The sequence below is a fragment of the Albidovulum aestuarii genome (assembly GCF_029961185.1).
Lineage (GTDB): Bacteria > Pseudomonadota > Alphaproteobacteria > Rhodobacterales > Rhodobacteraceae > Albidovulum > Albidovulum aestuarii.
In genome coordinates this window covers 277,710-506,513 of sequence record NZ_JASBQQ010000003.1, presented here as the reverse complement: position 1 = coordinate 506,513, position 228,804 = coordinate 277,710, and the positions used below count along the sequence as shown (strand labels likewise).

At 62.8% G+C, this 228,804-nt stretch carries 211 protein-coding genes and 1 tRNA gene (2 of these 212 running past the window's edge); 89 read left to right on the top strand and 123 right to left on the bottom strand.

Annotated elements, in window-relative coordinates; all coding sequences use genetic code 11:
• The 4 genes from QKW60_RS10470 to QKW60_RS10455 form a co-directional block, all read right to left on the bottom strand.
• Positions 1–506: the start of an ABC transporter permease gene (locus QKW60_RS10470; RefSeq protein ID WP_282368577.1), read on the bottom strand. The gene continues 568 nt to the left of window position 1, outside the view; 506 of the gene's 1,074 nt are visible here — the first part of the coding sequence; the start codon lies at positions 504–506; its stop codon lies beyond the left edge, outside the window.
• Between the two features lie 84 nt (positions 507–590).
• Positions 591–1,532, bottom strand: coding sequence for a substrate-binding domain-containing protein (locus tag QKW60_RS10465; RefSeq protein ID WP_282368575.1), 942 nt, complete (start codon positions 1,530–1,532; stop codon positions 591–593).
• Between the two features lie 78 nt (positions 1,533–1,610).
• Positions 1,611–2,438 (bottom strand): TIM barrel protein, encoded by an 828-nt coding sequence (locus QKW60_RS10460; protein ID WP_282368574.1) that lies wholly within the window; start codon positions 2,436–2,438, stop codon positions 1,611–1,613.
• 162 nt (positions 2,439–2,600) lie between these two features.
• Complete coding sequence (locus tag QKW60_RS10455; RefSeq protein ID WP_282368573.1) at positions 2,601–3,632, bottom strand: LacI family DNA-binding transcriptional regulator; 1,032 nt, start codon at positions 3,630–3,632, stop codon at positions 2,601–2,603.
• A 138-nt stretch (positions 3,633–3,770) separates the two neighbouring features.
• Between QKW60_RS10455 and QKW60_RS10450 the strand changes: the two genes are divergently transcribed.
• Genes QKW60_RS10450 through QKW60_RS10440 form a run of 3 tightly spaced genes read left to right on the top strand, consistent with a single transcriptional unit; the run spans position 3,771 to position 5,978 of the window.
• The gene (locus tag QKW60_RS10450; RefSeq protein WP_282368572.1) at positions 3,771–4,847 is read left to right on the top strand and encodes a fatty acid desaturase family protein; all 1,077 of its coding nucleotides are present in this window, start codon (positions 3,771–3,773) and stop codon (positions 4,845–4,847) included.
• A 12-nt stretch (positions 4,848–4,859) separates the two neighbouring features.
• A complete protein-coding gene (locus QKW60_RS10445) occupies positions 4,860–5,174 on the top strand; it encodes a MocE family 2Fe-2S type ferredoxin (protein ID WP_282368571.1) in 315 nt (104 codons plus the stop codon).
• Between the two features lie 3 nt (positions 5,175–5,177).
• Positions 5,178–5,978: a 3-methyl-2-oxobutanoate hydroxymethyltransferase gene (locus tag QKW60_RS10440; RefSeq protein ID WP_282368570.1), complete on the top strand. Its 801-nt coding sequence runs from the start codon at positions 5,178–5,180 to the stop codon at positions 5,976–5,978.
• On the opposite strand, the gene tdh is transcribed toward QKW60_RS10440, so the two are convergent.
• From tdh to QKW60_RS10420, 4 genes are all read right to left on the bottom strand, one after another.
• A complete protein-coding gene (gene tdh / locus QKW60_RS10435; RefSeq protein WP_282368681.1) occupies positions 5,975–7,000 on the bottom strand; it encodes an L-threonine 3-dehydrogenase in 1,026 nt (341 codons plus the stop codon). The two genes, QKW60_RS10440 and tdh, sit on opposite strands and share 4 nt — an antisense overlap.
• Before the next feature lie 11 nt (positions 7,001–7,011).
• A complete protein-coding gene (locus QKW60_RS10430) occupies positions 7,012–8,202 on the bottom strand; it encodes a glycine C-acetyltransferase (RefSeq protein WP_282368569.1) in 1,191 nt (396 codons plus the stop codon).
• Positions 8,203–8,350: 148 nt separating this feature from the next.
• Entirely contained in the window at positions 8,351–8,911 is a 561-nt protein-coding gene (locus QKW60_RS10425; protein WP_282368568.1) for a helix-turn-helix domain-containing protein, read from the bottom strand.
• Between the two features lie 31 nt (positions 8,912–8,942).
• Complete coding sequence (locus QKW60_RS10420; protein WP_282368566.1) at positions 8,943–9,860, bottom strand: LysR family transcriptional regulator; 918 nt, start codon at positions 9,858–9,860, stop codon at positions 8,943–8,945.
• Between the two features lie 92 nt (positions 9,861–9,952).
• Between QKW60_RS10420 and QKW60_RS10415 the strand changes: the two genes are divergently transcribed.
• The 5 genes from QKW60_RS10415 to amaB all read left to right on the top strand — a co-directional run bounded on the left by QKW60_RS10415 (position 9,953) and on the right by amaB (position 17,201).
• Entirely contained in the window at positions 9,953–11,158 is a 1,206-nt protein-coding gene (locus QKW60_RS10415) for a pyridoxal phosphate-dependent aminotransferase (protein WP_282368564.1), read from the top strand.
• An 8-nt stretch (positions 11,159–11,166) separates the two neighbouring features.
• Positions 11,167–12,375 carry an acyl-CoA dehydrogenase gene (locus QKW60_RS10410; protein ID WP_282368562.1) on the top strand — a complete coding sequence of 403 codons (1,209 nt, stop codon included), beginning with the start codon at positions 11,167–11,169 and terminating at the stop codon, positions 12,373–12,375.
• A gap of 107 nt (positions 12,376–12,482) precedes the next feature.
• Positions 12,483–14,672 carry a dehydrogenase E1 component subunit alpha/beta gene (locus tag QKW60_RS10405; protein WP_282368561.1) on the top strand — a complete coding sequence of 730 codons (2,190 nt, stop codon included), beginning with the start codon at positions 12,483–12,485 and terminating at the stop codon, positions 14,670–14,672.
• Complete coding sequence (locus tag QKW60_RS10400; protein WP_282368560.1) at positions 14,669–15,700, top strand: ACP S-malonyltransferase; 1,032 nt, start codon at positions 14,669–14,671, stop codon at positions 15,698–15,700. The genes QKW60_RS10405 and QKW60_RS10400 overlap by 4 nt, the downstream gene beginning before the upstream one ends.
• A 1-nt stretch (position 15,701) precedes the next feature.
• Positions 15,702–17,201 (top strand): L-piperidine-6-carboxylate dehydrogenase, encoded by a 1,500-nt coding sequence (gene amaB, locus QKW60_RS10395; protein ID WP_282368559.1) that lies wholly within the window; start codon positions 15,702–15,704, stop codon positions 17,199–17,201.
• A gap of 382 nt (positions 17,202–17,583) precedes the next feature.
• Here the strand turns inward: amaB and QKW60_RS10390 are convergent, their stop codons facing one another.
• The 4 genes from QKW60_RS10390 to purQ form a co-directional block, all read right to left on the bottom strand.
• Positions 17,584–20,346 (bottom strand): Rne/Rng family ribonuclease, encoded by a 2,763-nt coding sequence (locus QKW60_RS10390; protein WP_282368557.1) that lies wholly within the window; start codon positions 20,344–20,346, stop codon positions 17,584–17,586.
• A gap of 444 nt (positions 20,347–20,790) precedes the next feature.
• The gene (locus tag QKW60_RS10385) at positions 20,791–22,122 is read right to left on the bottom strand and encodes a sigma-54-dependent transcriptional regulator (protein ID WP_282368556.1); all 1,332 of its coding nucleotides are present in this window, start codon (positions 22,120–22,122) and stop codon (positions 20,791–20,793) included.
• Between the two features lie 11 nt (positions 22,123–22,133).
• Positions 22,134–23,963 (bottom strand): sensor histidine kinase, encoded by a 1,830-nt coding sequence (locus QKW60_RS10380; protein WP_282368555.1) that lies wholly within the window; start codon positions 23,961–23,963, stop codon positions 22,134–22,136.
• A gap of 47 nt (positions 23,964–24,010) precedes the next feature.
• Positions 24,011–24,679: a phosphoribosylformylglycinamidine synthase subunit PurQ gene (gene purQ / locus QKW60_RS10375; protein ID WP_282368553.1), complete on the bottom strand. Its 669-nt coding sequence runs from the start codon at positions 24,677–24,679 to the stop codon at positions 24,011–24,013.
• Positions 24,680–25,502: 823 nt separating this feature from the next.
• Here purQ and QKW60_RS10370 point away from each other — a divergent pair.
• On the top strand, positions 25,503–27,098 hold the full coding sequence (locus tag QKW60_RS10370; protein WP_282368551.1) for a SulP family inorganic anion transporter: 1,596 nt from the start codon (positions 25,503–25,505) through the stop codon (positions 27,096–27,098).
• Positions 27,099–27,168: 70 nt separating this feature from the next.
• Here QKW60_RS10370 and QKW60_RS10365 read toward each other — a convergent pair whose 3' ends face one another.
• The 4 genes from QKW60_RS10365 to purC all read right to left on the bottom strand — a co-directional run bounded on the left by QKW60_RS10365 (position 27,169) and on the right by purC (position 30,288).
• Positions 27,169–28,212 (bottom strand): zinc-dependent alcohol dehydrogenase family protein, encoded by a 1,044-nt coding sequence (locus QKW60_RS10365; protein WP_282368549.1) that lies wholly within the window; start codon positions 28,210–28,212, stop codon positions 27,169–27,171.
• Between the two features lie 47 nt (positions 28,213–28,259).
• Positions 28,260–29,174, bottom strand: a complete 915-nt coding sequence (locus QKW60_RS10360; RefSeq protein ID WP_282368547.1) for a DMT family transporter — start codon at positions 29,172–29,174, stop codon at positions 28,260–28,262.
• Positions 29,175–29,272: 98 nt separating this feature from the next.
• Positions 29,273–29,512 carry a phosphoribosylformylglycinamidine synthase subunit PurS gene (purS, locus tag QKW60_RS10355; protein ID WP_263738448.1) on the bottom strand — a complete coding sequence of 80 codons (240 nt, stop codon included), beginning with the start codon at positions 29,510–29,512 and terminating at the stop codon, positions 29,273–29,275.
• Between the two features lie 14 nt (positions 29,513–29,526).
• A complete protein-coding gene (gene purC / locus QKW60_RS10350) occupies positions 29,527–30,288 on the bottom strand; it encodes a phosphoribosylaminoimidazolesuccinocarboxamide synthase (protein WP_282368545.1) in 762 nt (253 codons plus the stop codon).
• Positions 30,289–30,457: 169 nt separating this feature from the next.
• Between purC and QKW60_RS10345 the strand changes: the two genes are divergently transcribed.
• Both QKW60_RS10345 and bmt read left to right on the top strand, forming a co-directional pair.
• Complete coding sequence (locus QKW60_RS10345; protein ID WP_282368543.1) at positions 30,458–30,772, top strand: DUF1476 domain-containing protein; 315 nt, start codon at positions 30,458–30,460, stop codon at positions 30,770–30,772.
• A gap of 240 nt (positions 30,773–31,012) precedes the next feature.
• A complete protein-coding gene (bmt, locus tag QKW60_RS10340) occupies positions 31,013–32,026 on the top strand; it encodes a betaine--homocysteine S-methyltransferase (protein WP_282368541.1) in 1,014 nt (337 codons plus the stop codon).
• 115 nt (positions 32,027–32,141) lie between these two features.
• Here bmt and QKW60_RS10335 read toward each other — a convergent pair whose 3' ends face one another.
• On the bottom strand, positions 32,142–33,224 hold the full coding sequence (locus QKW60_RS10335; RefSeq protein ID WP_282368540.1) for a PA0069 family radical SAM protein: 1,083 nt from the start codon (positions 33,222–33,224) through the stop codon (positions 32,142–32,144).
• 165 nt (positions 33,225–33,389) lie between these two features.
• Between QKW60_RS10335 and QKW60_RS10330 the strand changes: the two genes are divergently transcribed.
• From QKW60_RS10330 to QKW60_RS10320, 3 genes are all read left to right on the top strand, one after another.
• Positions 33,390–34,091, top strand: a complete 702-nt coding sequence (locus QKW60_RS10330; RefSeq protein WP_282368539.1) for a corrinoid protein — start codon at positions 33,390–33,392, stop codon at positions 34,089–34,091.
• A 121-nt stretch (positions 34,092–34,212) separates the two neighbouring features.
• Positions 34,213–34,386: a hypothetical protein gene (locus QKW60_RS10325; RefSeq protein WP_282368537.1), complete on the top strand. Its 174-nt coding sequence runs from the start codon at positions 34,213–34,215 to the stop codon at positions 34,384–34,386.
• On the top strand, positions 34,386–35,009 hold the full coding sequence (locus tag QKW60_RS10320) for a DUF1638 domain-containing protein (protein ID WP_419762675.1): 624 nt from the start codon (positions 34,386–34,388) through the stop codon (positions 35,007–35,009). Before QKW60_RS10325 ends, QKW60_RS10320 begins: the two co-directional genes overlap by 1 nt.
• Before the next feature lie 21 nt (positions 35,010–35,030).
• On the opposite strand, the gene QKW60_RS10315 is transcribed toward QKW60_RS10320, so the two are convergent.
• Both QKW60_RS10315 and QKW60_RS10310 read right to left on the bottom strand, forming a co-directional pair.
• The gene (locus QKW60_RS10315; protein ID WP_282368534.1) at positions 35,031–36,104 is read right to left on the bottom strand and encodes an AbrB family transcriptional regulator; all 1,074 of its coding nucleotides are present in this window, start codon (positions 36,102–36,104) and stop codon (positions 35,031–35,033) included.
• Positions 36,105–36,174: 70 nt separating this feature from the next.
• The gene (locus QKW60_RS10310) at positions 36,175–36,378 is read right to left on the bottom strand and encodes a SlyX family protein (protein ID WP_282368532.1); all 204 of its coding nucleotides are present in this window, start codon (positions 36,376–36,378) and stop codon (positions 36,175–36,177) included.
• A gap of 158 nt (positions 36,379–36,536) precedes the next feature.
• Here QKW60_RS10310 and hisS point away from each other — a divergent pair, with 158 nt between their 5' ends.
• From hisS to hisG, 3 genes are read left to right on the top strand one after another with little or no spacing between them, the layout of a single operon-like run.
• The gene (gene hisS / locus QKW60_RS10305; RefSeq protein WP_282368530.1) at positions 36,537–38,024 is read left to right on the top strand and encodes a histidine--tRNA ligase; all 1,488 of its coding nucleotides are present in this window, start codon (positions 36,537–36,539) and stop codon (positions 38,022–38,024) included.
• Positions 38,025–39,119, top strand: coding sequence for an ATP phosphoribosyltransferase regulatory subunit (locus tag QKW60_RS10300; RefSeq protein WP_282368528.1), 1,095 nt, complete (start codon positions 38,025–38,027; stop codon positions 39,117–39,119). It begins immediately after the preceding gene.
• Positions 39,113–39,817, top strand: coding sequence for an ATP phosphoribosyltransferase (gene hisG / locus QKW60_RS10295; RefSeq protein ID WP_282368527.1), 705 nt, complete (start codon positions 39,113–39,115; stop codon positions 39,815–39,817). The genes QKW60_RS10300 and hisG overlap by 7 nt, the downstream gene beginning before the upstream one ends.
• A gap of 95 nt (positions 39,818–39,912) precedes the next feature.
• Here hisG and QKW60_RS10290 read toward each other — a convergent pair whose 3' ends face one another.
• Entirely contained in the window at positions 39,913–40,344 is a 432-nt protein-coding gene (locus tag QKW60_RS10290) for a DUF1489 family protein (protein ID WP_282368526.1), read from the bottom strand.
• A gap of 113 nt (positions 40,345–40,457) precedes the next feature.
• Between QKW60_RS10290 and QKW60_RS10285 the strand changes: the two genes are divergently transcribed.
• Entirely contained in the window at positions 40,458–42,935 is a 2,478-nt protein-coding gene (locus QKW60_RS10285) for an adenosylcobalamin-dependent ribonucleoside-diphosphate reductase (protein WP_282368525.1), read from the top strand.
• Between the two features lie 434 nt (positions 42,936–43,369).
• The gene (locus QKW60_RS10280; protein ID WP_282368524.1) at positions 43,370–44,452 is read left to right on the top strand and encodes a saccharopine dehydrogenase C-terminal domain-containing protein; all 1,083 of its coding nucleotides are present in this window, start codon (positions 43,370–43,372) and stop codon (positions 44,450–44,452) included.
• Positions 44,453–44,499: 47 nt separating this feature from the next.
• Here the strand turns inward: QKW60_RS10280 and QKW60_RS10275 are convergent, their stop codons facing one another.
• Positions 44,500–44,694 (bottom strand): hypothetical protein, encoded by a 195-nt coding sequence (locus QKW60_RS10275; RefSeq protein ID WP_282368522.1) that lies wholly within the window; start codon positions 44,692–44,694, stop codon positions 44,500–44,502.
• Between the two features lie 146 nt (positions 44,695–44,840).
• Here QKW60_RS10275 and QKW60_RS10270 point away from each other — a divergent pair, with 146 nt between their 5' ends.
• A complete protein-coding gene (locus QKW60_RS10270) occupies positions 44,841–46,844 on the top strand; it encodes an AfsR/SARP family transcriptional regulator (protein WP_282368520.1) in 2,004 nt (667 codons plus the stop codon).
• 209 nt (positions 46,845–47,053) lie between these two features.
• On the top strand, positions 47,054–48,130 hold the full coding sequence (gene cysK / locus QKW60_RS10265) for a cysteine synthase A (RefSeq protein ID WP_282368519.1): 1,077 nt from the start codon (positions 47,054–47,056) through the stop codon (positions 48,128–48,130).
• Between the two features lie 107 nt (positions 48,131–48,237).
• Here the strand turns inward: cysK and QKW60_RS10260 are convergent, their stop codons facing one another.
• A complete protein-coding gene (locus QKW60_RS10260) occupies positions 48,238–49,041 on the bottom strand; it encodes an alpha/beta fold hydrolase (protein WP_282368517.1) in 804 nt (267 codons plus the stop codon).
• Entirely contained in the window at positions 49,041–49,652 is a 612-nt protein-coding gene (locus QKW60_RS10255; RefSeq protein WP_282368516.1) for a 2-hydroxychromene-2-carboxylate isomerase, read from the bottom strand. The genes QKW60_RS10260 and QKW60_RS10255 overlap by 1 nt, the downstream gene beginning before the upstream one ends.
• A gap of 112 nt (positions 49,653–49,764) precedes the next feature.
• Here QKW60_RS10255 and QKW60_RS10250 point away from each other — a divergent pair, with 112 nt between their 5' ends.
• A complete protein-coding gene (locus QKW60_RS10250) occupies positions 49,765–50,784 on the top strand; it encodes a ribose-phosphate pyrophosphokinase (RefSeq protein ID WP_282368514.1) in 1,020 nt (339 codons plus the stop codon).
• Positions 50,785–50,820: 36 nt separating this feature from the next.
• Here QKW60_RS10250 and QKW60_RS10245 read toward each other — a convergent pair whose 3' ends face one another.
• From QKW60_RS10245 to QKW60_RS10235, 3 genes are read right to left on the bottom strand one after another with little or no spacing between them, the layout of a single operon-like run.
• Positions 50,821–51,477 (bottom strand): DUF1326 domain-containing protein, encoded by a 657-nt coding sequence (locus QKW60_RS10245; RefSeq protein ID WP_282368512.1) that lies wholly within the window; start codon positions 51,475–51,477, stop codon positions 50,821–50,823.
• Between the two features lie 26 nt (positions 51,478–51,503).
• Positions 51,504–52,319: a DUF2182 domain-containing protein gene (locus QKW60_RS10240; protein WP_282368511.1), complete on the bottom strand. Its 816-nt coding sequence runs from the start codon at positions 52,317–52,319 to the stop codon at positions 51,504–51,506.
• A 17-nt stretch (positions 52,320–52,336) separates the two neighbouring features.
• Positions 52,337–52,975, bottom strand: a complete 639-nt coding sequence (locus QKW60_RS10235) for a DUF1326 domain-containing protein (protein WP_282368509.1) — start codon at positions 52,973–52,975, stop codon at positions 52,337–52,339.
• A gap of 569 nt (positions 52,976–53,544) precedes the next feature.
• Here QKW60_RS10235 and QKW60_RS10230 point away from each other — a divergent pair.
• Entirely contained in the window at positions 53,545–55,482 is a 1,938-nt protein-coding gene (locus tag QKW60_RS10230; protein WP_282368507.1) for a DEAD/DEAH box helicase, read from the top strand.
• Positions 55,483–55,491: 9 nt separating this feature from the next.
• Here QKW60_RS10230 and QKW60_RS10225 read toward each other — a convergent pair whose 3' ends face one another.
• Complete coding sequence (locus QKW60_RS10225) at positions 55,492–55,842, bottom strand: H-type lectin domain-containing protein (RefSeq protein ID WP_282368505.1); 351 nt, start codon at positions 55,840–55,842, stop codon at positions 55,492–55,494.
• A gap of 253 nt (positions 55,843–56,095) precedes the next feature.
• Between QKW60_RS10225 and QKW60_RS10220 the strand changes: the two genes are divergently transcribed.
• Positions 56,096–57,442 carry a hypothetical protein gene (locus QKW60_RS10220; RefSeq protein ID WP_282368504.1) on the top strand — a complete coding sequence of 449 codons (1,347 nt, stop codon included), beginning with the start codon at positions 56,096–56,098 and terminating at the stop codon, positions 57,440–57,442.
• A gap of 91 nt (positions 57,443–57,533) precedes the next feature.
• Here QKW60_RS10220 and QKW60_RS10215 read toward each other — a convergent pair whose 3' ends face one another.
• From QKW60_RS10215 to QKW60_RS10190, 6 genes are all read right to left on the bottom strand, one after another.
• Positions 57,534–57,932 carry a F0F1 ATP synthase subunit epsilon gene (locus QKW60_RS10215; RefSeq protein WP_282368502.1) on the bottom strand — a complete coding sequence of 133 codons (399 nt, stop codon included), beginning with the start codon at positions 57,930–57,932 and terminating at the stop codon, positions 57,534–57,536.
• A 9-nt stretch (positions 57,933–57,941) separates the two neighbouring features.
• Positions 57,942–59,384, bottom strand: coding sequence for a F0F1 ATP synthase subunit beta (gene atpD, locus QKW60_RS10210; protein WP_282368501.1), 1,443 nt, complete (start codon positions 59,382–59,384; stop codon positions 57,942–57,944).
• 18 nt (positions 59,385–59,402) lie between these two features.
• A complete protein-coding gene (locus QKW60_RS10205; protein ID WP_282368500.1) occupies positions 59,403–60,278 on the bottom strand; it encodes a F0F1 ATP synthase subunit gamma in 876 nt (291 codons plus the stop codon).
• 21 nt (positions 60,279–60,299) lie between these two features.
• Positions 60,300–61,838, bottom strand: coding sequence for a F0F1 ATP synthase subunit alpha (gene atpA, locus QKW60_RS10200; RefSeq protein WP_282368498.1), 1,539 nt, complete (start codon positions 61,836–61,838; stop codon positions 60,300–60,302).
• Complete coding sequence (locus tag QKW60_RS10195) at positions 61,838–62,404, bottom strand: F0F1 ATP synthase subunit delta (protein WP_282368496.1); 567 nt, start codon at positions 62,402–62,404, stop codon at positions 61,838–61,840. Before QKW60_RS10195 ends, atpA begins: the two co-directional genes overlap by 1 nt.
• A 270-nt stretch (positions 62,405–62,674) precedes the next feature.
• On the bottom strand, positions 62,675–63,421 hold the full coding sequence (locus QKW60_RS10190) for a class I SAM-dependent methyltransferase (protein ID WP_282368494.1): 747 nt from the start codon (positions 63,419–63,421) through the stop codon (positions 62,675–62,677).
• A 63-nt stretch (positions 63,422–63,484) separates the two neighbouring features.
• On the opposite strand from QKW60_RS10190, the gene gloB reads away from it, so the two are divergent.
• Together gloB and clpA are read left to right on the top strand one after the other, a co-directional pair.
• Positions 63,485–64,252: a hydroxyacylglutathione hydrolase gene (gene gloB, locus QKW60_RS10185; RefSeq protein ID WP_282368493.1), complete on the top strand. Its 768-nt coding sequence runs from the start codon at positions 63,485–63,487 to the stop codon at positions 64,250–64,252.
• A 204-nt stretch (positions 64,253–64,456) separates the two neighbouring features.
• A complete protein-coding gene (gene clpA, locus QKW60_RS10180) occupies positions 64,457–66,775 on the top strand; it encodes an ATP-dependent Clp protease ATP-binding subunit ClpA (protein WP_282368492.1) in 2,319 nt (772 codons plus the stop codon).
• A 75-nt stretch (positions 66,776–66,850) separates the two neighbouring features.
• Here the strand turns inward: clpA and QKW60_RS10175 are convergent, their stop codons facing one another.
• From QKW60_RS10175 to QKW60_RS10160, 4 genes are all read right to left on the bottom strand, one after another.
• Positions 66,851–67,237: a RidA family protein gene (locus tag QKW60_RS10175; protein ID WP_282368491.1), complete on the bottom strand. Its 387-nt coding sequence runs from the start codon at positions 67,235–67,237 to the stop codon at positions 66,851–66,853.
• A gap of 116 nt (positions 67,238–67,353) precedes the next feature.
• Entirely contained in the window at positions 67,354–68,979 is a 1,626-nt protein-coding gene (locus tag QKW60_RS10170) for a peptidoglycan -binding protein (protein WP_282368490.1), read from the bottom strand.
• A 3-nt stretch (positions 68,980–68,982) separates the two neighbouring features.
• Entirely contained in the window at positions 68,983–70,182 is a 1,200-nt protein-coding gene (locus QKW60_RS10165) for a biopolymer transporter ExbB (protein WP_282368489.1), read from the bottom strand.
• Positions 70,183–70,261: 79 nt separating this feature from the next.
• Positions 70,262–70,792 (bottom strand): gamma-glutamylcyclotransferase, encoded by a 531-nt coding sequence (locus QKW60_RS10160; protein WP_282368680.1) that lies wholly within the window; start codon positions 70,790–70,792, stop codon positions 70,262–70,264.
• A gap of 77 nt (positions 70,793–70,869) precedes the next feature.
• Between QKW60_RS10160 and QKW60_RS10155 the strand changes: the two genes are divergently transcribed.
• Both QKW60_RS10155 and QKW60_RS10150 read left to right on the top strand, forming a co-directional pair.
• Complete coding sequence (locus QKW60_RS10155; protein ID WP_282368488.1) at positions 70,870–71,847, top strand: DUF2125 domain-containing protein; 978 nt, start codon at positions 70,870–70,872, stop codon at positions 71,845–71,847.
• Positions 71,848–72,062: 215 nt separating this feature from the next.
• Complete coding sequence (locus QKW60_RS10150) at positions 72,063–72,470, top strand: hypothetical protein (protein WP_282368487.1); 408 nt, start codon at positions 72,063–72,065, stop codon at positions 72,468–72,470.
• Between the two features lie 96 nt (positions 72,471–72,566).
• Here QKW60_RS10150 and QKW60_RS10145 read toward each other — a convergent pair whose 3' ends face one another.
• The 5 genes from QKW60_RS10145 to QKW60_RS10125 all read right to left on the bottom strand — a co-directional run bounded on the left by QKW60_RS10145 (position 72,567) and on the right by QKW60_RS10125 (position 77,413).
• Positions 72,567–73,367: an extensin-like domain-containing protein gene (locus QKW60_RS10145; RefSeq protein ID WP_282368485.1), complete on the bottom strand. Its 801-nt coding sequence runs from the start codon at positions 73,365–73,367 to the stop codon at positions 72,567–72,569.
• Complete coding sequence (locus QKW60_RS10140; RefSeq protein WP_282368483.1) at positions 73,364–74,284, bottom strand: prephenate/arogenate dehydrogenase family protein; 921 nt, start codon at positions 74,282–74,284, stop codon at positions 73,364–73,366. The genes QKW60_RS10145 and QKW60_RS10140 overlap by 4 nt, the downstream gene beginning before the upstream one ends.
• The gene (gene hisC, locus QKW60_RS10135; protein WP_282368481.1) at positions 74,284–75,369 is read right to left on the bottom strand and encodes a histidinol-phosphate transaminase; all 1,086 of its coding nucleotides are present in this window, start codon (positions 75,367–75,369) and stop codon (positions 74,284–74,286) included. Before hisC ends, QKW60_RS10140 begins: the two co-directional genes overlap by 1 nt.
• A gap of 128 nt (positions 75,370–75,497) precedes the next feature.
• A complete protein-coding gene (rpsD, locus tag QKW60_RS10130) occupies positions 75,498–76,118 on the bottom strand; it encodes a 30S ribosomal protein S4 (RefSeq protein ID WP_282368479.1) in 621 nt (206 codons plus the stop codon).
• Positions 76,119–76,354: 236 nt separating this feature from the next.
• The gene (locus tag QKW60_RS10125) at positions 76,355–77,413 is read right to left on the bottom strand and encodes a Hint domain-containing protein (protein ID WP_282368477.1); all 1,059 of its coding nucleotides are present in this window, start codon (positions 77,411–77,413) and stop codon (positions 76,355–76,357) included.
• A gap of 260 nt (positions 77,414–77,673) precedes the next feature.
• Here QKW60_RS10125 and QKW60_RS10120 point away from each other — a divergent pair, with 260 nt between their 5' ends.
• On the top strand, positions 77,674–78,681 hold the full coding sequence (locus tag QKW60_RS10120; RefSeq protein ID WP_282368475.1) for a LacI family DNA-binding transcriptional regulator: 1,008 nt from the start codon (positions 77,674–77,676) through the stop codon (positions 78,679–78,681).
• 88 nt (positions 78,682–78,769) lie between these two features.
• On the opposite strand, the gene QKW60_RS10115 is transcribed toward QKW60_RS10120, so the two are convergent.
• From QKW60_RS10115 to QKW60_RS10105, 3 genes are read right to left on the bottom strand one after another with little or no spacing between them, the layout of a single operon-like run.
• Positions 78,770–79,927: a Gfo/Idh/MocA family protein gene (locus QKW60_RS10115; RefSeq protein ID WP_282368472.1), complete on the bottom strand. Its 1,158-nt coding sequence runs from the start codon at positions 79,925–79,927 to the stop codon at positions 78,770–78,772.
• Positions 79,928–79,939: 12 nt separating this feature from the next.
• The gene (locus QKW60_RS10110; RefSeq protein WP_282368471.1) at positions 79,940–80,830 is read right to left on the bottom strand and encodes a sugar phosphate isomerase/epimerase family protein; all 891 of its coding nucleotides are present in this window, start codon (positions 80,828–80,830) and stop codon (positions 79,940–79,942) included.
• Between the two features lie 8 nt (positions 80,831–80,838).
• Positions 80,839–81,939, bottom strand: coding sequence for a Gfo/Idh/MocA family protein (locus tag QKW60_RS10105; RefSeq protein WP_282368470.1), 1,101 nt, complete (start codon positions 81,937–81,939; stop codon positions 80,839–80,841).
• A 98-nt stretch (positions 81,940–82,037) separates the two neighbouring features.
• On the opposite strand from QKW60_RS10105, the gene iolC reads away from it, so the two are divergent.
• From iolC to QKW60_RS10090, 3 genes are read left to right on the top strand one after another with little or no spacing between them, the layout of a single operon-like run.
• On the top strand, positions 82,038–83,012 hold the full coding sequence (gene iolC / locus QKW60_RS10100) for a 5-dehydro-2-deoxygluconokinase (protein ID WP_282368469.1): 975 nt from the start codon (positions 82,038–82,040) through the stop codon (positions 83,010–83,012).
• A 9-nt stretch (positions 83,013–83,021) separates the two neighbouring features.
• Positions 83,022–83,864: a 5-deoxy-glucuronate isomerase gene (locus tag QKW60_RS10095; RefSeq protein ID WP_282368468.1), complete on the top strand. Its 843-nt coding sequence runs from the start codon at positions 83,022–83,024 to the stop codon at positions 83,862–83,864.
• Entirely contained in the window at positions 83,861–84,733 is an 873-nt protein-coding gene (locus QKW60_RS10090; protein ID WP_282368467.1) for a class II fructose-bisphosphate aldolase, read from the top strand. The genes QKW60_RS10095 and QKW60_RS10090 overlap by 4 nt, the downstream gene beginning before the upstream one ends.
• Positions 84,734–85,776: 1,043 nt before the next feature.
• On the opposite strand, the gene QKW60_RS10085 is transcribed toward QKW60_RS10090, so the two are convergent.
• Positions 85,777–86,439, bottom strand: a complete 663-nt coding sequence (locus QKW60_RS10085) for a TetR/AcrR family transcriptional regulator (protein ID WP_282368466.1) — start codon at positions 86,437–86,439, stop codon at positions 85,777–85,779.
• Between the two features lie 202 nt (positions 86,440–86,641).
• On the opposite strand from QKW60_RS10085, the gene QKW60_RS10080 reads away from it, so the two are divergent.
• From QKW60_RS10080 to QKW60_RS10020, 13 genes are read left to right on the top strand one after another with little or no spacing between them, the layout of a single operon-like run.
• Positions 86,642–87,985 carry an aspartate aminotransferase family protein gene (locus QKW60_RS10080; protein WP_282368465.1) on the top strand — a complete coding sequence of 448 codons (1,344 nt, stop codon included), beginning with the start codon at positions 86,642–86,644 and terminating at the stop codon, positions 87,983–87,985.
• On the top strand, positions 87,982–89,595 hold the full coding sequence (locus QKW60_RS10075; protein ID WP_282368464.1) for a phytoene desaturase family protein: 1,614 nt from the start codon (positions 87,982–87,984) through the stop codon (positions 89,593–89,595). Before QKW60_RS10080 ends, QKW60_RS10075 begins: the two co-directional genes overlap by 4 nt.
• Complete coding sequence (locus QKW60_RS10070; protein ID WP_282368463.1) at positions 89,582–91,138, top strand: phytoene desaturase family protein; 1,557 nt, start codon at positions 89,582–89,584, stop codon at positions 91,136–91,138. Before QKW60_RS10075 ends, QKW60_RS10070 begins: the two co-directional genes overlap by 14 nt.
• On the top strand, positions 91,135–92,331 hold the full coding sequence (locus tag QKW60_RS10065) for an aminomethyl transferase family protein (protein WP_282368462.1): 1,197 nt from the start codon (positions 91,135–91,137) through the stop codon (positions 92,329–92,331). The genes QKW60_RS10070 and QKW60_RS10065 overlap by 4 nt, the downstream gene beginning before the upstream one ends.
• An 11-nt stretch (positions 92,332–92,342) precedes the next feature.
• Positions 92,343–93,491: an aromatic ring-hydroxylating oxygenase subunit alpha gene (locus QKW60_RS10060; protein ID WP_282368461.1), complete on the top strand. Its 1,149-nt coding sequence runs from the start codon at positions 92,343–92,345 to the stop codon at positions 93,489–93,491.
• A complete protein-coding gene (locus tag QKW60_RS10055) occupies positions 93,488–94,708 on the top strand; it encodes an aromatic ring-hydroxylating oxygenase subunit alpha (RefSeq protein WP_282368460.1) in 1,221 nt (406 codons plus the stop codon). Before QKW60_RS10060 ends, QKW60_RS10055 begins: the two co-directional genes overlap by 4 nt.
• Before the next feature lie 40 nt (positions 94,709–94,748).
• On the top strand, positions 94,749–95,852 hold the full coding sequence (locus QKW60_RS10050) for a polyamine ABC transporter substrate-binding protein (RefSeq protein WP_282368459.1): 1,104 nt from the start codon (positions 94,749–94,751) through the stop codon (positions 95,850–95,852).
• Positions 95,853–95,898: 46 nt separating this feature from the next.
• On the top strand, positions 95,899–97,062 hold the full coding sequence (locus QKW60_RS10045; RefSeq protein WP_282368458.1) for an ABC transporter ATP-binding protein: 1,164 nt from the start codon (positions 95,899–95,901) through the stop codon (positions 97,060–97,062).
• Between the two features lie 4 nt (positions 97,063–97,066).
• Entirely contained in the window at positions 97,067–98,008 is a 942-nt protein-coding gene (locus QKW60_RS10040) for an ABC transporter permease (protein ID WP_282368457.1), read from the top strand.
• The gene (locus tag QKW60_RS10035) at positions 98,005–98,844 is read left to right on the top strand and encodes an ABC transporter permease subunit (RefSeq protein ID WP_263738779.1); all 840 of its coding nucleotides are present in this window, start codon (positions 98,005–98,007) and stop codon (positions 98,842–98,844) included. Before QKW60_RS10040 ends, QKW60_RS10035 begins: the two co-directional genes overlap by 4 nt.
• Positions 98,841–99,722 carry a dimethylsulfonioproprionate lyase family protein gene (locus QKW60_RS10030; protein WP_282368456.1) on the top strand — a complete coding sequence of 294 codons (882 nt, stop codon included), beginning with the start codon at positions 98,841–98,843 and terminating at the stop codon, positions 99,720–99,722. The genes QKW60_RS10035 and QKW60_RS10030 overlap by 4 nt, the downstream gene beginning before the upstream one ends.
• Positions 99,723–99,754: 32 nt before the next feature.
• Positions 99,755–100,540: a methyltransferase domain-containing protein gene (locus QKW60_RS10025; RefSeq protein WP_282368455.1), complete on the top strand. Its 786-nt coding sequence runs from the start codon at positions 99,755–99,757 to the stop codon at positions 100,538–100,540.
• Complete coding sequence (locus tag QKW60_RS10020) at positions 100,537–102,171, top strand: amidohydrolase (RefSeq protein ID WP_282368454.1); 1,635 nt, start codon at positions 100,537–100,539, stop codon at positions 102,169–102,171. Before QKW60_RS10025 ends, QKW60_RS10020 begins: the two co-directional genes overlap by 4 nt.
• A gap of 7 nt (positions 102,172–102,178) precedes the next feature.
• Here the strand turns inward: QKW60_RS10020 and QKW60_RS10015 are convergent, their stop codons facing one another.
• The 4 genes from QKW60_RS10015 to QKW60_RS10000 form a co-directional block, all read right to left on the bottom strand.
• Positions 102,179–103,399, bottom strand: a complete 1,221-nt coding sequence (locus tag QKW60_RS10015; RefSeq protein WP_282368453.1) for a serine hydrolase domain-containing protein — start codon at positions 103,397–103,399, stop codon at positions 102,179–102,181.
• A gap of 25 nt (positions 103,400–103,424) precedes the next feature.
• Positions 103,425–104,300 carry a cation diffusion facilitator family transporter gene (locus tag QKW60_RS10010; RefSeq protein WP_282368452.1) on the bottom strand — a complete coding sequence of 292 codons (876 nt, stop codon included), beginning with the start codon at positions 104,298–104,300 and terminating at the stop codon, positions 103,425–103,427.
• A 70-nt stretch (positions 104,301–104,370) separates the two neighbouring features.
• Complete coding sequence (locus tag QKW60_RS10005) at positions 104,371–105,501, bottom strand: DNA alkylation repair protein (RefSeq protein ID WP_282368451.1); 1,131 nt, start codon at positions 105,499–105,501, stop codon at positions 104,371–104,373.
• A 109-nt stretch (positions 105,502–105,610) separates the two neighbouring features.
• On the bottom strand, positions 105,611–106,135 hold the full coding sequence (locus tag QKW60_RS10000; protein WP_282368450.1) for a peptidoglycan-binding protein: 525 nt from the start codon (positions 106,133–106,135) through the stop codon (positions 105,611–105,613).
• Between the two features lie 186 nt (positions 106,136–106,321).
• Here QKW60_RS10000 and QKW60_RS09995 point away from each other — a divergent pair, with 186 nt between their 5' ends.
• Positions 106,322–106,861 carry an RNA polymerase sigma factor gene (locus QKW60_RS09995; RefSeq protein WP_282368449.1) on the top strand — a complete coding sequence of 180 codons (540 nt, stop codon included), beginning with the start codon at positions 106,322–106,324 and terminating at the stop codon, positions 106,859–106,861.
• On the top strand, positions 106,858–108,891 hold the full coding sequence (locus QKW60_RS09990) for a vWA domain-containing protein (RefSeq protein ID WP_282368448.1): 2,034 nt from the start codon (positions 106,858–106,860) through the stop codon (positions 108,889–108,891). The genes QKW60_RS09995 and QKW60_RS09990 overlap by 4 nt, the downstream gene beginning before the upstream one ends.
• 1 nt (position 108,892) lies before the next feature.
• Here QKW60_RS09990 and QKW60_RS09985 read toward each other — a convergent pair whose 3' ends face one another.
• A complete protein-coding gene (locus tag QKW60_RS09985) occupies positions 108,893–109,834 on the bottom strand; it encodes a LysR family transcriptional regulator (RefSeq protein WP_282368447.1) in 942 nt (313 codons plus the stop codon).
• A gap of 105 nt (positions 109,835–109,939) precedes the next feature.
• Here QKW60_RS09985 and QKW60_RS09980 point away from each other — a divergent pair, with 105 nt between their 5' ends.
• Positions 109,940–110,419, top strand: a complete 480-nt coding sequence (locus QKW60_RS09980; protein WP_282368446.1) for a cupin domain-containing protein — start codon at positions 109,940–109,942, stop codon at positions 110,417–110,419.
• A gap of 68 nt (positions 110,420–110,487) precedes the next feature.
• On the opposite strand, the gene QKW60_RS09975 is transcribed toward QKW60_RS09980, so the two are convergent.
• The 7 genes from QKW60_RS09975 to QKW60_RS09945 all read right to left on the bottom strand — a co-directional run bounded on the left by QKW60_RS09975 (position 110,488) and on the right by QKW60_RS09945 (position 117,058).
• Positions 110,488–110,634, bottom strand: a complete 147-nt coding sequence (locus tag QKW60_RS09975; RefSeq protein WP_282368445.1) for a hypothetical protein — start codon at positions 110,632–110,634, stop codon at positions 110,488–110,490.
• A 185-nt stretch (positions 110,635–110,819) separates the two neighbouring features.
• On the bottom strand, positions 110,820–111,284 hold the full coding sequence (locus tag QKW60_RS09970) for an Hsp20 family protein (RefSeq protein ID WP_282368444.1): 465 nt from the start codon (positions 111,282–111,284) through the stop codon (positions 110,820–110,822).
• Between the two features lie 124 nt (positions 111,285–111,408).
• A complete protein-coding gene (locus tag QKW60_RS09965) occupies positions 111,409–112,236 on the bottom strand; it encodes a trypsin-like serine peptidase (protein ID WP_282368443.1) in 828 nt (275 codons plus the stop codon).
• Positions 112,237–112,243: 7 nt separating this feature from the next.
• Positions 112,244–113,053, bottom strand: coding sequence for a trypsin-like serine peptidase (locus QKW60_RS09960; protein WP_282368442.1), 810 nt, complete (start codon positions 113,051–113,053; stop codon positions 112,244–112,246).
• A 118-nt stretch (positions 113,054–113,171) separates the two neighbouring features.
• Positions 113,172–114,458, bottom strand: coding sequence for a glycolate oxidase subunit GlcF (gene glcF / locus QKW60_RS09955; protein WP_282368441.1), 1,287 nt, complete (start codon positions 114,456–114,458; stop codon positions 113,172–113,174).
• Positions 114,458–115,567 (bottom strand): glycolate oxidase subunit GlcE, encoded by a 1,110-nt coding sequence (gene glcE / locus QKW60_RS09950; protein ID WP_282368678.1) that lies wholly within the window; start codon positions 115,565–115,567, stop codon positions 114,458–114,460. Before glcE ends, glcF begins: the two co-directional genes overlap by 1 nt.
• Positions 115,568–115,624: 57 nt before the next feature.
• Positions 115,625–117,058: an FAD-linked oxidase C-terminal domain-containing protein gene (locus QKW60_RS09945; protein ID WP_282368440.1), complete on the bottom strand. Its 1,434-nt coding sequence runs from the start codon at positions 117,056–117,058 to the stop codon at positions 115,625–115,627.
• 145 nt (positions 117,059–117,203) lie between these two features.
• Between QKW60_RS09945 and QKW60_RS09940 the strand changes: the two genes are divergently transcribed.
• On the top strand, positions 117,204–117,560 hold the full coding sequence (locus QKW60_RS09940) for a hypothetical protein (protein WP_282368439.1): 357 nt from the start codon (positions 117,204–117,206) through the stop codon (positions 117,558–117,560).
• 140 nt (positions 117,561–117,700) lie between these two features.
• On the top strand, positions 117,701–117,904 hold the full coding sequence (locus QKW60_RS09935) for a hypothetical protein (RefSeq protein ID WP_282368438.1): 204 nt from the start codon (positions 117,701–117,703) through the stop codon (positions 117,902–117,904).
• Between the two features lie 63 nt (positions 117,905–117,967).
• On the opposite strand, the gene QKW60_RS09930 is transcribed toward QKW60_RS09935, so the two are convergent.
• Complete coding sequence (locus QKW60_RS09930) at positions 117,968–118,654, bottom strand: ArsR/SmtB family transcription factor (protein ID WP_282368437.1); 687 nt, start codon at positions 118,652–118,654, stop codon at positions 117,968–117,970.
• Positions 118,655–118,724: 70 nt separating this feature from the next.
• Between QKW60_RS09930 and QKW60_RS09925 the strand changes: the two genes are divergently transcribed.
• Positions 118,725–118,871: a hypothetical protein gene (locus QKW60_RS09925; protein WP_282368436.1), complete on the top strand. Its 147-nt coding sequence runs from the start codon at positions 118,725–118,727 to the stop codon at positions 118,869–118,871.
• On the opposite strand, the gene QKW60_RS09920 is transcribed toward QKW60_RS09925, so the two are convergent.
• From QKW60_RS09920 to QKW60_RS09905, 4 genes are read right to left on the bottom strand one after another with little or no spacing between them, the layout of a single operon-like run.
• Positions 118,872–120,956, bottom strand: coding sequence for a hypothetical protein (locus QKW60_RS09920; RefSeq protein ID WP_282368435.1), 2,085 nt, complete (start codon positions 120,954–120,956; stop codon positions 118,872–118,874).
• Positions 120,953–123,718 carry a DUF4159 domain-containing protein gene (locus QKW60_RS09915; protein WP_282368434.1) on the bottom strand — a complete coding sequence of 922 codons (2,766 nt, stop codon included), beginning with the start codon at positions 123,716–123,718 and terminating at the stop codon, positions 120,953–120,955. The genes QKW60_RS09920 and QKW60_RS09915 overlap by 4 nt, the downstream gene beginning before the upstream one ends.
• The gene (locus tag QKW60_RS09910) at positions 123,718–124,596 is read right to left on the bottom strand and encodes a DUF58 domain-containing protein (RefSeq protein WP_282368676.1); all 879 of its coding nucleotides are present in this window, start codon (positions 124,594–124,596) and stop codon (positions 123,718–123,720) included. The genes QKW60_RS09915 and QKW60_RS09910 overlap by 1 nt, the downstream gene beginning before the upstream one ends.
• A 14-nt stretch (positions 124,597–124,610) precedes the next feature.
• Positions 124,611–125,615, bottom strand: a complete 1,005-nt coding sequence (locus QKW60_RS09905) for an AAA family ATPase (protein WP_282368432.1) — start codon at positions 125,613–125,615, stop codon at positions 124,611–124,613.
• Between the two features lie 76 nt (positions 125,616–125,691).
• Between QKW60_RS09905 and QKW60_RS09900 the strand changes: the two genes are divergently transcribed.
• Together QKW60_RS09900 and QKW60_RS09895 are read left to right on the top strand one after the other, a co-directional pair.
• A complete protein-coding gene (locus QKW60_RS09900) occupies positions 125,692–126,291 on the top strand; it encodes a DUF1285 domain-containing protein (protein ID WP_282368430.1) in 600 nt (199 codons plus the stop codon).
• A gap of 51 nt (positions 126,292–126,342) precedes the next feature.
• Positions 126,343–127,041: a hydroxypyruvate isomerase family protein gene (locus tag QKW60_RS09895; protein WP_336619162.1), complete on the top strand. Its 699-nt coding sequence runs from the start codon at positions 126,343–126,345 to the stop codon at positions 127,039–127,041.
• A gap of 31 nt (positions 127,042–127,072) precedes the next feature.
• Here the strand turns inward: QKW60_RS09895 and QKW60_RS09890 are convergent, their stop codons facing one another.
• A complete protein-coding gene (locus tag QKW60_RS09890; RefSeq protein WP_282368427.1) occupies positions 127,073–127,942 on the bottom strand; it encodes a LysR substrate-binding domain-containing protein in 870 nt (289 codons plus the stop codon).
• A 95-nt stretch (positions 127,943–128,037) separates the two neighbouring features.
• Here QKW60_RS09890 and QKW60_RS09885 point away from each other — a divergent pair, with 95 nt between their 5' ends.
• Positions 128,038–129,357, top strand: coding sequence for a serine hydroxymethyltransferase (locus tag QKW60_RS09885; protein ID WP_282368425.1), 1,320 nt, complete (start codon positions 128,038–128,040; stop codon positions 129,355–129,357).
• A gap of 18 nt (positions 129,358–129,375) precedes the next feature.
• On the opposite strand, the gene QKW60_RS09880 is transcribed toward QKW60_RS09885, so the two are convergent.
• The 12 genes from QKW60_RS09880 to QKW60_RS09825 all read right to left on the bottom strand — a co-directional run bounded on the left by QKW60_RS09880 (position 129,376) and on the right by QKW60_RS09825 (position 145,056).
• Positions 129,376–130,164: a hypothetical protein gene (locus tag QKW60_RS09880; RefSeq protein ID WP_282368423.1), complete on the bottom strand. Its 789-nt coding sequence runs from the start codon at positions 130,162–130,164 to the stop codon at positions 129,376–129,378.
• A gap of 39 nt (positions 130,165–130,203) precedes the next feature.
• A complete protein-coding gene (locus tag QKW60_RS09875; RefSeq protein ID WP_282368422.1) occupies positions 130,204–130,566 on the bottom strand; it encodes a hypothetical protein in 363 nt (120 codons plus the stop codon).
• Positions 130,567–130,672: 106 nt separating this feature from the next.
• Positions 130,673–131,623 (bottom strand): dynamin family protein, encoded by a 951-nt coding sequence (locus QKW60_RS09870; protein ID WP_282368420.1) that lies wholly within the window; start codon positions 131,621–131,623, stop codon positions 130,673–130,675.
• Entirely contained in the window at positions 131,620–133,725 is a 2,106-nt protein-coding gene (locus QKW60_RS09865) for a dynamin family protein (protein ID WP_282368418.1), read from the bottom strand. Before QKW60_RS09865 ends, QKW60_RS09870 begins: the two co-directional genes overlap by 4 nt.
• A gap of 235 nt (positions 133,726–133,960) precedes the next feature.
• Positions 133,961–135,436 carry a P-loop NTPase family protein gene (locus QKW60_RS09860; protein ID WP_282368416.1) on the bottom strand — a complete coding sequence of 492 codons (1,476 nt, stop codon included), beginning with the start codon at positions 135,434–135,436 and terminating at the stop codon, positions 133,961–133,963.
• A gap of 2 nt (positions 135,437–135,438) precedes the next feature.
• Positions 135,439–136,413 (bottom strand): PP2C family protein-serine/threonine phosphatase, encoded by a 975-nt coding sequence (locus tag QKW60_RS09855; RefSeq protein WP_282368414.1) that lies wholly within the window; start codon positions 136,411–136,413, stop codon positions 135,439–135,441.
• Complete coding sequence (locus tag QKW60_RS09850; RefSeq protein WP_282368412.1) at positions 136,397–137,080, bottom strand: FHA domain-containing protein; 684 nt, start codon at positions 137,078–137,080, stop codon at positions 136,397–136,399. The genes QKW60_RS09855 and QKW60_RS09850 overlap by 17 nt, the downstream gene beginning before the upstream one ends.
• 451 nt (positions 137,081–137,531) lie before the next feature.
• The gene (locus tag QKW60_RS09845) at positions 137,532–138,626 is read right to left on the bottom strand and encodes a transporter substrate-binding domain-containing protein (RefSeq protein WP_282368409.1); all 1,095 of its coding nucleotides are present in this window, start codon (positions 138,624–138,626) and stop codon (positions 137,532–137,534) included.
• A 165-nt stretch (positions 138,627–138,791) separates the two neighbouring features.
• Positions 138,792–139,886 carry a LysM peptidoglycan-binding domain-containing protein gene (locus tag QKW60_RS09840; protein ID WP_282368407.1) on the bottom strand — a complete coding sequence of 365 codons (1,095 nt, stop codon included), beginning with the start codon at positions 139,884–139,886 and terminating at the stop codon, positions 138,792–138,794.
• Between the two features lie 93 nt (positions 139,887–139,979).
• Entirely contained in the window at positions 139,980–141,056 is a 1,077-nt protein-coding gene (locus tag QKW60_RS09835) for a transporter substrate-binding domain-containing protein (RefSeq protein WP_282368405.1), read from the bottom strand.
• Positions 141,057–141,410: 354 nt separating this feature from the next.
• Complete coding sequence (locus tag QKW60_RS09830) at positions 141,411–143,780, bottom strand: serine/threonine-protein kinase (RefSeq protein WP_282368404.1); 2,370 nt, start codon at positions 143,778–143,780, stop codon at positions 141,411–141,413.
• Positions 143,781–144,189: 409 nt separating this feature from the next.
• Positions 144,190–145,056 (bottom strand): urea carboxylase-associated family protein, encoded by an 867-nt coding sequence (locus QKW60_RS09825; RefSeq protein WP_282368402.1) that lies wholly within the window; start codon positions 145,054–145,056, stop codon positions 144,190–144,192.
• 345 nt (positions 145,057–145,401) lie between these two features.
• Between QKW60_RS09825 and QKW60_RS09820 the strand changes: the two genes are divergently transcribed.
• From QKW60_RS09820 to QKW60_RS09800, 5 genes are read left to right on the top strand one after another with little or no spacing between them, the layout of a single operon-like run.
• Positions 145,402–147,012 (top strand): peptide ABC transporter substrate-binding protein, encoded by a 1,611-nt coding sequence (locus tag QKW60_RS09820; protein WP_263741619.1) that lies wholly within the window; start codon positions 145,402–145,404, stop codon positions 147,010–147,012.
• A 60-nt stretch (positions 147,013–147,072) separates the two neighbouring features.
• Complete coding sequence (gene oppB / locus QKW60_RS09815) at positions 147,073–147,996, top strand: oligopeptide ABC transporter permease OppB (protein WP_263741618.1); 924 nt, start codon at positions 147,073–147,075, stop codon at positions 147,994–147,996.
• Between the two features lie 3 nt (positions 147,997–147,999).
• A complete protein-coding gene (locus QKW60_RS09810) occupies positions 148,000–148,926 on the top strand; it encodes an ABC transporter permease subunit (RefSeq protein ID WP_263741617.1) in 927 nt (308 codons plus the stop codon).
• Position 148,927: 1 nt separating this feature from the next.
• Positions 148,928–149,896: an oligopeptide/dipeptide ABC transporter ATP-binding protein gene (locus QKW60_RS09805; RefSeq protein WP_263741616.1), complete on the top strand. Its 969-nt coding sequence runs from the start codon at positions 148,928–148,930 to the stop codon at positions 149,894–149,896.
• On the top strand, positions 149,893–150,906 hold the full coding sequence (locus tag QKW60_RS09800) for an oligopeptide/dipeptide ABC transporter ATP-binding protein (RefSeq protein WP_282368391.1): 1,014 nt from the start codon (positions 149,893–149,895) through the stop codon (positions 150,904–150,906). Before QKW60_RS09805 ends, QKW60_RS09800 begins: the two co-directional genes overlap by 4 nt.
• A 4-nt stretch (positions 150,907–150,910) precedes the next feature.
• On the opposite strand, the gene QKW60_RS09795 is transcribed toward QKW60_RS09800, so the two are convergent.
• The 3 genes from QKW60_RS09795 to QKW60_RS09790 form a co-directional block, all read right to left on the bottom strand.
• Positions 150,911–151,720 (bottom strand): alpha/beta fold hydrolase, encoded by an 810-nt coding sequence (locus tag QKW60_RS09795; protein WP_282368389.1) that lies wholly within the window; start codon positions 151,718–151,720, stop codon positions 150,911–150,913.
• 69 nt (positions 151,721–151,789) lie between these two features.
• On the bottom strand, positions 151,790–152,086 hold the full coding sequence (locus QKW60_RS21050; protein WP_419762670.1) for an NAD(P)-binding domain-containing protein: 297 nt from the start codon (positions 152,084–152,086) through the stop codon (positions 151,790–151,792).
• 385 nt (positions 152,087–152,471) lie between these two features.
• The gene (locus tag QKW60_RS09790; protein ID WP_282368388.1) at positions 152,472–153,953 is read right to left on the bottom strand and encodes an aldehyde dehydrogenase; all 1,482 of its coding nucleotides are present in this window, start codon (positions 153,951–153,953) and stop codon (positions 152,472–152,474) included.
• Between the two features lie 148 nt (positions 153,954–154,101).
• Between QKW60_RS09790 and QKW60_RS09785 the strand changes: the two genes are divergently transcribed.
• Genes QKW60_RS09785 through QKW60_RS09775 form a run of 3 tightly spaced genes read left to right on the top strand, consistent with a single transcriptional unit; the run spans position 154,102 to position 157,607 of the window.
• Entirely contained in the window at positions 154,102–154,911 is an 810-nt protein-coding gene (locus QKW60_RS09785) for an alpha/beta fold hydrolase (RefSeq protein ID WP_282368387.1), read from the top strand.
• Positions 154,908–156,992, top strand: a complete 2,085-nt coding sequence (locus tag QKW60_RS09780; RefSeq protein ID WP_282368386.1) for a CoA transferase — start codon at positions 154,908–154,910, stop codon at positions 156,990–156,992. The genes QKW60_RS09785 and QKW60_RS09780 overlap by 4 nt, the downstream gene beginning before the upstream one ends.
• Before the next feature lie 12 nt (positions 156,993–157,004).
• The gene (locus QKW60_RS09775; protein ID WP_282368384.1) at positions 157,005–157,607 is read left to right on the top strand and encodes an amino acid synthesis family protein; all 603 of its coding nucleotides are present in this window, start codon (positions 157,005–157,007) and stop codon (positions 157,605–157,607) included.
• Between the two features lie 28 nt (positions 157,608–157,635).
• Here QKW60_RS09775 and QKW60_RS09770 read toward each other — a convergent pair whose 3' ends face one another.
• From QKW60_RS09770 to QKW60_RS09675, 20 genes are all read right to left on the bottom strand, one after another.
• Positions 157,636–158,655 (bottom strand): Ldh family oxidoreductase, encoded by a 1,020-nt coding sequence (locus QKW60_RS09770; protein ID WP_282368383.1) that lies wholly within the window; start codon positions 158,653–158,655, stop codon positions 157,636–157,638.
• 11 nt (positions 158,656–158,666) lie between these two features.
• Positions 158,667–159,305, bottom strand: a complete 639-nt coding sequence (locus QKW60_RS09765; protein ID WP_282368381.1) for a DUF3726 domain-containing protein — start codon at positions 159,303–159,305, stop codon at positions 158,667–158,669.
• Entirely contained in the window at positions 159,302–160,999 is a 1,698-nt protein-coding gene (locus QKW60_RS09760; protein ID WP_282368378.1) for a hypothetical protein, read from the bottom strand. Before QKW60_RS09760 ends, QKW60_RS09765 begins: the two co-directional genes overlap by 4 nt.
• A gap of 82 nt (positions 161,000–161,081) precedes the next feature.
• Positions 161,082–162,635 (bottom strand): BCCT family transporter, encoded by a 1,554-nt coding sequence (locus tag QKW60_RS09755; protein ID WP_282368376.1) that lies wholly within the window; start codon positions 162,633–162,635, stop codon positions 161,082–161,084.
• 38 nt (positions 162,636–162,673) lie between these two features.
• Positions 162,674–163,687, bottom strand: a complete 1,014-nt coding sequence (locus tag QKW60_RS09750) for a membrane dipeptidase (RefSeq protein ID WP_282368374.1) — start codon at positions 163,685–163,687, stop codon at positions 162,674–162,676.
• A gap of 5 nt (positions 163,688–163,692) precedes the next feature.
• Complete coding sequence (locus QKW60_RS09745) at positions 163,693–165,135, bottom strand: aldehyde dehydrogenase family protein (protein WP_282368372.1); 1,443 nt, start codon at positions 165,133–165,135, stop codon at positions 163,693–163,695.
• Between the two features lie 124 nt (positions 165,136–165,259).
• Positions 165,260–166,153 (bottom strand): LysR family transcriptional regulator, encoded by an 894-nt coding sequence (locus tag QKW60_RS09740; RefSeq protein ID WP_282368371.1) that lies wholly within the window; start codon positions 166,151–166,153, stop codon positions 165,260–165,262.
• Positions 166,154–166,239: 86 nt separating this feature from the next.
• Entirely contained in the window at positions 166,240–166,482 is a 243-nt protein-coding gene (locus QKW60_RS09735; protein WP_282368370.1) for a hypothetical protein, read from the bottom strand.
• A gap of 151 nt (positions 166,483–166,633) precedes the next feature.
• Entirely contained in the window at positions 166,634–167,785 is a 1,152-nt protein-coding gene (locus QKW60_RS09730) for a WD40/YVTN/BNR-like repeat-containing protein (protein WP_282368369.1), read from the bottom strand.
• Between the two features lie 138 nt (positions 167,786–167,923).
• Positions 167,924–168,700 (bottom strand): succinate dehydrogenase iron-sulfur subunit, encoded by a 777-nt coding sequence (locus tag QKW60_RS09725; protein WP_282368368.1) that lies wholly within the window; start codon positions 168,698–168,700, stop codon positions 167,924–167,926.
• Between the two features lie 3 nt (positions 168,701–168,703).
• Positions 168,704–169,018, bottom strand: a complete 315-nt coding sequence (locus QKW60_RS09720; RefSeq protein ID WP_282368367.1) for a hypothetical protein — start codon at positions 169,016–169,018, stop codon at positions 168,704–168,706.
• Positions 169,015–169,341 carry a hypothetical protein gene (locus QKW60_RS09715; protein ID WP_282368366.1) on the bottom strand — a complete coding sequence of 109 codons (327 nt, stop codon included), beginning with the start codon at positions 169,339–169,341 and terminating at the stop codon, positions 169,015–169,017. The genes QKW60_RS09720 and QKW60_RS09715 overlap by 4 nt, the downstream gene beginning before the upstream one ends.
• A complete protein-coding gene (locus tag QKW60_RS09710; protein WP_282368364.1) occupies positions 169,341–169,715 on the bottom strand; it encodes a hypothetical protein in 375 nt (124 codons plus the stop codon). Before QKW60_RS09710 ends, QKW60_RS09715 begins: the two co-directional genes overlap by 1 nt.
• Positions 169,715–171,517, bottom strand: a complete 1,803-nt coding sequence (gene sdhA / locus QKW60_RS09705; protein ID WP_282368362.1) for a succinate dehydrogenase flavoprotein subunit — start codon at positions 171,515–171,517, stop codon at positions 169,715–169,717. Before sdhA ends, QKW60_RS09710 begins: the two co-directional genes overlap by 1 nt.
• A 10-nt stretch (positions 171,518–171,527) precedes the next feature.
• Entirely contained in the window at positions 171,528–171,899 is a 372-nt protein-coding gene (gene sdhD / locus QKW60_RS09700; RefSeq protein ID WP_282368360.1) for a succinate dehydrogenase, hydrophobic membrane anchor protein, read from the bottom strand.
• Between the two features lie 12 nt (positions 171,900–171,911).
• Complete coding sequence (sdhC, locus tag QKW60_RS09695; RefSeq protein ID WP_263738730.1) at positions 171,912–172,295, bottom strand: succinate dehydrogenase, cytochrome b556 subunit; 384 nt, start codon at positions 172,293–172,295, stop codon at positions 171,912–171,914.
• A 205-nt stretch (positions 172,296–172,500) separates the two neighbouring features.
• Entirely contained in the window at positions 172,501–173,202 is a 702-nt protein-coding gene (locus tag QKW60_RS09690; protein ID WP_282368356.1) for a DUF1194 domain-containing protein, read from the bottom strand.
• Between the two features lie 69 nt (positions 173,203–173,271).
• Positions 173,272–174,303 carry a MaoC family dehydratase gene (locus QKW60_RS09685; RefSeq protein ID WP_282368354.1) on the bottom strand — a complete coding sequence of 344 codons (1,032 nt, stop codon included), beginning with the start codon at positions 174,301–174,303 and terminating at the stop codon, positions 173,272–173,274.
• Between the two features lie 70 nt (positions 174,304–174,373).
• On the bottom strand, positions 174,374–174,931 hold the full coding sequence (locus QKW60_RS09680) for an NnrU family protein (RefSeq protein ID WP_282368352.1): 558 nt from the start codon (positions 174,929–174,931) through the stop codon (positions 174,374–174,376).
• Between the two features lie 40 nt (positions 174,932–174,971).
• Positions 174,972–175,814, bottom strand: a complete 843-nt coding sequence (locus QKW60_RS09675; protein WP_282368674.1) for an HpcH/HpaI aldolase/citrate lyase family protein — start codon at positions 175,812–175,814, stop codon at positions 174,972–174,974.
• A 285-nt stretch (positions 175,815–176,099) separates the two neighbouring features.
• Here QKW60_RS09675 and QKW60_RS09670 point away from each other — a divergent pair, with 285 nt between their 5' ends.
• On the top strand, positions 176,100–176,417 hold the full coding sequence (locus QKW60_RS09670; RefSeq protein WP_282368350.1) for a hypothetical protein: 318 nt from the start codon (positions 176,100–176,102) through the stop codon (positions 176,415–176,417).
• 38 nt (positions 176,418–176,455) lie between these two features.
• Here QKW60_RS09670 and QKW60_RS09665 read toward each other — a convergent pair whose 3' ends face one another.
• Positions 176,456–177,199 carry a sulfite exporter TauE/SafE family protein gene (locus QKW60_RS09665; RefSeq protein ID WP_282368349.1) on the bottom strand — a complete coding sequence of 248 codons (744 nt, stop codon included), beginning with the start codon at positions 177,197–177,199 and terminating at the stop codon, positions 176,456–176,458.
• Positions 177,200–177,350: 151 nt separating this feature from the next.
• Here QKW60_RS09665 and mdh point away from each other — a divergent pair, with 151 nt between their 5' ends.
• The 10 genes from mdh (at position 177,351) to lpdA (ending at position 189,539) form a co-directional block, all read left to right on the top strand.
• Entirely contained in the window at positions 177,351–178,313 is a 963-nt protein-coding gene (gene mdh / locus QKW60_RS09660; RefSeq protein WP_282368348.1) for a malate dehydrogenase, read from the top strand.
• A gap of 84 nt (positions 178,314–178,397) precedes the next feature.
• Positions 178,398–179,633, top strand: a complete 1,236-nt coding sequence (locus QKW60_RS09655; protein WP_282368346.1) for a hypothetical protein — start codon at positions 178,398–178,400, stop codon at positions 179,631–179,633.
• Between the two features lie 234 nt (positions 179,634–179,867).
• A complete protein-coding gene (gene sucC, locus QKW60_RS09650) occupies positions 179,868–181,061 on the top strand; it encodes an ADP-forming succinate--CoA ligase subunit beta (protein WP_282368344.1) in 1,194 nt (397 codons plus the stop codon).
• 4 nt (positions 181,062–181,065) lie between these two features.
• The gene (gene sucD / locus QKW60_RS09645) at positions 181,066–181,947 is read left to right on the top strand and encodes a succinate--CoA ligase subunit alpha (protein WP_282368342.1); all 882 of its coding nucleotides are present in this window, start codon (positions 181,066–181,068) and stop codon (positions 181,945–181,947) included.
• A gap of 53 nt (positions 181,948–182,000) precedes the next feature.
• Positions 182,001–182,723 (top strand): sulfotransferase family 2 domain-containing protein, encoded by a 723-nt coding sequence (locus tag QKW60_RS09640; protein WP_282368341.1) that lies wholly within the window; start codon positions 182,001–182,003, stop codon positions 182,721–182,723.
• Positions 182,724–182,775: 52 nt separating this feature from the next.
• The gene (locus tag QKW60_RS09635) at positions 182,776–185,742 is read left to right on the top strand and encodes a 2-oxoglutarate dehydrogenase E1 component (protein WP_282368340.1); all 2,967 of its coding nucleotides are present in this window, start codon (positions 182,776–182,778) and stop codon (positions 185,740–185,742) included.
• The gene (odhB, locus tag QKW60_RS09630) at positions 185,742–187,271 is read left to right on the top strand and encodes a 2-oxoglutarate dehydrogenase complex dihydrolipoyllysine-residue succinyltransferase (RefSeq protein WP_282368338.1); all 1,530 of its coding nucleotides are present in this window, start codon (positions 185,742–185,744) and stop codon (positions 187,269–187,271) included. Before QKW60_RS09635 ends, odhB begins: the two co-directional genes overlap by 1 nt.
• Positions 187,272–187,321: 50 nt before the next feature.
• Positions 187,322–187,540 (top strand): HTH-like domain-containing protein, encoded by a 219-nt coding sequence (locus QKW60_RS09625; protein WP_282368336.1) that lies wholly within the window; start codon positions 187,322–187,324, stop codon positions 187,538–187,540.
• A gap of 61 nt (positions 187,541–187,601) precedes the next feature.
• Positions 187,602–187,997 carry an MAPEG family protein gene (locus tag QKW60_RS09620; RefSeq protein ID WP_282368334.1) on the top strand — a complete coding sequence of 132 codons (396 nt, stop codon included), beginning with the start codon at positions 187,602–187,604 and terminating at the stop codon, positions 187,995–187,997.
• A gap of 153 nt (positions 187,998–188,150) precedes the next feature.
• Entirely contained in the window at positions 188,151–189,539 is a 1,389-nt protein-coding gene (gene lpdA, locus QKW60_RS09615; RefSeq protein WP_282368333.1) for a dihydrolipoyl dehydrogenase, read from the top strand.
• Here lpdA and QKW60_RS09610 read toward each other — a convergent pair.
• From QKW60_RS09610 to QKW60_RS09600, 3 genes are all read right to left on the bottom strand, one after another.
• Positions 189,536–190,822 (bottom strand): arylsulfotransferase family protein, encoded by a 1,287-nt coding sequence (locus QKW60_RS09610; protein ID WP_282368331.1) that lies wholly within the window; start codon positions 190,820–190,822, stop codon positions 189,536–189,538. The genes lpdA and QKW60_RS09610 overlap by 4 nt on opposite strands.
• 90 nt (positions 190,823–190,912) lie before the next feature.
• Positions 190,913–191,563 carry a GntR family transcriptional regulator gene (locus QKW60_RS09605; RefSeq protein WP_282368329.1) on the bottom strand — a complete coding sequence of 217 codons (651 nt, stop codon included), beginning with the start codon at positions 191,561–191,563 and terminating at the stop codon, positions 190,913–190,915.
• 51 nt (positions 191,564–191,614) lie between these two features.
• The gene (locus QKW60_RS09600; protein ID WP_282368327.1) at positions 191,615–192,307 is read right to left on the bottom strand and encodes a M48 family metallopeptidase; all 693 of its coding nucleotides are present in this window, start codon (positions 192,305–192,307) and stop codon (positions 191,615–191,617) included.
• A 156-nt stretch (positions 192,308–192,463) separates the two neighbouring features.
• Here QKW60_RS09600 and QKW60_RS09595 point away from each other — a divergent pair, with 156 nt between their 5' ends.
• The 3 genes from QKW60_RS09595 (at position 192,464) to QKW60_RS21045 (ending at position 194,430) form a co-directional block, all read left to right on the top strand.
• The gene (locus tag QKW60_RS09595; protein WP_282368325.1) at positions 192,464–192,793 is read left to right on the top strand and encodes a TIGR02300 family protein; all 330 of its coding nucleotides are present in this window, start codon (positions 192,464–192,466) and stop codon (positions 192,791–192,793) included.
• 181 nt (positions 192,794–192,974) lie between these two features.
• Positions 192,975–193,050, top strand: a tRNA-Ala gene (locus QKW60_RS09590).
• A 687-nt stretch (positions 193,051–193,737) separates the two neighbouring features.
• Positions 193,738–194,430: an SH3 domain-containing protein gene (locus QKW60_RS21045; protein ID WP_419762669.1), complete on the top strand. Its 693-nt coding sequence runs from the start codon at positions 193,738–193,740 to the stop codon at positions 194,428–194,430.
• Between the two features lie 230 nt (positions 194,431–194,660).
• Here QKW60_RS21045 and QKW60_RS09585 read toward each other — a convergent pair whose 3' ends face one another.
• Positions 194,661–195,641, bottom strand: a complete 981-nt coding sequence (locus tag QKW60_RS09585; protein ID WP_282368323.1) for a tyrosine-type recombinase/integrase — start codon at positions 195,639–195,641, stop codon at positions 194,661–194,663.
• 238 nt (positions 195,642–195,879) lie between these two features.
• Here QKW60_RS09585 and QKW60_RS09580 point away from each other — a divergent pair, with 238 nt between their 5' ends.
• On the top strand, positions 195,880–197,298 hold the full coding sequence (locus QKW60_RS09580; protein ID WP_282368321.1) for a tyrosine-type recombinase/integrase: 1,419 nt from the start codon (positions 195,880–195,882) through the stop codon (positions 197,296–197,298).
• A 57-nt stretch (positions 197,299–197,355) separates the two neighbouring features.
• On the opposite strand, the gene QKW60_RS09575 is transcribed toward QKW60_RS09580, so the two are convergent.
• The 3 genes from QKW60_RS09575 to QKW60_RS09565 form a co-directional block, all read right to left on the bottom strand.
• On the bottom strand, positions 197,356–198,825 hold the full coding sequence (locus QKW60_RS09575) for a S1 family peptidase (RefSeq protein WP_282368320.1): 1,470 nt from the start codon (positions 198,823–198,825) through the stop codon (positions 197,356–197,358).
• A 92-nt stretch (positions 198,826–198,917) separates the two neighbouring features.
• Entirely contained in the window at positions 198,918–199,418 is a 501-nt protein-coding gene (locus QKW60_RS09570; protein WP_282368318.1) for a thermonuclease family protein, read from the bottom strand.
• 360 nt (positions 199,419–199,778) lie between these two features.
• Complete coding sequence (locus QKW60_RS09565; RefSeq protein WP_282368316.1) at positions 199,779–200,132, bottom strand: M48 family metalloprotease; 354 nt, start codon at positions 200,130–200,132, stop codon at positions 199,779–199,781.
• Between the two features lie 301 nt (positions 200,133–200,433).
• Between QKW60_RS09565 and QKW60_RS09560 the strand changes: the two genes are divergently transcribed.
• Positions 200,434–200,706, top strand: coding sequence for a hypothetical protein (locus tag QKW60_RS09560; RefSeq protein WP_282368315.1), 273 nt, complete (start codon positions 200,434–200,436; stop codon positions 200,704–200,706).
• A 76-nt stretch (positions 200,707–200,782) separates the two neighbouring features.
• Here the strand turns inward: QKW60_RS09560 and QKW60_RS09555 are convergent, their stop codons facing one another.
• From QKW60_RS09555 to QKW60_RS09490, 14 genes are all read right to left on the bottom strand, one after another.
• A complete protein-coding gene (locus QKW60_RS09555; RefSeq protein WP_282368313.1) occupies positions 200,783–200,905 on the bottom strand; it encodes a hypothetical protein in 123 nt (40 codons plus the stop codon).
• Positions 200,906–202,050: 1,145 nt separating this feature from the next.
• Positions 202,051–202,722: a hypothetical protein gene (locus tag QKW60_RS09550; RefSeq protein WP_282368311.1), complete on the bottom strand. Its 672-nt coding sequence runs from the start codon at positions 202,720–202,722 to the stop codon at positions 202,051–202,053.
• Between the two features lie 2 nt (positions 202,723–202,724).
• Positions 202,725–203,612: a hypothetical protein gene (locus QKW60_RS09545; RefSeq protein WP_282368309.1), complete on the bottom strand. Its 888-nt coding sequence runs from the start codon at positions 203,610–203,612 to the stop codon at positions 202,725–202,727.
• A complete protein-coding gene (locus QKW60_RS09540; protein ID WP_282368308.1) occupies positions 203,609–203,887 on the bottom strand; it encodes a hypothetical protein in 279 nt (92 codons plus the stop codon). Before QKW60_RS09540 ends, QKW60_RS09545 begins: the two co-directional genes overlap by 4 nt.
• Positions 203,888–203,978: 91 nt before the next feature.
• Positions 203,979–204,194, bottom strand: coding sequence for a transcriptional coactivator p15/PC4 family protein (locus QKW60_RS09535; protein ID WP_282368306.1), 216 nt, complete (start codon positions 204,192–204,194; stop codon positions 203,979–203,981).
• Positions 204,194–204,508, bottom strand: coding sequence for a winged helix domain-containing protein (locus QKW60_RS09530; RefSeq protein WP_282368304.1), 315 nt, complete (start codon positions 204,506–204,508; stop codon positions 204,194–204,196). Before QKW60_RS09530 ends, QKW60_RS09535 begins: the two co-directional genes overlap by 1 nt.
• A 98-nt stretch (positions 204,509–204,606) precedes the next feature.
• On the bottom strand, positions 204,607–204,798 hold the full coding sequence (locus tag QKW60_RS09525) for a helix-turn-helix transcriptional regulator (protein ID WP_336619161.1): 192 nt from the start codon (positions 204,796–204,798) through the stop codon (positions 204,607–204,609).
• Between the two features lie 99 nt (positions 204,799–204,897).
• Entirely contained in the window at positions 204,898–205,392 is a 495-nt protein-coding gene (locus QKW60_RS09520) for a hypothetical protein (RefSeq protein ID WP_282368300.1), read from the bottom strand.
• A 56-nt stretch (positions 205,393–205,448) separates the two neighbouring features.
• Positions 205,449–206,648 carry a tyrosine-type recombinase/integrase gene (locus QKW60_RS09515; protein WP_282368298.1) on the bottom strand — a complete coding sequence of 400 codons (1,200 nt, stop codon included), beginning with the start codon at positions 206,646–206,648 and terminating at the stop codon, positions 205,449–205,451.
• Between the two features lie 1,028 nt (positions 206,649–207,676).
• Positions 207,677–208,708: a trans-3-hydroxy-L-proline dehydratase gene (locus tag QKW60_RS09510; protein ID WP_282368297.1), complete on the bottom strand. Its 1,032-nt coding sequence runs from the start codon at positions 208,706–208,708 to the stop codon at positions 207,677–207,679.
• Positions 208,709–208,718: 10 nt separating this feature from the next.
• Positions 208,719–210,395, bottom strand: coding sequence for a cis-3-hydroxy-L-proline dehydratase (gene lhpI, locus QKW60_RS09505; protein WP_282368296.1), 1,677 nt, complete (start codon positions 210,393–210,395; stop codon positions 208,719–208,721).
• Between the two features lie 17 nt (positions 210,396–210,412).
• Positions 210,413–211,414, bottom strand: a complete 1,002-nt coding sequence (locus QKW60_RS09500) for a 4-hydroxyproline epimerase (protein ID WP_282368295.1) — start codon at positions 211,412–211,414, stop codon at positions 210,413–210,415.
• Complete coding sequence (locus QKW60_RS09495) at positions 211,411–212,700, bottom strand: NAD(P)/FAD-dependent oxidoreductase (protein WP_282368293.1); 1,290 nt, start codon at positions 212,698–212,700, stop codon at positions 211,411–211,413. Before QKW60_RS09495 ends, QKW60_RS09500 begins: the two co-directional genes overlap by 4 nt.
• A gap of 30 nt (positions 212,701–212,730) precedes the next feature.
• Entirely contained in the window at positions 212,731–213,636 is a 906-nt protein-coding gene (locus QKW60_RS09490) for a dihydrodipicolinate synthase family protein (protein WP_282368290.1), read from the bottom strand.
• 135 nt (positions 213,637–213,771) lie between these two features.
• Here QKW60_RS09490 and QKW60_RS09485 point away from each other — a divergent pair, with 135 nt between their 5' ends.
• The 8 genes from QKW60_RS09485 (at position 213,772) to QKW60_RS09450 (ending at position 222,275) form a co-directional block, all read left to right on the top strand.
• Positions 213,772–214,431: a GntR family transcriptional regulator gene (locus QKW60_RS09485; RefSeq protein ID WP_282368288.1), complete on the top strand. Its 660-nt coding sequence runs from the start codon at positions 213,772–213,774 to the stop codon at positions 214,429–214,431.
• A gap of 343 nt (positions 214,432–214,774) precedes the next feature.
• Positions 214,775–214,999: a hypothetical protein gene (locus QKW60_RS09480; protein WP_282368285.1), complete on the top strand. Its 225-nt coding sequence runs from the start codon at positions 214,775–214,777 to the stop codon at positions 214,997–214,999.
• Positions 215,000–215,221: 222 nt separating this feature from the next.
• Positions 215,222–217,372 (top strand): FAD-dependent oxidoreductase, encoded by a 2,151-nt coding sequence (locus tag QKW60_RS09475; protein WP_282368283.1) that lies wholly within the window; start codon positions 215,222–215,224, stop codon positions 217,370–217,372.
• Positions 217,373–217,984 carry a CDP-alcohol phosphatidyltransferase family protein gene (locus QKW60_RS09470; RefSeq protein WP_282368281.1) on the top strand — a complete coding sequence of 204 codons (612 nt, stop codon included), beginning with the start codon at positions 217,373–217,375 and terminating at the stop codon, positions 217,982–217,984.
• A 15-nt stretch (positions 217,985–217,999) separates the two neighbouring features.
• A complete protein-coding gene (locus QKW60_RS09465) occupies positions 218,000–219,187 on the top strand; it encodes an ABC transporter substrate-binding protein (protein WP_282368279.1) in 1,188 nt (395 codons plus the stop codon).
• Entirely contained in the window at positions 219,184–220,893 is a 1,710-nt protein-coding gene (locus tag QKW60_RS09460) for an ABC transporter permease (protein WP_282368277.1), read from the top strand. Before QKW60_RS09465 ends, QKW60_RS09460 begins: the two co-directional genes overlap by 4 nt.
• Positions 220,890–221,528 (top strand): ATP-binding cassette domain-containing protein, encoded by a 639-nt coding sequence (locus tag QKW60_RS09455; RefSeq protein WP_282368276.1) that lies wholly within the window; start codon positions 220,890–220,892, stop codon positions 221,526–221,528. Before QKW60_RS09460 ends, QKW60_RS09455 begins: the two co-directional genes overlap by 4 nt.
• A 90-nt stretch (positions 221,529–221,618) precedes the next feature.
• Complete coding sequence (locus tag QKW60_RS09450; protein ID WP_282368274.1) at positions 221,619–222,275, top strand: hypothetical protein; 657 nt, start codon at positions 221,619–221,621, stop codon at positions 222,273–222,275.
• A 6-nt stretch (positions 222,276–222,281) separates the two neighbouring features.
• On the opposite strand, the gene QKW60_RS09445 is transcribed toward QKW60_RS09450, so the two are convergent.
• Together QKW60_RS09445 and QKW60_RS09440 are read right to left on the bottom strand one after the other, a co-directional pair.
• Positions 222,282–223,163: a LysR family transcriptional regulator gene (locus QKW60_RS09445; protein ID WP_282368272.1), complete on the bottom strand. Its 882-nt coding sequence runs from the start codon at positions 223,161–223,163 to the stop codon at positions 222,282–222,284.
• Positions 223,163–223,741, bottom strand: coding sequence for an isochorismatase family protein (locus QKW60_RS09440; RefSeq protein ID WP_282368270.1), 579 nt, complete (start codon positions 223,739–223,741; stop codon positions 223,163–223,165). The genes QKW60_RS09445 and QKW60_RS09440 overlap by 1 nt, the downstream gene beginning before the upstream one ends.
• A gap of 105 nt (positions 223,742–223,846) precedes the next feature.
• On the opposite strand from QKW60_RS09440, the gene QKW60_RS09435 reads away from it, so the two are divergent.
• The 3 genes in view from QKW60_RS09435 to QKW60_RS09425 are tightly spaced (at most 24 nt apart) and all read left to right on the top strand, a layout consistent with a single transcriptional unit that may run on beyond the window.
• Positions 223,847–226,291 carry a GcvT family protein gene (locus tag QKW60_RS09435; protein ID WP_282368268.1) on the top strand — a complete coding sequence of 815 codons (2,445 nt, stop codon included), beginning with the start codon at positions 223,847–223,849 and terminating at the stop codon, positions 226,289–226,291.
• Positions 226,292–226,315: 24 nt separating this feature from the next.
• Entirely contained in the window at positions 226,316–227,353 is a 1,038-nt protein-coding gene (locus QKW60_RS09430; RefSeq protein ID WP_282368267.1) for an alcohol dehydrogenase catalytic domain-containing protein, read from the top strand.
• Positions 227,354–228,804, top strand: the 5' portion of a protein-coding gene (locus tag QKW60_RS09425; protein ID WP_282368266.1) for a GcvT family protein. It continues 994 nt past the right edge of the window; only the first 1,451 of its 2,445 coding nucleotides appear in the window; it begins with the start codon at positions 227,354–227,356; the stop codon falls past the right edge of the window. It abuts the gene before it with no gap.

Here is a 228,804-nt window from a genome sequence, read left to right as displayed (position 1 = left end):
AGCGTGGCGATGAAGGGCGGTATGCGGGTATAGGCGATGAGCAGGCCGTTCACGCAGCCCGCGATGAGGCCACAGGCAAGACCGACAAGGATGGGTACCAGCACGGGAAGGTCCATGGCCCAGGCACCGAAGACCGCCTTGGGGTTCGGGTTCCCGTTAACCAGTTCCGTTTGCGCAAAGCTCATCACGATCATCGCGGTAGCACCGACAATGGAGCCTGACGACAAGTCGATGCCGCCCGAGATGATCACCTGCGTCACACCGATGGCGATGATCCCGATGATTGACACCTGCAGGATGATGATGTTGATCCGCGCCCAGTTGAAGATCGCATCGACATTGTCGCGGGTATTGAACAGGAACGAATCCCGGTAAATCAGCCAGCCAAGCACCTCGAACGTGACGATAATCAGGACGAGCGCCATAAACACGTTTAGTTCTGGTGGCTTGGTGCGCTTCTTAGGGTCGTATTTCAACCCGCCGATACCGTGTGCCGTGTTGGCCATGCAGTTTCCCCCTATGTCCCCGTTACATCGGGCGCATGAGGCGGTGCGATGCCGCACCGCCTCAGATCTTGGTCTCCCCGTCGATCAGTTCTTGGACAGGTAGTCGCCGATGTTGTCCGGCGTCACCAGTTCGAACGGGACCCAGACGGCGTTATCAACCGCTTCGCCCCTGGCCAGCTTCACGGCCGCATCGAGCGCTCCGGAACCCTGCGCTGCGGCGTTCTGGAACACCGTCACATCAAGGTCGCCCGCCTGCATGGCAGCCAGGGCATCCTGCGTTGCGTCCACACCGCCGACCTGCACCGACGCCATGTCGATGCCAGCAGCCTTCATTGCCTGGATCGCGCCAATGGCCATTTCGTCGTTATTTGCGATCACCCCGTCGAAGGCGGCGCCGGTTGACAGCCAGTTGGTCATCAGGTTCTGAGCCTGATCGCGGCTCCAGTTTGCAGTCTGCTGGTCGATCACATTGACCGTAACCTTGCATTTGCCAGCCTCGATCACGTCATAGATATCCTGCGTCCGTTGCACTGCCGCCTGGTTCGAAAGCTCACCCTGCATCACATAGACGTTGACCTCGGTCTTGCCTTCCCCCGCCCAGTTGTCGCAGAGCGCGATCGTTTCGAGCGTACCGCTATCGACTTCGTTCGAGGCCACAAACGCCTGGTTGTCGGGCAGCGTGTCGAGGTTAATCGGCTGACGGTTCACATAGACAAGCGGGACGCCTGCGGCGGCGGCAGCGTCGGTCATCGCCTGCGTCGCCGATGTATCGACCGGGTTTACGATGATTGCATCAACGCCCGAGGCGATGAAGTTGTTGATCTGGTCGAGCTGCTTGGCGACGTCGTTCTGTGCGTCTTCGATCTGGACATCGTGACCCTGCTCGTCGGCATAGGCCTGAAGCCCGTTTCTCAGAACGGTCAGGAAGTTGTCGTCAAAAAGCGCCATAGAGACACCGACGTTTTCGGCCAGCGCCGTAGTTCCCATCATCGCCGCAAGGCTGGCGGCTACCAAGGTTTTCTTCATGTCTTTCCTCCCATCGGGTGTCCGGCGCACCCTTTCCCTGAAACCATGCCGGAAGCCCGCTTCGGGCATTGGTATCGGTCAGTCATGAGCGCTTTCACATTCGCTCATCCGTGACCGCATGAAATTGAACGACCGGGACAAGGCGGCGCCCGGATCGTTCAGGTCGTGTATTTCCTTCGCAAAACTCTCCATCGACACCGGCCCCGTGTAACCCGCGTCACTGAGTGCCCTGAGTTGATCGACGTTGCCCAGCCGGTCGCGTTCATCGACCAGCACCCGGTGCCCGTCACCCATCTCGTCAATGCCGAGCCCCGGATCGGTAACACCCGAGACGTGAACCATGCCGGTATGTGCCGCAAAGATCGGGCCGCCCCCGGCGAGCGTATGGTGAAATGTGTCGTGGACCAGTTTGAACCGGCCGGTTGCCCCCAAGGCTTCGATCGCCTCCACCGCTTCGGCCTTGTAACGTAAGGCGCAGATCGCAAAGCCGAGGGGTTCGATCAAACCGATCAGCCGGTGATCCTCAAGCATCGGTTTGAGGTCTTTCAACGCGACGCGCAGATTGGCCTGCCGCTCACCGTTGCCCATGCCCAAGCCGTCATTGCGGGGAATGAGACTGACCGCCTCGGCCCCTGCGGCGGCGGCGATGTGCATCAGGTCGCGCGCCTCTTTCGCTTTCCCGGCGGACCAGTCGTTGAACCTCTTCACTTCGGCGACGGCCAGAATCCGCAGCCCCCTGTCGCGCGCCATCTGTCCTGCCTCAGCCGGGTCGCGACCATCGAACAGAGGTTGCGGCAGATCATTGCGGACTTCGACGCCTACGCAGCCAAGCTCCGCTGCAAGGTCCAGAAGACCCTCGTAATTCAGCCGGGCCACGGTCATGTGGTTCAGCGCGAGTGGCAGCATGTTGCGCGTTTCCTCCCTGCCCCGGCTGGTGTCCCCGAGGAGCCGATCTCATGTCGGTCGGAACGAAGGTGCCGCCCGATAAGACGAATCGTCAATGTAAGGGGGTGTGGTTTCCGTCATAGGTGACGAAATCCACATCACCATAATGATGTAATTACGTCATCAAATGCTCTCTGCCAGGTAAAGCTCTGGCTGAAGGAAATGCTGACCAACCACATCCGACATGCCGTTGAGGACCGCATTGGACATCAGCGCGACAACGTCGCGGCACAGCACCGCCAATGGGGTGGAAATGACCAGTGTGATATAGCGATCCTGTAGCCCGGCGCGGGTTTCAGGCGTTACCTCGTTGACGACAAGCGCAACATCCCCGGGCTGGCGCACCTCACGCAACGCGGCAATTGCGCCCTCCATCCCACCGCCCGCGCAATAGATGCCGCGCAGGTCGGGATGCCGGGCGAGAAGATCGAGCGTCGCCTCATAGGTGAGTTGCCGGGTCTCAAGATTGACCAGCGTATCGAGCACGGTGAATTGCGGCGCATATTCTCGGAAATAGGAGCGGAACCCGGTTTCACGCAATTCGTGCCCGTGCCAACGATAGCCGCCGACAAAGACCGCGATCTTGCCCGGCTTGTGTACCGCAGTGGCAATCATTGAGGCCGCGATACGCCCAACCTTAAGGTTATTAAGGCCAATATAGTTCTGCCGCACCCCTTGGGCGAAGTCGTTCAGAAGCGCGAAGCAGGGTATGCCGCCCTCCTGCAACTCCTGAACCGCCTCGGTAACGATATGGTGCGTGACGGCAGTTGCACCCATTACATCTACCCGGCCTTTCAGCCCCCGCATCAGATCGGCGAAATCGCCCGGCGACTGCGAGGCGGAATATTCGATGATCAGTTCCCCCCGCACATCCGGGGCGGCCCGCACGGCGCGTTCCATCTCGGCGGCAAAGTTTTTGTAAAAGGCCTGCTTTTCCTTGTGCATCACGAAACCGAACCGCATCAGCGGCAGTTCCGTCTTGATCCGCTGCCCGATCAGGCCCGCCGCGTGATAGCCGATCCGATGCGCCGCCTCGAAGACCTGTTTCGCCGTGGATTCGCGTACCTTCTCACGTCCGTTCAGCACCCGGTCGACCGTCGCCGTGCTGACACCCGCCTCGCGCGCGACATCCGCGATCGTCATCCGCCCCGCCATCACGCCTCCGAGTCTGATGTAATTACGTCATTTTATCTGCCGCATTTTGACGATATCTGACGGGAATCCAAGACCCGATCTATGGTGTTCGCGCAATCGCTCCTAGGCTTCGGTCCGGCACAATTCAGGACACTGGACATGACGAAACGGGATTACAGCCTGCTGGGCGAGGACGCGAGACGCGCGGTGCAAACAGGCCTCGCGGCGGCGGAATGGTATCACACCGACATCCCGCGCAAGGAGATGAAGGCGCTGATGGCGCGCGAGGACGGGCCAGCGATCCGCGATACGCTCATTCTGTTTTCAGCGATGATCGCCTTCGCGGCGGGAGGCATAGTCCTCTGGCCTACGTGGTGGTCTGCGCCCTTCTGGCTGGCCTATGGCGTTCTCTACGGCTCGGCCATGGATTCACGCTGGCACGAATGCGGGCACGGCACTGCCTTCCGCACCGGCTGGATGAACAACCTCGTCTACCAGATCGCCAGCTTCTGCATGATCCGCAACCCGGTGGCCTGGCGCTGGAGCCATGCCCGCCACCACACAGACACGATCATCGTCGGCCGCGACCCGGAGATCGTGGCGATGCGCCCGCCAGCTTTGTTCCGCATCTGCCTGAACTTTATCGGTATTCTGGATGCATGGAACGGCTGGGCAAGGATGTTCCTGAATGCCTCAGGCCGCCTCGACCCCGAGGAAGCGACCTTTATCCCGAAAAGCGAGCACCCGAAAGTCGTCCGCATCGCCCGCATCTGGGTGCTCATCTACGCCGCAACCATGGGCCTCGCGATCTGGACGGGTTCAATCCTGCCCCTCATGCTGATCGGCCTGCCCCGCCTCTATGGCGCATGGCATCACGTCCTGACCGGCGTCCTGCAACATGCGGGCCTTGCCGACAATGTCATCGACCACCGGCTGAACAGCCGCACGGTCTATATGAACCCGGTCAGCCGCTTCATCTACTGGAACATGAACTACCATGTGGAGCATCACATGTTCCCGATGGTGCCCTACCACCGGCTGCCTGCGCTGCACGAGCGGATCAAGGATGACCTGCCGCGCCCCAATCGATCGATTTGGGAGGCCTATGCCGAGGTTCTGCCAATCCTGAAGCGCCAACTCGCCTACGAGGATTACTTCCTCAAGCGCGATCTGCCGCCTACGGCGAAACCTTACAAGGAAGATTTCCACGCCGCGGCACTCGGCGCGGCCGGATAAAGGGAGAAGGGCATGAGCAACTGGATTGACGCCTGCGGGACGGAGGAAATCGAGCAAGAGGATGTGATCCGTTTCGATCACGGCGGCCGGACCTACGCTGTCTACCGGAGCCCAGACGACGAATATTTCTGTACTGACGGGCTCTGCACGCACGAACAGGTCCACCTCGCGGAGGGGCTGGTGATGGATTACGTCATCGAATGCCCCAAGCATAATGGCCAGTTCGACTATCGGACGGGCGAGGCGAAGCGCGCGCCCGTCTGCGTGAACCTTGCGACCTATCCGGTGAAGGTCGAGGGTGGCCGCGTACTCGTGCAGGTGGGTTGAGCCATGCGCCACAACCGGATGACCGTCGCCGACCTCAGGACGATGAAGGGCAAGCGGCAGATGACCATGCTCTATGTCGAAACGCTCGACGAGGCCCGCGCCGCTGCCGTCGCCGGAATCGACATCCTGTCGATCATAGACCCGTTGTGGACGCCCGAGATGCGAGAGGCGGCGGGGGATTGCTTCGTACAGGTCGGTCTTCTCTACGGCGAACTCGTGACCGCAGAGGACTATCTGCGTGCCGCCCATCGGGCGATGCGGATCGGTGGCGACGCGGTCTATTGCGCGGCCGGGCTGGGTACGATCCAGGCGCTGGCGGAGGAGGGCATTCCGGTAATCAGTCATGTCGGGCTGATTCCGTCAAAGGCCACTTGGACAGGCGGGTTCAAGGCCGTGGGCAAGACCGCCGACAGCGCGCTTTCCGTCTGGCGTCACGTCAAGGCACTGGAAGCAGCGGGCGCGATCGGCGCGGAACTGGAAGTCGTCCCCGACCGCGTGGCGGCCGAAATCTCACGCCGCACGCCGCTTATCATGCTGTCGATGGGGGCGGGCGCCGGGGGTGACGCCCAATACCTCTTTGCCGAGGACGTGCTGGGCTGCACACGTGGCCACCGTCCGCGCCATGCCAAGGTCTATCGGAACTTCCGGGTCGAATACGAACGGTTGCAGCGGGAACGCATAGCCGCCTTCCGCGAGTTTGCTGCGGATGTGGCATCGGGCGCTTATCCCGCGCCCGAGCATGTTGTGGGTATAGACGACCGGGAATTCGAGGCGTTCCTGAACGGCCTCGACGCCCCGGCCTAGCCCCAGTCCAGCACCACTTTGCCGCTTTTGCCGGACCGCATGATCTCGAATCCGTCGCGGAAGTCATCCACCTTGTAGCGGTGGGTGATCACCCGCCGAATATCGAGCCCGTTTTCCAGCATCGCGATCATCTTGTACCAGGTCTCGAAGATCTCGCGGCCATAGACACCCTTGATGGTGATCGCCTTGAAAACGATCCGGGACCAGTCGACCGGCGACTTGCCGGGCGGAATGCCCAGCATGGCGATGCGGCCCCCCATCACCATATTCTCGACCATCTGGTCGAGGGCCGCCTGATTGCCGGACATTTCCATGCCGACATCAAAGCCTTCCTTCATCTTCAGGGCGCCTTCGACATCCTTCAGGTCTTGCTTGGCCACGTTGACCGGCACCACGTCCGTTACCTGGGCAGCAAGATCCAGCCGGTCCTGATTGACATCGGTGATGACTACGTGCCGCGCGCCGACATGGCGGGCGACGGCGGCGGCCATGATGCCGATGGGGCCCGCGCCGGTGATCAGCACATCCTCGCCCACCAGATCAAAGCTGAGGGCCGTGTGGACCGCATTGCCGAGGGGGTCGAGGATCGCCCCGATCTCGTCATCAATCTCATCGGGCAGTGGAACAACGTTGAAGGCGGGCAACTTCAGGTATTCGGCAAAGGCCCCCTGCTCATTGACCCCAATGCCCCGGGTGGCAGGATCGAGATGGAACTTGCCCGCCCGACTCTGGCGGGACTTCTTACCAATCAGATGACCCTCGCCGGAGCAGCGCTGTCCAATCGACAAACCTTCGACATTCTTGCCGATCTCGACGATCTCGCCCGCGAATTCGTGACCGGTGACAAGACCTACGGGAACAGTCCGCGCCGCCCATTCATCCCAGTTCCAGATATGAATATCGGTGCCGCAAATGCCCGTCTTGCGGATGCGGATCAGCACGTCATCCGGCCCGATCTCCGGCACCGGGCGGTGCTCCATCCAGAGCCCGACCTCGGGCCTCGCCTTTGCCAGTGCCTTCATGTCATTGCGCATCAGATTGCCCCCACCGCCTTGCCCGCCGCCCGGAAGGCGTCGAGCGCAAAGTCCAGATCTTCCCGGGTGAGCTTCGCGTTCATCTGCGTGCGAATGCGCGCCTGCCCCTTCGGTACGACCGGGAAGAAGAAGCCCGAGACATAGACACCGCGCTCATATAGCGCCGCCGCCATGGCCTGTGCCAGCTTCGCCTCGCCCAGCATGACCGGGATGATCGGGTGTTCGCCGGGCAGAAGCGTAAATCCCGCATCTTCCAGCCCCGCGCGCCAGTAGCGGGCGTTCCCGAAAAGCGATGCCCGCAGATCGTCGGCCGCCTCCACCAGATCAAGCGCCGCGATTCCGGCAGCCACCACGGCAGGCGGCAGCGCGTTCGAGAAGAGATAGGGCCGTGCCCGCTGGCGCAGGAGGTCGATGGCTGGTTGCGGACCCGCGATATAGCCCCCCAAAGCGCCGCCGAGCGCCTTGCCCAAAGTGCCGGTCAGAATATCGACATCGACACCGGCATGGGCAGGCGTGCCGCGCCCCTGCGGCCCCATGAACCCGGTCGCATGGCAATCGTCGACCATGGTCAGTGCGCCGTACTTCTCCGCCAAGGCCACGATCTCGGGCAGCTTCGCCAGATAGCCGTCCATCGAAAACACACCATCGGTGGCAATCATGATAAACCGCGCGCCATCGGCCCGCGCCGCCTGCAATTGCGCCTCCAGATCACCCATGTCGGAATTGGCATAGCGGTAGCGCTTCGCCTTGCAGAGCCGGATGCCATCGATGATCGAGGCGTGGTTGAGCGCGTCCGAGATGATCGCGTCTTCCGGCCCCAAAAGCGGCTCGAACAGCCCGCCATTCGCGTCGAAACAGGCCGCGAACAGGATCGCGTCATCCTTGCCGAGGAAACTCGCGATCCGCGCCTCCAGCTCCCGGTGCAGGTCCTGCGTGCCGCAGATGAACCGGACCGAGGCCATGCCATAGCCGTGGTCGTTCATTGCCGCTTTCGCCGCCGCGATCAAAGCCGGATGATTGGCAAGGCCCAGATAGTTATTGGCACACAGGTTCAGCACGTCGCGCCCGGCCACCTTCACATGCGCGCCTTGCGCCGATGTGATCAGGCGTTCGCGCTTGAAAAGCCCATCGGCCTCGATCCCCGTCAGGGTTTCGCCCAGATGCTGCAGAAAGGCGGCTTGGTCGGACATCACAGACTCTCCTCCGGTATGGCGGAACAATATCCGCTATCACGCCAATGTCAATATGACGGATTAAAATCCTAAATCACGGATTCCAGCTTCTTCTGTTCCAAAACACCTCCGCCGGAGGCTTCCGGCTCCTCCGCCCGGCGGAGCGTCAGGAATTCTGCACGATCAGAATCGCCCGTGCCGCACCGCCCTCGGCCTCGATCCGGTGCGGTCGGTCGGCGAAGTAGCGGGCCGTGTCGCCGACGCCCAGCCGCTGGCTGTCCTCTCCCGACACGACCGCCACTGCGCCGTCCAGCACCGTCAGATGCTCGCGGCAGCCCGGCCCGTGCGGGTCGCTGACGAGCCGACCGCCGGCATCGAAAACAAGGTCGTAAACCTCATGCTCCCCCGCCGCTTCGGCGGGCGACAATATCCGTATCCGCACGCCCTGCCCCCGCCCCGCGATCACGGGTGCGGCCTCGGCCCGGATCACCTCGATCCCCGGCGCGGTGCGCCCTTCGAGAAGCCCTGCGAAATCGACCTGCAGGGCCTGTGTCAGGTTCCAGAGCGTCGAGACGGTCGGGCTACTCTCCCCCCGCTCGATCTGGCTGACCATCGACCGCGAGACGCCGGAGAGCTTCGCCACCGCGTCAAGGCTGAGGCCCTTGGACTTCCGCGCCTCCTTCAGAGAGGCGGCGAGACGGTCATGGATATCGGGGCGTGTGTTCATGGGGCAAAGGTGATCCCGGCAGGGGAAAAGGTCAACGGGGCAGCATCGCCTCGCCGTCCGGGTCGGCGGCCTCGGCGACCAGCCAGTCACGGAAGGCCTGAAGCGGTGGATACCATGCCCCGACCGATGGCCAGACGAGGTAATAGCTGCCCTCACCCTGCACGGGCCCACCGAAGACCTCGACCAGACGCCCGTCAGCCAGTTCCGGCTTGGCGAGGAATTCGGGCAAGAGCGCCACACCCAGCCCGTGAATTACCGCCTGGATCATCGGCGCGAACTGGTCGAACAGCATCCCCTGCCCCACCCTCCGTTCGACCCCATGATGAGCGAACCATGCGGCCCATGCGTTGGGCCGGGTTTCGAGTTGCAGAAGCGGCAGTCCGATCAGGTCCGAGGGCTCTTCGACCGGATGATCAGAGAGAAACTTCGGCGCACAGCAGGCGACCAACCGCTCGTCGAAAAGCTTGACCCAACCGGTGCCCGCCCAGTTCTCGGCTCCGAAATGGATCGCGGCATCGAACCCTTCTTCCTCGAAATCGAAAGGCTTCAGCCTGGTGCCGAGATTGATTGTTATCCCCGGATGATCGGCCAGGAAACGCGGTAGGCGTGGGGCAAGCCAGCGCGTGCCGAAGGTCGGCAGGATGGCGAGCGACAGCGTCCCGCCACCAGTATTCGACCGCACCCGCATCGAGCCGCGTGAAATGAGGTCGAGCGCCTTCACCACATCGCGGGCATAGGCCAGCGCATGGTCGGTGGGGATCAGCCTGCGCCGCTCGCGCAGAAAAAGCGTGACACCCAACTGCGCCTCAAGGTTCTGGACCAGACGGCTGACCGCGCCCTGCGTCAGGTCCAGATCGCGGGCGGCCGCCAGCGTCGAGCCAGTGCGCACCACCGATTCGAATGCGGTGAGCAGCGAGATTGACGGCAGGAACCGACGGGGCGTGGCCATTATATGCGCTCCATGCATATTATACGGCCAGAATAGCGGTATCCCGGCGGCATACAATGGCCCATAATGCATAAAACCCGCATGAGGCCCCCATGTCCGACCCCTTCCGCCGCTCCGCCCGCATCGACGCGGTCGAACTCTCTGAAATCCTGAAGATTTCCGAGCTTGCCGACGCGCTGAAGCGCGAGGGGCGGGACGTCATCACGCTCGGCACCGGAGAGCCTGACTTCCCGACACCAGCGCCGGTCATTGAAGCCGCCCACAAGGCCGCACTGGCGGGCGAAACGACATACACACTGACCGCCGGGACACTGGCGCTGCGCAAGGCCATTGGCGAGGCCTGCCAGCGCGAGAACGGCTACAGGCCAGAGACGGGCGAAATCATCGTCTGCACCGGTGCCAAGCAGGTGCTTTACAATGCCTTTGCGGCCACGCTCGATCCCGGCGATGAGGTGCTGATCGTTGCACCCTACTGGACGAGCTATCCCGACATCATCACCGTCTGCGACGGCAAGGCGGTGGTTCTGCCGACGTCGGCCGAAACCGGCTTTCGCATCACGCCCGACCAGTTGCGCACCGCGATCGGGCCGAAGACGCGCTGGCTTCTCCTGAATTCACCCTCGAACCCGTCGGGGGCCGCTTATAGCAAGGACGATCTGGAGGCGCTGGCCGAGGTTCTGCGTGATGCCCCTCATGTCGGCATCATGGTCGATGAGATCTACCAGCACATATCCTATGTCCCGTTCCACTCGTTCCGCGCCGTCGCCCCTGACCTCGCCGACCGCACGCTGATCGTGAATGGGGTTTCGAAAAGCTACGCAATGACCGGCTGGCGCATCGGCTGGGGGATCGGGCCGAAGCGGCTCATTTCGGCCATGGTCGCGGTGCAGAGCCAGATCACCTCGGGTGCGTCCTCGGTTTCGCAGGCGGCGGCGGTGGCCGCGCTGGAAGGCGACCAGCAACTGCTCGCCGAACGCTGCGACGATTTCCGTGAGCGCCGCGATATGCTGGCGGCTGCGCTGAACGCGACGGGCGTGCTCGATTGCCCCTCGGCGGACGGGGCCTTCTACCTCTTCCCCGGTTGCGCCCGCGCCTTCGGCAAGGTCACAGTCAAAGGCCGCCGCATCGAAACCGACGCCGATTTCTGCGAGGCTTTGCTGGAGGAGGAAGGCGTCGCCCTCGTCCCCGGCCGTGCCTTCGGTACGCCGGGCTATATCCGGCTTTCCTACGCCTATTCGAGGGCCTCGCTGACCGAGGCCGCCACCCGCATCGCGCGGTTCTGCGCAAATCTGAAGTGAGGACCCAAATGGCCCTGAAACCGAAAGACGCCCCCGACCTTTCCCGCTTTGACTGGGAAGACGCCTTCCGCATGGAAGACCAGTTGACCGAGGAAGAGCGCATGCTGCGCGACGGCGCCCGCGCCTATGCGGCCGAAAAGCTCCAGCCGCGCGTGACCGAGGCTTACCGCGAGGAAAAGACCGACCCCGAGATTTTCCGCGAGATGGGCGAGATGGGGCTTCTGGGCGTCACGGTCCCTGAGGAATATGGCGGGCTTGGCGCGGGCTATGTCTCCTACGGGCTGATCGCGCGCGAGGTCGAGCGGGTCGACAGCGGCTATCGTTCGATGATGTCGGTGCAATCCTCGCTCGTCATGTATCCGATCTATGCCTACGGGTCCGAGGAGCAGCGCAAGAAATACCTGCCAAAACTCGCCAGTGGCGAATTCATCGGTTGCTTCGGCCTGACCGAACCCGATGCGGGCTCCGATCCCGCCGGTATGAAGACCCGCGCGACGAAGACGGCGAATGGCTATGTGCTGAACGGGTCGAAGATGTGGATCTCGAACGCGCCCATCGCCGATGTTTTCGTGGTCTGGGCCAAGTCCGAGGCGCATGGCGGCAAGATCAGGGGTTTTGTGCTCGACAAGGGCATGAAGGGGCTTTCGGCGCCGAAGATCGGCGGCAAGCTCAGCTTGCGCGCCTCGATCACCGGCGAGATCGTGATGGACAATGTCGAGGTCGGCGAAGACGCGCTTTTGCCAAATGTCGAAGGGCTGAAGGGTCCCTTCGGCTGCCTCAACCGTGCGCGTTACGGCATTTCCTGGGGCGTTCTCGGCGCCGCCGAGTTCTGCTGGCATGCCGCCCGTCAATACGGGCTTGACCGCAAGCAGTTCAACCGGCCGCTGGCGCAGACCCAGCTGTACCAGCTGAAGCTCGCGAACATGATGACCGAAATCTCGCTTGGCCTTCAGGCCTCCCTGCGCGTCGGCCGACTGATGGACGAAGCCAAGGCCGCGCCCGAGATGATCTCCATCGTCAAGCGCAACAACTGCGGCAAGGCGCTGGAAATCGCACGACATGCCCGCGACATGCATGGCGGCAACGGCATTCAGGAGGACTTTCAGATCATGCGCCACATGGTCAATTTGGAGACCGTCAACACCTACGAAGGCACCCATGATGTCCACGCGCTCATCCTCGGGCGGGCGATCACCGGGTTGCAGGCGTTTTTCTGATTTCTTCTGTTCAAAAATACTCTCGCCGGAGGCTCCCGGCCTATCGGTCGGATGCCTCCGGCGGGGATATTTGGACCAAGTGGAAGCTGACGGGATAAGAGACCAAGATGGACCGCGCCGACATCGTTCATGAGAACTTTCTGAGACGGGTGGCCGCAGGCGACCTGCCTGCCGGGGCCGCGCCGTCCGGTCCGCTCTCGGCGGCCGAGGCGGTGTCGGTCTACCGCGCCGGGTGCCTTAGCCGTGCGTTAGACCGGCAGAGCCGGGCGATGCAAAAAGCGGGGCAGGGGTTTTATACCATCGGCTCTTCGGGGCATGAGGGGCTGGCGGCGGTTGCGGCCGCGCTGCGCCCGACCGATATGGCCTTTCTGCATTACCGTGATGCGGCGTTCCAGATCGCGAGGGCGGCCCAGGTGCCGGGGCAGTCAATTGCCTGGGATATGCTTCTGTCCTTCGCCGCCTCGGCCGAGGACCCGATCTCGGGCGGGCGGCACAAGGTGCTGGGCTCCAAAGCGCTGAATATCCCGCCGCAGACCTCAACCATCGCCTCGCATCTGCCGAAGGCGGTGGGCGCGGCCTATGCCATCGGTGCGGCGCGCCGCCATGCGCCCGAGCACAAGGCGCTGCCCGACGACGCCATCGTCTATTGCTCCTTCGGCGATGCCTCGGCCAACCATTCGACGGCGCAGGGTGCCTTTAACACGGCGAGCTGGACCTCCTACCAGTCGATCCCCTTGCCGCTTCTCTTCGTCTGCGAAGATAACGGCATCGGCATTTCCACGAAGACGCCCAAGGGCTGGATCGCCGCGACCTTCCGGGACCGTCCGGGGCTGAAATACTTCCACTGCAACGGGCTAGATATCTACGAAACCTTCCGTGTGGCGCAGGAAGCCGCACATTATGTCCGCGCGCGGAAGAAACCTGCCTTCCTCCATCTTGGTACGATCCGGCTTTACGGCCATGCCGGGGCAGACGTGCCGACGACCTACCTTTCCCGTGAGGAGGTTGAGGCCGAGGAGGCGAATGATCCGCTGCTGCATTCGGTGCGTCTGTTGGATCAGGCCGGGGCGCTCGACCCCGCCGGGGCGCTCGCGATCTACGAGGAGACGAACGCCCGGGTGGCGCGGATTTCGGGTGAAGCCGTCAAGCGGCCGCGCCTGAAGACGGCCAGCGATGTCATGGCCTCGATCATCCCGCCGAAACGGTCGTGCAAGCCGACCAACGGCCCTTCGGCCGAAGCCCGGGCGGCGGCCTTCGGTGGGGACATGAAGGCAATGGACGAGCCGCAGATCATGTCGCGCCTGATCAACTGGGCGCTCACCGACCTGATGCTGGAACATCCCGAGATCGTCATGATGGGCGAGGATGTCGGCCGCAAAGGCGGCGTCTATGGCGTAACGCAGAAGCTGACGCAACGCTTCGGGCAGGACCGGATGATCGACACGCTTCTCGACGAACAATCCATCCTCGGCCTCGCCATCGGCATGGCACAGAACGGCTTCGTGCCGATGCCCGAGATTCAATTCCTCGCCTATCTGCACAATGCCGAGGATCAGATCCGGGGCGAGGCGGCGACGCTTTCCTTCTTCTCGAACGGCCAATACACCAACCCGATGGTGCTGAGGATCGCGGGGCTTGGCTACCAGAAGGGTTTCGGCGGGCATTTCCACAACGACAATTCGGTCGCCGTGATCCGCGACATTCCCGGCGTGATCCTCGCCTGCCCGTCGAACGGGGCCGACGCGGCGCGGATGATGCGCGAATGCGTGCGGCTGGCGCGTGAGGAGCAACGGGTCGTCGTCTTCCTCGAACCCATCGCGCTTTACCCGATGCGCGATCTTCATGCCGAGAAGGACGGCGGCTGGATGTGCCGCTATCCGGAGCGGTCCGAGGTGATCGGGTTCGGAGAGGTGGGGGTTCATGGCAACGGTACGGACCTTGCCATCGTCACCTTCGGCAACGGCAATTACCTGTCGCGTCAGGCCGAAAGACGGCTGGCGAAGAAAGGCGTGAAAGCGCGGGTCATCGACATGCGCTGGCTTTCGCCCCTGCCCGCCGACGCGCTGGTCGAAGCCGTCAAAGGTACGAAGCGCATCCTGATCGTAGATGAAACGCGCCGCTCGGGTGGCCTTGCCGAGGCCTTGATGGCGCTCTTCTCCGAACGAACGGACGTGCCGAAGGCGCGGCTGACCGCCGAGGACAGTTTCATCGCGACCGGTCCGGCCTATGCGGCGACGATGCCATCCGCCGATAGTATCTTTGACGCCGCGATGGTTTTGATCGGGGGGACGAAATGAAGAAAGCTGTCGTCATTTGCCCCGGACGGGGCACCTATACAAAGACCGAACTTGGCTACCTCAAGCGCCATTTTCCCGACCGGACGCTCCTCGCTTGCTTCGATGAAGCGCGCTCCTCGCTGGGGCAGGAGACACTTTCAGCGCTGGACGGGGCGGCTTCATATTCCGTTGCGAAACACACCCGTGGCGACAATGCCTCGGCCCTGATCTACGCCGCCACCTTGGGCGATTTCCGCGCTATCGACGGAGTCGATGTGGTCGCCGTCACCGGCAATTCGATGGGCTGGTATTCGGCGCTCGCCTGCGGCGGCGCGCTGACGGCCGAGGCCGGGTTCGAAGTGGTGAACACCATGGGCACGCTGATGCAGGAGGCCCTGATCGGCGGCCAGCTGATCTATCCCTTCGTCGGCGAGGACTGGCGGCCCGACCCGAGGCGTAAGGTCGAACTGATGGTGCTGATCGGCGACATTGCGGCCCGCGCGGATCATGTCCTGACGCTGTCCATCGACCTCGGCGGTATGCTGGTACTGGCCGGAAACGAAGCGGGGCTGAAGGCATTCGAGGAAGCCGTGCCGCCGGTTCAGGGCCGCTTTCCGATGCGGCTCGCCAATCACGCGGCCTTCCATTCCTCGCTTCAGGCCCCCGTCGCTGAACGCGGCCGGACGCGACTTGGCCCGTCGCTTTTCAGCCAGCCGAAGCTGCCGATGATCGACGGGCGGGGCGCGATCTGGTGGCCCGGAGCGACCGACACCCACGCGCTTTGGGACTATACGCTCGGCCATCAGGTGACCGAGACCTACGACTTCACCCATGCGATAAGGATCGCGGCGCGCGAATTCGCGCCCGATCTCTTCATCGTCACCGGCCCCGGCACGACGCTCGGCGGCGCGGTCGCGCAGTCGCTGATCCTGTCGGATTGGCGTAGCATGGGGTCAAAGCAGGAATTTCAGACACGGCAACAGGAAGGGCCGGTGCTGATCTCCATGGGAATGGACGATCAGCACGGCACCGTCACCAAGGGAGACTGACATGAGCCACAATGACATCATCAAGGCCGCGGGCCTGACCGAAGCGGAAGTAACCGGCGGCACGCTGGCCGTGCATTCGCCCATCGACGGGGCCGAAGTGGCGCGGGTGCGCGAAACTGACCCGGCGGACATGGGCAAGATCATCGCGAAGTCGCAGGAAGCGTTCAAAGCCTGGCGCACCGTGCCCGCACCGCGCCGGGGGGAACTGGTGCGGCTTCTGGGTGAGGAACTGCGCGCGGCCAAGGACGAGCTTGGCGCGGTAGTGACGCTGGAGGCGGGTAAGATCACCTCCGAAGGCCTCGGCGAGGTGCAGGAGATGATCGACATCTGCGATTTCGCGGTCGGCCTCTCGCGCCAAATCTACGGGCTGACCATCGCGTCTGAACGTCCCGGCCACCGGATGATGGAGACCTGGCACCCGCTCGGCCCCTGCGCGATCATCACCGCCTTCAACTTCCCCGTCGCGGTCTGGTCGTGGAACACCGCCCTTGCCCTCGTCTGCGGCGATCCGGTGATCTGGAAACCGTCCGAAAAGACGCCGCTGACCGCCATGGCCTCGATGAAGATCATGGAACGCGCGCTCAAGCGCTTCGGCGACGCACCCGAGGGGCTTTGCCAACTCGTCATCGGCGGCCCGGCCATCGGTGAGGCGCTGGTGAACTCGCAGGACGTGCCCATCGTCTCGGCCACCGGCTCCACCCGCATGGGCGGCATCGTCGGCCCGAAGGTCGCGGGGCGCTGGGGGCGACCGATCCTGGAGCTTGGCGGCAACAATGCCATGATCGTCGCGCCCTCGGCCGATCTCGACATGGCCGTCCGCGCCATCGTCTTTTCCGCCGTCGGCACGGCGGGCCAGCGCTGCACGACGCTCCGCCGCCTCATCGCGCATAACTCGATCAAGGACGATCTGGTCGCCAAGCTGACCAAGGCCTATGGCTCGCTCCCTATCGGCGATCCGCGCAAGGGGACGACGCTGGTCGGCCCGCTGATCGACCATGCCTCGCGCGACAGGATGCAGGCGGCCTTAGAAAAGGCCAAGGCCGAGGGCGGTACAGTCCATGGCGGCAAGACCGTGACCTCGGGCGTGCCGCAGGGCGGGGCCTATGTCGAACCGGCGATTGCCGAGATGCCGAAGCAGACCGACACCGTGCGGACCGAAACCTTCGCGCCGATCCTCTATGTGATGGGCTACGAGACGCTGGAGGAGGCCATCGCCATTCAGAACGACGTGCCGCAGGGCCTCTCGTCCTGCATCTTCACGCTGAATATGCGCGAGGCCGAGGCGTTCCTGTCCGCTGCAGGCTCCGACTGCGGCATCGCCAACGTCAATATCGGCCCCTCGGGCGCCGAGATCGGTGGCGCTTTCGGCGGCGAAAAGGAGACGGGCGGTGGCCGTGAAAGCGGTTCGGACGCCTGGAAGGGCTACATGCGGCGGCAGACGAACACGATCAACTACTCGGCCCAGCTGCCGCTGGCGCAAGGCGTGAAGTTCGACTTCTGAGGCAAGGCAGTCCGGACGTGATCCGGGACCACTTGCCAAACATGAGGCCCCGGATCATCTCCGGGGCTTCGTCGCATCTGGGATATGAAAGCGACGAAAAGTTCTAAAGGCACCACTATGCCTGTGTGCGGACGACGGGACAGTGCGGATGTGCCTGACGGGTCTGGGCGGCGTCGAGCGCACAGTTTTGGCCAGAGCATTCCCTGCCGGTATGAAGGGTTTTGTTCCAAAATTCTTCACGCTTATACGCACAGCCGGAACTGGGAGGGTAATTACACTCGGTCCGCAAAGGGCGCTAACCAGACTAACGCGACTTGCTGACCCACCCAAAGAGAAAGGCCGGGCGATCTGCCCGGCCTTTTCATGTCATACGGTCATAGGCTTATCGCCCGAGCGACCACCAACCGCGCCGCTTGGGCTTCGCGGCTTCTTCCTCAGCCGTTTCCGCCATCTGCGGATCGGGTTGCAAGGCTGCTCCGGCCTCTGCGGCCACGGGTTCAGGGGCCGGTTCGTGATTGGGCTTGGTGGGCGCTTCCGCTGCCGGTGCAGCAGGTTCCGCCGCCACGGCTGCCGGCGCCTCTTCGGCGGCAGGCTTCGCCGCCGCCTTGCGGCTGCGTGAGGTCCGGGGCTTTGCCGGTTTTTTCGGCTCGGCCTCGGCTTCCACCGCCTGGGCGGGTTCTGCCTCGGCTTCGGTCTCGGTCGGCTTCTTTGCCCGGCTCCGGCCCGTCGCCGCACGCTTGCGCGGCGCGGCTTTCTTGGGCTCCGCTTCGGCCTCGCCCCCCTCGGAGGACGCGGCCTCGACCGGTGCTTCCCCGGTAGCGACAGCCTCAGCGGGTTCCGCCACGGCTTCGGTCTCCGGCTTTTTCTTGCGCGACCGGCTGCGGCGCGATTTCGGCTTCTCGGCTGCTGCCTCTTCGGCGACCGGTTCCACCGCAGTTTCCGCCGCCGTCTCGGTCACCGCATCCGCATCTTCCGCACCGGCATCGCTGTCGCCATCCTGCTCGGCGCTTTGGACCGCGTCTGCGCCATTGCCGCCACCCTTCCGCCGCCGCCGACGGCGGCGCTTCTTCTTGCGCGGGGCATCGCCCTCACCGTCGGTCGTGACCGTGGGCGCAACGGAGGAAGCGTCATCCTCCTCCTCAACGTCGACCTCGGCTTCGACGATATCGTCCTCTTCCTCCTCGGCCAGACGCAGCGCATCGACCGAAACGACCGGCGAGGCCTCGGGTACGACCCGGGTCGCGGTCTTGAACTTCTCGATGGAGAAATCGGGGCTGACCATCGCCGGATCGGCCTCGATCCGGATCGACATGCCGTAACGCGCCTCGATCTGGGCCAGATGCTCACGCTTCTGGTTGAAGAGGAAGTTCACGACGGCAACGGGCGCCTTCAGCAGCACTTCACGCGACCGTTTGCGGGTCCCTTCTTCCTCCAGTTGGCGCAGGATCTGCAGGGCAAGGTTGTCGTCCGACCGGATGATGCCGGTGCCGTGACAATGCGGGCACGGGGCGGTCGTCGATTCCAGCATCCCCGGACGCAGCCGCTGGCGGCTCATCTCCAGAAGGCCGAAGCCCGAGATGCGGCCCACCTGAATGCGGGCGCGGTCGGTTTTCAGCTTTTCCTTCAGGCGCTTCTCGACGGCGGCGTTGTTCTTGCGCTCCTCCATGTCGATGAAGTCGATGACGATCAGGCCCGCGAGGTCGCGCAGGCGCAACTGCCGCGCCACTTCCTCGGCTGCCTCAAGGTTGGTCTTGAGCGCGGTCTCCTCGATCGAGCCTTCCTTGGTCGCCCGGCCCGAGTTCACGTCGATGGCGACCAACGCCTCGGTCACGCCGATGACGATATAGCCGCCGGACTTGAGCTGCACCGTCGGGTTGAACATCGCCGCGAGGTAGGTTTCGACCTGATAACGGGCGAAGAGCGGCAGGCCCTCGTGGTAGTGTTTCACGTTCTTGGCGTGGGACGGCATGATCATCTTCATGAAGTCCTTGGCCGCGCGATAGCCCTCGGGTCCCTCGACGAGCACCTCGTCGATATCCTTGTTGTAAAGGTCGCGGATCGTGCGCTTGATCAGGTCGCCTTCCTCGTAGATCGGCGCGGGCGCGATCGACTTCATCGTCAGATCGCGGATCTGCTCCCACAGCCGCATCAGGTATTCGTAGTCGCGCTTGATCTCGGCCTTGGTGCGCTGGCTTCCGGCGGTGCGGATGATCAGGCCAGCGCCCTGTGGCACCTCGATCTCTCCGGCGATTTCCTTCAGCTTTTTGCGATCGGCGGCATTGGTGATCTTGCGGCTGATCCCGCCGCCCCGGGCGGTGTTCGGCATCAGTACGCAGTAGCGGCCTGCAAGCGACAGATAGGTTGTCAGCGCCGCACCCTTGTTGCCGCGCTCCTCCTTGACGACCTGGACCAGCATGATCTGCCGGACCTTGATCACTTCCTGGATCTTGTAGCGACGCGGGCGGGGCTTCCTCGGCTGACGGATCTCCTCGGCCACGTCCTCGTCTGCAACCGATTCGATTTCCTCGTCGGTGTCAGAGGCATGGTCGGCCGCGACATAGGGCGCGTCGGCCTCGGCCTCGCCGTTCCCGTCATCGGCGTCATTGTCCGTTGCCGCAGCTGCCGTGTCGGACGTGTGTGCGGCCTCCGCCACAGCACTGTCCTCGACGGTCTCGGTCACGTCCGTAGCGTCCGTCTGATCGGCATCCTCGTCATCGAGGTCGACCACGGTCATGCCCGGGATATCGTCGCTCGTGACCACCGCGTCGTCGGACCGGGCCTTCTCGGCCTTTGACTTGGGTTTCGGCCTGCTGCGGCGACGGCCCCGGTTGTTCTCCTCGGCCTCCTGCGCCTCGGCATAGGCACGCTCTTCTTCCAGAAGCGCCTGCCGGTCCGCGACCGGGATCTGGTAATAATCCGGATGGATTTCCGAAAAGGCGAGGAAGCCGTGACGGTTGCCGCCGTAATCGACAAAGGCAGCCTGAAGCGAGGGTTCGACCCGCGTGACCTTGGCTAGATAGATATTGCCGGCAAGCTGGCGTTTGTTGACGGTTTCAAAGTCGAATTCCTCAACCTTGTTTCCGTCGACCACCACAACGCGGGTCTCTTCCGCGTGGGTGGCATCGATGAGCATTTTCTTGGCCATGTAATCTTTCCGAACGCAGAAAGCGGCCGGGACCCTGGCGGGCCGGCACGCAAACGGCATTCAATTGCTGATGCGAAAGGCGGTGCGGAACACAGTGGGGCGGCGGCCGAAGGCCTGCCGGTGGTCCGCTGCTCTGTCCTCACGCGCTTCATCGCGGTTCTGTCCCGGATGCCTCGCGGCATCCAACTCGGGCCCCGGGGCCGGACGCGGCTGACGGGGCGAATGTGCGGCCTTGCGGCCAATCGGCCTGCCATTGCCCTGCCCGGGACCGGTGCGGTTCCGGCGCGCAGGACGGCAGCAAATCTGATGGGTCGGGGCGCAGGTAACGCGCCGGATCGACGTGGAGCGACATTAGCGGGGAACGCCGGTCGAACACAATGGCCAATTTGGCGTGCGCCGCCGCAGGCCGGAGGCAAGGTGGGTTAAACCCACCTTACATTCGCCTCAGAGGTAATCTGACCGCTGCAGCGAATACTTCGCCATCTTCTCGTTCAGCGTCCGGCGCGGCAGGCAAAGCTCTTCCATCACCGCCGCGATGGAGCCCTTGTGGCGCCGCATCGTATTGTCGATCAGCATCTTTTCGAAGCTCTCGACATAGTCTTTCAATGGCTTGCCTTCCGTCGTCATCACCGGCCCCGCCTCTTCGTTCTCGGCCATGAGAAGTGAGGCGATGGAGCCCGAGCCGCGCCGGTTCTGCAGAACGGCGCGCTCAGCGACATTGATAAGCTGGCGGACATTGCCGGGCCAGGGCGCCTGCAAGAGTTGAGCGGCCTCCTGCGCCGTCACCTGCGGCGCATCGCAGCCATATTCCTCGGCGAACTGTTCGGCGAGCCGGGTAAAGAGAGTCAGGATATCCTCGCCCCGCGACCGCAGCGGTGGCAGCATGATCTTGAGGGCGGCAAGGCGGAAATAGAGGTCGGGGCGCAGAGCGTCCTCGACTGTCCTGCCCTGTTCATGGTCGTTGCAGATGGCGATGATCCGCGTCTCGGCCGGGGTGCCCTGATCGTTAATGAAGGTCAGGAGCCGCGCCTGCAAAGGCTGGCTCAGCGCCTCGACATCCTCCAGCACCAGCGTACCGCCGCGCGCCTCCTCGACGAGCGGGATCTGCCCACCCTCCTCCATCGGTCCGAAAAGCCGCGTGCCGAGCTGGTCTTCCGAATAGGCCGCACAGGACAGGACCGAGAATTTCTTGCCCGCCCGCGGCCCCACCGCATGCAGAGCATGGGCGACCAGCGTCTTGCCGGTCCCGGTCTCGCCATCGATCAGCACATGGCCATCGGCCTGACCGAGGTCGAGGATATCCTCGCGCAACCGCTCCATCGCCGGGGAATTGCCGATCAGTTTCTTCATGATCGTGGTGCCGTCGCTCAGTTCCTTCCTGAGCGCCCGGTTGTCGAGCGTCATGCGTCGAGCCTGGCTCGCGCGTTTCGCAAGTTCGGTCATGCGGTCGGGATTGAACGGCTTTTCAAGGAAATCATAGGCCCCAACCCGCATCGCCTCCACCGCCATCGGCACATCGCCATGGCCAGTGATCATCACCACGGGCAGCCCGCTATCAACGCTCATCAGACGCTTGAGGAACGCCATCCCGTCCATGCCCGGCATCTTGATATCCGACACCACGACCCCGGGATAATCCGATCCGATCGCCTTCAGCGCATCTTCCGCGCAGGCAAAGGTCTCGGTGTCGAACCCCGACAGGGCCAGCCACTGGCTGATCGACTGCCGCATGTCCTGTTCGTCATCGACGATCGCCACTTTCATCGCGCGTGCCATGAACTACCTCTTCACTCCGCTGCCTGCGTCTTCCCGGTCAATATGGGGAGCTGTACCTCGAATACAGCCCCGCCCCCTGCTGCGTTTCGCGCCGTGAGGCGCCCGCCAAGGTCTTTCACGATCCCGGACGAAATGGCCAGCCCCAGTCCAACCCCCTCTCCGGGCTTCTTGGTGGTGTAGAAAGGCTCAAAGAGGTTTTCGAGATCGTCGATCCCGTGACCATTGTCGCGGACCGCAAGCGTCACCGTCTCGCCCGCCGTCAGGATGATCTCGATCTCGGGATCAGCGCTCTGCCGCGTCGCGTCGAGCGCATTTCTCAGAAGGTTGATGATCACCTGTTCCAGCCGCACACGGTCGGCCATCACCACCACGCTTTCGCGGGTCAGCATCCGCGTGATGCGCACCGACCTTGTCCGAAGCGTCGGCTCCATCATCGACAAAGCCGATGAAATACAAGACCTTACATCGACAGGCTCAAAGGCTTCACCACCCTTGCGGGCATAGCTTTTCAATTGCCGTGTGATCGCGCCCATGCGTTCGATCAGATCGTCGATGCGCTGAAAAGATGACAGCGCCTCTTCCGCCCGGCGGCGCTGCAACAGAAGACGCGCCCCCGCGAGATAGGTCTTCATCGCCGCGAGCGGCTGGTTCAGTTCATGGCTCACCGCAGCCGACATCTCGCCCAGAGCGGCGAGTTTCGAGGATTGCGCCAGCGTCTGTTCGGCCACTTCAAGGTCTTTGCGGACCTTCTCGCGCTCAGCGATCACCTGCTGAAGACGGGCATTTAGCTGCCTCAGATCGGCAGATTCCCGCCGTGCAACGGCGGATTGACGCCGGGCCCTGCGCGAGAGCAGGTAAAATATCAGTGAGAGCAGCACCGCGAAGACCATGATTTCCAGCGCGAGGAAAGCGTTCACTTTCTCCCGGATCGAATCGTAGGTGGTGAAGCTGATCAGCTTCCAGCCCCGGAACGGAATGCGGGCCTCGTTACGCATCACGGCCTCGCCGCGGATATAGGCATCAGGCGGGTCGTTGGCCCAGTCCGTCGTCGCCTGGAACGCCCGGGCAATGGCCGAGGGTGCCGGGCGCACCGCCAGCGCCTCGCCAATCGGCAGACCGCGCCAGCGCGGTTCCGTCGACAGGATCACCCGGTTTTCGCTGTTCACGACCGCGACGGCATCGGAAATCCCGGCCCAGACCCGCTCGAACTTGGCCAGTTCGGCGCCGACGACAATGACGCCGACCAGCCGGTTGTCCGACAGGACCGCGCGAGAATAGCTGAAGTCATAACCACCGGTCGCGCGCTCACCCACCGTAAAAACCGTATCCTTGGACCGCTGCGCGTTCACGAATTGCGGGGCCGACCCGAAATTCGTGCCGATCTGGGTCCGGTCTGTCGCGGCGACCGTGCGTCCGCTTGCATCCAGAAGCAGGATCGACGCCGCGCCAATCTCGGTCTGGGCCGAGATCAGGTTCTGCGACGTGCTGGAAAACTCCGAGGAGTTGAGCGCCGAAATCAACTGCGGATCGCGCGCCAGAAGAAGAGGCACGACCGAGGTTCGCTGCAATTCGCTGAGGATATGGCCGGTATAGAGAGCCAGCCGCACCTCGGCGCGGTTGCGCGTCGTTTCGGTAAAACGGTCGCCAAGGAACGAGTTCGTGACCCAGATCACCGCCACCGCGCCCGCAATCAGCGTCAGCACGATCAGGCGCAGCCACCAGGGATTGCGGATCGACACGAAACGGCGCCGCGACAGTTGACTATCGCCCTCCTCAGATGCGGGGGGCGTGGTGCCGGTGGCTGCGGCAGGAAAGACGATGCGGGCCTTTTCCTCTGACATTATGCCCAAGTGTAAGCCCAGCGCCCCCAGGCCTCAAGCACCGCCACTCAGCTCAGCGCCATCGCGTCCATGAGCGAGCGGAAAAGCACCGATCCGTCGGACCCGCCATGCGCGGCCTCGGCCATACGCTCGGGGTGCGGCATCATGCCAAGGACCCGGCGGTTGGCCGAGAGGACACCCGCGATGTCGGCCGTGGCCCCGTTCGGGTTCTCGACATAGGTGAAGGCGATGCGGTCCTCGCCCTTCATGCGGTTCAGCCCGTCCTCGTCGATCGTGTAGTTGCCGTCGTGATGGGCGATCGGGATGCGGATCGTCTGCCCCTTCGTCCAGCCGGCTGTATAGGCGCTGTCGGTGGTGGCAACCTTCAGGTCGAGCGCCTTGCAGACATATTTCAGCGTGGCGTTCCGCAAAAGCGCACCGGGCAGCAGACCGGTTTCGGTCAGAACCTGAAAACCGTTGCAGATGCCGATGACATACCCGCCCTTTTCGGCGAAAGCCTTGACCGAAGCCGCGACCGGCGACTGCGCCGCAATCGCGCCGCAGCGCAGGTAGTCGCCGAAGGAAAAGCCGCCCGGAATGCCGACGATATCGGTGCCCTTGGGCAGTTCGCTGTCCTTGTGCCAGACCTTCACGACCTCGGCTCCGGCGCGTTCGAAGGCGACGGCCAGATCGCGGTCGCAGTTCGATCCGGGGAAGGTGATGACGGCGGCTTTCATGGGGCAATCTCCTCGGGCCTCGTTCTGCCCCGGCCCATAACGCAAAGCCGCGCGACATTCCAGATGGGACTTACTCAACAAACCGGGTCAAACCTTGGCCATACCGCAAAACCCTGCAGGTCCGCAAAGCAGACGAAGCGGACTTTCCGGAAGTTGTAGGGATATTCGATAAGGCCTGTTAGATTGAACGTCGCCGCGGCACAGACAAAGCACGGCAGAAACTCATGGAGTCAACATGACTACGGTTGTCGTAACTCACGCGGTTGGGAACATGCACACATGGTTAGGCGGAGGAGAAGTACGTACAAAAATCTTCTCCGGCTTCTGTTCTGGCCACCGAATATTCAAGCACTCGGATCAAGATAGGGTCTCGATTGTCTTTGAAGGCGTCGATCTTGACAAGATGAAGGCCATACTTGGATCATCAGAGGCCGCAGTGAGCAAGGCCCAACACACTGTGATCGATCCGATCGAATTATACATAGAGGTTGAGGGCGGCGCCTAAGCCTCTGAACGGGGGCAAGATATTGCATGATGCTCAGCGCAACCGGTGTGTAACCGCTGAAGTGCGCAGTGATTATATGACACTAGCAGGCCTTTGAGTTGCCAACGCCCAATAAGGGCTCGATCCGGACCCACACGGTCTGGCGACATAGCCTGATCTTCGAACGTTCCACCATGAAGACAAATTTTTCGACACTCCTCCCGTGCGGCATCCCGGCTTCCGGGTGAAACGCAGCAGGATTACCCTTCGGGGTTTCGTTCCGGGCCGGATGCGGTTACACGGGCCGCCGCGAACAGACCCAATCCCCGAGGTTTCCCGATGACCCGCTCCGCGCTCGCGGCCTTTGCCGCTGCCGTGTCGCCGCACCATGCTCCGGCCTTTCCGCATTCGGCCTCAGCCCTCCGGACCGAACTGCTTTCCGGCCTTACCGTGGCGCTGGCGCTGGTGCCCGAGGCGGTGGCCTTTGCCTTCGTCGCGGGCGTCCATCCGCTTGTCGGGCTCTATGCTGCTTTCCTCGTGGGTCTCATTACCGCGCTGATCGGCGGGCGGCCGGGCATGATCTCGGGCGCGACCGGGGCGCTCGCGGTGGTCATGGTCAGCCTCGTCGCGGATCACGGGGTCGAATACCTCTTTGCCGCCGTTGTCCTGATGGGGCTCATACAGATCGCCGCCGGGCTTCTGAAGCTCGGCAAGTTCATCCGCCTTGTGCCGCATCCGGTGATGCTCGGTTTCGTCAACGGACTGGCTATCGTGATCGGTCTTGCCCAGTTGGAACAGTTCCGCCTGCCGGATGGTGCTGGCGGCCATGTCTGGATGACGGGCTGGCCCCTGGTCACCATGCTGGCGCTCGTTGCCGCCACGATGGCGATCATCTGGGTGATGCCGCGCCTGACCCGTGCCATCCCCGCGCCCTTGGCCGGGATCGGCATCGTCGCGGCACTTGTCATCGGTTTCGGCATCGAGGTGCCGCGCGTGGGCGATCTCGCCTCCATCAAGGGCGGCCTGCCCGCCTTCCACCTGCCCACCGTGCCCTTCAGCATGGAAACGCTGAAGATCATCCTGCCCTATTCGGTGATCCTTGCCGCCATCGGCCTGATCGAGAGCCTTCTGACACTGAACCTCGTGGGGGAAATCACAGGCAAACGCGGTGGCGCGAGCCAGGAATGCGTGGCGCAAGGCATCGCCAACACCGTGACCGGCTTCTTCGGCGGCATGGGCGGCTGCGCGATGATCGGCCAGTCGATGATCAACGTGACCTCGGGGGGGCGCACACGGGTCGCTGCGGTCGCCGCAGCCCTCTTCCTTCTTTCCTTCATCCTCTTCGCCTCGCCGCTCATCGAACAGATCCCGCTCGCAGCCCTTGTCGGCGTCATGTTCATGGTCGTCATCGGCACCTTCGCCTGGCAGAGCTTCCGGGTGCTCAGGAAGGTGCCGCGCGTCGATGCGGTGGTGATCGTTCTTGTGACCGCGATCACGGTCGCAACCGACCTTGCGACCGCCGTCGTCGCCGGTGTCATCGTCTCGGCGCTGGCCTATGCCTGGCAGAACGCCAAACGCATCCATGCGACGACGGCTGAGGAGGACGGCGCCAAGGTTTACCGGATCGAGGGCCCCCTGTTCTTTGGCTCCACCGACGGGTTTTCCGAGATCTTCGCGCCCGAGACCGACCCCGATCGCGTCATCGTGGATTTCGATGGCAGCCGCGTCGCCGACCAGTCCGCCCTTGCCGCGATCGAAGCCTTGGCCGCGCGTTACGAGGCGCAGGGAAAGACACTGGTCCTGCGCCATCTCAGCCGCGATTGCCACGCGCTTCTCAATCGTGCCGGTCAGTTGATGGTCGATAGCGAGGATGACCCCGATTACGGCATCGCAGTGGATTACGACGTGAAGGCCGGGGTTCTGGGGGGTCACTGACCCGGCCCAGCCTTGTCCGCCGGATTGGGGCGCTGCCCCAAACCCCGGGGTATTTCGGCAATGAAGAAGCTTACCGCGCGAAGTCGGTGATCACCGCGACACCGGGCGGGGTCGGGCCGTCGAAGGCGGCAAGCTCCGCCGAGGCATCGGAGAGCGCCACGCGGCGGGCAATGAGCGGGGTAAGGTCCACCTGCCCGGCTTCGATGAGGCTCAGCAGGCTCGGGTAGCGCCAGGCGGGCATGCCGCGCGTGCCGTAGAGGGCAAGTTGGCCGGAATAGACCGCATCCATCGGCAGGGTCATCTGTATATGCTTTCCGGCGGGCATGCCGATCTGCACCATGCGTCCGAGTTTCCGCAGGCATTTCAAGGCGCTTACGGTGGTTTCCGCAATCCCCAGCGCTTCGACCGCGACATGCGCGCCGCCGCCGGTGATCTCGCGGATGGCATCGGGGGCGTCACAGGTTGATGCGTTGACTGTGGCATCTGCACCATGGGCGCTTGCATGGGCAAGCTTGTCCTCGACCACATCGACCATGACCACACGCGCGCCGATGGCCTTGGCGAGAAGAAGCGCCGAGAGCCCCACGCCGCCGCTGCCGAAGACCGCGAGCCATTCGCCCGGCTGAAGCGCTGCGCGGCCCGTCAACCCGTGCCAGGCCGTCGTGACCCGGCAACCAAGAGCAGCCGCCAATGCGGGGTCCATCGCCTCGGGCAAAGCCGTCAGGTTGTGATCGGCGCGCGGCACCGCAATGCGTTCGGCAAACGCGCCGGGATGGGTGAAACCGGGAATGACCTGTGTCGGGCAGGTCGTCTGGTTCCCCGCCGCACAAGCCGGGCATTGACCACAGGCAAGAATGAACGGCGCGATGACGCGGTCGCCACGCCGCCAACGGGTCACGCGCGCACCCACCTCTTCAACCACGCCGCAATATTCGTGACCCGGCACATGCGGCAGCGAAACGTCCGGGTCCGAGCCGGTCCATGAATGCCAGTCCGACCGGCAGACACCGCAGGCCAGCACCTTCAGGACAACCCCGTCCTCGGGGCAATCCGGGTCGGGAACGGATGCCAGTTCAAGTGGCGCACGAAATTTGGTCAGAACGGCCGCACGCATGGGCGAATCTCTCCGGTTCCGGTGATTTTGGCGCGACCATGCACAGATCACGCCCGCTTTGGAACAAGGTCGAAGGCGATCAGGCTTCCAAAGACCAATGTCACGCCAACGGCCTGTAGCGGCGACAAGGTCTCGCCGACCAGAATGACAGCGAAGGCGATCATCATGATCGGCTCGAGGATCGACAGGACGGACGCCTTGGTCGCACCGAGGATCGTCGCGGCGATGAAAAAGAAGAGGTATCCGAGGGTGAAGCTGACGCCCGCAGCAAGAACCCATCCCCAACCCGCCGCATTGGCCGGAAAGCGCATCGGCTGCATGGCACCGGTCAGCGGGCCGAGAACCGCGAGTAGAATGAAATATGCCCCCGCCCACAGGGTCATATGAAGATTTGCCCGTACGGCACCGAGCGCGATCGAAGTATCGGTGGTGGCAAGAACCGTAACCGCGATACCAAGCGAAGAGATAAGGGCAAGGGCGATCCCGGTCAGATTCGCGTTTTCAAGGCTGACGCCAAGGGCCAGCGCAAGGCCGAGAAACGCAAGGATCATGCAGATCACCTCGGCACGACCCAGGCGCGTCAGGCCACGGATGTGGTTCACGGCCGCAACGAAGAACGGAAAGGTGAAGAACAGCACGCTCGCCAGACTGACGTCGATATAGGCGACCGCGCTCATCCCGCCCCCGGCCGAAAAGAGCATCGCAATGCCAGCGAGCGCGGTTCTCTTCACGAACGGCCTCGGAATAGACAGCATATTGCCGCGCATCCGCAGGAAGACTGCAAGACCTGTGACGGCGACAACCGCACGGATCACCAGCACCGCGATTGGGTTAGCCCCCTCGCCATAGGCAAGCTTCGCCGCATTTGGCATGAGCCCGATGAAGAGCGCCGCGACGACAATAAAGAAAAGGCCAAGCAACCGACTTCCGGCAGCGTGGGCCGAAGCATCCCCTTGCGCCATGTGCCCTTCCCCCACCAGTGCTTGGCGACGGAGAAGGCTAGCGCCGGGTCATGCGAAAGGCAATTTTATTGCACCGGGCCGAAAAACCCGGGCAACGTTCAGGCGATCTCGACCGTGTATTTCTCGATCACGGTATTGGCGAGAAGCTTCTCGCACATCGCCTTGACCTCGGCCTCGGCCGCCGCCTTGTCGGTCGCGGCCAGATCCAGCTCGATCACCTTGCCCTGACGCACGCCCTCCACGCCGGAAAAACCGAGCGTACCAAGCGCATGTTTCACCGCCTCGCCCTGCGGGTCGAGAACGCCATCCTTCAGCATGACATGGACACGGGCTTTCATCGGATCGGGGCCTTTCAGTTGATCAGCGTCGGTTTCGACATATGGGTGGCCTGCGTCGGCAGCACGCCAAGGCGGCGCGCGACCTCGCTATAGGCATCGGCCAGATCGCCGAGATCGCGGCGGAAGACGTCCTTATCCAGCTTCTGGCCGGTCTTGATGTCCCAGAGCCGGCACGAATCGGGGCTGATCTCATCGGCCACGATCAGCCGCATGAAATCGCCATCCCAGATGCGGCCAATCTCGATCTTGAAATCCACCAGCTTGATGCCGACGCCGTAAAAGACGCCCGACAGGAAGTCGTTCACCCGAAGCGCGATAGAGACGATATCGTCCATGTCCTGCTGGTTGGCCCAGCCGAAGGCGAGGATATATTCCTCACTGACCATCGGATCGCCCAGCGCATCGTTCTTGTAGCTGTATTCGACGATCGGGCGCGGCAGGGCAGTGCCCTCTTCCATGCCCAGACGCTTCGACAGCGACCCGGCCGCGAAATTGCGGACGATCACTTCCAGCGGAATGATTTCCACCTGCCGGATCAGCTGCTCTCGCATATTCAGGCGGCGGATGAAGTGGTTGGGGATGCCGATATTGGCAAGGCCCGTCATGAAATATTCCGAAAGGCGGTTGTTCAGAACGCCCTTGCCCTCGATCGTCGCCTTCTTCTGCGCATTAAAAGCGGTGGCGTCGTCCTTGAAATACTGCACGAAGGTGCCGGGCTCAGGGCCTTCATAAAGAATCTTTGCCTTGCCTTCGTAGATCTTCTTGCGACGTGCCATGGAAGCTCCGTTCGTATGGCGGAAAGACCCCGCCCCATCTTGCCGCCGCTATAGGGCAACGAGGCATTCGCCGCAAGCCATTGGCCCCGGGGTTCGCCTCGGGGCTTGCAGAGCCGGGGTGCTGCGGGCATATGAGGAATAACGGACCACTTCCAGACGGGACCCAGCCATGACCACATTCGACGACCGCGAAAACGCTTTCGAGAACAAGTTCGCTCATGACGAGGAAATGAAGTTCAAGGCCGAAGCGCGTCGCAACAAGCTTCTCGGCCTCTGGGCGGCCGGACTCATGGGCAAATCAGGCGACGATGCCGCTGCCTACGCAAAGGAAGTGGTCGCCGCCGATTTCGAGGAAGCGGGCGATGAGGACGTGTATCGCAAGGTCGCCGGTGATCTCGGCGCCTCGGCCAGCGAACAGACGATCCGCGCCAAGATGGTCGAATTGATGATCGAGGCCAAGCGCCAGCTGATGGACGAGGCCTGAGGCCCGACCGCCCCTGATCGCCGCAAGGTCCGGACTGCCGCATGGCGGTTCCATACCTGTGACCCTGTGCCCATCCATGCTGCGAACAAGGTGATGAGCGGCATCCCGGACCGGTCGCGTTTTCGGCGGATTCACGATCATCATGAGAAAGATCGGTTTGAAAACCGCCCGCCGAAATGGCACATCGGGGCAAACGGGGCGGTGACCGCCCTGGCACGGCATTGATGAAAGGCTTTCCCGATGAGCGATCCGCTTTCCCGCCTTCTGGCGACGCGCGACTGGCTGCTGGCCGACGGCGCGACCGGCACCAATCTCTTCAACATGGGGCTGACTGCGGGTGAGGCACCGGAACTGTGGAACACCGACAAGCCGGACAATATCCGTACGCTCTACAAGAGCGCGGTGGATGCCGGGTCGGACATCTTCCTGACCAACACCTTCGGCGGCAATGCCAGCCGGATGAAGCTGCACAACGCGCAAAGCCGGGTGCGCGAGTTGAACCGGATCGGCGCGGAACTGGGGCGCGAGATCGCCGATGCGGCAGGCCGCACCGTCATCGTCGCAGGCTCCATGGGCCCGACGGGCGAGATCATGGCGCCGATGGGCTCGCTGACCCATGAGATCGCGGTCGAGATGTTCCACGAACAGGCCGAGGGGCTTAAAGAGGGCGGTGCCGATGTCCTTTGGGTCGAGACGATCAGCGCGCCCGAGGAATACGCCGCCGCCGCCGAGGCCTGTGGAAAGGCTGGAATGCCCTGGTGCGGCACGATGAGCTTCGACACGGCGGGGCGCACGATGATGGGCATGACGTCGGCCGCGATGGCGGCGATGGTCGAAAAGCTGCCCAACCCGCCGATCGCTTTCGGCGCCAATTGCGGCGTGGGGGCGGCTGACCTTATGCGCACCGTGCTCGGCTTCGTCGCCGCTGGCCCGGAACGCCCGATCATCGCCAAGGGCAATGCCGGCATCCCGAAATACCATGACGGCCATATCCATTACGACGGCACGCCGGACCTGATGGCAGAATATGCAGTGCTTGCGCGGGATGCGGGCGCCACGATCATCGGCGGCTGCTGCGGCACGATGCCCGAACATCTCGCCGCGATGCGCAAGGCGCTTGAAACCCGCCCGCGCGGGCCCCGCCCGACGCTCGACGAGATCGCCGCAAAGCTCGGCGGCTTCTCCTCGGCCTCGGACGGCACCGGCGACGATGAGGCCCCCGGCCGCGAACGCCGCGGCCGCCGCCGCGGCTGAGCCAGGCGACCGGACACCTTTGTTCTTCTTCCGTTTAAAAACACTCCCGCCGGAGGTCGCCGGGCATCAGCCGGGCACGCGCCTTCGAGGGTGCAAGCACGCCCGATAAGGCGCGTCAAAAGAGTGAAAGCTGATCTCCGGGCCTCATCGGCGGGGCAAAGGCGGAACAGTCGAGGTCGGGCAGGTCATGCGCCAGACCAAGCCGTTTCGTGGCAATCGCGAAGCGATGCGCGATAAGGTCGGCATGCAGCCCCTCGCCCCGCATTCGCCGGTCAAAGTCGGGATCATAGTCCTTGCCGCCCCGCATCTCGCGCAGGCGGTTCATGACATGACCCGCCCTTCCCGGCTCGACCCGTTTCAGCCAGTCGCGGAAAAGCTCCGCCACCTCATGCGGCAGGCGCAAGAGTATCCAGCTTGCCGCCCCGGCCCCCGCTTCCTTGGCGGCGGTCAGGATGCGCTCCATCTCCGGTTCGGTCAGAACCGGGATCACGGGGGAAACCATCACCCGGACCGGCACTCCTGCCCCGGACAAGGCCCGGATCATCGCCAGCCGCCTCTCCGGCGCGGGTGCCCTCGGTTCCATCCGCCGGGCAAGGCGCGCGTCAAGTGTCGTCACCGAAACCCCGACCTGCACCAGCCGCCGCCGCGCCATGTCGCTTAAAACATCCAGATCGCGCTCGATCAGCGCCCCCCGCGTGATGATTGTCACCGGGTGATTCCACGCCGACAGAACCTCCAGCATCCGCCGCGTGATCCGGTATCGCTGTTCGATCGGCTGATAGGGGTCGGTATTGGTGCCGATGGCGATCGGCGCGACCCGATAGGACTTGCGGCCCAGTTCCCGTTCCAGCACCTCCGGCGCCGTCGGCCGCGCCACCAGCTTCGTCTCGAAATCGAGCCCCGCCGACAGTCCGAGATAGCCGTGACTTGGCCGAGCGTAGCAATAGATACAGCCGTGTTCGCAGCCCCGGTAAGCATTGACGGAACGGTCGAAATTCAGATCGGGCGAGGTCACCGGATTGATCACCGAACGCGGACGTTCCTCGCTGACCTCGGTCCGCGCCACCCGCTCCTCCTCGGCGATGTCCCAGCCGTCGTTTTCCGCCACCCGTGCATAGGGCTCGAACCGGCCCGCCGCATTGGTCACGGCGCCACGCGCCTTCAGGCGCAGAAAGGGATCTGGGGGCGGCAGGGGCATGGCGCGAGATTAGAACATTTAGAGAACATTAATCAAGCACCACCACCACCGTTACCGCCACCTTGTCGCTCTCTGTCGCCGAATGCGCGGGCTATGTCGCAAATCGCCAAGTGATGTGGCAACATTGGACGCATTACGGGCGCAAGAACCGCCAGGAGACATGCGATGGCCGACGAAGAAGACATCATCCTTTCCGAGCTCGATGACGAAGAGCTTGTGCTTCAGATGCACGACGACCTCTACGACGGTCTCAAGGAAGAGATCGAAGAGGGCGTGCGCATTCTCCTCGACCGTGGCTGGGCGCCCTATGACGTCCTGACCAAGGCTCTGGTCGCCGGGATGACCATCGTCGGCGCCGACTTCCGCGACGGTATCCTCTTCGTGCCGGAAGTTTTGCTTGCCGCCAACGCGATGAAGGCCGGCATGGCGATCCTGAAGCCGCTTCTGGCCGAAACCGGCGCACCGAAGGTCGGCAAGATGGTGATCGGCACCGTCAAAGGCGACATTCACGACATCGGCAAGAACCTCGTCGGCATGATGATGGAAGGTGCCGGTTTCGAAGTCGTCGATATCGGCATCAACAACCCGGTCGAAAACTACATCTCGGCGCTGGAGCGCGAAGATGCCGACATCCTCGGCATGTCCGCCCTGCTGACCACCACGATGCCCTACATGAAAGTCGTGATCGACACGATGAAGGAAAAGGGCATGCGCGAGGACTTCATCGTTCTCGTGGGCGGCGCGCCGCTGAACGAGGAATTCGGCAAGGCCATCGGTGCCGACGCCTATTGCCGCGACGCCGCCGTTGCCGTGCAGACCGCAAAGGACTTCATGTCGCGCAAGCACAACAAGCTCGCCGCAGGCTGAGTTCTGGGACATGCTTCCTGTCGGCCCCGCAGGCATAGTGCCTTGCGGGGCCTTTTTCTTTCCGGCCGCTTCACATCCGGCCTCGGGGGACACAGATAGAACGGGAAGGGAGATAACGGCCATGCCACGCTTCTTGGTGATCCTCGTCCTCGTTCTCGGCGCTGCCGCGCTGACGGTGGCCGCAGCCTTTGCGTTGAATGCATCCGGCGTTGTCCCGCCTGCCGTCGCGGCGATGGCCGGCGCGGCGCTGATGGCGCTCGCGCTTCTCGTACGGTTTCTGGGGGGCAAGTCGTGATCCCCTCCGATACGGTCCTGACCGAGGAAGGCATCGGTCCTGCGCATAAGGGCCGTATCCTGCTGATCGCCTGCGGCGCGCTCGCGCGCGAGATCGTCGATCTGAAAGAGGCCAACGGCTGGACCCATCTCGACCTCACCTGCCTGCCCGCTAAATACCACCTCTGGCCGGACAAGATTACCGAGGCCGTGACCGAGTCGGTGGAAAAGCACCGCGACTCCTATGACGACATCTTTGTCGTTTATGCCGATTGCGGCACGGGCGGCCTGTTGGAACAGCGTTGTCGTGAACTGGGCGTCGAAATGATCCCCGGTCCGCATTGTTATTCCTTCTTCGAGGGCAACAACACCTTCGCCGCGCGCGAAGAGTTTACCGCCTTCTATCTCACCGATTTCCTCGTCCGTCAGTTCGACGCCTTCGTCTGGAAACCGATGGGGCTCGACCGGCACCCCGAACTCAGGGACATGTATTTCGGCAATTACGAGAAACTCGTCTATCAGGCCCAGACCGAAGACCCGGCACTCGACGCCAAGGCCGAGGATTGCGCGAAACGCCTTGGTCTCGCCTATGAACGCCGCTTCACCGGTTACGGCGACCTGAAGACGGAACTGGCAAAGTTGTAACCGCCGGGGCTGGGGTATCCGTCATCCGATCCGACTGCCGAACCAGCGCGCCACGCTCACCGACAGGATGATCCTGAGAAGGTGATGCGCGGTCACGTAGAGGATCGACATCTTCAGGCTGAGCGCGATCAGCCCCATTTCCACCAGCCCGCCCGGCGCAAAGGCCAGAAAGACCGCGCGCACCGGCTCGCCCGCGACCGGCGCAAGGGCGACAGAGAAGAGGACCGCCCCGCCGATCGTCACAATGGAATTCATCACGGCGAGGCGCAGGGCCACCAGAATCCGCCCTTTCGGCATACCCGCAAAGCGTACCCCCAGCGACGTGCCGATCACTACCTGCGCCGCCGCCAGCATCCAGCCGGGCGGCACACCCTCCGTCCAGCCCGCCATATGGGCCGCTGCCGAAAGGAGGATCGGCCCCAGCACATGACCGGCAGGCAGGCGCAGACGCAGGCCGACGATGGCCCCCACAACGGCGCAGACGGTCAGGATCGCCACATCCAGTGCATGTAACGGCGCACCGGCCACAGCCGCCCCTCCGGCGGACCCCACCGCATGGCCCTCCATCAGCGAAAAGGCGACCGGCACCAGAACGATGGTCAGAATGAGCCGCAGGAATTGCAGCATCGCCAGCATTTGGATATCCGCCCCCGCCTCCTCGCCCATCTGCACGGTCTCGACGAGGCCCCCGGGCGCGGTGGCATAGAGCGCGGTCACCCGGTCTACCCTCCCCGTCGCCGTCAGCAGTTGGAAGCCGAGGTAATGCACCAGCGGGATGAAGACGCAGAGCGCAGCGAGTGAGGGCAGCCAATGCGCGGCTTCCCCGACAATCTCCGGCCGCGCGGCCCCGCCAATGGCGATGCCGATAATCGGGATGACCAGCATCCGGATTTTCTGCGGTGCCTGCGGCAGATGACCCAAGGGCTTCAATCCGGCAATCGCCGCCGCCCCCACAGCCAGAAGCGAACCGAGGAGCATCGGCAGCGGCAGATGCAGGGCCTTCGCGACAAAGCCCCCGGCAAAGCCCAGAACATAGGTCAGAACCACCGTCGGCCAATGCGGTGCGCCGAAAAACGAAGTGAGGCGGGGCGTCATGCGGAACCGGGCTTGGCTGTCGTCACGCCTCTTCTCGCCCCCGATCCTGACATGAACCTGTCCGCGCCCCTCACCAATGCGGCGGCTTCTGATCGGCGAGCGGGATGCCCCCCGACGCCTCGGCCTCCGCCTCCGCCGCGCGTTCCAGCAAGAGCGCCACGCGGCGGGTCAACAGGTCGATCTCGCGCGCCTGCCCCGCGATCACATCCGACATGTCATCAACCGCGCGGCGAAGATGCGCGATCTCTTCCTCTGCCTTCTCCAGCCTGTCCATCCGTCCTCGCTTCCCGGCATGCGCCATACGCCTGCCATACGTTTTGCCGACAGAATGCCGACGTTTCGCAGACCACCCCTTTCCGGCCCCTCGACCCGCTTGTTCCCCCGCCCCCCATCCGTTACACCCGCGCGCGGATAGATGTGAAGGGTCGGATCATGGCCAAGGACAAGGGACCGCGCAGACCTAAGGCGGAAACGCCGAAAGGGTTCCGCGATTATTTCGGCGCCGAGGTGACAGAGCGCAAGGCGATGCTGGACAAGATCGCCGCCGTCTACCATCGCTATGGCTTCGATCCCCTGGAGACCTCGGCCGTGGAAACCGTTGAGGCGCTTGGGAAATTCCTGCCCGACGTCGACCGCCCGAACGAAGGCGTCTTCGCGTGGCAAGAGGATGATTCCGACTGGCTGGCGCTGCGCTACGACCTGACGGCCCCCCTCGCCCGCGTCGCGGCACAGTACCGCAACGACCTGCCGACGCCCTATCGCCGCTACGCGATGGGTCCTGTCTGGCGGAACGAGAAACCGGGGCCGGGGCGATTCCGCCAGTTCTATCAATGCGATGCGGATACGGTTGGCTCCGGATCGGTTGCCGCCGACGCCGAGATCTGCGCCATGCTGGCCGATGCACTGGAAGAGGTCGGCATCCCCCGCGGCGACTACGTCGTTCGAGTCAATAACCGGAAGGTTCTCGACGGGGTACTCGACTTCATTGGAATAGCAGACAACCAAGAGATGCGTGCCGCAGTTATGCGGACGGTCGACAAGTACGACAAGGTCGGCGAAGACGGCGTCATGGAGCTGCTTACTACGGGTCGCAAGGATGCCTCGGGCGCGTACATTGATGGTGTCGGCCTTCATATCCAAAGCGCTCAGAGTATCGTCCAGTATTTGACCCAGAAGTCAGTCGTTTATGATAAAGGCCTAAACAATGGCCGCCTCGCGTCTATGCGGCAGTCGGTTGGGGATTCCAAGATCGGACTGGAGGGCGTAGACGAACTGGAATCTATTTCCAACCTGTTGAAAAAGCAGGGGTATGACGAAGATCGAATCGTGATTGATTCATCCGTCGTGCGCGGTCTCGGCTACTATACCGGCCCTGTATTCGAGGCCGAACTGACCTTCGAGATCCTGGACGAAAAGGGCCGTCCGCGTCAGTTCGGTTCAGTCGCGGGCGGGGGGCGCTACGATGACCTCGTCAAGCGGTTCACCGGCCAGTCGGTGCCCGCAACCGGCGTCTCCATCGGCGTTGACCGCCTGCTGGCGGCCCTTCATGCCAAGGGACGCATGCAGACAGATACGCGCGGCCCGGTGGTTGTCACCGTCATGGACCGCGACCGGATGGCCGAGTATCAGGCGATGGCGACCGAGCTTCGTCAGGCCGGTATCCGCGCGGAGGTTTATCTGGGCAACCCGAAAAATTTCGGCAACCAGTTGAAATACGCCGATAAAAGGAACTCTCCCGCCGCCATCATCCAGGGAACGGACGAGGCCCAGCGCTGCGTCGTTCAGGTCAAGGACCTGTTCCTCGGCGCGAAGATCGCCGCCGAGGTCAGCCACGAGGAATGGAAGAACCAGCCCGCCCAGACCGAGGTGCCGCGCGATGCGCTGGTGGCCGAGGTGCGCCGCATTCTCGGGTCTGCCTGAATGGCGCTGAAAGGGGCAGCCCGGGCCGAGGCGGACCGCCTCATGGCCGCCTTCCGCGCCGCGGGCGCGGTGGCGGTGGAGGCTGACATCCTTCAGCCCGCCGAGGTGCTTCTGGACCTCTACGGCGAGGATATCCGCGGCCGTGCCTATGTGACCGCCGACCCGATCCGGGGCGAAATGATGCTGCGCCCCGACTTCACCGTGCCGGTGGTGCAGATGCATATGGCGGGCGGGGCAGAGCCCGCACGCTACTGCTATCTGGGCGAGGTCTTCCGCAAGCAGGAACATCTGACCGACCGGAAAAGCGAGTATTTTCAGGTGGGTTACGAGGTCTTTGATCGCGCCAACCCGGTTCAGGCGGATGCCGAGGTCTTTGCCCTGTTCGCGCGCCTGCTCGCCCCCCTGAACCTGCGCGCCGCAACCGGTGATATCGGCATCCTGATGGAGGCCGTGCGCGGGTTGAAGACGCTTGAGACACGCAAGGCCGCGCTCTTGCGCCACATCTGGCGGCCCCGCCGGTTCACCCAGCTTCTCGACCGCTTTGGTGGCAGGTCGCCTGCACCGGAACCTCGCGCCCGGCTTCTCGCCGCTCTGGCCAGTGGCGAAACCCTGACGGATGCCCCGTTGATCGGCCTGCGCTCCGGGGCGGAAATCGATGCCCGCCTTGCCGCGCTTCAGGAAGACGCCGCCGCGCCGCCCATCGCCGCCGAAGAGGTGGCACGGCTGAACGACCTTCTGAACCTGTCGGCCAAAAGCCCCGCCGCGCTGACGCATCTGCGCGACATGACCCGCGACATGCCTGCCATCGCTGCCGCCACCGACCGGATGGAAGCGCGGCTGGAGGCGCTTTCCGCGATGGGCGTCCCCGTGGATGACCTCGATTTCGAAGCCTCCCATGGCCGCACGACGCTCGAATATTACGACGGTTTCGTCTTTTCCTTCCACGGGCCCGATCCTGACCTGCCGCCCATCGCCTCGGGCGGGCGTTATGATGCCTTGACCGAGGTTCTTGGGCAGGGCCGGTCGATCCCCGCCGTGGGTGGCGTCATACGCCCCGGCCTCGTCGCCGACCTGACGGAGGGCGCGCCATGCTGAAACTCGGCATCCCCTCCAAGGGCAGGCTCATGGAGCAGACATTCGACTGGTTCGGCGCGCGTGGCATCACGCTGCGCCGGACGGGGTCGGATCGTGAATATGCCGGCGCCGTCGAGGGGGCCGAAGGGCTTGAACTGGTCCTGCTGTCCGCAGGCGAGATTCCCCGCGAACTGGCGGCGGGGCGCGTCCATCTCGGCGTCACCGGATCGGACCTCGTGCGCGACAAACTCGCTGACTGGGACCGGCAGGTGGCTGAACTGGCGCCGATGGGGTTCGGTCATGCCGACCTGATCATCGCGGTCCCGGCCTCATGGCCCGACGTGGACACGCTCGACGACCTCGACGCCGCCGCCGCGGCATTCCGCCGGACCCACGGCCACCGCCTGCGGATCGCGACGAAATACCATCGGCTGGTGCGCAACTTCCTGACCGAGAACGGCGTCGCCGATTACCAGCTGGTCGACAGCCAGGGCGCGACGGAGGGCACGGTCAAGAACCTGACGGCCGAGGCCATCGCCGACATCACTTCGACAGGTGAAACCCTGCGCGCAAACCACCTGAAGATCCTCACCGACGGGCTGATCCATCAAAGCCAGGCCACGCTCTACGCCGCCCGCAGCGCCGACTGGCGCAACGGCGCCCGGCCGGTCCTGATGAACCTTTCCCAGCGCCTCGGCTTCGACCCGAACGCGCTCTGATCTTCTTCTGTTCAGAAATACTCCGGGGTTCGTCCATTGGTGCGCCATTGGTTCGAGAACCAATGGACGACGGGGCAGCGCCGCCGGCCTCGCCCTCACCGCAGCCCGATCTCGGCCAAGGCCAGCGCCATCTCCTCGGGCAGCGCGGTATCCGTCCCACGCCCCTTCGGCAGGTCACGCGGCGCGTCCTTGGGGTCGAGATAACGCCAGCCCTGAAACGGGCGGCGCATCGCGGCCTCGGTCCGCACAATCTCCGGGTCCATCACGATGCCGCAGCGGCGGATGCCATCGCCCCGGTCGACCTCGTCCAGCCGGACGATCCGCTGGCGGCAGAGGATCACGCCCTTGATCACCCAGTATAGCGACCCGCCCGCCAGAATCTCGGCCTCGCGCTTCGGCCACATCCTTGTGACGTGGCGGCGCTCGCCCGTGGCATAGGGCGCGGGATGGGTGCGCTGCCAGTCGAGCAGGTCATCGACGCTGTCCGCGCCGACGCAGAGCTTCAGAAGATGGACGAATCCGGTCATGTCACCCCCAAGACCTTGCCATTCTACGCCCCCGGCCCACGAGATCAAGTTGACCGGAGCGGCAGGTCCGCGTATCGTGACAAGCCTTCCCAAAGACCGAGGATTGCCGCACGATGACCCGTTTCGCCGCCCCCATTGCCGAGCAGATATGGGACATGAAATACCGCTTCAAGCAGGCGGACGGCACGCCCATCGACGGCACGGTCGAGGATTCCTGGCGGCGGATCGCCCGGGCGCTCGCCTCGGTCGAAAAGGACCCCGCCGCTTGGGAGGACCGCTTCTACGAAGCCCTTGAGGATTTCAAATACCTGCCCGCGGGCCGCATCACCGCAGGCGCTGGCACCGGCCGCACCGTCACGCTCTTCAACTGCTTCGTCATGGGCACGATCCCCGACGACATGGGCGGCATATTCGACGGTCTGAAAGAGGCCGCGCTGACGATGCAGCAGGGCGGCGGCATCGGTTATGACTTCTCCACCATCCGGCCAAGGGGCGCCGAGGTGAAGGGCGTCGCCGCCGACGCCTCCGGCCCCCTGTCGTTCATGGATGTCTGGGACGCGATGTGCCGCACGATCATGTCGGCAGGCTCGCGCCGGGGCGCGATGATGGCCACCATGCGCTGCGATCATCCCGATATCGAGGATTTCATCGCCGCCAAGCAGGACGCCGCGCGGCTGCGCATGTTCAACCTTTCCGTCCTCGTCACCGACCCGTTCATGGCGGCGGTGAAGGCCGATGGCCCGTGGGAGCTGACCTTCGGCGGCAAGGTTTACAAAACCCTTCAGGCGCGCGATCTGTGGAACCGGATCATGCGGGCGACCTATGATTACGCCGAGCCGGGCGTGATCTTCATCGACCGCATCAATGCCGCGAACAACCTGAACTATGTGGAAACCATCGCCGCCACCAATCCCTGCGGCGAACAGCCCCTGCCGCCCTATGGCGCTTGCCTTCTGGGGTCGGTCAACCTCGCCCGGCTCGTCTGGTATCCGTTCGAGGACCGCGCCCATCTCTGCGAAACCTCGCTTGACGAGATCGTCGCCACCGCCGTCCGCATGATGGACAATACCGTCGATGCCTCGCGCTTCCCGCTCGCGAGCCAAGAGGCAGAGGCGCAGGCCAAACGGCGGATCGGCCTTGGCGTCACCGGGCTGGCCGATGCGCTTCTGATGGTCGGCCTGCGCTACGGCTCGGAAGAGGCGGCGGAACAGACCGAAAAATGGATGCACCGCATTGCGCGGGCGGCTTATCTCGCCTCGGTGGAACTGGCGAAGGAAAAGGGGGCGTTTCCCCTCTTCGACGCCGAAAAATACCTCACCTCGGGCAATATGATGCAGATGGATGCGGATGTGCGGGACGCCGTTGCCAAACACGGCATCCGCAATGCGCTCCTGACCTCCATCGCGCCGACCGGCACAATCAGCCTTTACGCGGGCAATGTCTCGTCGGGGATCGAGCCGGTCTTTGCCTATGCCTATACCCGCAAGGTGCTGCAAAAGGACGGCTCGCGGACCGAGGAAGAGGTTGTCGATTACGCCTATCACCTTTGGCGCGAACGCTTTGGCGACAAGCCCCTGCCCGATCATTTCGTCAACGCCCAGACGCTCCCGCCACTCGATCATGTCCGCATGCAGGCGGCGGCGCAGAAATGGGTGGATTCGTCGATCTCGAAGACCATCAACTGCCCCGAGGAAATCAGCTTTGACGCGTTCAAGGACGTCTACATGGCGGCCTGGGATCAGGGCTGCAAGGGCTGCACCACGTACCGCCCGAACGCGGTGACGGGGAGTGTGTTGAGCGTCGAGACGTCAGATTCGGCAAGTCGGCTGAAGTCCGCGCGGAAGGCTAAAGGGTTGTCTCAAGCTGCGCTTGCGGATCTATTGGATGTAAATCAAGCAACAATATCCAAACTCGAAAACGAAGGTCTCGAAAAGTTCGGTAAGATTGAAAATTTGGCGGAGGTTTTGTCGGTTAAACCGGCTTGGCTGCGTTTTGGTGAGGGATCGGGTCCAGAAGTCCTCTCCAAGGACGGCTCAGAACCGCTCACCCCGCATGGCGATGTGATCTATCTCTCCGAACCCTTGGACCGGCCACAGACGCTCGAAGGCGCGACCTACAAGCTGAAATGGCCCGACAGCGAACACGCGATTTACATCACGATCAACGACATCGTACAGGGCGGCCACCGGCGACCCTTCGAGGTCTTCATCAACTCCAAGAACATGGAGCATTTCGCCTGGACCGTGGCGCTGACCCGCATGATCTCGGCCGTGTTCCGGCGGGGGGGCGATGTGTCCTTCGTGGTCGAGGAACTGAAGGCCGTCTTCGACCCGCGCGGGGGGGCGTGGATGCAGGGCCGCTATATCCCCTCGATCCTCGCGGCCATCGGCGGCGTGATCGAACGCCACATGATCGCCATCGGCTTCATCGAGGGCGAAGGGTTAGGCCTCAAATCCGATCCCAAGGCCGAGGTCATTGCAGTGGGCGAAACACCGCGCGGCCCCGCCTGCCCTTCCTGCGGGCAATACGGCATGCAGATGATCGAAGGCTGCATGACCTGCCCGTCCTGCGGCCATTCCAAATGCGGCTGACCGGCCGGGCGGCTGGTATTCCCACCGGCAATTAATGGCCATTGGCCGGGTTCAGTTGGGCCTTTGGATTGAGACCCGTCATCGAAAGAGAAGAGGCTGATGCGATCCGCGATCGCGTCGGCCCTTGAATGGCTGCCAAGGCTTTGGGTCAGTTTTCCTCTGTTGCCAGGGCCGCAGAGAAGTCGTGCTCTGCAACGCGGTTATCCTTTCATGCTGCCGAGAATGACCGATTCGAGCCCAAATCGCTCAAAGCGGACAACCGAGGCAACTGCGACCCCGCATCGCCCTGGCAGATTGACCGACCGCCATGGCACTTTTCTGCATTCGCCTGCCAAAACCGCCGGTATACCCGGAGAAATCGCCACCTTCTCAGGCGATTGTGGCGGCGAACCGGCGGCAGGCCGGAGGGTTCAGACAAGAAAAGGAAGCGCGTGATGTCGTTCAACAAGGTTGCCGTTCTCGGCCTCGGAAAGGTCGGCCATCTGGCCGCGGAACTCCTGGCCGAGGCAGGCTTTTCCGTCACCGGCGTCGATGCGCGTGAGGTTTCGGGCTGCCCCTTCCCGACCAAGGCTGCTGATCTGACCGACAAGGACGCCTTGGCCGCGATCCTGAAGGATCAGGAGGCGGTTCTGTCCTGCCTGCCCTATCACCTTAATATCGGCGTCTCGACCGTCGCCCATGGCCTTGGGCTCCACTATTTCGACCTGACCGAGGATGTGCCGACGACCCAGCATATCCGCGAACTGGCGAAGACCGCGAAGGGCATCATGGCCCCTCAATGCGGCCTTGCCCCCGGTTTCGTCGGCATTGTCGGCGCGCATCTCGCCGACATGTTCGGCAAGGTCCGCTCCATCCGCCTCCGCGTCGGCGCGCTGCCGCAGAACCCGACGGGGCTTCTGGGCTACGCCTTCAACTGGTCGCCCGAGGGCGTCGTGAACGAATATCTCAACGATTGCGAGGTGATCGAGGAGGGCGTGCACAAGACCGTCTCGGCGATGGAATGGCTGGAGACGATCTATATCGACGGCGTGAAGCTCGAGGCCTTCACGACATCGGGCGGCCTCGGCACGATGTGCGAGACCTATGCCGACAAGATCGAGAACCTCGACTACAAGACCATGCGCTATCCCGGCCATGTGGAACTGATGAACTTCTTCTTCCACGAACTGCTGATGCGCGAGAACCGCGAGACGGCAGGCAAGATCCTGACCCATGCCAAGCCGCCGGTGGATGAGGATGTCGTCTATGTCCATGTCGCGGCCGAGGGCTGGGTGGAAGGCCAGCTGAAGCGCAAGGAATTCGTGCGCGCCTACTACCCGCTGGAGATCGGCGGCAAGCGGCGGACGGCGATTGCCTGGACGACCTCGGCCTCGGTCGTGGCGGTCATCGAGATGGTGCGCGAAGGCAAGCTGCCGCAAAAGGGCTTCCTGAAGCAGGAAGAGATCCCGCTGACCCCGTACCTGCAAACCCGCACCGGCAATTATTACAACCTCGGCCACAAGAGCCGTCACGGCTGACCTGACTTCGCCCGGTGGCAGGAAACCGCCCCCGGGCAGCACCGCCTTCAACTTGTTGCGATGACCGGGGTCCACAACCCGCCCCGGCGCCGTACCCGATTGCCCCCCTCCAAGAGCGCCCGCAGACGTTCAGCGCGCCAGCCGGTCAGGGGGGCGGCGGCGTGGTCATATCCGCCGCGAGGGTCGCGGTTGAGGTCCTGCAGATAGAGGTTCTGGGCCAGCGGGTTCACATCAAAGCACATCGTCGTTCCTTTCTGTTCTTGGATTGTGGGTCGATGCACCTAAGATGCGGGTGGGGCGCTCGGGATCCGTAAGGCTCAGCGTGACGGGAGCGTAAAAACGGTGGGGAGCCCCGTAAAATCGACCGTGACATCCGGGGATCGGGACCGTGACCAGACGTAATCGCCTTAATATCCGGCTACTGGGTCCGCTGGCGGTTACATGCAGCGACGGGACGCCCGCATCCTTCCCGACGCAGAAATCGCAGGCTCTTCTGGCGATGATCGCACTGGCCGGGCCGGGCGGGCTGCATCGCGATACCGCGGCTGACCTTTTGTGGAGCCGCAGCGGTCAGGTGCAGGCGCGGACCAATCTCCGCCAATCGCTTGCGAGCCTGCGCAAGGCGCTTGGCGCTGATGCCGAGGTGATCGAAACACGTGGGCCGGTGCTCGGGCTGCGGTCCGATGCCGTCGCACTGGATGTCGACGCGCTTGGCAAAGAAACCCCGCCACAGGGTGCCGCGCAGCGGCGCGACGATCTCGTGGCAGCATCAACCCTGCTTGCCGGGCTGACAGTCAACGAGGCACCGTTCGAGGGCTGGCTGACCGCCGAGCGCGCAAAATACACAGCCCTCCTGTCGTCGGAGCTTGCCCGGATCGCCGAGGATCTTCTCGGCGAAAGGAACTTTTCCGCAGCACTTACGGCAGCCCGCAGGCTTCTTGACCTCGACGCGCTCAACGAAGCAGCGCATCGGCTAGTGCTGCGGGTCCTTCATGCGCAGGGCGAAACCGCAACGGCGCTCCGGCACTACGACAGGATGCGGGAGGTGTTTTTAGAAGATCTCGGCATTCAGCCGGGACCGGAAACCACCGCCTTGATCGGCCGCATCCGCAGCGCCCCCGACGAGCCCGCCACCCCAGAGGCCACCCCTGCGCCACCGGTAACCGCAGCCGCCCGACCGCGTGACAAGCCCTCGGTCGCGGTGCTGCCCTTCACCAATATGAGCGGTGATCCTGAACAGGATTACTTCAGCGACGGGATTACCGAGGACATCATCACCGGCCTGTCGCGGTTCCGGACACTGTTTGTGGTCGCCCGCCACTCCTCATTCGCAATCCGCCATGAAAACCTCGGCGTTCGCGAAATCGGCCAGCGGCTTGGCGTCGAATACGTTGTCGAGGGCAGCGTGCGTCGCGCCGGGACTAAAGTCCGTATCTCGGTGCAACTCGCCGACGCCCTGACCGGCAACCATGTCTGGGCGGAGCGCTATGACCGGGAGTTCGACGACATCTTCGCCGTGCAGGATGAGGTGACGCGCAGCATCGTCGCCGTCCTGCCCGGACGGGTGCAGGAGGATGTGGCCGACCGCGCGTTGCGTATGCCGACCGAGAACATGAAGGCCTATGAATACATGCTGCGCGGCAAGTCGCTGCGCGACGGGCTGAATGCAGAGGACACCGTCGAGGCCCGCGAGTTGTTCAGGAAGGCGCTGGAGCTCGACCCGCGCTATGCCCGTGCCTACATGTACCTTGCCGATACCTATGTGGTCGATGGATGGCTCGGCCTCGCAGAGGAAGGTGCAGCGGGCAAGTCTCTCGCCCTGTCGCGCAAGGGCGCGGGGCTCGACAACAACGACGTCTATATCCAGGACCAACTTGGCTACGCGTTCCTCTGCGAAGGGCTCTGGGACGAGGCCGAGGTTCAGTTCGAAAAAACTCTTTCGAAGATCGTGAACGAGGCGGAATCGATGGCCTGGTGTGGCTATGCGTTCCTGCTCCTCGGCCAACGGGAGAAGGCGCTTGAAGTTGTGCAGGAAGCGATCCGGCTCGACCCGCTGCATTCGCCCTCGATCGACTGGACTCTTGGCCAGATTCGCTTCTTCACGGGCGACTATGGGGCTGTCGTGCAGGTGTTGATCGGCGAGGCGCTGCTGAATTCGCTCGCCCATGCCTTTCTGGTCAGCGCCTATGCCCATCTTGGCCAGACGCACGAAGCGGACGCGGCCCTCTCGGAGTTCATCCGCATGCGGAGGCGGGAATTCGCGAGCCGGGACATTATCATTCAGAACGATACGGTCGAGAGCCTTGCGGGCGCCTACCGGCCGATGTGGCGTAATCCGGGCGATTGGGAACATCTGGCGGGCGGGCTCAGGAAGGCCGGATTGCCGGATTGATCAGCGCGCGCGACGATCTGCAAGTCACTGCGTCGCCCCGGCAGCCTGAACGCCGGTTCCGGACTGAACAGGTCCGACTGCATTCGGTTCCCCGCGCCCTTCGCTTTTGCGAAGGGTGTTCTTTTTTGCGTCACCCCCCGTCGGCACTATATAAGTTGCCAAGAGGAAGCCCCATCTTAACGGGGCAAAGTCACGAACGGGGGTATGACATGGCTGGCACGATCAGAACGACGAATGGACGCGGGCGGCTTTTTGACAGCGTGCTCGACACAATCGGCGATACGCCGGTGATCCGGGTCAACAACCTCGGGCCTGACCATGTAACAGTCTATGTAAAGGCCGAGGCCTACAATCCCGCCGCCTCGGTCAAGGACCGGCTGGCAGTGAATATCATCGAGGCCGCCGAGCGTGAAGGGCGGCTGAAGCCCGGCCAGACAGTTGTCGAGGCGACATCGGGCAATACCGGTATCGGTCTTGCGATGGTCTGCGCGCAGAAGGGCTATCCGCTGGTCGTGACCATGGCCGACAGCTTTTCCATCGAACGCCGCCGCCTGATGCGGATGCTGGGCGCCAAGGTCATCCTGACTCCGCGCGCCGAAAAAGGCTTTGGTATGTACAAAAAGGCCGTCGAGCTGGCCGAGAAACATGGCTGGTTTCTTGCCCGCCAGTTTGAGACCAAAGACAATGCTGATATCCATGAAGCCACGACAGCGCGTGAAATTCTGGGCGATTTCGACGGTAAGCGTCTCGACTACTTTGTCTCGGGCTACGGCACGGGCGGTACAGTCACCGGCGTAGGGCGTGTCCTGCGCAAGGAACGGCCCGCGACCAAGATCATCCTGACAGAACCCGCCAATGCGGCCATTGTCTCAAGCGGGATCGCGCAGGAACGCGGTGCAGGCGATGCGCCCGCCGCCAGCCATCCCGCCTTTGAACCGCACCCGATTCAAGGCTGGACGCCGGATTTCATTCCGGCGGTCCTGCAGGAAACGCTCGACAAGAAGTTCTACGACGACCTGATCCCGGTGCCCGGACCGGAGGGGATCGCATGGGCGAAGAAGCTCGCACAAAAGGAAGGCATCTTTACCGGAATTTCCGGCGGCTCCACCTTCGCGGTCGCGATGCGGGTGGCCGAAAAGGTCGCGCCGGGGTCGGTTATCCTCGTGATGCTGCCCGACACAGGCGAACGCTACCTTTCGACGCCGCTCTTCGAGGGAATTCTAGAAGATATGGACGAAGCGGAACTGGAGATTTCACGATCCACGCCCAATCACCAGATGGGCTGAGAAGGCATCGGATGTAGTGCCCGGAAGCCGACCTTGCGCCAAACACAGCGGGCCGTATGCGGACCGCTGTAGAACACAGCTACGGGCTGTTTGCCGCGAACGCACCGTTACTCCGCCCGGTCGAGATTGACCCCGATCAGCCCAGCCGTTTGGCCGGGATGGGTGATCGGCACCATATGCCCCGCACCCGGAACCGTGGCGATGCCGACATCGGGCAGGCGGGCCGCGATGTTCTCGGCGATCCGTTCAATGATCGGTGGCGAGGCCTCACCCCGGATCAGGAGAACCGGCATGTCGAGGCTTTCGAGCGCATCTGGAGCAAGGATACCACCGCTGTCCTCGAACAGCGCGGGCCGCCCTGCCCCGATCAGATGGATACGCTCGGTCACCTCTCGGCGGTTCCGATTGTCCATCGCCTGCCATTCAATGCCTGTGCCCCACATGGCGGTAAAGGCCCGGGCCGCCGCCTCGCGGTCGCCATCTTCCATCAGTTGCCCGAAAAGGGCGTCATTGCGCAGATGTTCGTCCCAAACCGGCTCTCCCTTCGTCGCAGCGAAGAGAACGGGCTCAATAAGCGTCAGTGTCCGGAATGCATCCGGCGCGGCGATGGCCAGGCGCAGGGCAACCACCGCGCCGAAGGAATGGCCGATCAGGTCCACCGGTTCGGTCACGAAGCTTGCAGCAATCTGCGTGGCGCTGGTCAGGAAATCGCCCTCTCCGATCCAGTCGGCCGAACGCCCATGGCCCGGCATGTCAAACGCGGTCAACGTAATCCGGTCGGACAGGCGTTCCGCCACACCCGCCCAGGCGTTGGAACTGGCCAGCGAGCAATGCACCGCCAGCGCAGGGCGCGGTCCGGTGCCGAATGTCTGCCAATGTGTCGGAAAGCCGGCCCGGTCTTCCTGCGGCATTAGAGTTTGCCCGCCAGATGCAGGTCGAGATCATCCAGCCGGTCCTGCCCCCAGAACCGCTGGCCGCTGTCCACAATATAAAAGGGAGACCCGAAGACACCCCGATTCACGGCCTCTTCAAGGTTGTTGGCATAGGTCTCCGCCCCCAGCAGCAGCCCCTTGTCGGCGAGGTCGGCCTCGAACCCGGCCTTGGTCAGAAGATCGCGGATCACTTCATCCGACGCGATGTCGCGTTCCTCTGCCCAGCAGGCCCGCAGGATCGAATGGACGAATGCCCCCAGGTCGCCGCCCGCCCCCTTCGCCTTCGCCGCCTGCGCCGCGATGATCGCGTAAGCGGAAGGCGCGGCATTGGTGGGCCAGAACATCGGCTGAAGGCTAATCTTCATCCCCGCCTTCGCTGCCTGCCGGGTCATTTCCTGCAACCGGTATTCCTTTCGGCCCTCCGGCCGGTCCTTGAGCGCCGTTCCCCCTGTCCGCCCGAACAGCCCGCCGATATCGACCGGCTTATAGGTCACCGTCGCCCCGTGTTTCGCCGCGATTTCTTCCAGCCGCGTACCGGCGAGGTAGGTAAACGGAGAGATTGTGGACAGGAAGTAGTCGATCTGTGGCATTTCCGGCACTCCTTCGGGTTTGCCCGGACGCTAGCCCGATGATAAGCGGGTGGCAACGTCACGAATCCGTCATCCGGCCCGGTTTTGCGGCCCCGAACGACAAGGACCCGCCATGCCCTCCATGACCGAGCCGAAGCTCATTTCCGGTAATTCGAACCGCCCGCTTGCCAATTCCATCGCCCGGCGGATGTCGATGCACCGGGGCATGTCTGTCGGGCTGGTGGATGCGCGGGTCGAACGGTTCAACGATCAGGAGATTTTCGTCGAGGTCTTCGAGAATGTCCGCGGCGAGGACATGTACATCATCCAGTCGACCTCGAATCCGGCGAACGACAACCTGATGGAGCTTCTGATCATGACCGACGCCTTGCGCCGGTCTTCCGCCGACCGGATAACCGCCGTGATCCCCTATTTCGGCTATGCCCGTCAGGACCGCCGTGCCAAAGCCCGCACGCCGATTTCGGCCAAGCTGGTGGCCAATCTCCTGACCGAGGCGGGCGTCGGCCGGGTCCTGACGATGGACCTGCATGCGGCGCAGATTCAGGGCTTTTTCGACATCCCGGTGGACAACCTCTACGCCTCGCCGATCTTCGCGCTGGACATCGAGCATCACTTCAAGGGCCGCCTGAACGAAGTGACGGTGGTTTCGCCCGACGTGGGCGGCGTGGCCCGGGCCCGCGAATTGGCGCAGCGCATCGGCTGCGGCCTTGCCATCGTCGACAAGCGCCGCGTCAAGGCGGGCGAGATCGCGGAGATGACCGTCATCGGCGATGTTTCGGGTCAGACCTGCATCATCGTCGACGACATCTGTGACACGGCAGGAACACTCTGCAAGGCAGCCGAGGTGCTGATGGAAGGTGGCGCCAAGGAAGTTCATTCCTACATCACCCATGGCGTCCTGTCCGGCCCGGCGGTGGAGCGGATCACCAAATCGGTGATGAAGAGCCTCGTGATTACCGATTCCATCGAACCAACCGCCGCTGTGAAGGCCGCGAAAAACATCCGCATCGTGCCCACGGCGCCGATGTTCGCTCAGGCGATCATGAATATCTGGTCGGGCACTTCGGTCTCGTCGCTCTTTGACGCCGAAACCCTCAGCCCGATTTACGAAGGCATGTATTCGCGCGGCTGAAGCCCTGATGGATCAAGGCTTTGCCGATGCACTGCTTCAGTGCATGACACCGCTCGGTCCATGCTTCATGAAATGCCATTGGCCATAGCTGTCTTTCAGATCGAGCTTGATGGCCGCGCTTGCGGTCGTTGATGCACTTCCGATTTCGGCTATTGAAAACTCGATGCCGTTCGGCATGTCGATCCGAACCCGGTGCGCGCCGTCGCTGTGCGGTGGTTTGATCGGTCGGCCTTCGGATGACAGGACATTGCCGATGCTGACCTTTGCCGTGCGCGCCTCAATATCTATGTCCATGCCAATGGGCGCATAGATCGTGTCATGCAGCGTAGGGCTCATGGCGCGAAACACCCACCAGTGCGTCGCCTCTTCATCGGTTTCGCCGCCTGTCAGCACCGTTTCCAATGCTTTGCGCTGATCGGCAGAGGCGCTTTCGTCGATGATCAGCTGCATCTCGCCCTCGCCCTTGTAGATTGGTCCGGGCCAGGCATAGAGAATGGCTACTTTCAAGCCGGTCAGATCCACCTTGCCGAAGTGGCCATCCGTGATTTCCATCACCTCGAACCCGCGGCAATTGCCCTGGGTCGGGTCTTCCTCGAACTGACAGGGGCAGGAGTATCCGCAGTTGCAGTTCCCATAAGCGGGCCCTTCGATGTACCAGTCTATCCTTGCCATATCGTTTCCTTTCTCGGTCATGGCAGAGCGTCCGCTCCCTTTCGATATCAAAGCGCTGAAAGAACGACCCCTGAGCCCGCAGCGATCAAGAGACCGCCGGCCACCCGCGAGAACACGCGGGGGTACGGGACGATTTTTTCAAGCAATACGTAGATCGCCAGCCCAACGATCCAGTAGAGGTTCATGATCCCCCCAACGAACAAAAGCGCCATCAGCGCCCAACAGCATCCCAGGCAATAGCTGCCGTGGTGCAGGCCCATCATGAGGGCCCCGGAGTAGCCTTTGCGATTGTACATTGTCAGGAACTGGGCGGGCGACCGACAATGCCGCAAACAGGCGACTTTCAGGTTAGAGAACTGGTATAAGCCCGCCATGAGCAGCACGACGCCCGCGACTGGCTTTGACCCAAGCGTCATCATCGGGCCGTTGGTGATTGCGAGGCTTTCCGTCAGCCATTGCAGCAGCATTGCGACCGCGCTGAAGCCCATCCATGCAAGCAGATAACCCGCCAGAAAGACCATGCTGAGTCTTGTGGCTTTGGCCTTTTGCGTGCCCTGCCGTTTCAGTGCCGCGAACAAAAGCACGACCGGGGCGGCGCTCGGGGTCATCATCGCGATCATCATGACCCACCACATCAGGAAGATCAGAAGCGCGTATCCCCAGGTCCAGTCCACGGCCCCGCCCATCGCCATCGGCTCTCCGACAGGGCGGGTCATGCGTGTCATGTCAAGCGCCGACATCGACATGCCGACGCCTAAGACTGTGTAGAGACCCGCGAGAAGAACGACCAGCGTCACCGCGCCGAACACAATCCACTTGTCGCGCGCCAGCACGCGCTCAACGGGCCCGGAAGAGACAGCCATTGCTCGATTTACCACGTTCAGGCAGCGACGCGGCCTTCGCCGGTCAGGTGCAGGCTGGCCATATGTGCGTGGGTGCCGGAATTGTTCGTGAGTTGCAGATCACCGCCGGTCGTCTTTGTGCGCCCTTTTGCCATCTCAGCGAACCCGAATTCGAACCCGTGGGGCAGAGCGATGCCGACACGATGCGGCTCACCCGTCACGATATTCGGGATCGGTTCGGCGGTGATATCAAAGACCCCCTTTGCGACGCCTTTTCCGGTCCTGTCCTCGATGTTCAGATCGAGTGAAACCGGCGCATAGATCGTCTCGTGCTTGTGCGGGCTCATCGCCCCGAAGACGAACCACATCGTTGCCATTTCGGCGGTATCTTCGCCCGTCATGATAGCTTGGAGTGCAGCGCGCTGATCAGCATCCGCCTTGGGATCAATGATCAGCTGCACATGCCCGTTTCCTTCATGAATCGCACCCGGCCATTTGTAGACGGCGGCGGCGGTCAGACCGTCCAGCGAGGTGTTTCCATAATGGCCCTTGTCGATCTTGTAGACGACTGCGGCTTCGCAGGTACCATGGGTCGGCAGCACCCCAAACTGGCACGGACATCCGAAGTTACAGTTACAATTGGCGAGTTCTTCGCCCTTGATTTCCCAAGCGGTCATGGTTGTGTCCCTCTCCAGAATTATGCGCGCCCGAAATCGGTCGCGCCTGTTTTTGCCCGGAGGTTGGAACTGGTTACATCGGCCAATTCAAATGGCGCATCTGCCCCGCGTTTCTCGAGGCGATGCTACCAGATGCTGTGCTTCTTGTCAGCAACCGCACAAAAAAACCTCCTTGGGTTGTCGGTCGGCTCTCCACATGCAATCCATGGTTTCGAACGTGCTGGCAGCCCTAACTGCCGTCAATCTTTTAGCGGAAGGAGACCATTCGGGCCGTTTGCCCAGACATCGGGCACTATGAAATCGAGCATTCCCCGCCTGCCGCTCAGCTGGAATCTCAGCAGCCGTCGCAGTTCTCTGTCCGAACCTCAGCCGGTCCGTGACGTCGAACAGATTTAAGGAAGGGCTCCTCGCGCTCGGGTCCGACACGGCCCATTCGCATTTGCCCTATACATCCGCACGGTTTCAGCATAGGTGCCGTCATTCACCGCGCGCGGGGCACGCACCCGTGGGCTTGCCCCGATACGCCGGGGCCCTTCCCGACGGGCGATCGCGCCCCTGAAAGACGACCCATGTCCGAAACCTCCCCCCTGATCCGGCCTCTTGCCGAGGCGCTTGCCCATCGCGGTTACGACCAACTGACCCCGGTGCAGGAAACCGTGACCCAGCCCGAGTACAGCGCGGCTGACCTGCTGGTGTCAGCCCAAACCGGATCGGGCAAAACCGTGGGCTTCGGCCTGGCTATCGCTCCCACCATTCTGGACGCCGCCGAAAGGTTCGGCCCCGCTGGTGCGCCACTGGCGCTGATCGTCGCGCCGACGCGGGAACTGGCTTTGCAGGTCCGGCGCGAGCTGAGCTGGCTCTATGAGATGACCGGGGCGACGCTCTCCTCCTGCGTCGGCGGAATGGACATGCGCGACGAACGCCGCGCACTCGACCGGGGGGCGCATATCGTCGTCGGCACGCCGGGGCGGCTCCGCGACCATATCCAGCGCGGTTCGCTTGATATGGGCGCGATCCGTGCGGTGGTGCTGGACGAGGCGGATGAGATGCTCGACCTTGGCTTCCGCGAAGATCTGGAATTCATCCTCGCCGCTGCGCCGGAAGACCGGCGGACCCTGATGTTTTCGGCCACGGTGCCGAAAGCCATCGCGACGCTGGCGCAGAAATATCAGAAAGACGCCGTGCGGGTCTCAACCGCCGGGGAACGCAGCCAGCATGCCGATATCGACTATCGCGCTATGCAGGTTGCGACCCAGGATGTCGAGAATGCCATCGTAAATGTCCTGCGCTTTTACGAAGCGCAGAACGCAATCATCTTCTGCAATACGCGGGCAACGGTGAACCGTCTGACAACCCGACTGTCGAACCGCAGCTTCTCGGTCGTGGCCCTGTCGGGCGAGCTCAGCCAGTCCGAGCGGACCCATGCGCTGCAGGCGATGCGTGACGGACGCGCGCGGGTCTGCGTGGCGACCGATGTCGCAGCGCGCGGGATCGACCTGCCAAATCTCGAACTGGTGATCCATGCCGAACTGCCCTCGAATGGCGAAACGCTTCTGCACCGGTCGGGCCGGACCGGTCGTGCCGGCCGCAAGGGCGTCAGCGCGCTGATCGTACCGAAAAACGCACGCAAGAAGGCCGAGAACATCCTGCGTTTCGCCAAGGTCACCGCGACTTGGGTCGATGCGCCCTCGGCCGATGCCGTGCGCACCCGCGACGAGGAACGGCTGCTGGCCGATCCGGTGTGGAGCGAAGACATTGGCGAACGCGACGGCGCGTTTGCCCGGCGTCTTCTGGACCTGCACGGGGCCGAGCGGATCGCGGCGGCCTTCGTGCGCGCCTGGCAGGGGCGTCATTCCGCGCCCGAGGAACTGGCCGCACCCGGCGCTGTCGAAGGTCCGCGTCCGGCTTTCGGACCAAGCCGCTGGTTCTCGATCTCGCTCGGACGGGCCGACAAGGCCGAACCACGCTGGCTTCTGCCGATGCTGTGCCGGGCGGGCAATATCAGTCGCGAGGATGTCGGTGCGATCCGGGTGCAGGAAACCGAAACCTTCGTAGAGGTCCTCGCCGCGCGGGCTCCGGCAATGCTGGCGGCAATTGGTCCGGAGGGACGGCTTGAAGGTGGCGCCGTGCTGCGCGCGCTCGACGCTCCGCCCTTCGGTGGTCCCGCGCAGCATCCAACGTCCGAGCCGCCCCGGAAGAAAGGACCGAAATACGCATCCAAGCGTGACGCCGGGGATGATGTCGCGAAAACGCCCGCGAAGAAACGCGACCGGGACCGCTCCCTGCCCGCGCCAGTGGCCACCGAACATGGACTGTTAACCGAGGCGCCCGCACCCAAAGCCTTCAAGCCTGCCGGCAAGAAGCCCCACCGCAAGGGCGGCAAACCGGCGGGCGTCCCCGCGACAGGCACCCCCCGCAAGGACCGCGCGCCGCACAAGAACGCCAGGCCCGGAAAGACAGCGCATCGCAAGGGCGGAATGGCACCACCGAAACGCGGAAAGAACTGATTGTGGGGGTCAGACGACCTCCCAGTCGTCTTCGTCGCTGACCTCACCGATAGCCAGCCAGTCGGCGCGGATGCGGGCGACACGGGTGTCGCCCCATGTGCGAAAGACAATCTCGAACCCCTTCGGCCCGACTGAATCGGCCGAGATATCGGCCCGCAGGTTGGTCTTCTGGTCCATGTCCCACATGGAAATTCCGACCTGTACGACCGGGGGGCTGCTGAACGCCTCGGAGAACACAACCGTGTGGCGATGCTCACGCGGACCGTTTCCGGTCCACATGACGCCGCCCTCTTCAAAATCCGAGAACAGAACCGAAGAGCCCCGCTCAACCCCGACCTTGTGACTACGCAACCGTCGCATACCATTTCCCGAGACCCGCCGCCCCATCTAAACCCGCAACCCGCAGCACGCAAAGGAAAATAGCGGGCACCCGCTGCCCGGAAATTGGCCGCGCAACGCCTGGTCGGCTAATTTCCGCTGTACGGGTATTCCAGCATTTCGCGCGACGCGTGAGTCGGCTTAAGGTTGTATTTCCCCAAACCCTAGCGTGGTCGCATTTATTATTTCGACCATGGGGGAATTTGAAAACGACATAATTTCAGGAGGAAACAAGATGGCCGACGGCAATCTTATCTCGATGAATGACATCCCCTGCTGCCCGGAGATTTCCAAGGACCCGTGCTGCGAACGGCTTCAATTCGCCTATCGCCTCAGGGTTCCGCTCGCAAACGCACAGGTTGAACTGACCTATATCGCCGAACTGGAACGCTGCCCCGGGCCGCTGGCTCTTGGCGACGTGGTCTATTCGACCACTCTCCTGCCCGGCGAAAAGGTCCGGCTCTACACCGCGTCCCGCAATTCGCGCTTCAGCTATGATAGCGAGTCCGAAGTGAACTATCGACACGAACAGGCCTCGGAAGAGACCTTTTACATGTCGTCGATGGACCGCTACATGTCCGACCTCACGATCCGCGATCAGGCCGAGGCGAACAGCCAGTCGCATTCAGACTTCGAGGTGAATGGCAGCGCAGACTACTGGACCGCCGGTTTCGCGGGCGGTGCCAGCACCAGCGTGGATGGCGATTTCAACGCCAATTCCAGCGCCGACTTCGCGCGGGAATTGTCGCAGCATGCCTCGTCCTCGCATGACCGGTCGGTTCAGGCGACCCGTGCGGCAAATTCCATTGCCGTGGGCGAGGTGCAAAGCCGGTCTCACGCCGAGGGCGAAAGCGAAAGCGCCTATGAGGCGTCCACGCGGGTCTTCGAGAACCGGAACGACTGCCATGCAGTGACCTACCTCGCCTATCAGCTGGTGAAGAAGCAGACCCTGAAATTCACCATCAAGGCGGTACTGCGCCGCGTGATCGACCGTGCGGGTGATGCCCGCGTAGATGCGCGCCCGATCCGGCCCGCATCCAGCGTGGCGGTTATCCCCGACGGCATTCGTGCGACGCAGGCGAACCGGCTCGAGATCGAGACGGCAGGCCGGACGAGTGCGGCGGCGCACAAGGCCAACCTGATCAGTGGTGCCGGTGGCGGCTTGTCGAGTGCTGGCAACCTCAACCTGGCTCTTGCAACCCGCAGCGTCGCCCTGTCCTCACGTGTGCCGCCGATGTCTCAGGCTGAGCGGGACAAAGCCCTGAAAGCAGTTGACGCGGAACTGGTCAAGGCAGGCGTTCTTGACCGCGCTGGCGGCAATGTCTCGGCCAAGTTCGCGGCTGAGCTCAGCTTCACCCGCGAAACCTGCCTGCCGACACAGGCCATCGTGGTGAAGGGCTGCCTCGACAAGTGCAATACCTGCGAGGACAGCCGCCGGAAGTCGATTGAACTCGACCTCGTGCGTCAGGATCTGGAAAACCAGCTTCTGGCCAAGCGGATCCAGCTTCTGGAGAAAAGCCAGGAATACCGCTGCTGCCCTGTGGGTGAGTGCGAGGACAAGGAAGTAGACGGTGGCGAATAGTAACCATGGCAGGCGGTTGTAACCCTGCCCGTCTCTAAGAAAGCAAAAGGGCGGCCCAGTGGGCCGCCCTTCGTAACAAATTCACATCGGCTCAGAGCCCGAGTGCCGCTTTCAGTGCCTGCAGGTCGGCCACCAGCTTGTTGGCGGCGTCCTTGCCCTCGGCCGGGGCCTCACCCGCTTCCGAGGTCGCGTCGGCGATAAGCCCGTCCATGTCGGCCGCAGTCACTTCGCCCTTCGGCATCGCGCGTTCGGCCAGAACCGAGGCGCCCGCCGCCGAAATCTCGGCGAAACCACCGGTCACGGCGTAGTCGGTCGTGCCCTCGGCAGAGACGACGGTCAGGATGCCGGGACGCAGCGTGGTGATCAGCGGCGAATGGTCCGGCATCGCCGTCAGGTCGCCATCAGCGCCCGGAATGCGGACCTCGCGCGCCTGAACGGAGGCAAGCCGCCGCTCAGGGGACACAAGGTCGAACTGCATCGTATCGGCCATCTCGCCCCCTTACGCCGCTTCAGCGGCCAGACGCTGCGCCTTGGCTTTCACTTCCTCGATGTCGCCGACCATGTAGAAGGCGGCTTCGGGCAGGTGATCGTATTCGCCGGCAACCACGGCCTTGAAGGAGGCGATGGTCTTGTCGAGCGGCACCTGAACGCCGTCCGACCCGGTGAAGACCTTGGCCACGTCGAAAGGCTGGCTGAGGAAACGCTGAATCTTCCGGGCGCGGGCCACGGTCAGCTTGTCCTCTTCGCTGAGTTCGTCCATGCCGAGGATGGCGATGATGTCCTGCAGCGACTTGTAGCGCTGAAGGATGCCCTGAACGTCGCGGGCCACCTGATAATGCTCTTCGCCGACAACGGCCGGGTCGAGGATCCGGCTGGTGGAGTCCAGCGGGTCAACGGCCGGATAGATGCCAAGCTCGGAGATCGCACGCGACAGAACCGTGGTGGCGTCGAGGTGGGCGAACGAGGTCGCCGGCGCCGGGTCGGTAAGGTCGTCGGCCGGAACGTAGATGGCCTGAACCGAGGTGATCGAGCCTGCCTTGGTCGAGGTGATGCGTTCCTGCATCGCGCCCATGTCGGTCGCAAGCGTCGGCTGATAGCCCACGGCCGAAGGAATACGGCCAAGAAGTGCGGACACTTCCGAACCCGCCTGAGTGAAGCGGAAGATGTTGTCGACGAAGAAGAGGACGTCGGTGCCCGACTGGTCGCGGAACTGTTCGGCCAGCGTCAGACCCGACAGGGCCACACGCATACGCGCCCCCGGCGGCTCGTTCATCTGACCGTAGACAAGGGCCACTTTCGACTTCTCCAGATCGTCCGGCACGATAACGCCCGACTCGATCATCTCGTGGTAAAGGTCGTTGCCTTCACGGGTCCGTTCGCCGACACCGGCGAAGACCGAGAAGCCCGAATGCACTTTGGCGATGTTGTTGATCAGTTCCATGATCAGAACCGTCTTGCCAACACCCGCACCGCCGAAGAGGCCGATCTTACCGCCCTTCGAGTAAGGCGCCAGAAGGTCGATGACCTTGATGCCGGTCACGAGGATGTCGGACGAGGTGGCTTGTTCCGCGAATTCCGGCGCCGGCTGGTGGATGGCCCGCTTTTCCTTGGCCTTGACCGCGCCCTTTTCGTCCACCGGCTCGCCGATGACGTTGAGGATACGGCCCAGCGTCGCGTTGCCGACCGGAACCGAGATCGGCTCGCCCATATCGGTCACCGCCGCGCCGCGCACGAGACCTTCGGTCGCGTCCATGGCGACGGTGCGCACGGTGTTTTCGCCCAGGTGCTGGGCAACTTCCAGAACCAGACGCTTGCCATTGTTGTCGGTTTCAAGCGCGTTCAGAATCGCCGGAAGGTGATCGTCAAACTGCACGTCCACGACGGCGCCGATGACCTGCGTCACCCGGCCGACTGCGGCAGCTGCTTTCGGTGCTTTTGCCATTGAGTTTCTCCGGTTCCCTTAGAGCGCCTCGGCGCCCGAAATGATTTCGATAAGTTCGTTGGTGATCGCGGCCTGACGCGAGCGGTTGAACTGGATCGTCAGCTTGTCGATCATGTCGCCCGCATTGCGCGTCGCGTTGTCCATCGCGGACATCCGCGCCCCCTGCTCCGACGCCCCGTTTTCCAGAAGCGCGGTGAAGACCTGGGTGGCAAGGCCACGCGGCAGAAGATCGGCAAGGATCTCTTCCTCGGACGGCTCGTAATCATAGAGCGTCGAGGCACCTTCGCCATCCTCGGTGTCGAATTTCGCCGGGATCACCTGCTGCGCGGTCGGGATCTGGCTGATCACCGACTCGAAGCGGTTGAAGAAGATCGTGGCAACATCGAACTCACCGGCATCGAAACGATGGATAAGATCGCGCGCAATGCCTTGCGCATTGTCGTAGCCGAGCTTCTTGACCTCGGAGAGGTCGACATGGGCGACGAAGTGGCTGCCGAGATCACGCTTGAGCTGTTCGCGGCCCTTCTTGCCGACGGTCAGGATCTTCACCGTCTTGCCAGCTTTAAGAAGCTCCGCCGCCTTCACCCGTGCGAGTTTCACGATGGAAGAGTTGAAGCCGCCGCAAAGGCCGCGTTCTGCCGTCATCACCACCAGAATATGGGTCTGATCGCCGCCCGTCCCGGCCAGAAGCCGGGGCGCGCTGTCTGATCCGCCGACCGAGGCGGCAAGGCCCGACATCACCGCGTTCATCCGCTCGGCGTAAGGACGCGCAGATTCCGCAGCTTCCTGGGCACGGCGGAGTTTGGCCGCCGCGACCATCTGCATGGCCTTGGTGATCTTCCGCGTCGACTTAACGCTTTCGATCCTGTTTTTCAGGTCCTTAAGGCTGGGCATATCCCTGTCCCCTCCCCCCGCTTACGCGAAGGTCTTGGCGAATTCGTCGATAGCAGCCCGAAGCTTGTCCTCGGCCTCACCCTTGATCTTCGGATCGTCCTTGGTGATCCAGTCGAGGATGTCCTTGCGGTTGGTTCGCATGTGCTTGACCAGATCGCGTTCGAAGCGGCCGACATCCTTTACCGAGAGCTTGTCAAGGAAGCCCTTGATGCCCGCGAAGATGACGCAGACGATTTCAGCGTTGGTCAGCGGCGAATATTGCGGCTGCTTCATCAACTCGGTCAGACGCGCACCACGGTTCAGAAGGCGCTGGGTCGCAGCGTCGAGGTCGGAACCAAACTGGGCGAAAGCCGCCATTTCGCGATACTGTGCCAGTTCCAGCTTGACCGAACCCGCAACCGATTTCATCGAATTGGTCTGGGCGGACGAGCCAACACGCGAAACCGACAGACCGGTGTTCACGGCCGGGCGGACACCCTGGTAGAAGAGTTCCGTTTCAAGGAAGATCTGGCCATCGGTGATCGAGATCACGTTGGTCGGAATAAAGGCCGACACGTCGCCACCTTGGGTTTCGATGATCGGCAGCGCCGTCAGCGAACCGGCGCCGAAATCCTCGTTCAGCTTGGCCGAACGCTCCAGCAGGCGGGAATGCAGGTAGAAAACGTCGCCCGGATAGGCTTCGCGTCCGGGCGGACGGCGCAGCAGCAGCGACATCTGGCGATAGGCGACGGCCTGCTTCGAAAGGTCATCATAGATGATCAGCGCGTGGCGGCCATTGTCACGGAAATGCTCGGCAATCGCGGTCGCCGAATAGGGGGCCAGGAACTGCATCGGCGCCGGGTCGGACGCGGTCGCTGCAACGATTGTCGTGTAGGCAATGGCGCCGGTCTCTTCCAGCTTCTTCACGAGCTGGGCAACCGTCGAACGCTTCTGGCCGATGGCGACATAGACGCAGTAGAGCTTCTTGCTCTCGTCGTCGCCCGCGGCGTCGTTGTAGGATTTCTGGTTCAGGATCGTGTCGAGCGCGATCGCGGTCTTGCCGGTCTGACGGTCGCCGATGATCAGTTCGCGCTGACCACGGCCAACCGGGATCATGGCGTCAACCGACTTCAGGCCGGTCGCCATCGGCTCATGCACCGACTTCCGCGGGATGATGCCGGGGGCTTTCACGTCCGCGACCGAACGCTTCTTGGCCTTCAGCGCGCCCTTGCCGTCGATCGGGTTGCCAAGCGCGTCAACGACGCGGCCCAGAAGCTCGTCGCCGACCGGCACGTCCACGATGGCCTTGGTGCGCTTGACGGTGTCGCCTTCTTTAATGTCACGGTCGGAACCGAAGATAACGACACCGACGTTGTCGATCTCGAGGTTCAGCGCCATCCCGCGGATACCGCCCGGGAATTCGACCATTTCACCGGCCTGAATGTTGTCGAGACCGTGCACACGCGCGATACCGTCACCGACGGAGAGCACGCGGCCGACCTCAGCCACTTCCGCTTCCTGACCGAAGTTCTTGATCTGCTCCTTAAGGATCGCAGAGATCTCGGCTGCCTGGATTCCCATTATCCGACCTCTTTCATAGCATTCTGGAGGGAAGCGAGCTTGGAACGGATCGAGGTGTCGATCATGTTCGAGCCCACTTTTACGATAAGACCACCGATGAGGCTGTCATCGACGGTGGTGTTGAGCTTGACGGTCTTGCCGACGGTCTTCTTGAGCGAGGCGGCAAGTTTGGTTTCCTGCGCCTTGGTCAGCGGCGCCGCGACGGTCACGTCGGCGGTCACTTCACCCTTTTCCTCTGCGATCAGGTCGCGAAGGGCTGCCAGAAGCTGCGGCAGGACGAAAAGGCGGCGGTTCGATGCCATCAGACCCAGCGTATTGGCCAGAGTGGCCGACAGCTTCATCTTCTTGGCAATCGCGGCGACGGCCTTTGCCTGCTCATCGCGGCTGTAGACCGGCGAGGCGATCAGGCTGCGCAGATCGGCGCTGTCGTCCATCGCGGCACCCAGCGCATCTACGTCGGCTTCTAGCGCCGTCAGACCTTTCGCCTCTTTGGCGAGTTCAAACACAGCCGTCGCATAGCGTCCGGCGATCCCTGCGGAAATCGAAGCTGGTTCGGACACGTCCACCCTTCCGATTGTTTTTGTCCCATCGCCTCTTTTTTGGTGTCAGGTCAGAGGCCACCCGCGGCGTATGTGTGCACATACGGCCTAAGTCGGCGCGGGTGTAGCAGAGGCGTTCGTGGCTCGCAACCGCCTTGGTAAACTAATTGGGAGCCCGGTTTTCCCATAAATTCAGGGGTTTCCGCGACACGCGACAAACTGTTGCGTTTTGGGATCCGCAAGTTTGGGCGTTAACAGTGCGCATACCGGCCAGAATCCCCGCACAACGGTCGCGAGTCACGCCGGTTCGGCGGCCGGTTTGGGCAGCCCCTCCAAGACCTTCAGGGGCCGCCTCACGGTTGCCGCAAGGCCCGGACGTTGCGGTGCATGGACCTGCTTCGAGACCTCCAGCATATGCACACCGCCCGCCATTACCGCCGACAGCCGGTGTCCGAACCTTTCCCATGCCGGAGCGGTCCGGAGCCAGAATCGGCGGCTGGATGGTGGCGCGTAGAGCGCCGAGAGCTGCCGCTCGGCTACGAAGTTGTGGCGCCGCAACTGCGCATCGAGCTGACTCATCGAATAGGGTCGCCCGTACCCGAAAGGCGTCTTGTCTGACCGCGACCAGAGACCCGACCGGTTCGGCACGATGACCAGTGCCCGCCCCCCCGGTCCAAGCACGCGCCAGCATTCCTCCAAAAGCGCTGTGGGTTGTTCCGATGTTTCAAGCCCGTGGAGCAGTACCAGCCGGTCAACCATTCCGGTTTCGATCGGCCATTGCGTCTCTTCACAGAGAACCGAGACATTCTCCATCCCGGCGGGCCAGGGCATCACGCCCTGCGGTGCGGGCATGAGACCGATGACGCGACGTGACGGCTCCAGATAGGGGCGCAGGAGTGGTGCCGCAAAACCAAAGCCCACCACGGTCTGCCCCTTGTCGGGCCGCCAGAGTGATACAACCTGATCCCGGATCGCCTTTTGCGCCACACGGCCGAGTTGGGTGCGGTAGTAGAAATTCCTCAGGTCGAGAACGTCGAGATGCATTGCGCCCGCCGCTTCCTTCGGCAAAAGTTACCCCGGAGAATACGCAATCGGGAACGAAACGCCATGGCTCTCGAAATCGTCACCATTCCGTGTCTTGCCGACAACTACGCCTATCTCGCCCATGATGCGGCGACCGGCGCGACGGCGGTTGTCGACGTACCCGACGCGGCGCCGATCCTGAATACTTTGCGCGAACGGGGCTGGAGGGCGAGCCACATCCTGATCACCCATCACCACAACGACCATATCGACGGTGTGCGCGCTCTTGCAGGTGCAACAGGCGCCCGGGTCATCGGCGCGGCGGCGGATGCGCATCGCCTGCCGCCACTGGATGAGGCGTTGAAGCCCGGCGACACGATCCGCATCGGCATGGACCAGGGCGAGGTGATTGATGTGTCTGGCCACACCGTTGGCCATATCGCTTTTCACTTCCCCGCCTCAAAGGTCGTGTTCACGGCAGACAGCCTGATGGCGCTCGGCTGCGGGCGGCTTTTTGAGGGAACCGCCGCGCAGATGTGGGACAGCCTGTCACGTCTTGCCGCGCTGCCCCCCGACACGCTGGTCTGTTCGGGCCACGAATACACAGCGTCCAATGCCCGCTTCGCGTTGACCATTGAACCCGAAAATTCCGCGCTTATATCCCGGTCAGAGGCGGTGACCGAAGCGCGTAAGAAAGGCGAGCCGACCGTGCCGTCCACCTTGGCCGAAGAACTGGCGACCAACCCCTTTCTGCGCGCAAGCGTGCCCGAGCTGAAGGCGGCTCTGGGAATGGCAGGGGCAAGCGATGCCGAGGTCTTTGCCGAGATCCGTTCGCGCAAGGATCGTTTCTGACCGATCACGGGTTTTTGTTCATTCGATTACTTTCCCGTCAGAAAAAGCAGTATTCCGTTCACAAATTGCATCGCTTTGGACGTATTCACCGTTTTCTCCCAGAAAACACTTGAAGCCGCCCGATTTCCACCGAACTTTAAAGGTATGAGGCGAGAGTAGGGACGGGTCACATGCCCAACCTGCTGGAAGGAAAGGAGCACGAAGGTGCCGTCATTCTCGAACACGCTTGAACAGGCCATCCATGCGGCGCTCGCGCTCGCCAATGCGCGCCGGCATGAACTTGCAACGCTCGAACATCTGCTGCTTGCGCTGATTGACGAGCCCGAAGCGGCGAAGGTGATGCGAGCTTGTTCGGTCGACATCGACGCGCTGCGACAGACCCTTGTCGAGTTCATCGACGATGACCTTTCCACCCTCGTTACCGACGTCGAAGGGTCCGAGGCCGTGCCGACCGCCGCCTTCCAGCGCGTGATCCAGCGCGCCGCGATCCATGTCCAGTCCTCGGGCCGGACAGAAGTTACCGGCGCCAACGTGCTGGTCGCGATCTTCGCCGAACGCGAGTCAAACGCCGCCTATTTCCTGCAGGAACAGGACATGACGCGTTATGACGCGGTCAATTTCATCGCCCATGGCGTCGCCAAGGACCCGTCCTTTGGCGAAACCCGCCCCGTCAGCGGCGCGCAGGAGCATGACGAACACACGACTCAGGCCGACGGCGAAGCCAAGGAATCTGCTCTCGCCAAGTACTGTGTCGACCTGAACACCAAATCGAAGAAGGGCGATGTCGATCCGCTGATCGGCCGCGAGGCCGAGATCGAGCGCTGCATCCAAGTGCTCTGCCGCCGCCGAAAAAATAACCCGCTTCTGGTCGGTGATCCCGGCGTCGGCAAGACCGCCATCGCGGAAGGGCTGGCCCTGAAGATCACGCGCGGCGAAACGCCCGACGTGCTGTCGAACGCGACGATCTTCTCGCTCGACATGGGCGCGCTTCTGGCCGGCACCCGCTATCGCGGTGATTTCGAGGAACGGCTGAAGGCCGTGGTGAAGGAGCTGGAGGATCACCCCGACGCGATCCTCTTCATCGACGAGATCCATACCGTGATCGGCGCCGGCGCCACCTCGGGCGGCGCGATGGATGCGTCCAACCTGCTGAAGCCCGCACTTCAGGGCGGCAAACTGCGCTGCATGGGCTCAACCACCTACAAGGAGTTCCGCCAGCATTTCGAAAAGGACCGCGCGCTATCGCGCCGGTTCCAGAAGATCGACGTGAACGAGCCTTCGGTCGAGGACACGATCAAGATCCTGATGGGACTGAAACCCTATTTCGAAAAGCACCACGACCTGCGTTACACTCATGATGCGATCAAGGCTGCGGTGGAACTTTCGTCGCGATACATCCATGACCGAAAGCTGCCCGACAAGGCCATCGACGTGATCGACGAGGCGGGCGCGGCGCAGCATCTTGTCGCGGAATCCAAGCGCCGCAAGACCATCAGCCCGAAAGAGATCGAGGCTGTCGTGGCCAAGATCGCCCGCATCCCGCCGAAGAACGTGTCGAAGGACGATGCCGAGGTGCTGAAGGATCTGGAAAAGACCCTCAAGCGCGTGGTCTTCGGTCAGGACAAGGCGATCGAGGCTTTGTCCTCGGCGATCAAGCTGGCGCGCGCCGGTCTGCGCGAACCTGAAAAGCCCATTGGCAACTACCTGTTCGCCGGTCCCACGGGCGTCGGCAAAACCGAGGTCGCCAAGCAACTGGCCGACAGCCTGGGTGTAGAACTGCTGCGCTTCGACATGTCGGAATACATGGAGAAACATGCTGTTTCCCGTCTCATCGGTGCGCCTCCGGGTTATGTCGGCTTCGATCAGGGCGGCATGCTCACCGACGGCGTCGACCAGCACCCGCATTGCGTCCTCCTGCTCGACGAAATCGAGAAGGCGCATCCGGATGTCTACAACATCCTCCTGCAGGTGATGGACCACGGCAAACTGACCGACCATAACGGGCGGCAGGTCGATTTCCGCAACGTGATCCTGATCATGACCTCGAATGCGGGCGCGGCAGAACTCGCGAAATCCGCCATCGGCTTCGGCCGCGATCGGCGCGAAGGCGAGGATACGGCGGCGATCGAACGCACCTTCACGCCGGAATTCCGCAACCGGCTCGATGCGGTCATCTCCTTCTCGGCCCTGCCGCGCGAGGTGATCCTGCAGGTCGTCGACAAGTTCGTCCTGCAACTCGAAGCCCAGCTCATGGACCGCCATGTCCATATAGAGCTGACGCCCGAGGCCGCGAACTGGATCGCCGAAAAGGGCTACGACGACCGCATGGGCGCCCGCCCGCTCGGCCGGGTGATCCAGGAACACATCAAGAAGCCGCTTGCGGAAGAACTGCTCTTCGGCAAGCTGACCAAGGGCGGTGTCGTGCATGTGCGGCTGAAGGATGACGCGCTCGTCCTCGATGTCGAGGAACCGCAAAAGCCGCGGCTCTCGGGATCAAAGCCGCCGCTCCTGACCGCGGACTGACAGATCAAAGGCCCGCCCCCGGCGGGCCTTTCCCTTTTCGATCAATCCGATCGCTCGCGGGTGGTGCCGGTCACGTCACGACCGGGCAGCCACCGCCTGAACCTTGATCCGGCCCCCAAAGGGCAGTGCCGCCGCCTGATAGATCGTCCGGGCCGGACGACGGCCTTCGGCGAAGAGCGATCCGTAGAGCACATTGACCTCGGGCACGTCCTTCAGGTCGATGAAGGCGATGTCGACATAGACGATATCCGCTGGCGCAAAACCAGCCGCTTCCGCGATCTTAAAGACATGCGCGAAGGCGCGTTCGGCCTCCTCGCGCGCCGTGCCCGGTTGGTATTTCCCGTCGGGCCCGACCGAAAGCTGGCCGCTGATCCAGCACTGGTTTCCCACCACGACGGCATTGCTGATCGGCGACGGCGAGGGCGGAACGCCGTCGACATCGGTCACATATTTTCTGGACATGCATGCCTCCACTCACACCGGCTATGGTGCATCTCGATGAAGGTATCACGAGCGCTGATTTCACGGTGCCGAAAAGCACGACCTGACCGGCGGTCTGAACCTTGGCCGCGTCCGGCCTAGCGTTCGGTCAGTTTCAGTTCGATCCGCCGGTTCTGCGCCAATGCCTCGGGGCTGTCGCCCTCGGCCACCGGATGATACTCGCCAAATCCGGTCGCGGCGAGCCGCTCAGGCGGAAAGCCGAGACCCGCCTGCATGAAGCGCACGACCGACAGGGCCCGACCCTGGCTTAGTTCCCAGTTGTCGCGATAGCGGCCCGTTCCGAGCAGCGGGACATTGTCGGTGTGACCGTCGACCCGGATGATCCAGTCCACCTCGGGCGGTATCTCGGCGGCCACTTCCTGCAGCGTGGCAACGACGCCGGCAATCTGGCTGCGCCCCTCGGGCGCAAGATCCGCCGAAGCCGGTTCAAAGAGCACCTCGGACGAGAACACGAAGCGGTCGCCCACGACGCGAACTCCCTGGCGCCCCTCAAGAACCTTGCTGAGGCGGGCAAAGAATTCCGACCGGTACTGCGCCAGTTCCTTGGTTTCCTCCTTCAACGCCGCAGCCTCGGCCTCCAGCCTGATCCGCTCCGCCTCCTCAAGCTCGGCGCGGCGTTTCTGTTCCGCCGCAACCTGGGCAAGCGCGGAGTTGAGCCGCGTGCCCAACGCTTCGATCTGCACCTTGGCTTCGGCATCGCGGGCGTCGGACGCGTCCATCAGGTCCTGCAATGCGCCAAGCTGGCCGCGCAACGCCACGATCTGCTCATTCAACAGCGCCACCTTGCGCGCGGCCTCGGCCGAGGCGGCCTTTTCCTTGGCCAGCTCTTCGTTCGCGGTGTCGAGAAGCACCTTCTGCCGCTCGGCCTCGCTCAGTTCCTCCCCGGCCCGCGCATTGGCGGCCGCCAGCAGCGTCAGCGTCTCTTCGGCGCGACGGCGCTGTTCTTCCAGCGCCAGCGTCATAGCGGTCAGCTCATCCTCGGCGCCCTGAAGCTTCTCGCGCAAGGCGGCGGTGGCAGCGGCCTCGGTCAGGCGCGCAGCCTCGGCCTCGGACAGCTTCTCCGCCGCCTCCTCGCCCTGTGCTTTCAGATCCGCCACCAGCGCGTCCAGGGCCTCCCTCCGCGCAGCGGCAAGGCGTGCGGCCTCGGCCTGGGCGTCGATCTCGGACCGCGCCTTGGCGACGGCAAGGTTCAGCGCATCTCGTTCGGATACCAGTGAATCGCGCTCGGACGAGAGGGCATCGCGCTCTGCCGTCAGCGCCTCTGCCTCGCCCCGCGCGGTATCACGTTCACTGAGCAACGTCGCAACCTGCGCTTCGAACGAGGTGATCCGGGCCGAGGCTTCGGAAAGCTGGCTGTCCCGCTCCTCGACCTGCCGCGTCAGCGTCGCGATCAACGCCGATTGCCGGTCCGCCTCGGCGCGGGTGGTGTCCAGATCTGCGGTCAGCCCGGCAACCTCGCCCTCGAGCGCCGCCGACCGGTCCCGCTCCAGCCCGAGCGCGTCGGCCAGTCCGGCCACCTGCTGGGCCAGATCGGCAAGCTCGTCATCCTGATTGTCGATGGTCTCGCGCAAGGTGAACTGCACGATCATGAAGATCGTCAGCACGAACATCAGCACCATCAGAAGCGCGGTCATCGCATCGACGAAGCCGGGCCAGATATTGCCCGAGAACCGTTGCCCGCCGCGCCCGTTGGTCAGCGCCATGGCCTAGCCCCCCCGGGCGTCGGTCCGCCCAAGCGCCCGCACGGCCCGGGTCAGTTCAGCAAGATCGCCGCGAAGATCGGCCATGCTTTCCTGCCGCCCCGCCGCAACCTCTTCGAGCAGTTTCAGAAGCTGCACGTCGATCGAGCGCAGCCGCATCCGGCTTTCGGCCTCGCCACCGCCGGATACCCCACCGGCGTTTTCGTCCTCGGCCGCCTTTTCGATGATACGGATCAGCCGCTCCTGCCCCTCGGCGATATGGGTCAGGACACCGATGGAGCCGACCTCGGATTCCAGCTGCCGCGTCAGCCCCTCAACCGAGGTCGCAAGCTCCTCCAGCCGGTCATTCACGGCACTGCGGCCCTGATCGGACTGGCGCAGAATCTCCTGCAGAGTTTCGACCTGATCGGCCATGTGGTCGAGCACACCCGAAACTGTTTCCTGATCGATCCCGCCATCAGCCTCGCCGCCGGAAAACGAAAGCCGCGTGAACGACGTCAGCCATTCTTCAAGTTCGCGGTAAAAGCGGTTCTGGCCGTGACCTGCGAACAGTTCAAGAAGCCCGACAACCAGCGATCCTGCGAGACCAAGCAGGGATGAGGAAAACGCCGTTCCCATGCCGCCGAGTTGCTTTTCCAGCCCGCCCATCAGCTTGTCGAAGACCTCAAGTCCGGTCTCTCCCTCCTGCGGGGCCAGCGCCCGGATCGTATCAACCACGGCGGGAACCGTAATCGCGAGGCCGTAGAAGGTGCCCAGAAGGCCGAGGAATATCAGGAGGCTCGTCAGATAACGCGTGATGTCGCGCGCCTCGTCGATCCGTGTCGCCACGGAATCCTGGATCGACCGGGCCGAACTCGATGAAATCTGGCCGCCCCGCTTGCCACGCGACCGAAGAAGCGCAGCCAGAGGCGCCAGCATGCTCGGCGGCACAGTGACTTCATGACCGGGCCGATGGGCCGCGAAGCCTTCGATCCAGCTCACCGAACGCACAAGCTGCGCGACTTGCCAGAAACAGGTCAACACACCAAGAACAAAGACCCCGAGGATCAGGCCGTTCAACCACGGATTGGCAATGAAAATGGAAAAGATCGGCCCGTAGGCCACATAGCCCCCTGCCCCGACCAGCGCGCAGACCAGCAGCATCATTGCGATCTGCCGCACCGGCTGGGAAAAGAACAACTCGGCCTCGCGCACGGGTTTGTCCATCTGGATCGCCACCCTTGTCCCTTCGTTTTCCCGGACAATAGGCGGCGATGGGGCCGCTAACAAGCCGTAAGCGGGGCGATCACGTGGCAGTTGTGAGCGCCCGGACACGCTCCGCCAACCAGTCAAGGTCAGGATCGGCGATACCAAGCTCGTGCAGATGCTCGGCCGTATTCCACAAATACTCCGTATTCGGCCCCCGTCCACCGACCGCTGTCGCGATGATGCCGGCCTGTTCCTCCAGCGCCAGACCGCCACAATACTGCACGTGATCGGGGTCGATTACATAGGTCACGGCCTCGACCATCCGGCCATCGGTCAGGACCAATGGCAATGTTTTTTCCAGATAGGCCGAAGAGATCAGTTCACGTTCACGCAGATATTCAAGCGTCGCGTCGCTGTTCTCAGCCCGGACCGAATAGGCAACCCCGTTGCAGGCCGCCCCCGCTGCCGCGTCAAGCGCCAGCACAAGACCCGGATTTTCGACTGTCCCACGATGGTGGATGGAGCGCATACAGAACGACCGGTGCCAGCCGTCGAGCCTGGCCAGAACCCGGTCGGTGAAGGCGAAACCCGGCTCCCACATCAGCGAGCCATAGCCGAAGACCCACATAGAATTCATCACCGCGCCCCACTGGTTCTTGCCGTTCCGCCCCTGTAAACAGCATCGACCTGCGGGAGAAAAGACCCATGCGCGCGGTAATCTGGCTGACGGCGGCCTTCGCGATCTTCTATGGCGGCTACTGGGCCGTGGGATCGCGCGCCGTGCTGGAGGGGACTGAGACGGCGCTCGCCGATTTGCGCGCGGCGGGAAGCGTGGAGTACGGCGAGGTGACGCTGGACGGCTTCCCCTCGCGCTTCGACCTGACCATCGGGAACCCACAACTGACCGGCGCTGACGGAGCCGTAGAATGGTCCGCACCCGAGCTTCAGGTCTACGCACTGTCTTACAAACCACATCACATCATTGCGGTCCTGCCATCCGATCAAACGCTGCGCATCGGGAATGAGACCATCACAATCCATGCCGACGATCTACGGGCAAGTGCGGTTTTCGGCATCGATCCGGATCTTCCGCTCAATCGGGCTCAATCTGTGGGCAAGGCTATAGCGCTTGCCTCGGACCACGGCTGGGGTTCGACGTTAAACGAAATAAGGCTTGCCCTTCGGGAGGGGGAGAGCGCCAGGGAATTCGAGCTGGGCGCCGAGGTGTTCAACGTCGGGTTTTCGGGCCAACCCGCCAGCACATTGAGCCTCAGCGGACTTCCTGTTGATGGTGGACATCTGCGGCTCGACGCCACGCTGCGCCTTGTCCGGCCCATCGACCGCAATCTTGTGAGCGAGACCCTTCGTCTCGAGAATTTAACCATTAAGTCAATCGTGGCGGACTGGGGATCAATCCAGGTGAGTGGCGCCGGTCAGGTTGAGATCACTCCGGCGGGTCAGCCAGAAGGCCGCATTACGCTTACGATCAGCGACTGGAGGCGCGGTCTGCGTCTGGCGGCGGAGCTTGGTCTGATCCGGCCGCAACTCGCGCCCACGGTCGAAAATGCACTGACTCAGATCGCAGATGCAGGCGGCGGCGAAAGCCTGGAACTGCCTGTTACATTCGCAAATGGATGGATGAGTCTCGGCCCGATGCCGCTCGGACCCGCGCCGCGGTTCTGACGAACGAAAACATTGAGATAGTCGACGAAACACTGGCCGACCGGAGCGCGATTGGCGGTGCCGTACGAAAGCGGGTTCATGTCCATATTCTTCTACTACAGATTGTATTTTACTTTACCCACAGAATGTCCTCTGGCGGAGTTTTCATTGCGGTAGTAGCACTTGCGAAAGGGACAATATCACGCCAACCCGCCTCCCGATTATGGAGTATTTCCGTGAAACTTCTTACAACGTTCGTTGCGATCATTCTGACGTCTTTTACTTCGAGCGAGCTGCACGCAGCCGAACTGACCTGCAATATGTCCCAGTACTCCGGCGCCGGGAACAAGCGCGATATCCAAGCCATTGTTCCCGCGCAAAGTATTCACACAGTTGATGAAAATTCCGCGCGGATGAACGGCACAAACGCCGTGGGAACAGTAGAGCGCAAGGCGGGCGTCATGATGATCACTTACTTTGACCGTCTCAATCGTGTCGGTGATGTCGAAATCAAGTATGAGTTCAACAAATCGAATGGCAAAGTTCTGGTCAGAACACGCGGCCTGCGTTCGCAGCCTTGGGAAGAGGACTATCCCGAACGCTCCGGAAAGTTTTCGATTCGTGGGATCTGCAATCTACGCTGAGGTCAATGTTCAACCATTGGTTGGCCGACATCCGGCCAGCCGCCGCTTATCGGCAAAATGTGATGAGGTCAGTTCTCACAGCGTACTTTGCGTAGGCTATTTGCAATAGGCTCCGCGCCCGCGCGCTGTATCCAGGTGGAAGTGATCGTGGTGATGCCGGTCCGATCCCGGGCCCAGCACCGTATTGAAAGGTCCGCAGGCCGCCTTGCGCATCCGGGCAAGCGATTTGCCGTAGCTCTTTGATCCCCAGCCTTTTTCCACGGTGATGGCAGTCCCGTTGGCCAGCAGGATGGCCGAGATGTCGACGGCGCGTCCCTTGCCGTGTTCGGACACTTTCGCACCCTTAACGTTGTTGCGACCCCGGCAGGCATAGCTTGCTGCCACTTGCAATGCTGCGACTCCGCCGCCCTTCTTGCCGATCGCGGGTTTGACGCCGTTGTCGACCCATTGTTTCAGAGCTTTGGCAGTCGTGCAGTCCATCGCGGCGGGCTGGGTCAGGGCTACGCCGGATACCGAAATCAGGCTGACGCCATCCTCAAACCCGCACCCGTTCAACCTGCCCTTGATCGGTGGAATGGTCTTACCCTTCAAAGCCAGATCACCGCAGAGCGCACCCTTACGCCCGGTTGTCACCTCCGGCAGCGGCTGGGTGCGGAATGCAGCGCGTTCGACACGCTCCGGCGCGACCAGACCGGTGGGACGTGGGACCGGGCGCAGCGAGACCTCAGGCGCGAAAGCCGCCAACGGGCTGACGACCGTTTCGGTCGCGGTGCCGGTCAGCACCGGCCGGGGCATCGGGCGGGGAGAGATTTCCGGTGCATTGGCGCTGCCGGCCTGAGCAAACGCCAGAAGCGCAGCCAGCGCAGCCGACAGCCGATATGCCACCCGTCGGGTCATGTCCCGTCGGCCTTGCTCCGGCCAAAGTCCGGGGCGGCAGTGTCTTGTCCGGCCTCGATGATCCCCCGCCGGATGGCGCGTGTCCGGGTAAAATAATTGAAGAGCTCGTCCCCGTCGCCCATCCGGATCGCCCGTTGCAGGGCGAAAAGCTCCTCGGTGAAGCGGCCGAGGATATCGAGCGTCGCCTCCTTGTTGGTCAGGAACACGTCGCGCCACATCGTCGGGTCCGACGCGGCGATCCGGGTAAAGTCACGGAAACCCGCAGCGGAATACTTGATGACCTCGCTTTCGGTCACGCGCCGCAGGTGATCTGCAACGCCCACCATCGTGTAAGCGATGAGGTGCGGTGTGTGGCTGGTGACGGCGAGAACCAGATCATGGTGATCGGGCTCCATCTCTTCCACGAGCGCACCCATCCCTTCCCAGAAGGCGCGCAACCGCGCGACCGCCTCGGGCCGGACATCGCCGGGTGTCAAGAGAGTGAACCGGTTCTGAAAGAGCGTGGCAAAGCCCGATCGCGGCCCGGAATGCTCCGTCCCCGCCAAGGGGTGGCCGGGTACGAAATCGACACCTTCGGGGATATGCGGCCCCACCGCCTCGACCACAGCCTGCTTGACCGAGCCGACATCGGTGACGGTCGCGCCGGGTTTCAGATGCGGGCGAATCTCGGCCGCAACCGCGCCCATTACACCGACCGGCACTGCGAGAACCACCAGATCAGCATTCTGCACCGCTTCGCCTGCGGTGGCGAAAACCTCGTCGCAGAAGCCCAGTTCCAGCGCCGCCTCGCGCGTCGCCTCGGTCTTGGCATAACCCGCGATGCTTCCAGAGAGGCCCCATTTCTTCATCGCATGGGCCATCGACGAGGCGATAAGGCCGAGCCCGATCAAAGCCACGCGGTCATAGATCACAGCCATCAGCCACGCCCTTTGAACTTTGCGATCGCCGTCGCCACCCGGCGGCAGGCGGCCTCATCCCCGATTGTGATGCGCAGGCAATGCGGCAGGCCATAGCTCGCCACCCTGCGCACGATCAGCCCTTCAGATTGCAGATGCGCATCACAGGCGGTTGCTTCGGCCTCATTTGCGAAGCGGGCGAGGATGAAATTTGCCATGGACGTGTCCGAGGGCACGCCATGCTCCGCCAAGGCCTCGGCCAGCCAGACCCGCATCCGCGCATTCTCCGCGCGGCATTTCTCGACGAAGCCCTGATCGCGCACCGCTGCCTCGCCCGCCTCAAGCTGGCCATGCGACAGGTTGAACGGATTGCGGATGCGGTTCAGCACGTCGATGATCGCCTGCGCGCCATAACCCCAGCCGATCCGGAGCCCGCCCAGCCCGTAGATCTTGGAAAACGTCCGCGTCATGAAGACATTGGGCCGCTCGGTCGCCAGCGTTGCACCGCCGTCAAAGCCCTCGACGTATTCCGCGTAAGCCCCGTCAAGGACAAGGATCGCCTGCTTCGGCAGCCCGTCGGCCAGCCGCGCCACCTCGCCCGCACCGATCATCGTGCCGGTCGGGTTGTTGGGATTGGCGATGAACACGATCTTCGTTTTCTCATTCGCAGCCGCCAGAATCGCATCCACATCGACGGTGCGGTCGCGCTCCTTCACCTGCACCGGCGTGGCCCCGACCGACCGTGCCGCGATCGGGTACATGAGGAAGCCGTGCTGGGTATAGATCACCTCATCCCCCGGCCCGGCATAGGCCTGACAGAGCAACAGCAGTACCTCGTCCGAACCGGTGCCGCAGATGATCCGCGCGGGGTCGAGCCCGTGAACCTCGCCGATGGCCCCGCGCAGCTTTGCGTGATCGGTCGAAGGGTAGCGGTGCAGGTTGTGGACCGCGCGGGTATAGGCCTCTTTCGCCTTCTCCGACGCCCCGAACGGGTTTTCGTTCGACGACAGCTTCACCGCATCGGTGATGCCCGCCACATGGCTTGCCCCGCCCTGATAAAGCGCGATCTCCATGATGCCGGGCTGCGGGCGGATCGGGTCGGTCATGTCGGCCTCTGACTGGTTCGGGGTTTTCTAGCGGGCGGCTCGCCACATGGCCAGCGCGATCTGACAAAGAAAAAGGGGCCGCGGCGGCGCCGCGACCCCTGAGTAACGGGTCCTGCCGCTGAGGCGGATCAGTTCTTCGCGTAGAATTCGACGACGAGGTTCGGTTCCATCTGAACCGCATAGGGAACGTCGCCCAGCGCCGGGGTGCGGACGAAGGTTGCGGTCATCTTGGAATGGTCAGCCTCGATGTAGTCGGGCACGTCACGCTCGGCGAGGCCCACGGCTTCGAGCACGAGGGCAAGCTGGCGCGACTTGTCGCGGACGGCGACCACGTCGCCTTCCTTGACGCGGTAGGAACCGATGTTCACGCGCTTGCCGTTCACGGTCACGTGGCCGTGGTTCACGAACTGGCGGGCGGCGAAGATCGTCGGCACGAACTTGGCGCGATAGACGACGGCGTCGAGGCGGCGCTCCAGCAGGCCGACCAGGTTTTCACCGGTGTCGCCCTTGACGCGCTCGGCCTCGGCATAGATGCGGCGGAACTGCTTTTCGGTCAGATCGCCGTAATAGCCCTTCAGCTTCTGCTTGGCGCGCAGCTGCGTGCCGAAGTCGGAAAGCTTTGCCTTGCGGCGCTGGCCGTGCTGGCCGGGGCCGTATTCGCGCTTGTTAACCGGGGATTTCGGACGGCCCCAGATGTTTTCGCCCATCCGGCGGTCGATTTTGTACTTGGCAGAGGTGCGTTTGGTCACCGCTGATCTCCTTCTTTGGACGCCGCCATGTGGCGACTATGAAGGGCGTTGTCCTTTCCCTTTCGGGCGACAGGCATCCCCTTGCGGGGGCCACCAACACCAATGAAATGCCCGGGCGCTTCGTCCCGGGACGGGCGGCTTATAGCGGCACGGGCGGCAGAGTCAACGCCCCGACCCTCATCTTGCCGGAATTACTCTCAGGGTTCGCGTCGCAGCCCCCCGGCGCGCCTTGCGTCTCAGGCCGCCGAGTGGCGCATGATCGCGGCCTCGGCCGCCGTCAGGTTTCGCCGCGCATAGTCGCCGTAAAGGAACGGATCACGGTCGAGGCCCGGCAAGATGTCCAGGAGCGCTTCCCGTTCGCCCGGGTTTAGCAGGTCGAAATCGGCCGCTGCCGGGTGAAAGCTTTCGGCCTCGACACCATTGGCCCAGACGATCTGGTGGCGCGCGGTCATCAGGTGGATATAGGTCACTTCCCGCAGGGCGGTTTCGGTCAGCACGCCCCTGCCATCGACCAGATCGCGCGCGGCGACCAGAACCTCGGGTTGATTGAACAGCGCCCGGGCCTGCGCCCCGCGTAACAGGAGCCTGTGCCCCGGTGATACGATCAGATCCCCCTCGGGCCGGTCCTCACCCATCGCGCCCGACCGGATGCGTACCGGACGCAGATGAGGCATCGCGTAAAGCCGCGCCCCGGTCATCCGTCTTGCACCGGTCCACAGCACTTCCTGCGCGCCATCGTCGCGTGTCGAGACGCGATCGCCCGGCCGGATCGTTTCGACCGGACGCAGCCCGTCAGGCGTTGCCACAAGCGTGCCGGGCGTGAAGCAAATCACCCCGGTGGCCGCTGTCGAGGGCGGTGCCGTGTGTGTCAGGTGATCGGTGACATAGAGGTCGACATCCTTTGGCGGCAGATCGCCGGAAAAAACCAGCAGCGTCCCGAAGACTTCGGTCCCCACCATCCTTACCCGGTAGCTTGCCCGCCCGTCCGTAACCGTGAATCCATGCATCGGGCAGGCGCCGCTCTCGGGTTCCGGCAGAGACACCCGATCATCGGACTGCGTATTGCCGAACATCCGGCGCACGGAGCCCCGCGCGCGGTCGCGCAACGCTCGCCCCTCACCTGCGAAATTGAGGATCGCATGTTCCGGCGGCCCGTCCAGCCGGACCGCATCACCGAACCAACGCCAGACCGACCCGACCGCCAGATCCTGCGGCGCAACAACGCGCAGACCGTCCAGATCGGTCTGTACCAGAGGAACAATATAGGTCCCGTACTGCTCCCGCGCGCTGCTCAAGGCGCCACTCCCGCCGTTATGATTGGGCCGTTTCGGCCATTGTTTGCATTTTGTTAACAAAGATTAACGGCACCGCGTAATCCCTGTCAGGGTGGTTCTTCCGAAATTGCCTCCGGTCGACGGGGACTGTTGCCGTCACGCCAAAGCCCTACTCTACCCTGGATAGAAAGCGTGCAATCGGTTGCATAATAATCCGTTCCGGACCTGTTCAACCGGGCGTAACGCCGCTATCTTCCGCCGCTCCTGCACAGAGTTCACGCATGCCGGTCACACTGAAAGATGTCGCCGAACGGGCCGGGGTTTCCCCCTCAGCAGTGTCGCGCACCTTTACCGAAGGCGCCTCCGTCTCGGCCCGGACCCGCGCCAAGGTCGAACGCGCCGCCGAGGAACTCGGCTACATGCCAAGCGCGCTGGCCTCGGCGCTCTCGACCGGCCGGACAAAACTGATCGGACTCGTGTCGAACAACTTCCACAACCCAGTTTTCCTCGAGGTCTTCGACCGCTTCACCCGAGGCCTTCAGGAACGCGGGTTGCGCCCCCTTCTCGTCAATCTCAGCGATGAGACGGACCCGGCAAATTCGGTGCGGATGCTCCGGCAATATTCGGCGGACGGGGTGATCGTCGCCTCCTCCACCCTGCCCCCGAGCTTCGCCCGCGCCTTTGCCGATGCCGGGCTGCCGGTCGTCCATGCGTTCGGGCGCGCCACGCCCACACCAGAGGTGCATGTCGTTGGCATCGACAATGTCGAATGCGGTCGCATGGCGGCGCGGGCGCTCGTCGCCTGCGGCTACCGCCGGGTGGCTTTCCTCGGCGGCCCCGCCAGCGCGACCTCGACTCAGGACCGGGGCGCGGGATTCGCCGGTGAAATCGCGCAGCATCCGGGCATCACGGCGACCGAAAGCCATGCCGAGGCCTATTCCTTCGAGGCGGGACGGGCCGAGATGCAGCGCCTGCTGGCCGCCGGGAAGCCGGCCGAAGCCTATTTCTGCGGCGACGACGTGCTTTCGATCGGCGCACTGAGCGCCTTGGAAGATGCGGGCCTCTCAGTGCCAGAGGATGTCGGGCTGATCGGGTTCAACGATATGGAGATGGCGGGCTGGCAGAACATCAACCTGACGACCATCCGTCAGCCCATCCTCGAGATCATCAGCGCTGCAATCGACCTCGTGGTGACCACGGCCGACGATCCGGGGCTGGGCCCGAAAGCACGACTTTTTCCCTGCCAGACGGTGGAACGCGGAACACTCCGCACCCCCGCCGCAAGCTGACGTCACCCTCTGAACTGGATACCCCCGACGCGAGCACGACCCCGATTTCTTTCAAAGAAATCCGGCCGGAAACTTTCAAAGTTTCCGACTACCGAAACATCGGCGGGCGCGCGTCGATCCATGTTCCGTCGGCCTTGCCCGAGGCAGCGACGGCAAAGACCGCCGCCATGGACCTGAGCCCGTCCTCCGCCCGGGGGTAGAGGTCGGCAGCAGGATCCATCGCGCGGTTCTCCTTGCGCGCCCGGATTGCCTCGGCCAGATCCTTGTAAATATTGGCGAAGGCCAAAGGCATTCCCTCTGCGTGGCCGATGGTCACGCGGGTGGTCCGGTCGGCTTCGGGCGACAGTCCCGCCTCACCGCGCTCAATCACCTGCAACCGCTGCCCGAGCGGCATCCAGAAAAGCTGGTTCGGCTGTTCCTGCGCCCAGCGTAGCCCTCCCTTTTCACCGAAGACCTGAAGCGTCAGCCCGTGCTGCCGTCCGATCGCCACCGATGAGGTCCAGAGCCGCCCGACGGTTCCGCCCGACATGCGGAAATTCACCATCGCGTCGTCTTCCAGCGCCCGGCTCTCGATGCAGGAGACCGTATCGGCGGAAAGCCGTTCCACCTCCTGCCCGGTCACGAAACTCGCCATATGAAGCGCATGGATGCCGCAATCGGCAAACTGGGCCGAGACACCGGCCTGCGCCGGGTCATAGCGCCAGCGCACACGGGGGTTGTCGGCGTCGGCGGCATCGGCGTGGTGGCCATGGGCGAACTCGGCCACCACCAGCCGTATGCGCCCCAGATCGCCGCGCCCCACCATTGCCTTCATGTGCCGCACCAGCGAATAGCCGGTATAGCCGTAATTCACCGCGCAGATACGCCCCGTCTCGCGTGCCAGCGCGACGATCTCCTCGCCCTCCTCGACCGTCATCGTCATCGGCTTTTCACACAGGACGTGGAACCCCGCCTTGAGGAACTCCCGCGTGATCTCGAAATGCGTCGCATTCGGCGTGGCCACGGTGACAAGGTCCACGCGGTCCGTCCGGCCCTTCTCGCCCTCCAGCATCTCGCGCCAGTCGCCATAGGCGCGGTCGGCGGCAAGACCCAGCCGCCGCCCGTAATCCCGCCCCGCCTCGGGCCGGTGGTCGAGCGCGCCCGCGACGAAGGCAAATTCTCCATCAAGTCCAGCCCCCAGCCTGTGCGCCGGGCCGATCTGGCTGCCCTCGCCCCCGCCGATCATTCCCCAGTTCAGACGTGCCATGCGGCCGCTCCCCTATTTGAACCCGATAGATTGAAGATAACGCCGGTTGGCGCGGGCGTCCTCGACCGGGCTGGTGGCACCGGCCGGGTCGCATTCCTGTTCAACCGTGCACCAGCCCTTGTAGCCGACCTCGCCCAGCACCCGGCGCAGCGCGGGGAAATCCATCGCGCCGCGCCCCAGATTGCAGAAGATGCCCTGCCCGCAGGCTTCGTAAAAATCCGTGCGCTGGGAGATGACCTCGGCCTTCACGGCAGGGTCGATATCCTTGAAATGCAGATAAGTCACGCGGGCAGCATGCCGCCGCAGGAAGGCCAGCGGATCGGCCCCGGCATAGAGGTGATGGCCGGTATCGAGGCAGATCTTCAGGAACGCGTCATCTACTTCTTCCAAAAGCCGCTCCAGTTCCGGCTCGAAATCCATGAAACCGCCCGCATGGGCGTGGATGGAGACGGTTAACCCGTAGACCTCCGTTCCCATCCGCGCGACGGTCGCAATCCGGTCGCGGAAGCCTTTCCATCCAGCGGCGTCAATCTGTTCCGCCTCATCCGGGCGGCCCGCCGTGGGCGCACGGCGGGGTGAGATCGCATCAATAAGCACTAAATGCCGGGCACGGTTCGCGACCAGAAGCTTGCAGGTTCTGAGCGCACCGTCCATCACCTCCTGCCATTTCGCCGGATCGTGGAAGGGGCGGAAGACGACGCCACCTGTCAATGTCAGACCATGTTCATCCAGCGCATCGGACAACTCGCCCGCATCCTCGGGCATGTAGCCCACCGGGCCCAGTTCGATGCCCGCATAACCCGCTTCGGCGCAGTCCCGTAAAACCGCCCGCCAGGGCGGATTGCGCGGATCATCGGGAAACTCGACACCCCAGGAACAGGGCGCATTGCCGATCTGGATCATCGCCGCCCTCAGAACTCCGCCGGTTTGCGCCAGCCCCGCGCCGCGTGCGAGGCGCGGACAGCGGCGACGACCTGCTGCACGGCAAACCCGTCGCGGAAGGTGGGCCAGACCGCCTGCCCGGTCTCGATCGCGCTCAGGAAATCGCGCGCCTCGATGATTATCTGATCCTGATAACCGGTGCCATGGCCCGGCCCCTGACAGAAGGGCAGATAGTCGGGATGGGCGGGCCCGGTCAGAACCTTGCGGAACCCCCGTTCGGCGGGGGCTGCATCGGCGTGATAGAGCCAGAGCGCATTCTGATCCTCCTGATCGAAGCGGATAGCGCCTTTCGTGCCGGTGACCTCATAGGCATAGCCCATCTTGCGCCCGGTCGCGACGCGGCTGGCAGCAATATGGCCCGTGACCCCGCTTTCGAAGCGCACCATCATCTGGACCTGATCGTCGTTCGTGACCTTCACCCCACCGCGTTCGGGATGGACGGTCTCCATCACCGCGTTCAGTTCGGCAATCGGCCCCATCAATGCAAGCGCCGCATTGATCGCATGTGGTGCCAGATCGCCAAGGCAGCCGTTTGCCTCACCCTGACTGCGCCAGTCGGCCACGCTCGTATCGGTGTGGAAATCCTCATTATGCTCACCCCGGAAATGGGTGATGCGGCCCAGCGCGCCCTCGGCGATCAGCTTGCGCGCAAACTGCGAGGCCGGGGTGCGGATGTAGTTATAGGCGACCATGTTCTCGACACCCGCCCGCTCCGCCGCTGCCACCATGGCGCGGGCATCCTCGACCCCAAGCCCCATCGGCTTTTCACACATGACCGGCTTGCCGAGCGCGAAGGCCGCCTCAGCGATCTCGCGATGCGTCGACTGGGGCGAGGCGATGATGACTGCCTCCACAGCGGGGTCTTCGACCAGCTTTCGCCAGTCGCCGGTGCCACGCCGAAAGCCATAGGCGGCGCAGTAGCGGTTTCCGCTCTCCTCGGTCGAGCCGCAGATCATTTCCAGCCGGGGCCGCAGCCTCGTGTCAAAGACGGCGCCGACAGCGGCCATGGCAACCGAATGGGCCTTGCCCATATAGCCGCCGCCGACAATTCCGATGCCGATCTCCGCCATTTCGAACCTCTGCCTGACAAGCATATTGCAACCGGTTGCAAAATCAGTATCGTGACAGCAATGTTAGCGCAACAAGAATCCGCGAGCCGGGGGAGAGAATGACCGATCTGACACGGCTTGCAGGCAAATCCTTCCTGATCGTCGGCCGCGCCGGAATGGACCTTTATCCCGATCCTCCCGGCTCTCGCACGGAAGAAGCGCGGGCGATGACGGTCTGCCTTGGCGGGTCCTCGGCCAATATCGGCGTGGCCTTGGTGAAGCAGGGCTGCAAGGCGGCCCTTGTCACCCGCGTCGCCGATGACGCGATCGGGCGCTATTGCCTGAATGAACTTGATCGCTACGGCATCGACCGCAGCCATGTCACGCCCACGGGCGGCGAGGCGCGCAATTCGCTCGCCATCGTCGAGACGCGGGTGGAGGATCACCAGTCGGTCATCTACCGCAACGGGGCGGCGGATTTCGAGATGACCGTCGCGGATGTCGAAGGCGTCGACTACGCCCCCTGGTCCGCCCTGATCACCACCGGCACCGTCCTTGCCGCCGAACCGTCCCGCACGGCCGCCTTCCGCGCCTTTGACCTCGCCCGCGCCGCCGGACTGCCCTTGATCTTCGACATCGACTACCGGCCCTACAGCTGGCCGTCGCCGCAGGTCGCGGCGGATGTCTATTCGCGGGCGGGCGCCATGTGCGACGTGATCGTCGGCAACGATGTCGAATTCGGCTTCATGGCCGGGGATTATGACAAGGGCCTCGACAAGGCGCGGGACCTTGTGGCGAAGGGCGCCCGGATCGCTGTCTACAAGATGGGTGAAAAGGGCGCGATTACCATTACGCACGACGGCGAGTTCCAGACCGGCATCTACAGGACAGAGGCGCTGAAACCGACCGGCGCAGGCGACAGCTTCATGGGCGGGTTCATCGCCGCGCTCGCGGATGGCCGGGCCATGCGCGAGGCCGTCCTCCGCGGCTCGGCCTCAGCCGCGATGGTGGTGGCCCGTGTCGGCTGTGCCCCCGCTATGCCGACAACCGGGGAACTTGACGCCTTCCTCGCCGACCGCCCCGACCCGGATTGAGAGGACCGAATGCACATCGCCCCGCATGACAACCAGAACCGTCCCATCGTCGATGCCGACCATCCGCTGGTGCCGCTCAATTACTTCAACATCGTCAAGCTGAGGCGGGGTCAGACCTTTGCCTATCAGGTGCCCGGCTATGAGACCTGCATCGCCCCCGCGACCGGCAGCGTGATTGTCGAGGTCGGCGGACAGCGGCATGACGGGATCGGCAACCGTGTCAAAGATGTCTGGGACGGTGAGCCGGAGGGCGTCTATGTGCCGACCGGAATGGAGGCGCGGTTCACCTGCCTGACCGATGCGGCCGAAGTCTTCGTCGCTGGCGCGAAATACGACACGGTGCTGGAACCCTTTGCCGTCCGCACCGACGATCTGGACGTGGTGCAATATGGCTCGGACGACACCAAGACGCACCGCAAGATCAAGCACATCCTCGGGACGAAATATCACGACCGCGTCGGGCGGCTTCTGGTCTCTGAACTCTTCACCGTCGGCGCCGGGGGTTGGTCGGGCTTCCCGAGCCACAAGCACGACACCGACCGTCTGCCCGACGAAACCCGCCATGACGAGACCTACAATTTCCGCTTCCGCCCGAACTATGGCTCGGGCCTGCAGATGCTGCAGCGCACTGACAACGAACCGGGCGATGCCTATCACATCATGGACGGTTCCACCGTTCTGATCGACAAGGGCTATCACCCATGCTGCGTTCTGCCGGGCTATGAGATGTATTACTTCACGATCCTCGGCGGGCTCAGCCAGCGCAGCCTGAAGCAGTATTTCCAGCCGACCCATGCAGATCAGCTGCACACGATTCCGGGGATCCTGGACATGGTGGCCAAGTTCAAATGACGCTCGCGACGCTTACCGACGTTCTTCGCCCCGCCCTGCGTGACGGTTATGCCGTCCCGGGCCTCGTCTGCCTCGGCTGGGAGGACATGCGCGCCTTCGTGGCAGCGGCAGAGGCCGAACGCGCCCCGGTGATCCTTCAGGCAGGACCCTCCTGCCGCGCGCATACGCCGCTACCGGTGCTCGGTGCGATGATGCGTTATCTCGCAGAGGGCGCCACCGTGCCGGTCGTCGTCCATCTCGACCACGGCTACACCGTGGAAGAATGCCGCGAGGCGATTGCCTCGGGCTTCACCTCGGTCATGTTCGACGGGTCAAAGAAACCGCTCGTGGAAAACATCGCCGAAACCGCGACCATCGCCGAAATGGCCCACGCAGCGGGTGCGTCCTGCGAGGGCGAGATCGGCTTTGTCGGCTATCACGGCGGCGCGGCCTCGGCCGGAACCGACCCCGGCGAAGCCGCCCGTTTCGCCTGGGAAACCGGCGTCGACGCGATGGCGATCTCGGTCGGGAACACTCACCTGCAGCTTGAGAAAAGCGAGGGGCTCGACGAGGCGCGCATCCGCGCCATCGAGGCGGTCACCAAGGTGCCGCTCGTGATCCACGGCGGTTCGGGCGTACCGCTCGACCAGCGCCGCGCGCTGGCCACGGGTTCGGCGATCTGCAAGTTCAACATCGGCACCGATCTGCGCTTCGCCTTCGGAACGGCGCTGCGCAACGCAGTCAACGCCGACCCGGATCGCTATGACCGTGTGGCGATCCTGAAGGAAACCCACGACCCGGTGATATCGGCAGCCCGCGCCGCGATCCGTAGCATCGCTGCTGAGGGCAGGGTAAAGCTCCGTGACCTCGGAAATGATAGTTCGCTTTGAAGAACCCGGATCAGCCTTGTCCGACATTCTAATTGCAGATTGTAACCATCCCGAATTGGTTCTGGTGAGCAGCCGTGCCACTTGCGTTGCGGTAGGCCGACGCCAAGGAGGTATGGTTTGTCATACTTTCTCCGTTGTGAATTCAAGGCTACGGGTGAGGCACACACAACAACCTGCGTTGTTCCATATGCGCATCGTTAAACGAGGCGCACTATGATGAAAACTTCCATCCGAGGTCCCTTAACCGCAACTATAATGTGCATGGCTTTGACTGTATCCGCCTGTGCTCCTATTCCCTATTCAACACAGGCCTACGTACCAAATGCCGCCGATGTCACCATGGCTAAAACCCCGGGTAGCGGCTGCGGCCTTGGCACTGATGGCGGGAAAAGTGGGTATCGTCAAATCGGTTCCGTCCGGGCTCAGGTCTTCATCCATACAGCTAACAGGACAACAGCAGCCCCGAATGCTGGACTGCATTTCAGTTTCATTCAGGACGGTTCCGGACCCGAACCCCTCACTGTTTCGGTAGATCCCACAAGAATAAAGCTGCAAGAAAATGGGCGGTCTTTCTCACCAAAGCTTATCAATCAGTATGGACGCGACTTCAAAGATTCCAAAGACGGACACGTCAATAGAAGCGACCAATTCAGTCTGTCTTTTGGAGCCCCTTCTGGTGTCAGCGACACGCTGAGGCTTGTGTTTGAATCCGGAGCAATCCGGTTCGATGGCAGATCCGTTCCCTTTGCGCCGATCCGATACGAACGCGAAACCACAACCGCCGTTTACATGTTTCCATGCATACCCGCTTAGGTGTTTGATCCCACGTTTTCATGGCGCTGCCGCTTCGGTTGAATTGAAGTGCGCATGTCAGGTTAGATACGTCAAGGTTGCACCATGAACTCGCATGGTTGCTATTCAGCGATCGCAAAATACTATCGCTGAATAGGGCCGGGAGTTGGGGATCAATCCGACCACCGTCGCAAAGTGGCGGAAGACATGATGTGAAACGAAGGGCTAGCGCGTCACTGGCGCTTGTCCCGTCAAGCCTCCACAACTGCCCCTTGAGAGGTGAACTTGCCCGGGAAAAAAGCTGCTGCACATATGAAGGAAGTACTCAGCGCTTCCTCCATACTATAGGGATCGCTCATCGTCATCAGGTCGAACCAGGCGCCTTCGGTCGTCATTCTGAGCACCCGGGCAATGCGGACACGGTCGCCGGTCTGACCGGTTTCGGCCAGAAGTTCGCCGCAGATCTCCTCAAGAACGCGCGTGTATTCCTGGTCGTTTGATCCGCACTGTTCCTGATATAGCGGTCTGCTTTGCGCTTCGCCCCAGAATGCGCACCAGGCTCCGAGGCGCGACGGCGTGCAGATCTCGGGGTTGAAGTCGGCCCTGAGAATCGCGTCGAGACGCTGTGACGGCTCAGGCCCGGTCGCCTCCAGCGCGGCGGTCCAGTTGCGTCGGTATTCCTCGGCTAGATAGGAAAGCGTCTCTGAAAAGAGGCCCTCCTTGGTCTCGAAGTGGAAATTGACCAATCCGTGCGACAGCCCGGCATGCCGGGCGACATCAGTCAGCGTTGTCCGGGCATATCCCCGCTGCGCGATGATCTCAATTGTCGCCTCGATCAGCTGCTCGCGCCGCGCTTGGCGGCTGAGCTTGCGCGGAGACGGCTGCGCCGCCACGTTGCCTTCGACCTGGTTCATTTTCGCTGCTCCGATCGCGGCCCTCGGTTGCGACAGACATAGAATATCTGCCCGCGATTTCAATTAAATCACATTTTGACTGTACTGTCAGTCAAATTCTGATTGACAGTACAGTCAAAATCCGTGTGAAATGGACATGACCGCGAAGACCGGCAGATCAAAGATCTCCGCTGCTTCGCCTTATTCGCAAAGGAAACGGATCATGCGTGCGGCGCCACGACGGACTATCGGAAAATCGAATGAACAGTTCAAAAAGGCGCTGAAACGACTGCCACTCGGCGTGGCATCGACCTTCCGCTACTGGGGTGACGACCGCACGATCTATGTCGATCATGGCAAGGGCGGGCGAATCTGGGACATCGACGGCAACCAGTATGTTGACTATCGCCTCGGCTATGGTCCGGCGATTCTCGGCTATGCCGACGACCGGGTCGATGCCGCGGCACGCCGCGGCATGGAGGTCGGCGGTGTTTTCGCCCTGTCGACCGAGCGTGAACTGGCCGTCGCGGACCGCATCGCCAAGATGGTGCCGGGCGTTGATCTTGTACGCTACTCCAACTCGGGCACCGAGGCGGTGATGGCCGCCCTGCGCCTTGCCCGTGCCCATACCGGGCGCGACAGCTATCTGCTGATCGAAGGCGGCTATCACGGCCTCTTTGATGCAGCGATGTGGATGGCCAATGTCGAGGAGTGGAGCCGCAAGGGCGGCGGTGATCCCGAGGTCGTGCCCTATTCGCAAGGCATACCACAGGAATTACGCTCGCTCGCCCATCTGGTGCCGATGAACGACATGCAGCGGCTGGAAGACACGTTCAAGCGCCACGGCGACACGATGGCGGCGATGCTGATCGAGCCGATTCAGGGCAATTGCTGCGGCATCTCGGCCACGGCGGAATATGTGCAACTGGCCCGGCGGCTCTGCGACCAGTACGGCGTTCTTCTGATCATCGACGAGGTCAAGACCGGTTTCCGCGTCGCGCGCGGCGGCGTCCAGTCGCTGCTTGGCGTCACGCCGGACATCTGCACCTTCGCGAAGGCAATGGCGAACGGCTACCCGATCGCGGTTGTCGGCGGACGCGAGGAAGTCATGCGGACCTTCCGCTATGGCGGCGCGGCCCATGGCGGCACCTATACCGCGCATTCCGTCAGCCTTGCCGCCGCCGAGGAATGCCTGCGCATCATTGACGAGACCCCGGCGCTGGAAACGCTCGCGAAATACGGTGCCGATCTGAAGGCCGGCATGTCGCGCGTCCTGAACCGTCGCGGGATCGCGCATTCCTATGCGGGGCACGACTCGATGTTCGGCCTCTTCTTCGCCGACAAGGCACCCGACAACTACCGCGACTGGAAGCGGTCGGATTATTCCTTCTACGACCAGATGGCCTATTTCCTCCACGATCTCGGCATCATCTGCGAACCCGACAGCCGCGAACCCTGGTTCATGTGCGAAGCCCATGACACGGCCTGTCTCGACGACACGCTGAAGGCGTTCGAGACCGCAGTCGACATGACGCTGGAGCATTTCGAGGCCGAGAAGCGCGCATGAGCTACGATGCGGCCATCATCGGTGCGGGCCATAACGGGCTGGTTGCAGCCTGTTATCTGGCCCGCGCCGGGCTGAAGGTCGTCGTCGTCGAGAAAAACGACTGGATCGGTGGGGCCGCCGTATCGCGGGAACTGCATCCCGGCTTCACCTATTCCAACTGCTCCTATGTCTGCTCGCTTTTCCGGCCCGAGATCATGCGCGACCTCGAATTGCCGAAATATGGCCTGCAGGTTCTACCCTATGAGGGTGGCGCGGTCTTTACCCGCGACGGCGGCTATCTCGCGATTTTCCGCGATCACGACGCCAACCGCCGCGAATTCGCGCGCTATTCGCCACGCGATGCGGAAGCCTATGACCGCTATTCGCGCGATATCATGCGACACTGCCGGTTCATCCGGCCGCTTCTGATGCGGACACCGCCCGACCCCGCGACGTTCCGCCCCCGCGATCTTGCCGAACTGGCATGGCTTGGCCGCAAGGTCGGCGAAATGTCCGAAAGCCAGATCTGCGACATGATCCGGTTCTGGACCATGTCGATCTCGGACTTCCTCGATGAATATTTCGAAAGCCCGGTGATCAAGGCCTATCTCGCCGTCTCGGCGATCATCGGCACCGCGCTTGGACCGATGTCGCCGGGCTCGGCCTATGTGCTTCTGCACCACTACATGGGCGACGTGGACGGCAATGTCGGCGCATGGGGTTTCGCGCGCGGCGGCATGGGGGCGATCACGCAGGCGCTGACCGCGTCCCTCCGGGCCTCCGGGGGCGAAGTGCGGACCGGCAAGGGCGTAGAGCAGGTTCTGGTCCGCAACGGCCGCGCGGTCGGCCTCCGGCTTGACGGCGGGGAAGAGATCGTGGCCAAGCGCGTCCTGTCCAACATGGATGTGAAGCGAACCTTCCTGAAACATGTCGACCGCGACGAACTGCCCCCCGACTTCACGCGCCGGGTGGAACGGTTCAAGACCCGCGGTTCGTCCGGCAAACTCAATATCGCGCTCGATGCGGCGCCGCATTTCCCGGCCTTGCCGGAAGGGGCACCGATGCTGAAGGGCGACCTGCATTTCACCGACAGCGTGGAACGTATGGAACGCGCCTATGACGACTGGAAGGCCGGCCGCTTCAGCCGCGATCCGTTCCAGGACACGATGATGCCGACGATGATCGACCCGACGATGGCGCCGCCGGGCAAACATTTCATGTCCTGCTTCATCCAGTATGCGCCGCCGAAGATCGACGGGCGCGACTGGACCGATGCCGACCGCGATGCCTTCGGCCAGACGGTCATCGACCAGATCGCCGAATACTCACCCGGCTTCAAGGACCGCGTCCTGCATGCCGAGATCCGCACACCGCGCGAGCTGGAGGCCGAGGTGGGCCTGACCGAGGGCAATATCTTCCAGGGCGAGCTGACCTTCGACCAGCTTCTCTTCAACCGTCCGGTGCCGGGCTATGCCCAGTACAAGACGCCCATCCGCGACCTCTGGCTCTGCGGCTCCTCTGCCCATCCCGGCGGCGGTGTCATGGGGGCCCCGGGCCGCAACGCCGCCGCCGAAATCCTCCGTGACACGCGCGCGTCCACCGAGATGAGGGAGGCCTATGCAGTCGTTTGATGCGATCGTGATCGGTGGCGGCACCAACGGGATGGCCTGTGCGGCCCGCCTGACCAAGGGCGGCAAGCGCGTCCTTGTGCTCGATGCCGCCGACCGTCCCGGCGGCGCTGCCGTCGGCGGCGACCCGGCATCGGGTGCCTTACAGATGCCGCTCGCGCATCTCCTGATGATGCTCGATCCGCGCGTTCATGCCGGAATGGACCTCGACCAGCACGGCTTTTCCTATGCTGCGACGGACCTTACGACGACCGCCCTGTCGGCCACCGGCGACCACCTCGTTCTCGAAGGCCCCGCCGGGGCCAGCGTTTCGGGTTCGCTGAGCGACGCCGACCGCGCCGCCTGGGCCACACTTCGCAAGCGCCTGCTGACCTATGCCGAGGCGCTGGTCCCGTTCCGCGCGCTGACCCCGCCCCGGATCGCCCGCAAGGCCGGCAACGACATGCTCGGGCTCGCGAAGATCGGGCTTGGCCTCCGCCGCCTCGGTCGCGAGGAGTTCCGCGAGTTTCTCAGGCTCTTCCTCATCAACGTCGCCGACTTTCTGGAGGATGACCTCACCGATGATCGGCTCAGGGGGGTTCTGGCCTTCGACGCCGTGCTCGGGTCATGGCTCGGCCCGCGCTCGCCGAACTCGCTTCTGGTCTATCTCAATCGCCTCGCGGGCGAGGCGGCAGGCACCCGCGCCGCACTCGCGCTGCCGAAAGGCGGCATGGGCACCGTCGCCGACGCCATGGCGCGCTCCACCGCCGCTTCAGGTGTGACGCTTCAATCCGGCGCGCGGGTTGAACGCATCCTGATCGAGGACGACCGCGCGACCGGCGTAGTCCTGACCTCGGGCGAAACCTACCGGGCCCCGACGATCGTTTCGGCGGCGGGTCCGAAACAGACGCTTCTGGACCTCGTGGGCGCTCGCCACCTCGACACCGGTTTTGTCCGGCGCACCCGGAACATCCGGTCGCGTGGCGGCGCGGCGAAACTCCATCTTGCCCTGACCGCACGACCCGATTTCCGCGGTGCGGACCTTGCGACACGACTGATGATCGCACCGGATATCAACACGGTCGAGAACGCCTTCAACGCCACGAAATACGGCGAAGTGCCCGAACGCCCGGTGATGGAGATCGTGATCCCGACCGCGCACGAAGGTACCGGGACAGATGACCCGCATCTCCTGTCGGCCATCGTCCAGTTCGCACCGCACGACCCGCGCGACGGGCTCGACAAGGCGCGCAAACAGATGCTGGCCAATACGCTAAATGTTCTTGAAGACCATGCGCCCGGGATCGGCGGCCTAATTTCCGAACGCGAGCTTCTGATGCCACAGGATATCGAGGCGCGCTACGGGATGGCCGGGGGCAACTGGCATCACGGCGAGCTGAGCGTGGAGCAGATGCTGTTTCTGCGCCCCTTCGCCGATGTCGCCCAGTATTCGACACCCATCGCGGGGCTCTGGCTCGCCAGCGCGGGCAGCCATCCGGGCGGCGGCATTTCGGGCGCGGCGGGCTGGAACGCGGCCGAACGCATCCTGTCGGGGGTGGCGGCATGAAGGATCTGCGTCACCATTTCGAAACCCCGCTCAGGACCACGGCCTTTCACGACCGTGTCGCTGCAGCCAATGTCCTGAACGAATGGGCCCCATGGGCCGGATACACGACCGCGACTGTCCTCGAAGACGCGGAAACGGAATACACCGCCATCCGCAACACGGCGAGCCTCTACGACCTCTGCCCGATGATCAAATACCGGATTACCGGGCCCGACGCCGTCGATTACCTCAACCGGCTGACGCTCAGGGATGTGGCGCGCCTGCCGGTGGACGCGGTGCATTACACGGCATGGTGCGATGATCACGGCAAGCTGCTCGACGACGGTACGCTGTTCCGGCTGGGGGAAGCCGAGTTCCTGCTTTGCTGCCAGGAACGGCACCTGCCCTGGCTGGCGGATTCCACCCTTGGCTTTGACGTCGCCATCCGCGATGCGACCGACGAGATCGCGGGCCTCTCGCTTCAGGGGCCCTGCACAGCGGCGGTTCTGACCGAGGCGGGCTTTGACGTCTCGGCGCTGAAACCTTTCCGCATCGCGCGGTATCCGTTCAAGGGCGGCACGCTGACGATCTCGCGCACCGGCTTCACGGGTGATCTCGGCTATGAACTTTGGATCGAACCGGGGCTGGCGCTGCCGCTCTGGGACCGCCTGATGGAGGCAGGTGGTTATTGCGGCATCCGCCCGGTCGGGTCCGCCGCGCTCAACCTCGCGCGGATCGAGGCAGGCTTCATCACCACCAATGCCGATTTCGTGCCCGCCGATCAGGCGGTCCGCGAAGACCGCGTGCGATCCCCTTACGAAATGGCGCTCGACTGGATGATCGACTTCGGCAAGGGCCATTTCAACGGCCGCCGCGCGCTTTTGAAGGAACACGACACGCAATCCAGCGAATGGGCGTTCGTCGCGCTCGACATCGAAGGCAACGTCGCGGCAGATCACGCGATCCTCTATGACGGTCGCGACCGCGAGATCGGTCAGGTCACCTCCGCCGCATGGTCGCCGGTGACGAAAAGCAGCATCGCATTGGCCCATATGCGCCGCCCGTATGACACCAGGGCGAAAGGCGGCATCTGGGCCGAAATCTATGCGCTCCGCGAACTGCATTACGTCAAGCTGATGATGAAGGCCGAAATCGTCGCTCGCCCCTTCTTCGCCCCGCCACGTCGGCGCGCCACACCCCCCGGACGGTTCTGAGGACAAACGTCATGACCGAACACCGCCATCCCGCATCGCCGCTTCTCGACCACTGCCCCGAGACGCTTCCCGCGTCGTCCTATGTCGATCCCGACTGGTACGAGCGCGAGCGGCAGACGATCTGGGCGCGGAACTGGGTCTGCGCGGGCCGGCTTGATGACCTCTCCCCCGGCACGATGCGGCGGTTCGATCTAGCGGGCCACAATCTGATCCTCTGTCGCGACCGGGATGGCCGGGTATCGGCCTTTCACAATACCTGCCGCCACCGCGGCTCGGAACTTTGCATCGAGGATAATGCCGAGCTCGGCAAGCTTATCCGCTGCCCCTACCATGCCTGGGCTTACGATACGAACGGGCGGCTCATCTCGACCGCCTATGCGACGCCGACCGACGATTTCCGCAAGGAGGATCACAGCCTCTTCCCGGTCCACGTCCGGCTCTGGAATGGCTTCGTCTTTCTCACCCTCGCAGACGAGCCCGGCGAACTCGCGCCCGATCTGGGACTGGCCGCACTCGACAACTGGCCGATGGCGGACCTTCGCACGGGCCACCGTCTGGTCAAGGATATCGACTGCAACTGGAAGATCTTCTGGGAAAACTACAACGAATGCCTGCACTGCCCGGGCATCCACCCTGAGCTTTGCGACATGGTCCCGGTCTACCGCGACGGAATCATGTCGCCCGAGGAGAGTTCGAATTGGTCAGCCGACACCGAACGGCCAACCGCGCTGCGCGACAAGGCAGTGACATGGACCATGTCGGGCGAACCCTGCGGCCCGGAATTTCCCAACCTTTCCGCCGACGAACGCGCCAATGGCCATAACTTCGTGACGATCTATCCCACGATGTACATCGTCGCCCATGTCGACTACGTGCGCGCCGTCTCGCTGATGCCGCTCGGGCCGGAACGGACCCGGCTGACCGCCGAATGGCTGTTCCCGGCAGAAACGCTTGCCCAACCCGGCTTTGACGCCGCATCCGTGGCCGCGTTCGCAACCATCGTGATGGCTCAGGATGGTGAGGCCTGCGAGATGAACCAGCGCGGGCTGCGAAGCAGCCACTACCGGCACGGCCGACTGATGCCACAGGAATTCGACATCGCGAAATTCCATGACTGGGTGCGTCGGCAGATGAACACGACCATCGGAGAAACGCCATGAACAAGAGCCTGAAACCGATACCTGTACCGAACGACTGGGACCGCCGGGGCCTCCCGGGCTGGACCTATCATTCGCAGGCGCTGTTCGACCTCGAATGTTCCGAAGTTCTGCTGACCCACTGGCAGGTGGCCGGGCATGTCAGCGACATGCCGGCACCCGGCGACTGGCTGACCTTCGACTTCCTCGACGAACGCGCGCTCATCATCCGGGGCCGCGATGGCGAGGTCCGCGCCTTCCACAATCTCTGCCGCCACCGTGGCGCGCGGCTGGCCGATGGCACATCGGGCCATTGCAAATCCGCGATGGTCTGCCCGTTCCACGGCTGGGTCTATAATCTCGACGGCACGCTCAGGGGGGCGGCGCGGCCCGAAACCTTTGGCGACATGGACCGGTCCAAGTTCGGGCTCAAACCGCTCGACATGGAGATCTGGCACGGCTTCATCTTCCTGCGGTTCCGCGAAGGTCCGCAGCCTTCGGTTGCCGAACTTCTCAAGCCTTTTGACGAGGATTTCGCGGCTTACCGCGCGGCTGAACTGCTGCCCAGCGACGCGCTTGGCCACTGGACGGTCGAACCGCTGCCGATCAACTGGAAATCCATGCGCGACGTGGACAACGAAGGCTACCATGTAGCGATGGCGCATCCCGCGCTGCAGGATCTTTACGGCCGCAGCTACCGCGACATGATCTTTTCCGGCGGCATCTCGCAATCAATCGCCGAATACGGCGACCAGCCCGGCCGCCTATGGTCGGTCCGAAACTACGTGAAATTCAGCAAGGGCCGCGACTGGCTGCCCGATCACTTGCGCAGCAGCTGGACCTATTACGGCATCTTTCCAAATTCGGTCATCGCCTTCACGCCCGAAGGCGCACAGTACTACCAGGACATTCCGCATTCGCTGAACAAGACCGAGATGTCGGGTAGGCTGTACCGCCGCCCGCACGAAACGCGCGAGGAGCGTGCCGCGCGCTACCTGGCTTACCGGATCGACCGAGAAACCTCGGTTGAAGACCAGCAGCTTTCGATCTGGTCCAACGAGTCGATGAAGTCTTCGGCCTTCGATGACTTTCACCTGTCCGACCTCGAATTCGGCGTCCGCACCCACCACGACCGGCTGCGCGCGCTTATTCCGGTCATGACGCTCGAAGACAGTCCACCGGAAGATGAACTCAGTACGATCAACGAAGAAATGCGTAGCGCCGACGCGAAAACCACATAATCTCAACATGAACGGCGACGACTAAGGGAGGAGACCAGCAATGACCAAACTGACAAGAAGAACGACGCTTGCAGCGCTCGGAGCGGGCCTTGCGATGCCGTATGTGCGCCCGTCCTGGGCACAATCCGGCACCGTGAATGTCTATAACTGGGCGGATTACATCGGCGAGACGACGCTCGCGGATTTCGAGGCGCAGACCGGGATCGGGGTCATCTATGACACCTATTCCTCGGCCGAGGAGATGCAGGCCAAGATGCTTGCCGGATCGACGGGCTACGATGTGGTCGACCATGCTGGTATCGACATGCCGCGCGCCATAGCCGCCGGGATCTACGAAGAACTTGACAAGTCCCTGCTGCCCAACTGGGGCAATCTCGACACCGAAATCCTGCGCATCCTGTCGGGTTGGGATGAAGGCAACAAATACGGCATGCCTTACATGTGGGGCTCGGTCGGCTTCACCTACAATGTCGACATGGTGAACGAACGGATCCCCGATGCCGACATGACCTCGATGGATCTGATCTTTGATCCCGAGAATGCCGCGAAGCTCGCCGATTGCGGCATCTCGATCCTCGACAGCCCGACCGACATCATGCTGATGGTGCTGAAATATCTCGGGCTCGACGGCGACACGACGAATGTCGAGGATTACCAGAAGGTCGTTGAGGCGTTTAAACCGATCCGCCAGTACATCCGCACCTTCGACAACACGAACTACCTCAACGCGATCCCGAACGGCGAACTTTGCGCGATCAACAACTGGTCGGGCGACTATGCGACAGCGGCGGGCCGCGCGGCCGAGGCCGGGATCGACATGAACCTCGCCTATTTCGTGCCGAAAACCGGTGCGCCGGCCTGGGTCGATGTGATGTGCATCACCTCGGACTCGCCGAACCGCGAGAACGCGTACAAGTTCCTCGACTTCATGATGCAGCCCGAAGTCGCTGCGGGATGCACGAACTACACCTACTACGCCAATGCCAACGTGCCCGCGCGCGAATTCGTTCTGCAGGAAATCCTCGACGACCCGGCGGTTTATCCCGACGCCGAGACGATCGGCCGGATGTGGGCGCCGAAACCGTTCAGCGAAGAGCAGGACCGGGCCATCACCCGCGCCTGGCAGGACATCAAGTCGGGCTGAACCAACCGGTTCCACTGGCAACCACTCACCGGAGGAGACCGTCTGGATGTCCGAACCTGCGACGAATATTGGCGCGAAAGTCGCGCAGTTTCCGCGCGCCGCCGCGCTGGCCGAAAAGGAACCGCCCTTCATTCGCGTTGAAGGCGTAACGAAGCGGTTCGGATCATTCACGGCGGTCTCCTCCGTCAACCTCGAAATCCGCAAGGGAGAGATCTTTTCTCTCCTCGGCGGTTCGGGCTGCGGCAAGACCACGCTTCTGCGGATGCTCGCCGGGTTCGAGGACCCGACCGAGGGCCGCATCTTTATCGACGGGCAGGACATGACCGACCTGCCCCCTTATGAGCGCCCGGTGAACATGATGTTCCAGTCCTATGCGCTCTTTCCCCATATGACGGTCGAAAAGAACGTCGCCTACGGGCTGAAACATATGGACATGACAGCGTCCCAGCGTGCAGACCGGGTGCGCGAGATGCTGGCGCTTGTGCAGCTTTCCGACTTTTCCCACCGCAAGCCGCACCAGATTTCCGGCGGCCAGCGGCAGCGCGTTGCGCTGGCGCGCGCGCTCGCCAAGCAGCCGAAGCTTCTCTTGCTCGACGAACCGCTCGCCGCGCTCGACAAGAAGCTGCGCGAGGCGACGCAGTTCGAACTGATGGATATTCAGGACAAGACCGGCACGACCTTCATCGTCGTCACCCATGATCAGGAAGAGGCGATGACGCTGTCGTCGCGTCTCGCGGTCATGGACAAGGGCCGGATCATGCAGACCGGCACCGCGACCGAGGTCTATGAATACCCCAATTCGAAACTCGTCGCCGGGTTCATCGGGTCGATCAACTTCTTCGACGCGACGATTCGGGGTGTGCGCGACGAGGTCGCAACCGTGGACGCGCCAGAACTTGGCGCCACGGTCGAGGCGCGCGCGATCCCGGGCCTCACGCCCGGCCAACAGATCACGCTGGCAATCCGTCCCGAAAAACTGACGATCTCGCGGTCGAAACCCGAAGGGCCAAACGCCATTTCCGGCAAGGTCCGCGACCTCGCCTATTTCGGCAAGGACTCACTCTACCGTATCGAACTGCCATCCGGGCGTGTGCTGTCCATCAACTCGGTCAACTCGCGGCGCGTCGGTGAAAACGAGAGGGTCGCGGACTGGGAAGACGCGGTCTGGCTGTCGTTCGACCCCTCGTCGGCCATCCTGCTGAAGGACTGATCCGATGAGCCTCTCGTCACGCTCTGCAAGCTTGCGGAAATGGTTCAACCGGCGCGGCTGGATCAAGATCACCATCGCGACCCCCTATATCTGGCTGGCGCTGTTCTTCCTTCTGCCTTTCGTCATCGTCATGGCGATGAGCTTCGCCACGCGCACACCGACCGCCCCACCCTTCTCCTTCGGCGGTGACTATCCGGTGATGAACACCGACCACTATGCGCGGCTTTTCAGCGACGACCTCTATATCCGCGCCTATCTGAATTCCATCGGCAACGCGACATTCGCGACCTTGATGTGCCTTCTGATCGGCTATCCGATGGCTTTGGGCCTGACGCGGGTCAGCCGGTCATGGCGCAACGTCCTCCTGATGCTGGTGATCCTGCCGTTCTGGACCTCGTTCCTTTTGCGGGTCTATGCGTGGATGGGGCTCATGGGCACGAACAGCTGGTTCAACAAGCTTCTGACGGGCGCCTACAACTGGATCGTCCCGTCCGACATGGCGCTGCGCTACATCCCGATGATGAATACCGGCTTCGCGGTCGTGCTGGTGACGGTCTATTCCTATCTGCCGTTCATGATCCTGCCGCTCTATGCCAATCTTGAAAAGCTCGACATCTCGCTGAACGAAGCGGCGATGGATCTCGGATCGAAACCGTTTCAGGTCTTCCGCGACGTGACGCTGCCCCTGTCGGTGCCGGGTATCATCGCCGGATCGCTTCTGGTGTTCATCCCGGCCTCGGGCGAACTGATCATCCCCTCGCTCGTCGGCTCCTCCTCACGGCCGATGATCGGCCGCGTCATCTCCGACGAATTCGCCTCGGCGCGGGACTGGCCGATGGCCTCGGCCGTGGCCGTGGCGCTCCTCCTCCTCCTCGTCGTACCGCTGATGATCTACACCTATTACGACGGCAAGGCGCATGAGAAAGCACAGAAGGAGGCAACATGAACCGCCGGCCCGTCTTCCTGATCACAATGCTCTGCTTCGGATTCGCTTTCTTCTACATCCCGATCATTTCGATGATGGTCTATTCGTTCAACGGATCGCGGCTGGCGACCGTCTGGGGCGGGTTCTCCACCAAGTGGTACATCTCGCTGCTGTCCAACCGGCAGGTCCTGAAGGCGGTTATCCTGTCCTTGGAGATCGCGGTCCTCAGCGCCACGGTCGCGACCATCCTCGGCACCATGGCGGGCATCGCGATGGCGCGGTTCAAGAGGTTCCGCGGACGCACCTTGTTTTCCGGTCTCGTGACCGCCCCGCTCGTCATGCCCGAAGTGATCACCGGCATCGCCTCGCTCATGCTCTTCATACTGATGGCCGAATATATCGGCTGGCCCGCGACGCGCGGCTTCACCACGGTGACGCTGGCCCACATCACCTTCTCAATGGTCTTCGTCACGACCATCGTCCATTCCCGCCTCGTCCAAGCCGATGAGGCCATTGAAGAGGCCGCGATGGATCTGGGCAGCCGCCCATGGCAGGTGATGAAGGATATCACGCTGCCGGTCATCTCCCCTGCAATCCTGTCGGGCTGGCTTCTGGCCTTCACCATCTCGCTCGACGATGTGGTTATCACGAACTTCACCACCGGGCCGGGCACGACGACCCTGCCGATCCTGATCTGGTCGAAGGTCAAGCTTGGCGTCACGCCTGATATCAATGCTCTGGCGACGATCACGGTGGTGATCGTGGGCATTGGGGTCTTTACCGCGGGCTGGCTCCTGAACCGCGCGGAAAAGCGCCGCGAGCTTGACATCCAGCTTGCCTATCAGGCCAACCAATGACCGCACGGGACGATGCGCGCGCACGTGTCGACCTTTACGCCGCGCTTGGACAGCCGGGTTCGGGGCGCGTGCGTTATGCCGCCGCGATGTACTTCAACTGCAAGGGTCTGCTGTCATCCGAGGCCCTTGAGGTCTACCGCATCTGCTCGGCGCGCGATGGTGACGACCCCGCGGCACTCATGGCGACGCGCGGTCTTGCACCGAACCTGCCCCCTCCGCCCGATCTGAACCGCGAGCAGGCATTGCGGCTTCTGCTGGATGAGGTCGACCGCTATCTCGCGACCCTCCCCGGTGCCGGTATCGCAGAATCCCGCGCCGGACTGGCTGCCCTCCGCGATGGTCCCGTGCGGCCTGAACCACGCGGCCCGGACGCGACCGTCCGCGCCTATCTGCCCGCAGCGCTTGCGGCACTCACCGACAGTCACCCTGCCCTTGCCACCGCGATCGAAATGGCCGAACCGCATCTGTGCTGGCGCGTCTATGACAGCTACCCCCCGGAACAGATCGGCACCGCTTTCAACGCCGGCCACGCCTATACCTCGCTGATCGGAGAGGGCGCGATTGCCGCCGACGACTTCGATCTCGGCCTTTTCCTGATCGCGCCCGGTCTGCTCTACCGCGACCACGCGCATCCCGCGCCAGAGCTTTATGCACCCCTGACCGGACCGCATGGCTGGCGCTTCGCTCCGGAAGGACCGATCACCGTCAAACCCGCGCATGAGCCGGTCTGGAACGAGCCCGGCCAGCCGCATCTGACCAAGGTGGGCCCGGTTCCGTTCCTGTGCATCTACTGCTGGACACGCGACGTGAACGAACCCGCGCAGATCATCGCGGCCACGGACTGGGACGCGCTTGAACGTCAGAAAATCAGCGCCTGACCCAGATCAGGCAAGAGAGGGAGGACGGGGACATGGAAGCGGAAGGTGGCGAGCTTTATCACAGACGCCTGATAGACATGCTCGAGGCTCTCTGGGGCACGGGCTTCCTGTCCCCGGGCGGTCCGGACGAGGTCGGTCGGGTCGTTGCCGGAATGCACCTCGGCGGCAAGGCCATTCTCGACATCGGTTGCGGCGCGGGCGGGATCGACGTCGCGCTCATCAGCAACCACGGCGCGGGTTACGTCACCGGGATCGACGTCGAGGACACCGTTCTGACCCGCGCCCGCGAAGTGATCTCGGACGCCGGGCTGTCGGATCGCATCGGCTGCCTGAAAGTCGTTCCCGGCCCTCTGCCCTTCCCGCCCTCTACCTTCGACATCGTCTTTTCCAAAGACTCCATCGTCCACATCCCCGACAAGCACGCCCTCATGCGCGAGGTCTTCCGCGTGCTGCGCCCCGGGGGATGGTTCATCGCGTCAGACTGGCTGATCGGCCATGACGGCGCGCCAAGCGCCGAGATGGCCGCCTATATCGCCGCCGAGGGGCTCGATTTCGGCATGGCCTCACCCGGCCGCTACCGCGAGGCCATGGTCGAAGCAGGCTTCACCGACATCACGATCACAAGCCGCAACCCCTGGTACCGCGACACCGCAAGATCGGAACTTGACCGCCTCAAAGGCCCGGTCGGGCAGGCGGCGGCCAAGCTGGTCGGGCAGGATTTCGTGGATGACAATATCGGCATCTGGCAAAGGATGATCCCCGTGCTGGACACCGGCGAGCATTGCCCGACCCACCTCAAGGCCCGCAAACCCCAATGACCGCGAACACACATTCCGTTGACCTGATCGTCATCAATGCGCGCATCGTCACGATGGACGGGGCGATTCCCTATGCGGAGGCGCTGGCTGTCCGGAACGGGCGTGTCGCGGCGCTAGGGAACAGTGCCGATATCCGGGCATTGGCGCATGCCACCACCCGGGTGATCGACGCGGGCGGGCGGCTGGTGCTGCCGGGGTTTCAGGACACCCATATCCATCTTCAGGACAGCGGGCAGGATTACAGCCGGAACGCCGATCTTTCTGCCGCGCGCAGCCCTGACGACATCGTGGCGACATTGTCGGCCTTCGCGAAAACGCACTCCCGGCCATGGGTCAATGGCACCGGCTGGTATTCTGGCATCTTCACCGCGCAGAACCTCGACCGTCATCTTCTCGACCGGGCGGTTCCCGACCGGCCCTGCCTGATCGTCGCCTCGGACGGGCATAACGGCTGCATGAATACGCTCGGCTGCAAGGCGGTCGGGCTAGAACCCGGAACGCCCGATCCGCAGAACGGCCATTTCGTTACGGATGCCAGTGGCGAGCCCACCGGCATGCTCTACGAAAACGCGGTCATGTGGGCCGAAAGCCGTATGCCTCACCCCTCCGACGCCGACTTTGCCGCAGGCGTGAAATGGGCGCAGGCGCTCGCCCATCGCCATGGCATCACCGGCGTCATCGACGCCAAGGTGGAGGAGCGCCATGTCCGCGTCTACCGCGCGCTGGAAGCTGCGGGCGAGCTGACATTGCGGGTGGCGGCAACCGCGCTCGTCAACGCGTTCGACACGACGGAAGGCGCGGTCGAGCGTCTGACTGCCTTCCGAGCCAGCGCGAGGGGGCCGCGCTTCAAGGTGCATTCGGCCAAGTTCTTCCTCGACGGCGTCGTCGAGAACCGGACAGCCGCGATGATCGCGCCCTATTCGGACGCCGAGGGCGGCAACGCGCCCCTGATGTTCACGCCCGACCAGATCAACGAGATGTTCACGGCCTTCGACGCCGCGCGCTTCCAGATCCACGTCCACGCCATAGGCGACATGGCGGTTCGGGCCGCGCTCGACGGCTGCGAGGCGGCGCGGATCGCGAATGGCGACTGGCCCTCGCTACACCAGATCGCCCATATCCAGTTCCTCGATCCCGCCGATATTCCGCGCTTCCGGGCGCTCGGGGTCATGGCCAATGTCCAGCCGCTCTGGGCCCGCGACGAACCGTCTGTGACTGATGTCGCCGTGCCGATGGTCGGCAATGTACGCAGCCGCTGGATCTATGCGTTCCGGTCGCTGCTTGATGGCGGCGCCGCGATGGCCCTGTCCAGCGACTGGGGCGTTTCCACCCTGAATCCGTTCGAGATCATCGAAACCGCCGTCACCCGCCAGCCCCCCGCAGCCGAAGGCAAAGTGCCGCCCTTCGTTCCTGAAGAGCGCATCACACGGATGGAAGCTGTCGCGGGCTACACGACCGAAGCCGCGGCGGCAGCCTGGAGATTGGCCGAAACCGGCTCTCTCGCCATTGGCAAGGCGGCGGATCTGATCCTGCTCGACCGCGACATCTTCACCTGCCCCGACCATGAAATCGGAAGCACGAGCGTCATCATGACGGTGGTCGGCGGCGACGTGGTTTACAAACAGATATGAGACCGGTTTAGCGGCCGAAATATCCGGCGATGGCATGGAACGCCGCAACCGTATCCTTCATGCGCTGCGGATTTGTGGCCTCGGGCCATGTGGAGAGTTTCACAAAGACCATGCCGCGCTCGGGTGATACATAGATGCATTGCCCGAAGACACCGAGGCAGAAATGGCCTTGGCGGTCCCGGTCCTCGATCCAAAACTGGTTCCGGTAGCAGCCGTTCGGGAAGTAATCCCGCCCATGGTCGTTGAAATGGCCGTGATCGCCGCCTTGCACATCAGCGATCCAGGCATGGGGAATGACCTGACGCCCCGCAACCATGCCACCGTCGAGGTAAAGCTGACCGAAGCGGGCGAGATCGCGCAGGCCGGCGTTGAAGCCGCCGCAGGCCAGTGCGTAACCAGACGGATCGACGGTAAAATAGGCCTCCGCCTCGGCCCCGAGCGGTTTCCAGAGCCGATCCGAGACGATTTCGGGCAGACGCTGTCCCGTCACCCGCTCCATCGCATGGGCAAGTACATCGGTTTCAATCGACCGGTATTCGAACCGCGCGCCATGCGCGGCCTCTGCGGTCGTCAGCGACAGGATCTGGTCATGGACCGAACCAGGCCAGTCGACGTGTTCATAGCCGGGCGGAACCGGTTTCCAGCCCGATGCGACATCCATCTTGCCGATATCGCTCATACGGTTCGCATAGTCGGATTCGTCGAACCGAACGCCCGACGTCATATCCATGACCTGGCCGAGCTTAGCACCGGCCCAAGCTGTGGTGGCGAGTTCCGGAAGGACATCGGTGACCAGCGCATAAGGATCGAGCAGCCCCTCCTCGATCAGCGGCGCGGCAGCGGTCGCGGTTATGGACTTCGACACCGACTGCATAAGGTGCAGCGATCCGAGGCTCATACCGTTCCAGTAGGATTCGTGGATGATCCTGCCATCCATCAGCACCAGAAAGCCGTCTGTATAGGTCCGGTCGATCCATTCGGCGACGGTCGTGGGGCCTGTGCCCGTGTCAAAGGTTATCCCCTCGATCGGTGCCGCCGCCTCTTCAAGTGGCCGCACATGATCGCCACGCGGGACCGGTGCGGTCGGCAACAACTTGCGCATATGCTGGAAGGCCCAGCGATTCCAGGGCGGCCTGTCCCAGTCGATCATCGGCACCCGCCATTCGGGCGGTGGTGGCGTGCCCACCATGATCGGCGGAGGTGTCTCGGAATTGAGATAACTGTTCATTCTGTTCCCTTCCGTCCCCTGCCTCTTACCGCTCGCCCGCGACATCCTTGTGCACGATCACATCGCATTGCGGCCATGTCTCGATGATCTTCCGGCGCAATCCGGCACCGATGGCATGGGCGTCGCGCAGCGACTGATCCCCGTCCAGCTCAATATGGATATTTACGAAAACCCTGCTGCCCGCCATCCGCGTCTTCAGATCGTGGAAACCATGCACGCCCGGCCAGGTTCCGGCAAGCTCGCCGATTGCGGCGATCAGCTCGGGGTCCGCACGCCGATCCATAAGCGCATCCCAGGCCCCCTTGCCGATCCGTATCGCGCCGAAGATCAGCATCAGGGCTGCGGCGAGGGCCACCACGCTGTCAACCTGACCGACACCAAAATGGCGCGAGATCCACAAGGCGCCGATGGCGCCCACGGACGGCATCAGGTCGGACATGTAATGCAAAGAATCCGCCGCAACGACCTTGTTGCCGGTCATCCGCGCGACCCGCCTCTGCCAGAGCACGAGCGCCACCGTCAGAAGGATCGACACCACCATGACGGCGATACCACGCCCCTCTTGCGCAAGTGCAGTCGGCGTATCGGACAGGAGCCTTCGCACCGCTCCGGTGCCGATAACAACGCCCGAAATGACGATAAACACCGATTGCGCAAGGGCCGCCAGGTCCTCGACCGAGGTATGGCCGAATGCGTGATCTTCATCGGCGGGCCGCGCCGCGTAGAAGATCGCCATCAGCCCACCCAAGGACATCATCAGGTCAAGCGCACTGTCCGCCAGCGAGGCCGCGACCGACAGCGCCGAAGTGGCGCCAAGCGCCCAGAGTTTGAGCGCCACGAGGATCAGCGCGACCGAGACCGAGGCGATCCCGGCGGATAGGTTGAGAGAAGTCTTTTGCACGTGCTTGATCCGGCAGGTCTTTGACCGGGCTCATACCATCCCCGGACGGGGCGCGAAAGGCGTACCGCTCTCACGGCGCAGCGCAGGCAAGGTGGAACGCCACACTGTCACTGTCCTGCCCGTTCACCCTGAGTGTGATGGCATGTTGCCCCGGATAGTGCCGCCGGGTCGTGACCTCGCGAAAGCGGTGGGTACGCCGAAATTCTCGGCTTTCCCCGGCTTGAAGCGTCAGCGTCGCCCCCTTGAACACCTTCGGAGAAAGCTGGCCATTCGCCTTTCGGAAGTGGAGGACGTAATCGACCGTCAGCTCCTGCGGCCCTGCCGCTGTCGAAGTGAGGTTGGCGGCAATGGTCAGGTCTTCGCCCATCCCGACCCGGTCCGCCGAAAGATGCGGCACGACCGGCGCAAGGCGTGGTGGCATCCGGCCGAAGACGGCAAGCGTATCGGCATCGCCCGCCTTGATCAGTCCGCGGCAGGCGTGGCGCAGGAGCGCCCGGCGCGGTTGATCCGCACCATCCATCCAGTCCCGCGCGATGCGCGTCACGAGGGTGGGATGATCCTTGGCGATATCGTTCAGATGGTTTGCAACGGACCGCCGGACATATTCCTCGGGATCGTCGCGCAGCCGTGTCAGCAGCGGTAGGGCCGGTGCGGGATCGGCCCTGAGCGCGGGCAATTGCATGGCCCATGGAAGACGTGGGCGCGTTCCTTCCGAAACCAGACGGCGCACATGGCGGTTTGGGTCATCAGCCCAACGCGACATGATCAACAGGGCCCGGTCCTGATCGGCCAGCAGGAAATGGCGGATGCCGAATTCCGACGAAAAGCGCTTGGTCATCTCGGCCAGCGCCGCCATCGAACTGTCGAACGCGTCCAGCCCGTGCTGGCCGACGATCATGGTCAGCGGCAAGATACCCCAGCCACAGATGCCGTCTTCATCCGACGGCGCGGCGGCATGGTCCAGAGGATCGGGATGCAACACCGCCGTCAGGATGCGGTTGCGTTCCTCCGCATCGCCCGGCAACTGCGCATGTAGCGCATCCGCAATCAGCTGGGCGCGGGCTTTCAGTTCCAGCGCCTCCAAACCGGGCAAGACCGCATTCTCGAAGGCTCCGGCCTTAAATCCTGCCCAATGGCGTGACATCAGACGCCCGATCAGGCTCACGAGGCCGGGTGAATAGACGGATTTAAACGGTTCCATGAGGGTCCCCGACCATGGCAAGACCCGAAGGACCCTGCCATGGTCGGGGACGGAGCGCCAAGCCCGTGAGTGACGCGCTCCTGCCACCCTCCTGTCAGGAGGATGACGGCTACCCGATCAGCTGAGCGTAGAAGTCGTAGGCACCGGCGGTGGTCGAAAGCTGGTTGGTGCCCTGCGTGTCACCGGCATAGGCCATGATCGCCCGATGCGTCTGCGGCCCGAACGAACCATCGATGCCGCCATGGTAGTAGCCCCAGTTCGACAACCGGGTCTGCACCGCGCGACGCTCATGGGCCGAGAGTCTGTTAAAGGCCTGCGCCGCCGGGCTCGAATAAATGCCGGACTGATAGGACGGTTGCTGATAGCTCGGCTGGTAGGTTGGCTGCTGATAGCTTGCCGGGGCGCGGTAGGTCTGAGCCGGCGGCTGGTACTGCGGCTGGGTATAGCGCTGGGTCGTGGCCGGTTGGCTGTTGCGGTTGTTCAGGATCACCGCGCCGATGATGGCAGCTGCGGCGAGACCCTTGACGAGGTCCTGTTCCTTCTTGCCCCAGGCATGGGCGGGGGCGGCGGCGGTCATTGCCAGCGACAGGGCGGCAATACCGGAAATCGTGGTGCGTCTGACATTGGGCAGCATGTCGTTTCCTTTCGTGCTGAACACTTGCCCCGATATGGCCGACCGCGGGTTGCTAGGCAAAATCAGCCCCTCGTTATGCGATAACCGGGCGCCCGGTGTCCGCTTTGCGCCTGTTTTGTATCGAAAATTTTTTCGCCCAACCACCAAGGATTGACGCCGCCCCTGCGTCATAGTTCCGTCATGCGCATGCAAACACCGGATGAGGCCCTGGCGATTGCCGCCGCGAACGGAGACCGCGAAGCCTTCGCGGCGCTCCTCAACCGGCATTACGACCGGGTCTTCGGGTTGTCATTCCGTCTGACCGGGTCGAAGGCCGAGGCTGAGGACCTGACGCAGGACATATGTCTGGCGCTGCCCGCCAAGCTTGGCAGCTACCGGCAGGCTGCGCGGTTCACGACCTGGCTCTACCGGGTCACCGTCAATGCCGCCCATGACCGCCGCCGCCGGATGGCGACGCACCGGAAGGCAGCGGATGGCTGGGGCGACTGGGAGATTGCACGGCGCGCCGAGATTGCCGAGGCCGAGGAGGCCGAAGACTGGCTGACCGCCACGATGGCGCGGCTGACGCCGGAACTGAGGGATACGGTCGCGCTGACGCTGGGCGAGGAGCTGAGCCAGAAGGACGCGGCCGAAGTGCTCGGCGTTTCCGAAGGCACCGTCGCCTGGCGGATGAGCGAGGTCAAGAAACGCCTGCGCGAAATGGCGCGGGCGGAGGGCATGTTATGAGCGATGAATTCGACAAGCTTCGCGCGGGCCTGAAGGCCAACCCCGCCCCCGATCCGGCGGCGAAGGCCGAAACCCTGCGCCTCGCGACGGAAAACTTCGACCGCCACCAAGAAACCGCGACCAAGCCGCGTCCCAATCAGGACCGCCCCGAACGGGCGGGTGTTCTGACAGGAGTACGCGAGATGTTCACGAAACTCACGACCCGCGGCGCACTCGCCGCCACCGCCTCCGTCGCCGCCATTGGGATCGGCGTGATGATCTGGCCGAGCCTTGAGGGGCAGAAGGTCACGCCGCAACCGACAGTGCCAGTTGTGCAGGAACCCGCACCTGCTGAAAACGAAAACCGCTTGCGGCAGGCGGAGACCAAGGAGGAATTCGACGACACGGCGATTGCCGATGCGAAGACCTCCTCAGATGCCTTGGGCCGGGCGGAAACCGTCGTGGAGGCAGCACCCATGGTGATGGCCGAGGAACCTGTGATCGTGATGGATGAACCGGCAATCGCGCTGGCCGCACCGGCCGCCGAATCTGTCGCGACGGCGAAAAGTGCCAACGGCAACTCCCCGCAATTCAGCGGTTACGCGCAGAGCGGGATAGCACTTCCAGAGGCCGAGATCGCTCCGCTTCCCGAACCGGATACCGAAGCCTACGCCAACGATGACCCGAACCCGGTGAAGATCGTGGCGGAGGAACCGGTTTCCACCTTCTCCATCGACACCGACACCGCGTCCTACTCGGTCATCCGCTCCTCGCTAACGAACGGCTATCTCCCCCCGAAGGAGGCCGTCCGGATCGAGGAGATGGTGAACTACTTCCCCTACGACTACGCCGCACCGGATGCGGGCGAGGCTCCGTTCCGCGCCTCGGTGAGCCTCTTCCAGACGCCCTGGAACGAGAACACGCAGCTACTGCGGATCGGCATTCAGGGCGAACTGCCCGCAACTGATGACCGCCCGCCGCTGAACCTCGTCTTCCTCATCGACACGTCCGGCTCGATGGACGACCCGAAGAAGCTGCCGCTTCTGAAACAGTCCTTCGGCCTGATGCTCGGCCAGCTCCGCCCCGAGGACCGGGTGGCCATCGTCACCTATGCCGGTTCCGCCGGTCTGGTGCTGGAACCCACCGCCGCGTCCGAGCGCGCCACCATCCTCGCCGCGCTCGACCGACTCGACGCGGGCGGCTCGACCGCCGGGGCGGAAGGCTTGCGGCAGGCCTATCAGGTCGCCGAGAGCATGGCCGAGGACGGGCGGATCGGCCGGGTCCTTCTGGCCACCGACGGCGATTTCAACGTCGGCATCCATGACCCCGAGGAATTGAAGGATTTCATCGCGAAGAAACGCGACAGCGGCACCTACCTGTCCGTCCTCGGCTTCGGGCGCGGCAATCTCGACGACGCGACGATGCAAGCCCTCGCGCAGAACGGCAACGGCACGGCGGCCTATATCGACACGCTTTCAGAGGCACAGAAGGTGCTCGTGGATCAACTCTCGGGCGCGCTCTTCCCCATTGCCGACGACGTCAAGATCCAGATCGAGTTCAACCCCGCCGCCGTCGCCGAATACCGGCTGATCGGCTATGAGACGCGGGCGCTCGCGCGCGAGGATTTCAACAACGACAAGGTCGATGCGGGAGAGATCGGCGCGGGCCATCAGGTAACGGCGCTTTACGAGGTCACGCCGGTCGGAAGTCCTGCCATCCTGAGCGACCCGCTACGCTATGCCGAACCCACGCTTGCAGGCGATGTCGCCGAACTCGGCTTCCTCAAGCTCCGCCACAAGCAACCGGGCGAAGAGATCTCGACGCTCATCGAAAACCCGATCCCGGTAACGCCGGGCGAGGCCGATGCCGACGCGAACTTCGCCGCCGCCATCGCGGGAATGGGCCAGCTTCTCAGCGATCCGAAGTATCTGGGGGAATGGGGTTGGGACGAGGCGATCGGGCTTGCGAACGCTGTGCGAGGTGAAGACCCGTTCGGCTACCGCGCCGAAGCTGTGCAACTGATGCGGCTTGCCCAGAGCCTTGCCCGGTGACCTACAGCGTTGTGTCCTGAAAGCCCAGCTCGGCACTCAGATCCAGCACCATGCGGCGCATCCAGCGATGCGCCGCATCCTTGTCGTGACGGGAATGCCAGTAAAGGCTGATATCGGGTGCCGGTATCGGGACCGGCGGCTGGAAGAACCGCAGGCCCAATGGCTCCCGCACCACGCGGGCGAACTGGACCGGCAACGCCGCCGTCATGCCGCCCCGCGCCACGGCCAGAGCGACCGCCTGAAAATGCGGCAGCGCGAGCGTCACCCGGCGGGACTGGCCGTGACGTTCCAATGCTGTATCGACCTGCCCCGTCATCGAGCCGTCAACCGAGCGGATGGCGTGATTGAGCTTGCAGAAGACCGCAAGCGGCATCGTCTCGCCCTCGGTCAGACCCGCAACGGCCGGATCGTCCCGCGCCGCAGCCATCACGAACGGCGACCGGAAAAGCGGCGTTTTCGCGACGCCTTCGGGCAAGGTGATCGGACGCTCCAGTGCCATGTCGGCCTGATCGTCACGCAGGATGCGTTCGACATCGCCAAGCGAGCTGTCCAGTACCCGTATCCGGACCCCCGGGGCGATGCCGTGCAGCTTCTCCGCCAGTTGCGGCATCATCAGCATCGAAAAGAAGTCGGATGTCAGAAGGGTGAACGTCCGCTCCAGCGTCGCCGGGTCAAAGGCCGGGCCGGGCGCCAGCATGCGCTCGATCTCTTCCAATGCGGATCGGGCGCGCGGCGCCAGTTCTTCGGCCCGCGGCGTCGGGATCATCGTATTGCCGCGGCGAACGAAAAGCTGATCGCCGAGCGCGTGGCGCAATCGGTTCAGCGCGGCACTGACGGCGGGTTGCGAGAGGCCGATCCGGTCGCCGGCCCGGGTCACGCCACGCTCCTGCCAGAGCGCGTCAAAAACACGGATCAGGTTGAGGTCGAGCGCATTGATATCCATGGCGTGGATCGGCCCTATAACAACTCGCAATTTCATTGATGGGCGAAGTTGCGCTAGTTTGCAAGCAGGCCGCCCGGAAGGTGGCACCAGACAAGGAACCCCGTCATGAACGCCCTATCGCAACCGGAGTCCCGGATCGAACTCTTCTGGTTTCTCAACAACCTGCTGGCTATCCCGGTCTCTGCCGCGCAGGGCGAGGACAATATCTCGGTCGTCGAACAATGGGCGGCCCATGGCGACAGCCCTCCCCTGCATATCCACCATTCGGAGGATGAGGTCTTCGTTTGCCTCGCGGGACGGCTTCGCATCAATATCGACGGCAAGGATGTCTATCTCGAAGCCGGAGGCACTGCGATGGCGCCCAAGGGCAGGCCTCACAGCTTCCGCGTCGAAAGCAAGGACGGGGCGCATTTTCTGGCGATCACAACCGGTAAGGATTTCGAGGGCATGGTGCGCCGGGTGGCCCGCAAGGCAACCGCCGCAACGCTGCCTGAACCGGCAGAGCCGACCGAAGATATGAAAGCCGAACTCACCTGGATCTGTGCCGAACACCGGATCCAGATCGTCGGCCCGCCCCTGCATTAAAGTCGGTTACAGCTTACCCGATGGCGGGCGATCGGCATTTGTCTGTCAGGTCGCACCAGCAACGCCTGTCAGCGAACGAATTTCCAGACAAAACCGACGGCCACAATGCCCGCGATCAACAGGACGGCCGGGTTGTCGACAAACGGACCTGCCCAAGCCAAGGACATGCCGCCCGAACCACCATGCGCCCCTGCCGCAATTCCATATTCAACCATGTCCTACCCCCAAGGACCTGACTGCATCTCAGCGATCATAGCACAAAGGCTGGAATAGAAGTGTTTTGATTTTAGCGATGTGGTTTCCCGCTTGCCTGCATTGTCGCGCCAGTCCGTCCGGTCGGCAGCCGACGTAAAAAAGGGGCGCGATCAGCGCCCCCTCGCATCACACATCTGTCTTCTGATCAGGCCTCGGCCTTCTCTACGGCTTTCGCCTCGACCGTATCGGCCCCTGCGATCTCGATCCGGCGCGGTTTCAGGGCTTCGGGCACTTCGCGGACGAGATCGACATGCAGCATGCCGTCAGCGTGGGTGGCACCGGTGACCTTCACATGATCAGCCAGCGCAAACCGGCGCTCGAAGGCGCGGGTGGCGATGCCGCGATGCAGATAGGTCTTGCTCTCGTCCTCGGCAGCTTTCCGGGCAGAGACGAGAAGCGCGCCTTCCTTCACCTCGACATTCAGCTCATCGCCCGTGAAACCGGCGACGGCGATGGTGATGCGGTAGGCATTTTCATCGGTCTTTTCGATGTTGTAGGGCGGATAGGTCGGCTGCGGCGCATCTGCCGACAGCACCCGGTCCATCAGATCGGCGATCCGGTCGAAACCGACGGTCGCACGGTAAAGCGGTGAAAAATCATAGGTTCTCATGGTCATCCTCCATCGAGCGATACCTGGGGCCCACCTTTCGGTCAGGCGATTGAACATCTCCGGGACCCGCATTCGGCACCCCGGCAGAGATCAGATGTGGACGGATTTTCTTGATTTCAAGGGGTCAGGGACGGATGAACCGCGCACCGCTCCCGGCGCTGTTGGTCCCGCCACCGGGGACGATCCGCCGCGCGGCGAAACCATCCGCGGTCGTGCTTGTCCCCGCGACATTCACCCCGCGCCCGGTCCGCAGCGCCTGACGCAGCCGGTCGACCGCGCCCGGCAGGGTCATTCCGAACGAAATCGGCTTGCCCTCATCGCGGTAGCCACCCGAGATGATCGAGACGATGACTGGGCGGTTTCCCGACCGGTCAAAAACCGGCGCCCCGGACGAGCCGAAATCGACATCGCAATCAAACGCGATGAGCCTGTCGCGCCGTCCGATCACGCCGCATTCCGCCTGCCGGGAGGGAGCCGCATCCCGGCCGCGCGCGAAGGACACCACGCCTACGCTGCGCAGCGATCCATTAAGATGCGCAACCCGGAAAGGGGCGGCCGTCGCCGCGGGAATCGGTTCGGCAAGTTCCAGAAGGGCGAGATCGGCCGATACCCGGGCCGCACCGTCGGTCTCCTGCGGATCGTAACTCGCATCCGCGACACTGCGCGCAACCGCGCTTTCCGCCACCGACCTGCCATCCCTGAGCCCGGCGCGGAACCGCAACACCGCGGGATCGAACGGGCCGTCGTCATCGACGATGCAATGGGCCGCCGTCAGCACGAGATCGGGTGCGATGAGCGTTCCGGTGCAGTAGCCATTTTCCCCGACCTCGACCCGCCCCACCGCTTCGAGCCCGAGAAGATCCTGCCTCAGGCTCAGGCGTTTAAGATCCTGACCGAGGCACGGACCGGACAGCAGAAGCGCGGTCAGCACGTATCCGGCAAACGCGCGCATCACTCCCTCACGGCTTTACGAACTTGGCGCCACCGGTGCCCTGGCTGTCGGCACTCCCGAACCCGACCGAAGGCACCACCTTACGGAAAGTCCCGTCATCGGCGGCAAAGGCCGCGCGCAATTCGTTCAGCGGCTGGTTCATCGCCGTGCCGAGTGCCACGCGCCGACCATCGACCTCCGCCTTGGCAGATACGACCGATACGATAACCGGTTCGCCACCCTGCATGCTGAAGATCGGGGCACCCGACGACCCGAATTCAACCGAACAGGTCAGGACGAGAATGCCGGGCTGGCGACCGAGCACTTCACAATCGTCCTCGAGCGACGGGGCTTCGGACCGGTCGAATCCGTAGGACACGATGCCGACCGTATCGCCGCCGCGCGGATCGGTCCCGATGGAAAAGGGCTGGATTGACGGCAGCCGGATCGGCGTGTCGAGCTCAAGGAAGGCCAGATCATAGGCCACCCGGTCCACACGTTCCCTGCCCTCATAGACATAATCTGGATGTGCAAGAACACGACGGACCTTGCGATAGGCAGCCGCACGTCCATTGCGCCAGCCCGCAAGGAAGGTGAAATCCTCGGTGTCATGCATGACGCCGCTATTCATGTCGTAAAGACAATGCGCGGCGGTCAGCACAAGCGAAGGTGCGATCAGTGCGCCGGAACAGAATGAATCATCGGAAATGTCGATGCGGCCCACGGCCTCCCAGCCGCGCGTGGCATCACCGGTTTCCAGCCTCTTGAGACCGGTTTCGGCACCAAGGGCCGCAACCGGCAAGAAAGCCAAAACTGTCGCCGCCAAGGTCTGCCGCATCTGTCCACCTCTCCCAGCCCAGTGTCCTATCTGGCCGTTAGGGCAAATTTATGGCCGGGCGTTCCTGCCCGGCCAGCCCTCATACGGAATGACAGTGCCTTTTGCCCGCACCGTGTCCTCAGCGCCCCAGAGCCGCCGGGCGCGGTCCACCGGTTGCCCAGTCGATGAGTTCGACCGTATGCACGATCGGCAGGTCGGTGCCCGATCCGATCTGCATCATGCAGCCGATATTGCCCGCCGCGATCAGGTCGGGCTTGCGCGCCTCAAGCGTCTTCACCTTCAGCGCCTTGAGTTCCGCCGAAATCTCTGGCTGCAGCAGATTGTAGGTGCCCGCCGAGCCGCAGCAGAGATGCGGGTCCGCGGGTTCCACGACCTCAAAGCCCACGGCCTTCAGCAGCGTCTTTGGGGCTGCCGTGACCTTCTGGCCATGCTGCAGGGAACAGGCAGCGTGGTAGGCGACCTTCAGGGCCTCGGGCGCTTGACCTTCCACACCAAGCCGCACCAGCAACTCGGTCACATCGCAGGCCAAAGCCGCGACACCCGCCGCATCCGCAGCCAGATCAGTGGTGCGGAACATATGGCCGTAATCCTTGACCGTCGTGCCGCAACCGCTGGTGTTGATGACGATGGCGTCCAGCCCCGCGCCGTTCTTCTCCGCCGTCCACGCCGAGATATTGGCAGCAGCCGAGGCATGCGCCTCAGCCTCGCGACCCATGTGATGGGTCAGCGCCCCGCAACAGCCCGCCCCCTTCGCGACGACGACTTCACAGCCCAGCCGCCGCAGCAGCCGGATCGTCGCATCATTGATGTCGGTGTTCAGCGCCTTCTGCGCACATCCGGTCATCAGCGCGACACGCATCCGCCGCTCGCCCGTTGCCGGGAACACCTGAGGCATGTCGTTGCGGCTGACCGGCGGTATCCGCTTCGGCGCCATTGCCACCATGGCCCTCAGCCGCGCATCGGGCAGAAGTCCTGCCAAGGGACGGGCCAGTTTCGCGCCCAAGAGCGACAATCGGAACAGCCGGGGATTGGGAATGACCCGTGCCAGAACCCATCGCAGGGCGCGATCCATGAATGGTCGCCGGTACGTCTTCTCGATGTGGGCGCGGGCGTGGTCCACCAGATGCATGTAATGCACACCCGATGGGCACGTGGTCATGCAGGCAAGGCACGAAAGGCAGCGGTCGATATGACCCACGGTTTTCTCATCCGCCGGGCGGTCGTTTTCCAGCATGTCCTTGATCAGGTAGATGCGCCCGCGCGGGCTGTCCAGCTCATCGCCCAGCACCTGATAGGTCGGGCAGGTCGCCGTGCAAAACCCGCAATGCACGCAGGACCTGAGGATTTCGTTCGCCCGGGCGATGCCGGGGTCCTGAAGCTGCTTTTCGGTGAAACTCGTCTGCATCAGCCCATCAGCCCCGGATTGAGAATGCCCTTCGGATCGAACCGAGCGCGAAGGTCCGCCGATATCTTCGCCAGCGCCGGGGGTTCGGGATGGAACGGCGCGATCCGGGCGCGGGTGTCTTCCGATGCGCGGATCAGAGTTGCATGTCCCTTGAACTGCCCCAGCCGTGCCCGTGCGTCCTCTCCCTCTGGCAGAAGCGCCCAGATCAACCCGCCGCCCCAATCCAGCATGTATTCACAAGCGAGCCCCGCCAAGAGTGCGGGCGCGTCAGACGGCCGCACGGACAACCTCCAGACGTCGCCACCCTTTTCCGCGAAAAGTGTGACATTCGTGACGCGCTTCCAAACGGCGGACACACGCACCGGGTCCGTCTCAATCCGAACCGGGCCGTGGGGAACCAGAAGTTCTTCAAGCTTGTCGGCCCGGTATTCGACCGATGCCGCGAACCCCTCGATCCTGATCAGAACGCCCTCTCCCGGTACGAAAGCCGCCCCGGTCACGTCATGGGGCGAGCCGAGCGCCGCCGACATCGCCGCGACGGCAGCCGTCGCGCCCTCGACACTAACGACCAGCGTCGCCGCCGCCGCCGGAACCGGCAGGACCTTCAGCGCCACCTCGGTCAGAACGCCAAGCGTGCCCCAGCTTCCGGCCATCAGTTTTACGAGGTCATAGCCGGTCACGTTCTTCATAACCCGGCCGCCATTCTTGACGATCGCCCCGGTGCCGTCGACGAACCGCACCCCCAGAAGCGCATCGCGGCAGGCGCCCGCCTGCACCCGCCGGGAGCCCGAGATATTGGCCGCCACCATCCCCCCCACGGTCGGATGCCCCCCGTGCCCCAGCAATCCGCGCCAGTCGGCAGGTTCGAAGGCCAGTCTCTGGCCTTCCTTTGACAGCGCGGCCTCCAGATCGGCAAGTCGCGTTCCTGCCCTGGCAACCACGGTCAGAGCTTCGGGTTCGTACAGCGTAATGCCAGACAGGTTCGAGAGATTCAGCACCTCTCCGGGCACCGGCCGCCCCACAGCCCGTGTTCCGCCACCGACGACATGCAACGGCTCGGTCGCCGCACCAACGGCCCCTGCCACCTCGTCTTCCGTCTCTGGCTTCATCATCTCATCTGTTCCGAACTAACTTGGGGGGTCCGAGAGAACGCCCCGGGATGACCGTCAGGCTGCGCGTCGACCGGCACTTACAGTCAAGGGAAACACTTTTGCGGGGTTCAGGAGCCATGTTGGATCGAAGACATCCTTGACTCGCATCTGCGCCTCCATGTCCGCCGGTGAATACTGATCGGGCATCAGGTCCCGCTTTTCGATGCCAACGCCATGTTCGCCCGTCAGGCAACCACCCACCTCGACGCAGAGCTTCAGGATCGCGGCCCCGAAGGCTTCGCAGGTCTCCAGATCGCCGGGCTTGTTGGCGTCAAAAAGGATAAGGGGATGCATATTGCCGTCGCCGGCATGGAATACATTTGCGACATCCAGCCCGTATTCCCGGCTCATCTCGCCGATCCGCTTCAGGACATGCGGCAGCGCGGAAACCGGGATCGTTCCGTCGAGGCACATATAGTCGTTGATCTGCCCCATCGCACCGAAAGCCGACTTGCGGCCAAGCCAGATTTTCTTTGCCTCGTCCTCGGATGCGGCCTCTCGAAACTCGACTGGATCGTGACGCATTGTGATCTGCCGGATAAGGGCAAGCTGTTCGTCGATCTCGGCTGGTGCGCCCTCGACCTCGACGATTAGCAGCGCCTCGCAATCGGGATAACCGGCCTTGGCGAAATCCTCGCAGGCGCGGATGCAGGGGCGGTCCATGAACTCGATCGCCACTGGCAGGACACCGGCCTTGATAATATCGGCGACGCAAGCGCCCGCGACTTCGTTGGAGTTGAAGGCGATCAGCACCGGGCGAGCACCTTCAGGCTTGGGCAGAATGCGCAGGGTGGCTTCGGTCACGACGCCAAGCTGGCCTTCCGACCCGCAGACAACACCCAGCAGGTCGAGCCCGCCCGCATCCATATGGGCGCCCCCGATCTGCAAGACTTCGCCCGCCATCGTCACCATGGTCACGCCAAGAAGGTTGTTCGTCGTCACCCCGTATTTCAGGCAATGCGCGCCGCCCGAATTCATCGCGATGTTGCCCGCAATAGCGCAGGCAAGTTGTGACGATGGGTCTGGCGCATAGAAGAATCCGTCAGCCTCCACCGCGCCCGTAACGGACAGGTTGGTCCGTCCGGCCTCCACCCGAATGAAACGGTCGGCATAATCGACCTCCAGCACCCGGTTCATGCGCGCAATTCCAAGGATCACCGAATCGGCCGTCGGCAGCGCCCCGCCCGCCAGCGATGTGCCCGACCCGCGCGGCACGACCGGCACGCCTTCAGCGTGGCAGACCTTCAGCGCTGCCGCCACCTCGTCGGTCGAACGCGGCAGGACGACAGCCAGAGGCGGACAGCGGTAAGCGGCCAGCGCATCGCATTCATAGGCGCGCGTCTCAGTCGGATCGTCGATGACCGCATCTGCGGGCAGGACTCGACGCAGACGGGCGACAATGTCCGAGCGTCGTGCAATGATAGTCGGGTCTGGCGCCGGAATCTGCATTTCATCCTCCAAATTGGTCAAAAATTATAACCAATTTTACGATAACGCAACCAAATGATTGCTCCACTGGATTATCCCCCGCATTCCCGCGCCACCGCACGTCAAAGTGATACCCAGATTGTCGCGATCATGTCAGTCTGTACCCATGATCAGAACCGGACTGCTTCTTTCCATCCTCGTCGTCGCACCAGCCTATGCCGACGCGCCGAAGGTTGTAACCGCCGAAGCTGTCCAGCAGGGCGCGGGCTGGACCGTTTCCGTGACGCTGGCCCATCCTGACACCGGTTGGGACCATTATGCCAGCGGCTGGGAGGTCCTTGCGCCAGACGGCGTAAAGCTCGGTTACCGCGAGTTGACTCACCCTCATGTCGAGGAACAGCCCTTCACCCGGTCGCTGTCCGGCGTGACGATCCCCGACGGGCTCGACCATGTACTCATCCGACCGCGCTGCACGCTCGATGGCTGGGTAGGAAGCCCGACACAACTGGACTTGTCCAACTGATTGCTCAGCGGTCTCTTGCCGAAAAGTGGACGCTACGTAAATCTGTCATCAACTTGTCATCGGGGAATCGCAAAAGTTGTGGTATCCTTAGCTTCGCAGCCACAATTGCACAAAAAACATAGACAATTCGGGAGGATGTCATGAGCCAGGCAAAACGCCGCGACGATATTGATCTGTTCGTGGAAGACCTGCTGGCGAGACCCGAGCGTGCGGAAGAGCTGAAGCGCATGCTGCGCGACCGGCTCGGCGCCCCGGTTCCGGCGACAGGACGTCGGTCACATCTCAGAGTTGTATCCGATACCGCCAGCGATCCTGACAGCCTTTGGGACAACGTACCGGTCTGACAACCGCAAACATCGGTCTTCAGTATCTTATCCATCGTCCGGGCCTGTGCCCGGACGGCCCCGTCAGGTGACGCCCTGCACCAACCTGTCGAACTGACTTTCGCCTGATTGCGAAAAGTGCACGACCCGGGTTGCAGGGTCGCGCCGGGCCCAGCCGAGTTCTTCAAACCGGGTCAGCAGCACTCGACCTAGACTGCCTGCCAGATGTGCCCGCCTCTCGCTCCAGTCCAGACAATCGCGGCAAAGCGGTGCCCGGCCTTTGTCCAGCGCATCGAGATCAATTCCGAAGTCGCGGACAAAGGCAGCGCCCGAACCCGTCAGGATCAATGACTCCCCGTCCCGGCCGAGATAGCCCCGTACAATGAAGCGGTCATAGAGCCGTGTGCCCATGTCACCGGCCAGGTGGTTGTAGCAGACCCGCGCCTTGCGCAGGGCTTCATCCCGTGGCCCTGTCCGCGTGCGCAGATGCCCCGCCTTCGCGGCAAGCCCCATCAGTGCCTCCAACACCCGCGCGACCTCATCGTCCGCAAGCGAGACATATTTGTGCCGCCCCTGCTTCAGAGCCCGCGTCAGCCCACCCCGTTCGAGCTTGGCCAGATGCCCGCTCGTGGTCTGAAGCGTCACGCCTGCCTCCCGCGCCAGCTCGGTCGCGGTCAGGGCCTTGCCGCTCATCAGGGCGGTCAGGATATTGGCACGGGCCGGGTCACCGATCAGGGCGGCGATGCGGGCGATGTCGGGGCCGTCTTTCATAGTTCGACCATAGTCGAACCATTTACGTCGGACAATCCGCGATCCTGCCTCTCCATGAGAGGAGAGTAATATGCTGACCTGCATCATCCGCTATCATATCGACACGACGAAGCGCGGCCAGCGGCTTAACCCATCCACCGCCGCAGGTATCGTCACCGCAATCGTCGGAGTCGTTCTGATCAACTGGCCAAATGCGCGCCGTGCCCGTCCGGCCTGATCAACGCCGCCCTTCGCGCAACCATGCGCCCACGGTCAGCGCGGCGGCGATCAGAAGGAACGCCCAGGCAGGCAGCAGCGGAGCAATACGGATATCGAGTGTCTGATAGGCCTCGCGCGGGGTGATCCCGATCCAGCCGCGCCCGATCGCGGGCCGCCCTTCCCGGACCCGCCGGACATCCGGCGCGCCGTTTTCCAGCGCGAGAAATCCGCCATTCGTGGGCGTGACCAGCGCAGCCAGCTTGTCCTCGCTTGCGATGGTTTCCTCGAACTCCTTCGGCGCGGCAGGGCCGAGCGCCATCACCCGGTCCAACTCGCCATCCGTCATCCGGTAAAGCCCGATCTCGGGTGCCTGAAACTCTGCCCGGTAGCGGCCCGGTGCTGCCTCTGTCAGCTGTAGGACCGTCTCGGTCCCGTCTGGTGCCGTCACCGTTACCTCGCGCGCGCCTTCTGTAAGGGTCCGGCGGGTGATGGTCAGGCTCTGGCCCTCCGCCTCGGCGGTGAGCGCCTCCTCCTCCAGATCGGGTTCCTTCATCATCCAGTGGGCAAGACGGCGCAGCAACTCCAGTTGCGGCCCGCCCCCCTCAAAACCCCGGTTCCAGAGCCAGGCATGGTCGGACGCCAGAAGCGCGATCCGCCCCTCGCCGACCCGGTTCAAAACCAGAAGCGGTTTGGCCCGTGGTCCTTCCATCACCACCTGGCCGACCGGGTCCGCCAGTTCGACAAGTCGCATCCAACGTCCCCATTCGGGTGCCCCGACGCTGCCTGCAACGCCCCCTTCAGGCGTGTAGGTCTCCAGCCCCTCGGTCACCGGGTGGCGCTGGCCCAGATCCGACACAAGGGGGCGATACCCCTCATCAATCACGATCGCGGTGGGGCGTGCGGGCAGAATGTCGCCCAGCCCGGAATGATAGAGGCTTTCGACCGAGGCAAAGTCCGGCCCGGCAGAAACCAGAACCGCCCCGCCCTTTTCAACATAGTCTCGGATATTGTCGAGGTACGAGGCCGGCAGAATGCCCCTCAAACGATAGCGGTCGAAGATGATCAGATCGAACTCTTCGATCTTCTCGATAAACAGCTCCCGCGTCGGAAACGCGATCAGCGAAAGCTCCGAAACAGGCACCCCGTCCTGCTTTTCTGGCGGGCGCAGGATGGTGAAATGCACGAGGTCGACCGCGCTGTCAGACTTCAGGAGGTTACGCCAGGTGCGCTCGCCCGCATAGGGCTCGCCCGAAACCAGCAGCACGCGCAGCCGGTCGCGTACCCCGTTGATCTGTACAACCGCCATATTGTTGCGGTCGGTCAGTTCACCTTCGTCCGTGGCAAGTTTGATCTGCACCACGTTCTGGCCGCCATGGTCGAGTGTCAGGGGCAGGTCCAGATCCTCGCCCACCGGCACGGTGAAATCCTGCGCCGCGCCACCGTCGATGGCGACCGACAGAACCACCGGGCGCCCGGCCAATTGACCCGGCATGCTGCCTTGCTCCTCAACCCGGAGCGTCAGGTTGACCGGCTCGCCGATGATGCCAAAAACCGGCGCGGTCTTGACCATCAGCCGCCTGTCCCAATCCGACCCGTGACCGGTCAGCAAGACATTCAACGGTGCAGGCATGTCGGCACCGACATCAAGGTCATGGACCTGCCCGTCCGTGACAAGGATCGCGCCCGCGACCCGTGCGCGCGGCTCTTCCGCAAGCGCCTGCGACAGCGCGGTGAGCGCCAGTGTGCCGGTATCCCCGGCCCCGTCGCCGACGACGATCTTTCGAAGTTCGGTATCGGGCAGCGCCGCCACCTCTGCCTCGATCCGCGCGACAGCGGCAGCGGTTTGCTCGGCGCGGTCCGATATCTTCTGGCTCGCGCTTTCGTCAACAACAAGGATGACGATGTCCGACAAAGGCCGCCGGTTCTCGGTCTGCAGCGACGGCTGCGCGATTCCGGCTAGCATTACGGCGGCCGCAAGCATCCTCAGCCAGCCGCCCGACAGCCCGCGCCAAAGCGCGAAGCCGGTCATGATCGCGGCCAGAACCGCCGCCGCCCAGATCACAGGCCAGGGCAGAAGCGGATCAAAAACCACCTGACCGTTCATTGCCCCAGCCTTTCCAGAAGCGCTGGCACATGGACCTGGTCGGATTTGTAGTTGCCAGTCAGGACATGCATGATCAGGTTGACGCCGAAGCGATACGCAATCTCGCGCTGGCGCTCTCCGCCAAGCCCGCTACCGACCGGCAGAAGCGGTCGTGCATTATCGTCAACCGCCCAGGCGCCGGCCCAGTCATTACCGCCGATCACCACCGGCGTCACCCCGTCATTGAGGTTGCGGAACGGCATACCCTCGGCGCGTTCTGCGTCAGGCGGCGCGGCCTCGACCCACACCGAACGGCCGGCATGGCGGCCGGGGAAGTCCTGCAGCAGGTAAAAGGCGCGGGTCAGCACATGGTCCGAAGGGATCGGTTCCAGCGGTGGAATATCGAGGGGCGCGGCAAGGGCTTGCAGGCGACGGCCTTCCGGCGAGGCCGCACCAAAACCTGCGACATCGGCATCCCTCGTATCGAAAAGGATCATGCCGCCCGACCGGAGATAGCGGTTGAGCTTGCGATATGCCTCTGGCGAGGGCGCAGACTGGGTCGTCGTCACCGGCCAGTAAAGAAAGGTGAAGACAGACAGGTCATCGGCTTCCAGATCGACGGACATCGGCAGGATCGGCTCGACCGAGGTTCGGGCAAAGAGCACCTCCGACAGACCGAGGAGCCCCGCCTGCGCGACCTCGTCCACGCGGGCATCACCGGTGGTGACATGAGCGAGAACCACGCTTCCTGTCGCTTCGATCAGCCGCGTGTCCGCATCTGACTGCGCCCGGGCACCCTCTGGCAAGGGCAACAGAATCGCGGTGGCCAACACCATTGCAATACCCGCTTGCGCGCCCCTGAGCCGCCCTGAAAGCGCCAGAGAAGCCACGAGGTCGATCATCAACAATGTCAGTGCCACCGCGAGGAACCAGCCCTTCAGAAGCGTCTCGCGCAGGGCGCTCAACCCTTCAATAACCGTACCCGAAGGCCACTCCGCCGCCGCCAGTTTCCGACCGGTTGCGATGACATTCACGGCAATCAGACGGTCGCCCGAGGCATAAAGCCCGGGCGGCAGGTCTGGGCCGAGTGCCGGCTCTGCCAGCCGCTCGCCCGGAATGCCGGGCAGGTCACTTGCCTCCTGCAGGTTGCCGAACGCGTCAAGCACCCGCTCGGCAACCCAGGTCGTCCCTTCCAGCTCGGCCTCGGCAGGCCGAACCGGGCGGCTTGAAACCGCAAGCCGCTCAAGCATCTGCACGAAGAGACCCGAAAGCGGCAGGTTCGACCATTCGGCGTTTGCGGTGACGTGGAACAGCACGACCTGCCCCTCACCGATCGACCGCCGGGTCACGAGCGGTGTGCCATCGGACAGTTCGGCAATCGTTGCCTCGGCCAGATCAGGGCCGGGCTGTGCCAGAACCTGCGCCGTGACCGTGACATCGGTTGGCAGGGCGAGCCCGCGAAAGGGTGAGCCTTCGGCGAAGGGCTGCAGCGTCTTGGGTTCGCCCCAGCTCATCGCGCCGCCAACTGAACGGCCACCCGCCCGCAACCGCACCGGCAGCAGAGGATCGGACGCATCACGACCCACATCCGAGGCCGCAAGCCGTGGCCCGGCAAATCGTACCAAGAGCCCGCCAGCCTCGACCCAATCGACCAGCGCCCCCTCCTCCGTCACCTTGGCGATATCGGCGAGGATCACCACATCGGGATTGGACAATAGAACGTCGCCCACGGTGCCTTCGATCACCTCGGCTGTCGGCACCAGAGCCTGACGCAGGTAGTGATCGGGCGCCAGCAGTTGCAAGCCCTCGCGGTCCACCGTGCCTGCGACCAGCGCCACTTTCCGACGCTTCAGCGCGTCATCGGCCAGGGCCACCGCCCCCGCCGTTGCCTCGCCCGCGATCTCGAACCGGGTAATGCGATTGCGCAACTCGGGTGGAAGGTCGAATGCAGCCGTAACGCTGGTTTCACCAGACGCGAACTCGGCCGCCGAGCGCGCCAGTTCCCGCTCGATCCCTGCCGGATCGAGCCCGCGCGCCACAACCTCGGTGGGTCCCGCCGCCACGTCCCGCGCCCTGAGAACGTCTACGCCAACCTGACCGCCCTCGTATGTCGCGGCGCCGAGCGCACGCACATCGCGCAAGCTCTCGACCGCCTTCACCTGGCCCCGCGCCGCCAGCACGTCGGTCAGTTCAGCTCTGCCGTCCCGCGCGATCCCGTCTGACAGCCAGAGCGTGTCAAAACCTTCCTCGGGCAGAGCCGAAGTCAGCGCTTTCATATCCTCGACCCCCGGCTCCCAGGCACGGGGCTGCAATCCCGGCAACCCGCGCGCCACGGTATCGGCAGCCGCAAAGACCAGCTCTCCCGGCGGGATATCGGTGAGCGCGACAAGCGCCACCGGCCGCCCGGCACGCCCCGCTTCGGAGAGGGCGGCAGCGATGCGCTGGGTTCGGCGCGGCCAGTCGCGGGCATCGGCCCAGCTTCCGTCAACGAGGATCAGAAGCGGCCCGTCGCCTGCCTCCGTTTGTTCGGGGTTCAGGACCGGTCCGGCAAACCCGGCAATGATCGCTGCCACGGCGAGCATCCGGATCAGCAGCAACCACCAGGGCGTCCGGTCGGTCTGTTGTTCGTCGTCCTTCAGCCCCAGCAGAAGCGCCACGCCCGGAAACCGCCGACGGATCGGCGCGGGCGGAATGGCGCGCAAGAGCAGCCACAGCACCGGCAGCGCCACGAGCCCCCAAAGGAGCCAGGGTACGGTAAAGCCGATGGGGCCGAGGACGAACATCAGTGATCCTTCCTCAGCGCGGCATAAAGCCAAAGCAGCGCCGACTGGGCAGACGCACCCGTATGATGCGTGGTGAACAGCCACCCTGCCCGCCGGGCGAACGCGGCCAGCCGTTCCTTGCGTTCCGCCAGCCGTTCCCGATAACGGTCGCGCAGATCGCCCGCCTTCAGCGTTTCATGCAGCATGGTCCCGGCCATACTTTCAAAGATCGTGCGCCCGTCATAGGGAAAGGCTTCTTCGACAGGGTCGAGGATCTGCATCAGCACCCCGGTCACACCCTTATCGGCCGCAAGACCCAGCGCTTTTTCGACCCCTTCGGGCGCGCCCATGAAATCCGAGATGAAGACCGCACGCGATCCGGGAAGAATGGCGCGCGCCTCGGGCGCGCCGAAATCAGCCTCACCCGCCGGGCGGGTGAAGGCGTGGGCAAGGCGCAAAAGCTGCACCTCGCCCGAACGCGGTGGCGCAATCGGATCGGTCAACCCGACTCTTTCGCCCGCACGGATCAGAAGAACGCCTAGCGCGAGCGCCAGCAGCCGCGCACGATCGGCCTTCGACTGGCGCTTCTGGTCGCCGGTGAATTCCATTGACTGTGCATCATCGACCCAAAGATGCACCGACTGCGCCGCCTGCCACTCCCGTTCACGCACGAATTGCGCGTCAGCCTTGCCCGACCGGCGCCAGTCGATGAACCGCGCCTCGTCGCCCGCATGGGCGGGGCGGTACTGCCAGAACTCAGACCCCATGCCGGAGAGGCGGCGGCCATGTTCGCCAAGCTGCACGGTTGACGCGAGATGCCGGGCATCGGCCATCAGGGGCGGCAGGGCAGACGCCAAACCTTCCGCATTGCGTCTCAGGCCCGCCGGGCGGGCCGACATATGTCCGGTGGTGGTCAAGCCGCCTCGGCCCGGGTGATGTCACGCGCCACCCCGTCGATGATATCGGCCAATTCCTCGCCCCGGGCGCGGGCAGCGAAGGAGAGCGCCATGCGGTGGCTGAGCACCGGTCGGGCGAGGGCCAGAACGTCCTCGGCCGAGGGCGCCAGACGACCATTCAGAAGCGCCCGCGCCCGGACCGTCAGCATCAGGGCCTGAGCGGCACGGGGCCCCGGCCCCCAGCTGACACTGTCATTGATCGCCTGACCGGCCTCCGCCTCGCCCGGACGGCAGGCGCGGACCAGATCGAGGATCAGTTCGACGATCTTGTCGCCCACCGGCATGCGCCGCACTGTGGTCTGGGCGGCGATCAGGTCTTCAGCCGTGAAGATGCGCGGGCTTTCCTGTTTCGCGACGCCGGTCGTCGCCAGAAGGATATCACGTTCGGTATCACGATCCGGATATTCGACATCGATCTGGACAAGGAACCGGTCAAGCTGCGCCTCCGGCAGCGGATAGGTGCCTTCCTGTTCAATCGGGTTCTGGGTGGCAAGCACATGGAACGGCGCGGGCAGCTTGCGGTGCTGACCGGCGATTGTGACCTCGCGTTCCTGCATCGCCTGCAACAAAGCCGACTGGGTACGGGGGCTGGCGCGGTTGATCTCATCGGCCATCAGCAACTGACAGAATACCGGTCCTTCGATGAACCGGAAGCTGCGCGAACCATCCTTCGCTGTCTCCAGCACCTCGGACCCCAGGATATCGGCAGGCATCAGGTCCGGCGTGAACTGCACCCGACCCGACGTGAGGCCCATGACCGTGCCGAGCGTATCGACCAGCATGGTCTTGCCCATGCCCGGCAGGCCGACCAACAAACCATGCCCGCCACACAGGAGTGCCGCCAGCGACAGTTCCACCACCCGCTCTTGCCCGATGAAACGGCGTCCGACCGCCTGCCGCGCCTCGGCGATCTTTTCGCCCAAGGCTTCGATCTCGGTCAGAAGTTCATCGGCCTCGGCCATGACGCGCGCTCCTTCATCTCTCACGATGAGTTAAGTATAGATGGGATCATAAAGGCAGAAATTCGACACGGCACCAATGGCGAATTCGGAAAAAGAACAATTGATCGTGAAATCCTCGGCGGAAAACCTCGCAGCGGCTGCCAAAGCCGCGGGCAAGAAGGGGCCGCCGCCGGTGCATCTCTGGAACCCACCCTTCTGCGGCGATCTGGACATGGAGATCCGGCGCGACGGGACGTGGTTCTACCTTGGGACGCCGATCAACCGGCATGGTTTGGTGAAGCTTTTCAGTTCCATCATCCGGAAGGACGGCGATGACTTCTTCCTGGTTACCCCGGTCGAAAAGGTCGGTATCCGCGTCATCGATGCGCCTTTCGTTGCGGTTGACGTCAATGCCTCAGGCACTGGCCGCGACCAGACGATCACCTTCGTGACCAATGTCGAGGACGAGGTCACTGCCGGCCCGGCCCACCCGATCCGCGTCGTCCGAAACCCCGAAACCGGCGAGCCCTCGCCCTATATCCTCATCCGGCGCAACCTTGAGGCGCTGATCGACCGCAAGACCTTCTACCGGCTGGTTGAGCATGGGGCACACGAGGACCGGGACGGGACAAGCTGGTTCGGCCTCTGGTCCGGTGGCGACTTCTTTCCGGTCATCCCTTCGACGGAGTTGACATAGGTGCCTAAATTCTGTGCCAACCTGTCCTGGCTCTTTCAGGAGCGCCCTCTGATGGACCGCTTTCGCGCCGCCGTCGAAGCGGGGTTCGAGGCGGTCGAGATCCTCTTTCCCTATGACGCCCCGGCGCAGGACATGCGCGACCAGATGATCTGGAATGGGCTGACATTCGTCCTGATGAACTGCCCGCCGCCCAATGCAACCGGCGGTCCGCAGGGCTTCGCCGCGATCCCGGGGCTGGAGGATCGCTTTCGCCGCGATTTCGAGAGGACCTTGCGGTTTGCGCAGGTTCTGAAGCCGCGCCATATCCATATCATGGCGGGCGTAACGGAGGGGGCGGAGGCCGAGGCGACCTTCGTCCAGAACCTGAAATGGGCCGCCGCCCGTGCGCCCAAACAAAGCCTGACCATCGAGCCCATCAACCGCCACGACATGCCGGGCTATTTCCTTGCGGATTACGGCACCGCCGCGCGCGTGCTGGACGCCGTTGCCGCCCCGAACCTTGCGCTGCAATTCGACGCCTACCATGCCCACCGGATCACCGGCGACGTGATGGGAAGCTGGGCGGCCCACGGCAACCGCGCGGTTCACGTTCAGGTCGCGGGGTTTCCCGGCCGCAATGAACCGGCCGGGGGCGAGATCGACTATCCCGCCTTCTTCGCACGGCTCGACGCAGAGGGTTTTGGCGGCTGGGTCAGCGGCGAATACGCGCCTGCCACCTCCACCGAAGCGGGCCTTGACTGGATGCGGTAGTGTCTAAGCCGGACTACTCCTGCCCTGCCCGTCACACTTTTGCCAGCCACTCCACCACACGCGACGCCGGACCGCCCGGGCGGAAGGCGCGCGCAGACCAGAGGGACAGCACACGGTTCAACGGCAGGCGTTTGCCGAACGGCGCGACGAGCGCGCCGCTTTCAAGCTGCGATCTGACAAGCGCGCGGTGGCCGATCAGCACCCCGGCGCCATTGACCGCCTCTTCAACCGCCAGAGCATATAGGGAAAAGACCGGCCCCTTGGGCGCGAAGCCCGAAAGCCCCGCCGCCTCGGTCCAGAGCTGCCAGTCATCCGACCATGTGCTGTCGATCAGGCAGGGCAAAGCGGCCAGATCGCCAGGCTGTTTCAGTTGCCCGGCCAGAGCCGGTGCGCAGACAGGGAAAATCTCGTCCTGCTCCAGCACCCTCCCCTCGCCCTTTGGCAAAAAGAAGAGATTGAGATCAAAGGGGCTTCGCTTCAGATCGGGCGGCCGTTCCATCGCGGTGATCGACACCGTGATTTCAGGCGCCGCCCGGCGCAGGGCTGGCAGCCGGGGCGAGAGCCAGAGCTGGGCGATTGAAGGAAGCGTCGCGATATGAACGGTGCGGGGCGCGGCCTCGACGCGAAGGGTCTGAACGGCGAGACCAAGCTGGTCGAAGGCATCGGTAAAGGCGGGCAAGACCCGTTGGCCCAGCCCGCTCAGCCGCACGCCCTTCGCGTGCCGGTCGAACAAAGCCGCGCCGAGCGTTTCCTCAAGCGCCTTCACATGCGCCGCCACCGACCCGGCGGTGACACCCAGTTCAACCCCTGCTGCCGCGAAGCCGCCCAGACGGGCTGCAGCCTCGAAGGCACGCAGCGCGTTCAGCGGCAATCCTTTCAGCGGGGGCGGTGCGACCGGCATTCGAGCCTCAGATTTTCTACGCCTAAAATTTCGCAAATCTGATTTGAAGGTGCAAGCCTTGTCTGGTTTCCTTGTTGCAACCAAAGGAGGATGCCATGCCCCATCTTGCCCCCCGCCCCTGGGTTCCGGCCCAATGTGAAGAGCTGATCCAGAGACAGGCGACGGAAACCGCAGCGCCCTCGGATACCGTCGCAGCCCGTATCGATCGGCTGATTGACCGGAACACGGAAATCCATGACCGCGACTGCTTCAATCTCAACCCCGCGACCAATGTCATGAACCCCATGGCTGAGGCGGCGTTGTCCCGCGGGCTCGGGTCCCGCCCGTCGCTCGGCTATCCCGGCGACAAATACGAGATGGGGCTGGAGGCGATCGAGGAGATCGAGGTCATCGCTGCCGAACTCGCGGCCGAAATCTTCGACGCCCGTTATGCCGAGATCCGGGTGTTTTCCGGTGCGATGGCCAACCTTTACGGCTTCATGGCGCTGACCAAACCGGGCGATGCGATCATCGCCCCGCCGGCCACGATCGGCGGCCATGTCACGCATCACAACGCCGGTTGCGCCGGGCTTTATGGTCTTGTCACCCATCCCGCGCCAGTCAATGCCGATGGGTACACGATCGACCTCGACGGCCTTGCCGCCCTTGCGCACGAGGTGCGCCCGAATCTGATTACCGTGGGTGGCTCGCTCAACCTCTTTGAACATCCGGTGGCCGAGGTTCGGGCCATCGCCGACGAGGTGGGCGCGAAGGTTCTGTTCGACGCTGCCCATCAGTGCGGCATCATCGCCGGGCGGGCATGGAAGAACCCGCTTGCGGAAGGCGCACATCTGATGACGATGTCGACCTACAAGAGCCTCGGTGGACCAGCGGGTGGTCTGATCGTGACCAACGATGCTGGGATCGCCGAAGCGCTTGACCACATCGCCTTTCCGGGCATGACCGCGAATTTCGATGCCGGAAGGACGGCGGCGCTGGCGCTGAGCCTACTCGACTGGCGCGACCATGGTGCAGCCTATGCATCCAGGATGATCGCCGTTTCCCGGGCACTGGCGCAGGCCCTTGCCGATGAGGGGCTGCCGGTCTTCGCCGCCGGACAAGGTTTTACCCGGTCGCATCAGTTCGCCATCGAAGCTGCGGCATTCGGCGGTGGTCAGGCGGCTTCCAAGACCCTGCGCAAGGCGGGCTTTCTGGCCTGCGGCATCGGTCTGCCGCTGGCAGAGGTGCCCGGTGACCTCAACGGCCTCAGGATCGGCACGCCGGAACTGGTGCGCCGGGGTGTGACCGAGGCGCATGCGCCCGAGCTTGCCCGCCTGATCGCAGCGGCCCTCAGGTCCAACGATCCGGCATCGCTCGCCGCTGAAGTCGCTAAACTGCGGCGGGGCTTTGACGGCTATCACTATATCCGGGCATGACCCGGTGCGGAGCCGAGATCAGGTGGTGAAAATCTTGCGCCAGATCGCGTGGATATCGGCGAGATTGCTTGGGTCATAGACAAAGAGCGCGAATTCGCCCTGCGCCCAGGTTCCGGCGACCGAGCCCGCCTCGCCCAAGGCCCGCTCAAGCATGAACAGGCGCGGGGCGTCGAGCGACTGGCCGCTCTTGCCATAGGCGCCGCGAAAGCGTTCCCATTGATCGTCGGCGACCTTGCGGAGTTCCGCCAGAACATTGTCGTCCTCGGCATGACCGACCCAGAGCCCGTCCGACCAGAAGAGGCAGGCGGTGTAGAAACCCTCACAAGCCTCGACAAAGATCTGCATCGGCTTGATCGGCGCGGACGGTACGACCTCCAGAAGATCGGCGAGACGGTCCACCGAAATGCCGATATCGCTGCGCGTGCCCCCTTCATCTGAGGGCGTGCTTTCGACAAGCACGGGATGATCCTCGCGCACCAGCAGGGTCAAAGCGGCACCAACCGCTTCGAACGCCTCCGTTTCTTCGTGCGACAGCGCCGCACCGACCGGCGGATTGGCTTCGGCCAGATCGTCGCTGGCGGCCACAAGGCTCAAGAGCCTGCGGCCCGCAACGATGAACGACATGAAACTCGCACCGACGCGGAAGGTCAGCTTGCGCCGGAGGATCGTATTGTCGATCTCATCCAGAATGGCGTTGATCGGCGACGGCAGGATACCGTTCGATATGACGCGAGCGCCATCACGGAATACCGGCTTCTCTGAACCGAGCGTTGCCAGTTTCCGCGCTATTGTACCTTCGTCGATCACAGGGGAGCCCTTGCTGAGAAAAGACGCGTCACGCGCCGGTTAGCCATCTTCACTGATCCTTTGCAAGCAGGCTTGCGCTTCGGGCGCAAACGCCGCCAGGTCAAGCCCAGCCGTGCCGACACACAGGAGCACGTCATTTGGCAGAAAGGGCGCTCTGACGAAAAGGCGCACTCCGTCCTGACCGCTGACTACGGCAGATTCGGCGGCACTATTGCCAAGCGAAGGCGCAGTTGCCGCACCCAGCACCGCCGAGGCTTCGGCGCAGAGGCGATTCAGGGCGTTGCGCTCCAACGGCGTATTGCTGTTGGTCACCAGAATCATCCCGGTCGTCAGGTCCGCATAGGCGAGTGTTTCGCAGGCAGGAAAGCGTGCCTGCAACGCGTCCAGCTCGTCAGATACCATTGCAACCATACCTTGCGCTCATGAGGTATGAGTTAGCTCAGATCGCGCCTCAGGAAAAGCCGCCAGGGTCACTCTGGCGCAGTGTTGGGGCAATGCTGCACCACATTCAGCCAGTCTGGGTGTTTTCCTCAGCCTGACGGAAGTCCGCCCGCAAACGCTCCAGCCGATTGCCGACCGGAGGCTGATCCATCATCCGGGAATAATCGACGACATTCTCGCTGCCTGCACTCGGACGGGGCGTGCGCGCCGTGCCGCCGGGCTTGACCCGGCGCGGCAGGATATGGACCGGCTCGGACGGTTCGGCTTCAACGCGGAGTTCACGCACCTCGGCCGAGGCCTGATCCCGCGCATCGGGTTCATCTGTTTCACCGACGCTCTGTTCTATCCGGTCTATGATCGTGTCGATCGCGGCGTAAAGCCCCTTGGCCCCGGACCGGTCCCAAAGCTCGTCGCCCTCTTCCGCCTTCAGCGCCTGCGTCAGCGAAATCGGGCAGATCGCCGCGAAAAGCCCCTTGGTTTCGCGTGCAACGCGGGTCCTGACCCGCATACGGTCGTTGTCGTTCGTCAGCTTGTCGAACCGGGTGATGAGAAGCAGGCTGTTGCGGCGTACTTTTTCCGGGATCATCGCCCAGACGGCGGATTCGGATTGCCGCCATGCTTGCGTCGCATGGGTGCACCACAGAACGGCGTCCACTTCATCCAGCATCCGCTCCCAGACTTCGGACGCCATATTCGGGTCCGAAATGCCTGGAAAGTCGATCAAGTCGCAGCGATCGAGGATGTCGGCGACGAAATTCAGCATGACAAAGCGGGTATCGTCCAGCGGCACATCTTCGAGCCGGTCGAGCGATACGGGATGTTCCTCGCCGTCCATGTCGATCCTGAAAGGTTCGTTTACGCCGCTGGCGATCCAAACTGGCGGCAGCCGGGTGGCGGTGACCTTTTCGGGAAGCGCGCGGGTACCGAGCAGAAGGTTGGACAGCGTGCTCTTGCCGGCACTGAACTCGCCCATGATCGCAATGCGGGGTTTGCGGGTTTCCGTAGTTGCATCCGTCATGCGGCAGCTCCCTTACGTGCAGTGGCTTCGCCGGCATCCTCCGCTGGCTCCTCAGCGCCACTCAACTCGTCATAGATCATCTCAAGCAGTTCGGCGCGTTCGGTCTGGGTCTTGATGCCGAAGAGATCCTGAAGATCGCCCATGTTGATATGGGCCTTTTCGGCGATCCCCATCAGAATGGAGCGTTGTTCGGCGAGGAAGGTCGTAAGCCGATCCGTTGCGGCCTGCCGGATTTCGGCCGCCTGACGGTCTTTCAGCTCCGAGATGAGCGGCGTCGTCTCGGCCTCGATCAGGCTCTGGAAACCGCTTGCGTAAGCACGGTAACCGCGGCGGCGCTTCCACCAGCCGTTCCACCACGATGTCTGCAGATCAAGCGCGATCGTCGCGCCGAGTGACACCGGCGCCGGCACCTCCGGCGGGCTTGGCGGCGTGACGGCGAAACCGTCGACACCGGCAGCGACGGCCTTGTGATACGCCTCAGATATATCATTTGCCGCATCGCCATAGGTGGCGCTGCAGGCCGCGATCAGGTTCTTGCGCAACACCTGATAGCTCGTGCGCAAGAGCATACGCAGGCCGTCGGGGCTGTACTGCCAGACCTCATTCTCGCCGTTCTGCTCCAGATGCTGAAGAAGCGATTCCAGCGCCCGGTCGAGGAAGCGGGCATGAGATTGATCGACCCTGCCTGCAAACGCGCCGAACACTTCGTTCAGGGCTGCATCCAGCCGCTGCTTGGCATTGGCCTCGACCTGATCGAGAAGCGCCGACAGCGCCTGCGGCTGCATCATCTCGATCTCGCCGCCATCGATCCGGATCGACGCCACGGACGAGGCTGCCCGCAGACCGGCGATAAAGTTGCAAGCGCGCTTGCGGAGATGCGCCAGAAGCCGCGCGCCCGGACCTGCAGCGATACGGTCAGAGAGCGTGTCGAAGAGGTGCGGCACACCCGAAAGCTGCCAGATCAGATCGCGCTGGGTAAAGTCGATATCCTCGCTGCCAAAAACCGCCTGAGCGCATCTGCGCAGGGCGTCGGCGCTGTCCTCGACGAAATCGTCCATCGACTCGGAGATCGCCATATTCGCCCAATAGGCGCTGCCGAACACGATCACCGGGTCCTGCGGCCCGTTGAGTTTGCTGAGCGTGGAAAGGATGCTGTCGCGGATATCGGGGAGCTGGTTGACCGGGTCCGACAGTTCGTCGATCCGGTTGACGAAGATCACGATGCCTTCCGACTTCACGTTGGAAATCATCCGGATCAGGCCCATATCAACCGAGCTCAGCGCCTGCGAGGCAGACAGGACCACGACGCAGAGGCGGCTGTCGCGGAGCGACTTGATCGTGATCTGCTCACGCATCATGAAGGTGTCGTTCACACCCGGCGTGTCGCGGATACAGAGCGGCACCGGAAGCGCGGGCGCATCCAGATAAAGGTCGGCCGATTTGGTGATATCGGCAAAGCGGCCCTGCTGTTCGTCCGGCGAGACATCGTCGAAGTCATCGCCGAGGCAGACATATCGCTGCATCAGGTCATCGTCGAACTCGCGGTAATCATGGCGCTGGCCGAGAAGCAGTTCAAACCGGCGGCCCAACCGCGTCATGGTTTTCTCGCGCATCTCGGCGATCTGCTCGTGCACCTTCTGCAGTTCTTCATCGGCGCCCGCGCGCATCGACAGTTCACCGATGCGGCCGCCGCTGCTGACGAGATGGTCCCACTCATCGGCGTCAAAGAACTGGAACGACGCGACGGGCGCATTCTCCTCCTGCGGCACGTTCAGATGCAGTGAGGTAACGACCGAGGTCCAGGGGTTCACATCGGCGGGCAACAGGCCGGGCCGGCCGACCATGGCGTTTACCAGCGATGTCTTGCCCGACTTGATCTGACCGACCATGGTGATGCTCGGCTCGAACTGCTCCAGCTCGCGGATCAGGCGGGCGACCTGCTTGGCACCCTCGGTGTCGCACAGGGCTTCGACATCCATCAGGGCGTCGTTCAATTCGTCAAGCTCGCCCCGCAGCGTCAGAAGCTTGTCCATCCCGATGCGCATAAAATCGTACGAGACGGCCTTGCCGTCTTCATCATGGGTCGTTGATTGTTCACTCATCGTGGATCACTTCGTCCTATTACAGGGCCGGAGACGGCGTTAGGTCGAGGTTTTTCTCAGTCAGATGTCGTGCCCCGGTTCCAAATTAAGAACAATCAAGATTGAGAGGCGAAATTGGGGCAGTGGTTTGAATTTAGTTTGTCCACAGCCCCGGTTCTCTCAACCATAAGCGGTATCTCGATCAAGTCTTTGAACAAAAACGGCTTCAACCGCCATTCCTGGCCTGGCCGCCCTGTTAGGCGGCCAGAGCCGATTCCATCTCGCGCCGCAACTGTATCGCAACACTCACAAACTCTCCGACCGCGCCCGAGTCATTTTCGATCTGCATCAGTTGCAGAAGATCGGCAGCATCGAACGCCGCTGAACGCAACTGCGACAAAACCGGGTCGCTGCCTTCGCCGTTCTCGCTGAGGTAATCGCTCAGCCACTGCACCGAATTGGCTGTTTCACGCATCAGTTGGTCGGCTTCCAGGACCCCGCCCTTCGCGGCGTCGCCTGCAAATTTCTGTCCGTGCTGCGCGAGCCGGTCGATTGCATGTTCAATCGCCTCCCGGGTCGCCGGGCTGAGCGCCGCGGCGGCAGCTGTGGCTTCGGCGACCTCAGCCGCTTCCCCCACTTCCGCTGTTTCAGGCTCTGCCTCAGTGGCCTGCTGTGCGTTCCGCGCTACGTCGAGGATATTGACCGGCATCACTGCGGGCCCCGGCTGCATTTCCGGAGCGGGACGCGAGCGGACACGGGCCGACATTCTGGGCGCTTCGGCAGGTGCGGCCTCTGTCGCCGGCTCTGGCGCGGATGCGGCGTCCGGCTCGGGGGTCACCGGCGCGACGGCCTCAGGCGCGGCCGGTGCGGGCATCGGCGCTTCCTCAACCTTCGCCGCCGGTTCGGGCGATGACTTGGGCGGGAATCTCTGCAACAGGATCTCAGCCTGATCGACCGCCGCCTGAAGCCCCAGATCGACCTCGCGCAGGATTTCGGAAATCAGGGCGCGACCACCGCTGCGGGTTAACTGGTCCCGGTCGATCGTGCCATCTGCCTTGCGCGCCGCAATGGCGTCAAGCGTGGCCACCGGCAGGATACGGTTGAACTCTTCAGCGCCTTGCTGCTGGAGGGTCGCGACGACGCTGTTCAGCGTACCGTCACGCGCCAGCGCGTCGGCCTTGGTCAGAACCATGAACCCATGGTCCTTCATGTCCTCGGTGGCACCTTTCCAGACCGATTGTTCGGACGGTCCGAAATTTTGCGTGCACCAGATTGAGATATCGGTCCGCCCCGCCGCCCAGGCCAGGGCACGGCTTAGTTCGGACGGGCCACCACTGGCGACGATTTCCATAACGCTGATCTTGCCCAGCGCAGGAAGCGGCATTTCGGCGGTGACGAAGATCGGCGATTTGGCCGCGATCTCAGCAGTGTTGAAATGCGGAAATTCAACGGTGCTGCCATCGGGCAGCGTACAACTGCTCTTGGCGGCATCGCCCCGGGTGATCTGCACAGTTGGCAGACGGTCCTTCGGATTCAGAACGGAACTGCCCAGCAACAGGTTCGCCAGCGTCGACTTGCCCGAACCGGGAAAGCCGAAGATGGTCACGCGGACCGGCTTTGTCATCCGGTCGACAAGCGCCTCGGCCCGTTGACGAAGATGTTTTGGGATCCTGCCTTCCGACAGGACCCCGATCAGTTTTCTTGCTGTCTCAGCATGTGCGTCTGCCGACACTCTTATTTCCCTCCGGCCACCAGCTTGAACGGCGCGAGTTTGTCAGCCTTACCGTCGCCTTCGGCATTCGCGGCTGATGCGGCAGTATCATACCCGCCACTGTCGAGGGACACCACTCGCGTCGTGCGCGACGTGGCGGTTTCGACAAGATCAACCGGCTTCTGCCGAACCTTCTGCATCGACGGCTTGTTGTGATTCAGCTTGATCACCGCGAAAGACACGTTGTCCTGCTCGGGATCGGCCAGATCATTGATCGCAGCGAGCAGATGCTCGGCAATCTCTGCACTTTTGCGTCGACGGTATTTCTGCAGGATTCTCTCGATCTTGGGCTCTTCGAGATATTGCAGGCCGTCGCTCGAAACCACCACGATATCGCCCACTTCGAGCTTGAAGGGCGTTTTCGGGCAGTCCGACCTCGCGACCCGGTCACCGAGGATGACCGAGGTCAGGCAGTTCCGGTCCGGATGATTCTTTCCGGTTTCAGGATCCATCATCCCGGATTTGACCATCATGTCGATCTGCGGCGCCATCGAGTGGTCCTCGTTGAGCTGCCGCAGTTTGCCGCTGCGCAGGTGATAGAGCGGAGAGTCGCCGATCGACATCCAGTACATGCGGTTTTCGACCATCACGAGCGCGACAAGGGTCGCCCCCATGCCCCGGACTCTCGGGTTTTCCATGACATAGTCGCGCACACAGGCATTCGCACTCGATGCGGCGGCGGTCAGGTAGTTCGGGACCTCTGCCTCAAACTCAGCGAAATTCGCGCTTTCGAATTTCAGCTCGCTGAAAACTTCAGTCACGACAATTTTCGAGGCTACGTCGCCTGCTGCGTGTCCACCCATACCGTCGGCAAGTACTGCAACGCCAATATCCGTTCCCGTCGGAAAGTCGGTGACGATCGCGTCTTCCTGATAGTCACGTCCCCCCTGACAGATGCAGGCAGCGACGTCAAAGCGGGGTTCAGGCGATCTCCACATCATCCGACTCCTCGCCCGATTCATTGCCCCAGTTGAACTCTTCGGAGCAAAGAGCGACGAACTTCAGCGTCGTCTCGCCCAGCCGGATCATGTCTCCGGTCTTCAGCGCCTCGTTGCTGATGACGGGCTTATCGTTCAGACGAACGATATTGCTCTTGCCGCCGTGACCGAGGAAGAACTGGAAGCTTTCCGGATCGTAGACGATGGCCGCATGGTTGGTGCGGGAGATCGCGGTATCGCCGAAATCAAGCGACACGGTCTGGTCCTCGCCACGCCCGATCTGCGACATGCCGGCTTGCAAGGTGAAGGATTCACCACGGCCGGGCCCCTTGACCACGATGACCCAGCCAACCGGGAACCGCGTGCCGCGCGTCGGGGTCGGAACCGGATTGTTGAAGAGGTCGACAACCTGCCCGTCCGACTTGTCGAAACCCAAAAGGCGGGTTTTGGTCCGGCGTTTGCGCGCCGGCGCATCGCCAATACGCGAGGAGATGTCGATCTGAGAGTTCATCGGTGCGGCGGCTTCGCCTGCATCCCTGGTGGGCGCATTGGTATCCGCAGGGGCAGCACTGCCACCGTCGAGATCCCAGATATTGACCGGAGCGCTCTCCGCTTCGGCGGTCATGCCAGACAGGCTGTTGATCAGGTCTGACTGATCATCTACCAAATCCGCCTCATTTTCGGCGGTCGGCGGGATGTTGAGTTCTGAAATATCAAACGAGTCGTCCTCGATTTTCGGCCCGGAACCCTTCCGCCCCAGCAATCTACCAAGTATTCCCATTGCCCTCGCCTTTCGATGCGATCTTTAATGCGACGCCGGAACAAAGACTTATGGTCCCGGACCTCACCCTCCGCCATCCAGTGACCATTTCAATTTGGCCAAAAGATGACACGACTTTGTTGTTTCCAGCGCTCGAAGGAACGATCAGGGGTTGAGTGATCGTCTCCGTTGCGTGGTCGATCCCGCACGGAGCGGGGGGAATCGAAACACCTTGATTGTCCGTGCGGGTTGTGTGGTGTGACCAGGTTTACGGACACGAGATCCGAAGCTGGCTGCTCCACTTGGTTCAGCAAGTTTCGCCGCCCCGCATCATTCCATGCGGGGCGGCACGGTTGGCTCAGTTGATCTTGTTGAAGTCTGCAAGGCTGTCGGCGATGACAGCGTACCACTCGCCGCTTTCACGCATCTCGTTCAGACCCTTGTTCATCAGGGCCAGGTAGACGCGTCCGCGCGGGTTGGTCTTGTGCGACACGAAATGGATCGTCTGCAGTTTCGACAGGTTCGGGTTCGGTTGCACAACGCCGACTGCTTCAGGAACCTTCTTGACCGCCGCGTCGCCGCCTTCAAGATCCAGAAGCGCCATGTCCACTTCACCCTTGACCAGCTTCTGGATGCAATCCTCCGGGCCGGCCGGCTGCACAAGCGTGATCACCGGCTCGACCAGGCCTTCGCTGGACAGTTCGGCAAGCGACCAGCCGTCCGGACGGCAGACGCGGGCGCCGGCATAGTCCGAATAGGCTTTCACTTCGGCGTACTGATTGTCCGGCATGGTCCAGTATGCGGACACGGATTCATAGATTGGCAGCGACCAATCGAGCTGCGTGCAGCGGTACTTGGTGTTTTCGTCGAGCGAGTCGAGATTCGAACAATCGGCCGGCTTGTACCAGGCGACCGACACGTCGAACGCGCCGAGCGGCAGCAGCGTGTCAAAATGCGCCTGCCAGTCGTCCACGAAACTCAGGTTGAACTCGCGGTCATTGCCGCCACGGTTCAGGGCCGTCGTCGCGAGACGAACGAGCATGCCACCGCCCTTCATGTTCTCACCCGTATAGGGTTCCCAGCCATTGCCGGACAGAAGCTTGATCGGCGGCTCGTAGATGTTCGATTTCGCCTTTTTGGACTGCTTCTCTTCTTCCTGAGCTATGATCTGGGTCACGTCGCTCTCGGCAGAAAGCTGACCGTCCTCACACGGAATCTGCAAAACAATGCCCGTTTCGAGGCTGTTCGGGTTGTCGATCAGGTTGCGGTTGGCGTTGAAGATCATCTGGTAGTCGAACGATCCGTAGGCGGATTGTGCGATCGAACCGAGGCTGTCGCCGTCCTTGATCGTGTAGCTGGAACAGGCTTCCTGAGCAGCTGCGGCGGATGTCAACGCGATAAGCGCGACGCTGGCGGAAGCCAGATATTTCCTGGAGTGCATGATGTTACGCATGTTTTGTTCCCGTCCTTGAATTCTCTGCGGTTGATTTTCAAACGGATTACTCGCACTCGTTATTCACACTGCCCGCACCTGAAGCGTCACACGGAAGGTGGACATCGGACGGACTTTCATTCGGTGGTCACCGCTCCGGCAATAATGGCCGGAGCGGTCATTGTTTCAGAGGCCGGCCTTGTTGAATTCAGCCAGGCTGTCGGCGATGATCGCGTACCATTCGCCGCTTTCACGCATCTCGTTCAGGCCCTTGTTGAGCATCGCGATATAGACGCGGCCACGCGGGTTGGTCTTGTGCGTGACGAAGTGAAGCGATTCCAGTTTTGACAGGTTCGGGTTCGGCTGGATCACACCGGCGGCTTCGGCAACTTCGTTGACCGATGCACCGCCCGTTTCCAGATCGAGCGAGGTCATGTCGGCCTTGCCGTTCAGAACGGCCTCTACACAGTCACGCGCGGTCGGCGGAGCGATGTAGGTGACCACCGGCTCGACCAGGCCTTCGCTGGTCAGGTCCAGGATTGACCAGCCTTCGGGCCGGCAGATGGTCGCGCCAGCATAGTCGGCGAACGATTTTGCGGAGGCGTATTCATTGTCCGAACGCGACCAGTAGGCCGTAACGGTTTCATAGATCGGCAGCGTTGCGTCGAGTTGGGTGCAGCGCATGCGCGAGTTGTCGTCAAGCTCGTCAGGCTTCGAACAATCCGACGGAACAACCCAGGCAATCGACACGTCGAATGCCCCCAGCGGCAACAACGTCTCGAAATGCGCCGCCCAGTCGTCAACGAAGCTGAGGTTGTACTCGCGGTCGTTGCCGCCACGATTGAGCGCCGTCGTCGCCAGTCGAACGAGCATTCCGCCGCCCTTCAGTTCTTCGCCGGTGAAGGGCGCCCAGCCATTGCCGGACAGAAGTTTGATCGGCGGTTCATAGATGTTCGACTTGGCACGTGTCGCCTGCTTCTCTTCTTCCTGCTCGATGATCTCGGTCACCTTGCTGCCTTCGGTAAGGCTGCCGTCCTCACAGGGGATCTGCAGAACCGTGCCGGGGTCGAGGCTGTTGGGATTGTCAATCGCGCTGCGGTTGGCGTTGAAGATCATCTGATAGTCGAACGTGCCGTAGGCCGTCTGGGCGATCGAACCGAGGCTGTCGCCGTCTTTGACCGTATAGGACGTGCAGGCTTCCTGGGCGAAGGCGGCACCTGACATCACCGTCACGGCGGCGCTTGCCAGCAAAATCGTTTTCATGTTGATCGGAGACTTCATTCCGTTATTCCTTTTAAATTCTTCGATTGGTGTCCGGCGCTGCGCCACCCTCATCGGGACGTCCGCGCCACTAAGGTTTAATTGCCGTCGCAATCAGTTCGTCGCACCGACCATCTGCCGCTTGAGCGCGGTCGAAACGATCTCGTACCACTCGCCCGAGCTGACCATTTCGCGCAGGCCCGTGTTCAGAAGGTCCAGCGTTTCTTTCGCGCGCGGATGCTTTTTGTTGACGACGACGTAAAGTTCGTTGACCTCGCCAAGATTCTGGTTTTCGACGATTTCATCGCCAAGACCGAGCGAAGCGATATTGTCCGCTGCCACCAGCGAGTCGAGCGAGATCACGTCAACAGACGACGTCATCAAGGCTTGGAAGCAGTCCGAAACCTGAGCCGGACGATAGAGCTTGATGATCGGCTCAGACAGACCGGCGGCATCAAGATGCGCGGTCGAATAACCTTCGGGTCGGCAGATGCGGCTGCCAAACAGGTCTTCATGCTTCAAAGCGACCGCGTATTGGCTGTCCTTGCGGGCAAAGAACCCATCGACAACTTCATAGAACGGTTCGGAAAAGTCGTAATTCGCACAGCGGTTCTGGTCATGTGCGGAAAGCGATTCCGCCTGATCGCAGTCGGGCTTCGACCAGGGGAAGGAGCCGTCAAAGGCCAGAGCCGGAAGCAGCAGATCAAGATGCGCGTCCCAGTCGTTGACGAACTGGATCTCAAACTTCTTTTCAGGGTCGGCGCGGTAGGCCGCAGTTTCGACCAGTTCGGTAAACATGCCGCGGCCCGGCAGGCTTTCATCGGTGAAGGGCGGGAAGTCATTGCCGGTGATAACGACAATCGGCGCGGTTTCCTCGGCGGCGGCAGCGACAGCAGCGGCCGACGGTTCGACCGGCGCGGTGACTACGGCGGCAGGCATGGACCCGTCGGCGCAGGGCAGACGCAGCATCATGCCGATTTCGATCCGGTTGGGATCGCTGCCGATCGTAACCACATTGGCGTCGTAGATCATGCGGTATTTGCCACTACCGTAGGCTTTCTCGGCGATCTTGAGCAGCGTGTCGCCAGTCGTGACGCGGTAGGATTTGCAGGCTTCCTGAGCCATACCGGCCCCCGCGCACAGGGTCAGGGCAATCGCGGATGTACCCAGAATTTTGAGATGTGACTGCATTTACTTTCCTTTCGTTCCGAGACGACCGGCAGCGACGACAGGCAACAGTTCTCCTTGCCGGCCGCGCGGGTGTTTCCCCGGGCTGGTTTCGATAGTTCGTGGTTTAAGATCGAAATTTTTACTCAGGGACGTCGGCACCGGAAAATGAACAGCCCGGCCCGTCGTTACTCGTCCATGTGCCGCTTCAAACCCTGTTGACCCGGCGATATTGCAACCTGGATTCCAGCTTCATCCGAGCGGTCTCCGCAGTACGTTACAAATTTCCTCTCTCGTAGCGCGTTCGTCGCGCTGGGGTTCGGGTGAGACCCGGTTAAATTGACGGATCGCCACGCCTTCGGTGACGATCCAGTTTTTTTACTGTCGCGTCAGATAAACCTCGGCGGTCGCAGAGTTGCCGCCACGCAGCACTTCGAATTTCGCCATCGCGGCATCGGATTTCACAAGCTCGGCCATGATCGATCCGAGTGCATCGACGCTATCGATCGCCTGACCGGTCGTGGCTTCCGAGACCAGGACGTCGCCGACCTGCAATCCGCCTTCGCGCGATTGCGGAGTTTCGGTGATCGTCGCCGTCCAGGCATCGTCGATCATGCGCATGTCGAGCAGCGTACCGTCAGCCAGACCCATCCGGCGCACGACCGGAACCGCAATCAGCCCACGCTCGAAACGCTGGTTGACCGGGTTCTTGAACCGAACGGTAGCCCGGGTGTAGCCATCCGGGTCAACGACCAGCGCATTCAGGATCTGGGTCTCGAACGGCAGCTCCTTGGACAACGGCCGGTCATTGACCGTGTAGATTTCTGTACCCTCCGCAATCCAGTCGCCCGAAACTGTGCGATTGATTTCGGACGGCACGCTGGTGATCAGTGCGACTTCCGCGTTGCGAACCGTATTTTGCGAAAATTCGAACGGGATCGCGATATCCCACAGGGCGAAGGAGACCTGCGCCTCAACCAGCGGCAGGCTCAGATCCGGCTTTGCGGCGGCTTCCGCGGCGGCCAATTCGGCAGCAGCCAATTCGGCAGCAGCCTGCTCTGCGGCGGCCTGCTCTGCGGCAGCCTGCTCGGCAGCGGCCTTCTCAGCGGCGGCCTGTTCGGCAGCAGCCTTCTCAGCGGCGGCTTGCTCGGCAGCAGCCTGCTCGGCAGCGGCCTGTTCAGCAGCGGCTTGCTCGGCAGCGGCCTGTTCAGCAGCGGCCTGTTCAGCAGCAGCCTGCTCGGCAGCGGCCTGTTCAGCAGCAGCTTGCTCGGCGGCGGCCTGTTCAGCAGCGGCTTGCTCGGCAGCAGCTTGCTCGGCAGCGGCCTCTTCAGCAGCGGCCTGCTCGGCGGCGGCCTGCTCGGCGGCGGCCTGTTCAGCAGCGGCTTGCTCGGCAGCAGCCTGTTCAGCAGCAGCTTTTTCGGCGGCGGCCTTCTCGTCCGCCGCGGCACCCGCACCCACAGTCGAAGCAGCATTCGTGCCATCGGAACCCGACGTGCCGGTGGCCGGCGCAATTGCTGCGGTCTCTGCGGTTTGCTCACCGGTCACGGGCGCTTCGTCGCCAACAATGCTGTAGCCTACGACACCCAGAACGGCGAGAAGCGCCAGCCCCGAAACCGCCATGAGCATTCCACGGCTTTTCGGTGCGGCGCGGCCCGTTGCAGGGGCGGTCTCATCCATTGAGAAAGGCGCAAACTCTGTCTGCTTTGCACTAGGCTGGGACTGATCAAGGGCGACATCATCGCTCTCGGTCTCGTCTTCAGCCCGGACAATCGTTTCCGTCAACAGCCGCGAGATCGCCTCGTCAGGGTTGCCATCGACGGCGACCTTGCCATCGAGCATCGCCAGCCAGTCATCGGCGCTTTGCAGGCGCGATGCGGGTTTGGTGATCATCGCCTTGTCGATCGCTTCAAGGAACCCTTTCGGATATCCCTCGATCCGGCCTGCAAGCGGCACATAGGGATCGGGGCGCTGTTCAGCTATGGCTGCAAGACGGGCCTGACCGTTAACCGGCGCTTCACCGCTGATCGTGTGATAGAGCGATGCGGCCAGAGCATAGAGGTCGCTCCACGGCCCCTGCTCGCTGCCAGCGATGTAAAATTCCTGCGGCGAATAACCGTCTTTGACAACTCGCAGCGCGGAATGCTTGCGGCCGGTCGTAGTTTCGCTTTCGCGGGCCGCGCCGAAATCGATCAGGATCGGCTCACCCTGCTGGTTAACAAGAATGTTGTCGGGCGAAATATCGCGATGCAGCATCCCGTGTTCATGCACATAGCCGATGGCCGAAAGTAGTTTCCGGGTCATGTCGACGATCTGTTCGGGCGCCAACTTGCTGTTGCCATCCTCAAGAACGTCCATGAGGTCGCGACCGTCCACGAAATCGATCGCCATATAAGCGGTGTCGTTGTCTTCGAAAACCTGGTGGACACCGACGATGTTCGGATGTCTCAGCTTCGAAAGGCTGCGCGCTTCCTGGATAAAGTGGCGGATGATCGATTTTAGTTCGCTCTGATGCGCACGCGACCGCGCGGACACGATCGTTTTCGTGCGTCGGCAGAAGGCATCGGCGAAGCACTCCTTGATCACCACGTCACGATCAAGGCTGTCCTTGGCCAGATAGGTGATCCCGAAGCCCCCGTTATTCAGAAAGCGGGTGATTGTGTACTGGCCGTGCAGCAGAGTCGTGCCGGGCTGGAGTTCATCCAGCTGTCCGTCCAGTTCCGACTTTTCAACAAGGTCGTTCACTGACATTTCGCGCTCCAATTCCACCAGATTGCAGCCGTCACGGCGGTAGCATCTCGGTCGTTATCTTTCGCGACTCCCATTAACCCACTGTTAAGAGCCGCACTGTCTGATCGGCTCAGAACCCGGCAACAATAGGGCGCAAACTGGGAATATTGACGAACCCGACACAGTTTCCATTCTGAGGATTGTTGTTTCCGGATCACGGAGAATGCCACAAAACCAATAAAACAAGGATATTCAGAGTATTGGCCCGGGAAATACCGCAGTCGACGCAATCATTGCGAGTGCGCGCAGAATAAGTTCACCCCGATGTCACTTACGGGTCTTTTCCTTTGCATTTGCAGGGATTTGGGCGGCCGCGCGGGCATCCTGACCCGATTCGGAGATGGAAACAGTCCGCGTCAATCCACACGCCTCACAGGCCGTGACTACACACATATCCGTTCACTGCGGGGGGGTGCCAATCGCCAAGCAGGCGGCGGTCCGGTCGATACACGTCAACCTGAAGCGGATAACAGGCGGCCATATCCGAGGAATGCTCCGCCGAACAATCGCCGCCGGGACACGCCGACAGCGCACCAAGCAGATCAATCTCGGCGAAAAACTCCAGGTAGTCACCCGGCCTTACCGGGGACGCCTTCATGAAATACTGGCCGGTATCGCGGGTGAACCCTGTGCACATGAAGACATTGAGAACATCGTGGACATCGCCCTCGATGTTTGCTGCTGGCTGTCCGGTTTCCTCGGCAAGTGCACGGGTCAGGTTCGAGTGGCAGCAATGATGGTACTGACCGCCATGGCTGAGCAGGTTGTGCGTGTAGGGATCGCAGCGCGTGCCAATCACATCATGCACACTGCCGCCAAATGCGTCGAACCCGTACCAATCGAGCGTGTCATGCGTGATCGTGGCCATCGGCCGCATATAGGGAAAGCTCGACCACATGCGATCGCCCGTCGACAGGTGGGTCCCGTGCAGCGCGCGCGTCTTGCCGGAATAGAACCGTTCCTTGAGATTGCCCGCATTCCAGAGATTGAGGTCGCCGACCTGCGGCCCCTCGATCGACCGGATACGGAAGAAGTGGCCGGCCGGGGCGCGAAAACAACGCGCCTCACGCGGTGGAACGGTCACGCTGCCAATCAACTCCATCCCCTCGCGCGCGGCGTGGTAAAGCGCCATGTCGGGCGCCGGAAGCGTCTCGGGTGGGTAACAGACGACCGGACGTATTGCACGCCGGGCCTCGGCATCTTCAGGCACTGAACTCAGTGGACGATCGGGCTTCATTCGGCACCTCCTCGTGCGCAACTCTGGCTGCGCCAGCGGGCGCGGTCAATCGCCCGCAGCGATTCGGAGGGGGGAGCCAGCGCAAGAAAGTAACGTTGCCGTATCACACTCGGTCACATTCGTTCAGATAACGTCGGCAGATTACCGAAATAGCGGTGCATATTTTCAAGCTCGTCCGGCGATCTGCCAGTTCTTCCCGGCATCTTGACGCAACGTACCCGTTTCGTACCGGCGCATTGATCTTGTGCGGAACGACCCGCGCACTAGGCTTTGCGCATTCGCCACATAAGGCGCATTCTAGGCAACAATGAAAACAACAATTCAACCACGGGAGGTCATCCGATGATGAACAAACTGCTCCTTTCCACAATCCTCAGCGCAAGCCTGGCCCTGCCGGCCGTCGCGGCCGAAGTCGCAGCAGGCGATACGCTCGCGGAAAATCAGGAATACACCTACTGGCTCCTGGACGCGATCAAGTCGATGGACCCGCAGATCAACACCGACGTCGAAGGCTCGGGCATCATGCGCTCGCTCTTCGAAGGTCTCTACAACGAAGATCAGGTCGGCAACCTCGTTCCGGGCGTCGCGACGTCCTACGAACTTTCGGATGACAAGACGACCTACACCTTCCACCTGCGCGACAACGCCAAGTGGTCGAACGGCGATCCGGTGACGGCGAACGACTTCGTCTATGCGTGGAAGCGTCTGGCCGATCCGGCGACCGCCTCGGAATATGCTTGGTATATCGAGCTGATGCAGATCGTGAACGCCTCTGAAATCATCGCGGGCGAAAAGCCGGTCGATGAGCTGGGCGTCAAGGCCGTGGACGATCACACATTCGAGGTGAAGATCACCGCACCCCTGCCCTACTTCCCGTCTATGACCACCCATGCCTCGGTCTTCCCGGTCAACAAGGCCGTGGTGGAAGCAGGTGGCGACAAGTGGACCGAACCGGGCAACCTCGTCGGCAACGGCGCCTATGTGCTGAAAGAACATATCCTCGGCGAAAAGGTCGTGATGGAGCGCAACCCGATGTACTGGGATGACGCCAAGACGATCATCACCAAGGCGACCGCGCTGACGATCAACGACAACAACGCCGCGCTGACCCGTTACCTTGCGGGCGAGCTTGACCGCGTTGACATCCCGGCGGGACAATATCCCAGCCTGAAAGAACAGTATCCTGATCAGGCAGTCTCGGTGCCGCAGTCCTGCTCTTATATCTACATGTTCAACCTCGACGAGGCGAAGGGACCGGCGGCACTCAAGGATGTGCGCGTGCGCAAGGCTTTGTCCTATGCCATCGACCGCGACACGATCGTCGACAAGATCCTTCAGGGTGGACAGGCGCCGTCCTATAACTGGACCCATGCGGCAACCGCCGGTTTCGAAATGCCGGAAATCGACTATGCGAGCTGGCCGCAGGAAGAAAAGTTCGCCAAAGCGAAGGAGCTGCTGGCAGAGGCAGGCTACGGCCCGGACAACCCGCTGAAGCTGACGCTGAACTACAACACCTCGGAAAACCACAAGAAGATCGCCATCGCGATTCAGCAGTTCTGGAAATCCGTCGGTGTCGAAATGACGCCGAACAACATGGAATGGAAGGTTCATACCGACAAGATGCAGAACCAGGACTTCGAAGTAGCCCGCTATGCATGGTGCGGCGACTACAACGAAGCCTCGACCTATCTGGACCTCTTCACCTCCTATTCCGGCCACAACAACGGCAAGTTCTTCAACGACCGTTACGACGAGTTGATGAAGGAATCGAAGACGGCCGCTGACCCGGCGCCGCTCTACAAGGAAGCCGAACAGATCCTCGCGGAGAACATGCCCTTCGCGCCGATCTATCAGTACACGAAGGTTGAGATGATCAAGCCCGACATGAGGGGCATGAGCGTGAACAACCTGATGCAGAACTGGTACCTCAAGGACATGTATCGCGTCGCCAACTAAGGCGGCTTTGAGGGGCGCGCCTGACCGGCGCGCCCCGCTTCCTTGCGGTAGGGTTTCCTCATGCTCTCCTATGTCATCAAGCGTCTGGCCGTCGCGGTGCCGACGCTTCTTCTGCTCATCATCATCTCGTTCCTCCTGATGCACGCGGCCCCCGGCGGCCCGTTCACGCAGGAACGCGCGCTGCCGCCGCAGGTGCTGGCCAATCTTGAGGCGAAATACGGTCTCGATCAGCCGCTCTGGCGTCAGCTTTTCTCCTATGTCTGGGGCATCATCGCGCATTTCGATTTCGGCCCGTCCTTCATCTACAAGGACCGGACGGTGAACGAGATCATCGCACAGGGCTTTCCGGTCACGCTGACCTATGGCTTTATCTCGTTCCTTGTCGCAGTCGCCGTTGGCGTATCGCTCGGCATCGCGGCGGCGATCCGACACAATACCTTCCTCGACTATCTTGCCGTCGGCGTCTCCATCGGCGCGCAAGTGCTACCGAACTTCGTGATGGCACCGATCCTGCTTTTGACCTTCACCTACTGGCTGCGCTGGCTGCCCGGCGGCGGCTGGGAAGGCGGCCAGTGGGAATACATGGTCATGCCGGTCATCGCGCTTTCGACCTCTTTTATGGCCTCGATCGCGCGGATCACGCGGGCCTCGATGCTGGAGGTTCTGACCTCCAACCACATCCGCACCGCCCGCGCCAAGGGCTTGCCGGAACGCAAGGTGATCCTGCGTCACGCGTTGAAACCCGCGCTGCTGCCGGTTCTTTCCTACCTCGGGCCTGCCTTCGTGACGATGATCACCGGTTCGGTCGTGGTGGATTTCTACTTCTCCACCGGCGGCATCGGCAGAAGCTTTGTCGACAGCGCGCTCAACCGCGACTACGCGGTCATGCTTGGCGTCACCATCCTCGTGGGGGCGCTCACCATCCTTTTCAACCTCGTGGTCGATATCCTCTACGCGTGGATCGACCCGAAAATCCGGTACTGAGCCATGGTCATCGATTCAATAGGCATGAAGAGCCTCGGCGACCGGTTCGCGGCCGAAGAGGTCAAGGGCCGCTCGCTCTGGGCCGATGCGCGCCGCCGCTTCTTCCGCAACAAGGCCGCCGTCGCGGGGCTGATCACGCTGATCACCATCACGCTTCTGGCGCTCTTCGGCGACGCGCTGACGACCTGGACGAACGAAGAGCTTGATTTCAATGTCATGGGGCAGATCGCCCAGCTTGGCGGGCCTTCGCTTGAGAATGGCCATTATTTCGGCACCGACGATCTGGGGCGCGATCTCTTTTCCCGCACGCTTCAAGGCACGCGGATTTCGCTCATGGTCGGCATTCTCGGTGCGGCCGTCGCCGTCATCGTCGGCACACTTTACGGGGCAGTATCGGGCTATATCGGTGGGCGCACTGACCAGATCATGATGCGGATCGTCGATATCCTTCTGGCGATCCCCTTCATGTTCGTCATCATCCTCCTGCTGGTGATGTTCGGCCGCTCGATCGTCATGCTCTTCATCGGCATCGGGCTGCTGAGTTGGCTCAACATGGCGCGGATCGTGCGCGGCCAGACTCTGAGCCTCAAGCACCGCGAATATGTCGAGGCGGCGCAGGCGACGGGCGTGTCCACCTTTACAATCATCCTGCGTCATATCGTGCCGAACCTTCTGGGCATCGTCGCGGTCTATGCCACGCTTCTGGTGCCCGAAATGATCCTGACCGAAAGCTTCATCTCCTTCCTCGGCCTCGGCGTGCAGGAACCCCTGACATCGCTCGGCGCGCTGATCTCGGAAGGGGCGAAGACGATCTATTACGGCACGCTCTGGCAGCTCTGCTTCCCGCTTCTTTTCTTCGTCCTCACGCTCTTTGCCTTCTTCTTCGTCGGCGACGGCCTGCGCGACGCGCTCGATCCGAAGGACCGCTGATATGGCACTGCTTGAAGTCAGGGACCTGGGGGTCAGCTTCGCTACGCCGGACGGAACGGTAAACGCCGTGAACGGGGTGAACTTCACCCTTGAGAAGGGCGAAACCCTTGGCATCGTGGGCGAAAGCGGGTCGGGAAAAAGCCAGCTTTCCTTCGCGATCATGGGGCTTCTGGCTAAGAATGGGACGGCGACCGGGTCGGTGAAGTTCAGCGGGAAAGAGATCCTGAATGCACCCCCGCATGTCATCAACCCGATCCGCGCCAACCAGATCGCGATGGTCTTTCAGGACCCGATGACCTCGCTCAACCCCTATATGCGCGTGGCCGACCAGATGGCCGAGGTGCTGACCCACCACAAGGGCATGGGCAAGGCCGAGGCCGTCGCCGAAAGCATCCGGATGCTCGACGCAGTGAAGATTCCCGACGCGAAGGGGCGCGTCGGGCTTTATCCGCACGAGTTTTCCGGCGGCATGCGCCAGCGGGTGATGATCGCCATGTCGCTGCTGTGCCGCCCCGAACTGCTGATCGCTGATGAGCCCACGACCGCGCTCGACGTCACCGTGCAGGCACAGATCATGGCGCTTCTGTCCGAGCTTCAGCGCGACTTCGGCATGGCAACGATCCTCATCACCCATGACCTCGGCGTGGTTGCGGGGTTCTGCGAGGATGTACTGGTCCTCTACGGCGGACAGGTGATGGAACAAAGCCCGGTCGATCCCCTGTTCACCACCCCCGCCCACCCCTATTCCCGTGGCCTTCTGCGCGCGATCCCGCGCGTCGATCAGGAAGGCGAGGAACTGGACTCCATCCCCGGCAGCCCGCCCAACATGACCCAGGCACAGACAGGCTGCCCCTTTGCGCCGCGCTGCGATTTCGCGCGCGAGGATTGCCTCGATCATCTCGCGCCGCTTGCCCAGTTCGCGCCCGACCGTTGGCGGGCCTGCAACCGCACGCTGGAGGAACTCGCATGACCGAACCGCTGCTTCGCGTCGAAGACCTGCGCGTCACCTTTGAACTGAAACGCGCGGGCGACATGCCATGGACCCAGCCGCGTCTTCTGCACGCCGTCTCGGGCGTGAACTTCGAGCTGTTCCCCGGCGAAACGCTCGGCATCGTGGGCGAGTCGGGCTGCGGCAAATCCACGCTGGCCCGCGCCCTGATCCAGATGGTGCCCGGCACCGGCAAGGCGATCTGGCAGGGCAAGACCGACCTGTTGGAGCTGTCGCGGCGCGAGATGCTGAAATACCGTGCCGATATCCAGATGGTGTTTCAGGACCCACTGGCCAGCCTCAACCCCCGCATGACCGTGGGCCAGATCATCGCCGAGCCGCTGAAGACCCACAAACCCGACCTTTCGGGCGAAGAGGTCAAGACCCGCGTCAAGAAGATGATGGACCGGGTGGGCCTTCTGCCGAACCAGATCAACCGGTATCCGCACGAATTCTCCGGCGGTCAGTGCCAGCGCATCGGCATCGCCCGCGCGCTGATCGTGGAACCGAAGCTCTTGATCTGCGACGAACCGGTTTCGGCGCTCGACGTGTCCATTCAGGCGCAGGTGATCAACCTTCTGGCCGAACTGCAACGCGATCTCGGCCTTGCGATGATCTTCATCGCCCATGATCTGTCCGTGGTGAAACACATCTCGGACCGCGTGATGGTGCTCTATCTCGGGCGCGAGATGGAGATGGCGACGAGCAGAGACCTCTACTCCGATCCGCAGCATCCCTATACGCAGGCGCTCCTGTCTGCCGTGCCGATCCCCGATCCGGTGGCAGAGCGCGCAAAGGTGATGATCCCCTTGGACGGCGACCTGCCGTCGCCGCTCGCGCCTCCCTCGGGTTGCGTCTTCCGCACCCGCTGCCCCCGGGCCGAGGCGCGCTGCGCCGAAAAGGTCCCTGAGTTCACACATGGCGCACATGGCGTTGCCTGCCATTTCCCGGGCCCGCTGATCGGCGCGAAGAAAGCAGTGGAACGGGCCTGACCTTTCAGGCGGCTGCGAGACTTTGCAGATAGCTCAGAACGACGGCGTTGTACGTCTCCGGCACCTCTCGCTGCGGGAAATGACCGGACGATTCGAAAAGGTGGTATGTCGCGTTCGGCCAGCATTGGCTTTCGGATTCAATAAACCGGGGCGGGATGAAAAGATCTTCACCTCCGGCCATGATCAGCGCCGGAATACCGACAGATGCGATTTCTGTCCGGTCGAATCCTGTAGAAGCGTACATGATCAACGCGTCGACCATCTTGAGCGCCGCAGCGGGTTCTATCCGGCTTTCTATGGTTTCAACCAACGTGGAAAGGCGATCCCGGTTCTGATCCAACCAGTGATCGGTCATGACTGCCGGAAGTATCGCCATGTACAGGGTCTCGAAATCCGACGTCTCAAGTATCCGCTTCCAACCGATATAGGCCTGTGTCAGCCTTGCGGACTTCATGAGTTGCGTCGCGTTTATGCAAAGCGCGCTCGCATAGCCAGGATGGCTCATCGCCAGCGTAACGGCGGCCATACCGCCGTGGCAAACACCGAGAATCACGGCACTTTTGAACCCAAGATGGTCCAGCAGTTCCTTGGCATCCCGGGCGTGTAATTCGTAGCTGTGCTCTCCTGCCCATTTATCAGACTGTCCGATGCCTCGATGATCGAGACGAATGCAGGTGTAGTGTTCTGCGAAGTCACGAACCTGAGCGTTCCATGTGGTTGTGTCGCTCCAAATGCCGCTCAGCATGAGCAAAGGAGGTCCGTCACCATCAAGCCGGTAGTACAGACTTACTCCGTCGCTTGTCGTAAAATTCATGCCGAGCCTTTCTGCTTTGCAGATAGCGGGCGGTCGGTCCTCTCGCCCAGTTCGCGGCTTTCCATGATTCTAGAATTGGCCCGAAGAGCCTGTCAACGGATGCAGAATTGTTGCCACTTCAGCGCGCGGTGCGCCAATTCGGGGTGGCGCTGCCATCTGAGTGTAAATCCTGTGTAGCAGCTGCAGTATCATCAGATACGACAGCCACGCCTGCACACCATGATCAACAGTTTCCGCAGCGGCGAGTACCGTTTCCGAGATCTTTGCTCCCTGTGATCCGAACGCTTCCGTCTTGGCGCGCGTTCGGTTCCAGACCGTCAGATCGAAGCCGGCATTCAAGACCGCCCGGGCGAGAGCGGCCCCCATATTCCCCCGGCCCGATCTGGGCGACTTTCATGTGTTCTGACCCCATCCCAATGTCCCCTTCCCGTTTTCTTTGGCCCAGACTAGCACAGTCTGGGTCACAGCCGGGCATGTCGGCCTGTCCCGGTCGGTTTCGCCGGAGGCGGCCCTTACCGTGGGATGCTGAGAGGCGTCTTGGGGGAGACTGTTCACGCACCACCCCAAGCGGCCCTGCTTGCGGACCGGCACGGCCCCGAAACCGGGCGAAAGCATAAGGCCCACGGCGCAGCCGCTTCTCTCAGAAAGGCAATCAGATCGGCCCGGCCCGCTGATAGGCGCGAAAAAGGCGGTGGAACGGGCGTGACCTTTCGTCTGTTTCAGGCGGGTTTGACCGGCGGCTTTTTCATGATCAGCGCATCACAAACGGATTTGCCATAGGCGCGTCGGATGTATTGACCCAGACCGTCTTCGGCCGCGTGTAATCATACATCGCCTGAAACCCGCTTTCGCGGCCATAGCCGGACCCTTTCACCCCGCCAAACTCGGCAATGGGGGAAACGACGCGGTAGGTGTTGATCCAGACGATACCCGCGCGGATCGCCTTGGCCATCCGCATCTGCCGCGCGCCGGAGCGGGTGAAAATGCCCGCCGCCAGCCCGTGCTTGGTGTCATTGGCCAGCCGCAGGACCTCTTCTTCGGTCCGGAACCTTTGCACGGCCAGCACCGGACCGAACAACTCGGTATCGACGATGCGAAGGTCCTGCCGCGGACAGTCGAGGATGGTCGGTTCGTAGTAGGTGCCCGAAAGCCCCTCAGGTCTCTTGCCGCCAGTCAGAACTTTCGCGCCCTCGCTGACCGCATGGGCAACCTCGCGTTCGATATGCTCCAACTGACCGGTGGTGCAGAGGGGGCCCATCTGGGTTTCCTCTGCCAGCGGATCGCCAATCAGGATTTTCTGCGCGAGCGCGGTCATCTTGGCGAGGAACTCGTCGGCGATATCCTCATGCAGATACAGCCGCGATCCGGCAACGCAGCTTTGCCCCGTCGCGCCGAAGATACCGGCGATTGAGCCGTTCACGGCGCTTTCGATATCGGCGTCGTCGAAGACGATGAAGGGTGATTTGCCACCCAGTTCCAGTGAGACCTCGGCAAAGTTTTCGGCGGAATTGTAAAGCACATGCCGCGCCGCCCCCGGCCCGCCGGTAAAGGAAATACGGGCGACCAGCGGGTGCGAGGTCAGCGCCTTGCCGCAGGGATGGCCATGGCCTGTGACGATATTGACAACGCCGGGCGGAAAGCCCGCCTGTTCGATCAGTTCCCCGAATTCCAGCATCGCGGCGGAGGCATGTTCGGAGGCTTTCAGCACCACGGTATTACCCGCCGCCAAGGCCGGTCCGATCTTCACCGCGACAAGAAAAAGCTGCGAGTTCCACGGTACGACCGCCGCGACAACACCCAGCGGTTCGCGCCGCGTGAAGACGAAGAGATCGGGCTTGTCGATGGGCAGGGTTTCACCGGAGATCTTGTCGGCGCAGCCCGCGTAGAAATGGAAAAACTCGGCGATGTACTTCGCCTGCCAGCGGGTTTCTTTCAGCATCTTGCCGGTATCGATGCTTTCGGTCCGACCGAGTTGCTCGGACTTCTCCGCCAGCAGATCGCCGAGCTTGCGCAGGCAGCGACCGCGCGCCGAGGGAAGCATCTCGGCCCATGCGCCGGAGGTGAAGGCCCGATCGGCGGCACGCACCGCGCGGTCGACGTCTTCGGCTGTCGCCTCCGGCACGCGTGACCAGACCTGACCCGTCGAAGGATTCACGCTGTCGAACATGCCGCCGTCAGAGGCGTCGACCCATTCGCCGTCGATCAGCATCTTATAGGTTTTCACGTCAGCCATGGCGCCACTCCTCCCGCTCTGCTCGCATCATAGTGACCGAGCCCGGACGGGTGGGCGTGGATTTTTCGTCAGGCCATGGCGAAAAATGCGGATGAGGTTGTACCCGGTGGTGGCACCCATGATTGAAAAGCGACCGCAGGAGGGGAGAATGGCCACCGGCACAGCACAGGATGGGACCGTCTATGACCTCTCCGGCCCCACAGGCGCGCCCGCGGTGGTTCTGATCCACGGGCTGGGGCTGAACCGGGCTTGCTGGCAGTGGCTGGTGCCGGAACTGGCGAAAAAGTACCGGGTTCTGAACTATGACCTGTTTGGGCACGGCGACAGCGCCGCGCCGCCTCCTGACCCAGTGCTCAAGACTCTGTCGAACCAGCTGGCAAATCTGCTGAATCACCTCTCCATCGACCGCGCGGCGATTGTCGGGTTTTCGCTCGGCGGCATGATCGCGCGGCGCTTCGCGCAGGACCATCCAGCCCGCGTTACCGCGCTTGGTATTCTGCATTCGCCGCACAAGCGGACGCCCGACGCGCAGGCCGCGATCCTTGCCCGTGTCGAACAGGCCAAGGCCGAGGGGCCGAGCGCCACGGTCGAGGCGGCACTGGTTCGCTGGTTCACCGATGTCTACCGCGCCGCCAATCCGGGCATGATGGAACTTGTCCGGTCCTGGGTAATGGCCAACGATCCTGCGATCTACCCGTCGATCTATCGCATCCTTGCGACCGGCATTGACGAGATCGTCGCCCCGATCCCGCCGATCACCGCGCCTGCGCTGGTGATCACCGGCGATGAGGATTTCGGCAATGGCCCCGAGATGACCCGCGCCATCGCGGCCGAGATCGCGGGTGCCGAGGCGCTGATCCTGCCGGGCCTGCGCCACATGGCCCTCGCCGAAGCGCCCGAGGCGGTGAACCGTCCGCTGGTCACCTTTCTTGACCGGCATCTGGGGGCGACGCCATGACCGGCATCCTCAAGGGTATCCGCGTTCTCGACCTATCGCGCATGCTGTCGGGGCCTTATTGCACGATGATGCTGGCCGATCACGGGGCAGAAGTCATCAAGATCGAGGACAGGACCGGCGATACCAGCCGCCAGAACGGCCCGTTCCGCGATGACGATCCGGCGCGCGACTGGGCGGGGTATTACGTCAGCCTCAACCGGTCGAAGAAAAGCGTGCAGCTTGACCTGAAGACCGACGCGGGCAAGGCGGCTTTCCGCGCGCTGGCCGTCACCGCCGATGTGGTGGTGGAAAACTTCCGCCCCGGCGTGATGGAGCGGCTGGGGCTTTCCTACGAAAGCCTTGCCGAGACCAATCCGCGTCTTGTCTATGCAGCGATCCGAGGCTTCGGCGATCCGCGTTCGGGGCAAAGCCCGTATCAGGACTGGCCCGCCTATGATGTGGTGGCGCAGGCGATGGGCGGGCTGGTGGCCGTGACCGGCCCCGATGCGGCGACGCCGACCAAGGTGGGCCCCGGGATCGGCGATGTCTTTGCCGGATCGCTCATGGCCTTCGGCATCCTCGCAGCGCTTCGTCAGGCCGAAGCGACCGGGCAGGGCCAGTTCGTCGATATCGCTATGTATGACGCGATGGTCTCGCTCTGCGAACGGGCGGTTTATCAGCACGATTTCGACGGGTCTGTGCCGGGGCCGGAGGGTAATGGCCACCCGCTCTTGGCCCCCTTCGGCATCTTCCCGGCAAAGGATGGGCATGTGGCCCTGGGGATCGTTGACGACGCCTTCTGGCAGAAACTGGCCAAGGCCATGGGGCAGGAGGCGCTCGGCACCGATCCGCGTTACGCCACCCGTGCTGACCGCCGGGCACATGCGGTTGAGGTCAATGCCATGGTCGCCGACTGGACCGGTACACGCAGCAAGGCCGAACTGGCCGATGCGTTGGGCGGCCTTGTCCCGTTCGGCCCGGTGAACACAGTTGCCGACATCTTCGCAGATCCCCATATCACCGCACGCGGCATGATCGCCGAGGTGCCGCATGCCGAACCCGGTCACCGGAACTGGCGGGTTGCCGGCAATCCCCTGCATTTTTCCCGCAATCCCGCCCCGAAACCCGCCACGCCCGCGCGGCTCGGTGAACATAATTCAACCTTCGTGGAAAAATCAGCGACGGCGCCGGTTGACCCCAAAGCCCTGCGCAACGCCTTTGGCGCCTTCGCGACCGGTGTCACCGTTCTGACCGCCCGGCAGGCCGACGGCACCCCGCGCGGCTTTACCGCCAACTCCTTCACCTCCGTGTCGCTCGACCCGCCTCTGCTGCTCGTCTGCCTCGCCAAGACCGCGCATAGCTGCGAAACCTTCATGCAGGCCGACCATTTCGCCGTAAACGTGCTAGCGGAGGAACAGAAGGCAATTTCCGGCCTCTTCGCCAGCCGCGCGGCCGATAAGTTCGACCAGTGCGACTGGCACCCCGGCGCGGGCGATGTGCCCCTGATCGACGGGGCGCTGACGCAGTTCGCCTGCGCCCGGGAAAAGCTGGTTGATGCGGGCGACCATATCGTTCTGATCGGTCGGGTGATTGACTTCAGCGTCACCGAAGGCGATCCGCTCGGCTACTTCCGGGGCAGTTATTTCTCCATCGGGCTTGAGGACCGGCTGGTCTCGGCCGTCTCCGCCACGGGCGGCACACGGATCGGCGCGGTGCTGACTGAAGGCGGTCGGCTTCTTCTCTGCGAGGGCGCCGATGGTGCACTTTCGGTGCCCGTCTCACCGGGCCCCGCACCGAATCTTGAGGCGCTCAGGCGCGACCTGACGGCGAAGGGCCTCCGCCCCGAGGTTGAGTTCCTCTATGCAGTCTACGAGGATCGCGAGACGGGCATGAACGGCATCTTCTATCACGGGCAGGTCACCGGGCCGGTGCCGGCTGGAATGGTGCTGATCCCGCTCGACGCGGTGCCATGGGACCGTGTCACCAACACCGCCGAACGATCGATGCTTGAACGCTATGCCGCCGAATTCCGCCACGGGGCTTTCGGCATCTATCAGGGCAATGAGACAACAGGAAAAGTCCGTCGCGTGACGGGAAGCTGAAGGAGAGAACGCATGCTGCCGGAACTGCGAAAGGTCGTGACCTATGACGAGGACATCCACCGCGACGGCGACCGCGCCGCAAATCCGGTCCTGCGGGTGATCGGGGTCGCCGCCGTGGTGAAAAACCCATGGCACGGAAAAGGTTACGTTGAGGACCTCGCGCCCGAGATCCGGCGCATGGCGCCGCCCCTTGGTCAAATGCTGACCGACCGGCTGATCGCGCTTGCGGGTTCAGGCGATGCGATCGAGGCTTATGGCAAGGCCGCGCTTTGCGGCACGGATTGCGAGCTCGAGCACGGCTCGGCACTGATCCACACGCTGCTCTATGGCAATTTCTACCGCGAGGCGGTGGGGGCGAAGACCTATCTCGGTTTCACCAATACTCGCGGCCCCGCCAATACCCAGATCCAGATCCCACTGATGGACAAGCACGACGGCGGGCGGCGGTCGCATTACCTGACGGTGCAGTTCGCAATTCCCGACGCGCCGGGCCATGACGAACTGGTCGTGGCTCTGGGGGCCGCGACCGGCGGGCGTCCGCATCACCGGATCGGCGACCGCTATTCCGATCTTGCCGCCCTTGGACGGGACGTGGAAAACCCGGCCGGGGTCTGAATCACCGGCCGGGCATCGTCCCTGTCCCTCAGGCCGCGCCGTCGCGGATTGCCCGCACCTTGGCCAGCGTCGCTGCATTGACCGCGACGCCGCCTTTCAGGGCCTTGCGCCGGGCCGACGCCCTGCCCTCGCCCGGGATATGCGCCCCGGGCCTGTCACGCATTTCTCCGACCAGCGTCGCCAGACGGTCAGCAAATGCTCCGCCCGAGGTCGCGCCCGGGTCGATGGCGATGAAGAACTGTCCTGTCGCGGGCGGACCGCCCGCAGTGCCGGAAAACGGACTCGCATGGACGCCAAGCGTCGCCCCGGTCATCGCCGCCGCCATCAGTTCCACGAGAAGCGCAATGCCAACCCCCTTGTAGCCGCCCGAAGGCGCCATGGAGCCCTTGAGCGCGATCGCGGGATCGGTCGTCGGCTGCCCGTCTGGGCCAAGCGCCCAGCCTTCCGGGATGGGCAGCCCTTCGCGCGAGCGCTTCATGATCTCACTTTTCGCGATCACGCTCGCACTCTGGTCGATAAGGATTGCGGGCGCGCCATTCTCGTCCGGTGCGGCGATCGAGAACGGGTTGGTGCCGACAAGCGGCTGGCGCGCGCCGACCGGGGCAATAGAGGCAGGCGCGTTGGTAAAACCGATGCCGAGGAGGCCCGCCGCTGCGATGGCGCGGGTATGGACGCCCAGAACCCCACAATTGTAGGAATTGTGGATCGCGAGCGCCGCGATGCCCTGTTCGCGGGCGAGCGGAAAGAGCAGGTCGAACCCCGCCGCAATCGCCGGATGGGCGAAGCCGTTCGCCGCATCGACACGGATCAGGCCCGGCTTTGGACGATCCACGACCGGCACTGCATTGCCCACGACCTTGCCGCATTGCACATGCTCGCAATAGATCGGGACATAGGCCATGCCATGGCTGGAAATGCCGTCGGCTTCGGTATCGGCCGTAGCCTTGGCCAAAGCCCGTGCGCTTTCGGGGCGGGTTCCGGCAGCGACCAAGGCGTCGAAGGCCAGCGCCTCGATCTCGTCAAGGCTCAGCGTTTCGGTATCGGCCATATCGTTCTCTCCTAGTCGTTGTCAGTCAGGCCCGCACCGGCCCCAGCCGCACGGCTTTCCTCGGTCGCCGGCGCATATGTGCGGTGCGCGAAGCGTTGCAGCACTTCGATGGCGTCCGGCTCGATGTCGCATCGTGCCTTTTCGGGCAGGGTCCGCCCCTTCGCTGCCTCGCCCCGGCGGATCTTAACGGAGTCCGTCTCCCGCAGGGAAAGCGCCTCAGCGGAACCGTCGACGGTCACCCTATCGGGACCAACACCGACCGACACACCATCCCATGCCACGACATATGTTTCGGGACCATTGGCAAGCGCAGGCAACAGCAAGACCGGAACGGCGCACCGGCCAAGCCGGATCGCCTCTCCGGGTGCGATGGCCTGCAACCGGTCGGACAAAGCCGCCCCCGCGATCAGCGGGCAAAGCCGCCCGGCATGGGCCGACCACGGCTCCGCCCCGCAATCCGGCACAAGATCGCCATAGGCGACCCCATCGTTCTGCACCAGAAGATCAGCCAGAAGGCGCGGTGCGGGCAGACCATGCTCGGCCAGCCAGCGGCTGGCGCGTCCCGCCTCTTCCGCCAGCCCCCAGCTTAAGCCGCAGCCCCGCGCGGCCTTGCGCGACATGGCTTCCAGTTCGTTCAGCGACCAGGTCATTGGGCGGCCTCCTCAAGCTGCGGGTAGGCCCAGTCATCATCACCCGACGATGCAAGCTCATGCGGAAAGGGCGCGTCGCGATACATGTTGATGCGGACCCAACGATCAGAACGCGGATCGAAATGGCTGGCCCCGAAGAAGGCGAGTTTCGCGCGCAGAAGGTCGATGGGCATCATCGCGGCGGAGATCGTATTGTCCCGGATCTCGGCATAGGGATAGCGCGCGGCGATCTGGGCGCGACGCACGATATGGCGGTGTTCGGGATGGGCGAGGACGAAGGCCGCGACCGTGGCGTCCCCCGCCATCACGGTCAGGTCGCGATACATCGCGGCCGCATCCCGGCCCGGTGCCAGTGGCTGCTCGTAAAGCGCAATAGGCTCTTCGAACCGCTCGCCGAGCCTCGGCTCCAGCTTTTCCTCGGACGTGTACCAGACCCGCGCCTGCGCGGTCTGCGCACTCCAGTCGGTGGTCAGCGCCCAGCCATAGACATCCTCTACGATGGTTTTCAGCGCGTCCACCTGCATCGCCCCGTCGATCCGATGCGCGGCGGCCTCGTTGGCGGCCATGCAGATATGAAGGTCGTCGACGAGGCGGCCGTAGGGTTCCATCATCAGTGAGACGAGAAGCTCCTGCGCCTCCAGTCCCAGATTGGCCTCGCCCCAACGCCAGAGCGCGTTCCAGGGATGACCGCCCGCAAGGCCCGCTGCCTCCACATGACCGGCCAGAAGCTCGATATCGCGGGCGAGGCCCATGACCTTCTCCCGCTGCATCGGGTGTTCCGAACGCCAGTAGGAGATGTTCAGGATCGACCGGGCCAGCATTTCGCGGAAGCGGGTGGCCTCGGCCTCGCTCGCCGAAGCGACCGACCGCACCCGCGCCAACGCCTCTTCCCGCGCGGCGATCCAGTTGTTCAGAAGCACCGGATGGTTGATGAGGTACGGCGCCATGCCAAGACCGGTGGAATTGCCGATGCCAAGGCTACGGCGCAGGACCGGGTCCAGCACCACCGCGGTTTCGGGCGACCGCAGACGGGCCATTTCCTCGACCAAATCCAGAACGAAGGCGCGGGTCAGGTAGACCGACAGCATCTCCACCTGGAAGGGCGCGCGGAATTCCGGGCGATTTTCGGTCTTTTCACGGTCGGCCGCGCCGAGCTTGCCCGAGCCGTAGACAGCCGTCGTGCGCATCAGGTAGCCCACCGCCCAGATCTGCTCCGGGTCGGGCTGTCGCCCGGCGGCGAGGCAATCGATGAGATAGTCGAAAAGCCGGACCGAGCGGTTGGCGCGCGAGACGGAAAGTTCGCTTTCCGTGACCCGCCCTGCCTCCTGCTTCGGGATGTTCCGCGACAGGCGGTCGATATCGGCCTCAGTCGGGATGCCGTCAAAAAGCGTGAAGGTCGCATCCCATTCGGTCGCGATCACCCGGTCGGAGCGTTTCTCCGGCGGCAGGTCATTGGCGAAGGCGATCAGCGAATAGCTGCGCTCAGGCCCATGCGCAGTATAGACCGCACGGCCGACGCCTTTGGCATCGATGTCAAAAAGGCGCCGCTCGAACCGCCAGTTCTCGGCCTTCATCCGGCGCAGGAGCACCCGCATGAAGGAAAGGCGGCATTGGTGGAATGAGCCCATGCGGGCCAGCGTCATTACGACATTCGGATCGCGACGCGGTATCTGTGGATCGGCTGTCTGTGCCATGTGTTCCCCTGATTTCATCTGCGCGCGTTTCCTGGATGGTGGGCGATCCCGGTCCAAAACCGGAACCGCCCGGTTTGTTGGATCAGTTCGCCCCGCGACCCTTCGCCAGCGTGATGCGCAAAGCATCCCAGAGCGAGGGCAGAAGCACCAGCGACACCGGCACGGCGGTGATCACGATGAAGCTTTGCAGCTTGCCGACGCCGCCCGACCCGGTATGCATCAGGATAAGCGCCATCGCCCCCATCGCGATGCCCCAGAACAGACGCACCGGCATTGCGGGCTGATCATTATCCGACATCGCCATGGCGATGACATAGGTCATCGAGTCGCCCGTCGTGGCCACGAAAACCGTGGTCAGGATCAGGAAGAGGACCGAGACGATGAAGCCCATCGGCAGTTGCTGCGTGATCGCGAGAAGCGCTGCGGGCAGGTTGAAGCCCTCGAACGCGGTCGCGACCGATCCCGGCTCGGCCAGTTCAAAGGCGATGCCCGACCCGCCGACGATGGTGAACCAGAAGTTGGTGATGATCGGCGCGACGATGGACAGCATGATCACGATGGAGCGGATCGAGCGGCCCCGCGACACGCGCGCGATGAACATCGCCATCAGCGGGCCGTAGCCGAGGAACCAGCCCCAGAAGAAGACCGTCCACCAGCCGAGCCAGCCCGGATCACCGAAGAGCCCCGCTTCGCCCCGGTACATCGCCATCGGGATGAAGTTGGCGATATAGGTGCCCATGCCGCCAAAGAAGTTCTTGAAGATGAAGCCGGTGGGCCCGGCGATCAGCATGAAAGCCAGGAGGACGGCTGCAAGGATCACGTTGAACTTCGACAGAAGCTGGATGCCGCGCGACAGTCCGGTCATCGCCGACACGGTGTAAAGCGCGACAAGACCCAGAACGACCATCGCCTGCGTCGTGAAGGTGTCGGGAATACCGAAGAGGTCACCAAGACCATAGCTGACCTGAAGGCCAAGGAAGCCGATGGGTCCAACCGTGCCAGCGACAACCGCGATGATGCAGGACGCGTCGGCAATCAGCCCGATCGGCCCCTTGATCGCCGCGTCACCGAACACCGGATAAAGCAGCGTGCGCGGCGCGAGCGGCAGGCCCTTTTCATAGTGGTAGTGCATCAGCATGATGGTGGTCAGCGACCCTAGGATCGCCCAGGCGAGAAACCCCCAATGCATGAAGGCCTGCGCCAGCGCCGGCGTCACATCGGCCTCGGTATTGCCCGCGCCGCCGAAGAGCGGAGGGGAATAGAGGAAATGCGCCATCGGCTCACCGGCCGCCCAAAAGACGCCGCCACCCGCCAGAAGCGTACACATGATCATCGCGCCCCATTGGAACACGGTGAATTCGGGCCGGTCGAGCCCGCCCAGCACCGCCTTGCCGCCGGGCAGGACCACCAGAACGAGGCCGATGACGAAGGTCGCCAGAAGCAGGATCTGCCAGTAAAGACCGAAATACTTCGCCGAGAAGGCAAAGCCCGCATCGACGGCAGAGGACAGGCCCTCAAGATCGAGGAATGCCGTCAGACAGAACAGCGCGATGAACCCGGCTGTGATCGCAAACAGTGGCTTATTGACACTCGCAAAGCCGCGCCCGGCTGTTTGCGACGCAGTGATTTCGGTCATTCTCCCCTCCTTGGAATGGCCAAAGTGTCGTGCCGGGACTATTCCGCGGCGCGTTTTCCGGCGTCCCCTGACGCCTGAATCGGTGTGAAATTCTCATCGAAGAAGCGCAGCCAGTTGCCGCCCATCACTTTCGCAGCACCCTCGGCATCGAAGCCCGCAGCGCGCAGGCCCGCCTCCAGATTGCCGAAATCGCGGTTGTCGCCGTAAAACTCCGGCATGTCCGGGAAACCCGGTGCCGCAGCCGAGCCTTCGCCGTAATCGATCTTCTTGGTCCAGCGCCCCGTACGCATCCATTCGACGACGCTGTCGGGGTGGTCCTGACACAGGTCAGTGCCGATGCCGATCCGTTCGGGCCCCATCAGTTCCGCTGCCTGTGCGATCATCTTGCAGAAGCTTTCCAGCGTGCAGTCGCTTCCCCCCAGCAGGTGATGGGGATAGACCGAAAAGCCCAGCATGCCGCCGCTTTCGGCCAGTGCCTTCAGCACCCGGTCCGATTTGTTGCGCTTCGCCGCATGCCAGAAAGACGGGTTGGCATGGGTGATGGCAATCGGCCGGGTGGAATACTCGATAGCCTCAAGGGTCGAGCGTTCGGCCGAATGGCTCATGTCGACCACAAGACCCACGCGGTTCATCTCTTCGACAACCTCGCGGCCCATGCGCGTCAGGCCCATATCCTCGGCCTCGTAACAGCCCGTCGCGAGCAGCGACTGGTTGTTGTAGGTCAGCTGCATGAAGCGCAGTCCGAGCGTGTGCAGGACCTCCACCAGCCCGATATCGTCCTCGATCGGGCTGCAATTCTGCGCCCCGAAGAAGATCGCCGTGCGCCCGGTTTCCTTCGCCCGCCGCACATCATCGCCGGTGCGGCCCTGAAAGATCAGGTCCGGATATTGCTCGAACCAGCGGTTCCAGCGTTCGATGTTCAGGACCGTTTCGCGGAAATTCTCGTGATAGGTGATGGTGACATGCACCGCATCGAGCCCGCCTTCCCGCATCTGCCGGAAGATTTTTTCGGACCAGTTGGCGTATTGCAGGCAATCGATGCGGTAGGTCATTGGCCTTACTCCGGGTTGCCGGCGGCGATATAGGCGGTCTTGACGGTGGTGTAGAACTCGGCCGCATAGGCGCCCTGTTCGCGCGGGCCGTAAGAGCTGTCGCCGCGACCGCCGAAGGGGACGTGATAATCGGTGCCCGCCGTCGGCAGGTTGACCATCACGCAGCCGGTGCGCGCGTTGCGGCGGAAATGAGAGGCGCGGGCGAGGCTTTTGGTGACGATGCCCGAGGTCAGGCCGAAATTGGTGTCGTTCACGACCGAAAGCGCCTCGTCATAGCTGTCGACCTTGATGACGCAGGTGATCGGCGCGAACATCTCCTCGCGGTTGATGCGCATGCCGTTCTTCGTGCCGGTGAAGACGGCGGGCGACATGTAGTAGCCTTCGGTCTTCATCGTCAGCCGCTCACCGCCGCATTCCAGCGTGGCACCTTCCTTCTTGCCAAGGTCGATATAGCCAAGGTTACCGGTCAACTGGCCCTCGCTGACCACCGGACCCATCTGGGTGCCCGCCTCAAGCGCGTGGCCGACCTTGAACGCCTTGGCGGCAGCAACGAGCTTTTCCACGAAGGTATCGTGAATGGCCGAATGCACGACGAGCCGCGACGAGGCCGTGCATTTCTGCCCCGACCCGCCGAATGCACCCCCGGCGGCAAGGCTGACGGCGAGGTCGATATCGGCGTCGTCCATGACGGCCAGCGCGTTCTTCGAGCCCATTTCCATCTGCAACTTCGTGAGGTTGCCGATGGCCGAGGCCGCGATCTGCTTGCCGACAGGCACCGAACCGGTGAACGAAATCGCGTTGATGCCGGTGCTTTCGACCAGCTTCTGGCCGATGGCCCCGCCCGCCCCCATGACGAGGTTGAAAAGCCCCGCCGGAATGTCCTGGCGCGAAATGATCTCGGTCAGGGCCACGGCCGAAGCGGGCGTCAGGTTGGCGGGTTTCCAGATGACGGCATTGCCGAAGGTCAGCGCCGGCGCGATCTTCCAGGTCGCGGTCGCGGTCGGGAAGTTCCAGGGCGAGATGATTGCGACGACGCCGACCGGTTCACGGCGGACATCGACCTCGACACCCGGACGGACGCTGTCGGCATTGTCGCCGATCTGGCGCAGGCATTCGGCGGCGTAATAGGTGAAGAACTGCCCGGCACGGTAGACCTCGCCCTTGCCCTCGACGATAGGCTTGCCCTCTTCGCGCGCCAGAAGCGTGCCCAGCTCCTCGGCCCGCGCCATCAACTCGTTGCCGATGGCGTTCAGGACGTTCTGACGCCGCTCCAGCCCGTAGCCGGCCCAGATCTTTTGCGCTGCGCGCGCCGCATCCAGTGCGCGGTCGAGCTGCGCGGATGAGGCCTGCGCGTATTGCCCGATCACATCGGAAAGGTCCGAAGGGTTGATATTGTCGATCGCGCTGTCACCTGCGACCCATTCCCCGGCGATGTAATTCTTGTTCACGGGCGGCCCTTTCCGGATTGTTCGTCAAAGATCGGGACAGCAAAGCGCCCCAGCGCGACAGTAAGGGCAAGCGATGATTCAACTCAAACCGAAAGCACTGTAATTTTATTCAGGAAATCTGAAATCAGGACGGGCGGCGGTCCAGAATCCCCGGCATTCCGGTATCGCCGAGCGCCGCGAGGAACGCCCGCGCGGCAGGGGCCAGTTTTTGCATCGGCTGAGACACAACATGCACATCGCGTTGTGCCGCGGTTTCCGCGAGCGGTCTGAAGACCAATCCGTCGCGTTCCTCAAGAACGGCGAGGCGCGGAAGTATGGTGATACCCACCCCGGCTCGCACGAAGCCGAGAAGGGAGGCAGTGTTCGGCACAGACAGGCGCGAGGCGGCAAGGATCGGGGCGAAAGCCTCTTCCCGGATCAGATCGCACAGCCCGTTGGCGATCAGGTCATGATCGGCGATATCCGCCCAGTCCACCGAGCCGCGTTCCGCAGCCAGCGGATGGTCAGACCGGCAGACAATTCCGAACCCATCGGAAAAGAGCCGTGTGCGGTCAAAACCCGGCATCGGACCCAGAGTGGCGATACCGATATCGGCGCGTTCGCGTTCCAATTCGTGCTGCACGGCGGAAGAGTTCATGTCGCGCAGATCGACCCGCACTTTCGGATGTTCCGCCATGAAGCGGCGGATTACGGTCGGAAGAACGGCTGTGGCGACCGAGGGCGTGACAGCAAGCCGGATGAATCCCAGTTCCGCCCGCGAATGGCCTTCGATCATCGCGATGGTGCGGGCAAAATGGTCAAGCTCGCGCCGCGCCTCGGCATGGATCATCTGTCCAAGTGGTGTCAAACGTGATTTGCGCGCACCCTCGAACAAAGGTGCAGCGAGGTGTTCCTCAAACTGCTTCAGCATCATCGACACGGCCGAAGGCGTCCGCCCCAAGGCCTCGGCCGCGCCGGCCAGCCCACCGTGATCACACACGGCGACGAAGCAGCGTAACATGTCGATCTTTATGCTCATGACTTCAGCTCATCTGAATTTTCATCCCCCACATAAAGTGGTGCCGAAATTCCTGCCAGTAAAAACCGCGCGACGGGGCCGATGCCTCACCCGCGCCCGCGCCCATTCCGGATGCGCCGGAACGCGCGAATATCTAGCCAGACCACCGCAATCCCGAGCGGGATCATCCAGAACCCGAGCACTGGCAGAAATCCCAGGATACCGCCCACGATCAGTAGCAGGCCGAGCAGCAGACGGAGGCCCGGCGGAACCTTCTGGTTGATCCGGACCAGAACCCTACGGCCACGCTTCCAAAGCGCCCTGATCCTGTCGCGGTCGAATAAAGCCATGTGATGGCGACTCCCGGGCCCCAACGCTTGGGGCGCCAAATTTCAACATTGCCGGCCCTGCCCAATGCCCATTCTCGCGACTTCGCACGCGTGAAGGGGCCGCCGTTCACGTTGGGCAGATATAGGATGCGCTTGCCGCAAGATAAGGGTCTCAGCCGCGTTCCAGCACTTCCACGGATAGGATTGTCGGCAGGTGTCGGGCGATTTCGTCCCATGTATCGCCTTCGTCCAGACTGGCAAAAACCGACCCCGAATTGGTGCCGAAATAGATGCCCGCCGGGTCGTGCATGTCGCCCGCCATGGCTTGCCTGAGGACGGTGAAGTAGCAGCTTTCCTGCGGCAACCCGTTCCGCATCGCCTGCCAGCTATGCCCGCCATCGCGCGACCGCCAGACGGCAGCGGCGGCGCCCGGCGGGAACCGGCCCGCTGAGTCGCCGTTCAGCGGCAGGGTCCAGATCGTGTCCGGGTCGCGCGGATGAACCCGGATGGGGAAACCGAAGGTGGATGGAAGGCCCTCCGTGATATCGTCCCAGCTGCGCCCGCCATCGGAGGACCGCCAGACCCCGTGATGGTTTTGCTGGTAAAGCACATCGCCCCCGCCCGGCGCCCGCATCATGTTGTGAACGCAATGTCCCATTTCGCCATCGCGCGGCGCCGCCGGATGGTCATGATGGCCGCAGTCCTCGGCATTCGACAGCCGGTTGCGCCGGTCCCAGGTCGCGCCGCCATCCTCGGTCGCGAACACACCGGCAGCAGAGATACCGACCCAGAATTTCTTCGGATTGTCAGGGTCCGCCACGATGGTATGCAAAACAAGCCCGGCCGCACCGCCGTTCCAGTCGGGACGCGAGGGATGATCGGTCAGCCCCTCCACCTTCTGCCATGTCATGCCGCCATCATCGCTGGCGATCAGGCTGGCGGGCTTGGTTCCCGCATGAAGGCGGCCATGGGCAAGGCCCAGCGACCAGACCTGTGCGAAATCCGGGCCGAACTGAGGCTCTTCACCGGTCCAGCCGATCATCTCGGCGAAACCGGGATCGTTCGCGGCCCAGTCGTCCATCTGCCCCTTGGTGAGTTTCGCCAGTTTCCAGCTCTGGCCGCCATCGTCCGACCGCCAGACACCCGCGCCATGCCAGTCCCCGCCGCCCCCGGCCCAGATCATGCCGGTTTCCGGATCGCCAACCGCATGGTTTATGGGCCAGCCGCCGCAGTGGGGCCCGGAGACGGACCATCCGCCTTCGCCAACGCCGACCAGAAACAGCCCCTTGGTAGTTCCGACAAGCAGCGTAATGTCCCGCGACATTGGCGTGCCTCTCCTGTTTCGCCATAACAGGCTAACACAGGCCATCCGAGCCGCATAGCGGCCCGAAGTTGGGACTGTCGCTGTGGCCGTTCGCGGGGCCCGATCAACCAAAACCGGTTATATCGTGACCCTACCGCCTCACACCACCCGTTCGACCATCATCTTTTTGATCTCGGCAATCGCCTTGGCCGGGTTCAGTCCCTTGGGGCAGGTCTTGGCGCAGTTCATGATCGTGTGGCAGCGGTAAAGTTTGAACGGATCTTCCAGATCGTCCAGCCGCTCGCCCGTCGCCTCATCCCGGCTGTCGATGATCCAGCGATAGGCGTGCAGAAGTGCTGCCGGGCCAAGATAGCGGTCGCCATTCCACCAATAGCTTGGGCAGGAGGTCGAGCAGGAGGCGCACATCACGCATTCATAGAGACCGTCGAGCTTCTTGCGGTCGTCGATCGACTGCCGCCACTCCTTGGCCGGGCGGTTCGTCTTCGTCTCCAACCACGGCATGATCGAGGCATGCTGGGCGTAGAAATGGGTAAGATCCGGGATCAGGTCCTTCACCACCGGCATATGCGGCAGCGGATAGATCTTCACATCGCCCTTCACCTCATCGAGGCCATAGATGCAGGCGAGCGTATTGATCCCGCCGATATTCATGGCACACGACCCACAAATGCCTTCGCGGCAGGACCGGCGGAAGGTCAGGGTCGGGTCGATCTCATTCTTGATCTTGATCAGCGCGTCGAGGATCATCGGACCGCACTGGTCCATGTCGAGGAAATAGGTGTCGACCCGCGGGTTTTCGCCCGTATCGGGATCCCAGCGATAAATCTGGAATTTGCGGATATTCGTGCCCGACGGTTTCGGCCAGGTCTTGCCGGTGCGGATCTTCGAATTCTTGGGAAGCGTGAACTGGACCATGTCTTATCCCTTCCAACCGGGGCGGTCATAGAGCGGTCGGCGCGGAAGCTGACCGGATTTTCGATAGACGCAGGAATTGTAAAGCTCGGCCGGATCCTTGCCCTGGAGCCATTCGGACGAGATCGTCAGCCGCACCTTGCTGGATGGTCCGCCCGACCCGGTTCCCACCGCGACCATGCCGCGCGGACCGGCGGCAAGACGGGCGCGTTCGTAACAGGCCTCCTCCGCCCGTTCGACCGACATCGGTCCGCAGGCCGCCAGGAGCGCAAGCATTGCAAGCGCACCAAGCAAGCCGATATGGGGCGCAAGCAAGGTCACCCGGCGACCTCCTCCGTCACCGGCAGCGCATCGAGGCAGGCAACCGCCTCAGCCCGGGCCGCATAGGTGCGGATACGTTCACGGTTGGCTGTTGAGACGGATTTGTAGTTGTCGGCGGTGCCAAGCTGCACCGTTTCGACCAGCGTCATCGCCTTCTGCACACATTTGCCGGCCGCCTCGGCGTCGATGCCGGGGCGTTCCTCGGCCATCACTTTGGCGATGGCCGCGCGGGATTCGTTCTTGCTCGCATCGGCAACGATCACACCGGCGCAGCCCGGCAGAGACGTGACGAGAGCGAGGGCCGTCAGCAAGCGTATGGTCATCAGTCGGTCCTCAGTGATGCGCGGATGGTGGAGCCGTCCTTCAGGAACAACAGCGCGCGTTCCTGCTGTTCGCGTGTCAAAGTCGGCCAGAGTTCCTCATCACCCGGCAGCAGCGCATAACCCGCCGGAAGCGGCAGTTTGCCCGGCGCGGCCTTGACCACGGGTTCGGGTTTTTTCTCCGGCGCCGGCTTGTTCGGGGTCTCCTGCAGATAGGCACCGTGATAGCCCGCCCCGCCCGACAGAACCGCCGCACCGGATTTTTTCTTGGTGTAGGACAGCGTCCCGTCGGCGGTCTGAATGTTCGGGCGTTCCTGAACGCAAGCGCCCAGCGCCAGTGTCAGGGCCAGCGGAAGAATGACGATCCGTTTCCTCATCAGTAAACCCTCGCCTTCGGCGCAATCTTTTTCAGGTCGATCCCGCCCTCTTTCTCGGTCGTCAGCGGATCAAGATGGACCGGGCGGTAGTCGAGCTTGACTTTCGCCCCATCGGCCCAGGCCAGCGAATGCTTGCGCCATTCCTTGTCGTCGCGGTTCGGGTAATCCTCATGCGCATGTGCGCCCCGGCTTTCCTTGCGGGCCTCGGCCGCAGTGATCGTCGCCAGCGCGTTGGGCATCAGATTCGCCAGTTCCAGCGTCTCCATCAGATCGCTGTTCCAGATCAGCGAGCGGTCGGTGACCTTCAGGTCGCCCATCTTGGCCGCCACCGCGCCCATCTTCTTCACACCCTCTGCCAGCGTTTTGTCGGTGCGGAAGACGGCCGCATCGGCCTGCATGGTCTTCTGCATCTCAAGGCGCAGATCGGCGGTCGGCACAGCACCGTCGGCGTTCCGCAGGTCATCGAAGCGCGACAGCGCCTTGTCCACTTCGGCGGTATTGACCGGCTGGTTACGGTCCTTCGGGTTCACAACCTCGCCCGCGCGGATCGCGGCGGCGCGACCGAAGACGACAAGGTCGATCAGGCTGTTGGAGCCAAGCCGGTTGGCGCCGTGCACAGAAGCGCAGCCCGCCTCGCCCACCGCCATCAGGCCGGGAACCACGGCGTCGGGGTTCTTCTTCGTCGGGGCCAGCACCTCGCCCCAATAGTTCGTCGGGATGCCACCCATGTTGTAATGCACGGTCGGCAGGACCGGTATCGGTTCCTTGGTCAGATCGACGCCCGCGAAGATGCGCGCGCTTTCCGAGATACCCGGCAGGCGCAGCGCCAGCGTTTCCGGCGGCAGGTGGTTCAGGTGCAGGTGGATATGGTCCTTGTTCGGGCCCACACCCCGCCCTTCCCGGATCTCGATCGTCATGCAGCGGCTGACAACGTCGCGGCTGGCCAGATCCTTGTAGGTCGGCGCATAGCGTTCCATGAACCGCTCGCCTTCGGAGTTGGTCAGATAGCCACCCTCGCCGCGCGCGCCTTCGGTGATCAGGCAGCCCGAGCCATAGATGCCGGTCGGGTGGAACTGCACGAATTCCATGTCCTGCAGGGGCAGCCCGGCGCGCGCCACCATGCCGCCGCCATCGCCGGTGCAGGTATGGGCCGAGGTCGCACTGAAATAGGCGCGGCCATATCCGCCTGTCGCCAGCACCACCATCTTGGCGTTGAAGACATGGATCGTGCCGTCATCGAGCTTCCAGCAGACAACGCCGGTGCAGACGCCATCGGTCATGATCAGATCAAGCGCGAAATACTCGATATAGAACTCGGCATTGTGCTTCAGCGACTGGCCGTAAAGCGTGTGCAGGATCGCGTGACCGGTGCGGTCGGCGGCAGCGCAGGTGCGCTGCACCGGGGGGCCTTCGCCGAACTCGGTCGTATGGCCGCCGAACGGGCGCTGATAGATCTTGCCCTCTTCGGTGCGGCTGAACGGCACGCCGTAATGTTCCAGCTCATAGACCGCCTTCGGCGCTTCCCGCGCGAGGTATTCCATCGCGTCGGTATCGCCGAGCCAGTCCGAGCCCTTTACCGTGTCGTACATGTGCCACTGCCAGTGGTCCGGGCCCATGTTCGACAAGGACGCCGCGATGCCGCCCTGGGCAGCGACGGTATGGGAGCGGGTCGGAAAGACCTTCGTCACGCAGGCCGTGCGCAGCCCCTGTTCGGCCATGCCAAGCGTCGCGCGCAGACCAGCGCCGCCGGCACCAACAACGACCACGTCATATTCATGGGTTTCGTAAGTATATGCGGTCATGTTCAGTCCCTCAGAGCGCGAGCTTGATCAGCGCGTAAAGCCCGGTGGCCATCAGGCCGTAGGAAAAGCATACGGTGGCGATGATCGCGGCCTTGCGGGCAAAGCCATGGACATAGTCCTCAATCATCATCTGCGCGCCGTTCTTGAAATGATAAAGGCCAACGAGCAGCGTCAGCCCCGCCACGATGGCCGGGAAGGGCCGCGCGTAATAGGCGACGACATCTTCATAAGGCGCGCCAAGAATGCCGCCGAAGGTGAAGAGGAAAAGCGGGATCAGGATTGCAAGGCCAACGGCCGAAACCTGCATATGCCAGTGATGCTCCGTCCCGGTTTTGGCGGAACCGAGGCCTGCGGCGCGCTTGCGGTCGGTGAGGTAACGCATGGTCCTGCCCCCTCAGAGAATGATGATGGTGAGAAGGGTCAGCACGACCGATCCGATGATGCAGGCCCAGCCGAGTTTCTCGGCCGTCGGGATGTCGAGCCCCCGCCCACTGTCATAATAAAGATGCCTGAGACCGGTCAGCAGATGATACCAGACCGCCCAGATCGAGCCGAGGAACACCAGCTTGCCGAACCAGCTTGTCAGCACCGCATCGGCGGTCGCAAAATAGGCCTCGCTCGTCGCCGCCGCCAGAAGCCACCAGACGATCAGGAAGGCAGCGACGATCAGCGCATTGCCGGTGATCCGGGTGAGGATCGAGGTGATCGCCGTCAGCGGCATGCGGTAGATCTGCAGATGCGGCGACAGCGGACGGTTGCCCCGGTTGACATCGGCCATGGTCAGTCCCTCTTTTGCCTTTGCACACGGGCGTGCGGGAACGCCAGCGGGCAGTCCCGTACTTCATAACGTAAAAGCCGCCCATGTCACGCCGCGATTGGCTCAAAACCGACGATTTCCCGCGCGTTAGCGATAAAGAGCAGCTTTGTGATCACGTCGAATTTTCTTGTGATCACAAATATCGAAGCCTTACGGCTAATTGCGATCACTTCTGCCAACGCACCGGAATCGGGGCCGGTGACTCGCCCATCGAAATCTGCCGCTCGGTTTCACGCCTCAGCTTCCTTTGCATTCGTTCGGGATATTCGTCGTAATTCTCCGCCGTCACCACAAAGGCATTGCCGCCGGTCATCACATTCTCGGCGAAATAGTCCGGCAGCCCGTCATCGTCCCCCCGGATCACCAGCGCGTTCACGGTGATCGCCAGCGCCTCCATCTCGGGCTTGATCACGAACGGCTCCGTCCCCTCGTTCGACCGCCCATCGCCCGAAATATCCATCACACGGCGCTTGCAGGCGGGGGCGTCGTCAAAGACCCGGGCGCCGAAGGTCATCGCCTCCCCAATCGCGGTCGAAAACTCGGTCCAGACCCGGGGCGCGGTTTCGATCTGTCGAGCTAAAGCCTCCAGATCGCTTTCGCTCATGACCCGCGTCCAGCCGACCGTTAGCTCCTGCCGCGACGACCCGGTCCATTGCATCAGCGCCACCGTCGCCTGCCCCCGCACCAGAGCCTCACGCACCACCGAATCGCGCAGGCCCTCTGCCAGCCCCTCCATCTGCACCCGGTATTCGCGGGCATCGACGGAGCCCGAGACATCGACGGCCAGAAGAAGCGCCAGATCGCAGGCCGCGCCGGGCAAGGGTGCGAGCAGGGCTAGGCCGGTCAAGGCGGGGCGAAACCATGTCATGGACGCAGACTAGCAGCGGCCCTGCCCTCCGGTCCATCACCCTGTAGCGTTTCGGGAAACGCCTAACGATCACATTGGCATCAGCGCCCAGTAGTCGAGGTCCAAGAGCACCTCGGGCAGGTATTTCCCGTCCTCGCCCTTCAGCGCGAAACCGGGGGCACCGTGCTTCACCGCGACCAGCCGCAGCCGGATCGCGCCGACGCCGGGGGCGGCGGTTTCGGCCTTGTCGAGCACCTCGGACCACGCCCGCACCGTATCGCCCGAGAAACAGGGATTGGCATGTGCGCCCGCATTCAGCGCGACGATTACCTGCGCGTTCGCCAGCCCGTTGAACGACAAGGCCCGCGCGAGCGAGATCACATGCCCGCCATAGATCAGCCGCTTGCCGTCCTCGCGGTTCGTCGCGTCGAAATGAACCTTGGCGGTGTTCTGCCAGAGGCGGGTGGCCAGCATATGCTCGGCCTCCTCGACCGTCACGCCATCCACATGGTCGATCTTCTCGCCAACCGCGTAGTCGCCCCAGCGATGCGGCTCGCCTGCCAGCGTGAAGTCATAGCGGGTGAAATCGAGACCCTCGGGCACGACAAGATCGGCAGCAGGCACGGTCGCCTTCAGATCAGGCACCACGGTTTCCGGCGCGGGCGCCCCCGCATCGCGTTTCCGCACCATCACCCAGCGGACATAGTCCATCACCGCCTCGCCCTGCTGGTTGAGGCCCCGCGTGCGCACCCAGACCACACCGGACTTGCCGTTCGAGTTCTGCTTCAGACCGATCACCTCGGATTCTGAACGCAACGTATCCCCCGGCCAGACTGGCTTCAGCCAGCGCCCTTCGGCATAGCCAAGATTGGCAATGGCGTTGAGCGAGATGTCGGGCACCGTCTTGCCAAAGACCGTATGGAAGGCGATCAGGTCATCCATCGGCGCGGCTTGCAAACCACAGGCACGGGCGAACTCATCCGAGGAATAGAGCGCATGGCGCGCCGGATAGAGCGCGTGATACATCGCCCGCTCCCCGCCGGAAACGGTGCGCGGCACGGCATGGGCGATCACCTGCCCGAGGGAATAATCTTCGAAGAAACGGCCGGGATTGGTCTTCATTGGTCACTCAGTTCCGTTTTTAATGATCAGGTTCCTTAGCGGTCCTTGATCGCTGCCTGAACACAGCGCGTCATCCATAGGTCCCCAGGAACGGGTTACGGCCGAGCCAGATATGGATACCCGCGATCACCGCATAGACGACCAGCGCAATGGCCAGCCCGATCACATCGCTTTTCAGACGGCCCCGCGCCGGTGGCGTCCAGCTTTCCTGGGCATTGATCAGGACCATCGAAAGCACAGCCCAGACGCCAATTCCTCCGAAAAGCACCAGCGACGCAACATCGCCATTCACGAGGAGATGGCCGACCGACCAGACGGCGACGCCTGTCAGCATCGGATGGCGCAGCTTCGATTTCACGATCCCCTTTGAATGCGGCACGCCCATGAGGAACACCGCGATCAGCATCAAAAGATTGTTGAGATGGCCCATCCCCGCCATCGGCGTATAGACCGGCTCAACCCCCGCACGGCGATAACCGACTACCATCAGCCCGATCGCGGCGAGCGACAGCACCGTCACCAGCATCTTTCCCGGCATCACGCCCAATCGCGCCCGGGCGCCGGGTGCGATCCGCTTGAAAAGATGGGAAGCCCACCAGAGCGCGAGGCCAAGGATCAGGATTTGCATTGTCTTTCTCCGGCTGCCGTCATTGCGGCGGCAGTTTCACCTAAATCGCGCGGTCCGCAATAGCCTCGGCGCGGGCAAGGGTCTGGCGTGCCGTGGCGGCATGCAGGTTCTCAACGATCCTGCCGTCGACGACGGCCACACCCTGCCCCTCGCGGCGGGCTGCATCGAAGGCCTCGATCTGACGGCGGGCGAGGTCCACTTCGGCGTCGGATGGGGCGAACTCCTCGTTGGCGATGGCAAGTTGCGCGGGATGAATCAGCGTCTTGCCATCAAAGCCCATATCGCGGCCCTGCCGACATTCGGCGCGCAGGCCTTCATCATCCTTGAAGGCGTTGTAGACACCGTCGATGGCGATGCGGCGATGGGCACGCGCCGCCATCAGACAAAGCTGAAGGCCGGTCAGCATCGGCAGCCGGTCGGGCCGGAACCGCGCGCCGATCTCCTTGGCCAGATCGTTCGTGCCCATGACCATGCCCCGAAGCCGTTTATGCGCGGCTATTTCGGCGGCATTCAGCATGCCTGCCGGCGTCTCCATCATCGCCCAGAGGGGGACATCGGGAATAAGCCGCGCCACGGCCTCCACATCCGCCGCCGACCCGACCTTGGGGATCAGAAGCGCGTCAATCTTCGCCCCCCGGAAGGCGGCCACATCCTCGGCGCCCCAGGGCGTATCGAGCCCGTTGATCCGCACGATCCGCGCGCGACCGCCATAATCCGCCTCACCGAGCACCCGGGCAAGCAGCACGCGGGCGTTTTCCTTCTCATCCGCAGCAACCGCATCCTCAAGATCGAAGATGATCGCATCCGCAGGCAGGGTCTGTGCCTTTTCCAGCGCTCGTTCGCGCGCAGCGGGGATATAGAGCACCGATCGGTAGGGGCGCATCCGGTCGCTTTCGGCAGACATCAACCTCTCCTTGTAATATTATTGCGCAAATGAACACAGGTTTGTTGCATTCGGCAAGACCGAAAATGCCGCAGCGCAGAAAAAATGGTGCTGACGTGACGTTCGGCTGATCCGGACCACATGAATCGGGGCGATCCCTGCCTTAACCATATCTTCCGTTTCCGGGCGCAGCATTTCCCGATCACGGCCCTATCGCACTCACGGTGCGCTCACCCCGAAGAGATCGAGACCCCGGGCCGCCTTCGCAGCAGGATGGACAGCGCCATGAAACAGCAACTCTTCGCCCTTTCGCTTGGCTTCGGCGGGCTGATCCTCGCCACGCACCACGCCTTTGCGGATGCCCGGCCAAACTGCGCCGAGCGCGAGACGGTCGTCGCCGAACTCGCCAGCCGCTACGGTGAAACGCGCCACGGCATCGGCCTTGCCGCCAACAACGCGGTGATGGAGGTCTTTGCCTCGGCAGAGACGGGCACCTGGACGATCACGGTGACGCTTGCCAACGGTATGACCTGCCTTGTCGCCTCGGGCCAGAACTATGAAACGCTGGCCGAGCAGCCGCCCGGCCCGGGCAAGGGCGCCTGAGCCGGTTTTTGAACAGGAAGGTCTGTTGAAACCCGGCCTCATCCGGCGACAGCGGACAAGAGGTGTTTCAGTGAAACCGCCAGCAGCGCCCATGTGACCAGCCGAAAGAACAGCACCTCGGGCAACACCTTCACCAGCCACACCCCGGCCAGAACCGCGAGGATCGCGGTCGGCGCCAGCACGGCCGCGATCTTCAGATTGCTGGGGGAAAACTGGCCCAGCGCCCAGTAGGGGACCAGTTTGACCGCATTCATGAAGGCGAAGAACACTGTTGTGGTCCCGGCAAAGGTGGTCTTGTCCAACTTTAGCGGCAGCACATAGACCTGATAAGGCGGCGCCCCGGCATGGCTGACGAAACTCGTATAGCCGGTCAAAGCCCCCCAGAAGAGCCCCGGCCCTACCCTTGCATGCCGCACCTGCCCTTCGGGCCTTAGCCGCAGCAGCAACGACACCGCGAAAGCCACCCCGATCGCCCCGACAATCCCGGTGACCAGCCGTTCCGGCACCATCGCCGCCGTCAGCCAGCCCAACCCGATGCCCAGAACAGCCGCAGGCGCGAGGATCGCCAGAACCCGCCGGTCGAAGGCCCGCCGATAGGCAATAAGCCCGATCATGTCCGAGGCGACATAGACCGGCAGCAACAGCCCCGCCGCCGTCACTGGCGAGATCGCAAGGGCCAGCACTGGTACGCCCAGCATACCGACGACAGGCAGCCCCCCTTTCGACAGCCCGACCAAGGAAGCGGCGATCACCGCCAACGTCCAGAACAGCCCGCCTTCCATGCCTATACCCCCGCCCCGAGTGTCGCCTGCAATAGACGAAGGGTCGCCCTTTGCAAAGCAACGCACGATGCCGCAGCGCAGCGGGCTTGCGCGAAAGGCTCTGAACGATTACCCAATGCCGCGACATTCACCTCGTACCCGGAGACATCTCATGGCCAGACCCAAGATTGCCCTCATCGGCGCAGGTCAGATCGGCGGCACGCTCGCCCATCTCGCCGCGATCAAGGAACTCGGCGACGTCGTTCTCTTCGACATCGCGGAAGGCACGCCGCAGGGCAAGGCGCTCGACATCGCACAGTCGGGCCCGGTCGAAGGCTTCGACGCCAACCTCAAAGGCGCCAATGATTACAGTGACATCGCGGGCGCCGATGTCTGCATCGTGACCGCCGGTGTGCCGCGCAAGCCGGGCATGAGCCGCGACGATCTTCTGGGCATCAACCTCAAGGTCATGAAGTCGGTTGGCGAGGGCATCAAGGCGAATGCGCCCGACGCTTTCGTCATCTGCATCACCAACCCTCTGGACGCCATGGTCTGGGCGCTCCAGCAGTTTTCGGGACTGCCCTCGAACAAGGTCGTCGGCATGGCGGGTGTGCTTGATTCGGCCCGTTTCCGGCATTTCCTCTCGCTCGAGTTCAATGTCTCGATGCGCGATGTGACCGCCTTCGTGCTTGGCGGACACGGCGACACGATGGTCCCTCTGACCCGCTATTCCACCGTCGCTGGCATCCCCCTCCCCGATCTCGTCGACATGGGCTGGACAACGCAGGACAAGCTTGACGCCATCGTTCAGCGCACCCGCGACGGCGGCGCCGAGATCGTTGGCCTCCTGAAGACCGGTTCGGCCTTCTACGCGCCCGCCGCATCCGCAATCGAGATGGCCGAGGCCTATCTGAAGGACCAGAAGCGCCTTCTGCCTTGCGCGGCCTATGTCGACGGCCCGTTCGGACTCAATGGCATGTATGTCGGCGTACCGACGATCATTGGCGCGGGCGGGATCGAGCGCATCGTCGATATCAAGCTCAATGCGGACGAGCAGGTGATGTTCGACAAGTCGGTGGATGCGGTGAAGGGCCTCGTGGCCGCCTGCAAGGGGATCGACCCGTCGCTGGCCTGATGGCCGCATTGCGTCAGATCAAGACCTGAAACGGCAGGATGCGTCACCCTTGGTGGCGCATTTTGTCTGTTTTAGGGGGGAAAGATGCGGTTCCTGTTCTCAATTCTTCTGTCGATTCTGCCCTGCATGGCATCGGCGGACGCCTCGCCGCTTATCGGTGAAAGTGGCCTCGCCGGCGCAGCTGCGGATCTGGACGCCATCGCCGATCCAAGCGCCGACGACCGGATGGCCCTTGGTGGCATCCTGTTCCTGCGCGCGGTCGAGCGTGCGTACCAGATCCGCTGGCGCTACGGCCTCACGGAGAACCTCGACCTGCCCCTTCTGGCCGGAGAACTGGCGCCGAATCCGACGCCGGAACCGATCTCGCCGACCATGATCGCGGACCTGTTCGGCGCGGTAATCGACGACATGGCCGCCGCCGAAGACGTGTTGGCAACGATACCGCCCGATGCGGATCCTTCCTTCGAACTCGCCCTGCCCGACCTTTGGTTCGACGTGAACATGAACGGCACCCGAGACGCGGACGAATCCTTCGTCGATACCGCCCTGCCTGCGCTCATCGGACGATGGCGCCTGCAGGTCCTTGAGACGCGGGCGCAGCAGAACCCGGACGCACCGAGCCCGCTTCGCGCGACGGTGCGCTTCGACCGGGCCGACGTCTACTGGCTGCGGGCCTACGTTCAGGCCGTCTCGGGCATCTCGGAGACCATCCTGGCCTTCGACCCGACGGACGAGCTTGCACGGGTCATCGCACTGCGCCAGTCTATTGCCGAGCAGGTTCAGCGAAGCGGAGAGAAGCGTGGACACGGCCTTGTGTTCGGCGGCGCGGAGGATGCGTTCTACATCGACGCCATCGCGGTCCTGACCGAAACCATGCGCCATCGACCTGACGCCTCGCGCCTCGGCCGTGCGCGGGATCACTTCCTGGCAATGATCACACATAACCGGATCTTTTGGCGGGAACTCGCGAAAGAAACCGACAATGATCGGGAATGGATCCCCCGGCCGACACAGACCTCCGCGCTTGGGATCGTTGTGCCAGAGAATGTCGACATTGCGTGGCTGGCCGTTCTTTCGGACGGCGAAAAGCTCCTCAAGGGTGAGCTTCTGATCCCGCATTGGCGCTTCGCGAAGGGGCACGGCATCAATCTCGCCGATTTTCTCGATGACCCCGGACCCTTGCCGCTCGTTCAGGCCATTCAGGGCGAGGCTTTCAATTCCTATGCTGCGCAAGGTGAGTTGATCAGCAGCGCCAACTGGCGCAGCTTCGCACGGCTGGTCCAGGGACAGGCAGGACTTTACGCGTTGATGCTGAACTGATCCCCGCTGCGTCTCACCCGACGGGGCCATCCGGGGACGGGCAGAACCCACGACGATTCCACACGGCCCAACGCGGATCGGCATGTGGAAATATCAAATGTGATCACACTTTTTCCGGCTGTGATCACAAAATACCGAATTTCCCCATCGCAAGCGGTTTTTCCGCATTTATCATTTCGTCACGGCCCCTTCCTATGCCATGACGGGTGAAACCGAACGGAACGGGGACCAGCGATGAACATCCATGAATACCAGGCCAAGGCTTTGTTGCGCAGCTATGGCGCGCCGGTGTCGGACGGGCGCGCCGTGCTCCGCGCCGAAGAGGCCAAAACCGCCGCGGGCGAACTTGACGGCCCCCTCTGGGTCGTGAAGGCGCAGATCCATGCGGGTGGCCGCGGCAAGGGCAAGTTCAAGGAGGCCGAGGCCGGCGAAAAGGGCGGCGTCCGCATCGCCAAGTCGGTCGAGGAAGCCGCGACCGAGGCGCGCAAGATGCTTGGCCGCACGCTGGTGACCCACCAGACCGGCGCGCCGGGCAAGCAGGTCAACCGCATCTATATCGAAGATGGCAGCGACATCGCGCGCGAACTTTACCTCGCGCTTCTGGTGGACCGCCAGACCAGCCGCATCGCCTTCGTCTGCTCGACCGAGGGCGGCATGGACATCGAAGAGGTCGCGGCCAAGACGCCCGAGAAGATCCTCTCCTTCAGCGTCGACCCGGCCTCGGGCCTCAGCGACTTCCACGGCCGCCGCGTCGCCTTCGCCCTCGGGCTGGAAGGCAGTCAGGTCAAGCAATGCGTGGCGCTGATCAAAACGCTCTACAAGATCTTCGTGGAAAAAGACATTGAGATGCTGGAGATCAACCCCCTGATCGTCACGCCCGATGGCAACCTCAAATGCCTCGACGCCAAGATGGGCTTCGACGGCAACGCGATCTACCGCCACCCCGATATCGCCGCCCTGCGCGACGAGACCGAGGAGGACCCGAAGGAACTCGCGGCCTCCAAGTTCGACCTCAACTACATCGCGCTCGACGGCGAGATCGGCTGCATGGTGAACGGCGCGGGCCTTGCCATGGCGACGATGGACATCATCAAGCTCTACGGCGCCGAGCCTGCGAACTTCCTCGATGTTGGCGGCGGTGCCACGAAGGAAAAGGTCACCGAGGCCTTCAAGATCATCACCTCGGACCCCAACGTGAAGGGCATCCTCGTCAACATCTTCGGCGGCATCATGCGCTGCGACATCATCGCCGAAGGCGTGATCGCGGCGGTGAAGGAAGTGGGCCTCAAGGTGCCGCTCGTGGTCCGGCTGGAGGGCACCAATGTCGAGAAGGGCAAGGAGATCATCAACACCTCCGGCCTCGACGTCATCGCGGCGGACAACCTGTCCGACGCAGCACAGAAGATCGTCAAGGCGGTGAAGGGGTAAGAGCATGTCCGTACTCGTCGACAAGAACACCAAAGTCATCTGCCAGGGCCTCACGGGCTCGCAGGGCACCTTCCACACCGAACAGGCGCAGGCTTACGGCACCCGCATGGTCGGTGGCGTCACCCCCGGCAAGGGCGGGCAGACCCATATCGGCCTGCCGGTCTTCAACTCGGTCCATGAGGCCAAGCGCGCGACCGAGGCCAATGCCAGCGTCATCTACGTGCCGCCCCCCTTTGCCGCCGACTCGATCCTTGAGGCCATCGACGCCGAGATGCCGCTCATCGTCTGCATCACCGAAGGCATCCCCGTCCTTGACATGATGAAGGTCAAGCGCGCGCTGCAAGGGTCGAAATCGACCCTCATCGGCCCGAACTGCCCGGGCGTGATCACCCCCGGCGAATGCAAGATCGGCATCATGCCCGGCCATATCCACAAGCGGGGCAGCGTCGGTGTCGTCAGCCGCTCCGGCACGCTGACCTATGAGGCGGTGAAGCAGACCACCGATGTCGGCCTCGGGCAAAGCACCTGCGTCGGCATCGGCGGCGACCCGATCAAGGGGACGGAACATATCGACGTCCTCGAATGGTTCCTCGCCGATGATGAGACCGAAAGCATCATCATGATCGGCGAGATCGGCGGGTCGGCCGAAGAGGAAGCCGCGCAGTTCCTGAAGGACGAGGCGAAGCGCGGCCGCAAGAAACCCGTCGCGGGCTTCATCGCCGGCCGCACCGCGCCTCCGGGCCGCCGCATGGGCCATGCCGGCGCCATCGTCGCCGGCGGCAAGGGCGGCGCCGAGGAGAAGATCGAGGCGATGAAATCGGCCGGTATCGTCGTGGCCGACAGCCCGGCGACACTCGGCGAAGCCGTCCTCAAGGCCATCGGTTGAGTTTCGTGCCGCCCCGGTCCACGCTGGGGCGGCGCAATCAGGGGTAAACGGATATGCCGATCTTCCGAATTGGCGACACGCTCCACTACTACGCCCATGTCCCGAAATGCGGCGGGTCCTCGGTCGAGGCGTATCTGAAGACCCGCTTCGGCCCCCTCGCCTTTCTCAACACCCGGTACCTCGACCTGCCGGACCATGCGCGCTGGACCCGGTCCTCGCCGCAGCACGCGGCCTTTGACGACCTCACCCGCCTGATCCCTGCGGACTGGATCGCCTCGTCCTTCGCGGTCGTGCGCCATCCGGTCAAGCGACTGATCAGCGCCTTCCAGTTCCAGGTGGAGGTGGAAGGGACCGTCGCAGCACTCTGGTCCATCGACGAGTTCTTCGACGACTGGCTGAACCGCGCCGGGCAAGAGCCCTTCCACTACGACAATCACCTGCGCCCGCAATCCGACATCGTGCCCGAACGGGCGGCGATCTTCCGGCTGGAGGACGGCATGGCGCCCCTTGTCGCCCATCTCGACAGCCTCGCGGGCAATACCGACGGCCCGCGCGCGATCCCGAAGGAAAACGTGCGTAAGAAGGGCATGGCCCCGGACGCCGAACGCCTGAACCCCTCGCCCGAAACGCTCGCCCGGATCGCCAGCTACTATGCCGCAGATTTCCGGCGGTTCGGCTATTCGCCCGACGACACGACCCAGCCCGCAGTACAGCCCGCAGCGCCCAAGGGCCTGATGGGCCGCCTCGCCGGCGCACTTTCCGGAGGGCGCACATGACACACTCTCTGACTCCTAATCAATACGGTCCCAACCCAATCGAGGTGACCCCATGACCGACCAAAGCCCCAACGACCAGTTCCACGCCTCCTCCTTCCTGCAAGGGGCGAATGCCGAATATGTTGAACAGCTCTATGCCCGTTTCGCCAGCGACCCCGGCGCGGTCGATGCGACCTGGGCCGCGTTCTTCCGGTCGCTCGGCGACGCCGAAAACGATGTGCGGCGCGAGGCGAAGGGGGCAACATGGGACCGGCCTGACTGGCCGCCGATGCCCGCCGATGAACTGACCTCGGCATTGACCGGCGAATGGCCGATTGCCGCGCAGGAGATGAAAGGCGCGGGCGACAAGATCAGGGCCAAGGCCGCCGATATGGGCGTCGTCGTCAGCGACGATCAGGTGAAGCAGGCGGTGCTCGACTCCATCCGCGCCCTGATGATCATCCGCGCCTACCGGATCCGGGGACACCTCGTCGCCGATCTCGATCCGCTTGGCATGCGCGCAGAAGCCCCGCATCCGGAGCTCGATCCCCGCTCCTACGGCTTCTCCGATGCCGACATGGACCGGCCGATCTTCATCGACAAGGTCCTCGGCCTCGAACACGCCTCGATGCGCGAGATCATTGCCATCGTGAAGCGCACCTATTGCGGCACCTTCGCGCTCCAGTACATGCATATCTCGAACCCGGAAGAAGCGGGCTGGCTCAAGGAACGGATCGAGGGTTTCGGCAAGGAAATCCAGTTCACCCGCGAGGGCCGCAAGGCGATCCTGAACAAGCTGGTGGAGGCCGAGGGCTTCGAAAAATTCCTCCATGTCAAATACATGGGCACCAAACGCTTCGGCCTTGACGGTGGCGAAGCGCTGATCCCGGCGATGGAACAGATCGTCAAGCGCGGCGGAAATCTCGGCGTGCGCGACATCATCATCGGCATGCCGCATCGCGGGCGTCTTTCGGTCCTGGCCAATGTGATGGGCAAGCCCTACCGGGCGATTTTCAACGAGTTTCAGGGCGGCAGTTACAAACCCGAGGATGTCGACGGCTCGGGCGACGTGAAATACCACCTCGGCGCCTCGTCGGATCGGGAGTTCGACGGCAATTCGGTGCACCTCTCGCTGACCGCCAACCCCTCGCATCTTGAGGCGGTGAACCCGGTGGTGCTGGGCAAGGCGCGGGCCAAGCAGGCGCAGCTCAACGACCGCGACCGGACGCAGGTCCTGCCGATCCTCCTGCATGGCGACGCGGCCTTTGCAGGGCAAGGCGTCGTGGCCGAATGTTTCGGCCTCTCGGGCCTTGCCGGGCACCGCACCGGCGGCACCATGCATATCGTGGTGAACAACCAGATCGGCTTTACCACCGCGCCGCATTTCTCGCGGTCCAGCCCCTATCCGACCGACATCGCCCTGATGGTCGAGGCGCCGATCTTCCACGTGAACGGCGACGACCCCGAGGCTGTCGTCCACGCCGCCAAGGTCGCGACCGAGTTCCGCCAGAAGTTCCACAAGGACGTCGTCATCGACATGTTCTGCTATCGCCGCTTCGGTCACAACGAAGGCGATGAGCCGATGTTCACCAACCCGGCGATGTACAAGCGGATCAAGACCCACAAGACCACGCTCCAGCTTTACACCGAACGCCTCGTGCGCGATGGGCTGATCCCGGAAGGCGAGATCGAGGATATGAAGGCCGCCTTCCAGGCGCATCTCAACGAAGAGTTCGAAACGGGCAAGAACTTCAAGCCGAACAAGGCCGACTGGTTGGATGGCCGCTGGTCTCATCTTGACCGCGAGGGCGAGGAATATACCCCCGGCAAGACCGCGATCACCAAGAAGCTGCTGGCTGAGATCGGCACCGCGCTGACCCGCGTGCCGGACGGTTTCGACATCCACAAGACCGTCGCGCGCCAGCTCGACAACAAGGCCGAGATGTTCAAATCGGGCACCGGTTTCGACTGGGCCACGGGCGAGGCGCTGGCCTTCGGCTCGCTTCTGACCGAGGGCTATCCGGTGCGGCTGGCGGGGCAGGACTGCACCCGCGGCACGTTCAGCCAGCGCCACTCCGCCTTCATCGACCAGACGACCGAGGAACGGCACTATCCGCTCAATCACATCAAACCGGGCCAGTCGCGTTACGAGGTCATCGACTCGATGCTTTCCGAATACGCGGTGCTCGGGTTCGAATACGGCTATTCGCTCGCCGAACCCAATGCGCTGGTGATGTGGGAGGCGCAGTTCGGCGATTTCGCCAACGGCGCCCAGATCATGTTCGACCAGTTCATCTCCTCGGGCGAATCGAAATGGCTGCGCATGTCGGGCCTCGTCTGCCTCCTGCCGCATGGCTTCGAAGGGCAAGGCCCGGAACACTCGTCGGCCCGGCTCGAACGCTTCCTGCAGCAATGCGCACAGGACAACTGGATCGTCGCCAACTGCTCGACGCCTGCGAATTACTTCCACATTCTGCGCCGTCAGCTGCACCGGACCTTCCGCAAGCCGCTGATTCTGGTGACGCCGAAATCGCTCCTCCGCCATCCGATGTGCATCTCGGATGCCGATGATTTCACCACCGGCTCCACCTTCCACCGCGTTCTCTGGGACGACGCGCAGAAGGGGCATTCGGAGATGAAGCTGAAGGCCGACGACAAGATCAAGCGCGTCGTCATGTGCTCGGGCAAGGTCTATTACGACCTGCTGGCCGAACGCGACGCACGCGGGCTCGACGACGTCTACCTCCTGCGGCTCGAACAGTTCTACCCGTTCCCGGCGCAGTCGGTGGTAAAGGAACTTGGCCGCTTCAAGAATGCCGATGTCGTCTGGTGCCAGGAAGAACCCAAAAACCAGGGGGCCTGGACCTTCGTCGAACCCAATATCGAATGGGTCCTGACCCGGATCGGCGCCAAGGTATCGCGCCCGCGCTATGCCGGCCGCGCAGCAACCGCCTCGCCCGCAACCGGCCTCGCAAGCCGCCACAAGATCGAACAGGAGGCGCTCGTGAACGACGCCCTGACCGTAGGAGACGCTGGCTGATGAGTATCGAAGTAAGGGTCCCGACGCTGGGCGAAAGCGTCTCGGAGGCGACCGTGGCCACCTGGTTCAAGAAACCGGGCGATGCCGTGAAGGCCGATGAGATGCTGTGCGAGCTGGAGACCGACAAGGTCACCGTCGAGGTGCCCGCACCCGCGACGGGCACCTTGGCCGAGATCGTTGCCGCCGAAGGCACGACCGTCGGCGTGAATGCGCTGCTTGCACAGATCTCCGAATCCGGCGCCGCCCCGGCGCCCGCGAAACCCCAAAAAGGCGCCGAAGCGCCGCAAGCCGAAGAGGGCAAGATGGCTGGGAAAAATGTTGATGTGATGGTGCCGACCCTCGGCGAAAGCGTGACCGAGGCGACTGTCTCCACCTGGTTCAAGAAGGTCGGCGACACGGTCGCCGTCGATGAGATGCTGTGCGAGCTTGAGACCGACAAGGTCTCGGTCGAGGTGCCCTCGCCCGTCGCCGGACGTCTGGCCGAGATCGTCGCTGCCGAAGGCGCGACCGTGGACGCCAAGGCCCGGCTGGCGGTGATCGCCGAAGGCGCGGCCGGTGCCGCCCCGGCACCCACCGCCGAACCCGCCGCTGCGGCCCCTGCCCCGGCGACCAAGGGCAAGGATGTCGAAGACGCGCCCTCGGCGAAAAAGGCGATGGCCGAGGCCGGGCTTTCCGCCGATCAGGTCACCGGTTCGGGCAAGGACGGCCGCATCATGAAAGACGACGTCGCCAAGGCGGCCGCCGGGGCAGCCCAAGCCGCCCCCGCCGTCGCCTCCGCCACCCCTGCCCCGGCGGCCGCCCCCCGCGCGCCCGTCCCGGCCGAGGATGCGGCGCGCGAGGAACGGGTGAAGATGACGCGCCTGCGCGCCACCATCGCCCGCCGCCTCAAGGACGCCCAGAACACCGCCGCCATGCTCACGACCTATAATGAGGTCGACATGTCCGCGGTCATGGACATCCGCAACACCTACAAGGGCGATTTCGAGAAGAAGCACGGCGTCAAGATGGGCTTCATGGCCTTCTTCGTGAAAGCCTGCTGCCACGCGCTAAAAGAAGTGCCCGAGGTCAATGCCGAAATCGACGGCGGCGATGTGGTCTACAAGAACTTCGTCCACATGGGCGTGGCCGTCGGCACGCCCACCGGCCTCGTCGTCCCCGTGGTCCGCGACGCCGATCAGATGAGCTTTGCCGCGATCGAGAAGAAGATCGGCGAACTCGGCCTGCGCGCCCGCGACGGGAAACTGTCGATGGCCGAGATGCAGGGCGGCAGCTTCACCATCTCCAACGGCGGCGTCTATGGCTCCTTGATGTCCTCGCCCATCCTCAACCCGCCGCAATCGGGCATCCTCGGCATGCACAAGATCCAGGACCGCCCGGTCGTCGTCGCGGGCCAGATCGTTATCCGCCCGATGATGTATCTCGCCCTCAGCTACGACCACCGCATCGTCGACGGCAAGGGCGCGGTCACCTTCCTCGTTAGGGTGAAGGAGGCACTGGAGGACCCGCGTCGGCTGCTGATGGATTTGTGATGGGAAAAGGTGCGGGCGGAGCTCGCAATGATCAATAACGGGAGGTTGTGGTGACTGCGAACGAACTCGGGCGCATCCTTCGCGAGGATTATATTAAAGCGGAGCCACGGCAAAAGGCTGTCGCGGTCGTGTGTTTTGGCATCAAGTATGTCAACGAACTAAAAACACAATCCGTTGCTGCCGTGTGTGCCTCCGCCGACATCGGCAAATGGGCTCCTCAGATAAGTCTTGGAGTTAACCTCGCCGAGCGAGTGGAAATGAAGCAGTAATAGGGTGGGTGGTTCCGGGCACCGGCCCAAGTTCACCCAACACAGCTGAAAGGACCGTACCATGTCCAGCGAACTGAACATCCTCGCGCTTTACGGGCTCTACACCGCCCTCATCCTGATCCTGAAGGTCACGGGCGCCACCGGCCAGCTTGGCATGGGCTACCTCATGTCCGCCCGCGATGAGGCCAGAACGCTCACCGGCATCACCGCCCGCCTCGACCGGGCGCTTTCGAACTCGATCACCGCGATGGCGCTCTTCGCCCCCTCGATCCTGATCCTTGCCCTGAAGGACGGGTTCAGCGGTGCCACCCTCACCGCCGCACAGGCCTTCCTGATCGCCCGCGTACTCTATGTGCCTTCCTACGGGCTCGGCATCACCGGCATCCGCACGCTTCTCTGGCTCATCGGCTTCGCCGCGACCGTGATCCTCTACATCATCGCCCTGATGGCCGCATGACTTCTTCTGTTCAAAAATACTCTCTGGGGGGAGCGGCCGAATGGCCGCGTCGGGGGGCAGACAGCCCCCCGCGCGGCGCCCGGGCAGCATGCCATACGCTTGCCATACGTTTTGCCGACGCATGGCCGACACCAAAAACCAAAGGAGTGACCCATGGCTGAGTTCGACGTGATCGTGATCGGCGCCGGCCCCGGCGGCTATGTCTGCGCCATCCGCTGCGCCCAGCTCGGGCTGAAGACCGCCGTCGTGGAGGGCCGCGAAACGCTCGGCGGCACCTGCCTGAACGTCGGCTGCATCCCCTCAAAGGCGCTCCTCCATGCCAGCCATTCGCTCCACGAGGCGGAGCATAATTTCGAGAAGATGGGGCTCAAGGTTGCGGCACCGAAAGTCGACTGGAAACAGATGCTTGCCTATAAGGACGAGGTCATCGGTCAGAACACCAAGGGCATCGAGTTTCTGTTCAAAAAGAACAAGATCACCTGGCTGAAGGGCTGGGGCTCCATCCCCGAATCGGGCAAGGTCAAGGTCGGCGACGAGGTGCATGAGGCGAAGAACATCGTCATCGCCACGGGCTCTGAGCCCTCCTCGCTGCCCGGCGTGACCGTCGACGAGAAAGTCGTCGTCACCTCCACCGGCGCCTTGGAGCTTGGCAAGATCCCGAAGGAAATGGTGGTGATCGGCGCGGGCGTGATCGGGCTGGAACTTGGCTCGGTCTATGCCCGTCTGGGATCAAAGGTAACGGTCGTCGAATTCCTCGACGCCATCACCCCCGGCATGGACGCGGAAGTCCAGAAAACCTTCCAGAGATTGCTGAAAAGACAGGGGCTTACCTTCATCATGGGCGCGGCTGTTCACGGCACGACCGTCAAGGGCGGCAAGGCCAAGGTGACCTACAAACTCAGGAAGGACGACAGCGAGGCCACGCTGGACGCCGACTGCGTTCTGGTCGCCACGGGCCGAAAACCCTATACCGACGGGCTCGGGCTGGAAGCGCTTGGGGTGGAGATGGAACAGCGCGGGCAGGTGAAAACCGACGACCACTGGCGGACCAATATCAAGGGCCTCTACGCCATCGGCGACGCCATCGTGGGGCCGATGCTCGCCCACAAGGCCGAGGACGAGGGCATGGCGGTGGCCGAGGTCATCGCCGGCAAGCACGGCCACGTTAACTACAATGTAATCCCCGGCGTGATATACACCGCGCCGGAAGTGGCCACGGTCGGCAAGACCGAGGAGCAGTTGAAGGAAGAGGGCCGCGCCTACAAAGTCGGCAAGTTCGCCTTCATGGGCAATGGCCGCGCCAAGGCGGTGTTTCAGGGCGACGGCTTCGTGAAACTGCTCGCCGACAAGGAAACCGACCGCATCCTCGGCGCCCATATCATCGGGCCCGCGGCGGGCGAGTTGATCCATGAGATCTGCGTCGGCATGGAATTCGGCGCGGCGGCCGATGATATCGCACTGACCTGCCATGCCCACCCGACCTTCTCGGAAGCTGTCCGCGAAGCGGCACTTGCCTGCGGCGACGGTCCGATCCACAGCTAGTAGCGTTCAGACAAATCCACGGTACAAGCGGGTTTCGCCACGAAATAGTCCGGCGGAACCCATTGTGCGTTCAGAACGATGGCATTCGCCCCATCCGTCGCTATATTATTGTATTCGAATACTTTCTTTCCACTATCGGTCAATTCGATGATCCGTCCTTCCGCTGGGACCACCACCAGATGGTCTCCATTCGGCAACCGCTGGTGCTTTCCCTGGCTGACGGAATAAAACCTGCTGTCCTCGCCCTGCCATCTTAGCTGCGTTTCTCCGGTCAACGTGCTGACAGTCACGATATTGGACCGGCCATGCTGTGGGTTGTTGTCGTAGACGTCGATCAAGCCGTCACCAATAAAGTCGGGATCGTGCTGACGCCGCCAAGGCCCGTACTTCGCCCATCGTATTGCCAAGGTTTCAGGATCGAGAACCGCGACCATATCCAAATTGCGGAGGCTGAGCAAAAGGTCCCCCGCCTCGAAACCGGGATACTGATCTGCCATTTCTGCGCTAAGGGGTTCAACATCATTGGGATGAAACACGTCGCGTGCAAACGCGGGGTTGTTCTGATCGTCAGAAAGGAACTCGAAATCTTCGGAAAGACGCAAAAGCCGGACGTTGTCCGCCGAGGCATTGAACACGCTCTGCATTTGAATTTCGCGCAAAATTTTCCCCGTGTCGGCATCGAGTTTCATGATCGACTGAAGGTTGCTTTCGTGATGGTCCGGACTGCCCCAGGTCCACAATGCACCACTATCGTCGAGTTCAATAGAATGATGATACGAGCCTTGCGCAATCCACATGGGCCTTGAACAACTGTCCAGCCTCGCAATTGCCGCTCCGCGCCGTCCGAAGTTCACGAGAATAGAACCATCGGCCAGCACCATCATACCATGAGGATTGACGTCCTCAGTCGCTTCGCCCGGCAGAAGTGTCAGATAGCTGATCGGCCACACATGTACTTGCCGACTTTCGCTATCGAGAAGTCGTATCGAATAAGTCCCGAGATCCGCGTCGAAAAGCAAGAGCGCCCTGTAACCCTGCAGGAACCTCTCAGGATCCAGGATTTTGGCGCGCGCTTCGCCCTCAGATACCGTTGCCTTGGCGTATTGTTCCTCCCGACCCCAAAGTCCGGTTCGAAGAAATGCCTTACCCTGACGTATCAGCGTGACAACTTGGTCGGTCGGCCAAAGAGCATAGTGTCGGTAAACGAACCCCAGCCCAAAGCAGAGCATCAGCGCTAGAAACAGTGCTGCACATAGCGAAAGAAGTCTGGCAGAGCGGGACATCGTACTCCTGATCGCGTTGTTTCAGGCAAATTGATGCCCTTAAACACCGCGCAGGTCCAGTCTAAGCGAGTTCCGGGCGGCACCCGCGCGTCAGCCGGTCAGGTGGCGCAGGCCTTGCGTCACATCGGTCCGCACCGCCAATCGCAAGGCCGGCTCATCACCCGCCTTCAGCGCGGCGATGATCATGCGGTGGTGCTGGGGCGGCTCGGACCGGCTGAGACGGGAATAAAGCGCCCGCATCGTCGGGCCAAGCTGAAGCCAGACCGTTTCGGCAACCGCCAGCATGGCCGGGGCCTGGGCGCGCAGGTAAAGCGTCCGGTGAAATTCGAGATTTGTGCGGATATAGGCCACCGGGTCGCGCTTCACGGCCGCTTCCGCATTTGCCATGTTGATCGCCTGCAACCGCTCAATCAGCGCCATGTGCGCGCGCGGCAGGGCACGGCTTGCCAGTTCTGTCTCGATCAGCGCCCGCAGGCTCGCCAGTTCCTCAATTCGTTCGTTGGTGAGGTCGGGCGTCGTGACGCGACCCGACGAGGACAGTGTGAGCGCCCCCTCGGCGGCAAGTCGGCGCAGGGCTTCGCGGGCGGGGGTCATTGACACGCCGTAGGTCTTGGCGAGACCACGCAATGTCAGCGCCTGACCCGGACCGATCTCGCCATGCATGATTTGTTGCCGCAAAGACCGGTACAACCGGTCATGGGCGGCAAGTCCGGCATCTGCGGGGCGCGGGGATGAAAGCATGCCGCCAGTGATCACAAAGCGGTGGCCTGCGTCAATTGCCCTTGCGCACGGTTAGCCGCCAAAGTCCACGCGGTGCAGGGTCGGCCCATGTGTCCGCAGCCAGCGCCGGTGCCGGGCATAGTCCGGCATCAAACCCGCGACCACCGCCCAGAAATCAGGCGAATGGTTCATCTCCACAAGATGCGCGACCTCATGGGCTGCGACATAGTCCAGCACGTCTGGCGGCGCCATGATCAGCCGCCAGGAATACATCAACTGCCCGTCGACGGTGCAGGAGCCCCAGCGCGACCGCGTATCGCGCAGGGTGAGACGGGTGAATCGGCACCCGATCGCAGCGGCATGTGTTTCGCTCGCCGCCTGCAGGCGCTGCCGCGCCGCGAGTTTCAGGAACGCCAGCACACGCGGCGCTACATTGCTCACCCCCTGAGGCACCAGAATTGCATCACCCTCGACCCGGACCGCCCTGACCGGCGCCCCGGTCACGGTCAACTGCCGTCCTTCAAAGGGCAGAAGCATCCCTCGATCGACGCGGAGCGATTCCCCCGCGCCAAGGACAGCCTGCCGCAGCCAGCCTTCCTTCTCGCGGGCGAAAGCCAGCGCTTCGGCCTCGCGCGCACGGGCCGGCATGGACAGCGTCACCCGACCGTCCAGCCGCGACACGCGGAGCGAAAACCGCCGGGCCCGGGCGGAGCGGCGCAGCGTGATCTCCAGGGGAGGGTCTCCGGGCAATCTGTGCTGAGTCATGGGATCCTTCCGTCACCCCAGATTACCGCGGCCACCGGCAGGGAAAAGGCCAAAGCGCGACGTCGCGCGAAATGCGGCCGAAAGCCTTTGACAGCCCCGCACACTTGTGGCAGTTGGCACCGACTCTCGAATAGACGTGCACGGAAGGAGTGTTCCATGCCCAAGGACGAATGGGGCGTCAAGCGCCTTTGCCCGCATTGCGCCAGCCGGTTCTACGACCTGCAGCGCGACCCGATGACCTGCCCGGAATGCGGTCACACCTTCACGGCCGAAAGCCTCGTGGCCGGTCGCGGCCGGACCCTGATCAGCGAAAAGGCGGCGCCGAAGGCCACTGATCTCGATACCGACGATCTGACGGATGATACGGATCTCGACGATGATGCCGCCGACTCGGATATCGACGACGATCTCTTGGAAGATGACGACGACGATGATGTCTCGCTCGACGATATCGCCGACGTCGCAGGCAATGACGACGACAGCTGACCAAAGCAGGCTGTCTCCTTCCTCACACATTTCCCCCGGGCGCGGCACTGTCGCGCCCGTTTCGTTTGCACCCGTGGATACTGGCCCGCATTCTGTGGGGCCGTGCGATTTTTCCCTTGCGCCGCCCCACCGCGTTGCCTATATCGCGCCTCACGCGGGCGGCAACGCCCGGACCTCAGGTGGGGCCATAGCTCAGTTGGGAGAGCGCTTGAATGGCATTCAAGAGGTCAGGGGTTCGACTCCCCTTGGCTCCACCAATCATTTCACTCAATGTATTAATAACAAATAGAATTTTCTAAGAGCGAGCCGCTTATTCCGCCGTTTTTTCCGCCGGATGATGGCTTTCCATAGCTTTGCGTCGAGCAATTCGCAGTGCTTCACTTTACGAATTGAAGTTCTGTCCAGCACGTTCAAGTCCACACCAAATTGCAGCGGTGCCGCTGATGAAGTTACGGACCTGTAGCCGATTCCTCCACGTGCCAGTGAGTGCCGTTCACCTTGCCACACTTTCCGCAGCGAAGTTTTCCTTCGATCAACTTGATGCGTTCGTATGGCTCAAACATCTCGCGCATCTTGGAAGCCGATACCCTGCCCTTGTGGCCACAGTTCATACACTCCACGACGAGAGCGTGGCAGTCTTGGAAGTCCTCAACACGAAGGTTGTAGCGAGGGGCGAGCACGATGCGCCTGTTCTTGTTGGGAAAGGCGCGTCCGTCGTTCTTGTGCTGAGGGGTAGTGCGGCGACTCATGATAAGGAACAATAGGAGAACATTTTGCGACCTCAAAGATTGATGACGACCCCAGTTCGCACTAAATTTCGCGATTGTTCCAAACACCGAGGGGATGTCCGCAACCCACCAAAAGAATTTGACGAAAACCGACACGTAGCGTGGTAGCGTGTAAGTATTTCGCGCTTCACAGACCATTTCAAACGTGGAGATTTCATGCGTTGGATTATTGGAATGCTGATTGTCGCAGCCCTCGCTTACGCGGTATGGCAGGGACCAGAACAACCCCACTCCGCCCCGACATCTGCCGCAGTCGATTCCATCGTCCCCGAAACGGCTAATGACGATGCAGCACCCCAAACAAACTCCGAGCGTTCCACGCGTCTAGTGGCTCAATCTAGCTCAGCGGCCAAGGACGTAGCCACCACAGCCGCCACCGCATCGACACCGGTTTTTGTAACCGGCGACAGGGTAAACCTCAGGGCAGGACCATCCCTAGCCGACCGATCGATTGGGCAATTATCGAAAGGTACCCACGCCATGTTGCTGAGTGAGCGAGAGGGCTGGAGCGAAATCGAAACTCCGCTTGGTCGTGGCTGGATGGCAAGCCGTTTCGTTTCGCGCACAGCGCCAGTGGCGGCGACTCCCAACGCGATCAAACAGCGGTCCGTTGCAGCCCCGACGTCGGCGGAGATTAGGCGGGCGAAGGCCGAAATTATTGAACAGAGCATTGCCGCATATCCTGGTTCCTGCCCCTGCCCATACAACAGAGACAGAGCCGGGCGTCGTTGCGGGGGCAGAAGTGCGTGGTCCAAACCCGGTGGCTACAACCCGATTTGCTATGAAAGTGATGTGTCCGAGGCGCGACTTTCAACCTATTTTGCCAGAAGGCGCGGGGCTACGAACTAGCTGGTATCTGGAGACTAGGTGCTGTCCAAGGCCGCCACTCGGCAGTTTCGTTCTTTCCTCAAGACTAACTCCCCTTCATCGCGGACCATTCGGGCGAGCACGTTCACCAACCAGCACATCTCGACTGCATCCGGTGGCCGCCCGCTGCGCTTCCAGTTTCAACGCGCACTGCCACGCGGGGTGGCACCACCCATGCCATGAACCCGGACTCGACCACGCCTGGAGTCACTTTAATCAATCTGCCCAAGCTCAGCGGAGACCTTCGCTGCGGCGGACTGGCTCGCGAGTATTCGCCGACCATAGCGGGCGGGCATTTCCGGCGATGTCCAACGCCCCGCCACCATGATGGCTGACAGATCACACCCGATCCGGAAGGCATCATGCACACCGCCCACACGGGTAGAGTGAGCCGATACGTCGTCGCGACCTGTGCATCGCTTGATGATGCGCGAAATCGTTGCCGGGTCCATTTGTTGAACCCGGCCATTTTGCTGTGACTTCGTCAGCATCGGATCGTCCGGCTTGAGGTTCGCCAGTCTGATCCATTCCAACACGGCATTAGTTCCGGCCTCTGAAAGAAACGCATACGCGCCCTCACCATAGGGGTCGGTCTTCGAGCGTGATACGTAGAGCAGACTAGACCCGTTGTCCTGACGAATGAGGTCCTTGACCTTGAACGCGACAATTTCCGAAGAGCGGCACCAGCTGTCGGTTGCGACCCAAAGAACCGCCTTGTCCCGCATTTCGATACGACTGGCTCCAAGGCGCTTTATCGCTGCGAGGACTTCCTTCTTGCAAAGAGCAGGAGCTTGCCGAACGCCAGCGCCATAAGTTCGCTTGACACCTTTCAGTGCCAGTTCCACCAACCTGTGTCGGCACGGATTCGGCTGGAACGCGGCCCGATGCATCTCGGAAATCGCCCAGAGCCGTGTTTCGATGGTCGTGCTTCTAATCTTGCCCCCTAGATGCTCCACATAGTTGGCAATTACGCGCGGCTCAATTGGTGGCTCGGGATCGATCCCGCGAGACTGACACCAAAGTGCAAAGGTCTTCTTGATCTGACGGTAATTCCTGATTGTAGCTGGGGCGAAGGCTGCTTCGGACCGCATCCGGTATTCCTCGATAAGCGATGCCCGGGTGTCAGCGGAAACGCCCGATAGTCGAACGACGGTCTCCAAGCGCTCTTCTTCACGGTTAAACAATCCTGCCATGGCTGAACTCCAAGTTGGTGGAATTTGGAGACCCGGCGACGCACCGGGAAATGCTGAATCGTTAACTAAATCTTAACCTATTTCGTCCAAGATGGGGCACGCGACGTCGGAGGACCCAAGATGAGGACGGATAGGCTTGAGCAGCTTGAAATGGCGGTTCTCGACTATGTCGAGCGGTACGGGCTAACAGAAAAGGCGCGCGAATGTTTCTCGCCCGATATGGGGCAGGAGGAAAACCATGCACGCGCCCAGCCTCGCAGATCCACAGAACCTAATCGACCTCCCCGCTAGGATACCCCCTTACTGGAACATCCTCGAATTTTGCCGCCACATCGGACTTCAGAAACTGCCCGGAAGACCAGCATATTGGGTTGCCCGCGTTCGCAGGAAGGACGGGGGATACCGTCAGGGCAGACTTGCGCCTGCCCAACTCCCCGGATTAGCTGGCCTACCATACGACTCCGCGCTTTGCCTGGCGCATCAGTGGTTTTCTTCCGCCGAAGTGTCTGAAATCGCATCGCAACCATACCCTGTCGGCACCACCCGACACCTCAAATACACCAAGACCATTTGCGGCTTTACAATAGGAGACGCACTGGGGGACTACGTAGAATGGAAGCGGGTTGCGGCGTCTCGCACGCACTTCGAAACAACCCTCTCGCTGATCAACCACCATATCATTCCACGTCTTGGCGATGTTCCGGTGGACGAGCTTACATCGAGGCGGTTCACCGAGTTCTGCCGGGACGTTCTCGAAACAGCTCCGAAGCGAGGCAAACAAAAGCCACGGCCAAAGCGTCGAATAGATGAACTTGACAGTGAAGCGCTTAGGAAACGTAAAAAGACGGTCAACGCGCTCGTCAGCATCCTACGTCTGGCACTCCGTATGGCCTGGGAGAACGGAGAAACCGATTCCGACCGCGCGTGGCGTTGCCTGCGGCGAGTCCCGAATGCCGATGCGCCGCGCCATATCTTCTTGTCACGAGACGAATGCCGACGCCTGCTCGCTCAGTGTCACCACGACTTGGCCGACCTTGTCAGAGCTGCGTTGTACACAGGGTGTCGGGTTTCGGAACTTTGCAGGCTTCGTGTGCAAGACTTAGACGACAAATCCCGCAGCATCTACATCCAATCATCCAAGAATGGCAAAGCCCGCTACGCGTTTCTGACGCAAGCAGGCATGGCCTTTTTCGAGAGGCTGTGTGACGGCAGGAACTCCGACGACCTCGTGTTCGTCATGTCAAGCGGGAGGCGCTGGTCCGGCGGACACAGGCACATATTCAAAGCCGCCGTCGTCAGGGCTGGGCTGCCGACAGGTTTCGTGTTTCATGGGCTTCGACACACATACGCAAGCCAGTTGGTACAGGCCGGGATGCCGCTCGCATTCATTGCCCGCCAGTTAGGTCATTCAAATACTGACACCGTCAGCCGGACTTATGGCCACCTGACTTTTGCCAACATGACCGCCGAACTTGAGCGGCGGTTCGAGCCTATCGACCTCGAAATGGCAAATTTCCAATCAAATAGGGAATACCGACCGACGAGTGTGCAGGCAGCGCTAGAATTCTGCTCTTGGCCGTCCAGCAACTTTTTCCAGGGTGGTGGAGATTTAGTAAGATCAATGCGCCCAGCGCGCTTGGATCGAACTGACAACTAGCACCGTCACCATTCCCAAACCATCATTAACTCGCTCACCCATTCACTGTAGCCTGATTCACTGACATTCCACAAACTTCGTGAACTTTGACGCCACCTGAGCAAGCTCCTCGGGTTCTAACCGCTGCGCACGTGCGCTGGTTACCGGCGCTACGTTGTTCTGTGCCATGAAAAGCTTGGCGATTTCGCCGCGAATGGCGAAGTTCACGTTCTGAGGAATGTCGCCGATTGATTCATTGACGAGCATGGCATCCAATTTTGAAACCACCACGCCGACAACCTTTCCCTCCGCATTGAGGACTGGTCCACCGGAGTTCCCAGGCTGCACGGGTGCTGAGATCTGCATCGTGTTCCCGTCGCCCCCAACTCCCTTGAGGCTGGTCAACGATCCGCGAGTTACATTCAGCCCACCGAGCAGACCTGCGAGCGGATACCCAACGACCGTAACGTCAGAATTCAGCATGGCTGGATTTGAAGAAAACTCCGCTACCGGTTGGCCAGAAAATGTGGAGCCAAAAAGCAGCGCCAGATCAATGCTTGCGTCCGATTGGATCACGGTCACGGGCGCACCTTCGATTGAAATTGCCCCGCAGTCTTGGACTACATGTGCGTTAGTTAGGACGTGACCCATATGCGAGACGATGAATCCCGTTCCAGAGCCTTTGCGCCGCTCCGCATTCTTAGGTGTATCCAATGAGGCGTTGGGTGCAGCATCGGCCGGGGGAGGTTCGGCGCGCTGCGTTGCCTGCTCACGATCCAATACGGCGTTTAGCGTGGCGTAACCGGTCGAAAGAAGTCCAATGGGCAAATAGATGTCAGGCGCACGGCCTCGCCGAATGCTGCCACTTACTGCAGCCATGATTCCGCTATCGGCTTGGCTCGTGGAAAGCATGATAGTTGACCAACGTCCTGCCCGAAAATCGGATCGGGTGTACAGCGTGAGGCTGTTTGGGGTCTTGGCGCTAGTCACCCAATACCCGTCTTTCCGAACGGTATAGGGCGCGGTACCCGCTATGGCTGCCTGAAATGTGTATTCGTGCAGGCGAGATACTTGATCGGCGTCACCCCGTGTCAGGGAGTAGCCAAGAGAGCTATTTTCGTGGTTCCAATTCAGAAAAACTTCGGATTCCTGTCCCTTTCTGAGATGCCCAGACGGAATCAGCAATGACATGTCGAGTGCGTCTAAGTAGGTTTCGGTCCAACCTTCCGAATGCATCATTTCTGCCGCAGCACCGGCTAGGAGCGCCGGTAACCAGTTCGGGACCGGCCCGACGATTTCTGTCTTCTCCGCGTAACGCTCGATTGATCGCTGACTACCAGTTCCCCAATAACCGTCAATAATTCCGGTGTAGCTGTTTTCGAATGCGAGAGCGGTCTGGAGAAATCGCACCTCGGCTTCAGTGAGGCGACGCGCATCGAATTCGTCGCGCAACTCGGATTCGGTGTAGGCGCGTGCCGTCGCGGTGAATGAACCGGTGAGGACTAAGCAGAGTGCAACTATCCATTGCAGCGTTTTGTTTACGCTCAAACCTCTTGGTTTCCTAAACATAGCGCCTCCAACATTTGACACAGGCGGAACGTTGTGAGTAGCCAAACCAGAGGGTTTGGTACACTGCGTTTCTATCGCTGCCTGCGCCAATCCCATGGCATCATGAATTCGCTCGCCCAAATGCCCAGCCCGGTCCGCCGCGCACGGTCCTCTTGTTTCACGTAGTCCCGGCCATACCGACGATAGGCCACTGCCCAGCCGTTGGCGACCATCCAAGCGTTCAAGTCCTCGCCGTCTTGGCTGCACACAGCCACAAGCCGCCCGTACCGGTCAATGTCGCGAACATTGCAGAACACCGGCGTAAGGCCGATCCGGTCCGCAAGCGCAAAGGAAGCATCCTTACCGCAATTCCACACCTTGCCTTCGGGACGGTAGCACCGCTGGCGGCTTTCGATAGCGTCGATGGCGTGCAGGCGGATGCGCTGGCCGTGAATCTCGATGGTATCGCCGTCGATGACAGAGGCGATGCCGGAGATGGTTTCGGCGCGGACTGGAGGTGCGAGCGCGACCCATACAACGGCCGCACCCGAAAATATCACGCGCCGGAAAGAAGGCACGCTACTCGCTGACATCCTCCCGGTTCCTAAGCTCAGTGACAATGATAGGGCTTCGAGCCTGCGTGGCAGCACTGTCCTGCCGGGGAATCCTTGCGGCAGCCGCCGCTGTGTTCAAAGGTCGCTTCATTGTCAAATAACACCTGAGTTGCAGCAAGAGCGGGCTGCGCAGCGAACGCTAGCGCAAACGACACAATTGTCAGTGCGTTTTTCATAAGTCTTTCCCTTCACTTATTTTTTCTCTGCAAATCACCCTACAGTACAACCAGCATCACAGGATAATGTCGAATACGGAAGTACAATTCGCGCGGCCAAGAGCGGACACCCGAATTCAGAAGAGTCGGAGCCGGACATGCCAACCCCGACCGCCCCAAAATCTTATTGACCGGTCTTACGGGTGAGCGCTTGCTGGGCCTTGATCTTTTCCATCGTGGCCAGAACTACCGCCACGCGTTTTTCGTCGGCAGGATGCGTTCCCCAGAAACTCAACTTGCCGCCCTTCGACCGCGCCGCCTCGTCGCGCGCAAAGTATTGTGCGCCCTTGACCGGGTCGTATCCTGCATAATGGGCGATGTGAGTGCCGAGCATGTCGCTCTCAAGTTCGTAGGTCTGCGAAAAGGCAACTTGGCCGACTGCAGCGCCTAGCTCCATGCTACGAGAAACGTTGTTCGGGTCGTAGTACTGCCCAGCTGACGCGGCGGAAGCGTTGCCGTACGCCGCAATGGCACCCAAGAGGAGTCACCCTCCCCGTTCACAATCTTCGCCAGTTCGGTCAACGCGCCTGACCCGGCCCGTGAGCGGATTGTGAAGTCGTAAGGATAGCGGTTGGCATAGCCGGGGCGACGAACGCGGGCGGCAATGCGTATGTCGCGGCCAGGCTTACATCGAAACACGCTCAACAAGCTGGACAGGGGCGAGGGAAAGGCCTCGACTGTGCAGCACGTCAGATTGGCGCTGGAAGCGCAGGGCATTCAATTCCTTAGCGACGGATATGTGTCGTTAGGCGAGGGCGTGTCATTCAAGGAAAAGTGAGATGGCAGAGATCGAAACCGAAGACGACCCCGTTGGCTACAATGACCAAATCCGGGCACTTGAGCGCGAAAGAACTCAAAGTCTCGTCGGCATCATGGCGGGGCTGCTGGCGCTCTGGTTTTTCAAATCCGCGACGTTCCCAGAAGCCAGTATGACGATTATCATTCTGTTGGCTCTCGGCATATTTATAGTTTTTTCAGAGGTGCGGTCAGCGCGCATAGAAGCAATCATCGACAGAGCGCGCCGTGATGGAGTTCGAATTAAACGAGCTTAGCCGGTTCTCCGGGGTCGTGCGGGCAATAGCGTTATCGATTTTGCGCCCACGTATTAGAGCGAGCTACGCCGTCAACCTACTTTGGCTTTGCAACACCAATAGTGTGGTGGCTCCAGTCCAAATGCTTGCGAAGTCGCTCTGCCTTGCGTTTGTCTCGTGCGATGGAGACGGCCTCCATCAGCTTTCTGATAATACTCATAATGTTCTCCTGGCGAGGCGTCGCGACTCGGATAGCCATGGGTGCGTAGTTGCAGCATTACAAACATCGCATGAACGACTGGTGATGGCTCCGTAGCGGTTCGTTCATGTTAACTTAGGATGAGCCCACATCGCCGCTGCGGGAACATCATTGACGCAGTGAAGGCACACACAACCCTCGACTCGTTCGATACCCACACTTAACGGGTGCGAATCCTGACCTTCGACCGGTCAAGTTGTGGCAAACAAATGACCCGATTTTGGCGGTTTGTCCACGCTATGGAAACAAACCTCACGTAACGAAACAGCTTTGTTTCCACATTCAAGAAGGGACATATCTCGATGGATAAGTTCCTCGATTGAGGGAAAAAGTGGATAATGATTCACAGATGTTACGCGTTGTTAACGAGTGTCTGGTTGCAAGTAAGTACGAGTGTTTTTCCTGATCTGGTGTCGCCCAAAAGTGTTGATCGGGCGGCACCGGTCCACCTGAATTCAACTCAGGTTGGTTCGGTTTCCATCCACCAGATTGCATTTGCCTTCGGCATGCTCGTAGGTGTCGTACTCTTGCGGGTCGTGATCTAAAGCGGCAGCCAGTCTTCAGGCACAACCGACTGCGCAACTACTCCGCCATTCCGTCCGGCAGTGGCATCATGGTTAACGACATTCCGATGCGCCGCTCGTACTCATGCGAACGCCAATACACGGCCAGGGCCATCGAGGAGGCGCGCGTTCCCTTCCAATCCGTTGACCGGCTGCGCACTGCAATCAGCTGCTCTTGCAATGCGCTTAGTCTTCCAGAAACAGTATCGACGGCACCGCCTCGTACTCTTCTACGAAGATATCCAGTCCGGCGGATGCTTCATCGACATATGTCATCGCGCCAGCCCCGCAATTCTGCGGGCTTCTCGCCCTAGTTCAGCGGCCAGCCTACGCATCGCAATCGCGGCCTTGGACCGTCCTCCGTGCTTCCACATGCCGTGAGCCGGGCCGGACGGCGCACCGCCTCCAGCACCGTGATTGCGACAAACCTTCCACCCATTCACCGCCGGTGCGCCGCACCGCTTTCCGGTCCTCTTGGATTTCGCATGGCATCGAGGTGCAGCTTGCGCGCTGGCCATGGGGTTATCGCCGCTTTTTCTCATGTCACCCCCTCCCCCCATGCTTGACGGGGCCAACTATGGCCTGACCACCTTCGTTGACCGTGACGTGTTCCACCGTCACTTTCTGCTGGCCGCCATGACGGAATCGCTTGAGAGCATCGATTTGCGCCGCGAACGTCCGCATGAACTTGTTCGCGGCTCGCTCGGCGCTGTCCCGTCCTGGCAGAGTCGAACCGTTCATGTAGAGTCGGGACGCTTCCATTGAACAAATGTGCGCCGCAGCCATTTGGGTTGCCAAAAGCATCTCCATTTCGTTTTCCGGCTCGACGCTTTTTACAAACGCGATTGCGAACTGCATCTGCTGCTCATTCACGCATTGCATCGAGACGGCATTGCCGATTTGGCTTAGAAATCCGTCCAGAATTTTCGTATCTTCCGTGCCAAGCGCCTTCATGAGCGCCTCGACATTTGCCTCCGAGCTTGTTTCACCGATATGCACACGTGCGACTCCGTCTTCCATCTCCACCGAGATGTTCGGCGCTTCTGAGGGCTTCTGCCGCGCAGCGGAAGCGCCGGTAATTTCATCGCGCGTCTCCTCCAGTTCCGATCCAGTCATCGTGCACCTCCGGCAAAGTCGCTTCCAAACAGCCCCATCGGCGCAACCGTTCGCGCGACCGGATTCCGGCGTCATGCCAATGAGTTCATTGCCTGCCATTTTCAGTTTCCTTTTCCGTTTGTGTTTGTGCCCAAGCTCTCTGTCGCAAGGCGCGACCTAAGCGTGCTCGGAAGCGGCCCCACCTTGGGTGCTCCGGTTCCGTTCGCTTCCTTTCTCTGCAATTTCGACGGTTCGGCTCGCGACCAAGCATCGTCGTCAAGCGTGCCGAAAAATCGCGCCGTCTCGTCTTTTTCTTCGTCTTTGTCTTCGTATCCGTCTTGTCTAAGTCTCGTCTCGTCTACGTCTCGTGTGCCCACACGGTCCCGGCACGGTGCCGACACGGTGTCCTTGGAGGAGGTTGAAAGAACGGGCAGGATCGAAGCCATTTCAGCCCTGACAGCTTTGCTGGTGGCGGCAATCTCGTCCGTGAGAGCTTCGAGGAAGTCGTCGCCCATGTCCTGGAAGGTCGATTTCAGGAACGGGCCAAGGACGTCACGAAGCTTGCCGCGTTCGGGGCTGTCGGGTTTCCATCCCTGCGCCCTCTGAAGGGCGGCCACGGAAAACTCGGCTACGGCGCGCAAGAACATGCTCGCGTCGCCATTAGTATTGCCCAACGCGTCCTGAAAGTCGCCAACCAGCGAAATACAGCGCGAGGCGTTTTCGGGAGGACGTTGACGATGGAAGCCGACGATCCGAACCATTTCCTCGGCGTCGTCGAATTCGATAAGCCCCACCTCTGCCAGCCGGGTACGGGCGGTCTCGAATTCGTCTGGTGTCAGGCAGGCATCGTGCGCCCACATGACGTTCGGGTAGTGAAACACGCCGGAGAAGCTGGCGAAGGGCGTGAGATGGACGCAGAGATACGCCCATTTCTCGGCATGGCTGAGGCCGCGCATCTTCTGCGATTTCAGAAGGCCGCAGTTGATCTGCGCGAAGGTTTTGCCGCTCATATCGTTGCCCTCCGCGTGATCTGCTCGGGCAGAGCGGCGATTTTCGGCGCGTGACCCCCGGTTTTGCTGTGCCACACCCGGGCCAGCGCGTTTCGGGTCTGGAAGTACCCGACGGCCTTCCAGCGCGCTCCAGCACAGCTTTCCTGAGAAGTCCTTCGCTTCTGCAGGATCCACTGAATGTGGTCACGACAGGCGATGACGCGGTAACCACCACGGCGAAATACCTCGCCGTGGTAGCTGTCAGCAGTCTCGCGATGTTCGAGTGGGGCCGTCATTCGCTGCCCTCCCCATAGACGATGGGGGCGAGCCAAGTGGCCTGTGCGGAGTCAAAGCCGAGCCTGCGAAGATGGAGGATGCGAAGCTGGTTCATGCCGCGCCCTCCAGTTCGGCGGCTTTCTCAAGGGCCGCGCAGAGGTCGGACAACAGATCAAGACGCAAGGCGATGCCCTGCTTGCCGGGGCTGTATTCGCCCGAGCCGTCATCGAACCAGACCCGAATGTTCAGGAGCCTATGCCCCTTGTAGTCCTGGACCTCGACGCGGAATTCTTCGCGGGCGTTTTTCGGGATGGTGGCAATGTGCATCACGCCGCCTCCCGATCCGCTTCGACACGGCGAACCCGGCTGCGAAGAACATAGCGTGCATGTGTTCCCGGCCAGTCGCCGCCATGAGGTTCGTGAACCGTCTCAATCTCAACGCCCATGCCCCGGATGTCGTGGGTGTATGCACTCCAACGAGGCCCGGGATGGTCAATCGGGGTACAACCTATCTCACCGGCGGCAATAAGGCATTCCAGCGCCCAGCGCTCCCTGCCATTAACCATGATGATGTTTTCGGTTCCGTCTGGGGCGATGACGGCGTATTTGGCGTTGCCCCATTTCTTGGTGTCAGTCTGCATCTTGTTACCTCGGTCATTGAAAGCCGGGGCCGGATGCGGTATTCCTTGCGTATCGCCACACGGAATAGCCCCCGTCCGGTTCGTCCGGCGGGGGTTTCTTATGCGGCCTCACGGGCGGCTTCGGCCTTGGCGAGATACGCGTCAATCTCCGCGTCGCTCCACCGCGTCATGCCGCCGATGCGAATTGGTTTCGGGAAGTCACGCTCGGTCTTGGCTTTGCGCCAAACCGTCGCCGAGTGACAATGGAGCCGTTCGGCCACCACGGTCACAGGGGAGTAGGTCGTTGCCATTTGCAGTCCTCCGTTTCGGATGACTGCATGATGTCTCAAATTATTTCATTGTAAATCAATTGCTTAGGCCAAAACCTCGCGAGCTTTTGGCCCAAGTGCTTAATCAGCGGCGTATCCCAGTTCTTGAAGCTTCTTGCGCATGTACGGTCCGAATTTTTTGTATGCCCTTTCTACGACCCGAAGCGAAACTTTCTCGCGTTGCGCAAGCGATACGCAGGCCGCGTCAATGCTGAGCGTGCTTCCCTGAAGCTTCGTCTGAACGATATCCAGAACGACTTGTTTTGCTAGCCGCCGGTCCCGGTCTTTAGTGGCCTGCAAATTCCGCGTCGGGCTGACACCCTGCTTGTCACCCTCGATCTGCATTGACTGACCTAAGGACAGCGCATTGCTGGGCTCAATGTAATTTAGCCATCCCAAAACAATCGGTCGGAGCAAGCCAACCGGCACTTCAACTGTCTCCTCGCGCCATGCTTTTACCGGGAAAACTGCGCGCAGTTTCGCGGGATCTATCTCCCTGGCGGAGAATATTGCTGCGAGAAGCTCAAACGCCGCGTAGCTCTCAGGCTGGGAGCCCGTCGCGACCTCATCGGCCATTTGCCGCATTCGCGCTCCAAGAGAACGCAAGAACTTAGTTTCATCAGTCTCTAATCTCATCCCCGCACCATCTGCACCACGTCCCCGGCCTTGCCGGTCGCGTAGCGTCCCCAGGTTTCCATCAGTGTACGCCGCCGCTTGAACAAGTCAGACCGGGCATAGGCGCGTTCGACCTCGTTGCCGGTCGCGTGTGATAGCGCGGCCTCAGCGACTTCCCTTTCGGCATGGGCGCTTTCGCTGCACCAGTCGCGGAACGTTGAACGGAAGCCATGTACGGTGATGTCATCGCGCTTCATCCGCATAAGGAGCGCCTTGAACACCATGACGGATTGTTCCTGTGCGTTCCCCTTCCGGTCGCGTTTGGGGCCGGGGAACACCAAATCAGGATCAAGGCCTTGCATTGCCTCAAGCACCGCCATGGCCTCTGGCGAAAGCGGGACGCGGTGCGGCAGGCCGCGCTTCATCCGCTCGCCGGGCACGGTCCAAACCCGTTCAACGAGATCGATTTCAGCCCAACGCGCGCCGCGCGCCTCCCCTGACCGCGCAGCCGTCAGGATGATGAATTCCAGCGTTCGCGCCGAGACGCCTTCACGTTCGCGCAAGTCGGCCATGAAGGTGGGAACCACCTGCCATGCCAGCGCGGGCAGATGCTCGGCCCGGCGCTTGACCACCGGCAGAGCCTTCTTGAGCCCATTGACCGGGTTTTCGTTCGGATAGTGCCCAGCGCCCTTGGCCCAATCGAAGATGGTCGATAGCCGTTGCTTCAGGCGCTTTGCCGTTTCGTGTTTCTCAGTCCAGATCGGCGACAGTACGTTCAGAACGTCGGCGGTGCCGATGGTTTCAAGAAAACGATTGCCAAACGTCGGATAGGCGTAGGTCTCCACCGACGACAACCACGTGTCCGCGTGCTTCTTGTTCCGCCATGTCGGCAGAAGCTGCTTGTGCACACGCTCCGCAGCCTCTTTGAAGGTCAGCATTTCGCGCCGCTTTTCATCGAGGGGGTTCACGCCCTGCCTCGCCATCTTCCGGAGCGGCAATGCTGCCTCTCTCGCTTCGGCCAGCGAAACAAGCGACGTTGACCCGAGGCCAATTTCAACCCGGTATGGGCTACCTTCGCCGGTCATGCGCCCCTTTACCGTCGCGCGCAGCACCCATGACTTCGTGCCGCCGGGCGCGACGTAGAGATACAACCCGTTGCCATCACCATATCGGCCCGGGAGCTTTAGGGCTTCAACCTTCCTGGCGCTGAGCTTCACTTTTCCACCGATTTTTTCAGCCGTTTTTTCCGCCGAAAATCATACGATTGTATGCGGTGCGTTGCAACGTCTTGCAACGGAGGAAATTGAAGAATACCTAATGTCAGTTGGTTACAAGCGACGCCATGCGACAGCTTGCTAGTTGACCTTGGTAGACCTTGGCTCCACCAATTCTCACATTCTAAGCAGATGAAAAGACCAAGAAATCACTGCGATGATTTCAGGTGTCCCACTCAGCCCATCATGAAGCGCAACCGGCTCGTAACGGGCGTGCGGCGCTCAGGTTATTGGCTAAAAGGCTTGACTGCGGTTAACGGATGGAAAGATCCGGCAGTCACGCAGTCCGTCATTCTACCGGAAGTGCTTGCGATTTAGACCGCGACCCGCAACAGAACGAGGCCGACGAACATGCCAAGAGCGAACGCTGCCTGGTGGATGGAAATCGAGCCAGCCTGAGCTGGCGCTACATGAACCGGTGCCGCCCGATCTACACTTTCGGGCGGCACCAGATCTGGAAAAACACTCGTACGCACTGACAATCGGACACTCGCTAACAACGCTTAACACCTGTGGATCAGTATCGCCTGTTTCCCTCGATCGGGGAACTTATCTATCGAGATATGTCCCTTCTCGAATTTGGAAACAAAGGCTCTGCATGACGTAGCGTTCGTCTCCGAAACATGCTCAAACTGCCAAAATCGCGTCATTTGCAGGCCATGCCTACGCCCGTCAAAGGTCAGGATTCGTCGGTCGCTAATGCCATCGACACGTGAGTCGCAGGGGCGGGCAAACTTCCGCCCTCAGGTGGTCCGCGCAATCCTCCCCCCATCTGCGAAAGGTTCACAGCGCGATTATCCTGAGTGGAACAGTGTCCTTCGGCAGAGATTTCCGGAGAGCTGCGCCCCTGTCGATTCCATCCGCTTTGGCGTCGCAACTGCAGGTGGCTACAGGTGTAGCCTCCGGCGATCCGCACGGCATGGCTGTGCGTCCTCCGCCAGGTCACGCGTCAGAATTTTGCGGCGCGCGCTTCAGTCCCCCGCACCCCATGTATCCGACAGGCGATAGCCGCCCGGCCATGGATCAGAGGGGTCGAGCATGTGCTGGTGGATACCGGTGATCCAGCCGCGCCCGGATATCTCCGGGATGATCGCGGGACGGCCTGCGACCTCCGCCCGACCGGCGATTCGGCCGGTGAAGGTGCTGTCGATGATCGAGCGGGCGGTGAGAGTCTGTCCCTCTGCCATCACGCCTTTCGCATGCAGCACCGCCATCCGGGCCGAAACGCCCGTGCCGGTGGGTGAACGGTCAACCTTGCCCGGCTGGATCGCGACGGCGGAGCGGGCTGCGAAGCCGTCGCCGGTCTGCTCCAGCGGTCCGGCGAAGAGGCAGAAGGAGATATGATCCCAGTCGGGCTGTTCGGGATGGGCAAAGCCAAGCTTGGCATTCGCGGCATTGGTGATCTTCGTCCCCAGCCGGGCGATGTCGCGCGCCTCGTCGGGTGAGACCTGCAGGCCCAGTGCCTCGGCCTCGACGATCACAAAGCTGTCGCCGCCAAAGGCGGTGTCGACCTTCAGCGTGCCGATGCCTTCGACCTCCAGCGCCGCATCCAGCCGGTCGGCGAAAGAGGGCAGGTTCTGCACAGTGATCCGCTCTGCCTTGCCATCCCGGCACTCGGCGCGGACCCGGACGAGGCCGCCGGGGGCCTCCAGCACCAGTTCGGTCACCGGCTCCACCATCGGCAGGATGCCCGCATCCAGCAGCACAGTCGCCACGCAGATCGAGTTCGAGCCGGACATGGGTGGCGTGTCCTCGGGCTCCATGATGATGAAACCCATCTTGGCGTCGGGGTGCTTCGGAGGCACCAGAATGTTCACATGACGGAAGACCCCGCCCCTCGGTTCGTTCAGCATAAAGGCGCGAAGCGCACCGTCCTCGGCGATGAACCTCCGCTGGTCCCAGAGCGTGTCGCCGGGCGGGGGCGTCACGCCGCCGACGATGACATCGCCCACCTCGCCCTCGGCATGGGCAGAGATGACATGGATGGTCTTGGTCGTGCGCATGGATCGTCCTTCAGGTCAGCCAGTCGGGCGGGGTCGCGGGGGCCTTGCCGGTGATCGCTGCGGTCGCGCAGTCGGCGAGGCTGCCGAAACGCACGGCGCGGCCGGACAGGGCCGGGGCGTAATGGGCGTATTTGCCGGAATTGGTCATCAGCGTGCGGGTGGCGGGCGGAAAGACGGGTTCGGAGATTGAGCACCAGCAGAGATCGGGGATGATGCGGACACCAACCGCTTGCAGCCGGTCGAGCGTGCCGTCCTTGCCGAGGGCCTTCAGCGTGTCGCGGCCTGCGGTAACGATGGCGGTGGTGCCGGAAAGAACGCGGTTGCCGTCCAGCAGGTCCGCCAGCGACCGGCATTCCGCCGCCGAGATATGCGGGGAGCCGAAAGCGACGAGGTCAATCTCTGCCGGACCGGAATTGAACTGCGCCCATGTCTGCGCCAGATCGGCACGGGTGATATGGACCGTGTCGGCATCCGGCGTTGGGGGCAGATGCGCCTCGGGCGTGACCCCGGCCACATGCAGCATGGGGGCTGCCGACGAGGTGCCGAAAGCGGCGCAGAGTGCCTTGAGATCGTCTTCGCCGGGCTTCGAGGTTTCAAGCCCAGTCAGGAGAGGGATGCGGTCGGGGGCCAGCCTGCCCGCAAGGTAACCGAGCATCGGCCAGAGCGCATCGTCATGGCCCTCGGGCAGATCGACATGGATGATCCGGCGCGGGGCGCGGTCAGCGTCGAGATAGACGCCCGACAAGGGCGCCCGCCCGGTCAGTGCGATGCAGAGGTCGAGGAAATCCGGGTGCTTCACCGTCCGCGCGCCAAGCACCGAATTGGCATAGATCACGGCGTTGGATTCCGACCAGCCGATAGGCTCGCCGGTCGCTGGCGCGTCGTCGAGCAGGTAGGGCGCACAGGTGAAGGTCGGTTTTGCCCCCATCTCGGTATAGGCGTCGGCTAAAGCGGCCGCCGGGCTGCCGAAGCTGTCCGCCACGCCCTGCTGCCGCCAGTTCGCGTGATCGACCGAGATGGCATTGGTCGTGGTCGGGATGTGGACCCTTGCCCCCATATCGGCCATCTTCCGTGCGAAGGTCAGGTTGGCGGGGCTGGCATAGATGCAGCCGTCGATATGGGCGCGGGTGACATCGGTGAGCGCCGTCGCGCCCTGTGCGGCGGCCATGGTGATCAGGATCTGCATCGCGATCTCAACCGCGCGACCCTCCGCCCCCGCCAGCATGGCGCGGTCGGTTTCGGTGAGCTGCATTCGGTCGGTCGCGAGGGGGCTGAGCGGAAGGGACAGCGAACCGGCCCGCAGCCGGTCTTCGGTGATGCGGGCCGATGGTTCGGCGGTGAGGGCGGCGTAATCGCCGGGGTCGAACCGCAGGACTGGCAGGGGCCGGTCAAAGAGGGTTCCCGCAATCAGCGCGCCAAGGGTCAGCACATCCTCGGCCTCGCGGAAGATCAGCGCGGCGGGGGCGTGACCGTTCAGCGCGAGTTCGAGAAGGACGCCGCTGCCGGTGCAGGAGCCGCGGCTGGTCGGCATCATCACGATCCTGCCCGCCAGATCGGCCCCGCAGTCGGGGTGATGCGCGTCGATCAGGTGGCCCGTCGCGGGATCGACGCCGCCCCAGAAGCTTAGGCCCTCGGTGAGCGCGAGGACCGGCCCTTCGGCCAAACCGGCGGTGATGCGTCGGGCCATTGGGGGCTCCTTGCGTCTCAGGTCACGACGAAACCATGGGCGAAGGGGTCGCGCTCGTCGATGAAAATCGTGTTCAGGCCGGTGACCCGCGCCCATCCGGCGATGGAGGGGATGATGGCGTCGGTGTCGCCGACCTTGGTCCGGCCTTCGATCCTGCCTCTGAAAAGCGAACCGATGATGCTTTCGTGGACGAAATCCTCGCCATCCGTCAGCCGCCCCTTCGCCGCCCAATGCGCCATGCGGGCCGAGGTGCCGGTGCCACAGGGCGAGCGGTCGATGGCCTTGTCGCCGTAGAAGACGGCGTTGCGGGCGGTGGCCTCGGCATGTTTCGGCGCGCCGGTCCAGAGGATATGGGACAGGCCTTTGATCTCGGGCTTTTCGGGATGGGTGAAGCTGTATTTTTGATTGAGCGCCTTGCGGAGCTTCGGGCTCCAGCCGACGAGGTCGATTGCGCGGTGGTCTTCGATGTCGCGAAAGTTCTTCTGCGGCTCGACGATGGCATAGAAGTTGCCGCCATAGGCGACGTCCACCGTGATCTCGCCGAGGCCGTCCACCTCGGCGGTCAGCCCCTCGGAATGGAGGAAGGCGGGGACGTTGGTCAGGCGCACCTCTTCGACAAAGCGCCCCTCCTGCCGGTATTCGGCGATGACCAGCCCGGCGGGAGTATCGAGCCGGAGGATGCCGGGGGTTTTCGGCGTGACGAGGCCGTTTTCGATGGCGGTCGTCACGGTGCCGATAGTCCCGTGGCCGCACATAGGCAGGCAGCCGGAGGTCTCGATAAAGAGGACGCCCACATCGCAATCCTCCCGCGTCGGCGGATAGAGGATGGACCCCGACATCTGGTCGTGGCCGCGCGGCTCATACATCAGCCCGGTGCGGATCCAGTCATATTCGGCCAGGAAATGCGCGCGGCGTTCGAGCATGGTCTTGCCCTGCAATTGCGGCGCGCCGCCAGCGACGAGGCGGACCGGGTTGCCGCAAGTATGGCCGTCGATGCAGAGGAAGGTGTGGCTGGTCATAGAAGGCCCTTGAAACGGTTCGGCGCGAACGGGGTGAGGTCGATGGCCGGCGTTGCACCGGTCAGGAGGCTTGCCACAAGATCAGCCGTGCCGGCCGATTGCGTGAGGCCCAGATGGCCATGGCCGAAGGCATAGATGACGTTCGGTGCGCGGGTGGCCCGGCCGATGGCAGGCAGCGTGTCGGGCAGCGACGGGCGGAAACCCATCCATTCGGTGCCGCCCTCTATCTTCAGCCCGGGCAGGAAACCCTCGGCCTTCTTCAGCATCGCCTTTGAGCGCGCGTAGTTCGGCGGCAGGTCAAGCCCGCCGAGTTCCACCGCACCGCCGATCCGGATGCCGGTCGAAAGGGGCGCTGCGACAAAGCCGTGCTCGGAGAAGGTGATGTGGCGGCGAAGGTCGAAGGCGCCGGGCGGCAGGGTGGTGTTGTAGCCGCGCTCGGTCTCCAAGGGGATGCGGTCGCCGAGACTTCCGGCTAGGCGGTGGGAATGGGCACCTGCGGCAACGACGGCCTGGCGGGCGGCGAGCACCGAGCCATCGGCGACGTGGATCGTCACGCCGTCCGCATTGGCCGACAGTGCGCGAGCCTCGGCGATGCCGATCCTGCCGCCCTTCCCGGTCAGCGCCTCTGCAAGTGCCAGCGTGTAGAGCTTCGGATCGGCGATGGCCCACCAATCCTCGGTCGCGATGGCATGGGTGAAGCGTGGCGACAGTCCGGGCTGAACCTCGGCAATCGCATCCGCCCCGACGAGCGGGCGGAAATTGTAGCCGTAATGCGTGGCCTTATCGCAATCTTTGCGGGCGGCGTCAAAGGCACGTGCAGATTCGAAGACCTGCATCTGGCCGGTCTTGCGCAGCATGTCGGACGTGCCGGTCAGCGCCATCGCGGGTTCCAGCGCCTTCTTCGCATGCGCCATCAGTGCAGCCTGCGCGCGCGTCGAGGCGGCCACCCGGCCCGGCAGGCTCGCCTTTGCGAAGCGCAGCATCCAGGGAACCATCATCGGCGCGTAGCGAAGCGGAAGCGATAGTGGACCCAGGGGATCAAGCAGCCATTTCGGCGAGGCCATCAGCGTGTCGGGCGAGGCGAGCGGGTGAATTTCGGAAAACGCGAACGCCCCGGCATTTCCCGCCGACGCCCCGGCGGCGGGGCCAGTGCGGTCGATGACCAGAACGCTCATGCCGCGAGAGAGCGCAGCATGAGCAACGGAGAGCCCGATCACGCCCGCGCCGATTACGACCAGATCGGTCTGGGAGGTTTGGTCGGCAGAGGCGGTGGTGGTCGCGGTCAATTCGGGCCAGTCTCCTAAAGGGTCAGGGCATCAGGCAGCCCTGACGAATTTACCCAGATCGGGGCGGCAGGCGATACGCTCTTTTACAAGCGCCTCTACACGCGCACGGTGATCGCCGGTCAACGGCATCCGGGGCGCGCGGACATGTTCGGTGGAGCCGATGGCCAGGGCTTCGGCCAGCTTGATCTGCTGGACGAGGAAGGTGGAGACATCGAGGTCGAGAAGCGGGCGGAACCAGCGGTAAATCTCGCGCGCCTCTTCGATCCGGCTCGCTTTGGCGAGGTCATAGATCGCCTGATTTTCCTTCGGGAAGGCGATGGAGACGCCCGAAACCCAGCCGTCGCAGCCCATCAGGATCGCCTCAAGGCCAAGGTTGTCGACCCCGGTCAGGACCTTGAACCGGGTGCCGACGGTGTTGAAGATCTCGGTGCAGCGGCGGATGTCGTCACTGCTTTCCTTGATCGCCACCATCAGCGGGTTTTCGGCCAGCTCCACCATCATCTCGGGCGTGACATCGACGCGGTAGCCGACGCGGTTCGAATAGATCATCACCGGCACGCCACCGGCATTGGCGATGGCGTTGAGGTTGGCGATCGTCTCGGCCCGGTTGGTGTGGTAGATCGGCGAGGGCACGACCATGATGCCGTCCGCGCCCGCCTTCGCCGCACGCGCGGCCAGATCGCAGGCCTCGCGGGTGCCTGCCTCGGACACGGTCAGAAGGGCGGGCTTACTGCCGGTCACAGACTTGGCGATCTTCAGCACTTCCAGCCGTTCGTCGGGCGACAGCATATTGCCCTCGCCCAAAGTGCCGCAGGTGATCAGGCCCGCATTGCCCGCGTCGATCTGAAGGCCGAAGCAGCGCTCCATCTCGGCACGGTCCAGCGCGCCGTCAGCCGTGAACTTCGTCGTCACGGCGGGCATCATTCCACTCCACATGAGCGTATCCTTTCCTCGGATGGGGGCCGGCATCGGGGCCGGAAGAATCTTCGTGACTTGGATATCGAATATTGGATACAATATGCAAGCACGAAATTGTATCCAATCTCCGAAAGCCCGGTTATGGGAGAGCCCATGCAGATCGACAGCATCAATATCGCCCAGACCGCCTCGGCGGCCACTATCATCTATGAGGCGCTGAAAAAGGCGATCATCGAGGGGCAGCTGGCCGATGGCGCGCCGCTGCGACAGGACGAGATCGCGAAGATGTTCAATACCTCGCGCATCCCGGTGCGCGAGGCGATCACCATGCTGGAACAGCAGGGGCTGGTGGTCACCCAGCGCTACAAGGGCGCGGTGGTGGCGGGGATATCGCCGGATGAGGCCGCCGAGATCTGGGATTTCCGCGCGCTGGTGGAGGGGCATGTGATCGAGGCCGCCGTACCGCGCATGTCGGACGAGACGCTGGAACTGGCGCGGTCTTACCTCACCGCCTTTTCCGAAGGGGCGACGCCGATGGACTGGGGTGACCAGAACCGCAAGTTCCACACGATCCTGTATCGCGACAGCGGCCTATTCTACCACCTCGGAGTCATCGAGAAGACCTTGGACCGCGTGGATCGCTATCTGCGCGCGCAGCTTGCCTTGTCGAACGGTCTGGCCCGCGCAAACAGGGAACATGAGGCGATCCTCGCGGCCTGCGAGCGCCGCGATGCGACCCGTGCGGCAGAATTGACGCGGCTGCATATTCTGGGCGCGAAGACCAACCTCTTGGACAACCTGCGGAAGCGTTAGACGGGCGAAGACGCAGAGCGGTTGACCGGCAAGCTTTCAGTGGATCGTGCGGCCTCGCACACTGCCCCTGCGGCAACCGCGACTGATGCGCGCCCGTCGGTGCACCCACGCAACCGTGAAGCATTTTCCCGATGCGGCACACGGATTGAGCAGCGGAAGCGCACTGTTTTTTCGGATATTCAGACCCAGGGAACCACCACTCGGCATTCAAGCCAACAACTGAAAAACTCTGCGTGAGGTTTCGCGATCCGGTTGTGATTTCAACTTGTCGGTCGCCGCGCCCATCTTGGTGTCACAAGGCCGCCCCCGGCCAACATATGACCAGACACTGAAAGGACAGACCATGAAACACCTTCTTCTTACCGCCGCGCTCGTGCTTTCCGCCGGTTCCGCAATGGCAATGACGACGCATGCCGACCTGACCGGCCCGGCCCGCGCCCAGGCCGAACGCATCGTGCCGAACGGCGATTTCGAAAACCTGACCTCCGCTCAGGTTAACGCGATTGAAAACATCCTCGCCAGCGACAACGACAATCACGGCGGCCAAATCCGCGCGATCCTGAACTGACACCACTCACGCGCGATAGGGCGTCCGCATTTGCGGGCGCCCTTTTTTTTGCGTTCCGTTCAATCACATCCGGTTCACGAGATGGGGACATTGCTGTAACGGTCTTGGTCTTTGACCGGACTTCGTTGCAAAACGGGGCAACAAGGTCGGGGACACAATGACAAAACGCCATTTCCGCCGCAGGGCGCTGCCGCGTGACATCTGCACAAGGGGCGAACGCCTATGAAAAAACCCGCCCTCTTTCTTGCACTCGCCGTACTTGTTGCCGTGCTGATCACAATGATCGGCCGCAATCCGCCCGATCTGGACATGCTGCGCGGCTATCTGGCCGGGCTGGAGGCGCGGATGGCAGAGAACCCGCTGACTGTGGCTGCAATCTTCTTTGCCGCCTATGTCGCCGTCACCGCCCTGTCGCTGCCACTAGCGGTCTGGATGACTCTCGCCGCCGGGGCGCTGTTCGGTTTCTGGTGGGGGTTGGTGCTGGTCTCTTTCGCCTCCACCACCGGGGCAACGCTGGCTTTCCTTGCCTCGCGCTACCTTCTGTCGGACTGGGTGCATGAGAAACTGGGCAACCGGCTGCAGACCATCGACGAGGGAATGGAGCGCGACGGGGCCTTTTATCTTTTCACCCTGCGCCTGATCCCGGCGATCCCGTTCTTTGCCATCAACCTGTTGATGGGGCTGACCCCGATCCGGGCGCTGACCTTCTATCTGGTCAGTCAGGCCGGAATGCTGGCGGGGACGGCGGTTTATGTGAATGCGGGCACGCAGCTTGCCCAGCTTGAAAGCCTGTCGGGCATCCTGTCGTTGCCCCTGATCCTCTCCTTCGTGCTATTGGGTATTTTTCCGTGGATCGCGAAATTTATCCTTGGCCTTGTGAAACGCCGCCGCGCCTATGTCGGCTGGGACCGACCCTCGCGCTATGACCGCAATCTCATCGTGATCGGGGCAGGCGCGGCCGGTCTCGTTTCGGCCTATATCGCGGCGGCGGTGAAGGCGAAGGTTACGCTGATCGAAAGCCATAAGATGGGCGGCGATTGCCTGAACTATGGCTGCGTGCCCTCGAAGGCGCTGATCAAATCGGCCAAGCTTGCGCATCAGATGCGCCATGCCGACCACTACGGGCTGACCGCGACCACACCGGAGTTTTCCTTTCGCAAGGTCTTTGAGCGCATCCATGCAGTGGTCAAGGCCATCGAACCGCATGACAGTGTCGAGCGTTATGAGGGGCTGGGCGTCGAGGTCTTGCAGGGCCACGCCAAATTGATCGACCCCTGGACGGTTGAGATCACCGGCGCGGATGGGAAAGTGCAGCGCCTGACCACGAGGTCGGTGATCCTCGCCACGGGTGCTGCCCCCTTCGTGCCGCCCCTGCCGGGGCTGGAGGAGGTTGGCCATCTGACTTCGGACACGCTCTGGGAAGAGATGGTGACGCGGGATGCCGCGCCGAAACGGCTGGTCGTGCTTGGTGGCGGCCCCATCGGCTGCGAACTGGCGCAAAGCTTCGCTCGGCTCGGGTCGGACGTCATCCAGATCGAGATGCTGCCGCGCATCCTGATCCGCGAGGATGAGGAGGTTTCCGACCTCGTGAAGGCCTCGATGGAGACCGATGGCGTCACCGTGCTGACCGGTCACAAAGCCACATCTCTTGGCAAGACCGGCAAGACAAAGTGGATCGAGGTCGAGGCCGATGGCGACACGCGCAAGATCGAGTTCGACGATATCCTTGTCGCGGTAGGCCGCGCCGCCCGGCTGAAGGGTTACGGTCTGGAGGAGTTGGGCATCGAGACCGGAAAGGTGATCGAGACCAACGAATATCTTGAAACCAAATACCCCAATATCCTTGCTGCGGGTGATGTCGCGGGCCCCTACCAGTTCACCCATACCGCCGCGCATCAGGCCTGGTTTGCCAGCGTCAACGCGCTTTTCGGCAAGTTCAAACGGTTCAAGGCGGATTACCGCGTGATCCCCTGGGCGACCTTCACCGATCCCGAAGTGGCGCGGGTGGGCCTGAACGAACAGGAGGCGCGGGAAAAGGGCATTCCTCACGAGGTCACGCGCTACGGCATCGACGATCTTGATCGCGCGATTGCCGACGGCACGGCGCATGGCTTCGTCAAGGTGCTGACCCCACCCGGCAAGGACCGCATCCTTGGCGTCACAATCGCGGGCGAACATGCGGGCGACCTGATGGCCGAGTTCGTATTTGCGATGAAGCACGGGCTGGGGCTGAACAAGATCCTCGGCACGATCCACACCTATCCGACGCTGGCCGAGGCCAACAAGTTCGCCGCCGGGGAATGGCGCAAGGCACATGTCAATGCGCGCGCCTTGAGCCTCTTGGAACGGTTTCACGCCTGGCGGAGGGGTTGAATGCTCGACCGTCACCTGCTGCCCCTTGTCCGCGCCACGCTTGACGCACCGGCCCGTGCGCTGGTGGCGCGGGGCGTGAGCGCCGATCAGGTGACGCTGGCGGGGTTCGGGCTGGGGCTGCTGGCAGTTGCCGCGCTGGCCTTCGGGGTTTATGCGCTCGCGCTCATCCTCATCCTCGCCAACCGCATCGCCGACGGGATGGACGGGATCATGGCCCGGATGACACAGCCCACCGACCGGGGGGCCTTCATCGACATCGCGCTCGACTTCCTCTTCTACGCGCTTGTCCCCCTTGGCTTCGCGCTGGCCGATCCCGCCACCAACGCCCTGCCCGCCGCCGCGCTCATCGCCAGCTTCGTCGGCACCGGGTCGAGCTTTCTTGCCTTCGCCTCCATCGCCGCCAACAAGGGCCTGACAACCGATGCCTATCCCACCAAGGGCATCTACTATCTCGGCGGGCTGACCGAGGGCACGGAAACCATCGCGCTTTTCATCGCCATGTGCCTCTGGCCCGCTGCTTTCCCCGTATTGGCGTGGTGCTTCGCGGCCCTCTGCATCCTCACCACCCTGACCCGCTGGCATCAAGGCTGGCAGGCATTTCAGAACAACTGACCGACAGGAGTATCCATGCGTCTTCCGCTTCTCGCCGCCCTTGCCACAGGCATCGCCCTTCCGGCCCTTGCCGAAAGCTGGGACGACACCGTCGCTGCCGCAAAGGGCCAGACCGTCTACTGGAACGCCTGGGGCGGCGATGAGCGCACCAACGATTTCATCGCCTGGGCGAGTGACGAACTGGAAGCCGAATACGGCGTCACCATCCAGCAGGTGAAGCTGACCGACACCGCCGAGGCCGTGACCCGGGTCATCGCCGAGAAGGCGGCGGGGCAGACGATGGGCGGATCGGTCGACATGATCTGGATCAACGGCGCCAATTTCCTGTCGATGAAGGAACAGGGACTGTTGCACGGGCCGTTCCTGCACGACCTGCCGAATGCGAAATACCTCGATCTGTCCGACGGGTCGGCGGCAGTTGTCGATTTCACCATCCCGACCGAGGGCTATGAGTCGCCTTGGCGGCTGGCGAAGTTCGTGCTGACGCATGACTCGGCCCGCGTGGCGGAACCGCCGAAGTCGATGGCAGCGCTTCTGGATTGGTCCAAGGCCAATCCGGGGCGCGTCACCCATCCAGCCGTGTCGAACTTCATGGGTGCGACATTCCTCAAGCAGGCGCTGAGCGAACTGACGCCGGATGCGGGCGTCCTGCAGGGCGAGGCGACGGATGAGGCCTTTGCCGAAGCGACCGCCCCGCTCTGGGCTTGGTACGATGATCTGCGCCCGACCCTCTGGCGCGAGGGCACGACCTTCCCCGAAAACGAAAGCGTCCTGCAGCAGATGCTGAACGACGGCGAGGTCGACTTTGCCATGGCCTTCGACCCTGCTGCTGCGGCTGCGGCGGTCGAGCGCGGCCTTCTGCCCGAAACGGTCCGCAGCTACGCACCCGAAGGCGGCTCCATCGGCAATATCAGCTTTGTCGCTATCCCCTACAACGCCGCCCATAAGGAGGGCGCGATGGTGGTGGCGAATTTCCTCTTGGATCCGGCTACGCAAGCTAGGGCGCAGGACATCACAGTGCTTGGCAGCTATTCGGTGCTGGACCCGGCGAAGCTGGATGACGAGGCCGGCGCCGCCTTCGCGGCCTTGCCGTCTTCGCCCGCCCTGCCCACGAACGAAGCGCTTGGCCGCACCCTCAATGAGCCGCATCCAAGCTGGATGACCCGCATCGCCGAGGAATGGGCCAGGCGTTACACTGAATGACCGCAACCGAAGGCCGCACACTTCGCCTGATTGTCCTCGCCCTCGTCGCGGGCGGCCTTGTGCTGCCGATCCTCGCGGGGTTGTGGGAGACGGCGCGGGCGGCCTTCGGAGTGCTTCCCGCCATCGGCGCTACGGACTGGTCGCTGGAGCCCTGGCACCGGCTCTTCGCCCTGCCGGGTTTCGGCACCAGCCTGACACTGACACTCTGGACCGGTTTTGCTTCGACCGCTTTGGCGCTGGCACTGGCGGTCGGGTTCGCGGCTGCGATGTATGACCGGTTCGGGGTGAAGGGTGGCGCACGCCTCCTGACGCCGTTCCTTGCCACGCCGCATGCGGCGCTCGCCATTGGCCTTGCCTTTCTCATCGCGCCCTCGGGCTGGATCGCGCGCCTGATCAGCCCATGGGCAACCGGCTGGGCCCTGCCGCCGGATGTGGCCACCGTGAATGACCCGATGGGCTTGGCACTGATCCTCGGGCTGCTGGTGAAGGAAGTGCCGTTCTTCCTGCTGGTGATCCTTGCCGCCCTCTCGCAACTGCCTGTGCGCAGGCATCTCTCGGCGGGTCGCGCGCTGGGCTATGGGCGGGGCGTGGTCTGGATCAAGGTCATCCTGCCCCAGCTCTATCCGCTCATTCGCCTGCCGGTCTATGTGGTCCTGTCCTTCGCGCTTTCGGTCGTTGATATCGCCATCATTCTCGGCCCCTCGAACCCGCCGGTCCTATCGGTCGCCGTCACCCGCTGGTTCCTTGCGGCCGATACGAGCCTGATTCTGCCTGCCTCGGCCGCAGCCCTGCTGCAAAGCGCCGTGGTGATCGGCGGGATTGCCCTCTGGCGGGGGGCGGAACGGCTCTGCGCGGTGCTGGGCCGCATCTGGACAAGGCGCGGAGGGCGCGGCGTGTCGGCCGAGCCGGGGCTGATGGCGGCAGGCGGGGCTGTCGTGGTCCTGATGGGTTTGGGCGCGCTGGCACTCGTGTCCCTGCTCATCTGGTCCCTCGCCTGGCGCTGGTCCTTCCCGAATGCCCTGCCCGAAAGCTGGAGCCTGAAGGCCTGGATGCGGCCCGGCAGTGGCTGGGACGCTGCACTTGAGAACACCCTGATCATCGGTATCGCAACGACGACCGTCTCGGTCGCGCTCGCCATTGCCTGGCTGGAGGGTGAGGACCGCGCCCGCCTGCCCCGCGCGGGCTGGGCCGAGGCGCTGATCTACCTGCCGCTTCTGGTACCGCAGATCGCCTTTCTCTACGGGTTGCAGGTGGTGTTCCTCAGGGCGGGGATATCGGGCGGCATGATCGCCGTGATCTGGGCGCAGGCGCTCTTTGTCTTTCCTTATGTTATGATCGCGCTTTCCGATCCATGGCGGGCGCTTGACCCGCGCCTCCTGCGCGCCGCCGCCGCTTTGGGGGCGGGGCCGGTGCGCCGGCTTCTTGCCGTGAAACTGCCGATCCTGCTGCGCCCTATTATGACCGCCGCCGCCATCGGCTTTGCGGTCTCGGTGGCGCAATACCTGCCGACGCTTTTCATGGGCTCGGGCCGGATCGCGACGCTGACGACCGAGGCGGTGACACTGTCATCCGGCTCCGACCGCCGCGTGACAGGCGTCTATGCCGTGCTGCAGGCCGCCCTGCCCTTCGTGGCCTATCTGACGGCTTTGGCTCTGCCCGCCTTCCTTCACCGCCACCGCGCGGGGCTGCGAGGGGGGGCGGTATGAGGGGGCTGGATTTACACTCTGTGACAATCCGCGCCGCGGATGCGCCGCTGTTCGCTCCCCTGACGCTCACTGTGCCGCGCAGCACGGTCACGACGATCGTCGGCCCCTCCGGCATCGGCAAGTCGACCCTGATGGATTTCATCGGCGGGCATCTGGCGCGGGGGTTTACGGCCTCAGGCTCTGTTATCCTCGACGGGCGTGACGTCACCCGCCTGCCCGCCGAGGTGCGTCGGATCGGCATTATGTTTCAGGATGCAGCGCTTTTCCCGCATCTGTCGGTCGGCGACAACCTCGCCTTCGGCCTTGCCTCACATGTCCGGGGCCGCGTCGCGCGCCGGGATGCCATCGAGGTGGCACTGAAACAAGCCGGCCTCGCCGGATTCGCCGAACGTGATCCGGCAACCCTATCCGGCGGCCAACGCGCCCGCGTCGCCTTGATGCGGACGTTGCTTGCGGAGCCTTGCGCGCTGCTTCTCGATGAGCCGTTCTCCAAGCTCGACCCCGACCTGCGCGGCGATCTCAGGCGCTTCGTCTTCGACCATATCCGCGACCGCGACATCCCGGTTCTGATGGTAACACATGACGAGGCCGATGCGGCGGCGGCGGGCGGGCCGGTCATTCCGCTGGGCGGATAAGCGGAGAAAGCGTATCCTTTCGTTGAAGGGAACGGGGGCAACGGCCATGAATGTCGGCTGGAAACCGGCGGAACGCGAAGGGAAGCGGCCGTGAGGGGTCGCCTTGCCCGGATCGTCATTCGCCTTGCGCTTCTGGCACTGCTCGTCTGGCTGGCACATTGGCTGATCGGCTGGACCATGACCAAGGGCATGGCATTGAAAGCGAACCCAATGGCGGGGATCGGATTCCTTGCCGCGCTTCTACTGGCCTATGCGCTGTTGATCGCGATCCCTTTCGTACCGGGCGTGGAACTGGGCCTGACGTTGCTGATGGTCGAGGGCGCGGTGATCGCGCCCTTCATCTGGGCGGCGACGCTCTTGGGCCTGATGCTGGCTTTCGCAGCGGGCGCGTTTCTGCCCTACCCGGTGCTGCGGAGGACACTGGAGGATCTGCGGCTTGCCCGCGCGGCAAGTCTGGTCGCGGCGCTGGAACCCCTTGACCGGGACGAACGGCTGGCGGCATTGCGCGACCGCCTGCCCCGCTGGCTCTCGCCACTCGTCCGGTCGCAACGATACGTTCTGCTCGCACTCCTCATCAACCTGCCAGGCAATTCCGTGCTGGGAGGCGGCGGTGGCATCCTGCTTCTGGCAGGTATGAGCCGGCTGTTTTCAACGCTCGCCACCTTCACAACGGTGGCCCTCGCCGTCGCTCCGGTGCCCGTCGTCGTCTATCTGCTGGACGAAACGCTGCCGCTGCCGGGGTTCTGACCGACCCTAACCGACCCGTCGGCGGGCGGTTTGACGCTCTACCGGTCCAAAATGTGTCCGCAGGATCTGTAACAGACGCCGGTGCAGGGGCCGGTGGCGGTTGCGGATGTGGAAACCCGCGTAGATCGGCAACAGGATCGGCGGCGCATCTGCGACCAGACGGCACGTCCCGGCACGCTGCAGCTTTTCGGCGGAATCGCGCAGGACGTAAGCCGTGCCACCCATGGTTTCCAGAAGCGACACCATCGCCGCGTTCTGGCCGATGGACAGGCTCGTCTTGGAAAACTCGGGCAAAAGGTTCGCGTGAATCCGCGGCAAAGCGTCCGAAAAATGCGGCATGATGTAGGTCTCGCGCCGGACCTCCGACATCCGGTCGGTTTCGGTCGAGACCATCAGATAGCGGATCTCGCCGAGTGTCTCGAAATAGAGATCAGGGTGGAAACGGGGGGTAAAAAGGATCGCGATATCCTCGATCCCGGTCGAAAGGTCTGAACTCATTTGCGCGGAATAGTCGGCCTCGAACAGGAAGGCGGCCTCGGGCAGTATCGCCCGGAAATCGCGGATGAGTTCCGAAAAATGAATGCCAACAAGATCGGCCTGAATACCCACCCTGACCGTCACCGCCCCGCTGCCGAGATCGCGGATCGCGTAGCGCGCCTCGGTCCAGTCATGCTGCAGCGTCCGCGCATGTGGCACGAAGCGCAGCCCCTCGGTCGTCAGTTCCGTGCCCGCGCGCGACCGGATGAACAGCCGGTGGCCCAAAGCGGTTTCCAGCGCCTTTACCCGGCCCGACACGGTGGATTGCGTGACACCCAGACGATCGGCGGTGCGGTTGAAGCTGCGTGTGTCGCAGAGGTCGAGGAATGTCTCAATCAGTTCGATCTGCATCAGAGGGTCAATCCTTCCGGCAGTTCCGCCGCCAGCAGCGGTTTCACCAACGCCAATGTGTCGAGGTTGCGCACCCATTCATAAAAGATGCCCTTGACTGAGGTCTCGACAATCCCCGTACCTCGCATCCGTGCGAGTCCTGCCTCATGGCAAGGTCCCGGCGACCCGCAAGCATCAGCGGCCACCGCCACTTTGTATCCGGCCGCCTGAAGTCCGAGCGCCGACTGCATCACGCAGACATCGGTCTCAAGCCCACAGAGAATCACCTGGCCCTTGCCGGTGGCCCGAACCGCCTGGAGAATGTCCTGCTGCCGTGCCAGACCGAAAAACCGTTTGTCATATATGACGGCCTCGTCCGGCAGGACGTCGCGAATGGCATCATGCGTCGGGCCGTTTGGCCCGATATCCTCGGCCATAGCAAGGACCGGCACGCCCAATGCGCGGGATGCACGGATCAGCCAGACAATACGGGCCAGCAGCGTTTCGGCGTCGCGGGCGTCCAGCTTGTCGAGGAAGACATCCTGAACGTCGATGACGCACAAAAGGCTGTCGGTTCGGTCGAAGAGGTCAGCAATCATTCAGCGTTCCACTAATCGGAATTGCCGATCAATAACGCGCCACCTCACGAATTGAAAGTATCCCCGCCCGAAAGGATACTCCCGTCACATTTCAGGGAGAGCGAGATGGCCGGGATTCCTTCGACAGCGCGTGTGGTAATCATCGGGGGCGGCGCCGTGGGCGTGTCATCCCTTTACCATCTGGCCAAGGCAGGATGGACGGATTGCGTTCTTCTTGAAAAGAACGAGCTGACCGCCGGATCCACGTGGCACGCGGCGGGCAACGTCCCGACCTTCTCGACCTCATGGTCGATCATGAACATGCAGCGCTACTCGACCGAGCTTTACGCGCGCCTCGGCGCAGAGGTCGATTATCCGATGAACTACCATGTCACCGGTTCGGTCCGCCTCGCGCATTCGAAGGAACGGATGCAGGAGTTTCAGCGCGCCAAGGGCATGGGCCTTTATCAGGGCATGAACCTCGAGGTGCTGGGCGTCGACGAGATCAAGGGCAAGTATCCCTTCATCGAAACCCATGATCTGGCCGGTGCGCTCTATGACCCGGCCGACGGCGATATCGACCCGGCGCAGCTGACGCAGGCGCTGGCCAAGGGCGCGCGCGAGATGGGCGCCAAGATCCTGCGCTTCACGCCTGCGACCGGCGTTTCCCGTGAGAACGGCGAATGGATCGTCCATACCGAAAAGGGCGATATCCGCTGCGAATACGTGGTCAACGCCGCAGGCTATTACGCCCAGAAGGTCGGCGAGTGGTTCAAACCCTATGGCGGGCGCACCGTGCCGATGATGGTGATGAGCCATCAATATGTGCTGACCGAGCAGGTGCCGGAAATCGAGGCCTGGTCCAAGGAGGTCGGCCACAAGCTGCCGCTTTTGCGCGATGTGGACGTGTCCTATTATCTGCGGCAGGAAAAGAACGGCTTCAACATCGGCCCCTATGAGCCGAACTGCAAGGCGCATTGGGTGAACCCCTCCGACCCGATGCCGGACGATTTCTCGTTCCAGCTTTACCCCGACGATCTGGAACGGATCGAGGAGATCGTCGCGGATGCGATGGAACGCGTGCCGCTTGCCGGGACGGCCGGTATCAGCCGCATCATCAACGGACCCATCCCATACGCTCCCGATGGCAACCCGCTGATCGGTCCAATGCCCGGCGTGCCGAACGCGTTCGAAGCCTGTGTCTTCACGTTCGGCATCGCCCAGGGCGGCGGGGCGGGCAAGGTGCTGGCCGAGTGGATCACCGAGGGTTGCACGGAATGGGACATGTGGTCCTGCGATCCGCGCCGCTACACCGATTATACCGACCGCGAGTATTGCATCGAAAAGGGCAAGGAAGTGTACGGCAACGAATATGCCATGCATTTCCCCTGGCACCGCTGGCCCGCCGCACCCGACCGCAAGGTTTCCCCGGTCCATGACAAGATCAAGGAGCTTGGCGGCCAGATGGGGGCCTATAACGGCTGGGAACGCGCCAACTGGTTCGCGCAGCCGGGCGACGACACCTCTGAGGCGGCGACGCATACCTGGGGCCGCTCGGGTCCGTGGGAACAAAGGATCAAGGAAGAATGCGAGGCGGTGCGCGACAGCGTCGGCGTGCTGAACCTGCCGGGCTTCTCGCGCTTCTGGGTGCAGGGCGAAGGTGCCGACGACTGGTTGCGCGGCTTCTGCACCGGCGCCCTGCCCAAGGTCGGGCGGATGAACCTGATTTATGTCGCCGACAAGCGCGGCCGCATCCTGACCGAGCTTTCCTGCATCCGGCTTGCGGAAAACAGTTTTGTCCTGATCACGGCGGCCACCGCGCAGTGGCATGACGGCGAGTTGATCCGCAATTCCGTGCCCGCAGGCGTGACGGTGCGGGAAACCACGACCGAACGCGACTGCCTGATCATCGCCGGACCGAAATCCCGCGATCTGCTGGCGGGCATCTCGGATGCCGACCTCTCTCTGGGTTGGCTGACCCATCAGCACGCGACCGTCGCGGGTCGGAAGGCCTTCCTGATCCGCGTGTCCTTCGCGGGCGAACTCGGCTGGGAGGTGCATACCGAAAATGCCGACATGCCCGCGATCTATGACGCTGTGCTGGCGGGCGGCGCGAAACCTTTCGGCATGTGGGCGCTGAACAGCTTGCGCCTGGAAAAGGGTTACCGCGCCTGGAAGGGCGACCTTTCGACCGATTATTCGCTGCTGGAAGGCGGGTTGGAGCGCTTCGTCAAGTTCGACAAGCCGCAGGACTTCACCGGCAAGGCTGCCCTTCTGGCCGAAAAGCAGCGGGGCGTGAAGAAGAGCTTTGTCACCCTCATCGTCGACGCCAAGGATTGCGACGCGCCCTACATGTCGACGCTCTGGCATGGTGGCAAGGTCGTCGGCGAAACCACGTCCGGCGCATGGGGTTACCGAGTGAACGCCTCGGTCGCTCTCGGCATGGTGCAGGCCGATCTGGCGGTGCCGGGGACCGAGCTGGAGGTCGAGATCTACGGTGAACGCTGCCGCGCGGTGGTGCAGCCCGACCAGCCGCTCTGGGATCCCGAAAACGCCCGGATCCGGGCCTGAACCATCCTGCGGAAGGAAGGCGCAATGTCTGTCCCATCCACGATGTTCGGCGTGCTGCTGACCGGCCATGGCGGCCCGGAAATGCTTGCGTGGTCGGACAGCATTCCGGTGCCGCACCCCGGCAAGGGCGAGGTGTTGGTCAAGATTCTGGCCGCCGGCGTGAACCCGACGGACATCAATACCCGCGTCGGCTGGTATGCTCGCAACAAGGACGCCGAGGGCGGCGGATGGGGCGGCGCGCTTCGCTTTCCCCGCATTCAAGGCGGTGACCTTTGCGGTCGCGTTGTGGCGCTTGGCGAGGGTGTGGAAGGTCTCGAGATTGGCGCGCGGGTGATCTGCCCGGTCAACCAGGCCGAACCGACCCCGGACAATCCGATGGGCTTCGTGGCGATCGGCTCTGAATACGACGGCGCGTTCGCCGAGTATTGCTGCATCCCGGCCCGTCATCTCTATGACGTGACGGCCTCGCCGCTGTCGGATACCGAAATTGGCGCGATGCCCTGCGCCTATGGCACGGCGCATAACCTTTTGTCCCGGTCCGGGGTCGCCTCGGGCGACCGCGTGCTGATCACCGGGGCGTCGGGCGGCGTCGGTTTTGCCGCCGTGCAACTGGCCCTGCTGCGCGGGGCACAGGTGACGGCGCAATGTTCTGCTGCCAAGTCGGCCCATGTGCGGGCCACCGGTGCCGCGGTGATCGACCGCGAAGCCGATCTTGACGCAGCATCCTTCGACGTGGTGATCGACATTGTCGGTGGTTCGCGCTGGATGCAGCGGCTGGACGCATTGCGCCCCGGCGGCCGCTACGCCACGTCGGGCGCGATCGCGGGGCCGATGGTCGAGGCGGACCTGAGAACGATCTACCTGCATGACCTGACGATCTTTGGCTGTTCGCACCAGTCCGGCGACACGTTCGCGGGTCTTGCCGCGATCATCAATTCCGGGGCGATCCGCCCGCTGGTCTCGAAGACCTACCCGCTGCGCGAGATTGCGGCCGCGCAGGAAGACCTTCAGTCGGGCAAGTATCCCGGCAAACTTGTGCTCATTCCCCAGGAGAAGACTTAAATGTCCCAGCTTCCCTCAAAAGCCCGCGTCGTCATTATCGGTGGCGGTGTCGTCGGCTGTTCGGTGACCTATCACCTGACCAAGCTCGGCTGGAAGGATGTCGTGCTGCTGGAGCGCAAGCAACTGACCTGCGGCACGACCTGGCATGCGGCGGGGCTGATCGGCCAGCTGCGCGCCTCGGCCAACATGACCAAGCTCGCGAAATATTCCGCCGATCTCTACGGCGGACTGGAGGCCGAGACCGGGCTTGCGACAGGTTTCAAGCAGGTTGGTTCGATTTCCGTGGCGCTGACCGACGCGCGGAAAGAGGAGTTGTTCCGCGGTGCCTCCATGGCGCGTGCCTTCGGCGTTCCGGTAGAGGAATTGTCGCCGCAAGAGGTCAAGGACCGCTATCAGCATCTGAACATCGAGGGCGTGAAGGCCGGGGTCTGGCTACCCACGGACGGTCAGGGCGACCCGGCGAACATCGCGCTCGCTCTCGCCAAGGGCGCCCGCCAGCGCGGTGCCGTGGTGGCCGAGGGTGTAAAGGTGACCGGCATCAAGGTCGAAGGCCGCCGGGCGAAGTCGGTGTCCTGGGAACAGAACGGCGAACAGGGCGTGATCGAGGCCGATCACATCGTAAACTGCGCCGGGATGTGGGGCCATGAGGTCGGCCGCATGGCGGGCGTCAATGTGCCCTTACATGCCTGCGAGCATTTCTACATCGTGACCGAGGCCATCCCCGGCCTGACCCAGATGCCGGTCCTGCGGGTGCCGGATGAATGCGCCTATTATAAGGAAGATGCGGGCAAGTATCTGCTCGGCGCGTTTGAACCCAATGCCAAGCCTTGGGGTATGAACGGCATTTCCGAAGATTTCTGCTTTGACCAGCTGCCTGAGGATTTCGATCATTTTGAGCCGATCCTCGAACGCGCCTGCAACCGCCTACCCATGCTCGCCGAAGCGGGCATCCATACGTTCTTCAACGGGCCCGAAAGCTTCACGCCGGATGACGCCTACAACCTAGGCCTGTCGCTGGAAGTGGACAATTTCTGGGTCGCGGCGGGTTTCAACTCCATCGGCATCCAGTCCGCCGGGGGCGCTGGCATGGCGCTCGCGCAATGGATGGAGACGGGCGAGAAGCCCTTCGATCTCGGTGACGTCGATGTCAGCCGAAACCAGCCCTTCCAGGGCAATAAGCACTACCTCTTCGAGCGGTCCAAGGAAACGCTCGGCCTGCTCTATGCCGACCACTACCCCTACCGCCAGAAAGCCACCGCGCGCGGCGTGCGGCGCACGCCCTTCCATGCGCATCTGGACGCGAATGGCGCGGTCTTCGGCGAGATCGGCGGCTGGGAACGTGCGAACTGGTTCGCGGAGGAAGGCCAGGCGCGGGAATACCAGTACAGCTGGGGCCCGCAGAACTGGTTCGGCAATCAGGCGGCCGAGCACAAGGCCGTGCGCACCAATGT

Excerpts from the sequence above, each read along its gene's own strand:
- QKW60_RS10465 (WP_282368575.1), bottom strand. The coding sequence starts at position 1,532 with ATGAAGAAAACCTTGGTAGCCGCCAGCCTTGCGGCGATGATGGGAACT.
- QKW60_RS10460 (WP_282368574.1), bottom strand. The coding sequence starts at position 2,438 with ATGCTGCCACTCGCGCTGAACCACATGACCGTGGCCCGGCTGAATTAC.
- QKW60_RS10455 (WP_282368573.1), bottom strand. The coding sequence starts at position 3,632 with ATGGCGGGGCGGATGACGATCGCGGATGTCGCGCGCGAGGCGGGTGTC.
- QKW60_RS10450 (WP_282368572.1), top strand. The coding sequence starts at position 3,771 with ATGACGAAACGGGATTACAGCCTGCTGGGCGAGGACGCGAGACGCGCG.
- QKW60_RS10445 (WP_282368571.1), top strand. The coding sequence starts at position 4,860 with ATGAGCAACTGGATTGACGCCTGCGGGACGGAGGAAATCGAGCAAGAG.
- QKW60_RS10440 (WP_282368570.1), top strand. The coding sequence starts at position 5,178 with ATGCGCCACAACCGGATGACCGTCGCCGACCTCAGGACGATGAAGGGC.
- tdh (WP_282368681.1), bottom strand. The coding sequence starts at position 7,000 with ATGAAGGCACTGGCAAAGGCGAGGCCCGAGGTCGGGCTCTGGATGGAG.
- QKW60_RS10430 (WP_282368569.1), bottom strand. The coding sequence starts at position 8,202 with ATGTCCGACCAAGCCGCCTTTCTGCAGCATCTGGGCGAAACCCTGACG.
- QKW60_RS10425 (WP_282368568.1), bottom strand. The coding sequence starts at position 8,911 with ATGAACACACGCCCCGATATCCATGACCGTCTCGCCGCCTCTCTGAAG.
- QKW60_RS10420 (WP_282368566.1), bottom strand. The coding sequence starts at position 9,860 with ATGGCCACGCCCCGTCGGTTCCTGCCGTCAATCTCGCTGCTCACCGCA.
- QKW60_RS10415 (WP_282368564.1), top strand. The coding sequence starts at position 9,953 with ATGTCCGACCCCTTCCGCCGCTCCGCCCGCATCGACGCGGTCGAACTC.
- QKW60_RS10410 (WP_282368562.1), top strand. The coding sequence starts at position 11,167 with ATGGCCCTGAAACCGAAAGACGCCCCCGACCTTTCCCGCTTTGACTGG.
- QKW60_RS10405 (WP_282368561.1), top strand. The coding sequence starts at position 12,483 with ATGGACCGCGCCGACATCGTTCATGAGAACTTTCTGAGACGGGTGGCC.
- QKW60_RS10400 (WP_282368560.1), top strand. The coding sequence starts at position 14,669 with ATGAAGAAAGCTGTCGTCATTTGCCCCGGACGGGGCACCTATACAAAG.
- amaB (WP_282368559.1), top strand. The coding sequence starts at position 15,702 with ATGAGCCACAATGACATCATCAAGGCCGCGGGCCTGACCGAAGCGGAA.
- QKW60_RS10390 (WP_282368557.1), bottom strand. The coding sequence starts at position 20,346 with ATGGCCAAGAAAATGCTCATCGATGCCACCCACGCGGAAGAGACCCGC.
- QKW60_RS10385 (WP_282368556.1), bottom strand. The coding sequence starts at position 22,122 with ATGGCACGCGCGATGAAAGTGGCGATCGTCGATGACGAACAGGACATG.
- QKW60_RS10380 (WP_282368555.1), bottom strand. The coding sequence starts at position 23,963 with ATGTCAGAGGAAAAGGCCCGCATCGTCTTTCCTGCCGCAGCCACCGGC.
- purQ (WP_282368553.1), bottom strand. The coding sequence starts at position 24,679 with ATGAAAGCCGCCGTCATCACCTTCCCCGGATCGAACTGCGACCGCGAT.
- QKW60_RS10370 (WP_282368551.1), top strand. The coding sequence starts at position 25,503 with ATGACCCGCTCCGCGCTCGCGGCCTTTGCCGCTGCCGTGTCGCCGCAC.
- QKW60_RS10365 (WP_282368549.1), bottom strand. The coding sequence starts at position 28,212 with ATGCGTGCGGCCGTTCTGACCAAATTTCGTGCGCCACTTGAACTGGCA.
- QKW60_RS10360 (WP_282368547.1), bottom strand. The coding sequence starts at position 29,174 with ATGGCGCAAGGGGATGCTTCGGCCCACGCTGCCGGAAGTCGGTTGCTT.
- purS (WP_263738448.1), bottom strand. The coding sequence starts at position 29,512 with ATGAAAGCCCGTGTCCATGTCATGCTGAAGGATGGCGTTCTCGACCCG.
- purC (WP_282368545.1), bottom strand. The coding sequence starts at position 30,288 with ATGGCACGTCGCAAGAAGATCTACGAAGGCAAGGCAAAGATTCTTTAT.
- QKW60_RS10345 (WP_282368543.1), top strand. The coding sequence starts at position 30,458 with ATGACCACATTCGACGACCGCGAAAACGCTTTCGAGAACAAGTTCGCT.
- bmt (WP_282368541.1), top strand. The coding sequence starts at position 31,013 with ATGAGCGATCCGCTTTCCCGCCTTCTGGCGACGCGCGACTGGCTGCTG.
- QKW60_RS10335 (WP_282368540.1), bottom strand. The coding sequence starts at position 33,224 with ATGCCCCTGCCGCCCCCAGATCCCTTTCTGCGCCTGAAGGCGCGTGGC.
- QKW60_RS10330 (WP_282368539.1), top strand. The coding sequence starts at position 33,390 with ATGGCCGACGAAGAAGACATCATCCTTTCCGAGCTCGATGACGAAGAG.
- QKW60_RS10325 (WP_282368537.1), top strand. The coding sequence starts at position 34,213 with ATGCCACGCTTCTTGGTGATCCTCGTCCTCGTTCTCGGCGCTGCCGCG.
- QKW60_RS10315 (WP_282368534.1), bottom strand. The coding sequence starts at position 36,104 with ATGACGCCCCGCCTCACTTCGTTTTTCGGCGCACCGCATTGGCCGACG.
- QKW60_RS10310 (WP_282368532.1), bottom strand. The coding sequence starts at position 36,378 with ATGGACAGGCTGGAGAAGGCAGAGGAAGAGATCGCGCATCTTCGCCGC.
- hisS (WP_282368530.1), top strand. The coding sequence starts at position 36,537 with ATGGCCAAGGACAAGGGACCGCGCAGACCTAAGGCGGAAACGCCGAAA.
- QKW60_RS10300 (WP_282368528.1), top strand. The coding sequence starts at position 38,025 with ATGGCGCTGAAAGGGGCAGCCCGGGCCGAGGCGGACCGCCTCATGGCC.
- hisG (WP_282368527.1), top strand. The coding sequence starts at position 39,113 with ATGCTGAAACTCGGCATCCCCTCCAAGGGCAGGCTCATGGAGCAGACA.
- QKW60_RS10290 (WP_282368526.1), bottom strand. The coding sequence starts at position 40,344 with ATGACCGGATTCGTCCATCTTCTGAAGCTCTGCGTCGGCGCGGACAGC.
- QKW60_RS10285 (WP_282368525.1), top strand. The coding sequence starts at position 40,458 with ATGACCCGTTTCGCCGCCCCCATTGCCGAGCAGATATGGGACATGAAA.
- QKW60_RS10280 (WP_282368524.1), top strand. The coding sequence starts at position 43,370 with ATGTCGTTCAACAAGGTTGCCGTTCTCGGCCTCGGAAAGGTCGGCCAT.
- QKW60_RS10275 (WP_282368522.1), bottom strand. The coding sequence starts at position 44,694 with ATGTGCTTTGATGTGAACCCGCTGGCCCAGAACCTCTATCTGCAGGAC.
- cysK (WP_282368519.1), top strand. The coding sequence starts at position 47,054 with ATGGCTGGCACGATCAGAACGACGAATGGACGCGGGCGGCTTTTTGAC.
- QKW60_RS10260 (WP_282368517.1), bottom strand. The coding sequence starts at position 49,041 with ATGCCGCAGGAAGACCGGGCCGGCTTTCCGACACATTGGCAGACATTC.
- QKW60_RS10255 (WP_282368516.1), bottom strand. The coding sequence starts at position 49,652 with ATGCCACAGATCGACTACTTCCTGTCCACAATCTCTCCGTTTACCTAC.
- QKW60_RS10250 (WP_282368514.1), top strand. The coding sequence starts at position 49,765 with ATGCCCTCCATGACCGAGCCGAAGCTCATTTCCGGTAATTCGAACCGC.
- QKW60_RS10245 (WP_282368512.1), bottom strand. The coding sequence starts at position 51,477 with ATGACCGAGAAAGGAAACGATATGGCAAGGATAGACTGGTACATCGAA.
- QKW60_RS10240 (WP_282368511.1), bottom strand. The coding sequence starts at position 52,319 with ATGGCTGTCTCTTCCGGGCCCGTTGAGCGCGTGCTGGCGCGCGACAAG.
- QKW60_RS10235 (WP_282368509.1), bottom strand. The coding sequence starts at position 52,975 with ATGACCGCTTGGGAAATCAAGGGCGAAGAACTCGCCAATTGTAACTGT.
- QKW60_RS10230 (WP_282368507.1), top strand. The coding sequence starts at position 53,545 with ATGTCCGAAACCTCCCCCCTGATCCGGCCTCTTGCCGAGGCGCTTGCC.
- QKW60_RS10225 (WP_282368505.1), bottom strand. The coding sequence starts at position 55,842 with ATGCGACGGTTGCGTAGTCACAAGGTCGGGGTTGAGCGGGGCTCTTCG.
- QKW60_RS10220 (WP_282368504.1), top strand. The coding sequence starts at position 56,096 with ATGGCCGACGGCAATCTTATCTCGATGAATGACATCCCCTGCTGCCCG.
- QKW60_RS10215 (WP_282368502.1), bottom strand. The coding sequence starts at position 57,932 with ATGGCCGATACGATGCAGTTCGACCTTGTGTCCCCTGAGCGGCGGCTT.
- atpD (WP_282368501.1), bottom strand. The coding sequence starts at position 59,384 with ATGGCAAAAGCACCGAAAGCAGCTGCCGCAGTCGGCCGGGTGACGCAG.
- QKW60_RS10205 (WP_282368500.1), bottom strand. The coding sequence starts at position 60,278 with ATGCCCAGCCTTAAGGACCTGAAAAACAGGATCGAAAGCGTTAAGTCG.
- atpA (WP_282368498.1), bottom strand. The coding sequence starts at position 61,838 with ATGGGAATCCAGGCAGCCGAGATCTCTGCGATCCTTAAGGAGCAGATC.
- QKW60_RS10190 (WP_282368494.1), bottom strand. The coding sequence starts at position 63,421 with ATGCATCTCGACGTTCTCGACCTGAGGAATTTCTACTACCGCACCCAA.
- gloB (WP_282368493.1), top strand. The coding sequence starts at position 63,485 with ATGGCTCTCGAAATCGTCACCATTCCGTGTCTTGCCGACAACTACGCC.
- QKW60_RS10175 (WP_282368491.1), bottom strand. The coding sequence starts at position 67,237 with ATGTCCAGAAAATATGTGACCGATGTCGACGGCGTTCCGCCCTCGCCG.
- QKW60_RS10170 (WP_282368490.1), bottom strand. The coding sequence starts at position 68,979 with ATGGCGCTGACCAACGGGCGCGGCGGGCAACGGTTCTCGGGCAATATC.
- QKW60_RS10165 (WP_282368489.1), bottom strand. The coding sequence starts at position 70,182 with ATGGACAAACCCGTGCGCGAGGCCGAGTTGTTCTTTTCCCAGCCGGTG.
- QKW60_RS10160 (WP_282368680.1), bottom strand. The coding sequence starts at position 70,792 with ATGTGGGTCTTCGGCTATGGCTCGCTGATGTGGGAGCCGGGTTTCGCC.
- QKW60_RS10155 (WP_282368488.1), top strand. The coding sequence starts at position 70,870 with ATGCGCGCGGTAATCTGGCTGACGGCGGCCTTCGCGATCTTCTATGGC.
- QKW60_RS10145 (WP_282368485.1), bottom strand. The coding sequence starts at position 73,367 with ATGACCCGACGGGTGGCATATCGGCTGTCGGCTGCGCTGGCTGCGCTT.
- QKW60_RS10140 (WP_282368483.1), bottom strand. The coding sequence starts at position 74,284 with ATGGCTGTGATCTATGACCGCGTGGCTTTGATCGGGCTCGGCCTTATC.
- hisC (WP_282368481.1), bottom strand. The coding sequence starts at position 75,369 with ATGACCGACCCGATCCGCCCGCAGCCCGGCATCATGGAGATCGCGCTT.
- QKW60_RS10120 (WP_282368475.1), top strand. The coding sequence starts at position 77,674 with ATGCCGGTCACACTGAAAGATGTCGCCGAACGGGCCGGGGTTTCCCCC.
- QKW60_RS10115 (WP_282368472.1), bottom strand. The coding sequence starts at position 79,927 with ATGGCACGTCTGAACTGGGGAATGATCGGCGGGGGCGAGGGCAGCCAG.
- QKW60_RS10110 (WP_282368471.1), bottom strand. The coding sequence starts at position 80,830 with ATGATCCAGATCGGCAATGCGCCCTGTTCCTGGGGTGTCGAGTTTCCC.
- QKW60_RS10105 (WP_282368470.1), bottom strand. The coding sequence starts at position 81,939 with ATGGCGGAGATCGGCATCGGAATTGTCGGCGGCGGCTATATGGGCAAG.
- iolC (WP_282368469.1), top strand. The coding sequence starts at position 82,038 with ATGACCGATCTGACACGGCTTGCAGGCAAATCCTTCCTGATCGTCGGC.
- QKW60_RS10095 (WP_282368468.1), top strand. The coding sequence starts at position 83,022 with ATGCACATCGCCCCGCATGACAACCAGAACCGTCCCATCGTCGATGCC.
- QKW60_RS10090 (WP_282368467.1), top strand. The coding sequence starts at position 83,861 with ATGACGCTCGCGACGCTTACCGACGTTCTTCGCCCCGCCCTGCGTGAC.
- QKW60_RS10085 (WP_282368466.1), bottom strand. The coding sequence starts at position 86,439 with ATGAACCAGGTCGAAGGCAACGTGGCGGCGCAGCCGTCTCCGCGCAAG.
- QKW60_RS10080 (WP_282368465.1), top strand. The coding sequence starts at position 86,642 with ATGCGTGCGGCGCCACGACGGACTATCGGAAAATCGAATGAACAGTTC.
- QKW60_RS10075 (WP_282368464.1), top strand. The coding sequence starts at position 87,982 with ATGAGCTACGATGCGGCCATCATCGGTGCGGGCCATAACGGGCTGGTT.
- QKW60_RS10070 (WP_282368463.1), top strand. The coding sequence starts at position 89,582 with ATGCAGTCGTTTGATGCGATCGTGATCGGTGGCGGCACCAACGGGATG.
- QKW60_RS10065 (WP_282368462.1), top strand. The coding sequence starts at position 91,135 with ATGAAGGATCTGCGTCACCATTTCGAAACCCCGCTCAGGACCACGGCC.
- QKW60_RS10060 (WP_282368461.1), top strand. The coding sequence starts at position 92,343 with ATGACCGAACACCGCCATCCCGCATCGCCGCTTCTCGACCACTGCCCC.
- QKW60_RS10055 (WP_282368460.1), top strand. The coding sequence starts at position 93,488 with ATGAACAAGAGCCTGAAACCGATACCTGTACCGAACGACTGGGACCGC.
- QKW60_RS10050 (WP_282368459.1), top strand. The coding sequence starts at position 94,749 with ATGACCAAACTGACAAGAAGAACGACGCTTGCAGCGCTCGGAGCGGGC.
- QKW60_RS10045 (WP_282368458.1), top strand. The coding sequence starts at position 95,899 with ATGTCCGAACCTGCGACGAATATTGGCGCGAAAGTCGCGCAGTTTCCG.
- QKW60_RS10040 (WP_282368457.1), top strand. The coding sequence starts at position 97,067 with ATGAGCCTCTCGTCACGCTCTGCAAGCTTGCGGAAATGGTTCAACCGG.
- QKW60_RS10035 (WP_263738779.1), top strand. The coding sequence starts at position 98,005 with ATGAACCGCCGGCCCGTCTTCCTGATCACAATGCTCTGCTTCGGATTC.
- QKW60_RS10030 (WP_282368456.1), top strand. The coding sequence starts at position 98,841 with ATGACCGCACGGGACGATGCGCGCGCACGTGTCGACCTTTACGCCGCG.
- QKW60_RS10025 (WP_282368455.1), top strand. The coding sequence starts at position 99,755 with ATGGAAGCGGAAGGTGGCGAGCTTTATCACAGACGCCTGATAGACATG.
- QKW60_RS10020 (WP_282368454.1), top strand. The coding sequence starts at position 100,537 with ATGACCGCGAACACACATTCCGTTGACCTGATCGTCATCAATGCGCGC.
- QKW60_RS10015 (WP_282368453.1), bottom strand. The coding sequence starts at position 103,399 with ATGAACAGTTATCTCAATTCCGAGACACCTCCGCCGATCATGGTGGGC.
- QKW60_RS10005 (WP_282368451.1), bottom strand. The coding sequence starts at position 105,501 with ATGGAACCGTTTAAATCCGTCTATTCACCCGGCCTCGTGAGCCTGATC.
- QKW60_RS10000 (WP_282368450.1), bottom strand. The coding sequence starts at position 106,135 with ATGCTGCCCAATGTCAGACGCACCACGATTTCCGGTATTGCCGCCCTG.
- QKW60_RS09995 (WP_282368449.1), top strand. The coding sequence starts at position 106,322 with ATGCAAACACCGGATGAGGCCCTGGCGATTGCCGCCGCGAACGGAGAC.
- QKW60_RS09990 (WP_282368448.1), top strand. The coding sequence starts at position 106,858 with ATGAGCGATGAATTCGACAAGCTTCGCGCGGGCCTGAAGGCCAACCCC.
- QKW60_RS09985 (WP_282368447.1), bottom strand. The coding sequence starts at position 109,834 with ATGGATATCAATGCGCTCGACCTCAACCTGATCCGTGTTTTTGACGCG.
- QKW60_RS09980 (WP_282368446.1), top strand. The coding sequence starts at position 109,940 with ATGAACGCCCTATCGCAACCGGAGTCCCGGATCGAACTCTTCTGGTTT.
- QKW60_RS09975 (WP_282368445.1), bottom strand. The coding sequence starts at position 110,634 with ATGGTTGAATATGGAATTGCGGCAGGGGCGCATGGTGGTTCGGGCGGC.
- QKW60_RS09970 (WP_282368444.1), bottom strand. The coding sequence starts at position 111,284 with ATGAGAACCTATGATTTTTCACCGCTTTACCGTGCGACCGTCGGTTTC.
- QKW60_RS09965 (WP_282368443.1), bottom strand. The coding sequence starts at position 112,236 with ATGCGCGCGTTTGCCGGATACGTGCTGACCGCGCTTCTGCTGTCCGGT.
- QKW60_RS09960 (WP_282368442.1), bottom strand. The coding sequence starts at position 113,053 with ATGCGGCAGACCTTGGCGGCGACAGTTTTGGCTTTCTTGCCGGTTGCG.
- glcF (WP_282368441.1), bottom strand. The coding sequence starts at position 114,458 with ATGCAGACGAGTTTCACCGAAAAGCAGCTTCAGGACCCCGGCATCGCC.
- glcE (WP_282368678.1), bottom strand. The coding sequence starts at position 115,567 with ATGAAGCCAGAGACGGAAGACGAGGTGGCAGGGGCCGTTGGTGCGGCG.
- QKW60_RS09945 (WP_282368440.1), bottom strand. The coding sequence starts at position 117,058 with ATGCAGATTCCGGCGCCAGACCCGACTATCATTGCACGACGCTCGGAC.
- QKW60_RS09940 (WP_282368439.1), top strand. The coding sequence starts at position 117,204 with ATGATCAGAACCGGACTGCTTCTTTCCATCCTCGTCGTCGCACCAGCC.
- QKW60_RS09935 (WP_282368438.1), top strand. The coding sequence starts at position 117,701 with ATGAGCCAGGCAAAACGCCGCGACGATATTGATCTGTTCGTGGAAGAC.
- QKW60_RS09930 (WP_282368437.1), bottom strand. The coding sequence starts at position 118,654 with ATGAAAGACGGCCCCGACATCGCCCGCATCGCCGCCCTGATCGGTGAC.
- QKW60_RS09925 (WP_282368436.1), top strand. The coding sequence starts at position 118,725 with ATGCTGACCTGCATCATCCGCTATCATATCGACACGACGAAGCGCGGC.
- QKW60_RS09920 (WP_282368435.1), bottom strand. The coding sequence starts at position 120,956 with ATGAACGGTCAGGTGGTTTTTGATCCGCTTCTGCCCTGGCCTGTGATC.
- QKW60_RS09915 (WP_282368434.1), bottom strand. The coding sequence starts at position 123,718 with ATGTTCGTCCTCGGCCCCATCGGCTTTACCGTACCCTGGCTCCTTTGG.
- QKW60_RS09910 (WP_282368676.1), bottom strand. The coding sequence starts at position 124,596 with ATGTCGGCCCGCCCGGCGGGCCTGAGACGCAATGCGGAAGGTTTGGCG.
- QKW60_RS09905 (WP_282368432.1), bottom strand. The coding sequence starts at position 125,615 with ATGGCCGAGGCCGATGAACTTCTGACCGAGATCGAAGCCTTGGGCGAA.
- QKW60_RS09900 (WP_282368430.1), top strand. The coding sequence starts at position 125,692 with ATGGCGAATTCGGAAAAAGAACAATTGATCGTGAAATCCTCGGCGGAA.
- QKW60_RS09895 (WP_336619162.1), top strand. The coding sequence starts at position 126,343 with ATGGACCGCTTTCGCGCCGCCGTCGAAGCGGGGTTCGAGGCGGTCGAG.
- QKW60_RS09890 (WP_282368427.1), bottom strand. The coding sequence starts at position 127,942 with ATGCCGGTCGCACCGCCCCCGCTGAAAGGATTGCCGCTGAACGCGCTG.
- QKW60_RS09885 (WP_282368425.1), top strand. The coding sequence starts at position 128,038 with ATGCCCCATCTTGCCCCCCGCCCCTGGGTTCCGGCCCAATGTGAAGAG.
- QKW60_RS09875 (WP_282368422.1), bottom strand. The coding sequence starts at position 130,566 with ATGGTATCTGACGAGCTGGACGCGTTGCAGGCACGCTTTCCTGCCTGC.
- QKW60_RS09870 (WP_282368420.1), bottom strand. The coding sequence starts at position 131,623 with ATGACGGATGCAACTACGGAAACCCGCAAACCCCGCATTGCGATCATG.
- QKW60_RS09865 (WP_282368418.1), bottom strand. The coding sequence starts at position 133,725 with ATGAGTGAACAATCAACGACCCATGATGAAGACGGCAAGGCCGTCTCG.
- QKW60_RS09855 (WP_282368414.1), bottom strand. The coding sequence starts at position 136,413 with ATGTGGAGATCGCCTGAACCCCGCTTTGACGTCGCTGCCTGCATCTGT.
- QKW60_RS09845 (WP_282368409.1), bottom strand. The coding sequence starts at position 138,626 with ATGCGTAACATCATGCACTCCAGGAAATATCTGGCTTCCGCCAGCGTC.
- QKW60_RS09840 (WP_282368407.1), bottom strand. The coding sequence starts at position 139,886 with ATGAAGTCTCCGATCAACATGAAAACGATTTTGCTGGCAAGCGCCGCC.
- QKW60_RS09835 (WP_282368405.1), bottom strand. The coding sequence starts at position 141,056 with ATGCAGTCACATCTCAAAATTCTGGGTACATCCGCGATTGCCCTGACC.
- QKW60_RS09830 (WP_282368404.1), bottom strand. The coding sequence starts at position 143,780 with ATGTCAGTGAACGACCTTGTTGAAAAGTCGGAACTGGACGGACAGCTG.
- QKW60_RS09825 (WP_282368402.1), bottom strand. The coding sequence starts at position 145,056 with ATGAAGCCCGATCGTCCACTGAGTTCAGTGCCTGAAGATGCCGAGGCC.
- QKW60_RS09820 (WP_263741619.1), top strand. The coding sequence starts at position 145,402 with ATGAACAAACTGCTCCTTTCCACAATCCTCAGCGCAAGCCTGGCCCTG.
- oppB (WP_263741618.1), top strand. The coding sequence starts at position 147,073 with ATGCTCTCCTATGTCATCAAGCGTCTGGCCGTCGCGGTGCCGACGCTT.
- QKW60_RS09810 (WP_263741617.1), top strand. The coding sequence starts at position 148,000 with ATGGTCATCGATTCAATAGGCATGAAGAGCCTCGGCGACCGGTTCGCG.
- QKW60_RS09805 (WP_263741616.1), top strand. The coding sequence starts at position 148,928 with ATGGCACTGCTTGAAGTCAGGGACCTGGGGGTCAGCTTCGCTACGCCG.
- QKW60_RS09800 (WP_282368391.1), top strand. The coding sequence starts at position 149,893 with ATGACCGAACCGCTGCTTCGCGTCGAAGACCTGCGCGTCACCTTTGAA.
- QKW60_RS09795 (WP_282368389.1), bottom strand. The coding sequence starts at position 151,720 with ATGAATTTTACGACAAGCGACGGAGTAAGTCTGTACTACCGGCTTGAT.
- QKW60_RS21050 (WP_419762670.1), bottom strand. The coding sequence starts at position 152,086 with ATGGGGGCCGCTCTCGCCCGGGCGGTCTTGAATGCCGGCTTCGATCTG.
- QKW60_RS09790 (WP_282368388.1), bottom strand. The coding sequence starts at position 153,953 with ATGGCTGACGTGAAAACCTATAAGATGCTGATCGACGGCGAATGGGTC.
- QKW60_RS09785 (WP_282368387.1), top strand. The coding sequence starts at position 154,102 with ATGGCCACCGGCACAGCACAGGATGGGACCGTCTATGACCTCTCCGGC.
- QKW60_RS09780 (WP_282368386.1), top strand. The coding sequence starts at position 154,908 with ATGACCGGCATCCTCAAGGGTATCCGCGTTCTCGACCTATCGCGCATG.
- QKW60_RS09775 (WP_282368384.1), top strand. The coding sequence starts at position 157,005 with ATGCTGCCGGAACTGCGAAAGGTCGTGACCTATGACGAGGACATCCAC.
- QKW60_RS09770 (WP_282368383.1), bottom strand. The coding sequence starts at position 158,655 with ATGGCCGATACCGAAACGCTGAGCCTTGACGAGATCGAGGCGCTGGCC.
- QKW60_RS09765 (WP_282368381.1), bottom strand. The coding sequence starts at position 159,305 with ATGACCTGGTCGCTGAACGAACTGGAAGCCATGTCGCGCAAGGCCGCG.
- QKW60_RS09760 (WP_282368378.1), bottom strand. The coding sequence starts at position 160,999 with ATGGCACAGACAGCCGATCCACAGATACCGCGTCGCGATCCGAATGTC.
- QKW60_RS09755 (WP_282368376.1), bottom strand. The coding sequence starts at position 162,635 with ATGACCGAAATCACTGCGTCGCAAACAGCCGGGCGCGGCTTTGCGAGT.
- QKW60_RS09750 (WP_282368374.1), bottom strand. The coding sequence starts at position 163,687 with ATGACCTACCGCATCGATTGCCTGCAATACGCCAACTGGTCCGAAAAA.
- QKW60_RS09740 (WP_282368371.1), bottom strand. The coding sequence starts at position 166,153 with ATGAGCATAAAGATCGACATGTTACGCTGCTTCGTCGCCGTGTGTGAT.
- QKW60_RS09735 (WP_282368370.1), bottom strand. The coding sequence starts at position 166,482 with ATGGCTTTATTCGACCGCGACAGGATCAGGGCGCTTTGGAAGCGTGGC.
- QKW60_RS09730 (WP_282368369.1), bottom strand. The coding sequence starts at position 167,785 with ATGTCGCGGGACATTACGCTGCTTGTCGGAACTACCAAGGGGCTGTTT.
- QKW60_RS09725 (WP_282368368.1), bottom strand. The coding sequence starts at position 168,700 with ATGGTCCAGTTCACGCTTCCCAAGAATTCGAAGATCCGCACCGGCAAG.
- QKW60_RS09715 (WP_282368366.1), bottom strand. The coding sequence starts at position 169,341 with ATGACCATACGCTTGCTGACGGCCCTCGCTCTCGTCACGTCTCTGCCG.
- QKW60_RS09710 (WP_282368364.1), bottom strand. The coding sequence starts at position 169,715 with ATGAGGAAACGGATCGTCATTCTTCCGCTGGCCCTGACACTGGCGCTG.
- sdhA (WP_282368362.1), bottom strand. The coding sequence starts at position 171,517 with ATGACCGCATATACTTACGAAACCCATGAATATGACGTGGTCGTTGTT.
- sdhD (WP_282368360.1), bottom strand. The coding sequence starts at position 171,899 with ATGCGTTACCTCACCGACCGCAAGCGCGCCGCAGGCCTCGGTTCCGCC.
- sdhC (WP_263738730.1), bottom strand. The coding sequence starts at position 172,295 with ATGGCCGATGTCAACCGGGGCAACCGTCCGCTGTCGCCGCATCTGCAG.
- QKW60_RS09690 (WP_282368356.1), bottom strand. The coding sequence starts at position 173,202 with ATGACATGGTTTCGCCCCGCCTTGACCGGCCTAGCCCTGCTCGCACCC.
- QKW60_RS09685 (WP_282368354.1), bottom strand. The coding sequence starts at position 174,303 with ATGAAGACCAATCCCGGCCGTTTCTTCGAAGATTATTCCCTCGGGCAG.
- QKW60_RS09680 (WP_282368352.1), bottom strand. The coding sequence starts at position 174,931 with ATGCAAATCCTGATCCTTGGCCTCGCGCTCTGGTGGGCTTCCCATCTT.
- QKW60_RS09675 (WP_282368674.1), bottom strand. The coding sequence starts at position 175,814 with ATGCGCCCCTACCGATCGGTGCTCTATATCCCCGCTGCGCGCGAACGA.
- QKW60_RS09670 (WP_282368350.1), top strand. The coding sequence starts at position 176,100 with ATGAAACAGCAACTCTTCGCCCTTTCGCTTGGCTTCGGCGGGCTGATC.
- QKW60_RS09665 (WP_282368349.1), bottom strand. The coding sequence starts at position 177,199 with ATGGAAGGCGGGCTGTTCTGGACGTTGGCGGTGATCGCCGCTTCCTTG.
- mdh (WP_282368348.1), top strand. The coding sequence starts at position 177,351 with ATGGCCAGACCCAAGATTGCCCTCATCGGCGCAGGTCAGATCGGCGGC.
- QKW60_RS09655 (WP_282368346.1), top strand. The coding sequence starts at position 178,398 with ATGCGGTTCCTGTTCTCAATTCTTCTGTCGATTCTGCCCTGCATGGCA.
- sucC (WP_282368344.1), top strand. The coding sequence starts at position 179,868 with ATGAACATCCATGAATACCAGGCCAAGGCTTTGTTGCGCAGCTATGGC.
- sucD (WP_282368342.1), top strand. The coding sequence starts at position 181,066 with ATGTCCGTACTCGTCGACAAGAACACCAAAGTCATCTGCCAGGGCCTC.
- QKW60_RS09640 (WP_282368341.1), top strand. The coding sequence starts at position 182,001 with ATGCCGATCTTCCGAATTGGCGACACGCTCCACTACTACGCCCATGTC.
- QKW60_RS09635 (WP_282368340.1), top strand. The coding sequence starts at position 182,776 with ATGACCGACCAAAGCCCCAACGACCAGTTCCACGCCTCCTCCTTCCTG.
- odhB (WP_282368338.1), top strand. The coding sequence starts at position 185,742 with ATGAGTATCGAAGTAAGGGTCCCGACGCTGGGCGAAAGCGTCTCGGAG.
- QKW60_RS09620 (WP_282368334.1), top strand. The coding sequence starts at position 187,602 with ATGTCCAGCGAACTGAACATCCTCGCGCTTTACGGGCTCTACACCGCC.
- lpdA (WP_282368333.1), top strand. The coding sequence starts at position 188,151 with ATGGCTGAGTTCGACGTGATCGTGATCGGCGCCGGCCCCGGCGGCTAT.
- QKW60_RS09610 (WP_282368331.1), bottom strand. The coding sequence starts at position 190,822 with ATGTCCCGCTCTGCCAGACTTCTTTCGCTATGTGCAGCACTGTTTCTA.
- QKW60_RS09605 (WP_282368329.1), bottom strand. The coding sequence starts at position 191,563 with ATGCTTTCATCCCCGCGCCCCGCAGATGCCGGACTTGCCGCCCATGAC.
- QKW60_RS09600 (WP_282368327.1), bottom strand. The coding sequence starts at position 192,307 with ATGACTCAGCACAGATTGCCCGGAGACCCTCCCCTGGAGATCACGCTG.
- QKW60_RS09595 (WP_282368325.1), top strand. The coding sequence starts at position 192,464 with ATGCCCAAGGACGAATGGGGCGTCAAGCGCCTTTGCCCGCATTGCGCC.
- QKW60_RS21045 (WP_419762669.1), top strand. The coding sequence starts at position 193,738 with ATGCGTTGGATTATTGGAATGCTGATTGTCGCAGCCCTCGCTTACGCG.
- QKW60_RS09585 (WP_282368323.1), bottom strand. The coding sequence starts at position 195,641 with ATGGCAGGATTGTTTAACCGTGAAGAAGAGCGCTTGGAGACCGTCGTT.
- QKW60_RS09580 (WP_282368321.1), top strand. The coding sequence starts at position 195,880 with ATGCACGCGCCCAGCCTCGCAGATCCACAGAACCTAATCGACCTCCCC.
- QKW60_RS09570 (WP_282368318.1), bottom strand. The coding sequence starts at position 199,418 with ATGTCAGCGAGTAGCGTGCCTTCTTTCCGGCGCGTGATATTTTCGGGT.
- QKW60_RS09560 (WP_282368315.1), top strand. The coding sequence starts at position 200,434 with ATGGCAGAGATCGAAACCGAAGACGACCCCGTTGGCTACAATGACCAA.
- QKW60_RS09555 (WP_282368313.1), bottom strand. The coding sequence starts at position 200,905 with ATGAGTATTATCAGAAAGCTGATGGAGGCCGTCTCCATCGCACGAGAC.
- QKW60_RS09550 (WP_282368311.1), bottom strand. The coding sequence starts at position 202,722 with ATGGCAGGCAATGAACTCATTGGCATGACGCCGGAATCCGGTCGCGCG.
- QKW60_RS09545 (WP_282368309.1), bottom strand. The coding sequence starts at position 203,612 with ATGAGCGGCAAAACCTTCGCGCAGATCAACTGCGGCCTTCTGAAATCG.
- QKW60_RS09540 (WP_282368308.1), bottom strand. The coding sequence starts at position 203,887 with ATGACGGCCCCACTCGAACATCGCGAGACTGCTGACAGCTACCACGGC.
- QKW60_RS09535 (WP_282368306.1), bottom strand. The coding sequence starts at position 204,194 with ATGCACATTGCCACCATCCCGAAAAACGCCCGCGAAGAATTCCGCGTC.
- QKW60_RS09530 (WP_282368304.1), bottom strand. The coding sequence starts at position 204,508 with ATGCAGACTGACACCAAGAAATGGGGCAACGCCAAATACGCCGTCATC.
- QKW60_RS09525 (WP_336619161.1), bottom strand. The coding sequence starts at position 204,798 with ATGGCAACGACCTACTCCCCTGTGACCGTGGTGGCCGAACGGCTCCAT.
- QKW60_RS09520 (WP_282368300.1), bottom strand. The coding sequence starts at position 205,392 with ATGGCCGATGAGGTCGCGACGGGCTCCCAGCCTGAGAGCTACGCGGCG.
- QKW60_RS09510 (WP_282368297.1), bottom strand. The coding sequence starts at position 208,708 with ATGCGCACGACCAAGACCATCCATGTCATCTCTGCCCATGCCGAGGGC.
- lhpI (WP_282368296.1), bottom strand. The coding sequence starts at position 210,395 with ATGGCCCGACGCATCACCGCCGGTTTGGCCGAAGGGCCGGTCCTCGCG.
- QKW60_RS09500 (WP_282368295.1), bottom strand. The coding sequence starts at position 211,414 with ATGACCAGCCACACCTTCCTCTGCATCGACGGCCATACTTGCGGCAAC.
- QKW60_RS09490 (WP_282368290.1), bottom strand. The coding sequence starts at position 213,636 with ATGTGGAGTGGAATGATGCCCGCCGTGACGACGAAGTTCACGGCTGAC.
- QKW60_RS09485 (WP_282368288.1), top strand. The coding sequence starts at position 213,772 with ATGCAGATCGACAGCATCAATATCGCCCAGACCGCCTCGGCGGCCACT.
- QKW60_RS09480 (WP_282368285.1), top strand. The coding sequence starts at position 214,775 with ATGAAACACCTTCTTCTTACCGCCGCGCTCGTGCTTTCCGCCGGTTCC.
- QKW60_RS09475 (WP_282368283.1), top strand. The coding sequence starts at position 215,222 with ATGAAAAAACCCGCCCTCTTTCTTGCACTCGCCGTACTTGTTGCCGTG.
- QKW60_RS09470 (WP_282368281.1), top strand. The coding sequence starts at position 217,373 with ATGCTCGACCGTCACCTGCTGCCCCTTGTCCGCGCCACGCTTGACGCA.
- QKW60_RS09465 (WP_282368279.1), top strand. The coding sequence starts at position 218,000 with ATGCGTCTTCCGCTTCTCGCCGCCCTTGCCACAGGCATCGCCCTTCCG.
- QKW60_RS09460 (WP_282368277.1), top strand. The coding sequence starts at position 219,184 with ATGACCGCAACCGAAGGCCGCACACTTCGCCTGATTGTCCTCGCCCTC.
- QKW60_RS09455 (WP_282368276.1), top strand. The coding sequence starts at position 220,890 with ATGAGGGGGCTGGATTTACACTCTGTGACAATCCGCGCCGCGGATGCG.
- QKW60_RS09445 (WP_282368272.1), bottom strand. The coding sequence starts at position 223,163 with ATGCAGATCGAACTGATTGAGACATTCCTCGACCTCTGCGACACACGC.
- QKW60_RS09440 (WP_282368270.1), bottom strand. The coding sequence starts at position 223,741 with ATGATTGCTGACCTCTTCGACCGAACCGACAGCCTTTTGTGCGTCATC.
- QKW60_RS09435 (WP_282368268.1), top strand. The coding sequence starts at position 223,847 with ATGGCCGGGATTCCTTCGACAGCGCGTGTGGTAATCATCGGGGGCGGC.
- QKW60_RS09430 (WP_282368267.1), top strand. The coding sequence starts at position 226,316 with ATGTCTGTCCCATCCACGATGTTCGGCGTGCTGCTGACCGGCCATGGC.